219 protein-coding genes, 12 pseudogenes and 1 riboswitch (2 of these 232 cut by a window edge) are annotated in these 230686 nt (G+C 65.3%); of the genes and pseudogenes, 135 read left to right on the forward strand and 96 right to left on the reverse strand.

All coding sequences use genetic code 11. The features are described from left to right. Both ltrA (G6N46_RS25200) and G6N46_RS25205 read left to right on the forward strand, forming a co-directional pair. A protein-coding gene (gene ltrA, locus G6N46_RS25200; protein WP_456093943.1) for a group II intron reverse transcriptase/maturase crosses the window boundary here: on the forward strand, positions 1-874 show its 3' portion. 590 nt of this gene lie to the left of the window's left edge; only the last 874 of its 1464 coding nucleotides appear in the window; the start codon falls outside the window, past its left edge; it ends in the stop codon at positions 872-874. 26 nt (positions 875-900) lie between these two features. Beyond that, a complete protein-coding gene (locus G6N46_RS25205) occupies positions 901-1947 on the forward strand; it encodes an IS3 family transposase (protein ID WP_163693009.1) in 1047 nt (348 codons plus the stop codon). A gap of 502 nt (positions 1948-2449) precedes the next feature. On the opposite strand, the gene G6N46_RS25210 is transcribed toward G6N46_RS25205, so the two are convergent. Further along, positions 2450-2881 (reverse strand): tautomerase family protein, encoded by a 432-nt coding sequence (locus tag G6N46_RS25210; RefSeq protein WP_163693012.1) that lies wholly within the window; start codon positions 2879-2881, stop codon positions 2450-2452. Positions 2882-3021: 140 nt separating this feature from the next. On the opposite strand from G6N46_RS25210, the gene G6N46_RS25215 reads away from it, so the two are divergent. After that, on the forward strand, positions 3022-3483 hold the full coding sequence (locus tag G6N46_RS25215) for a winged helix-turn-helix transcriptional regulator (protein ID WP_138250309.1): 462 nt from the start codon (positions 3022-3024) through the stop codon (positions 3481-3483). A 187-nt stretch (positions 3484-3670) separates the two neighbouring features. On the opposite strand, the gene G6N46_RS25220 is transcribed toward G6N46_RS25215, so the two are convergent. Continuing rightward, entirely contained in the window at positions 3671-4528 is an 858-nt protein-coding gene (locus G6N46_RS25220; protein ID WP_138250308.1) for an SDR family NAD(P)-dependent oxidoreductase, read from the reverse strand. After that, complete coding sequence (locus G6N46_RS25225; protein WP_138250307.1) at positions 4525-5433, reverse strand: alpha/beta hydrolase; 909 nt, start codon at positions 5431-5433, stop codon at positions 4525-4527. The genes G6N46_RS25220 and G6N46_RS25225 overlap by 4 nt, the downstream gene beginning before the upstream one ends. Before the next feature lie 79 nt (positions 5434-5512). Between G6N46_RS25225 and G6N46_RS25230 the strand changes: the two genes are divergently transcribed. Further along, the gene (locus G6N46_RS25230; RefSeq protein WP_138250306.1) at positions 5513-6148 is read left to right on the forward strand and encodes a TetR/AcrR family transcriptional regulator; all 636 of its coding nucleotides are present in this window, start codon (positions 5513-5515) and stop codon (positions 6146-6148) included. 15 nt (positions 6149-6163) lie between these two features. Here G6N46_RS25230 and G6N46_RS25235 read toward each other — a convergent pair whose 3' ends face one another. Beyond that, entirely contained in the window at positions 6164-7438 is a 1275-nt protein-coding gene (locus tag G6N46_RS25235) for a PucR family transcriptional regulator (RefSeq protein WP_234880750.1), read from the reverse strand. Between the two features lie 124 nt (positions 7439-7562). Between G6N46_RS25235 and G6N46_RS25240 the strand changes: the two genes are divergently transcribed. Further along, entirely contained in the window at positions 7563-8459 is an 897-nt protein-coding gene (locus G6N46_RS25240) for an SDR family NAD(P)-dependent oxidoreductase (protein WP_138250305.1), read from the forward strand. Positions 8460-8568: 109 nt separating this feature from the next. After that, positions 8569-9180, forward strand: a complete 612-nt coding sequence (locus tag G6N46_RS25245; RefSeq protein WP_138250304.1) for a nuclear transport factor 2 family protein — start codon at positions 8569-8571, stop codon at positions 9178-9180. Positions 9181-9313: 133 nt separating this feature from the next. Here G6N46_RS25245 and G6N46_RS25250 read toward each other — a convergent pair whose 3' ends face one another. Further along, on the reverse strand, positions 9314-10039 hold the full coding sequence (locus tag G6N46_RS25250; RefSeq protein WP_138250303.1) for a TetR/AcrR family transcriptional regulator: 726 nt from the start codon (positions 10037-10039) through the stop codon (positions 9314-9316). Positions 10040-10193: 154 nt separating this feature from the next. Between G6N46_RS25250 and G6N46_RS25255 the strand changes: the two genes are divergently transcribed. The 11 genes and pseudogenes from G6N46_RS25255 to G6N46_RS25300 all read left to right on the forward strand — a co-directional run. Continuing rightward, on the forward strand, positions 10194-11684 hold the full coding sequence (locus tag G6N46_RS25255; protein WP_163693014.1) for an NAD(P)/FAD-dependent oxidoreductase: 1491 nt from the start codon (positions 10194-10196) through the stop codon (positions 11682-11684). Positions 11685-11698: 14 nt separating this feature from the next. Continuing rightward, complete coding sequence (locus G6N46_RS25260; protein ID WP_138250301.1) at positions 11699-12694, forward strand: carbon-nitrogen hydrolase family protein; 996 nt, start codon at positions 11699-11701, stop codon at positions 12692-12694. Beyond that, on the forward strand, positions 12694-12885 hold the full coding sequence (locus G6N46_RS25265) for a ferredoxin (RefSeq protein WP_138250300.1): 192 nt from the start codon (positions 12694-12696) through the stop codon (positions 12883-12885). The genes G6N46_RS25260 and G6N46_RS25265 overlap by 1 nt, the downstream gene beginning before the upstream one ends. Positions 12886-12935: 50 nt before the next feature. Next, a pseudogene (locus tag G6N46_RS29135) lies at positions 12936-13628 on the forward strand (type 1 glutamine amidotransferase domain-containing protein); the annotation flags it as partial. Between the two features lie 27 nt (positions 13629-13655). Further along, positions 13656-14087: pseudogene (locus G6N46_RS29140) on the forward strand (SRPBCC family protein); the annotation flags it as partial. A 1-nt stretch (position 14088) separates the two neighbouring features. Beyond that, a complete protein-coding gene (locus G6N46_RS25275; RefSeq protein WP_138250298.1) occupies positions 14089-14847 on the forward strand; it encodes an SDR family oxidoreductase in 759 nt (252 codons plus the stop codon). A gap of 27 nt (positions 14848-14874) precedes the next feature. After that, positions 14875-16134 carry an acyl-CoA dehydrogenase family protein gene (locus tag G6N46_RS25280; RefSeq protein ID WP_138250297.1) on the forward strand — a complete coding sequence of 420 codons (1260 nt, stop codon included), beginning with the start codon at positions 14875-14877 and terminating at the stop codon, positions 16132-16134. Then, complete coding sequence (locus tag G6N46_RS25285; RefSeq protein WP_138250296.1) at positions 16131-17225, forward strand: phosphotransferase family protein; 1095 nt, start codon at positions 16131-16133, stop codon at positions 17223-17225. Before G6N46_RS25280 ends, G6N46_RS25285 begins: the two co-directional genes overlap by 4 nt. 14 nt (positions 17226-17239) lie before the next feature. After that, positions 17240-19048 carry an FAD-dependent oxidoreductase gene (locus tag G6N46_RS25290; RefSeq protein ID WP_138250295.1) on the forward strand — a complete coding sequence of 603 codons (1809 nt, stop codon included), beginning with the start codon at positions 17240-17242 and terminating at the stop codon, positions 19046-19048. Continuing rightward, positions 19045-19227, forward strand: a pseudogene (locus tag G6N46_RS25295) (acyl-CoA dehydrogenase N-terminal domain-containing protein); the annotation flags it as partial. The gene G6N46_RS25290 and the pseudogene G6N46_RS25295, both read left to right, overlap by 4 nt. 1 nt (position 19228) lies before the next feature. Then, a pseudogene (locus G6N46_RS25300) lies at positions 19229-19633 on the forward strand (acyl-CoA dehydrogenase family protein); the annotation flags it as partial. Between the two features lie 340 nt (positions 19634-19973). Here G6N46_RS25300 and G6N46_RS25305 read toward each other — a convergent pair. Genes G6N46_RS25305 through pcaH form a run of 8 tightly spaced genes read right to left on the reverse strand, consistent with a single transcriptional unit; the run spans position 19974 to position 26222 of the window. Beyond that, complete coding sequence (locus G6N46_RS25305) at positions 19974-20651, reverse strand: 3-oxoacid CoA-transferase subunit B (protein ID WP_138250294.1); 678 nt, start codon at positions 20649-20651, stop codon at positions 19974-19976. Further along, on the reverse strand, positions 20648-21331 hold the full coding sequence (locus G6N46_RS25310; RefSeq protein WP_138250293.1) for a 3-oxoacid CoA-transferase subunit A: 684 nt from the start codon (positions 21329-21331) through the stop codon (positions 20648-20650). The genes G6N46_RS25305 and G6N46_RS25310 overlap by 4 nt, the downstream gene beginning before the upstream one ends. Next, the gene (locus G6N46_RS25315; protein ID WP_138250292.1) at positions 21328-22521 is read right to left on the reverse strand and encodes a thiolase family protein; all 1194 of its coding nucleotides are present in this window, start codon (positions 22519-22521) and stop codon (positions 21328-21330) included. The genes G6N46_RS25310 and G6N46_RS25315 overlap by 4 nt, the downstream gene beginning before the upstream one ends. Further along, positions 22518-22907 carry a 4-carboxymuconolactone decarboxylase gene (pcaC, locus tag G6N46_RS28390; RefSeq protein ID WP_138250291.1) on the reverse strand — a complete coding sequence of 130 codons (390 nt, stop codon included), beginning with the start codon at positions 22905-22907 and terminating at the stop codon, positions 22518-22520. Before pcaC ends, G6N46_RS25315 begins: the two co-directional genes overlap by 4 nt. Beyond that, on the reverse strand, positions 22904-23686 hold the full coding sequence (locus G6N46_RS25325) for an alpha/beta fold hydrolase (protein ID WP_138250290.1): 783 nt from the start codon (positions 23684-23686) through the stop codon (positions 22904-22906). The genes pcaC and G6N46_RS25325 overlap by 4 nt, the downstream gene beginning before the upstream one ends. Then, positions 23683-24912, reverse strand: coding sequence for a lyase family protein (locus tag G6N46_RS25330; protein ID WP_138250289.1), 1230 nt, complete (start codon positions 24910-24912; stop codon positions 23683-23685). Before G6N46_RS25330 ends, G6N46_RS25325 begins: the two co-directional genes overlap by 4 nt. Continuing rightward, on the reverse strand, positions 24905-25465 hold the full coding sequence (pcaG, locus tag G6N46_RS25335) for a protocatechuate 3,4-dioxygenase subunit alpha (protein ID WP_138250288.1): 561 nt from the start codon (positions 25463-25465) through the stop codon (positions 24905-24907). Before pcaG ends, G6N46_RS25330 begins: the two co-directional genes overlap by 8 nt. Continuing rightward, positions 25458-26222, reverse strand: coding sequence for a protocatechuate 3,4-dioxygenase subunit beta (gene pcaH / locus G6N46_RS25340; protein WP_138250287.1), 765 nt, complete (start codon positions 26220-26222; stop codon positions 25458-25460). Before pcaH ends, pcaG begins: the two co-directional genes overlap by 8 nt. Before the next feature lie 95 nt (positions 26223-26317). Between pcaH and G6N46_RS25345 the strand changes: the two genes are divergently transcribed. From G6N46_RS25345 to G6N46_RS25355, 3 genes are all read left to right on the forward strand, one after another. Beyond that, positions 26318-27064, forward strand: a complete 747-nt coding sequence (locus tag G6N46_RS25345) for an IclR family transcriptional regulator (protein ID WP_138250286.1) — start codon at positions 26318-26320, stop codon at positions 27062-27064. A 134-nt stretch (positions 27065-27198) separates the two neighbouring features. Continuing rightward, on the forward strand, positions 27199-28284 hold the full coding sequence (locus tag G6N46_RS25350) for an S-(hydroxymethyl)mycothiol dehydrogenase (protein ID WP_138250317.1): 1086 nt from the start codon (positions 27199-27201) through the stop codon (positions 28282-28284). After that, the gene (locus tag G6N46_RS25355) at positions 28281-28937 is read left to right on the forward strand and encodes an MBL fold metallo-hydrolase (protein ID WP_138250285.1); all 657 of its coding nucleotides are present in this window, start codon (positions 28281-28283) and stop codon (positions 28935-28937) included. The genes G6N46_RS25350 and G6N46_RS25355 overlap by 4 nt, the downstream gene beginning before the upstream one ends. A gap of 83 nt (positions 28938-29020) precedes the next feature. Here the strand turns inward: G6N46_RS25355 and G6N46_RS25360 are convergent, their stop codons facing one another. Continuing rightward, the gene (locus tag G6N46_RS25360) at positions 29021-30196 is read right to left on the reverse strand and encodes a 4-hydroxybenzoate 3-monooxygenase (protein WP_138250284.1); all 1176 of its coding nucleotides are present in this window, start codon (positions 30194-30196) and stop codon (positions 29021-29023) included. Positions 30197-30562: 366 nt separating this feature from the next. Here G6N46_RS25360 and G6N46_RS25365 point away from each other — a divergent pair, with 366 nt between their 5' ends. Further along, complete coding sequence (locus tag G6N46_RS25365) at positions 30563-32143, forward strand: FAD-binding oxidoreductase (RefSeq protein WP_138250283.1); 1581 nt, start codon at positions 30563-30565, stop codon at positions 32141-32143. Between the two features lie 26 nt (positions 32144-32169). On the opposite strand, the gene G6N46_RS25370 is transcribed toward G6N46_RS25365, so the two are convergent. Beyond that, positions 32170-32610 carry a MarR family winged helix-turn-helix transcriptional regulator gene (locus G6N46_RS25370; protein ID WP_138250282.1) on the reverse strand — a complete coding sequence of 147 codons (441 nt, stop codon included), beginning with the start codon at positions 32608-32610 and terminating at the stop codon, positions 32170-32172. Positions 32611-32810: 200 nt separating this feature from the next. On the opposite strand from G6N46_RS25370, the gene G6N46_RS25375 reads away from it, so the two are divergent. Genes G6N46_RS25375 through G6N46_RS25395 form a run of 5 tightly spaced genes read left to right on the forward strand, consistent with a single transcriptional unit; the run spans position 32811 to position 38889 of the window. After that, complete coding sequence (locus G6N46_RS25375; protein WP_138250316.1) at positions 32811-34295, forward strand: aldehyde dehydrogenase family protein; 1485 nt, start codon at positions 32811-32813, stop codon at positions 34293-34295. 25 nt (positions 34296-34320) lie between these two features. Then, positions 34321-35427: an NAD(P)-dependent alcohol dehydrogenase gene (locus G6N46_RS25380; RefSeq protein ID WP_138250281.1), complete on the forward strand. Its 1107-nt coding sequence runs from the start codon at positions 34321-34323 to the stop codon at positions 35425-35427. Positions 35428-35465: 38 nt separating this feature from the next. Further along, complete coding sequence (locus G6N46_RS25385) at positions 35466-36383, forward strand: SDR family NAD(P)-dependent oxidoreductase (protein ID WP_138250280.1); 918 nt, start codon at positions 35466-35468, stop codon at positions 36381-36383. Further along, on the forward strand, positions 36380-37270 hold the full coding sequence (locus tag G6N46_RS25390; protein ID WP_407665151.1) for an amidohydrolase family protein: 891 nt from the start codon (positions 36380-36382) through the stop codon (positions 37268-37270). Before G6N46_RS25385 ends, G6N46_RS25390 begins: the two co-directional genes overlap by 4 nt. Then, a complete protein-coding gene (locus tag G6N46_RS25395; protein WP_234880748.1) occupies positions 37267-38889 on the forward strand; it encodes an acyl-CoA synthetase in 1623 nt (540 codons plus the stop codon). Before G6N46_RS25390 ends, G6N46_RS25395 begins: the two co-directional genes overlap by 4 nt. A 20-nt stretch (positions 38890-38909) precedes the next feature. Here the strand turns inward: G6N46_RS25395 and G6N46_RS25400 are convergent, their stop codons facing one another. After that, a complete protein-coding gene (locus G6N46_RS25400) occupies positions 38910-40118 on the reverse strand; it encodes an IS110 family RNA-guided transposase (RefSeq protein ID WP_138250279.1) in 1209 nt (402 codons plus the stop codon). A 252-nt stretch (positions 40119-40370) separates the two neighbouring features. On the opposite strand from G6N46_RS25400, the gene G6N46_RS25405 reads away from it, so the two are divergent. Beyond that, on the forward strand, positions 40371-40832 hold the full coding sequence (locus G6N46_RS25405; protein WP_138250278.1) for a MaoC family dehydratase: 462 nt from the start codon (positions 40371-40373) through the stop codon (positions 40830-40832). Positions 40833-40878: 46 nt separating this feature from the next. Here the strand turns inward: G6N46_RS25405 and G6N46_RS25410 are convergent, their stop codons facing one another. Further along, positions 40879-41871, reverse strand: a complete 993-nt coding sequence (locus tag G6N46_RS25410; protein WP_197746737.1) for an AraC family transcriptional regulator — start codon at positions 41869-41871, stop codon at positions 40879-40881. A 217-nt stretch (positions 41872-42088) separates the two neighbouring features. Between G6N46_RS25410 and G6N46_RS25415 the strand changes: the two genes are divergently transcribed. The 11 genes from G6N46_RS25415 to G6N46_RS25465 all read left to right on the forward strand — a co-directional run bounded on the left by G6N46_RS25415 (position 42089) and on the right by G6N46_RS25465 (position 52352). Further along, complete coding sequence (locus G6N46_RS25415) at positions 42089-43429, forward strand: cytochrome P450 (RefSeq protein ID WP_138250277.1); 1341 nt, start codon at positions 42089-42091, stop codon at positions 43427-43429. A gap of 20 nt (positions 43430-43449) precedes the next feature. Then, complete coding sequence (locus tag G6N46_RS25420; RefSeq protein ID WP_138250276.1) at positions 43450-43761, forward strand: EthD family reductase; 312 nt, start codon at positions 43450-43452, stop codon at positions 43759-43761. A 15-nt stretch (positions 43762-43776) separates the two neighbouring features. Beyond that, positions 43777-44187 carry an SCP2 sterol-binding domain-containing protein gene (locus tag G6N46_RS25425; protein WP_138250275.1) on the forward strand — a complete coding sequence of 137 codons (411 nt, stop codon included), beginning with the start codon at positions 43777-43779 and terminating at the stop codon, positions 44185-44187. Between the two features lie 37 nt (positions 44188-44224). Next, positions 44225-44548, forward strand: a complete 324-nt coding sequence (locus G6N46_RS25430) for a 2Fe-2S iron-sulfur cluster-binding protein (RefSeq protein ID WP_138250274.1) — start codon at positions 44225-44227, stop codon at positions 44546-44548. A 5-nt stretch (positions 44549-44553) separates the two neighbouring features. Beyond that, entirely contained in the window at positions 44554-45798 is a 1245-nt protein-coding gene (locus tag G6N46_RS25435) for an NAD(P)/FAD-dependent oxidoreductase (RefSeq protein WP_138250273.1), read from the forward strand. Positions 45799-45844: 46 nt separating this feature from the next. Next, positions 45845-46918 carry an AraC family transcriptional regulator gene (locus tag G6N46_RS25440; RefSeq protein WP_138250272.1) on the forward strand — a complete coding sequence of 358 codons (1074 nt, stop codon included), beginning with the start codon at positions 45845-45847 and terminating at the stop codon, positions 46916-46918. Then, on the forward strand, positions 46918-47691 hold the full coding sequence (locus G6N46_RS25445) for an IclR family transcriptional regulator (RefSeq protein WP_138250271.1): 774 nt from the start codon (positions 46918-46920) through the stop codon (positions 47689-47691). Before G6N46_RS25440 ends, G6N46_RS25445 begins: the two co-directional genes overlap by 1 nt. 67 nt (positions 47692-47758) lie before the next feature. Further along, the gene (locus tag G6N46_RS25450; protein WP_234880747.1) at positions 47759-48748 is read left to right on the forward strand and encodes a PDR/VanB family oxidoreductase; all 990 of its coding nucleotides are present in this window, start codon (positions 47759-47761) and stop codon (positions 48746-48748) included. Between the two features lie 4 nt (positions 48749-48752). Continuing rightward, on the forward strand, positions 48753-49982 hold the full coding sequence (locus G6N46_RS25455) for a cytochrome P450 (RefSeq protein WP_138250269.1): 1230 nt from the start codon (positions 48753-48755) through the stop codon (positions 49980-49982). 26 nt (positions 49983-50008) lie between these two features. After that, complete coding sequence (locus tag G6N46_RS25460) at positions 50009-51448, forward strand: aldehyde dehydrogenase (RefSeq protein WP_138250268.1); 1440 nt, start codon at positions 50009-50011, stop codon at positions 51446-51448. 25 nt (positions 51449-51473) lie between these two features. Then, on the forward strand, positions 51474-52352 hold the full coding sequence (locus G6N46_RS25465; protein WP_138250312.1) for a hypothetical protein: 879 nt from the start codon (positions 51474-51476) through the stop codon (positions 52350-52352). 578 nt (positions 52353-52930) lie between these two features. Here the strand turns inward: G6N46_RS25465 and G6N46_RS25470 are convergent. From G6N46_RS25470 to G6N46_RS25480, 3 pseudogenes are all read right to left on the reverse strand, one after another. Beyond that, positions 52931-54067: pseudogene (locus G6N46_RS25470) on the reverse strand (IS3 family transposase); the annotation flags it as partial. A 231-nt stretch (positions 54068-54298) separates the two neighbouring features. After that, positions 54299-55495: pseudogene (gene ltrA / locus G6N46_RS25475) on the reverse strand (group II intron reverse transcriptase/maturase); the annotation flags it as partial. A 648-nt stretch (positions 55496-56143) separates the two neighbouring features. Beyond that, positions 56144-56431: pseudogene (locus G6N46_RS25480) on the reverse strand (transposase); the annotation flags it as partial. Between the two features lie 171 nt (positions 56432-56602). On the opposite strand from G6N46_RS25480, the gene G6N46_RS25485 reads away from it, so the two are divergent. From G6N46_RS25485 to G6N46_RS25575, 19 genes are all read left to right on the forward strand, one after another. Beyond that, positions 56603-57838 (forward strand): IS256 family transposase, encoded by a 1236-nt coding sequence (locus G6N46_RS25485; protein WP_138251341.1) that lies wholly within the window; start codon positions 56603-56605, stop codon positions 57836-57838. A gap of 444 nt (positions 57839-58282) precedes the next feature. Then, positions 58283-59095: an MlaE family ABC transporter permease gene (locus G6N46_RS25490; protein WP_138251340.1), complete on the forward strand. Its 813-nt coding sequence runs from the start codon at positions 58283-58285 to the stop codon at positions 59093-59095. Further along, complete coding sequence (locus G6N46_RS25495; protein WP_138251339.1) at positions 59092-59946, forward strand: ABC transporter permease; 855 nt, start codon at positions 59092-59094, stop codon at positions 59944-59946. The genes G6N46_RS25490 and G6N46_RS25495 overlap by 4 nt, the downstream gene beginning before the upstream one ends. A 4-nt stretch (positions 59947-59950) precedes the next feature. After that, positions 59951-61306 carry an MCE family protein gene (locus tag G6N46_RS25500; protein WP_234880833.1) on the forward strand — a complete coding sequence of 452 codons (1356 nt, stop codon included), beginning with the start codon at positions 59951-59953 and terminating at the stop codon, positions 61304-61306. Positions 61307-61348: 42 nt separating this feature from the next. Continuing rightward, positions 61349-62377 (forward strand): virulence factor Mce family protein, encoded by a 1029-nt coding sequence (locus G6N46_RS25505; protein ID WP_138251337.1) that lies wholly within the window; start codon positions 61349-61351, stop codon positions 62375-62377. Next, positions 62374-63729, forward strand: coding sequence for an MCE family protein (locus tag G6N46_RS25510; protein WP_138251336.1), 1356 nt, complete (start codon positions 62374-62376; stop codon positions 63727-63729). The genes G6N46_RS25505 and G6N46_RS25510 overlap by 4 nt, the downstream gene beginning before the upstream one ends. Then, complete coding sequence (locus tag G6N46_RS25515; protein ID WP_407665204.1) at positions 63729-65054, forward strand: MCE family protein; 1326 nt, start codon at positions 63729-63731, stop codon at positions 65052-65054. The genes G6N46_RS25510 and G6N46_RS25515 overlap by 1 nt, the downstream gene beginning before the upstream one ends. Then, entirely contained in the window at positions 65051-66193 is a 1143-nt protein-coding gene (locus G6N46_RS25520) for a virulence factor Mce family protein (RefSeq protein WP_138251334.1), read from the forward strand. Before G6N46_RS25515 ends, G6N46_RS25520 begins: the two co-directional genes overlap by 4 nt. A 3-nt stretch (positions 66194-66196) precedes the next feature. Then, the gene (locus G6N46_RS25525) at positions 66197-67660 is read left to right on the forward strand and encodes an MCE family protein (protein WP_138251333.1); all 1464 of its coding nucleotides are present in this window, start codon (positions 66197-66199) and stop codon (positions 67658-67660) included. After that, positions 67650-68264, forward strand: a complete 615-nt coding sequence (locus G6N46_RS25530) for an Rv1363c family protein (RefSeq protein WP_138251332.1) — start codon at positions 67650-67652, stop codon at positions 68262-68264. The genes G6N46_RS25525 and G6N46_RS25530 overlap by 11 nt, the downstream gene beginning before the upstream one ends. Next, a complete protein-coding gene (locus tag G6N46_RS25535; protein WP_138251331.1) occupies positions 68261-68923 on the forward strand; it encodes a hypothetical protein in 663 nt (220 codons plus the stop codon). The genes G6N46_RS25530 and G6N46_RS25535 overlap by 4 nt, the downstream gene beginning before the upstream one ends. Next, the gene (locus G6N46_RS25540) at positions 68923-69318 is read left to right on the forward strand and encodes a DUF732 domain-containing protein (RefSeq protein WP_138251330.1); all 396 of its coding nucleotides are present in this window, start codon (positions 68923-68925) and stop codon (positions 69316-69318) included. Before G6N46_RS25535 ends, G6N46_RS25540 begins: the two co-directional genes overlap by 1 nt. Positions 69319-69345: 27 nt before the next feature. Continuing rightward, the gene (locus tag G6N46_RS25545) at positions 69346-69804 is read left to right on the forward strand and encodes a CAP domain-containing protein (RefSeq protein ID WP_138251343.1); all 459 of its coding nucleotides are present in this window, start codon (positions 69346-69348) and stop codon (positions 69802-69804) included. Positions 69805-69995: 191 nt separating this feature from the next. After that, positions 69996-70895 carry an alpha/beta hydrolase-fold protein gene (locus G6N46_RS25550; protein WP_138251329.1) on the forward strand — a complete coding sequence of 300 codons (900 nt, stop codon included), beginning with the start codon at positions 69996-69998 and terminating at the stop codon, positions 70893-70895. Positions 70896-71222: 327 nt separating this feature from the next. Continuing rightward, positions 71223-72311, forward strand: a complete 1089-nt coding sequence (locus tag G6N46_RS25555; RefSeq protein WP_234880832.1) for an ABC transporter ATP-binding protein — start codon at positions 71223-71225, stop codon at positions 72309-72311. A gap of 263 nt (positions 72312-72574) precedes the next feature. Then, complete coding sequence (locus tag G6N46_RS25560; RefSeq protein ID WP_036429724.1) at positions 72575-73666, forward strand: IS630 family transposase; 1092 nt, start codon at positions 72575-72577, stop codon at positions 73664-73666. 370 nt (positions 73667-74036) lie between these two features. After that, complete coding sequence (locus tag G6N46_RS25565) at positions 74037-74243, forward strand: hypothetical protein (RefSeq protein ID WP_138251366.1); 207 nt, start codon at positions 74037-74039, stop codon at positions 74241-74243. Further along, positions 74240-74428 (forward strand): mechanosensitive ion channel domain-containing protein, encoded by a 189-nt coding sequence (locus G6N46_RS29145; RefSeq protein WP_407665205.1) that lies wholly within the window; start codon positions 74240-74242, stop codon positions 74426-74428. Before G6N46_RS25565 ends, G6N46_RS29145 begins: the two co-directional genes overlap by 4 nt. 9 nt (positions 74429-74437) lie before the next feature. Beyond that, the gene (locus tag G6N46_RS25575) at positions 74438-74842 is read left to right on the forward strand and encodes a hypothetical protein (RefSeq protein WP_138251364.1); all 405 of its coding nucleotides are present in this window, start codon (positions 74438-74440) and stop codon (positions 74840-74842) included. A gap of 259 nt (positions 74843-75101) precedes the next feature. Here G6N46_RS25575 and G6N46_RS25580 read toward each other — a convergent pair whose 3' ends face one another. The 5 genes from G6N46_RS25580 to G6N46_RS25600 all read right to left on the reverse strand — a co-directional run bounded on the left by G6N46_RS25580 (position 75102) and on the right by G6N46_RS25600 (position 80884). Continuing rightward, positions 75102-76415, reverse strand: a complete 1314-nt coding sequence (locus tag G6N46_RS25580) for an IS256 family transposase (protein WP_067990476.1) — start codon at positions 76413-76415, stop codon at positions 75102-75104. A 140-nt stretch (positions 76416-76555) separates the two neighbouring features. Beyond that, a complete protein-coding gene (locus G6N46_RS25585) occupies positions 76556-77539 on the reverse strand; it encodes a hypothetical protein (protein ID WP_138251344.1) in 984 nt (327 codons plus the stop codon). Positions 77540-77618: 79 nt separating this feature from the next. After that, positions 77619-79256 carry an integrase gene (locus G6N46_RS25590; RefSeq protein WP_138251345.1) on the reverse strand — a complete coding sequence of 546 codons (1638 nt, stop codon included), beginning with the start codon at positions 79254-79256 and terminating at the stop codon, positions 77619-77621. Positions 79257-79394: 138 nt separating this feature from the next. Next, positions 79395-80525 (reverse strand): ImmA/IrrE family metallo-endopeptidase, encoded by a 1131-nt coding sequence (locus G6N46_RS25595; protein WP_138251346.1) that lies wholly within the window; start codon positions 80523-80525, stop codon positions 79395-79397. After that, positions 80522-80884, reverse strand: coding sequence for a hypothetical protein (locus tag G6N46_RS25600; RefSeq protein WP_163693016.1), 363 nt, complete (start codon positions 80882-80884; stop codon positions 80522-80524). Before G6N46_RS25600 ends, G6N46_RS25595 begins: the two co-directional genes overlap by 4 nt. Before the next feature lie 95 nt (positions 80885-80979). Between G6N46_RS25600 and G6N46_RS25605 the strand changes: the two genes are divergently transcribed. Genes G6N46_RS25605 through G6N46_RS25615 form a run of 4 tightly spaced genes read left to right on the forward strand, consistent with a single transcriptional unit; the run spans position 80980 to position 83987 of the window. Then, positions 80980-81507, forward strand: coding sequence for a hypothetical protein (locus G6N46_RS25605; RefSeq protein WP_138251348.1), 528 nt, complete (start codon positions 80980-80982; stop codon positions 81505-81507). Between the two features lie 5 nt (positions 81508-81512). Then, on the forward strand, positions 81513-81995 hold the full coding sequence (locus tag G6N46_RS29160; RefSeq protein ID WP_420846247.1) for a DUF7665 family protein: 483 nt from the start codon (positions 81513-81515) through the stop codon (positions 81993-81995). Next, entirely contained in the window at positions 81992-82585 is a 594-nt protein-coding gene (locus tag G6N46_RS25610) for a hypothetical protein (protein ID WP_138251349.1), read from the forward strand. Before G6N46_RS29160 ends, G6N46_RS25610 begins: the two co-directional genes overlap by 4 nt. Further along, complete coding sequence (locus G6N46_RS25615; RefSeq protein ID WP_138251350.1) at positions 82578-83987, forward strand: BilD N-terminal domain-containing protein; 1410 nt, start codon at positions 82578-82580, stop codon at positions 83985-83987. The genes G6N46_RS25610 and G6N46_RS25615 overlap by 8 nt, the downstream gene beginning before the upstream one ends. 496 nt (positions 83988-84483) lie before the next feature. Here G6N46_RS25615 and G6N46_RS25620 read toward each other — a convergent pair whose 3' ends face one another. After that, positions 84484-84867: an ankyrin repeat domain-containing protein gene (locus G6N46_RS25620; protein WP_138251351.1), complete on the reverse strand. Its 384-nt coding sequence runs from the start codon at positions 84865-84867 to the stop codon at positions 84484-84486. 438 nt (positions 84868-85305) lie between these two features. Here G6N46_RS25620 and G6N46_RS25625 point away from each other — a divergent pair, with 438 nt between their 5' ends. Next, entirely contained in the window at positions 85306-86619 is a 1314-nt protein-coding gene (locus G6N46_RS25625) for an IS256 family transposase (RefSeq protein ID WP_067990476.1), read from the forward strand. Here the strand turns inward: G6N46_RS25625 and G6N46_RS25630 are convergent. Then, the gene (locus G6N46_RS25630; protein ID WP_138250262.1) at positions 86581-88158 is read right to left on the reverse strand and encodes a GH-E family nuclease; all 1578 of its coding nucleotides are present in this window, start codon (positions 88156-88158) and stop codon (positions 86581-86583) included. The two genes, G6N46_RS25625 and G6N46_RS25630, sit on opposite strands and share 39 nt — an antisense overlap. A gap of 311 nt (positions 88159-88469) precedes the next feature. Further along, entirely contained in the window at positions 88470-88901 is a 432-nt protein-coding gene (locus G6N46_RS25635) for a hypothetical protein (protein WP_163693020.1), read from the reverse strand. 169 nt (positions 88902-89070) lie between these two features. On the opposite strand from G6N46_RS25635, the pseudogene G6N46_RS25640 reads away from it, so the two are divergent. Next, positions 89071-89525 (forward strand): annotated as a pseudogene (locus tag G6N46_RS25640) (TetR/AcrR family transcriptional regulator C-terminal domain-containing protein). Between the two features lie 18 nt (positions 89526-89543). Here the strand turns inward: G6N46_RS25640 and G6N46_RS25645 are convergent. Continuing rightward, positions 89544-90929 carry an aspartate aminotransferase family protein gene (locus tag G6N46_RS25645; protein WP_138250261.1) on the reverse strand — a complete coding sequence of 462 codons (1386 nt, stop codon included), beginning with the start codon at positions 90927-90929 and terminating at the stop codon, positions 89544-89546. After that, complete coding sequence (locus G6N46_RS25650; protein ID WP_138250260.1) at positions 90926-91447, reverse strand: Lrp/AsnC family transcriptional regulator; 522 nt, start codon at positions 91445-91447, stop codon at positions 90926-90928. The genes G6N46_RS25645 and G6N46_RS25650 overlap by 4 nt, the downstream gene beginning before the upstream one ends. 114 nt (positions 91448-91561) lie before the next feature. Here G6N46_RS25650 and G6N46_RS25655 point away from each other — a divergent pair, with 114 nt between their 5' ends. Continuing rightward, the gene (locus G6N46_RS25655; RefSeq protein ID WP_234880745.1) at positions 91562-93058 is read left to right on the forward strand and encodes a gamma-aminobutyraldehyde dehydrogenase; all 1497 of its coding nucleotides are present in this window, start codon (positions 91562-91564) and stop codon (positions 93056-93058) included. A 544-nt stretch (positions 93059-93602) separates the two neighbouring features. Beyond that, positions 93603-95060, forward strand: coding sequence for an APC family permease (locus G6N46_RS25660; protein WP_138250259.1), 1458 nt, complete (start codon positions 93603-93605; stop codon positions 95058-95060). A 168-nt stretch (positions 95061-95228) separates the two neighbouring features. On the opposite strand, the gene G6N46_RS25665 is transcribed toward G6N46_RS25660, so the two are convergent. Both G6N46_RS25665 and G6N46_RS25670 read right to left on the reverse strand, forming a co-directional pair. Then, positions 95229-95810, reverse strand: a complete 582-nt coding sequence (locus G6N46_RS25665; protein ID WP_138250266.1) for a PAS and ANTAR domain-containing protein — start codon at positions 95808-95810, stop codon at positions 95229-95231. A 421-nt stretch (positions 95811-96231) separates the two neighbouring features. After that, the gene (locus tag G6N46_RS25670; RefSeq protein ID WP_138250265.1) at positions 96232-96903 is read right to left on the reverse strand and encodes a TetR/AcrR family transcriptional regulator; all 672 of its coding nucleotides are present in this window, start codon (positions 96901-96903) and stop codon (positions 96232-96234) included. A gap of 131 nt (positions 96904-97034) precedes the next feature. Here G6N46_RS25670 and G6N46_RS25675 point away from each other — a divergent pair, with 131 nt between their 5' ends. From G6N46_RS25675 to G6N46_RS25695, 5 genes are all read left to right on the forward strand, one after another. Continuing rightward, a complete protein-coding gene (locus G6N46_RS25675; RefSeq protein ID WP_138250264.1) occupies positions 97035-97406 on the forward strand; it encodes a DUF732 domain-containing protein in 372 nt (123 codons plus the stop codon). After that, positions 97406-97870, forward strand: a complete 465-nt coding sequence (locus G6N46_RS25680; RefSeq protein ID WP_407665206.1) for a DUF5078 domain-containing protein — start codon at positions 97406-97408, stop codon at positions 97868-97870. Before G6N46_RS25675 ends, G6N46_RS25680 begins: the two co-directional genes overlap by 1 nt. 239 nt (positions 97871-98109) lie before the next feature. Further along, positions 98110-98535, forward strand: coding sequence for an MmpS family transport accessory protein (locus G6N46_RS25685; protein WP_073693563.1), 426 nt, complete (start codon positions 98110-98112; stop codon positions 98533-98535). After that, positions 98532-101429, forward strand: coding sequence for an MMPL/RND family transporter (locus G6N46_RS25690; protein ID WP_138250257.1), 2898 nt, complete (start codon positions 98532-98534; stop codon positions 101427-101429). The genes G6N46_RS25685 and G6N46_RS25690 overlap by 4 nt, the downstream gene beginning before the upstream one ends. Positions 101430-101656: 227 nt before the next feature. After that, positions 101657-102139: a cutinase family protein gene (locus tag G6N46_RS25695; protein WP_268950090.1), complete on the forward strand. Its 483-nt coding sequence runs from the start codon at positions 101657-101659 to the stop codon at positions 102137-102139. Between the two features lie 32 nt (positions 102140-102171). On the opposite strand, the pseudogene G6N46_RS25700 reads toward G6N46_RS25695, so the two are convergent. The 3 genes and pseudogenes from G6N46_RS25700 to G6N46_RS25710 all read right to left on the reverse strand — a co-directional run bounded on the left by G6N46_RS25700 (position 102172) and on the right by G6N46_RS25710 (position 105150). Continuing rightward, positions 102172-102944, reverse strand: a pseudogene (locus tag G6N46_RS25700) (ExeA family protein). A 38-nt stretch (positions 102945-102982) separates the two neighbouring features. Further along, positions 102983-104442, reverse strand: a pseudogene (locus tag G6N46_RS25705) (DDE-type integrase/transposase/recombinase). A 66-nt stretch (positions 104443-104508) separates the two neighbouring features. Further along, entirely contained in the window at positions 104509-105150 is a 642-nt protein-coding gene (locus G6N46_RS25710; protein WP_064859029.1) for a helix-turn-helix domain-containing protein, read from the reverse strand. A gap of 191 nt (positions 105151-105341) precedes the next feature. Here G6N46_RS25710 and G6N46_RS25715 point away from each other — a divergent pair. Beyond that, positions 105342-105743: pseudogene (locus tag G6N46_RS25715) on the forward strand (cutinase family protein); the annotation flags it as partial. A gap of 46 nt (positions 105744-105789) precedes the next feature. Continuing rightward, positions 105790-106461, forward strand: coding sequence for an HAD family hydrolase (locus tag G6N46_RS25720; protein ID WP_138250243.1), 672 nt, complete (start codon positions 105790-105792; stop codon positions 106459-106461). Between the two features lie 13 nt (positions 106462-106474). Here the strand turns inward: G6N46_RS25720 and G6N46_RS25725 are convergent, their stop codons facing one another. Continuing rightward, entirely contained in the window at positions 106475-106954 is a 480-nt protein-coding gene (locus G6N46_RS25725; protein ID WP_138250242.1) for a MarR family winged helix-turn-helix transcriptional regulator, read from the reverse strand. Between the two features lie 202 nt (positions 106955-107156). On the opposite strand from G6N46_RS25725, the gene G6N46_RS25730 reads away from it, so the two are divergent. Then, positions 107157-107573 carry a DUF5313 domain-containing protein gene (locus G6N46_RS25730; protein WP_138250241.1) on the forward strand — a complete coding sequence of 139 codons (417 nt, stop codon included), beginning with the start codon at positions 107157-107159 and terminating at the stop codon, positions 107571-107573. A 5-nt stretch (positions 107574-107578) separates the two neighbouring features. Here the strand turns inward: G6N46_RS25730 and G6N46_RS25735 are convergent, their stop codons facing one another. Then, complete coding sequence (locus G6N46_RS25735) at positions 107579-108139, reverse strand: TetR/AcrR family transcriptional regulator (protein WP_138250240.1); 561 nt, start codon at positions 108137-108139, stop codon at positions 107579-107581. Between the two features lie 91 nt (positions 108140-108230). Between G6N46_RS25735 and G6N46_RS25740 the strand changes: the two genes are divergently transcribed. After that, the gene (locus tag G6N46_RS25740; protein ID WP_138250239.1) at positions 108231-108692 is read left to right on the forward strand and encodes a nuclear transport factor 2 family protein; all 462 of its coding nucleotides are present in this window, start codon (positions 108231-108233) and stop codon (positions 108690-108692) included. A 120-nt stretch (positions 108693-108812) separates the two neighbouring features. On the opposite strand, the gene G6N46_RS25745 is transcribed toward G6N46_RS25740, so the two are convergent. From G6N46_RS25745 to G6N46_RS25770, 6 genes are read right to left on the reverse strand one after another with little or no spacing between them, the layout of a single operon-like run. Continuing rightward, positions 108813-109901, reverse strand: coding sequence for an NADH:flavin oxidoreductase/NADH oxidase (locus tag G6N46_RS25745; RefSeq protein ID WP_138250238.1), 1089 nt, complete (start codon positions 109899-109901; stop codon positions 108813-108815). Beyond that, positions 109901-110869, reverse strand: coding sequence for an amidohydrolase family protein (locus G6N46_RS25750; RefSeq protein WP_138250237.1), 969 nt, complete (start codon positions 110867-110869; stop codon positions 109901-109903). Before G6N46_RS25750 ends, G6N46_RS25745 begins: the two co-directional genes overlap by 1 nt. Next, positions 110866-111303, reverse strand: coding sequence for a cupin domain-containing protein (locus tag G6N46_RS25755; RefSeq protein ID WP_138250236.1), 438 nt, complete (start codon positions 111301-111303; stop codon positions 110866-110868). The genes G6N46_RS25750 and G6N46_RS25755 overlap by 4 nt, the downstream gene beginning before the upstream one ends. A 28-nt stretch (positions 111304-111331) precedes the next feature. Further along, entirely contained in the window at positions 111332-112522 is a 1191-nt protein-coding gene (locus G6N46_RS25760) for an FAD binding domain-containing protein (protein WP_138250235.1), read from the reverse strand. Further along, entirely contained in the window at positions 112519-113874 is a 1356-nt protein-coding gene (locus tag G6N46_RS25765) for an MFS transporter (protein ID WP_138250234.1), read from the reverse strand. Before G6N46_RS25765 ends, G6N46_RS25760 begins: the two co-directional genes overlap by 4 nt. Before the next feature lie 31 nt (positions 113875-113905). Further along, positions 113906-115396: an aldehyde dehydrogenase gene (locus G6N46_RS25770; protein ID WP_138250233.1), complete on the reverse strand. Its 1491-nt coding sequence runs from the start codon at positions 115394-115396 to the stop codon at positions 113906-113908. 106 nt (positions 115397-115502) lie between these two features. Here G6N46_RS25770 and G6N46_RS25775 point away from each other — a divergent pair, with 106 nt between their 5' ends. From G6N46_RS25775 to G6N46_RS25785, 3 genes are all read left to right on the forward strand, one after another. Next, positions 115503-117302 carry a helix-turn-helix domain-containing protein gene (locus G6N46_RS25775; protein ID WP_138250232.1) on the forward strand — a complete coding sequence of 600 codons (1800 nt, stop codon included), beginning with the start codon at positions 115503-115505 and terminating at the stop codon, positions 117300-117302. Between the two features lie 141 nt (positions 117303-117443). Beyond that, positions 117444-117764, forward strand: coding sequence for a DUF732 domain-containing protein (locus G6N46_RS25780; RefSeq protein ID WP_163693022.1), 321 nt, complete (start codon positions 117444-117446; stop codon positions 117762-117764). Between the two features lie 7 nt (positions 117765-117771). Next, the gene (locus G6N46_RS25785; protein ID WP_138250230.1) at positions 117772-118536 is read left to right on the forward strand and encodes a hypothetical protein; all 765 of its coding nucleotides are present in this window, start codon (positions 117772-117774) and stop codon (positions 118534-118536) included. A 12-nt stretch (positions 118537-118548) separates the two neighbouring features. Here the strand turns inward: G6N46_RS25785 and G6N46_RS25790 are convergent, their stop codons facing one another. Genes G6N46_RS25790 through G6N46_RS25800 form a run of 3 tightly spaced genes read right to left on the reverse strand, consistent with a single transcriptional unit; the run spans position 118549 to position 122365 of the window. Next, a complete protein-coding gene (locus tag G6N46_RS25790; protein WP_138250229.1) occupies positions 118549-119532 on the reverse strand; it encodes an FAD binding domain-containing protein in 984 nt (327 codons plus the stop codon). Continuing rightward, complete coding sequence (locus G6N46_RS25795) at positions 119529-120065, reverse strand: (2Fe-2S)-binding protein (protein WP_138250228.1); 537 nt, start codon at positions 120063-120065, stop codon at positions 119529-119531. Before G6N46_RS25795 ends, G6N46_RS25790 begins: the two co-directional genes overlap by 4 nt. Further along, complete coding sequence (locus G6N46_RS25800) at positions 120062-122365, reverse strand: xanthine dehydrogenase family protein molybdopterin-binding subunit (RefSeq protein ID WP_234880742.1); 2304 nt, start codon at positions 122363-122365, stop codon at positions 120062-120064. Before G6N46_RS25800 ends, G6N46_RS25795 begins: the two co-directional genes overlap by 4 nt. Positions 122366-122603: 238 nt before the next feature. Here G6N46_RS25800 and G6N46_RS25805 point away from each other — a divergent pair, with 238 nt between their 5' ends. Next, positions 122604-122834 carry a hypothetical protein gene (locus G6N46_RS25805; protein WP_138250227.1) on the forward strand — a complete coding sequence of 77 codons (231 nt, stop codon included), beginning with the start codon at positions 122604-122606 and terminating at the stop codon, positions 122832-122834. Continuing rightward, entirely contained in the window at positions 122824-123843 is a 1020-nt protein-coding gene (locus tag G6N46_RS25810; protein WP_138250226.1) for an XdhC family protein, read from the forward strand. The genes G6N46_RS25805 and G6N46_RS25810 overlap by 11 nt, the downstream gene beginning before the upstream one ends. 75 nt (positions 123844-123918) lie before the next feature. On the opposite strand, the gene mbp1 (G6N46_RS25815) is transcribed toward G6N46_RS25810, so the two are convergent. Further along, on the reverse strand, positions 123919-124164 hold the full coding sequence (gene mbp1, locus G6N46_RS25815) for a microaggregate-binding protein 1 (protein WP_138250225.1): 246 nt from the start codon (positions 124162-124164) through the stop codon (positions 123919-123921). A 160-nt stretch (positions 124165-124324) separates the two neighbouring features. After that, positions 124325-125455 (reverse strand): AI-2E family transporter, encoded by a 1131-nt coding sequence (locus G6N46_RS25820; RefSeq protein ID WP_174814153.1) that lies wholly within the window; start codon positions 125453-125455, stop codon positions 124325-124327. Positions 125456-125915: 460 nt separating this feature from the next. Here G6N46_RS25820 and glgX point away from each other — a divergent pair, with 460 nt between their 5' ends. From glgX to G6N46_RS25835, 3 genes are all read left to right on the forward strand, one after another. Beyond that, a complete protein-coding gene (gene glgX, locus G6N46_RS25825; protein ID WP_138250224.1) occupies positions 125916-128069 on the forward strand; it encodes a glycogen debranching protein GlgX in 2154 nt (717 codons plus the stop codon). A gap of 146 nt (positions 128070-128215) precedes the next feature. Beyond that, positions 128216-128914: a TetR/AcrR family transcriptional regulator gene (locus G6N46_RS25830; protein ID WP_167526437.1), complete on the forward strand. Its 699-nt coding sequence runs from the start codon at positions 128216-128218 to the stop codon at positions 128912-128914. Between the two features lie 198 nt (positions 128915-129112). Continuing rightward, positions 129113-129559, forward strand: a complete 447-nt coding sequence (locus tag G6N46_RS25835; protein WP_138250223.1) for a response regulator — start codon at positions 129113-129115, stop codon at positions 129557-129559. A gap of 25 nt (positions 129560-129584) precedes the next feature. Here the strand turns inward: G6N46_RS25835 and G6N46_RS25840 are convergent, their stop codons facing one another. Next, positions 129585-130262, reverse strand: coding sequence for a hypothetical protein (locus tag G6N46_RS25840; RefSeq protein ID WP_138250222.1), 678 nt, complete (start codon positions 130260-130262; stop codon positions 129585-129587). Positions 130263-130484: 222 nt separating this feature from the next. Beyond that, positions 130485-130730, reverse strand: a complete 246-nt coding sequence (mbp1, locus tag G6N46_RS25845; protein WP_138250252.1) for a microaggregate-binding protein 1 — start codon at positions 130728-130730, stop codon at positions 130485-130487. 179 nt (positions 130731-130909) lie between these two features. Here mbp1 (G6N46_RS25845) and G6N46_RS25850 point away from each other — a divergent pair, with 179 nt between their 5' ends. The 6 genes from G6N46_RS25850 to G6N46_RS25875 all read left to right on the forward strand — a co-directional run bounded on the left by G6N46_RS25850 (position 130910) and on the right by G6N46_RS25875 (position 135972). After that, on the forward strand, positions 130910-131158 hold the full coding sequence (locus G6N46_RS25850; RefSeq protein ID WP_138250221.1) for a hypothetical protein: 249 nt from the start codon (positions 130910-130912) through the stop codon (positions 131156-131158). Positions 131159-131409: 251 nt separating this feature from the next. Further along, on the forward strand, positions 131410-131856 hold the full coding sequence (locus G6N46_RS25855; RefSeq protein ID WP_163693024.1) for an ATP-binding protein: 447 nt from the start codon (positions 131410-131412) through the stop codon (positions 131854-131856). 26 nt (positions 131857-131882) lie between these two features. Further along, positions 131883-132608, forward strand: coding sequence for a SigB/SigF/SigG family RNA polymerase sigma factor (locus G6N46_RS25860; RefSeq protein ID WP_234880744.1), 726 nt, complete (start codon positions 131883-131885; stop codon positions 132606-132608). Between the two features lie 156 nt (positions 132609-132764). Continuing rightward, positions 132765-133958, forward strand: a complete 1194-nt coding sequence (locus G6N46_RS25865) for a PP2C family protein-serine/threonine phosphatase (RefSeq protein ID WP_234880741.1) — start codon at positions 132765-132767, stop codon at positions 133956-133958. Next, on the forward strand, positions 133955-135532 hold the full coding sequence (locus tag G6N46_RS25870; RefSeq protein WP_138250219.1) for a sensor histidine kinase: 1578 nt from the start codon (positions 133955-133957) through the stop codon (positions 135530-135532). Before G6N46_RS25865 ends, G6N46_RS25870 begins: the two co-directional genes overlap by 4 nt. Then, on the forward strand, positions 135529-135972 hold the full coding sequence (locus G6N46_RS25875; RefSeq protein ID WP_138250218.1) for a response regulator: 444 nt from the start codon (positions 135529-135531) through the stop codon (positions 135970-135972). The genes G6N46_RS25870 and G6N46_RS25875 overlap by 4 nt, the downstream gene beginning before the upstream one ends. 7 nt (positions 135973-135979) lie before the next feature. Here G6N46_RS25875 and G6N46_RS25880 read toward each other — a convergent pair whose 3' ends face one another. Both G6N46_RS25880 and G6N46_RS25885 read right to left on the reverse strand, forming a co-directional pair. Further along, positions 135980-136432, reverse strand: a complete 453-nt coding sequence (locus G6N46_RS25880; RefSeq protein WP_135355433.1) for an ATP-binding protein — start codon at positions 136430-136432, stop codon at positions 135980-135982. 41 nt (positions 136433-136473) lie between these two features. Further along, on the reverse strand, positions 136474-136857 hold the full coding sequence (locus G6N46_RS25885; protein WP_138250217.1) for an STAS domain-containing protein: 384 nt from the start codon (positions 136855-136857) through the stop codon (positions 136474-136476). A 399-nt stretch (positions 136858-137256) separates the two neighbouring features. Here G6N46_RS25885 and G6N46_RS25890 point away from each other — a divergent pair, with 399 nt between their 5' ends. The 4 genes from G6N46_RS25890 (at position 137257) to G6N46_RS25905 (ending at position 140915) form a co-directional block, all read left to right on the forward strand. After that, positions 137257-137856 carry a DUF1707 domain-containing protein gene (locus G6N46_RS25890; RefSeq protein ID WP_138250216.1) on the forward strand — a complete coding sequence of 200 codons (600 nt, stop codon included), beginning with the start codon at positions 137257-137259 and terminating at the stop codon, positions 137854-137856. After that, positions 137756-139159 carry a DUF2252 domain-containing protein gene (locus G6N46_RS25895; protein WP_138250249.1) on the forward strand — a complete coding sequence of 468 codons (1404 nt, stop codon included), beginning with the start codon at positions 137756-137758 and terminating at the stop codon, positions 139157-139159. The genes G6N46_RS25890 and G6N46_RS25895 overlap by 101 nt, the downstream gene beginning before the upstream one ends. A gap of 218 nt (positions 139160-139377) precedes the next feature. Further along, complete coding sequence (locus G6N46_RS25900; RefSeq protein ID WP_234880740.1) at positions 139378-140376, forward strand: alpha/beta hydrolase; 999 nt, start codon at positions 139378-139380, stop codon at positions 140374-140376. Between the two features lie 29 nt (positions 140377-140405). Continuing rightward, the gene (locus tag G6N46_RS25905; RefSeq protein ID WP_220098080.1) at positions 140406-140915 is read left to right on the forward strand and encodes a hypothetical protein; all 510 of its coding nucleotides are present in this window, start codon (positions 140406-140408) and stop codon (positions 140913-140915) included. Positions 140916-140922: 7 nt separating this feature from the next. Here the strand turns inward: G6N46_RS25905 and G6N46_RS25910 are convergent, their stop codons facing one another. From G6N46_RS25910 to G6N46_RS25920, 3 genes are all read right to left on the reverse strand, one after another. After that, positions 140923-141351, reverse strand: a complete 429-nt coding sequence (locus G6N46_RS25910) for a hypothetical protein (protein WP_220098081.1) — start codon at positions 141349-141351, stop codon at positions 140923-140925. A gap of 99 nt (positions 141352-141450) precedes the next feature. After that, positions 141451-142734: a PucR family transcriptional regulator gene (locus G6N46_RS25915; protein WP_163693026.1), complete on the reverse strand. Its 1284-nt coding sequence runs from the start codon at positions 142732-142734 to the stop codon at positions 141451-141453. A 122-nt stretch (positions 142735-142856) separates the two neighbouring features. Then, the gene (locus G6N46_RS25920; protein WP_138250247.1) at positions 142857-144227 is read right to left on the reverse strand and encodes a TIGR00366 family protein; all 1371 of its coding nucleotides are present in this window, start codon (positions 144225-144227) and stop codon (positions 142857-142859) included. A 345-nt stretch (positions 144228-144572) separates the two neighbouring features. On the opposite strand from G6N46_RS25920, the gene adhP reads away from it, so the two are divergent. Next, a complete protein-coding gene (adhP, locus tag G6N46_RS25925; protein WP_174814090.1) occupies positions 144573-145640 on the forward strand; it encodes an alcohol dehydrogenase AdhP in 1068 nt (355 codons plus the stop codon). A gap of 54 nt (positions 145641-145694) precedes the next feature. Here the strand turns inward: adhP and G6N46_RS25930 are convergent, their stop codons facing one another. The 3 genes from G6N46_RS25930 to G6N46_RS25940 are packed head-to-tail and all read right to left on the reverse strand — an operon-like array spanning position 145695 to position 148923. Then, the gene (locus G6N46_RS25930; RefSeq protein WP_138250212.1) at positions 145695-146351 is read right to left on the reverse strand and encodes a MadR family response regulator transcription factor; all 657 of its coding nucleotides are present in this window, start codon (positions 146349-146351) and stop codon (positions 145695-145697) included. Beyond that, complete coding sequence (locus G6N46_RS25935) at positions 146348-147730, reverse strand: MadS family sensor histidine kinase (RefSeq protein ID WP_163693029.1); 1383 nt, start codon at positions 147728-147730, stop codon at positions 146348-146350. The genes G6N46_RS25930 and G6N46_RS25935 overlap by 4 nt, the downstream gene beginning before the upstream one ends. After that, positions 147727-148923 carry an iron-containing alcohol dehydrogenase gene (locus tag G6N46_RS25940; protein ID WP_061007035.1) on the reverse strand — a complete coding sequence of 399 codons (1197 nt, stop codon included), beginning with the start codon at positions 148921-148923 and terminating at the stop codon, positions 147727-147729. Before G6N46_RS25940 ends, G6N46_RS25935 begins: the two co-directional genes overlap by 4 nt. Before the next feature lie 244 nt (positions 148924-149167). Between G6N46_RS25940 and G6N46_RS25945 the strand changes: the two genes are divergently transcribed. The 3 genes from G6N46_RS25945 to G6N46_RS25955 all read left to right on the forward strand — a co-directional run bounded on the left by G6N46_RS25945 (position 149168) and on the right by G6N46_RS25955 (position 151564). Next, positions 149168-149545: a DUF2784 domain-containing protein gene (locus G6N46_RS25945; RefSeq protein WP_138250211.1), complete on the forward strand. Its 378-nt coding sequence runs from the start codon at positions 149168-149170 to the stop codon at positions 149543-149545. 52 nt (positions 149546-149597) lie between these two features. Next, entirely contained in the window at positions 149598-150239 is a 642-nt protein-coding gene (locus tag G6N46_RS25950) for a DUF998 domain-containing protein (RefSeq protein WP_234880743.1), read from the forward strand. 83 nt (positions 150240-150322) lie between these two features. Next, entirely contained in the window at positions 150323-151564 is a 1242-nt protein-coding gene (locus G6N46_RS25955) for a GNAT family N-acetyltransferase (protein WP_138250209.1), read from the forward strand. A 53-nt stretch (positions 151565-151617) separates the two neighbouring features. Here the strand turns inward: G6N46_RS25955 and G6N46_RS25960 are convergent, their stop codons facing one another. Together G6N46_RS25960 and G6N46_RS25965 are read right to left on the reverse strand one after the other, a co-directional pair. Next, positions 151618-152040: a BlaI/MecI/CopY family transcriptional regulator gene (locus G6N46_RS25960; RefSeq protein ID WP_138250208.1), complete on the reverse strand. Its 423-nt coding sequence runs from the start codon at positions 152038-152040 to the stop codon at positions 151618-151620. 30 nt (positions 152041-152070) lie between these two features. Next, positions 152071-152968: pseudogene (locus G6N46_RS25965) on the reverse strand (IS5 family transposase). Positions 152969-153094: 126 nt separating this feature from the next. Here G6N46_RS25965 and G6N46_RS25970 point away from each other — a divergent pair. From G6N46_RS25970 to G6N46_RS25980, 3 genes are all read left to right on the forward strand, one after another. Beyond that, positions 153095-156394, forward strand: coding sequence for an error-prone DNA polymerase (locus G6N46_RS25970; RefSeq protein WP_138250197.1), 3300 nt, complete (start codon positions 153095-153097; stop codon positions 156392-156394). A gap of 354 nt (positions 156395-156748) precedes the next feature. After that, positions 156749-158302, forward strand: a complete 1554-nt coding sequence (locus G6N46_RS25975) for a succinic semialdehyde dehydrogenase (RefSeq protein ID WP_138250196.1) — start codon at positions 156749-156751, stop codon at positions 158300-158302. A gap of 56 nt (positions 158303-158358) precedes the next feature. Next, complete coding sequence (locus G6N46_RS25980; RefSeq protein ID WP_138250195.1) at positions 158359-159000, forward strand: nitroreductase family protein; 642 nt, start codon at positions 158359-158361, stop codon at positions 158998-159000. Positions 159001-159010: 10 nt separating this feature from the next. Here G6N46_RS25980 and G6N46_RS25985 read toward each other — a convergent pair whose 3' ends face one another. After that, a complete protein-coding gene (locus G6N46_RS25985; RefSeq protein ID WP_174814091.1) occupies positions 159011-159478 on the reverse strand; it encodes a tRNA (cytidine(34)-2'-O)-methyltransferase in 468 nt (155 codons plus the stop codon). A gap of 42 nt (positions 159479-159520) precedes the next feature. Continuing rightward, positions 159521-160144: a TetR/AcrR family transcriptional regulator gene (locus G6N46_RS25990; protein ID WP_138250194.1), complete on the reverse strand. Its 624-nt coding sequence runs from the start codon at positions 160142-160144 to the stop codon at positions 159521-159523. A gap of 243 nt (positions 160145-160387) precedes the next feature. Here G6N46_RS25990 and G6N46_RS25995 point away from each other — a divergent pair, with 243 nt between their 5' ends. The 4 genes from G6N46_RS25995 to G6N46_RS26010 are packed head-to-tail and all read left to right on the forward strand — an operon-like array spanning position 160388 to position 164422. Further along, positions 160388-163069 carry a sensor histidine kinase gene (locus G6N46_RS25995; RefSeq protein ID WP_179967699.1) on the forward strand — a complete coding sequence of 894 codons (2682 nt, stop codon included), beginning with the start codon at positions 160388-160390 and terminating at the stop codon, positions 163067-163069. Continuing rightward, on the forward strand, positions 163069-163467 hold the full coding sequence (locus G6N46_RS26000; protein ID WP_061001428.1) for a roadblock/LC7 domain-containing protein: 399 nt from the start codon (positions 163069-163071) through the stop codon (positions 163465-163467). The genes G6N46_RS25995 and G6N46_RS26000 overlap by 1 nt, the downstream gene beginning before the upstream one ends. 9 nt (positions 163468-163476) lie before the next feature. After that, a complete protein-coding gene (locus G6N46_RS26005; protein ID WP_138250193.1) occupies positions 163477-163863 on the forward strand; it encodes a DUF742 domain-containing protein in 387 nt (128 codons plus the stop codon). Next, a complete protein-coding gene (locus G6N46_RS26010; protein ID WP_138250192.1) occupies positions 163844-164422 on the forward strand; it encodes a GTP-binding protein in 579 nt (192 codons plus the stop codon). Before G6N46_RS26005 ends, G6N46_RS26010 begins: the two co-directional genes overlap by 20 nt. Here the strand turns inward: G6N46_RS26010 and G6N46_RS26015 are convergent. Further along, a complete protein-coding gene (locus G6N46_RS26015; RefSeq protein ID WP_138250191.1) occupies positions 164419-165192 on the reverse strand; it encodes a DUF1906 domain-containing protein in 774 nt (257 codons plus the stop codon). The genes G6N46_RS26010 and G6N46_RS26015 overlap by 4 nt on opposite strands. A gap of 20 nt (positions 165193-165212) precedes the next feature. On the opposite strand from G6N46_RS26015, the gene G6N46_RS26020 reads away from it, so the two are divergent. The 3 genes from G6N46_RS26020 to G6N46_RS26030 all read left to right on the forward strand — a co-directional run bounded on the left by G6N46_RS26020 (position 165213) and on the right by G6N46_RS26030 (position 168493). Continuing rightward, complete coding sequence (locus G6N46_RS26020; protein WP_064860851.1) at positions 165213-165782, forward strand: pentapeptide repeat-containing protein; 570 nt, start codon at positions 165213-165215, stop codon at positions 165780-165782. 174 nt (positions 165783-165956) lie between these two features. Then, positions 165957-167156 (forward strand): DUF3060 domain-containing protein, encoded by a 1200-nt coding sequence (locus G6N46_RS26025; RefSeq protein WP_163693034.1) that lies wholly within the window; start codon positions 165957-165959, stop codon positions 167154-167156. 245 nt (positions 167157-167401) lie between these two features. Next, a complete protein-coding gene (locus G6N46_RS26030) occupies positions 167402-168493 on the forward strand; it encodes a DUF3060 domain-containing protein (protein WP_163693036.1) in 1092 nt (363 codons plus the stop codon). Positions 168494-168498: 5 nt separating this feature from the next. On the opposite strand, the gene G6N46_RS26035 is transcribed toward G6N46_RS26030, so the two are convergent. Both G6N46_RS26035 and G6N46_RS26040 read right to left on the reverse strand, forming a co-directional pair. After that, on the reverse strand, positions 168499-171195 hold the full coding sequence (locus tag G6N46_RS26035; protein ID WP_138250188.1) for an FHA domain-containing protein: 2697 nt from the start codon (positions 171193-171195) through the stop codon (positions 168499-168501). A 49-nt stretch (positions 171196-171244) separates the two neighbouring features. Beyond that, the gene (locus G6N46_RS26040; protein ID WP_138250187.1) at positions 171245-172435 is read right to left on the reverse strand and encodes an NADH:flavin oxidoreductase; all 1191 of its coding nucleotides are present in this window, start codon (positions 172433-172435) and stop codon (positions 171245-171247) included. 70 nt (positions 172436-172505) lie between these two features. Here G6N46_RS26040 and G6N46_RS26045 point away from each other — a divergent pair, with 70 nt between their 5' ends. Beyond that, positions 172506-173357: a bifunctional methylenetetrahydrofolate dehydrogenase/methenyltetrahydrofolate cyclohydrolase gene (locus tag G6N46_RS26045; protein ID WP_061004802.1), complete on the forward strand. Its 852-nt coding sequence runs from the start codon at positions 172506-172508 to the stop codon at positions 173355-173357. Beyond that, a complete protein-coding gene (locus tag G6N46_RS26050; protein ID WP_061004795.1) occupies positions 173354-173647 on the forward strand; it encodes a DUF3017 domain-containing protein in 294 nt (97 codons plus the stop codon). Before G6N46_RS26045 ends, G6N46_RS26050 begins: the two co-directional genes overlap by 4 nt. 22 nt (positions 173648-173669) lie before the next feature. Here the strand turns inward: G6N46_RS26050 and G6N46_RS26055 are convergent, their stop codons facing one another. Then, positions 173670-174701, reverse strand: a complete 1032-nt coding sequence (locus tag G6N46_RS26055; RefSeq protein ID WP_135355422.1) for an AraC family transcriptional regulator — start codon at positions 174699-174701, stop codon at positions 173670-173672. 71 nt (positions 174702-174772) lie between these two features. On the opposite strand from G6N46_RS26055, the gene G6N46_RS26060 reads away from it, so the two are divergent. Both G6N46_RS26060 and G6N46_RS26065 read left to right on the forward strand, forming a co-directional pair. Beyond that, positions 174773-176245 (forward strand): amidase, encoded by a 1473-nt coding sequence (locus tag G6N46_RS26060; RefSeq protein WP_135355421.1) that lies wholly within the window; start codon positions 174773-174775, stop codon positions 176243-176245. A gap of 108 nt (positions 176246-176353) precedes the next feature. Beyond that, complete coding sequence (locus tag G6N46_RS26065) at positions 176354-176728, forward strand: DoxX family protein (RefSeq protein WP_061004791.1); 375 nt, start codon at positions 176354-176356, stop codon at positions 176726-176728. Positions 176729-176788: 60 nt separating this feature from the next. Here G6N46_RS26065 and G6N46_RS26070 read toward each other — a convergent pair whose 3' ends face one another. The 6 genes from G6N46_RS26070 to G6N46_RS26090 all read right to left on the reverse strand — a co-directional run bounded on the left by G6N46_RS26070 (position 176789) and on the right by G6N46_RS26090 (position 181110). After that, positions 176789-177199, reverse strand: a complete 411-nt coding sequence (locus G6N46_RS26070; RefSeq protein WP_138250186.1) for a hypothetical protein — start codon at positions 177197-177199, stop codon at positions 176789-176791. 9 nt (positions 177200-177208) lie between these two features. After that, positions 177209-177898, reverse strand: a complete 690-nt coding sequence (locus G6N46_RS26075; RefSeq protein ID WP_061004786.1) for a hypothetical protein — start codon at positions 177896-177898, stop codon at positions 177209-177211. Continuing rightward, entirely contained in the window at positions 177895-178023 is a 129-nt protein-coding gene (locus tag G6N46_RS28990) for a hypothetical protein (protein ID WP_256370088.1), read from the reverse strand. The genes G6N46_RS26075 and G6N46_RS28990 overlap by 4 nt, the downstream gene beginning before the upstream one ends. Positions 178024-178060: 37 nt before the next feature. Beyond that, on the reverse strand, positions 178061-178852 hold the full coding sequence (locus G6N46_RS26080) for a CbbQ/NirQ/NorQ/GpvN family protein (RefSeq protein ID WP_138250185.1): 792 nt from the start codon (positions 178850-178852) through the stop codon (positions 178061-178063). After that, entirely contained in the window at positions 178849-180372 is a 1524-nt protein-coding gene (locus G6N46_RS26085; RefSeq protein WP_138250184.1) for a nitric oxide reductase activation protein NorD, read from the reverse strand. Before G6N46_RS26085 ends, G6N46_RS26080 begins: the two co-directional genes overlap by 4 nt. Positions 180373-180501: 129 nt before the next feature. Then, positions 180502-181110, reverse strand: coding sequence for a TetR/AcrR family transcriptional regulator (locus G6N46_RS26090; RefSeq protein WP_138250183.1), 609 nt, complete (start codon positions 181108-181110; stop codon positions 180502-180504). 121 nt (positions 181111-181231) lie between these two features. On the opposite strand from G6N46_RS26090, the gene G6N46_RS26095 reads away from it, so the two are divergent. Further along, a complete protein-coding gene (locus G6N46_RS26095; protein WP_138250182.1) occupies positions 181232-181867 on the forward strand; it encodes a TetR/AcrR family transcriptional regulator in 636 nt (211 codons plus the stop codon). A 2-nt stretch (positions 181868-181869) separates the two neighbouring features. Further along, positions 181870-183396 carry an FAD-dependent monooxygenase gene (locus tag G6N46_RS26100; protein ID WP_138250181.1) on the forward strand — a complete coding sequence of 509 codons (1527 nt, stop codon included), beginning with the start codon at positions 181870-181872 and terminating at the stop codon, positions 183394-183396. Here G6N46_RS26100 and G6N46_RS26105 read toward each other — a convergent pair. After that, the gene (locus G6N46_RS26105; protein ID WP_138250180.1) at positions 183386-183805 is read right to left on the reverse strand and encodes a nuclear transport factor 2 family protein; all 420 of its coding nucleotides are present in this window, start codon (positions 183803-183805) and stop codon (positions 183386-183388) included. The two genes, G6N46_RS26100 and G6N46_RS26105, sit on opposite strands and share 11 nt — an antisense overlap. An 82-nt stretch (positions 183806-183887) precedes the next feature. Here G6N46_RS26105 and G6N46_RS26110 point away from each other — a divergent pair, with 82 nt between their 5' ends. Continuing rightward, complete coding sequence (locus tag G6N46_RS26110) at positions 183888-184397, forward strand: winged helix-turn-helix transcriptional regulator (RefSeq protein ID WP_138250179.1); 510 nt, start codon at positions 183888-183890, stop codon at positions 184395-184397. On the opposite strand, the gene G6N46_RS26115 is transcribed toward G6N46_RS26110, so the two are convergent. From G6N46_RS26115 to G6N46_RS26125, 3 genes are read right to left on the reverse strand one after another with little or no spacing between them, the layout of a single operon-like run. Next, positions 184394-185110: a class I SAM-dependent methyltransferase gene (locus G6N46_RS26115; protein ID WP_061004895.1), complete on the reverse strand. Its 717-nt coding sequence runs from the start codon at positions 185108-185110 to the stop codon at positions 184394-184396. The genes G6N46_RS26110 and G6N46_RS26115 overlap by 4 nt on opposite strands. Then, a complete protein-coding gene (gene metX / locus G6N46_RS26120; RefSeq protein ID WP_407665152.1) occupies positions 185107-186225 on the reverse strand; it encodes a homoserine O-acetyltransferase MetX in 1119 nt (372 codons plus the stop codon). Before metX ends, G6N46_RS26115 begins: the two co-directional genes overlap by 4 nt. Before the next feature lie 17 nt (positions 186226-186242). Next, on the reverse strand, positions 186243-187580 hold the full coding sequence (locus tag G6N46_RS26125) for a bifunctional o-acetylhomoserine/o-acetylserine sulfhydrylase (RefSeq protein WP_138250177.1): 1338 nt from the start codon (positions 187578-187580) through the stop codon (positions 186243-186245). A 120-nt stretch (positions 187581-187700) separates the two neighbouring features. Continuing rightward, positions 187701-187821, reverse strand: a riboswitch (SAM riboswitch). Between the two features lie 260 nt (positions 187822-188081). Here G6N46_RS26125 and G6N46_RS26130 point away from each other — a divergent pair. Both G6N46_RS26130 and G6N46_RS26135 read left to right on the forward strand, forming a co-directional pair. Beyond that, complete coding sequence (locus G6N46_RS26130) at positions 188082-190319, forward strand: NADP-dependent isocitrate dehydrogenase (protein ID WP_133427750.1); 2238 nt, start codon at positions 188082-188084, stop codon at positions 190317-190319. A 106-nt stretch (positions 190320-190425) separates the two neighbouring features. Further along, on the forward strand, positions 190426-191229 hold the full coding sequence (locus G6N46_RS26135) for an exodeoxyribonuclease III (protein WP_138250176.1): 804 nt from the start codon (positions 190426-190428) through the stop codon (positions 191227-191229). A gap of 6 nt (positions 191230-191235) precedes the next feature. Here G6N46_RS26135 and fdxA read toward each other — a convergent pair whose 3' ends face one another. Together fdxA and G6N46_RS26145 are read right to left on the reverse strand one after the other, a co-directional pair. Beyond that, entirely contained in the window at positions 191236-191577 is a 342-nt protein-coding gene (fdxA, locus tag G6N46_RS26140) for a ferredoxin (protein ID WP_138250175.1), read from the reverse strand. 80 nt (positions 191578-191657) lie between these two features. Beyond that, positions 191658-192284, reverse strand: coding sequence for a TIGR03086 family metal-binding protein (locus G6N46_RS26145; protein ID WP_138250174.1), 627 nt, complete (start codon positions 192282-192284; stop codon positions 191658-191660). A gap of 51 nt (positions 192285-192335) precedes the next feature. On the opposite strand from G6N46_RS26145, the gene G6N46_RS26150 reads away from it, so the two are divergent. After that, a complete protein-coding gene (locus G6N46_RS26150; protein ID WP_138250173.1) occupies positions 192336-192758 on the forward strand; it encodes a MarR family winged helix-turn-helix transcriptional regulator in 423 nt (140 codons plus the stop codon). A gap of 16 nt (positions 192759-192774) precedes the next feature. On the opposite strand, the gene G6N46_RS26155 is transcribed toward G6N46_RS26150, so the two are convergent. Next, entirely contained in the window at positions 192775-193782 is a 1008-nt protein-coding gene (locus G6N46_RS26155) for an SIS domain-containing protein (protein ID WP_138250205.1), read from the reverse strand. A gap of 139 nt (positions 193783-193921) precedes the next feature. Here G6N46_RS26155 and trpS point away from each other — a divergent pair, with 139 nt between their 5' ends. From trpS to G6N46_RS26175, 4 genes are all read left to right on the forward strand, one after another. Then, entirely contained in the window at positions 193922-194950 is a 1029-nt protein-coding gene (gene trpS, locus G6N46_RS26160) for a tryptophan--tRNA ligase (RefSeq protein WP_138250172.1), read from the forward strand. A 75-nt stretch (positions 194951-195025) separates the two neighbouring features. After that, a complete protein-coding gene (yhjD, locus tag G6N46_RS26165) occupies positions 195026-196054 on the forward strand; it encodes an inner membrane protein YhjD (RefSeq protein WP_138250171.1) in 1029 nt (342 codons plus the stop codon). Positions 196055-196106: 52 nt separating this feature from the next. Next, entirely contained in the window at positions 196107-196547 is a 441-nt protein-coding gene (locus G6N46_RS26170) for a MarR family winged helix-turn-helix transcriptional regulator (protein ID WP_138250170.1), read from the forward strand. 63 nt (positions 196548-196610) lie between these two features. Next, a complete protein-coding gene (locus G6N46_RS26175; RefSeq protein ID WP_138250169.1) occupies positions 196611-197705 on the forward strand; it encodes an NmrA family NAD(P)-binding protein in 1095 nt (364 codons plus the stop codon). A gap of 20 nt (positions 197706-197725) precedes the next feature. Here G6N46_RS26175 and G6N46_RS26180 read toward each other — a convergent pair whose 3' ends face one another. From G6N46_RS26180 to G6N46_RS26190, 3 genes are read right to left on the reverse strand one after another with little or no spacing between them, the layout of a single operon-like run. Next, positions 197726-197971, reverse strand: coding sequence for a hypothetical protein (locus G6N46_RS26180; protein WP_138250168.1), 246 nt, complete (start codon positions 197969-197971; stop codon positions 197726-197728). Between the two features lies 1 nt (position 197972). Continuing rightward, positions 197973-198458, reverse strand: coding sequence for a DoxX family membrane protein (locus tag G6N46_RS26185; RefSeq protein WP_138250167.1), 486 nt, complete (start codon positions 198456-198458; stop codon positions 197973-197975). 11 nt (positions 198459-198469) lie between these two features. After that, complete coding sequence (locus tag G6N46_RS26190; RefSeq protein ID WP_061004898.1) at positions 198470-198940, reverse strand: DM13 domain-containing protein; 471 nt, start codon at positions 198938-198940, stop codon at positions 198470-198472. A gap of 165 nt (positions 198941-199105) precedes the next feature. Between G6N46_RS26190 and G6N46_RS26195 the strand changes: the two genes are divergently transcribed. Further along, positions 199106-199816 (forward strand): response regulator transcription factor, encoded by a 711-nt coding sequence (locus G6N46_RS26195; protein WP_234785512.1) that lies wholly within the window; start codon positions 199106-199108, stop codon positions 199814-199816. Further along, positions 199813-200940, forward strand: coding sequence for a sensor histidine kinase (locus G6N46_RS26200; protein ID WP_082934479.1), 1128 nt, complete (start codon positions 199813-199815; stop codon positions 200938-200940). Before G6N46_RS26195 ends, G6N46_RS26200 begins: the two co-directional genes overlap by 4 nt. Positions 200941-200943: 3 nt before the next feature. Here the strand turns inward: G6N46_RS26200 and G6N46_RS26205 are convergent, their stop codons facing one another. Continuing rightward, entirely contained in the window at positions 200944-202203 is a 1260-nt protein-coding gene (locus G6N46_RS26205; RefSeq protein ID WP_138250166.1) for a PucR family transcriptional regulator, read from the reverse strand. Positions 202204-202339: 136 nt separating this feature from the next. Here G6N46_RS26205 and G6N46_RS26210 point away from each other — a divergent pair, with 136 nt between their 5' ends. From G6N46_RS26210 to G6N46_RS26235, 6 genes are read left to right on the forward strand one after another with little or no spacing between them, the layout of a single operon-like run. Continuing rightward, positions 202340-203821 carry a flavin-containing monooxygenase gene (locus tag G6N46_RS26210; RefSeq protein WP_138250204.1) on the forward strand — a complete coding sequence of 494 codons (1482 nt, stop codon included), beginning with the start codon at positions 202340-202342 and terminating at the stop codon, positions 203819-203821. A 13-nt stretch (positions 203822-203834) separates the two neighbouring features. After that, complete coding sequence (locus tag G6N46_RS26215; protein WP_138250165.1) at positions 203835-204764, forward strand: alpha/beta hydrolase; 930 nt, start codon at positions 203835-203837, stop codon at positions 204762-204764. 13 nt (positions 204765-204777) lie between these two features. After that, positions 204778-205884 (forward strand): NDMA-dependent alcohol dehydrogenase, encoded by a 1107-nt coding sequence (locus G6N46_RS26220; protein WP_138250164.1) that lies wholly within the window; start codon positions 204778-204780, stop codon positions 205882-205884. 35 nt (positions 205885-205919) lie between these two features. Next, positions 205920-206720 carry a prolipoprotein diacylglyceryl transferase gene (locus G6N46_RS26225; RefSeq protein ID WP_138250203.1) on the forward strand — a complete coding sequence of 267 codons (801 nt, stop codon included), beginning with the start codon at positions 205920-205922 and terminating at the stop codon, positions 206718-206720. Then, positions 206701-207144, forward strand: coding sequence for a hypothetical protein (locus G6N46_RS26230; protein WP_138250163.1), 444 nt, complete (start codon positions 206701-206703; stop codon positions 207142-207144). The genes G6N46_RS26225 and G6N46_RS26230 overlap by 20 nt, the downstream gene beginning before the upstream one ends. Next, on the forward strand, positions 207141-208706 hold the full coding sequence (locus G6N46_RS26235) for a radical SAM protein (protein WP_138250162.1): 1566 nt from the start codon (positions 207141-207143) through the stop codon (positions 208704-208706). Before G6N46_RS26230 ends, G6N46_RS26235 begins: the two co-directional genes overlap by 4 nt. 231 nt (positions 208707-208937) lie before the next feature. Here G6N46_RS26235 and nagA read toward each other — a convergent pair whose 3' ends face one another. The 4 genes from nagA to G6N46_RS26255 all read right to left on the reverse strand — a co-directional run bounded on the left by nagA (position 208938) and on the right by G6N46_RS26255 (position 214293). Next, a complete protein-coding gene (gene nagA / locus G6N46_RS26240; protein WP_138250161.1) occupies positions 208938-210110 on the reverse strand; it encodes an N-acetylglucosamine-6-phosphate deacetylase in 1173 nt (390 codons plus the stop codon). Between the two features lie 13 nt (positions 210111-210123). Beyond that, positions 210124-211371: a D-alanyl-D-alanine carboxypeptidase family protein gene (locus G6N46_RS26245; RefSeq protein ID WP_138250160.1), complete on the reverse strand. Its 1248-nt coding sequence runs from the start codon at positions 211369-211371 to the stop codon at positions 210124-210126. Between the two features lie 96 nt (positions 211372-211467). Continuing rightward, complete coding sequence (locus G6N46_RS26250) at positions 211468-212466, reverse strand: SMP-30/gluconolactonase/LRE family protein (RefSeq protein ID WP_138250159.1); 999 nt, start codon at positions 212464-212466, stop codon at positions 211468-211470. 117 nt (positions 212467-212583) lie between these two features. Next, complete coding sequence (locus tag G6N46_RS26255; protein ID WP_138250158.1) at positions 212584-214293, reverse strand: APC family permease; 1710 nt, start codon at positions 214291-214293, stop codon at positions 212584-212586. A gap of 82 nt (positions 214294-214375) precedes the next feature. On the opposite strand from G6N46_RS26255, the gene G6N46_RS26260 reads away from it, so the two are divergent. Then, entirely contained in the window at positions 214376-215281 is a 906-nt protein-coding gene (locus G6N46_RS26260) for a sigma-70 family RNA polymerase sigma factor (protein WP_138250157.1), read from the forward strand. A gap of 4 nt (positions 215282-215285) precedes the next feature. Here the strand turns inward: G6N46_RS26260 and G6N46_RS26265 are convergent, their stop codons facing one another. Further along, the gene (locus tag G6N46_RS26265; protein WP_138250156.1) at positions 215286-216077 is read right to left on the reverse strand and encodes a phosphatidylethanolamine N-methyltransferase family domain-containing protein; all 792 of its coding nucleotides are present in this window, start codon (positions 216075-216077) and stop codon (positions 215286-215288) included. Positions 216078-216174: 97 nt separating this feature from the next. Further along, positions 216175-216753, reverse strand: a complete 579-nt coding sequence (locus tag G6N46_RS26270; protein WP_138250155.1) for a carboxymuconolactone decarboxylase family protein — start codon at positions 216751-216753, stop codon at positions 216175-216177. A gap of 83 nt (positions 216754-216836) precedes the next feature. On the opposite strand from G6N46_RS26270, the gene G6N46_RS26275 reads away from it, so the two are divergent. Then, on the forward strand, positions 216837-217568 hold the full coding sequence (locus G6N46_RS26275) for a TetR/AcrR family transcriptional regulator (RefSeq protein WP_167526438.1): 732 nt from the start codon (positions 216837-216839) through the stop codon (positions 217566-217568). Here G6N46_RS26275 and G6N46_RS26280 read toward each other — a convergent pair. Together G6N46_RS26280 and G6N46_RS26285 are read right to left on the reverse strand one after the other, a co-directional pair. Next, complete coding sequence (locus tag G6N46_RS26280; protein ID WP_138250154.1) at positions 217544-218974, reverse strand: FAD-dependent oxidoreductase; 1431 nt, start codon at positions 218972-218974, stop codon at positions 217544-217546. The two genes, G6N46_RS26275 and G6N46_RS26280, sit on opposite strands and share 25 nt — an antisense overlap. Beyond that, a complete protein-coding gene (locus tag G6N46_RS26285; protein WP_138250153.1) occupies positions 218974-219951 on the reverse strand; it encodes an AurF N-oxygenase family protein in 978 nt (325 codons plus the stop codon). Before G6N46_RS26285 ends, G6N46_RS26280 begins: the two co-directional genes overlap by 1 nt. A gap of 117 nt (positions 219952-220068) precedes the next feature. On the opposite strand from G6N46_RS26285, the gene G6N46_RS26290 reads away from it, so the two are divergent. Next, positions 220069-220953: a hypothetical protein gene (locus G6N46_RS26290; protein WP_234880736.1), complete on the forward strand. Its 885-nt coding sequence runs from the start codon at positions 220069-220071 to the stop codon at positions 220951-220953. Between the two features lie 72 nt (positions 220954-221025). On the opposite strand, the gene G6N46_RS26295 is transcribed toward G6N46_RS26290, so the two are convergent. Genes G6N46_RS26295 through sdhC form a run of 4 tightly spaced genes read right to left on the reverse strand, consistent with a single transcriptional unit; the run spans position 221026 to position 224495 of the window. Continuing rightward, on the reverse strand, positions 221026-221811 hold the full coding sequence (locus G6N46_RS26295) for a succinate dehydrogenase iron-sulfur subunit (protein ID WP_020102797.1): 786 nt from the start codon (positions 221809-221811) through the stop codon (positions 221026-221028). 1 nt (position 221812) lies between these two features. Further along, positions 221813-223567 carry a succinate dehydrogenase flavoprotein subunit gene (sdhA, locus tag G6N46_RS26300; RefSeq protein WP_138250152.1) on the reverse strand — a complete coding sequence of 585 codons (1755 nt, stop codon included), beginning with the start codon at positions 223565-223567 and terminating at the stop codon, positions 221813-221815. An 11-nt stretch (positions 223568-223578) separates the two neighbouring features. After that, positions 223579-223998, reverse strand: a complete 420-nt coding sequence (locus G6N46_RS26305; RefSeq protein ID WP_061002042.1) for a succinate dehydrogenase hydrophobic membrane anchor subunit — start codon at positions 223996-223998, stop codon at positions 223579-223581. Positions 223999-224057: 59 nt separating this feature from the next. Then, positions 224058-224495 carry a succinate dehydrogenase, cytochrome b556 subunit gene (gene sdhC / locus G6N46_RS26310; RefSeq protein WP_082761931.1) on the reverse strand — a complete coding sequence of 146 codons (438 nt, stop codon included), beginning with the start codon at positions 224493-224495 and terminating at the stop codon, positions 224058-224060. A gap of 225 nt (positions 224496-224720) precedes the next feature. Here sdhC and G6N46_RS26315 point away from each other — a divergent pair, with 225 nt between their 5' ends. The 4 genes from G6N46_RS26315 (at position 224721) to G6N46_RS26330 (ending at position 228502) form a co-directional block, all read left to right on the forward strand. Further along, positions 224721-225116 carry a cytidine deaminase gene (locus tag G6N46_RS26315; RefSeq protein ID WP_163693040.1) on the forward strand — a complete coding sequence of 132 codons (396 nt, stop codon included), beginning with the start codon at positions 224721-224723 and terminating at the stop codon, positions 225114-225116. A gap of 69 nt (positions 225117-225185) precedes the next feature. Next, positions 225186-226502, forward strand: a complete 1317-nt coding sequence (locus G6N46_RS26320; protein ID WP_138250151.1) for a thymidine phosphorylase — start codon at positions 225186-225188, stop codon at positions 226500-226502. 64 nt (positions 226503-226566) lie between these two features. After that, positions 226567-227388, forward strand: a complete 822-nt coding sequence (locus tag G6N46_RS26325) for a dienelactone hydrolase family protein (protein WP_061001975.1) — start codon at positions 226567-226569, stop codon at positions 227386-227388. A 25-nt stretch (positions 227389-227413) separates the two neighbouring features. Further along, a complete protein-coding gene (locus G6N46_RS26330) occupies positions 227414-228502 on the forward strand; it encodes an adenosine deaminase (RefSeq protein WP_138250150.1) in 1089 nt (362 codons plus the stop codon). Here the strand turns inward: G6N46_RS26330 and G6N46_RS26335 are convergent. After that, on the reverse strand, positions 228481-230686 hold the 3' portion of the coding sequence (locus tag G6N46_RS26335) for an MMPL/RND family transporter (RefSeq protein WP_138250149.1). It continues 749 nt past the right edge of the window; the window shows 2206 of its 2955 coding nt (coding positions 750-2955); the start codon falls outside the window, past its right edge — the gene reads right to left on this strand; its stop codon occupies positions 228481-228483. The two genes, G6N46_RS26330 and G6N46_RS26335, sit on opposite strands and share 22 nt — an antisense overlap.

The raw sequence follows: 230686 nt of genomic DNA on the forward strand, positions 1-230686 counted from the left end.
GGGCCGGGTGCGTCGACGCGTCGGGGACAACCGTGTCCTGGGATTGGTGAAGGCGTTCCTCAAGGCGGGCATCTTCACCGAGGACGGCCTGCTGGCGGACAGCACCGCCGGAACCCCGCAGGGTGGGATTCTTTCGCCGTTGTTGGCCAATGTGGCGTTGTCGGTGCTCGACGAACACATCGCCGGGTTGTCGGGTGGTCCGGCCACCGGCTCGGTGGAGCGTGCTCGACGACTTCGTCACGGGCAGCCGAACTTTCGGCTGGTCCGCTACGCCGATGACTGGTGTCTGATGGTGCGGGGCACCAGAGCCCAGGCCGAAGCACTACGGGAGGACATCGCCGCCGTGTTGGCGACGATGGGGTTGCGTCTGTCGCCGGATAAGACCCTGATCACCCACATCGACGAGGGGCTGGACTTTCTCGGGTGGCACATCCAGCGTCGCCGCAAACGAGGCACCAGCTGCAGCTACGTCTACGTTCATCCGTCCACGAAGTCCGTGTTGGCGGTCAAACGGAAGATCAAGACGCTGCGCCGAACAGTCGAACCCAGCCAGCCGCTCGATGACCTGCTGCGCCGGATCAACTCGACGCTGCAGGGCTGGGCGGGATATTTCCGGGCCGGGGTGTCCTCGGCGACCTTCTCCTACCTGAGCCACTACACGTGGCAGACGGTGTGGCGTTGGCTGCGCCGAAAACACCGCAAATCGACCTGGAAACAGTTGCGCCGCCGCTACTGCGGCGGCGGCTGGTGGCCAACCACCGAGGACCGGATGCTGATCGATCTGGAGAAGATCGGCACCACCCGCTACCGCTACCGCGGCGCGGTCATCCCCTCGCCCTGGCCGACCCCCGAGGAGGACACCACAGCAGCCTGACCGGGTCTTGTGGAGAGCCCGGTGCATTGAAAGGTGCACGCCGGGTTCGGGAAGCGGCCCGGGAAAACGGAACAGCCCCAACGGTTGTCACCGCGTCCCGGGCCGACTTTCACCGACCCGCGCCGCCGCTGATCTGCGGATTCATCGACCAGATGCGGACGGCCGGCCACCGGGTCGAGTCGATCTGCCACGCCCTGTGTGAACTGGGTGTGCAGGTTGCCCCACGGACCTACCGCAACTGGAAAACCGCCCAACCCGCGGCGCGGACCGTGACCGATGCCCAGCTGACCGACGCTCTGCTGGCCACGGTCGATACCCCTGAAGGGATGTATGGGCGGCGCAAGATGACCGCGCATCTGCGCCGCAGCGGGATCAAGGTTGCCCGGTGCACGGTGGACCGGCTGATGCGTGACGAGGGCCTCTCGGGCATCGTTCGAGGCCGAAAACATCGCACCACGATCGCCGACAAGAACGCCTCGCGGGCACCGGATCTGGTGGACCGCGATTTCACCGCCGCGGCACCAAATCGTAAGTGGGTCACCGACTTCACGTACGTGCCGACCTGGTCAGGGTTCGTGTATGTGGCGTTGGTGATCGACTGCTTCTCCCGGTTGATCACCGGCTGGCACGTCTCGACGGTCAAAGACACCGCGATGGTCACCACCGCCTTGAAGATGGCATTGTGGCGCCGCGATCACCAGGGCCACAGGGTCACTGATGGGTTGATTCACCACAGCGACGCCGGATCCCAGTACACCTCGATTGCCTTCGCCGAAACCCTTGTGTTGGAGGGGATTGCGGCGTCGATCGGCAGCGTCGGGGACGCCTACGACAATGCGTTGGCCGAGACCACGATGGGGTTGTTCAAGACCGAAGCACTCGGGCCCGCCAGCCCGTTCCGCACCGGGCCTCTGAGAACCCTCGATGACGTCGAGTATCCGGTGATGGAATGGGTCGACTGGTACAACAACCGCCGCCTGCATAGCCTGCTGGGCTACGTCCCACCCGTCGAATACGAGAGCGCCTACTACGCTCAACAATCGATGTCCCACCCGGCGACGTCTCAACTATGAAGCCGGCATCAAACTCGGGACGGTTCATGATGTCGAATTCGACAAATGCAAAGGTCGGCTAAGCAATGCGGTGCCGAACGTGTGGGTTCACGGATCGCACGCAATGGTCAAGCTGCTCTGCTACAGATTCGTGGTCAACCGGAACATCAACTCCACCTTCTGTGCGGTTCGTGTCCCTCGGGGCAGGACTTCGTCTCCGGCTTCCTTTCCACCCCACCTCACAGTGACGCAGTTGCCATCAACTCGGAGTTAACCACCTTCAGCTCCAGGGGACTCGCACCTCCAAGCGAATGCCCATGCTGGGCGTGCAACAGAAATGGGGGCCGGTGAACACAGACCCCCATCTGAATATCTGTGGAGCTAAGGGGAGAACGATCGAACCCCGACATGGCTGATCGTATCCGCCGGCTGGCCCAAGTCGGGAGTGTTGAACGACGCGCCGGCTCAGAACAATCTGGTCGGCCGACGGCCAGGCCGCTGGCTGACGGACGCGGCGGGGTGGTCAGGGCGCGGTCAGACCGAGTTCGCGGAGCCGATCCTCATGCTCGGCAAACCACGAATCCTCCTCCCCCGGCGCAGGCATGATCAGGCCTGCCTCCATCGACGCCCGGGGGTCAACCTCCTGGATAGCCATCAGCAGTTCGCCGCCGGACTGTCCGGTCTGCGCGGTCCACATCTCGGCAAGGTCACGCAGCATCGCCTGCCGTACTGCAAGATCACGGCCCGCCCGTATGTTGCCGACGATGATGGTGGTACGCGATGGCTCGCCAGCGGTGAAGAGATGGCCGGCGGGAGAGTCTTGGAACAGGACGTTGACGAAAACCGCCGGTGCCCCAGTGTTGGTCACATGGATCCTCGTGATCTCACCAGCGATCCGGCGACGAAGGTCGTCCGTGAGTAGGTCCTTGTCGGCAACCACCTGATAGAGCGGCATGTCGTTCTCGTTTCGTTGGGTAGTGGTGAGAGCTTGCAGAGTGCGAGGCGCCGCCCTGCCCTCAGGAGGAACACTGAGTTCTGATCCCGAACTCAAATTACTGAGTTTGAGAAACGAACGCAAGTGGTAGCGTCTCTGATGTGACGAGGGGCGACTTGGACGACGAGCCATGCTCGATCGCACGTCCGGTCGGGCTGCTCGGGGACCGATGGACGCTCATCCTGTTGCGTCAAGCCTTCATAGGCGTCCGGCGATTCGACCAATTTCAAACCACGATGGGCCTCTCGCGCGCTGTGCTCGCCCAGCGACTGGCGCAATTGGTCGACGCCGGCATCTTCGAACGCACGGCGTACAAGGACGCGCGCCGCACCCGCCACGAGTATCGATTGACCGACAAGGGCATGGATCTTTACCCGATTCTGATGGCACTACGTACCTGGGGCGATAAGTACATGGCGCCCGACGGCCCGTTCCTGCTGTACCGGCACCGCGACTGCGGTGGGCATGCCGAAATACACCACGTGTGCGATCGGTGTGGCTCGGAATTGACCGCACGTGACGTCGCCGTCGAGGCGGGGCCAGGGCTCACTGCGTCCAACTGAGAAGCGATTCGCTTCCTTCATGGGCGTCCGCGAAATACCGACCAGTACAGTCGAATCCAGCGTCTGACACCAGCTTGCGCGCGTGAGACGTCACCGACACACCCACCAGTGGCCCCGACCCTTAAGTGCTGAATTTTCGCGATACGAACACCGCTTGCGGCGGCCCAGCAATCGCCCGCCGCCGCCCTTACACGGTCAGATCTTTGGTCCCGACATATGCGGCGCTGAGCTCGCTAGCTCGCTGGATTGTGTTGTCGGAGAATCCGAACCGGCCGATCACGCCGCGAAGCACGCCGGGGGCGATGGCCGCCACGGTATTGTCCCGCGGCACCGTGACAGTCTTGGATCGACGTGCGATGGCCCTAACCCCGGCGGCGATGACGTCATCGCGCGGAACCATCTTGAACGGTGCGCGGCGATGCCCGCCCCACAGCACCTCGCCGGCGGGATTCTGCAACATCTCCTCGTGCATCGGGGTGTTGAAGAACGTCGGGTGCAGCGTGCCCACGGCCACCCCATGCGGCCGCAGTTCCAGGCGCATGGAGTTGCTCATGGCCCACACCCCGGCCTTGCTCGCCGTGTAGCCCGACTGCAGCGGAGAGTGGATGAACGCGGCCATCGAGGACACTGCAAGCAGGTAGCCGCGTTGCGCCTTCACATAGGGAATCGCCGTGCGCAGCGTGCGCCACACACCGGTGAGATTGATGTCGATGAGCGCTTCGAATGCCGTCGGGTCGCCAGTGGCTACCGCCTGGATCAGCTCGACGCCCGCGTTGGCGACGGCGACGTCGATTCGCCCGAAGTGCGCGTGGACGTCGGCAAACGCTGACTCCAGACTTGCGAGGTCACGAACGTCGGCGCGCCAGCCGCGCGCATGAGCCGGCCCGCCAAGGGCCTCGGCTTGCCGCTCGACGCGATCCAGATCGAGGTCGAGCAGGGCGAGGTTGCAGCCCTTGGCGCGAAGGGCCTGGGCCAGATTGGATCCGAGTCCGCCGCCGGCACCGGTGATCACGACCGTTCGCCCCGCCAGCTCCCAGCCGCTCATGCCGACACTCCGGTCGGGATGTGGCGCTGCAGGAAGTCGATCTGGTCGACGATGGTTTTCTCGAATGCGTCGCCGACATAGATGTCGAAATGGCCGATGTCGTAGAGTTTGGCCTCGCCCAATGGTGTTGCGGCAGCGGCTTTCTGCGCCGCGTTTGCGGGGGCCACCGTGTCTCGCTCACAGATTGCGAAGAATGTCGGTGCCGCGATCTGCGGTGTTTCCTTGATCGGGCGGTGCATGGTGATGTGCCAGCCAAACCGGGCCGCGACCTGGTTTTCGAACGGTGCGTCTGCGGGGACGAGGTTGAGGTAGCCGTCGTAGCAGTCCGGTGCTGCCATCAGGGCCGCCTGCCCTGGCCGTCCGGCTGAGGCCACCATGACCGGGGCGCGTCCCCGCCAGGCGGCAATGAGGTCGCGGACGGCGAGCGCGGTGACCTTCAGTGCGGACACTGGGTTGCTTGACAGGGCTGAGGCTGGGCCGTCGACAAATGGGCACTGGGCGATCACGGCCGCGATCCGCGGGTCGCGTGCCGCGGTGAGGAGCACATGTCCACCACCGAAAGAAGTGCCCCACAAAGCAATTCGGGTGGGGTCGACATCTGGCAGGGTGCGGGCGAACTCGACTGCCGCGTTCCAGTCCTGCAACTGGCGGTCGATGTCGAGTAGCTGCCGGGGGCTACCTCCGCTGCCACCGAAGTGCCGGTAGTCGAATGAGAGGCATGCGTAGCCGGCGGCGACGAACCGTTCGGCATAGGCGGGCATCCGCATTTGGCGCACTGATCCCAGGCCGTGGCCCATCACGATCATTGGGTGCGGGCCTGCGCCATCGGGAAGGTAAATGGTTGCCGCGCAATAGGAATCGCCGGAGTCGAACCGGGTCTCGAACGCGCCTTGATCTGCTTCCACGCCGCAACTCCTTAAAGTTGGATGCTGATATTGATGTTGGAACTATATACCAACAATGGAAGGTGTGTAAAGTGTCCCTATGGCCGAACCAGTACCCGCCGGGCGACGGGAACGCCGCGCGGAAGCTGCGCGGCTTCGGATCATCGGCGCCGCAGAAGAACTGTTGAGCGAGCAGGGCGTCCAGGGCGTCACGCTCGACGCGGTTGCCGAACGAGCCGATGTCGTCGTGCAGACGATCTATAACCGGGTAGGGAATCGGAGCGCGCTACTGCTGGCTGTCGCGCAGCGCGCCGTGGAAGAGAATCGCGCCTACGTCGACCCCGCATATGCCCTGTCGGCATCGCCCGAAGAGCGCATCCGTGCCGCGCTGGCCGCGTACACGCGGTTTGCCAGCGAGCGACCCCACCAGTTCCGGTTGATGACCAGCCCGCCACACGACCCGGACATGCTCGCCCAGATCGATGACCTCATCGCCGCGCACATGACCCAGCTGACCACTGCGCTGCGCGAGGGTATCGCCGCCGGCACCATCTCAGCCGACCTCGATCCCGAAACCACGGCTCCAGCACTGTGGGCCATGTGCAGCGGGATTCTCTCGCTCGCCGGTCGCGCTAGTAGCAACTCGACTCCGCGCTACGTGCTCGCGCATCTGCTCGATGTCTTCGAGACTGTCGTTGCCCGCGGGATCGCGAATTCTACCGCCCCAGAACGGTAGTGCTCTCGTGTGAACTCAGGGGCTGCCGCCATGCCAGGCGAGCAGTTCCAGAGCGGCAGCAACTTGAATCAGATTCTCGTTCAAGGGGCGGGGCAGAAGTGCTTCGGCTTGCGCCAATCGCCGAACCACTGTGTTGCGGTGGATGTAGAGGCGCGAGGCTGCCGACGAGGTATTGCACCCGTCGCGGATGTAGGTCAGAACTAATTCGCGAAGCTCCGATTCGGCTTCGGCGAGGGCACCTAGTGTGTCCGCGATGAATTCATCGGCGCTGGCTGTGTCGTGGCTCAGCAGCGCGACGAATTGCACGTCGCGGAAGCTGGCGACGCGCCGATGCGTCCGCAACGCGTCGAGCATGCGCTGGGTGGTCGCTGCTTCGAGGTGGGTGCTGCGGAATCCGTCCAGTCCAGAAGCGGTCCGGCCCAAGGCTATTCGGACGACAGGGTGACGGTCGACCACGGCACGTAGGGCGCTGGTGCCCGACACCGCTCGTGGCACCCAGAGCCACAGGGCGCTCGCGCCTGCGACGATGGTGAGGCGCCGCTCGGCGCCAGTGGCGATCATGACCGACTCGGCAACTTTTTCAAGTGTGTGGGCATCGGTTCCGGGCGGCCCCCACACGATGATGGCGGTGTGGTCGCCGGCGAAGCGATAGCTCAACTGCCGCTGCGCCCGGCCCGGGTCGATCGGCGCACCTTCGAGTAGAAGGGCAAGCACGGCGCGCCGTTCGGCGTGGGTGCCGCGCGTGAGGTCGTCGCGTTCGGCATCCATCCGTGCCGATATCGCGGTAATCGTGTCGTCGATGAAACTTGAGATCGACACGGAGGTGACCTCAAGTACTTCTCTGAGTTGAACTGGATCATCGGTCAGCTCGAAACAAAGACCGAGCCAAAGTTGCCACGCCAACGATTGGGCTTTGCGGTAGGACTCGAGCGCGTCTTTGTCCAGGCCGCGCCGGACCATGTCGCGCGCCGACGCCAAGGCCGCCGGGCCAAGGAGCGGGCGTACCCTCTCGCCCGGATTCTCGACATTGGCAGTAGCCCAATGCATCACATTGGCGGTGGTGGTCAGTCGGGATCCTTCGGCCAGTACAGGATCTCGGGCGATCACACGCATGTTGTCGCCGCTGAGCGAGGCGGCTTGCAGATCCGCGACGAAGCTCGCTTCCGGATCGAGAATGGTGAGCGCGCCCTGACGGATCAACTGCCGGCACCGGTCAGACACCACGGGCCATTGCTGAGGTTCATGTTGCACCACCACATGATGATCGTGGTGCATATCGCGCTCGCGCAAGTGATCGCTTTCACTGCATAGTCGATGTCGTACAGACGACCGACCCAACTGAGTCGCCAGAGCCCCCAACTGGACAGGCTCGGTTTAGTCCCGGACAACGCCGAGCAGCGAAGGAGCCGCACATATGAAGAATCCCGTAAACGCCAAGACCGTCGTCGTCACGGGTGCAGCGTCCGGGATCGGGCGAGCACTGGCCGTTGAACTGAGCCGACGTGGTGCGCAGGTGGCCTGCTGCGACGTCAACCCGGACGGATTGAAAGAAACCGCCGGCCTGTGCCGAGGGCCGGTGCACACTGCGTCGGTAGATGTCGGCGACCCCGAACGGCTGCACGAGTATGCAGCTGAGGTTGCCGAACATTTCGGGACCGTGCACCAGGTGTACAACAACGCCGGCATCAGCTTCACCTCGCCGGTGGCCGCGAGCGCGTGGCGCGACTACGAGCGGGTGCTGCGCGTCAACCTCAATGGCGTCATCAACGGGACGTTGGCCTTCCTCCCGCATCTCATCGCGTCCGGCGACGGTCACGTCGTCAACATCTCCAGTCTCAACGGGTATCTCGCCCAACCCGGTCTGTCCCATTACTGCACAGCCAAATTCGGCGTACGGGGTTTCACCGAGTCGTTACGCGCCGAGATGCTGCTTGAACGCACCCCGGTGAAAGTCACCGTGGTTCACCCCGGTGGCGTCGCCACCAACATCGCCGCCAGTTCGGTTGAGCTGGCCCGACAAACCGGAGGTCAGATCACCGCCGCCCAGGAAGCTCGGCAAAAGACCTACGACACCAAGCTACTCAAGTTGGCTCCGGACAAAGCTGCCCAGATCATCGTTGACGGGGTCGAGAAGCAACGGGCGCGTATTCGAGTCGGAAACGATGCCCTCGCAGTCGATCTGCTCACGCGGCTGATGCCTCAGACCGCAGTGCGTGTGGCGGTGCTCCTGGAACGGCGGCTGATCAAGGGTGAGCAATCTGAGCCGTGGGTTCCGCTCCGCCACTCCCATTCCGCCAGCTCAACAAATTGAACCGCACCCTGGCCGTTGGTCCCGGTGAGCGCCAGACCTGAGGCCCGTCGCCACGCGCGGTTGATCATCCACGAAACAGACCAGTCCACGGCAAAGGAGTCACAAAGCCATGCCCACACAAACAGAGATTGACGAAATCACCTTGGCTGCAGCGGAATACGGCGCCACGATCGTATCGGTCTTCACCGACGAAGAAGTCCGCAATCTACGCACGGCCGTTCGGTGGGGTGAGCTGTACAACTGTGACGCAACGCAGATGGTGAAAGAGTGCTACGCACCTGACTGCCGCGTGGAGGTCAAGGGTGCGTTCACCTACCACGGTCACGGCACCTTCGTCGGCCTTGAAAAGGCCATCCATCAAGCGGCTCCACAACGGCACGGCGGCGCGGAGCGACTGATCGCCGTCGGCAACATCGTTGTCTGCCAAGGCATTCTCACCGATCAAGGACGTGGCGAAGGCTGGAGCAGTCCGTTCTGCGTGGTCCTGACCCTTGAAGACGGCAAGGTCGTCCTCGACCAAACGTACATGGACATCACCCAATGGCCCTCTCCGCTCATGACGCCGAGCGTGATGAAGGAGTTCGGCCTCGAACTGGAATTTCAGCGACCATCGTTGGCACTGGCCGTCTTTGCCGTTCCCGCTGTCATCACCAGGAAACTCAGCCACGCCTTCCATCGCCTATCTCGTCGCCGACCGCCGGCCGCTCGGCCTGCCCTCTGATCGCGCAGACACGGCCCAAACCGGTTCAGCGGAACGCAGGGATCGATCCCAACTGACGGCATCTTCCCGCGCGCGGGCCGGTCAATCGCAGACAGGGTTGACGCCGCCTCGGGCTCGAGTGCGGCGCGAAGCGCTAGCGGGGCCGGGCCCGCGACACGTGCAGCGAATCGGCGACATGGGACAGCGACCGGCCGTCACTGTCACGGAACGAGGGCGCAGTGAGGCCCTCGTTGACCAACCGACGACCCAAGTCCAGCGCCGCGACCACCTCATCTTCGCCGAGGGCCAGGCCGTCGCTCCGCAGCGCCAGCGCGAACACCCCGTTCCACGCGCCCCACAGGAACCGCGCCGTTGCCGCCGCCTCGAAATCACCGTTGATCTGCGCAGCGTCGATGGCAGCCTGGATGGCATCTTGAAAGGCACCCAGCATCTGCCGCTCGGCTTCGACCAAGGCATTGAGATCCGCTGCGTTGCCACTGGCTGCATCGGCACTGGTGGCCATCACGAATTGGAACGCCGAACGATGTTCGATGCAGAACCGTGCGTACAGGTCGGCCACAGCCATCACCCTTTCGAGCGGCTCGCCACCGTCGGTCGACAACGTCTGTTCGAGTACCTCGCCGAACTGACGAATAGCGCGCTCCGCCAGGGCCACAACGATGCCTTGTTTATCGCCGAAGTGACTGTAGATCGCGCCGACGGACACATCCGCCGCTTCCGCGAGGTCTTCAATCCGGCCGCTCTTGAGGCCGGCAGCCGAGAAGAGTTCCTCGGCAGCGTCAAGAATGCGCTCCCGGGCCTGCTCGCGCTTGCGGGCCATCCGAGGCGACATCGATGGCCTGGCCGCGATCTCGGTCATTCGGTTACCCCTCACTGCTCCTCGGCTGACATGGGAAGCCTACATCGTTCGTTTGTGAATAGGATTCATAAACGACTGCTATTGCAAAACTGAAGCTGCTTCGATAATGTACTCGGTTGTGACCGGCATTACATCAACCCCAGAGTCCTGCGACGTGGTGATCATCGGAGCGCGACTGGCCGGGGCCTCGGCTGCAGCGCACATGGCGCGGGCCGGCCTCGATGTCGTCGCGCTGGACCGCTCGTCATTTCCCTCCGACCAACTGTCGACGCATCTGTTGTTTCCGGACGGCATCAATGAGATCCGCCGAATGGGTGCCCTGCCCGGCATCCTGAGCCACAACCCCACGCGCTCGCCCTGGATGCAACTAGTGGTCAACCACGGGCGGCCCGACGAATCACGAATCCTGGAGCGCTGGCGACCGGCCGGGCCGATCGACTACTGCCTGTGCGTGCCGCGCATCCTGCAGGACGTCGAGCTGGTCAACGCGGCGCGCGCCGCCGGCGCCGACGTCCGCGAGCGCCACCGCCTCGTCGAAGTGCTGTGGCGCGGCGGACGCGCATGCGGGGTGCGCTACGCCGACCGTGACGGCAATCAGTTCGACCTGATGGCCAAGCTGGTGATCGGCGCGGACGGGCGCCGATCCTCGGTAGCCGCCCAGGTCGGAGCATTCGCCCCCTACCGTGCGTCACGCAACGGCCGCGCACTGGTCTTCCGCTATGGCGACGACCCCCAATTCGGCACCCAAGCCGGGCAGACCATCCACCAATGGCGCGATGAGGATTCGATGGCGTTCCTATTTCCCTCGACGCCGGCGGGCCGGATGCTCATGCTGTTCATGGGCCCCGCGCAGGAAGCGGCCGAAGCCAGCAAGGACCCCGAGGGCTATTGGGATCGCAAGCTCGCCGTGCACCCCGGCATGGCCGAACGGTGCCGCGGAGCCGAGAACCTGAGCGGGTTGCGCGCCACCGGCGACACCACCTCGTACTTCCGGGCCTCCAGCGGGCCGGGCTGGGTCCTCATCGGCGACGCCGGCCACTTCAAAGACCCGGTGATCGGCCAGGGCCAACGCGATGCCCTCTGGTCAGGGCGGCGGCTGGCCGAAATGCTCGGCACCAGATTGGGCTCGTCATGGGAGATCGATCAGGCCACCCGGGAATGGGAGCACGAACGAGACCGAGAGTGCCTGCACGCCTATCACTTTGGCAATATCGAAACCCAGGTCCGGACCGTCCCACCGGTGTTGTCGGGTGCCATCCGCCGCTCTGGGCGTAAAGGCTTGCAACGTCCCGATTTCACTGATGTGTTCGGGCGAGCACGATCGATCACCGAAGTCCTCACCGGACCTCGGATCGTCGCCGGAACCGCGAGCGCCCTACGCCACAACACTGCGGAGCTCCTCAGCGCTCAGGGGGTGCGCGACCTGCTGATGGATGTCCGTACCCAGTTCGAATTGCGCCGACAGACCAAGAGCACCGACTTCCGCTGCACCCGCGATGTTTTCGGTAGCGACAACGCCGACCCGACACCCCCAGCGCCGGTACGTCCCGTCGCCCGCGCCGCCAACGACGCGGCCACGCCCAACACAGAGACAGCACCGCCCAGCCACGCGCAGGCAACTGCAACCGCCGAGATCGGAGTCTAATCATGGTCCAAACCATGAACATCGTTGCCGTGCAACCAGTATCACGTAGCCACTGCCCCGAGACCGAACTCGAACACATCGAACAACTGGTACGTGCGGCCGTCGCCGAACACCGGCCGGACCTGGTAGTACTGCCCTCCGGTTTGACAGTGGGTAATCAGAGCTACGACGGAGTACCCGCGGCGGTGCGGCCCGTGGACGGTGCCCCACTTCAGATGTTGCGACTGTTGTCGCGAGAACTAGGGGTGACGCTCGCAGGCGGGTTTCACGCTCGGCGCGGCGGCGACGCCTTCTCGACGTACGCCCTTGTCGAGCCCACCGGGTGCACCCACTTGTCCAACGCCAGCGCCCTGATGCCGCAGGAGGCGCGCTGGTGCGCCCAGGGTGAGGGCGCCGGGAGTACCAAAATCGGGGACGTGCGCGCCACGATGCTCACTGGGCTCGAATGGGCGCAACAAGGCAGTTCGCGCCAGCTGGCAGGGAAAATTCAGCTCGCGCTGGGCGGGATGAGCTGGCCGACAACCGCCGACGCGTTGTCTATGACGAGCAAGATGTGGACCGGGAACCGCGACGCCGCGACATTGGACCGCTATCTGCGTTCGCTGCCGCTGTGGCAGTCCCGGCTGTTCGGTGCGCCGGCAGTGCTGGCTGTGCACGGAACGTCATCCCGGGCACCGGGTCTGGGCGCCACCCAGATCGTCAGCGCCGACGAGGGGGTGATGGCATCCATCGCGGCCCGCGACGGGGAAGGGTACATCGCCGTCCGTGTCACGCTGCCCACCGATCCGATCGTTCAACACGCGCTGGCAGGTCGGTGGATCGGACCCGGCCCACACCGCATCGCCTTTGACGCCGCGCTGGGACGGGCCGTCCTGGCGTACCAGCGGGACCGGGTCTCGCAGCGCCACCCGTGGCAGCTGTGGCCCGGGGCCGACCTGCCTGACGAGTCCGGGCCCTCCCTCGCCCATTCACTAGCCCACGCAACCACTTTCGACTGGAAGGCCAGCTGATGAAGATCGCTCTGCACGCCGGCAAGTGCGACGGAATCGGCATGTGTGAGGCCGCCGCACCAGACATCTTCGAAGTCGGCGACGACGGCCTCGTCCACGTTCTCGATCCCACGCCCGACGAAGACCGCCGCCACGACGTCCAAGAAGCAATCGACAGCTGTCCCGTGCGAGCGCTGCTCCTCGAGGACTGACCCATGTTCAACGTCACCGATCCGCCGATGACCGCAGCCAGGAGTACCCCATGAAGAAAGCATTGCTCGTCGTGTCAGCCGCCGACCACTGGACGCTGCTGGACGGCACCCAACACCCCACCGGCTACTGGGCCGAAGAACTCGCCGAACCGCACCGGATCCTCACCGAAGCCGGTTGGCACATCGACATCGCGACCCCCGGTGGAAAACAGCCCACCATCGACCGGCTCAGCCTCGGACTTGCCGGGGGAACCCCGGGGAAGACTCGCCGCTACAAGGCGTATCTGGACACACTCAATGCTGATCTGGCTGCGCCGCTTGTGCTTTCGCGGGTTGACCACGACAACTACGATCTTGTCTTCTACCCGGGCGGTCACGGCCCGATGGAGGACCTGGCGGTCGACACCGACTCGGGTGCACTGCTGGCCGCGCGACTGGCATCCGGTCGCCCCCTGGCCTTGCTGTGCCATGGTCCGGCCGCGCTGCTGGCCGCCGTGCAGCCCGACGGTACCTGGCCGTTCGCCGGGTACACGATGACCGCGCTGTCCAACCGTGAAGAGGCATTCAACCGATTCGCCAAGAAAGCACCCTGGTTTCTCGAAGATCGCCTCGTGGACGAAGGGGCGCACTACATCAAAGGCGCACTGCCCCTTCGGCCGTATGTCGTCGTGGACCGCAATCTCTACACCGGACAGAACCCGGCGTCCGCCGGACCGCTGACCCGCCGGCTGATCGCCGATCTCGACGACCGCGCCCAACTGTCGGTGACCGTCAGCAAGACCATCGCGGCCCCCGCAGACCGGCTCCACGCGATCGTCTCCGATATCACCCGCATGGGTGAGCTGAGTCCGGAGACCCGCTCGGCCCGCTGGCTCACCAAGGGTGAAACATTCAAGGGCAGCAACAACATCGGCCCGTTCTACCGGTGGTCGACTACCTGCCGAGTTGTGGAGAATCAGCCGGGACGCAGCTTCGCCTTCTCCGTGGCTTGGCCGTCACAAACGTACTGGCGCTACGACTTCACACCTGTCGATGGCGGAACCACCGTCACCGAAACCATGCGCAAGAGCGACGCCCAGATGGCGCCAGTCCGGTGGGTGCAAAGCGCCGTCGGTGTTCCCGACCGCACCGCGCACCTACGCGCCGGAATGACCGCGACGCTGGACCGGCTCGCCGACGTCGCCGCCCGAGAGTCGAACTGACATGGCGAAAGCGAAACGTCAGAACATCCTGATCACCGGGGCCAGTTCCGGACTCGGCAGCGGCCTGGCACGCGAATTCGCTACCCGTGGTGCAACATTGGGATTGTGCGCGCGCCGCACCGAGCGACTTGAGGCGCTGGCCGCCGAACTGACGCAATCGAACCCCACAACGACCGTGCATCTCAAAGCACTGGATGTCACCGACCACACCAGCGTCTTCGATGTTTTTCGCGGGTTCGCCGACGAGATGGGCAGCATTGATCGCGTCATCGTCAATGCCGGGATCGGACTGGGAAAAGCGTTGGGCACCGGCGGTTTCGACCAGAATCTGGCCACCTTGCAGACCAATCTGATCGCCGGACTGGCGCAGATCGAGGCTGCCATGGAGATCTTCCGATGGCAGGGATCCGGGCACCTGGTCGTGATGTCCTCGGTCAGCGCCTTCCGCGGCATGCGGCGCTCGATGACGGCCTACGCCGCCAGCAAGGCCGGCTTGGCGATGATCGCTGAGGGTCTACGCGCAGAGCTGAACGGGCGCAGCGATATTCAGATCACCACCCTGTTTCCCGGCTACATCCGCACCGAACTCAACGAGCAGGTCCATGCGCCCTTCATGGTCGACGCACAGACCGGGTGCCGAGCGCTGGCCCAGGCCATCGACAAAGAGCCCGATACCGCCATCGTCCCTGCTTGGCCGTGGGTGCCCATCGCGACCGCAATGCAACACCTGCCGCTGTCGATGGTCAACCGGATCACCTGACCCTTCTCACCGAAAGAAACGACCAGCATGCTGCTGTCACCTTCACCGCGCGGCGCCGAACTCGCCGCCCGCGTGCGCGATTTCATCGACACCGAGATCCGTCCCATCGAACGCGACTACCACGCCACACTGGCCGTGGCTCGCCAGGACGGTACCCAGTGGGCACCGTTGCCGCTGATGCTCGACCTGCAGAGCAAGGCACGTTCGGTGGGACTGTGGAACCTCTTTCTGCCTGCCGGACACGGTGATTCCTACGCCGGGAAGTTCGGCACCAGCGGCAGTGCGGGACTCTCGAACGTCGACTACGCGCCCCTGGCCGAACTGATGGGCCGCTCCCTGTTGGCTCCCGTGGTGTTCAACTGCAACGCCCCCGACACCGGCAACGCCGAGGTCCTGCTGCGCTACGGCGACGACATCCAACAGAAGCAGTGGCTCGAACCACTGCTGGATGCCAGGATTCGCAGCGCGTTCCTGATGACCGAACCGGGGGTGGCGTCCTCGGACGCGGCCAACATGCAGGCCACCGCGACCATCGACGGCGACCAGGTAGTACTCAACGGCACCAAATGGTGGTCCACCGGCATCGGTCACGCCGACTGCGAGCTGATGATCTTCATGGGCGTGACCGACCCCAACGCGCACCGGCACCAGCGACATTCGATGGTGATCGTCCCGCGCAGCACCGATGGTGTCGAAGTGATTCGGATGCTGCCAACCATGGGCTGGTACGACGAGCCCTACGGCCACGCCGAGATTCGTCTCACCGATGTGCGGGTACCGCTGTCCAATGTGATCGCCGGACCGGGCCGCGCATTCGAGATCGCGCAGGGCCGACTCGGTCCCGGCCGCATCCATCACTGCATGCGGTTGATCGGAGCCGCCGAACTGGCGCTGGAGCTTGCCTGTCGACGGGCCATCGCCCGTACCGCTTTCGGCAAGCCCATCATCAACCTGGGCGGCAACCGGGAACGCATCGCCGACGCCCGCATCGCCATCAACCAGGCCCGGCTGCTCGTGCTGCACGCGGCCTGGCTGCTCGACACCAACGACCCGGCGGCGATCGGCGCCGTCAGCGAAATCAAGGTGGCCGTCCCCACCATGGCCCAAAACGTCATCGACATGGCGATGCAACTGCACGGCGGTGCGGCACTGTCCGAGGACACCCCGTTGTCAGCGCTCTGGCTGCAAGCCCGCGCGGTGCGATTCGCCGACGGCCCCGATGCCGTGCACCGCGGCGTGGTCGCCCGCATCGAACTCGCCAAGCACGCCGACACGGTCGCGTCATGACAGGCGATACCCCGGTCGACCTCGACCCCACGCGTGACGTCCGCGGCGAGGACGCTTTCGATACCACCGCCGTCGCCGCGTGGCTGCGCCGCCACGCCCCCGACGTTGCAGGCCTCAGCGGTGAGCCTGAAGTGCGCCAGTTCAGCGGCGGTGTCTCCAACCTGACCTATCTGCTGCGCTACCCCGAACGCGACGTCATCCTGCGGCGTCCACCACACGGCAGTAAAGCCAAGAGCGCTCACGATATGCGGCGCGAATACGACGTGCAGCGTCTGCTCAAACCTGTCTACGGCTATGTGCCCGAGATGATCGCGTTCTGCGACGACGCCTCGGTCCTCGGCTCGGAGTTCTACGTGATGGAGCGCCTCAACGGCCGCATCCTGCGCCGCGACCTTCCCGATGACCTCCAACTCTCGCCGGCTCACGCTGGTGAACTGAGCCGCGCCTATGTCGACCGACTCGTCGAGCTGCACGCGATCGACGTGAGCGCGGCGGGGCTGGAGCAGTTCAACCGTGGCCCGGGCTATGTCGCACGCCAGGTCGGTGGTTGGTCCGACCGCTACCGGCGGGCCCGCACCGGCGACGCGGACTCGTTCGAGCCGATCATGGCGTGGCTGCACACCCACCAACCAGCCGACCGCGCGTTGTGTTTGATCCACAACGACTTTCGTCTCGACAACCTCGTTCTGGACCCGCAGGATGCGCTGCGCGTCATCGGAGTCCTGGACTGGGAGATGGCCACCATCGGTGATCCACTGATGGACCTGGGCAGCGCACTGGGCTACTGGATCCAAGCCGATGACGACCCTGCGGCTGCTCAGTTCCGTCAGCAGCCGAGCAACGCCGACGGCATGCTCACTCGTGCCGGAATCGTCGAATATTATCTCGCCCGAACGGGTTTGAACGTCACCGAGCAACAGTGGCGGTTCTACGAAATCTTCGGGCTGTTCCGGATTGCCGTGATAGCCCAGCAGGTCTACTACCGATTCGCGCGCGGCGAGACAACCAACCCCGCGTTCGAGCCGCTGCGCCAGGTCGTTCGTGCCCTGGAAGAGCGTTGCCATGGCCTCATCGGCAATTCAGACATCTGATAAGGGGAGTGCGTATGACTAGTACGAAATCTGCTGACGCTGTGGGGATTCTGCTGGAGGCCGAGGACTTTGATGAGTACGGCGGGTGGTTGCTCGATTCCCAGTTCGACCACGAGATGGGCTCGCCGTACCTGTTGGCCCACGGCCTCGGCCGGCCCGTCGCGGACGCTAGCACCACCATCGAAATCCCTTCAGCGGGGCGGTACCACCTGTGGGTGCGGGCCAAGGACTGGGTGCCCGCCCATCACCCCGGACGGTTTCAGGTGATCATCAACGGTGTCGCCGTGGATCGCGAATTCGGCGCCAACGGGCAGAACTGGTCCTGGGAGCCAGCCGGTATCGTCGACCTTGATGCCGGCGATGCCACCATTACGTTGCACGACCTGACCGGCTTCGACGGCCGCTGCGACGCCATCTTTCTGGGCCACAACGACACACCCCCACCTGATGGAGCCGGCACCGATGCCCGATCGTGGCGCCGCCGCCTGCGCGGGCTCCCCGACGAACCCACTCCCGCAGGCGAATTCGACGTCGTCATCGCCGGCGGCGGCATCACCGGAGTAGCCGCCGCCTTGACTGCGGCTCGCCTAGGCTGCCGGGTCGCACTGATCCAGGACCGCCCCTACCTCGGCGGAAATGCCAGCGTTGAAATCGGCCTCAGTCCCCGTGGGGAAACCGGCCCCGTCATCGACGAACTGTCCCAACGAAACCCAGACGGTGACCTGCACGCCCGACGTCTCCTCGAATCCGAACCCAACGCGACCGTCGTCATGGAGCAGACCGTCTACGACGCTGCCGCAGATGGCCGGCGAATCACCTCGATCGATGCCCGCGCCGCCCGCAGCGGACGCGAATACCGTTACACCGCACCGATCTTCATCGACTGCACCGGCACCGCCCTACTCGGCATCCTGTCCGGAGCCCAAACCCGCTTCGGACAAGAAGCCCACGACGAGTTCGACGAGAGCCTCGCCCCCGAACACGGTGACGACATGCACCACGGCAACACCGTTTTCTTTCGCACCCGTATGGCCGACGCGCCGGCGCCCTTCCCGGCGGTGCCCTGGGCGAGCGATGTGGCCAAGGATTTCGCCGATCTGCGCGGACAACTCACCAAACCCGGCATCGAGAACGGACCAGGACCGGTCGCCGGCCCATTCCGCATGCCCGATCCGACCGTCCGCCGCCGGATGACCCAGCACCTCACGCACTTCTGGGAGTACGGCCAGTGGCTGGACCCCTACACCAACGGCGAGGCGATCCGCGATCATCTGCTGTGCGCGATCTACGGCACCTTCGCCAACGTCAAGCACCTTGAACCGGATGAGTATGCCAACCTCGAATTGGACTGGGTTGCTTATGTTCCCGCTCAAGGTGAGTACCGGCGTTACGTGGGTGACTACACCCTCACCGAGACCGATATCCGCAGTCATAAGCTCTTTCCTGACGCCGTCGTGCAGAACTCCGGAGCGTTCTGCCTGCACTACCCGGGCGATGAGAAGTACGACTTCCGGCTGAAAAACTGGATCTGGGACACTCGAGACGAGCAGCCCTACGACATTCCGTTCCGATGCCTGTATTCGGTCGATATCGAGAATTTGATGGTGGCCGGCAAGCACATCAGCGTCACCCACGTCGCCGGATCGAACACGAAGTTCATGGGCAACGGCGGACAGCACGGAATCGCCACCGCCGCAGCGGCATTCCTGTGCACGAAGTACTCAGCTACGCCTCGCAGCATCTACCAGGACCACCTACAGGAACTGCAAGACATCGCGCGCCACGCCACGACCGACCCCCACAGACGGGAATCTGACACATGAAACTGCGAGTGGATAGCGATGTCCCGGTGCTGAACCCGCGAGATGTGAACTTCCTGCTCTACGAATGGCTTGATGTGGAGTCCCTATGCGGGCGGGAACGATTCGCCGAGCATTCGAAGGCGACGTTCGACGCTGTACTGGATTTGACTGCTGACATCGCGGTTCAACTGAGCACACCCGCCCGACGTTGGAGCCCAAGCCATCGGTATCGCCGAAGGCGCCCTCGACGCTGCGATCACTTATACCAAGGAACGCAAGCAATTCGGCCGATCCGTCAGCGACTTTCAAGCCGTGCAGTTCATGCTCGCCGGTATGGCGATGAACATCGAAGCGGCCCGATTGCTGGTGTATACCGCCGCCACCCGCGCTGAACGCGGCGAACCAAATCTCGGGTTCCTGGCCTCAGCATCGAAATGCTTCGCCTCCGACGTCGCCATGTCTGTCACCACCGACGCCGTACAGCTGTTCGGCGGCTATGCCTACACCACCGACTTCCCCGTCGAACCCTACATGTGTGACGCCAAGATCACTCAAATCTACGAAGGCACAAACCAGATTCAGCGGATGGTCATGGCGCGCGCATAGCTGCCGGGAGAGGGCCTTGACGGGGTCTCTCGGGCTGACTCCGTGCACTCGCCCGTGATTCGCTGCGCCGCGACCGCCGACACTGACAACCTCACCGTGATTACGTGCTCGCGCAGTCGACTGCTATCCAGACCGCCAGCACTTCTGGCCGTCGGCACACTGTCGATTCAGCGGTGTAGCGGTGGAAGCCTTGACCTGCGCTCGCTCGTTGTCTGACCCCACCGACGCCTCGACCGATCGCATCATCTCTCGGCCGCCGTCGATGCTTCGGTAACGGTCGTCAAACGCCGTGGATTGTGGTGTTATCCCAGCCGTGGCTGAGTGGTCGGCGATGATCGCGTCATCGAACGAGGCCGCTCGCGCGCAGGGGGATGCCGAGTTTGTCTTGCAGCTCAGCCACTGAAACGCCGAAGGTTTGGAGTACGGCGGCGCCGTGGTCGGCGTCGATGTCGATGATGGCCACGTCGCTGTAAATGCGCCGGACACAGCGCTTTCCGGTGAGCGGATAGTTGCAATGGCTGACCAGCTTGGGTGCTCCGTCTTTGGCGAACAGCGACATCATGACGTAGACGGATTTGGCACCGATGGCGAGGTCCATGGCACCTCCGACTGCAGGTATCGCGTCGGAGGCTCCGGTGCTCCAGTTGGCTAGATCACCGTGGTCAGATACCTGGAACGCGCCCATTACGCAGACGTCGAGGTGGCCTCCGCGCATCATGGCGAATGAGTCGGCGTGGTGGAAGTAGGCGGCGCCAGGCAGCTCGGTGACGGGAATCTTGCCTGCGTTGGTGAGGTCGGTGTCGATCTGTTCACCGTGCGCTTCGGGCCCCATACCGAGCATGCCGTTCTCGGTGTGCAGGATGACCCCGCTGTCGGCTGATAGGTGATCGGCGACGGTGGTAGGTTGCCCGATACCGAGGTTGACTACCGATCCGGCGGGGATATCCCGTGCGACGGCGGCGGCGAGTTCGTCACGGTTCAGCGGGCCGCGGTCGAGATGTTCGAGTGTGTCGGTCACGACGCTTTCCTGTTCATTGCGGCGACATGCAGTACGCGGTCGACGTAGATGCTGGGGGTGATCACGACTTCCGGGTCTATTGAGCCGATCTCCACAACGTCATGAACCTCGGCGATGACTGTGGATGCGGCGGTGGCCATGACGGGCCCGAAGTTGCGGGCAGTCTTGCGGTACACCAGGTTCCCTAGCCGGTCGGCGCGGTAGGCGCCGATGAGGGCATAGTCGCCGTGGATGGGGTATTCCAGGACGTATTCGTGACCCTCGATGATGCGGGTTTCCTTGCCGTCGGCAAGTGGCGTGCCGACGCCAGTAGGGCAATAGAAGGCGCCGATGCCGGCGCCGGCAGCGCGCATTCGTTCGGCGAGGTTGCCTTGTGGTACGAGTTCGAGTTCGATCTGTCCTGCGCGGTAGAGCTGGTCGAAAACGTAGGAGTCATGTTGGCGGGGAAACGAACACACGATCTTTCGAACGCGGCCCGCCGCGAGCAGGGCTGCTAAACCCCTGTCGCCGTTGCCGGCGTTGTTGCTCACGATGGTCAGGTCGGTGGCGCCTTGGTCAATGAGGGCATCGATGAGGGCGGTAGGCATTCCGGCCATACCAAAGCCGCCGACAAGAATTGTTGCGCCGTCTTCGATTCCGCGCACTGACTCGGCGGGATCGGTGGTGATGGTGGCGGTCATAGTGCTCCTCCCGAGCAGTTCTCCACAACGATGGCGAGGGCTTGGCCTACGCCGATGCAGATCGCCGCGACACCCCAGCGGTGGCCGCCCTCGCGCAGGGTCTTGGCCAGCGTGCCGACGAGTCGAGCGCCTGAGGCGCCGAGGGGGTGGCCGATAGCAATGGCACCGCCGTTGACATTCACGATGTCGGGGTCGATGCCCCAGACGTCTATGCACGCCAGCGATTGCACCGCGAAGGCTTCATTGAGTTCGACCGCGCCGATGTCAGACCAGGAAACGCCGGCTTTGGCAAGGGCCTGTTCAGCTGCGGCGACGGGGGCGATGCCGAACCTATTGGGTTCGATTGCCACCGAGGCCTTTCCAGCAATCCGGGCCATTGGTAGGGCGCCGATAAGCTCCGATGCCTCTGCGGATCCCAGCAGCAAGGTGGCCGCACCGTCACTGAGCGGGGAGGCATTGCCGGCGGTAATTGTGCCGTCGGGCCGAAACGCCGGGGCGAGGCCGGCGAGCCGATCGGGGGTGGTGCCACGGCGGATGGCTTCGTCGGAGGTCAGGTCGGTGTCGGGTACCGGGCTGACGAGATCGTCGTAGAAGCCCCGTACCCAGGCGGCTGCGGCAAGCCGGTGCGATCGCGCAGCGAAGGCATCCTGGCGGTCGCGTGATATCGAAAACTCTTGCTGGAGCTGTTCATTGCACTCTCCGAGCGATGCGGTCCATACAGCTGGCATTTTCGGATTGACCAGCCGCCAGCCCAAAGTTGTTGACACCGCTGTGCTGTCGGCGGCGGGAAATGCGCGTGACGGCTTGGCTAGTACCCAGGGGGCGCGTGTCATCGACTCCACGCCACCGGCAACGACTATGGACAAGTCGCCACATTCGATGGCGCGCGCGGCGTTGATGGTGGCATCGAGGCTGGAACCACACAGCCTGTTGATGGTGCTGCCGGGGACGCTGACGGGCAGCCCTGCAAGGAGTGCGGCCATGCGGGCCACATTGCGGTTGTCTTCGCCGGCGCCGTTGGCGTTGCCCAGGAAGACGTCGCCGATGAGGGCCGGATCAAGGTCCGGGGTGCGCGCCAGCAAGGCGGCGATAGTGGCGGCGGCCAGGTCGTCGGGTCGCACTGCAGCCAAGGCGCCGTTGTACCGACCGAACGGCGTGCGAGTCGCGGCGTAGATGTAGGCGCTGTTCATTCTGTGTCGCTCTTGATGAACAGTGTGTCCTGGGCGATCCGAAATGCGGTGTTGGCGTCGGGGACTCCGCAGTAGATCGCCGTTTGCAGCAGGACTTCCTTGATCTCGTCATCGGTCAGGCCGTTGGTCCGTGCGGCACGCAGATGCATAGCGAGTTCTTCGTGGTGACCGCGTGCGATCAAAGCGGTCAGGGTGATGATTGAACGAGCACGACGGTCCAGGCCCGGCCGAGTCCAGATTGTTCCCCAGGCGTATTCGGTTATGAGACTTTGGAAGTCAGCGGTGAAGTCAGTGGTGTTGGCGATTGCGCGGTCGACGTGAGCGTCGCCGAGGACAGCTCGGCGCACCACCATGCCAGCGTCGTTTCGTTCGTGGGCGGGGGTCATCGCGTGCTCCGTTGTGTATTGGTCAGTAGTTCTTTGGCGATCAGGTCAGGCTGTTCGGCAGGAGCGAGGTGGCCTGTCTCGGCAAGCTCGAGGTAGCGAGCGCCAGGGATGCGTTCGGCGAGGAACATCAAAGAGCTTGGTGGGGTGGCGATGTCCTGGTTGCCGGCGATGACCGTTACGTCTCCGGTGATTTCCTGCAAGCGGTCCCGAACGTCGAAGTAAGCCAGCGCATTGCAGACGCCGGCATATCCTTCGGCATCGGTTTCGCGCAGTGAGGTGAGTAGCGCGGTGGCGGTATCGGGGTCGCGGTCGGTGAAGCCTTCTGCAAACCACGTGCTCGTGGCAGCCTCAAGCATCACTGCGGTGCTGTTGGCGCGTACTGATTGGGCGCGTTCCAGCCACGCCGCAGTGGTGCGAATCTTCGCGCCGGTGCATATCAGCGTGGTGTTGACAAGCGAATCACTGTGCTGGAGGAGTAGTTCCAGGCCGACTGCGCCGCCGGCGGAGACGCCCGCGTAGTGGTAGCGCGTGGCGCCGTGATTGGCGGCGATTCTGTGTACCGCGTCGGCGAGATCGCCAATGGTGAAATCGGCAGTGGGGACAGGGCTGTGTCCGTGGCCGGGCAGATCGAATCCAACTACTCGGTGGTGTGCGCTCAATTGTCGGGCGGCAACGGACCACAATGCGGTCACCGAGGTGCCGAGGGAAGGTCCGACGATGAGCAGGGGAGTGTTGGTCTGCCCACCGAAGTCGACGGTGTCAAGGATGGGCAGGGTCATGTCAGCCTCTCGAGGAGGCCGTTGGCGCGGCCAATGGCAGCGTCGATCAACGCTTCGCTGGCGCCGAAATAGTCTGGTGTGGGGTTCAATCCAACCAGTGACGCGATGGCTCGCTGTTCACCGGAGATGTCGACGGCGGTCAGATTGGCAGACATGCTAGCGGGTTTGATTCGCAGCCCGGTGAGCAAGTCGGAGGCGTGCGAGGCGGCGACCAGGGTTCGTCGGCCCAGAATGCGCAGGGTGTCCCATTCTGCATGCCAGGCGCCGTCGGGGCGCTCGTCATTGTTGAGGGCGGCCGCGGTGTGCAAGGTGGCCGCCAGCGGCGGCGCGGTCAGAGCCGTGCGGCGCAGGAGTACGGAGAGCACGGGGTTGTTCTTGTCGGGCATCGTCGAGGATCCGCCGCGGCCCTGCACGCGCGCTTCACTGAGCTCACCGATCTCAGGTCGGCCGAGGGTGAGAATGTCGGCAGCGATGCGGCCCCACGCATCGGTGCAGCCGACCAGCGCGTCACCTGCGGCGGTGATCGGTGCCCTACTGGTATGCCATGGCACCTGTGAATCGAGGCCCAGAATGTGGGCAGTGTCATCGGCTAGTGCGAATGCGACGTCTACCGCGCGGCCGCGTCCGTGCAGGAGCGCAGCCATCTCCGTCGGCGCGGCCAACGTTCCTGCCGCCCCGCCGATTTGGGCGGGCGTGCGCAGACGCTCCACGGCTTCGGCGGCGTCGCAAACGGTGTCCAGCCATACGGCGGCCTTGACGCCGAAGGTGGTGGGAATTGCTGGCTGGGTCAGCGTGCGCGCGACTGTGGGCGTCCTGCGGTGAGTGTGGGCTAGATCGGCGAGACTGCCTAGCTGTGCTGCCAGGTCGAGGCGAAGGCGATTCAGGCCGGCGCGCAGCGTCAGGATCAAGGCACTGTCGATCACGTCCTGGCTGGTCAGACCGCGATGGATCCACTGGCGTGTGGATTCTGGAGCGCGCTGCCGCAGGAGTGCGACCAAGGGGATGGCGGGATTTGCGCCGTCTTCAGCTTCTTCGGCGATGACATCGAGATCGGCGTCAGTGATCAAGGTCCTTAGGTCACACGGGGCTGCCTGAGCGGGGAGGATTGTGTTGCGGCGGAGCGCTTCGAGCCACGCGTTCTCGACGTCCACCATCGCTAGGCAAACCGCGGAATCGGTGAAGTATTGGCCGGCGCGGTGATCACCCGGCCACAGCAAGTTAGTCATGTTGAGTTCTCGGGTAGGTCAAAAAGACCGTTTCCTGTGCTCCCTGCAGGCGTATGTCGAATCGGTAACCTGAACGTTCGGACTGGCATATCAGCGTGTTTCGGCGCTCTTCAGCCAGGCCGCCAAGCAGGGCGTCGCCGGCGAGATTGCCGTAGGGCAGGTAGGCCCGCGTGAACAACGCGTCCAGGAGTCCCCGCGCGAAGATCGTTACGGCGAAGAAGGGAGCTTGCCCGGGCGCGACGCTGCCGGGGGCTATGGTGCTCAGGCTGTAGTGTCCGGCGGCATCGGTCGCCGCGCGTCCCCATCCCGTGAACGTCCAGTCGTCTCGGTTGAGTGATCCTTCGTTGGTGACGACGGTGCCCGTGTTGTCGGGTTGCCATACCTCGATCAGTGCGTCCGGAACAGGCGCCCCGGCGCCGTCGAAGACATTGCCGTGCAACCTGATCGTATTGCGATGACCGGGAGGGGCCAGCTCACTGGATCGAGGGTAGGACAATCCGTAGTGGAAAAAGGGTCCTACGGTCTGCCCGGGGGTGGGGGCGAGGTCAGACATGGGTGTCCTCGTCGGTAGGGGTGCGTCGAGCGCCGTCGAGGACAACGTCGAAGCGGTAGCCGGTGGCATATTCGGGTTTGGTGACGTCATGGTCGTAGGTCGCGACCAATCGCTCGCGGGCAGCGGCATCGGTGATCGATTGGTAGATCGGGTCGAAGGCAAACAACGGGTCGCCCGGGAAGTACATCTGGGTGACCAACCGTTGGGTGAACTGCCGGCCGAAAAGCGAGAAGTGAATATGCGCAGGGCGCCAGGCGTTGAGGTGATTGCGCCACGGGTAGGGCCCTGGCTTGATGGTGAGGAACCGGTAATTGCCGTCCGCATCGGTTAGGCAGCGCCCGGCGCCGAAAAAGTTGGGGTCCAGCGGGGCAGGGTGCTGGTCGCGCTGGTGGATGTAGCGGCCGGCAGCGTTCGCCTGCCAGATCTCGACGAGCTGACCGCTGATGGGGCGACCACGTGTGTCGGTCACCCGCCCGGTGATGACGATCCGTTCCCCGATCGGCTCGCCCGCGTGGCCGATGGTCAGATCGGCGTCGAACTCGGTCACGTCGAGGGTCCCGAAGCAGGGTGCGGTCAGTTCCAAGTCGTGCGGGTCTGCCAACAGGAGTGGGTTGCTGGGATGACGCAGCAGACTGCTGCGATACGGCGGGTAATCCAACTTGGGTTGCACGCGGTCATGCGCGCCGCCGTACGCGGTGATCTCGGTGGAGATCTCGTTCTGGGTCACCAATGACGTGGTGTCCACCGTGGCTGTCATGACAGGTGACGTTAGCCACGCGGCACTTGGAACCCGAGGCTATGCTTTCATTCAGTGAAATTGGGGTAGTCAATGGTGCGTTGGGAGGTGTCCGGATGGCCGGAAACGTGTCAGTCGGTGGTGCATCGGTGGCCTCTCGAACACTGTCGCTTCTGGGTGCCTTCGATGCGCGCCATCGTCGTCTCACGTTGACGGAGATGGCTCGGAGGGCCGATCTGCCCGTCCCGACCGCCTATCGATTGGTCAACGAATTGCAGCAGTGGGGTGCCTTGAGCCGCACCTCCTCGGGCGATTACGTGATCGGGCGGCGCTTGTGGGATGTGGGGCTCTTGGCTCCGATGCAGACGGGTTTGCGCGAGGTGGCCTCACCGTTTCTGCACGACCTCTATGGCGCGACGCTGGCCACGGTGCACCTGGCCGTCCGCGAAGGCAATCAGGCACTTTATTTGGATCGGCTCGCCGGACACGCGTCCGTGCCCGTGGTGTCAAAAATTGGATCGCGACTTCCGTTGCACGCCACGGGGGTTGGCAAGGTCCTGCTGGCCCATGCACCCGCGGAACTCCAGTCCGAGGTGCTCGGACATCTGAAGCGAATCACCCCGCACACCGTCGTGCACGCAGGCGTGTTGAAGGGGCAGCTGGCCCGGGTGCACCGCGATGGTTACGCCACGACCGTCGAAGAGATGACCCTGGGTGCCTGCTCGGTGGCGGTGCCAGTCTTTCGCGACGACACGGTAGTCGCGTCACTGGGTCTGGTGGTACCCAATCTGAAGCGGGACAAGCTGCGCCTGGTTGCAGCCCTTAATGTTGCTTCCCAGGGGATTTCGCGAAGCCTTTCCTAGGCCGCACCATCTGGCGGGGACATCGACCACCGCTGCGCCTTTCAGTCAGTGAAAGCCCTGGATTGCAACGAACCTGCTGGCGACTCATCGTGACCCGTCGAGACATGTCGCGCCGCCAACCAGGAGGAATCCGAATGCCAAGTACTGTCCGCGGGGTCATTGCCCGCAGTTTGAAAGCACCCACCGAAATCGTCGATGTCGTCGTTCCCGACCCGCTGGGACATGACGTCGTGGTCAAGGTGCAGGCCTGCGGGGTGTGCCACACCGACCTGACCTACCGCGAGGGCGGCATCAACGACGATTTCCCCTTCTTGCTGGGGCACGAAGCCGCTGGCGTCGTTGAAGCTGTTGGCCCTGATGTCACGCTGGTGAGTCCCGGAGATTTCGTGGTGCTCAACTGGCGGGCGGTGTGCGGGCAGTGCAGGGCGTGCAAGCGTGGACGTCCGCAATACTGCTTTGATACCCACAATGCTTCGCAGCCAATGACTTTGACAGACGGCACTGCACTGACCCCGGCACTGGGTATCGGCGCGTTCGCCGAGAAAACACTTGTGCACGAGGGACAGTGCACGCGGGTCGACGCCGAGGCCGACCCTGCTGTGGTCGGATTGCTGGGTTGCGGCGTGATGGCCGGCTTGGGTGCGGCGGTCAACACCGGTGGAGTGGGCCGGGGCGACTCGGTGGCTGTCATCGGCTGCGGTGGCGTGGGCGACGCAGCGATCGCCGGAGCCCGACTGGCTGGAGCGTCGACGATCATCGCTGTCGACCGAGACCCGGCGAAGCTGCAGTGGGCCGTCGACTTCGGTGCGACCCACACCGTAAATGCCGCCGAATGCGACGCCGTGGAAGCGATCCAGGAACTCACCGGCGGTTTCGGTGCCGACGTCGTCATCGATGCGGTGGGACGGCCAGAGACGTGGACACAGGCCTTCTATGCCCGCGACCTTGCGGGCACTGTCGTCCTGGTAGGCGTGCCGACCCCGGACATGCGGCTCGAAATGCCCCTCGTGGACCTCTTCTCCCGCGGTGGGTCTTTGAAGTCGTCGTGGTACGGCGACTGCCTGCCCGAACGTGACTTCCCGACCCTGGTATCGCTGTACCAGCAAGGACGACTTCCGTTGGAGCGCTTCGTATCTGAGCGTATCAAGCTAGACGGCATTGAAGCGGCGTTCGATGCGATGCACCACGGTCGAGTTCTGCGATCGGTGGTCGTGCTGTGAGTGCACCGACTGTGGTCGCTGAGAAGTCGGGGCTGCGCGTCGAACGCGTCGTCACCTCTGGCACGTTCAGCCTCGATGGTGGAACCTGGGAGGTCGAGAACAATGTCTGGTTGATCGGCACCAGCAGCGATGTAATTGTGGTCGACGCTGCGCACGACGCGTCGGCGATTGCCGCTGCAGTCGGCGACCGCGAGGTGACAGCGGTGATCTGCACCCACGGGCACAACGATCACGTCAATGTCGCCACCGAACTGGCTGAGACACTTTACGCGCCAGTGCTATTGCACCCGGGTGACAGGATGTTGTGGCAAGACGTCCACGGAGACCACCCGTTCATGTCTCTTGATGATGCTCAACGGATCGGATTCGCCGGCACCCTTATCAGCGTGATCCACACCCCGGGCCATTCGCCGGGTTCTGTATGCCTTTATCTGCCGGAGGCAGACGCCTTGTTCTCCGGCGACACCCTGTTCCAGGGGGGCCCGGGCGCAACCGGTCGGTCCTACTCGGACTTCCCAACCATCATCGGTTCTATCCGCGAACGAGTCTTGACCCTGCCTGCACACACCCGGGTCTATACCGGCCACGGCGACATGACCAGCGTCGGTGGGGAAGCCCCCCATCTGGAGGAGTGGATCGCCCGCGGCCACTAGGACCGCGACCCTGACGTTCGTTGTGTACGAAATGAGTTGAGGCCCGGCGGAATCCGCCGGGCCTCAACTCATGCTGCTGCCGGTCAACCGACGTTCAGTGGTAGCCCGGCGTAGTTCTCCGCCAGCCCCATCGCGGCAGCCCGGCTGTTACATACCCATCGGAGCTGCGACTGCTGGAGCTGCGCATCGAAGGGGTCATCGCTGATGTGCAGCATGCTGGTCATCCACCAGGAGAAGTGCGTACACCGCCAGACTCGCTGCAGTGCGGTGTGCGAGTAGCTGTCCGCCAGTGCAGAGTCATGTTTCTTGATGAGCGCAGTCAGTGCAGGCGCCAGCAACGCCACGTCGGCGATCGCCAAGTTGAGGCCCTTCGCTCCGGTGGGCGGGACGATGTGCGCGGCGTCGCCGGCCAGGAAGAGCCGCCCGTGGCGCATCGGTGTTTGAACGTAACTACGCATCGGGAGCACACTGGACTCGGTGATTTCCCCGGTCTGCAGAGTCCAGCCTTCGATGCCCGCTCCGAGACGAGTGGACAGCGCATCCCAAATCCGTTCGTGGGACCAGGATTTGACGTCAGTATCGTTGGGAACCTGAAGGTAGAGTCGGCTGACGGTTTCTGAGCGCATCGAGTGCATCGCAAAACCGTCGGGATGCCAGGCGTAGATCAGCTCGTCGGTGGACGGAGCGACATCAGCCAGTACGCCCAGCCACGAGTAGGGGTACGTCCTGCCCCAGACCTCCTTGACCGACTCGGGAACTGCGGCGCGGCTAGGCCCGAACGAACCATCGCAGCCTGCAATGACGTCGGCATCGACACGTTGGGGCACACCGTCTACGGTGAAGGTGACGTACGGCCGGTCTGTGCCGATGTCGTGCACCGCGACACCGGCGGCCTCGTAGACGATCTGTTGACCGCCAGCGTGGCGCGCGGCGACGAGGTCTTTTTGCACCTCGGTTTGGCCGTATACCCAGACGCTGCGCCCGACCAGATCGACGAAGTCGAGGTGATGGCGCTCACCGGGCATTTGTAGATAGATGCCACGGTGTTCGATTCCATTGCGCGACAATCGATCTCCGAGCCCGACCGAACGCAGCAGCTCGACCGACGAGTGCTCAAGAATCCCCGCCCGGATCCTAGCCAGCACGTAGTCCTCGGTACGGGTCTCGACGATGATCGAGTCGACACCGTCGGCGGCGAGCAGATGGGACAACAACATACCGGCTGGGCCGGCGCCGATGATGGCGACTTGTGTGCGCATACCTGCCAGTGAACGGCACGGCGGGCCGCATCAACCACCACCGGCTTTCACTCAACGAAAGAATCGGATCTGGTGCGTCGGTCGGCTCGCACCTGTGTGCGGTGGGCTCCGCGTCCGTGCCGTCGCGGAGCTTGGATCGCGCAATCCGGATAGCCGGGACCGCTGCAGTCCAGGATTAGAGCCCTGACATGGTCTTTCGCTGGCCGGCGTAGATCGGCCGGTGGCCGCGCGCAGTGGATTGAAGCTGGTCGTGCACAGCGGAAGACTCGATATCGCAACGAACCCGATACTTCCGAGGTTCATCCGGACCGCTGGCATCCGCACACTGCGGCTTCGCCCGGCATTCGATCGAGGAGCGCACCACCAATGACACGGATTCTCCCTCCGGGGCTCAATGAGCAGCAGTTCGACACCGCTCTGCAACGGTTCCGGGACGTCGTCGGTGACAAGTGGGTGCTGTCGGACGCGGCAGATCTGGCCGCGTTCCAAGACCCGTATCCGGTCGGTGCGGAGCCGAACTATCTTCCGTCTGCTGTCGTATCCCCAGCGAGCACTGAGCAGGTCCGCGAGATCGTTCTGATTGCCAATGAATTCGGCATCCCGCTTCAGCCCGTCTCGACGGGCAAAAACAATGGATACGGCGGGGCGTCGCCGCGACTCACCGGCGCGGTCATCGTCAAGACCGGCGACCGAATGAACAAGATTCTCGAGGTCAACGAGAAGTTCGGTTATGCGCTGCTGGAACCGGGTGTGACCTACTTCGATCTCTATGAGTACTTGCAGGCCAACAACATTGACCTGATGCTGGACTGTCCCGATCTGGGATGGGGCAGCGTCGTGGGCAACGCGCTGGATCGTGGCGTCGGGTACACGCCCTACGGAGACCACTTCTTGTGGCAGACAGGCATGGAAGTCGTTTTGCCACAAGGAAATATCATGCGCACCGGCATGGGTGCGCTGCCAGGTTCCAACACTTGGCAGCTGTTCCCCTATGGATTCGGACCGTATCCGGACGGCCTCTTCACGCAGTCAAACCTGGGCATTGTGACGAAGATGGGCATCGCACTGATGCCGAAACCGCCTGGCTCGTTGACCTTCCTGATCGCGTTCGATCGTGAAGAGGATCTGGAACAGATCATCGACATCATGCTGCCGCTGCGCATCAACATGGCGCCATTGCAGAACGTGCCGGTGCTGCGCAACATCTTTATGGATGCGGCAGCGGTGTCGCGGCGCAGCGAGTGGTTCGACGGCGAGGGGCCGATGCCCGCCGAGGCGATCGAGGCGATGAAACGTGAACTGAATCTGGGCTATTGGAACTTCTACGGCACGCTGTACGGACCGCCGCCGGTGATCGAGATGTACTACGGCATGATCCGTGAGGCGTTCGGCCACGTCCCTGGGGCGCGATTCTTCACCCACCTGGAGCGCGACGACCGCGGAGGCCACGTTCTGCAGGATCGCCACAAGATCAACAACGGTGTGCCTAGCCTCGACGAACTTCAATTGCTGGACTGGGTGCCCAATGGTGGCCACATCTGCTTTTCGCCTGTGTCTGCCCCTGACGGTCGCGACGCGCTCGCCCAATTCACCATGGTGCGGGACCGGGCCCACGACTACAACAAGGACTACGCGGCGCAGTTCATCATCGGACTGCGCGAAATGCACCATGTCTGCCTCTTTGTGTACGACACCTCGGTGCCGCAAGCGCGTGAAGAGGCACTTCAGATGACTCGCGTGCTTGTCCAAGAGGCGGCAGAGGCGGGATACGGTGAATACCGCACCCATAACGCGCTGATGGATGACGTCATGGCGACCTTCAATTGGGGCGACGGCGCGCTCTTGAAGTTCCACGAGTTGATCAAGGACGCGCTGGACCCCAAGGGGATTCTGGCACCGGGCAAGTCAGGCGTTTGGCCCAAACACCTGCGGGACGCTACGCACTGATGACCGCCACCGCCCAATCGCCGGGGTCAGTGCAGCGAGGCTCGGCAGTTGTCCAAGTAGCTGCGGAGGGTTTGGCGCTGCCGTGGATTCAGGCCCGAAACCATCGTCGCTTCCAGTTCGGCAACGACTTTGCTGCACTCTGCCAGCAGGCGATGACCGCCGTCGGTCAGGCTGATCAGCATGCGGCGCTTGTGATTGGGGTCAGCGCGACGCGTGATCAGGTCGAGGCGCTGCAACGTGTCGACCATCTCGCCCATTGTTTGGGCGGTGACAAAGGAATGCCGCGCCAGGTCGGCAGCCGACAACCGCGCACTGTGCTGAAGAACGGTGAGTGCGGTGTACTGCGGGGCCGTGATGCCGTACGGGCGCAACAGCGCGTCCAGGTGCGACCGGATTCCCAACTCAACCTGCTTTATCGCGTACAACAGCGACGGATTATGTTGTTGTCCAACACTTTCAAGTTCCATAGCAGGCATGATGCTGGGCTCCAATTCGTGCCAGGAGTGTCAGGTTCCCTGCCTACTTTAGCGGGCCGCCAAGCAATGGGCGACAAGTGCACCCCGCAGGCCCTGACCACACGACTCCGCCGACCGGCGTGCGTACACCGCCGGTCGGTGTGCAAACCCGCCGGCATACCCGCCTCCCGCCTGTCAGTGAAGGAACGATGATGACCGCCACTACTGCGAGTCCGACGACCGTCGCCCGCCCAGTGCTTGCCAACGAATACGGCCTTTTTGTCGATGGGCAGCGACGCCCGGCCAGCGATGGCGGACTTACCGACGTACTCGACCCCGCGACCGGCGCTGTAGTCACCCATGTGGCCTCTGCGCAGGCGGTGGACGTCGATGACGCCGTCGCCGCCGCACGCGCCGCCTTCGACGACGGCCGCTGGGCGAACCTTCCCGCGCGCGAACGGGCCCGAGTGCTGACGCGCGCTGCTGAGCTGATCCGGACCCGAGCCGACGAATTGGTCGCCACCGAGAGTATCGATGTTGGCAAACCAGTATCGCTCTGTAGGCCAGTCGATGTCTTGACCGCGGCCGACCAGTACGAGTACGCCGCGGCGTTGGCGCACACTCTGGGCGGACATACGCGTCCCACTCCGCTGCCTGCCCATGCCTACACCTGTCGTGAGCCCCTCGGTGTGGTCGCCGCGATCACTCCATTCAACTTCCCGTTGATTCTGTCGAGCACCAAATTGGCGCCGGCGTTGGCTGCGGGTAACACTGTCGTGCACAAGCCCTCTGACGAGACACCGCTCAGTGCCCTGGTGATGGCCGAAATCCTCACCGAGGCAGGAGTTCCGGCGGGCGTGCTCAACGTGGTGACTGGCCCTGGGCAGGTTGTCGGGGAAGCGCTGCTTCGTCACCCTAACGTCGACAAAATCGCCTTTACCGGTTCGACGGGGATAGGCCGTCACGCCGGTGCGCTCGCGGGGGAGGGCCTCAAGCCGATCACATTGGAGCTGGGTGGCAACGCGGCCAACATTGTTTTCGCTGACGCCGATCTCGACCGTGCGATCCCGGCGATCATCAAGGCTTTCACCTTCAACGCGGGCCAGTTCTGCATGGGCGGGCCGCGGCTGCTTGTCGCGGCCGAAATCTATGAGACGGTGCTGGCGATACTCGCCGAGGCGGTGCCGACGGTACCTGTTGGTGATCCGTTTGATCCCAGCACGTTGATGGGGCCCATGGTCGGTGAGCGGCATTTGCGCAAAGTCGAGGAGTACGTGGCTTTGGCCCGTACCGAGGGCGCGCGGATCATCGCCGGTGGCCACCGCATTGACGCCGGTGGCGGATTCTTCCACGCACCCACAGTTATTGCCGATCTGGACAACGGTAGTGCGGTGGTTCAGGAAGAGATTTTCGGACCGGTCCTGACTGTGCAGCCTTTCGCCGATGAAGCGGAGGCGGTCGCCCTTGCGAATAGCACACCGTACGGCTTGGCATCGGGATTGCAGACGTCCGACATCGGCCGCGCGCACCGAGTGGCTGCTGCCCTGCACGCCGGGATCGTCTGGGTCAACGATTGGGCCCTGTTGGACCCCTCGATCCCGTTCGGAGGAGTCAAGCAGTCCGGGTTCGGCCGGGAGTACGGCGCCGAGGTGCTCGAGTCCTACACCAAGACCAAGTCCGTCGTCATCGCGCTGTAATCCACCGCGAGAACAGGAACCTCCCATGACGATCACCACGACCGCCGCAGTTGTCGAAAACGGCGGTGCCGCATTCGAACTCGAAGAAGTGCAACTCGACCAGCCGCGCCCCAACGAGGTGCTGGTGCGTCTCGTGGCCGCCGGCGTGTGCCACACCGACCTCGGGGTAGCCTCCGGTGCGCTGCCGTTTCCATTGCCCGGTGTGCTCGGCCACGAAGGCGCCGGAATCGTTGAACGCGTCGGGGAGTCGGTCAACGCTGTAGTCCCCGGCGATCACGTTCTGTGCAGTTTCGCCTCATGCGGTGGCTGCGACAACTGCCGGCAGGGCCACCCCGCCTACTGTCGAACATGGTTACCGCTCAATCTGATTGGGGGAAGCCGCCCCGATGGCACCAGCCCAGTGACTCGCGCTGGCCGTGAGCTCGGCGGGCATTTCTTCGGGCAGTCGTCGTTCGCGCGTTTCGCCGTCGTCGCCGAACGCAGTCTCGTCAAGGTTGATTCGGCCGCACCACTGGACCTCCTAGCGCCCCTGGGTTGCGGCGTCCAGACCGGAGCAGGGGCGGTGTGGAACGTACTCAAACCGCGCCCCGGAGAGCACGTCCTGGTAACCGGGGCAGGAGCCGTTGGGCTGTCGGCCGTCATGGCCGCCCGCCTCACGCCCGCGGCCACCATCATCGTCGTCGATCGAGTACCTGAACGACTGGAACTGGCCAAGGTTTTGGGAGCCACTGACACCATCGACGCGACCAACTCTGATGTCGGCGAGCGCGTCGCCGCCATCACCGGCGGACTCGGCGTGCACGGGGCCGTGGAGACCACCGGCAATGTCGGTGTCCTGCGTACGACGGTGGAGGCGCTGGCACCACGCGGAACTTCGGTCATCGTGGGCGCACCACCCTTCGGCACCACCGTCGCACTCGACGTGAACGCGATGATTCCGGGACGCACAGTCACCGGATTGACATTGGGTGACAGCGAGATTCGAACGTTGATACCGGTCCTGGTTGACCTTGTCGTCTCTGGCAGGTTTCCCCTCGACAAGCTGATCAGCTTCTACGACTTCGCCGATATCAATACCGCGGTCGCCGACATGACCAGCGGTGCGGCAATCAAGCCGGTACTGCGATTTTGACCGAGAACACCACGACAACGAAAAGGAACGCAAGCATCATGGATCTGAACGACAAGGTCGCCATCGTCACTGGCAGCGGACGCGGCCTCGGACTGTCTTACGCCCAGGCTCTCGCAGCAGCAGGAGCTGCGGTGGTGGTCAACGACGTCAGCGAAGACGTCGCCCAGACGGCCGCCGACTCGATCACCGCGGCCGGCGGGCGCGCGGTCGCCCACACGGTGGCCGTGGGTACCGAGGAGGCCGCTGCCGGCTTGGTCGAATGCGCCATCAGCGAGTTCGGTCGCCTGGACGCGGTGGTCACCAACGCCGGCATCCTGCGCGACAAGGTCCTGTGGAACATGACCGCCGAGGATTTCGACGCCGTCATCGCGGTACATCTGCGCGGAACGTTCCTGTGCGCGCGGGAAGCGGTGCGGCACTTCCGCAATGCCAAGGAGGGCGGGCGCCTCATCCTGGCCGGGTCCCCTGCCGGGCAGCGCGGCAACTTCGGCCAGACCAACTACGCTGCCGCCAAAGCCGGCATCGCCGCCATGGCGCGTACGTGGGCCATGGAGTGCGCCAAGGCAGGTGTCACGGTGAACGCGATCATTCCCAACGCAGCCACTGCGATGACCGAAACCATCCCCTTCCTCGCGCCCTACGTCGAGGACCTCAAGGCCGGCAACCCGATCCCGTCGGTCGTGCGCCGCGCGGCATCGTTCGGTACCGCTGAGGACGTTGCCGGCCTGGTGGTCTACCTCGCATCCGATGCCTCCGCCCACGTCACCGGCCAGTGCATCGGCATCGGCGGCGATCGCCTGGCGATGTGGTCCCATCCCGCCGAGATCGCGTCGGCCTTCCATGACGGCGGTTGGCGCGCAGATGACATCGCTGAGGCTTTCGACTCCAGCATCGGCGAGCAGCTGCAGACCTACGGCATCGCACTGCCGCAGATCCCGACCACCGTTAACGCGTGACCATGAGCGACACCGCATTGGACCTCGACCGCATCGTCGCAATCGACGTGCACACGCACGCCGAAACCGACGGATGCGGGCACTATTCGCTGCCTGAGCCGCTGCGTGCCGGCGCCGACAAATATTTCGGCGCGGAATCGGGGCCGCCCAGCCTCGACGAGCTGGCCGACTACTATCGCCAGCGCAACATGGCCGCAGTGGTGTTCACCGTCGATGCCGAATCAGCGCTAGGCCACAGGCGACTTCGCAACGAGGACATCGCGGCCGCCGCACGTCGGCATCCTGACGTGCTCATCCCGTTCGGCAGCGTGGATCCCGCCAAGGGCGCCGCGGGAGTAGAGGAGGCGCGCGCACTGGTCAGCGACCACGGCGTACGCGGCTTCAAATTCCATCCCAGCCTGCAGGCGTTCTGGCCGGACGACCCGGCGGTGTTCCCGCTCTACGAGGCACTCGAAGAACTGGGCATGGTGGCACTGTTCCATTCAGGCCAGACTGGAATCGGCGCCGGACTTCCCGGCGGTGGCGGAATCCGGTTGCGGTACAGCAACCCGATGGCACTCGACGAGGTCGCCGCCCGATTCCCGGGCTTGACCATCATCATCGCCCACCCGTCCTTCCCCTGGCAGGACGAAGCCCTCGCCGTGGCCACACACAAACCCAACGTCTACATCGATCTGTCAGGGTGGTCGCCGAAGTACTTCCCGCCTCAGCTGGTCCAATACGCCAACAGCCTTCTCAAGCACAAAGTGCTCTTCGGCTCGGACTTCCCATTGATCAGCCCCGACCGGTGGATGCAGGACTTCACCGACCTGCCGATCAAAGATGCGGTGCGGCCGTTGATCCTCAAGGACAACGCCGTCGCTGCGCTGAAGCTGCGTACACAGTGAGCGATAGGGCAACGGCCGGACTGGATGCGGCCTACTACGACGGCGGCCAGAACTACGGGTTGGGCAGCTGGCCGTGGCGCCGCGCGCGAATCGACGCCGGCGCCATCGCCCTGGCACAGGACGATCGGCAGCTCACCTACGGCCAATTAGCTACGCGCACTGCGCAATTAGCGGCGAGTCTGATCGCCAGCGGGCTGCCAAAAGGCGGACGCGTCGCCTACCTCGGACCCAACGACATCAGCGCATTCGAAGCTCTTTTCGCCACGGGACTGGCTGGGGCAGTATTCGTTCCGCTCAATACCCGGCTGGCCGCCCGTGAGATCGCCTACATGCTGGACGACAGCGCCAGCAGCGTGTTGATCGTCGCGCCCAGTCACCACCAGACGATCAACGAGATCGAAACGTTCCCAACGTCATTGACGACGATTCTGAGTGTCAACGACAGTGGCTTCGAGCCGGCCAATACGCTGAGCGTGGCCCACCTGCACTATGAATCATTCATGGCCACGGGCCGGCCAGCGGGCACATTTCCCTCCGTCGGGTTCGACGATCCGTGCCTGATCCTCTACACCTCGGGGACCACCGGTGCTCCCAAGGGAGCCGTGCTGACTCACAGCAACGTCATGTTCAACACGATCAATCAGCTCGCGCATTTCGACGTGACTTCGACTGACCGAACCTTGTGCATCGCACCAATTTTCCACGTGACGGGCCTCGGCCAGGTGACCCTGCCCACCTTGTTCAAAGGCGGCCAGGTGCTGCCGGTCGGCCGTTTCGACCCGGCGGCGGTGCTCAGCGCTATCGCCACCGACAGGATCACCGGCTTTTCGGCAGTGCCCACGATCCTTCAGATGCTGTGCGATCACCCGGACTGGCCGGACACTGATCTGTCCTCGCTGCGCACGGTGGTTTACGGCGGCTCCCCGGTCCAGGAACGTGTCGCGGTGGAATGGCTGCGCCGCGGTGTGCCGCTGCTGCAGGGCTACGGCATGACTGAGGCCGCAGCCGGGGTGTACATGGCTACCGAACAGACCGCGGCCGTTCGTCCCACCGCGATTGGTGTACCGCACTTCTTCACCGACGTTGCGATGATCGACAACGGCCGCGCTCTACCCCCGCGGCCCGGCCAGTCCGGCGAACTCGTGGTGCGCGGACCGCACATGTTCACCGGGTACTGGCACCGTCAAGACGACACTGCCGCCGCGTTCACCGACGGCGGTTGGTACCGCTCCGGGGACGTCATCGCCACCGGTGACGACGGTCTCGCCGCTGTCGTCGACCGTGTCAAGGACATCATCATTTCGGGGGGAGAGAACATCTATCCCGTCGAGGTCGAAGCAGCGCTTGAGCGAATTCCCGGAATAGCGTCGGCTGCGGTCGTGGGTGTGCCCGACGACAAGTGGGGAGAGGTGGGGCTGGCCTACATCGTGGCTCAGGCCCCCGGCTTCGACGAGGCCACCGTCCGCACAGCGCTGGGCGCAGAGTTGGCGCGCTACAAGATCCCGAAGTACTTCGAGGTGATCGAGGCCATTCCGCGCAATGCCACCGGCAAAATCCGCCGTACTGAATTGCGCCGCAGCGCAACCGAAGCCACCACAACCTCAACCAGTAAACCCTGAAAGGACTCTCAATGACCGTGTCAAGCCGCCGCAGTGGCGATTTGGGGCGTGTCGGGATGCCAGGTCCGGTTGTCACGGATGAGGGCGTAAAGGACGTTGACGCGTCGGCGGGCCAGGCAGATGGTGGCCGGGATAGGGCGTTTGCCTTGGTCTCGTTTGCGCTGGTAGTACGCCTTCGACGTGGGATCGCAGCGGATCGCGGTCAGCGCGGACATGTACATCACCCGGCGCAGGCGGCGGCTGTAGCGCTTGGGCGTGTGCAGCCGGCCGGTGCGTTTGCCGGAGTCTTTGGATACCGGCGCCAGGCCGGCCCAGGCGGCGAGCTGGTCAGGCGATTGGAGCAGTGCGGGATCGCCGACCACGGCAAGGAATTCGGCGCCGAGTCGGAAGCCGATGCCGGGCAGGCTGGTGATCACCTCGGCGAGCGGATGGCGGCGAAATCGTTCCTCGATGTCCGCGTCGGTGTGTTTGATGCGCTCATCGAGGTTGATCACCCCCTGGGCCAGCTCGGCGACCAATCCGGCGCCAACATCTTCACCCGCGAGGCGGACGGTCTGAGCTTTGGCCGCTGTCACCGCGGCAGCCGCGATCGTGGCGGCGTTGCGCACCCCGGCCGCTGCCAGAACTTTGGTCAGCCGCGAAACACCCGTTCGGCGAATCGCTTTCGGCCGTTGATAGTGCGCCAGCAGCACCGCCCAACCCCGGTCTTGGCTGAGCTCGGCGACGCGTTCGAGGCCCGGGCATACGGCCAGCAGTTGTTGGCGCAGACGGTTGATGGTGCGGGTGCGATCGGCCACCAGATCGGCGCGGTGGGCGGTGAGCATGCGCAGCTCGGTGATCAGGTCATCGCCGGGACGCAGGACCGGCAGGTCCGCACCGCGCATCCGGGATTGATCGGCAATCACCCGGGCGTCTTTGGCGTCGGTCTTGGATTCACCACCCCGGTAGGTGGCCGATGCTTGCCACACCTGCCGGCCCGCAAGGTAACGCACCGTCTTGCCTTCATCGGCCAGCACCGTGAGGACCAGGGCGGCGTACGCGTTGCTCAAGTCCACCGCCCAGGACACCTCACCGGCAAGCTTTTCGACCTCGGCGACCAGGTCGCGGATCGTGCGCTCGTCGTTGACCACCTTGCGCGAGAACACCATGTTGCCGTTGCCGTCCACGACGCACACCCAGTGATGTTCTTTGCCGACGTCGACGCCAGCCCATACCTGGTCTTCGGTCACCGGACCTCTTTTCGCTTGTCTGCCAACAGAATCCCCAAGGACGACCTCGCCGGCATTTCCTTAAACAAGCGATCGCATCGCAGATCTCAATCAGCGGCCCGAGGAAGTCCAGGCAGGCCGGGCGGCCAGTCCTTTCAAGCCGCACCACCAGGGCCGGCACCAACATGGCAGCCATACCCGACCCACCCGGGTCACAGCCAAACGTAACGCTCAGCAATACGAAGTAACTGCAACTACAAACTTAAGGACACCATGACCACGACCACGATCACTTCTCCGCACGAACTGCCTAGCCTCGCAGGCACTGACCTGGGCCACAGCGATTGGCTGGCTGTTCCCCAGGCGGACATCAACCTGTTCGCCGAGGCCACACACGACCACCAATGGATCCACGTCGACCCCGAGAAGGCCAAGACCGGGCCGTTCAAGGAGACCATCGCGCACGGTTACCTGACCCTGTCGCTGCTGATCCCTCTGTGGTCGGAGCTCTTGGAGATCAAAGAGTTGGGCATGGCGATCAACTATGGCCTGAACAAGGTGCGCTTTCCGGCCCCGGTCCCAGCAGGCGCCAAGGTGCGCTTGGCGGCTACCGTGGCCGCGGTCGAAGAGGTCTCCGGCGGTGGCTACCAGGTGACCGTCAACGGCACGATGGAATGCAACCGCAGCGAAAAGCCAGCCGTGGTCGCTGAGATGGTGTACCGCTACTACGCCTGAGCAGGTCCGCGCCGGACCAGTACCGCACCCGCGCGACGCTTCGTCACTAAGGGTGGGATACGTCCAGCGAATCGACAATCATCCGCGAGCCGTGGAGTGCGTTGGATGGAGATTCGCCGAACGCGTCGCGGTACTGGCCGGCGAACCGGCCCAAGTGGGTGAACCCCCAGCGCATCGCAATCTGGGCCACACCCTCCGAACCGGGATCGGCGGCCACCAGATCCCGCCGAGCCTGACGCAGCCGTAGATCGCGGACATAACGCATTGGGGTTGTGCCCAACGCGCTCTGGAATCCCTCCTGCAGGGACCGCACGCTGAGGCGCACGTGCCTGGCGATGGTGGCCACGTCCAGCGGATCAGCCAGGTGCTCTTCGATGTACTCCACAGCCCGCTGGATTGTGGCCGGACGCGCCGGCAGAGCATCGGCGTCGAGTTCCTCCCGATAATTGTGCCGGGCGGAGAGCAGCAAACCAGTCATCACGCTTCCCGCCAGGCTGGCCGACATCATCGGGTGCCGGCACAGGGCGTCTGGGGTGCTGACCTGGTTGGCAAGATCGCGTAGGAACGCCCACCACTGCTGAGCGCGGACGTCAGTCAGATCCAGTGGCAGAGCGAACTGGATGGGCCCCTCGACCGGGCGGTTGAGCAATGCCGACAGTTGCTCCTCGAGAGCAGGGCGGGCGATCTTGACCGCCAGCATCCGACATCCGTCGTCCCGCCACCCGCGCATCACCGTGGGCCGGTCACAGCGGTAAACCGCCGCGCGCATCGAGGTCGCGATCACGCGATCAACACCCGAGCCAGTTCTCAACTCCCCGCGCACCGGCACGTTGACGTGATACGCCGTCGTCAGCGCACCTGTACCGACCTGCACTTCGGTGTCGTACGACAGCCAACCCATGGTCACCGGCCCGAGCTGGGCTGCGTCGATGTGCATCGAGAAATCCGACGTCTGGCCCAGCACATCGACCCGGTGCGGATAGTAGATCGCCCCGCCGATCGTCTGCGCCTCATCGACGTCCCGGCTGCACATCGACATCGATTGCCGCTCGGGTAAAGCCAAGTCACTTGCCACAAGTCCATGAGACCAGAGTCACACCCGAAAATGCAAGGAACCCTGATAACTGTCGCCGCTGAAAACTCCCGCGTTAACGGGATAGACCGGCGCGCTCGCCGGATCGACGGTGCCCTGTGGCCAGGCCTAATTTCACCTGCAAGGAAGTGCCAGAGATCACATCAGTCCCATCGGAGAGACCATGACCGCTCAATCTGACGCAGCCCCCGCCACCGCAGGCTGCCCCGTGTCGCACGCCCTGACGCCCACCGGTTGCCCGGTGTCGTCAATGGCCGCTCAGTTCGATCCCTTCAAAGGCGCTTACCAGGTGAATCCGGCTGACAGCCTGGCCAGCGCACGTCGGGACGAACCGGTCTTCTACAGCCCGGTACTGGACTACTGGGTGGTCACCCGCTACGACGACATCAAGGCGATTTTCCGTGACCCCGAGACCTTCTCGGCGGCGATCACCCTGGAGCAGATCACCCCCATCAGCGAGGAAGCCATCGAGATCCTCGACAAGTACGACTTTGCGCCGGGGCCGACCATCGTCAACGAGGACGAACCGATGCACACCGCTCACCGCCGGGCCTTGATGGAGCCCTTCGAACTGGACTCGGTGAACGTCCTGGCGCCGCGCATCCGTGAGGTGATCACCGAGTACGTCGACCGGTTCGTCAAGCGCGGCCGAGCCGACCTGATCGATGACCTGATCTACGAGGTGCCGTGCATCGTGGCATTGATGTTCCTCGGGGTTCCCGATGAGGACATCGAGACCTGCCGTCAGTTCGGTATGCAGCAGACCCTCTTCACGTGGGGTCGGCCTGACGAGTCCGAGCAGGAGCGGGTGGCCACTGGCATGGGCCTGTTCTGGGAGTTCGCGGGCAAACTCGTCCAGCGACTCAAGCAGACCCCCGACGCGCCCGGCTGGATTCCGCACGCGATCCGTGCCCAGGCGGTCAACCCCGAACTGATCACCGACAACTACTTGCAGAACATCATGATGAGCGGCATTTTGGCTGCGCACGAGACCACGACCAACGCCACCGCCAACGCGTTCCGCACCCTACTGGAGAACCGGACGGCCTGGGACGAACTGTGCAACGACCTGTCGTTGATCCCCAAGGTGGTCGAAGAGTGTCTGCGCTACGCCGGCTCGGTGGTGGCCTGGCGCCGCATGACCACCGACGACGTGACCGTCGGCGGCGTCGACATCCCCGCCGGTTCACGCATGCTGATTGTCACTGCGTCGGCCAACCGCGACGACACCATCTTCGATGAACCTGACACGTTCGACATCCACCGGCCCAACTCGCGCAAACACCTGACCTTCGGACTGGGCACACACACCTGCATGGGCGCCACACTGGCGCGCACCGAGATGAAGATCTTCCTGGAGATCTTGGCGACCCGACTGCCGCACATGCACCTGATCGCGGAGCAGGAGTACACCTACCTTCCCAACACGTCCTTCCGTGGTCCCGAACACGTACTCGTGCAATGGGATCCCGCTGCCAACCCACTGCCGGCCGACCGGCCCTGAATCAGAAAGGGGCCACCGCCATGTACCGCGTACTGATCAGCTACGGCCATCCCGACGACCCATCGGCATTTGACAACTACTACGCCAACACCCATCTGCCGCTGGCGGCACAGATCCCCGGCGTAACGCACTTCGCCGCCGGCCGGTGCGAATCGTTCGACGGCACAACGCCATCGTCCTACATGCTCGCCGACATCGGCTTCGCCACCCGTGAAGACGCCCACGCCGGACTGAGCTCACCGCAAGGTCAGGCCGCCGCCGCCGACATCGCGAACTTCGCCACCGGTGGCGCGACGATGGCCTTCCGCAACGACGACTTTTCCACTCCCTGAAAGGATTTGAACCCCATGGCCAAGTACTCCGATTCCTCAGAGCTGCGCCGATTCGTTGGCGGCATCTTCGAAAAGGCTTACCAGGACCCGGATCTGGGACCCAAGCTGTCCGCCACCGGCGCGGTGCTCCTGGTCGCCTGCACCGACCCGGACAGCTCGGTGGTCCTCGACATGCCCAACAAAGCGGTCTATACCACCGCAGAAGAAGGGGGAGTAACCCCCAACGCGACATTGAAGATGGACACCGACACCGCCAACCGATTCTGGCAAGGCAAGGTCAACATGACCCTGGCGATGGCTAAGGGACAGGTCAAGGCCGAGGGCGCCATCATGAAGGTGCTCAAGCTGGTGCCCAACACCAAGTTTCTCTACCCCCTCTACATCCAGGACCTCAAAGACGCCGGGCGCGAGGACCTGCTGGCCTAACAGCCCCCAATACCGCTTCATTACATAAGGATTCACGATGCCTACCATCACTTTCGTCCACCCCGACGGCACCAAGCAAGACGTCAACGTCGTCGCCGGCAAGCGCATTATGCAATCGGCGATCGCCAATGACGTCGACGGCATCGTCGGCGAATGCGGCGGGCAGGCCATGTGTGCGACCTGCCACGTCTACCTCGACCCGACTTGGGCAGACCGCGTTCCGCCGATCACCGACGAGGAGGACGAGATGCTCGAAGGCACCGCTAGTCCTCGTACCGCCGAGAGTCGCCTGTCGTGCCAGATACCGGTGACCGACGAACTCGACGGCATCGTCGTTCGGTTGCCCGAAGAGCAGGCCTGATCACCATGGCTGCCCCCGTCGTCATCGTGGGAGCCGGCCAGGCCGGCATCGAAACGGCAGTCGCATTGCGCAGCAAAGGATTCCAGGACGGCATCATCATCTACGGCGATGAGCCCTGTGCCCCTTACCAGAGGCCGCCGCTGTCCAAAGAATTCCTCAAGGCGTCAACCGACAGCGACGACATCGCGCTACGGCCCGCCGCTTACTTCGATCGCCACCAGATCGAACTGCGCTGCGGCGTCACCGTCGCAGAAATCGACCGCGCGGCACATCGTGTAATGCTCTCGGACGGCACCACCCAGGACTACCAGCACCTTGTGCTCGCCACGGGGACCCGCAACCGCCGCATTGCGGTGCCAGGCGCCGATTCGGGCCGGGTGCACTACCTACGCACGCTCGCTGAGGCGAATGCATTGACGGCGCACTTGACCTCATGCGCGTCCGTTGTGGTGATCGGCGCGGGCTTCATCGGCCTGGAAGTGGCCGCAGCTGCGCGAGCCCACGGTGCGAGCGTCACCGTTGTCGAAGCCACCGAACGGCCGATGGGGCGTGCAATTAGTCAGGAGATGTCGCACTACTTCGCCAGTTTGCATCGCCGCCACCAAGTGCGCTTGCTGCTCAACACGGCCGTCGCCGAGATTGTCGAAAATGATTGCGCTGCAGCCACAGTAGTGACGGCCAGTGGCGACCGGATCGATGCCGACCTGATCGTCGTCGGCATCGGGGTGATCCCCAACACCGAAATTGCCAGTGCGGCAGGCCTGGCAGTCGACAACGGCATCGTGGTCGATGCCCGACTGAGCACAGCGGACCCGCACGTCTCGGCGATCGGGGACTGCGCGGCCTACCCGCATCCGAGCGGCCTGGGCCTCGTGCGCCTTGAATCAGTACAGAACGCAGTAGATCACGCCCGCTGCGTAGCTGCCCGACTCACAGGGCAGCCTTGCGCCTATGACAAGGTGCCGTGGTTCTGGACCGAACAGTTCGTCGCGAAGTTGCAGATGGCCGGCTTGCTCGGCGACTACGACCACACCGTGGTCCGCGGTGAACCGGAACGAGACTCGTTCTCGGTGTTCTGCTTCCGCGGTGACACCCTGCTCGCAGTCGAGTCGGTCAACGCCGCACGAGACCACATGACGGCACGGAAGTTGCTGGCCGCGCGCCTGACGATAACGCCTGAGCAGGCGGCCGACAGCACGGTGGATCTGAAAGCGGCACTTGAGGGCGCTTCCCGGGCTTTCGCTGAGTGAAAGTCGCGGCGAGACGCCAGGACGTGCGCTGCGGTGTGCTGTAGCTATGTTCGGTGAATCAGTCGTCGACACACATCGCGGTGTGTCCGTTCACAGTTGCCAGGTCGAGGAAGCCCGCATCGTTGGTGGGGCGATGTTCTACCCCCACACTGTCGAAGTACTCGGACCTGAGTCGCGATTCGCGCTGCATATCAACGGCATCGACCTTGGCGCAATGGTCTTGGGATGGCTGTGGTGGGACACCGGGGTGCAGATCAACACCGCCGAGCTCGAAGACGCCTATCAGTTGAACATCCCGATACACGGATCGCTGCAGACCAGTTCGGGGGACGAACGTATGGTGGCGACGCCATCGCGGGGAGCGGTATACCGGCACGACCGACCGACGACGATGCGGGGCTGGTGCGGCGGGCACGAACGCGTGTTGGCCGTCAAGATCTGTCGCGCTGCTGCAGAAGCGCACCTCTCCGCCATGTTGAACCGACCGATCACCGATCCAATCCAGTTCGACCTGAATCTGGACCTCACAGATGCGGCTTCCGCGCAGTGGGTTTCCCTTCTGCGCGACTTGGCGATTCAGCTGCACCGCCCGCAATCGGTCAGCCTGCATCCGCTGATGGCTCAAAGTTTAGCGGCGAGCGTGATGACCGGCCTGATGCTGGGCGCACGCCACAATTACACCGACGACCTCATCGCCGACTCCAGCCGAACGCGGACCCCAACCATCCAACGTGCTGTCGACTACATCGAGGAGCATCTAGGCGAGCCGCTTGAGGTAAGCGCGATCGCCGGGCACGCGCATCTGAGTGTGCGCGCCCTTCAAGAAGGATTCCAATCGGCGCTGGGCACCACGCCGATGCGCTACGTACGTGAGGCCCGGTTGCAACGCGCTCGGACTGACCTACGAACCGCCACCGGGGCCGAGGGGGTCGCTGAGATCGCCTTTCGTTGGGGGTTCACCCATTTGGGCCGCTTCTCGAGCATGTACCGGCAGGCGTTCGGTGAAAGTCCCTCGGCCGCGCTGCAGGCACGAGACAGCCACAGAATCCACCCGCGGCAGCCGCGGGTGGGTCAGGCGTTCCGGGGTACCGACCATCGCGCACGTGCGATGCTGTCCTGATGGCCAGGTCCGCCTCCGGGGAATCGGTCCTCGAGAGGGCCGTGCGGATCCTGGAAGTGTTCGATTCGGACACCGTCGCGGTGTCGGTGTCCGATATCGCCCACCGCGCCGGATTGCCTCTGTCCACGGCGTCCCGGTTGGTTGACGACCTCGTCGAGCACGGTCTACTGCGGCGCGATCCGCAGCGACGTATCCGCATCGGAATGCGGCTGTGGGAGTTGGCATCCCGCGCCTCACCCACCCGCAGTCTGCGTGATGCCGCGATGCCTTTTATGGAGGATCTGCACGCCGTCGTCGGGCACCATGTACAGCTTGGCGTACTCGACGGCGACGACGTCTTGTTCATCGAACGGCTCAGTGCTCCGGGTGCGGTGATCAACGTGACGCGTATTGCCGGCCGTCTGCCTATCCACGCGTCTTCCTCTGGGCTAGTGCTTCTTGCCCATGCACCGGTAGCCATGCAGGAGCGCATCGCCGCTGGCGAGCTGACCCGGCTCACTGACCAGACCATCGCCGACGGCCAACAGCTTCGCAGCGTCCTGGCCGAGATCCGTCGAGTCGGTTATGCGCTGTGCCCCGGCCACATTCACCTCGATGCGACAGGTATCGCAGTCCCACTGCGCGGTCCCGGCGACCGGGTGGTCGGGGCACTGTCGGCCATCGTCCCGCGCGATGACCACGCGATAAGTCGCGTACCCACTTTGATCGCCACCGCGCGTGGAATCCGCCGTGCGCTCAGCACACCGCTGATTCCTCCGGTACCCCCGCCCTAGCGAGGTCGCTTTCATTCAATGGGAACGGCGTTGTGAGGCATGACACTCAAGCGAGATCGTCATGATCATGACCACAACGGTTTCCGCGTCGGAGCGAATCCACAGCGTTCACGCCGCGACCGACCTCACGCTGCGGGTGGAAGCCGCAGACCTGGTCGCCGAGGGCGTGCGCCGCCTGGTGCTGCGCAAGCCCAACGGAGCACGACTGCCCGACTGGGCCCCAGGAGCGCACATCGATCTATTCCTGCCGGGCGAACGCGTGCGCCAGTACTCGCTGTGCGGCGACCGGTGGGACGCACACACCTATCAGGTTGCGGTCCTGCGTGAGGCCAACGGACGCGGTGGCTCCGCCTACATTCACGACACGCTCGCCGTCGGCGACACGATCGGTGTGGGCGGGCCACGCAACAACTTCGCAATGGCGCCGGCTGGCCAGTACCTCTTCATCGCGGGGGGCATCGGCATCACTCCGATCCTGCCGATGATTCACCAAGCTCAGATGCTCGACGTTCCATGGACCCTGCTCTATGGAGGGCGAACCGCAGCCTCGATGGCATTTGTCGATGAGCTGTCCCGCTACGGCGAGCAGGTTCACACCTGGCCGCAGGACACCCACGGCCTACTTCCGCTAAAAGCAGCGTTCGACGCGCTTCCCGCCGCAGGCAAGATCTACTGCTGCGGGCCGGCGCCGCTGCTCACAGCGGTGCAGGCCGTGGGAGCTGACCGAGCACCAGGCACTGTGCGCATCGAGCGCTTCGTGGCCGAACCGCTTGCGGCGCCGGTCCGTACGACGGCGTTCGAGGTGCAGTTGCAACGCTCGGGGCTCAGTGTCATCGTGCACCCGAATCAGTCGATCCTCGACGCAGTCTGCACCGCCGGCGTTCCCGTGCTCTCCTCATGCGGTCGCGGACTGTGCGGTACCTGTGAGGCAACGGTCGTCGACGGCATTCCCGACCACCGTGACTCACTGCTCAACGACGCCGAGCGCGCCAGCAACACCACCATGTTGCCGTGCGTCTCACGCGCGTGTTCTGACCGACTCGTCCTGGACCTCTGAGGCAATGACCGTGATACCCAGCGCCACCACCCACCTGCTCGCCCAACTGGACGACGATCCGTTCGGATCAACGATCCTGGAAGATCCGGGCGATTTCCACAGAGCGTTACGTGACACCGGATCGGTGGTCTACCTGTCGCGCTACGACGTATACGGAATGGGCCGATACGCGGACGTACACAGCGCCCTCATCGACTGGCAATCTTTCGAATCGGCAGCAGGCGTCGGCTTGAGTAACTTCCGATATGAAAAGCCCTGGCGCCCACCAAGTCTGCTCCTGGAGAGCAACCCCCCGCACCATGATGCGCCTCGCGGGGTTCTCACTTCCATTCTCAACGTTCGGTCATTAAAAGGCCTGCGGGACAAGTGGATCGCCGACGCAAACCTCCTTGTCGAAGAGCTGGCCCAACGGCGTGAAATCGACGCGGTTGCCGACATTGCCCGGGTGTTCCCTCTGCGGGTTTTCCCCGACGCCGTTGGCATCGGACGGCTGGGACGCGAGAACCTCCTGCCCTACGGGGACCACCTGTTCAACGCCTTCGGCCCGCACAACTCGTTGGTCGCCAAGGGCGAGAATCGGATTGGCGAGTTGTCGGCTTGGGTGATGGCGCAATGCGAGCGAGCCGTCCTCGCCGAGGAAGTGCTCGACGGCCAACCCACGTTCGGAGCGCAAATCTGGGCGGCTGCAGACCGTGGCGACATCACCTACGAGCAGGCTCCGCTGCTGGTGCGGTCGCTGCTATCGGCTGGAGTGGACACTACGGTCCTCGGGATTTCCGCCGTGCTCGCCGCGTTCGCGCACCACCCCGAGCAGTGGCAGGCGGTCCGCGACAATCCGGCGCTGGCGCGGGTGGCTTTCGACGAAGCCGTCCGCTGGGAATCGCCTGTGCAGACTTTCTTTCGCACTGCGACCCGTGACATCACCATTGGCGACGTCACAGTGCCCGACGGCAAGAAGATTCTGATGTTCCTCGGGGCGGCCAACCGCGACCCGCGGCGCTGGAGCCACCCCGACCAGTTCGATCTGCAGCGTAATCCCTCCGGTCACGTCGGATTCGGCATGGGCATCCACCAATGCATCGGACAACACGTCGCGAGGCTGGAAGCCGAGGCCCTTCTCGTTGCCCTCACTCAGCGATTCGCCTCGATTGCCGTCGTCGGCGAACCTCGCAGGCACCACAACAACACACTGCGCGCCTGGGAATCCCTACCCATCGCCCTGACTCCCGCCTGATCGCCGTCTGAAGGAGAACCGCGACCATGACGACATACCACCAGCTATTCATCGGCGGCGACTGGGTGACACCAGCCACCGAGGAGACCTACGAACTCATCTCGGCCAGCACCGAGGAACCCATCGGTTCAGTGCCCGCCGCGAGCGAAATCGACGTTGACGTCGCTGTCAGTGAAGCGCGCCGCGCGTTCGACGATCCGACCGGGTGGGCCACCTGGCACCCGACGCGCCGCGCCCAGGCGATCGACGAATTGGCCGACCAACTGGAACTGCGTGCAGATGAGATGGCGCGCCGTGTCGCGGCGCAGAACGGCATGCCGATCACGATCGCCACGCAACTCGAAGGGCGCTTCCCTCTGCTCGTGCTCCGGTACTACGCAAATCTGTTGGGCAACACTGAATTTGAAACACGCCAGCCTCACCTGTTGGGCGGAACCAGCACGATTCGACGTGAACCGATGGGCGTCGTCGCGGCGATCTCGCCATGGAATTACCCGCAGACGCTGGCCTCGTTCAAAATCGCGCCGGCCCTAGCGTCGGGGTGCACGATAGTTCTCAAGCCGTCACCAGAGACTCTGCTGGATGCGTTCCTGTTCGCCGAAGCCGTTGCCGCGACGTCGATTCCGGCCGGAGTGGTGAACGTCGTGCCCGGCGGCCGCGAGGTGGGCGCCTACCTGATTGGCCACCCAGGTGTCGACAAGGTCGCGTTTACAGGCTCCACCGCGTCCGGCCGGCTGATCGCCGAGACCTGTGGTCGGCTGCTGCGCCCGGTAACCCTAGAGCTCGGCGGCAAATCGGCAGCGATTGTCCTCGACGATGCCGACCTCAATCTGGAGTCGGTCGGCGAACGCCTCTTCGAGAGCCTGTTGGTCAACAACGGCCAAACTTGCTACCTCGGCACACGCGTACTCGCACCCGACAATCGCTATGACGAGGTCGTCGACACGCTCGGAGCGTTTGTGTCGAGCTTGCCGGTCGGCGATGCGATGGATCCCCAAACGATGGTCGGGCCGATGGCATCGGCACTACACCGAGACCGCGTCGAGGGATTCATCGAAAAAGGGCGCGCTGACGGCGCCCGCATCGTGACCGGCGGGTGTCGCAGCGAGCGGGACAGAGGGTGGTTCGTCACCCCCACGGTGTTCGCAGATGTCGACAACAAATCGGTTCTCGCCCAGGAAGAAATCTTCGGCCCCGTCTTGGCAGTGATTCGTTACCGCGATGTCGACGATGCCGTGCGCATCGCGAACGACTCCCGATACGGCCTCGGTGGCACCGTGTGGACATCCGATCCCGAACGTGGCACTGCAGTCGCTCGGCGCATTCACACCGGGACGATCGGCATCAACCGATATCTGCCCGACCCGAGTGCGCCATTCGGCGGCGTCAAAGACAGTGGCCTGGGCCGTGAACTGGGGCCCGAGGGTCTCAACGCCTACCTGAATGTCAAGACAATCTATTCCTGAACAATCCCGGAGAGGATCAAAGACGATGAGCGCCAAGGGATACAAGTGGATCGCCAAGGAGATCGAACGGCTCGACCCCCAGGTGGATTTCGAGCGGATCTGGCAGCTATCGACGTGCTACTACGTCGGTGATTTCGAGATGAATGTGTTGTACTCGCTGGGTTTCCCGCATTTCATCCTGCCGCCGTGGGGCGGGGAAACCATCGCCCGCAAAGGCACGGGCAAGCTGATCCGGCATCAGAACAAGCGGGAAAAGGACACCGCCGATGCGTTCTGGCGGTGGTTTGAGCACGGACCTTCGAGCATGACGACCAAGGAGTCCGTCGAGGAGGTCAACCGCAAGCACATGGCCATGGAAAAGCGGATGCCGGGCAACTTCGCCCACAACGAGGACTTCGTGTACACGATGTGCTGGATCGGTGCGGACATGCACCGCCTGCGTGTGCGCATCGGCATGCCGGGCTACACCGACAACCAACAGATCGCCTGCCATCGCTACTGGGCCGAGATCGCCAAACTGATGTGGACAGCCAACGGGCCTGTGACCGACTTCCCATCCGATTTTGCCGGAATGCTGCAATACATGGCCACGTACGAGGCCACCGACTGGGAGTACTCGCCCGAGGGCGGAATGACGTGCGAGGCGGTCATCGAGCAGTTCCAGAACCGTTGGTTCCCGGTAGGTGCTCGGTGGATCGGCCGCAAAATGATCATGGCGCTGTGGGACGAGCCGGTGCACCGCGTGCATCGGATCCCCAACGTCAACCTCGTGACCAGAAAGTTCTTTGAGTTCGGGCTCAAAATGACATTTCTCATGCAGGAGAAGGTCTTACCGGATCCGAAGCGCTCAACACCCGAGAAGAAGAAGATGCGCGCCCAGAAACCCAAGCTGGTCGCCGCCTAGACCCACATCCAAAATCTGGCAGGCCAACGCCCGCCGCGGGAGTGTCCGCGGCGGGCGTTTGTCTTGGCTGCGCTCGGCAATCGGCAGGTGGGGGAGCAGAGCAAGGCCAACAACGACAACGATTGCGCCGCCGCTGATTGGGTTCGCGTGACGCCAGATGCGCCCCGACCTGGTCCCGACAGCGACCCTGCACCGCGCCATCTTCGGGATTTGTTCACAGAAATCCGCAGTAGAACCGCGGAAAGTCTTACCGCACTGGATATCTCGCCGAGTCGCTCTGCGGCGTGCCTCATGGCCGCCACGCTCCCGACCCAGCATTGCGGGCCACGCCACCCCGACTGCGCAGCCGTAACTCTGCATCGCGTCCGGGTGCGCCCGGCGGGGCCGCATCACTAGTGCTGTGTCAGCAGGTTGGGTTTGCTGCGCGACTCGGCCGGCGAACGACAACACTGACTAAATACGCATCGTCCGTTAATTTCCAGCAATCGTCGTTCCGGCTAACTGATGTAGTGGCTAAGTCCCCTGGCGTGGTGGGGTTTCGGGAGCCGGGGTGAACCGCCCCAGGTTCTCCGCCGCTGCTATATGGGTTGACGCTCTCGGTTGAGGGCGTCGTAGTGGGCTTGCTCGTATTCGACTGGGGTGACCATGCCCAGAGTTGAGTGCAGCCGTCGGTTGTTGTACCACTCGACCCAGGCCGCTGTCGCGTACTCGACGTCGGCGACGGTGCGGAACGGGCCCGGCTGGAACACCGTGGTGCGGATGCATTCGGTCTTGTACAGGCCGTTGATGGTCTCCATCAACGCATTGTCATAGGCGTCTCCCACGCTGCCGATCGATGGTGAAATCCCTTCCAGTTCAAGGTGTTCGGTGAATCTGATCGACGTGTACTGGCTGCCCGCGTCGCTATGATGGATCAGTGCGCCGGCCGTGGTGGGGTGGCCTTCGTGGTCGCGTTGCCATACCGCCATGCGTAATGGGGTCATGACCAGATCCGTGGCCTTGGACGTCGAGGCGTGCCAGGCCACGATCCGCTGGGCGAACACGTCCACGATGAACGCCACGTAGACAAATCCGGCCCAGCTGCGCACGTAGGTGAAGTCGGTGACCCACACCCGGTTCGGGGCATCGGCACAGAAGTTGCGGTTGAGCAGATCCGGCGCCCGAGAGCCGCCGGCGTCCGGGATCGTGGTGCGCACCTTCTTGGACCGCCGGATGCCCTGTAAACCCAATGTGCGCATAGCTCGGTCCACGGCCCCAGCGGATGCGTCCGGCAGGGCGGTACGGCGGATCAGGGCGGTCATTTTGCGCCGCCCGTAGAGCCCCTCGGGCGCCAGTACCTTCTGCCCGGCAGCGTTAGTCGACCAGGCGACCTCGTGGACGGCGTCGATGACCTGGGCGTCGGTGATGGTGCGGGCCGCTACGGCCCGGCCCGGTTGCTTCCAGGACCGGTAGGTGCGCGCGGCGATCTGGCAGCCCTGCTCGTGCAGGACCCGGCAGATCGACTCGACCGCGTGCCCGGCGGCGCGTTGATCGTCGATGAACGCGGCGATCAACGGTTGCGGGGGTCGGTGAAAGTCGGCCCGGGACGCGGTGACAACCGTTGGGGCTGTTCCGTTTTCCCGGGCCGCTTCCCGAACCCGGCGTGCACCTTTCAATGCACCGGGCTCTCCACAAGACCCGGTCAGGCTGCTGTGGTGTCCTCCTCGGGGGTCGGCCAGGGCGAGGGGATGACCGCGCCGCGGTAGCGGTAGCGGGTGGTGCCGATCTTCTCCAGATCGATCAGCATCCGGTCCTCGGTGGTTGGCCACCAGCCGCCGCCGCAGTAGCGGCGGCGCAACTGTTTCCAGGTCGATTTGCGGTGTTTTCGGCGCAGCCAACGCCACACCGTCTGCCACGTAGTGGCTCAGGTAGGAGAAGGTCGCCGAGGACACCCCGGCCCGGAAATATCCCGCCCAGCCCTGCAGCGTCGAGTTGATCCGGCGCAGCAGGTCATCGAGCGGCTGGCTGGGTTCGACTGTTCGGCGCAGCGTCTTGATCTTCCGTTTGACCGCCAACACGGACTTCGTGGACGGATGAACGTAGACGTAGCTGCAGCTGGTGCCTCGTTTGCGGCGACGCTGGATGTGCCACCCGAGAAAGTCCAGCCCCTCGTCGATGTGGGTGATCAGGGTCTTATCCGGCGACAGACGCAACCCCATCGTCGCTAACACGGCGGCGATGTCCTCCCGTAGTGCTTCGGCCTGGGCTCTGGTGCCCCGCACCATCAGACACCAGTCATCGGCGTAGCGGACCAGCCGAAAGTTCGGCTGCCCGTGACGAAGTCGTCGAGCACGCTCCACCGAGCCGGTGGCCGGACCACCCGGCAACCCGGCGATGTGTTCGTCGAGCACCGACAACGCCACATTGGCCAACAACGGCGAAAGAATCCCACCCTGCGGGGTTCCGGCGGTGCTGTCCGCCAGCAGGCCGTCCTCGGTGAAGATGCCCGCCTTGAGGAACGCCTTCACCAATCCCAGGACACGGTTGTCCCCGACGCGTCGACGCACCCGGCCCATCAGGGCCGTGTGGTCGATCTCATCGAAACAGGCCTTGATGTCTCCCTCAACAACCCAGTCATAACACCGGGGACGTGTTGCGAGATAACGCACTTCGGCCACCGCATCATGAGCGCGGCGCTTCGGACGGAAACCGTAGGAACACGGCAGGAAATCCGCCTCAAAGATCGGCTCCAACACCAACTTCAACGATGCCTGGACCACCCGATCGGTCACGGTGGGAATCCCCAAGCGGCGCAACGCACCACCGGTTTTGGGGATCATCCGCTCGCGCACCGGCAACGGGCGGAAACTGCGGTCCCTTACCTGCGACCGCAGTTCATCGAGGAACACCTCGATACCCTGCCCAGCCGTGATGGACGACGCGGTGCGCCGATCCACCCCGGCCGTGGCGGCACCCTTATTCCCGCTGACCCGATCCCACGCCACCAACACGAACGCGGGATCAGTGACGAGGTTGAACAGATCGTCGAACCGGCGATCAAGATCATCGCGTGCCCAACGGTGCAGCTTGGTCTGGATCTTCAGTACCCGTTGCCGCGCCAGCATCAGCGCCAACTCCAGCTCGTCGGTATTCACCGGCGACATAACTTCCTCTCCTGACCTTCCAATTTCCGCACTGCATGTCTTGCTGGCCCCCTTCGCCCTGTGACCGCCTTTCTCGGTCTCCACGACGGGCACGTCACCGCCCGCGACTACTACGAAGCCTCCGCCCCACCCGAATGCGGTTCCTTGACTCCGAACCCGAGTCGTCACACCCGCCCCGACTGGCTACCGGAAACGAAATGAACGGTCCCGCAAGGTGGTTCCCACGTTCACCAGGTCATCGATTGGTCAGGGAGGCGCCCAGCTCTACTCCGGCAGCATCGCCACGGCTACGCCGCAGGCCTTCACCGTGGCCTCCCCACCGCTGGAACTAAACGGCTTCGGAGTCAAACCCCACCCGCTCGGGTTCGTGCACTGCACACCGGCCCATATCCACCAGATTGGAGCCGGCTTCGCGGTTACGGAGCGTCTGACACTGGTTCGCTTGCGCTGCACCTTCTGACCTTGCTCGACAAGCCCGCACCGTCTGGCAGTACCGGCACGGCTCGCCTTCTCGGGGCCGCTTGCCACCGCTCACCGTCGTTCCCGGCGATCGGCTGCCCCGATGCTTCCTCAGGCCGCTGCGACGACCCGAAGGAGACGGTCTCTCACCGCCTCTCGATATACCCAGCGCCTCGTGGCGCACAGCTCCCCCGCGAAGAAAGTTGTCGCCGCTTTCAGAATCGCGACATCCTCACGTAGCCTTCGGTTTTCAGCTTTCAGTCGTTTGATTTCGTCGATTTCTTCGCTCGTTACACCCGGGCGTTGTCCGCCATCAATCTGGGCTTGGACCACCCAGCGACGCACCGATTCCTTGCCCACGCCGAGTTGGCGCGCGACCGCCTCGGAGGCCGCGGTCAACGACGAATACTCCTGCTGATGTTCGGTCACCAACCGCACCGCACGGTCACGCAACGCAGGATCGATCTTCTTAGGCATGCTGCTCATCCTTCCGGACTCAAACAGCAGCGGCATCAAACCTGGGGCGGTTCAGGGTGCGGGCCTGGGTGAGGGTGCTGGGGCTGTGTCGTTGCCGGTGTTGGGGTGGGCCATCGCGTAGTGATCAGTGAGTTACCGACCAAAGTGACTCACGAAAGGACCATCCACGCGATGACCCAGGATCATTCTGCCCTGCTCGCCCAGCTCGATGCGCTCAAGTCCGCGGACTCGGGGGCGGTGTTCGCCGAGCTGATCCGCGCCGGGCTGCAGGCGCTGATCGAGGCCGAGGCCACCGAGGCGATCGGCGCGGGCCGCTACGAGCGCTCTGATGGGCGCACGGTGCACCGCAACGGGCACCGGCCCAAGACGATCTCCACGACCGCCGGCGATATTGAGGTGGCGATCCCCAAGCTGCGGGCGGGGTCGTTCTTCCCGTCGCTGCTGGAGCCGCGCCGGCGGATCGACAAGGCGCTGCACGCGGTGATCATGGAGGCCTACGTGCATGGGGTGTCCACCCGCAGTGTCGATGACCTGGTCGCCGCGATGGGGGTGTCCTCGGGGGTATCCAAGTCGGAGGTGTCGCGGATCTGCGCTGCTCTGGATCGTGAGGTCGAGGCGTTCCGGACTCGGACGCTGACGCATACGAGCTTCCCGTACGTGTTCCTGGATGCCACCTATTGCAAGGTGCGGGTCGGGGCGCACGTGGTCTCTCAGGCCTTGGTGGTGGCCACCGGGGTGTCGATCGAGGGGACCCGGGAAGTGTTGGGGACCGCGGTCGGGGACAGTGAGTCGTTCGAGTTTTGGCGGGAGTTTCTGGCTTCGCTCAAGGCCCGGGGTTTGGCCGGGGTGCATCTGGTGACATCTGATGCCCATGCCGGTTTGAAAGCTGCTGTGGCGCACCAGTTTACGAATGTGTCGTGGCAGCGGTGTCGGGTGCATTTCATGCGGAATCTGCATACCGCGGTGTCGGCGAAGAACGCGCCGGCGGTGACGGCGGCGGTCAAGACGATCTTCGCACACACTGAACCCGATGATGTTGCGGCGCAATGGGAGCGGGTCGCGGACTCGTTGGCGGGGTCGTTTCCGAAAGTCGCGGCGATGATGCGCGACGCCAAGACCGATGTGTTGGCGTTCACCGCGTTCCCGAAGGCGCATTGGCAGAAGATCTGGTCCAACAATCCGATCGAGCGGCTCAACAAGGAGGTCAAACGCCGCGCCGATGTCGTGGAGATTTTCCCCAACCCCGCGGCATTTCTGCGGCTGGCGACCGCGGTGGTCATCGAAGCTCACGATGAATGGCAGGTCACCCGCCGTTATCTGTCGGATGTGTCCATGGATGAACTCAAGGAGGTGATCGCCGAGAAAACCGCCGCCGCAGCACTTGCCAAACAACACCAAATCGCTTAGCGTTCAACATGACTCGTTGATCACGAAGCGTGAATCACGCCGATCCGAAGTCCACCACTTCATGGGACACTGCCGATGTAGTCACCGCCGGCGGGAAGCGCCCGCGGCGCAGACCGCGCTTTATGGATAGTGCATTCCTCTGCCAAAGGCCGGTCCGCCGCGCTGACGTGCAACAACGCGGCCAGAACCAGCACAAAAACATGTCAGGTTGGGTGCGCACGGTGGATTGTCCGGGTGAGGCAACGCCGACACACTTGTCTGTGTCACGCGTCACGGTCAGTCCGCAAGGTGTTTTACATCGCAAACCCGATGCGACCGAACGACCGCCCCTAACGCGCAAACACTCCAAAGGAGTCTTTACAGCATGGAATGCCACCAGGTGCAGAATGCGACGCGATCGTCGCGCATGCCGCGCCGCGTCATGCGCGACAGCGGAGGGACACGATGAGCCCCGTGGCCTTCCTGCGGCGACGAAATCCCGCCGCCACCCCACTGTCGCAATCGGTGGTGACGGCGCCCTTGCGCAATGTGGGCGGCTTTTTTGCGTTCTCCCTTGACACGCTGGTCACGATGGTCCGGCCGCCCTACGCATGGCGAGAGTTCTTGGAGCAGACGGTATTTCTGGCGCGAGTGGCACTGATGCCTGCACTGATGCTGTCGATCCCGTATGTGGTTCTCACCGTATTCACGTTCAACGTATTGCTGGTGGAGTTCGGCGCCGCTGACTTTTCCGGAACCGGTGCGGCCCTGGGTGCGGTCAACCAGATTGGGCCTTTCGTCACCGTTCTGGTGGTGGCAGGTGCAGGTGCCGCCGCCATGTGTGCTGACCTCGGTGCACGCACCATTCGTGAAGAACTCGACGCGCTGCGGGTGATGGGTATCGATCCCATTCAGGCACTCATCGCCCCGCGTGTGCTGGCAGCGACCGTCGTCGCGTTCCTGCTGTCATCGCTGGTTACGCTGACCGGTCTGGCCGGTGGCTTCTTCTTCTCGGTGTACTTCCAACACGTCACCCCGGGCGCCTTCGTGGCCAGCTTGACTCTGATCACCCGACTGGGCGATGTGGTCGTGTCGATGGTCAAGGCGACCCTGTTCGGATTGAGCGCTGGGCTCATCGCGTGTTACCAGGGTATCAGCGTCCGCACCGGTCCCGCTGGGGTCGGCAACGCGGTCAACGAGACCGTGGTGTTCTCGTTCGTGTTGCTGTTCGTGATCAACATTGTCGTGACAGCCATCGGATTCGAGGTCACCAAATGACGGCTACCATTCTGCGACAACGCTTTCCGCGCATCTTCGGCCAACTAACCGAGCTACGCGGACGGGTCCAGCAGGTCGGGGATCAGGCCCGTTTCTACGGTCTGACGCTGCGCTCGATCGCCGACGTCTTCGTGCACTACAAGGCCGAACTGCTACGTCAGATCGCCATCATGAGTCTTGGCACCGGCGCGCTGGCTGTCATCGGTGGCACCGTCGTGGTGATTACCTTCCTCAACATCTCCACCGGCGCAATCGTTGCGGCCCAGGGCTTTAACCAATTCTCCGAACTCGGCGTCGAGGCGCTGACCGGCTTTGGGTCCGCATTCCTCTTCACCAGGCTCATCGGTCTGGGCACCGCCGTCATCGCCTTCTCGGCGACGTTGGGTGCCGGTGCCACCGCCCAACTCGGGGCGATGCGTATCAACGAAGAGATCGATGCCCTAGAGGTGATGGGCATCCGATCAGTCGCCTACCTGGCCTCGACCCGTGTAGCCGCCGGAGTCATCGTCGTCGTACCGCTGTACTGCGTATCGCTGCTGATGGGGTACTTCGCGGCTCGGTTCGGCACGACCGTCCTCTACGGCCAATCCGCCGGTGTCTACGACCACTATTTCCGGACGTTCTTGATCCCCGGCGACGTCATCAATTCGTTCATCACTGTCATGGTGCTGTGCGTGGTGGTGATGCTCATCCACACCTACTACGGGTTCAACGCTGCGGGTGGTCCTGCCGGTGTGGGTAGCGCTGTTGGTCAGGCCACTCGAACCTCGCTGGTGGCAGCGGGATTCGTGATTCTGTTCGTGACCCTGGCGCTCTATGGCCAGACCGGCAACTTCAATTTCTCGGGGTAGGACAGTGTCAACCGAACGTAAGACCGGATACCGGATCGCCTCCGAATGGCTGGCGTTGGCACTCGCTGTCACGATCGTCGGCTTGGTTGCCCTGTGCGTTGCAGCCTTCAACCGCGACTTCAGCGACGGCCTGACCGTCACCCTGACCGCGGACCGCTCCGGTTTGGTGATGGAGCCCTACGCCAAGGTCAAGATGCGTGGCGTGCAGGTCGGTCACGTGGCCACCATCTCGGGTGATGACGACACCGCGAGGATCACCCTCGAGATCGACCACGACCAGGTAGCCAAAATCCCAGCCAACGTCAAAGCTCGCATCAACGCGACCTCATTGTTCGGCTCCAAATACGTCGACCTGATCTACCCGGACGACCCCACCGCCCAGCGTATTGCGGCGGGCGCCGTTCTGCGGTCGCTGAACACCACCCTCGAGGTGAACACCGTCTTCCAGAACCTGGTGACATTGCTGAACCAGATCGACCCGGCAAAACTGAACTCCATCCTGTCAGCCGTCCACGAGGCGGTCGCCGGCAAGGGCGAACGCATCGGGCAGGCCACGGAGGACACCAATGCTGTTCTACAGCAGGTGATCCCGCGCACCGAGACAGTGCGTCAGGACCTGCACGCGATACGTGACGTTGCCGAGGTCTACTCCGGCGCGGCGCAGAACATCATCAAGATTCTCGACGGCGTGGCCACGACCAGCTCCACGGTCTCCAGTCAGGCGCAACAGCTCGACGCGCTGCTGGTCGGTGTCGCCGGTCTATCGCGCAGCGGTATCGACGTCCTGGGGCCCAGCAAAGACAATCTCATCAAGACGGTGAACCTCCTGGAACCGACGACCAACCTCTTGCTCAAGTACAACCCGTCGTTGACTTGCATGTTGGTCGGCGCGAAGACCGCCCTCGACGACGGACTCGCCGACTACACCGGCGGAGCGAACGGCAAGTCGCTGATCATGGACGCTGCCCTCTTGTTCGGAGACGACCCCTATCGCTACCCGGACAACTTGCCGATCAACGCTGCCAAGGGCGGCCCAGGTGGCAAGCCTGGCTGTGGGTCGTTGCCCGACGTGGCCAAGAACTGGCCGGTGCGCGCCTTGATCGCCAACACCGGATTCGGGACTGGCCTGGACTGGCGGCCCAACCCGGGCATCGGATTCCCCGGCTACGCCGACTATCTGCCCGTCACCCGGGCGGTGCCCGAACCTCCGAGTATCCGCTACCCCGGGCCGCCGGCACCCGGCCCGATCCCGTATCCCGGCGCCCCGCCGTACGGCGCACCTCAGTACGGGCCCGATGCCACACCTTTGTACCCCGGTGTTCCACCAGCACCGGCGGCCGAATCACCGGCCGGCAATTAGTCCGACACGATCCCACTAACGCACACAGAGAGGCCAACGACGTTGCGCGCGAAACTATCCGGGACGCTATGGCGGTTGGCGCTGTTCGTCACCTTATGCACCCTCGGTGCTTTCGCGCTGGTGTCGATGTTCGCGCAACTGCGATTTACACCGGAAAAGACCTACAACGCCACCTTCGCGACCGTAGGCGGGCTCGGCGAGGGCGACTTCGTGCGCATCGCCGGTGTCGAAGTCGGCAAGGTGAAGAAGCTCCAGGTGCGCGACGACTCCACCGTCCGAGTCGAATTCACCGCCGATGACTCGGTGGTGCTAACCGCAGGCAGCCACGCGGTGATCCGCTACGACAACCTCATCGGCGGTAGGTACCTAGCGCTCGAAGAGGGCGCCGGCGGCACCACCAGACTGGCACCCGGCGGAACCATTCCCATCGACCACACCGCTCCCGCTTTGGACCTTGACGCTCTCATCGGCGGCTTCCGGCCGCTGTTCCGTGCCCTGGACCCCAACCAGGTCAACACGCTGACCAGCCAACTGATTGCGGCATTCCAAGGTCAAGGCGCGACAATCGGCGCGGTCTTGGACCAGACGGCAGCATTGACCAACACGTTGGCCAATCGTGATCAACTGATCGGCGATGTGATCGGCAACCTCAACGCGGTGCTGGGATCGCTGGGAGATCACAGCGAGAAGTTCGGCAGCGCAGTCGATTCGCTGTCCCAACTCGTACATGGACTGGAAGCACGTAAGCAGGACATGAGCAACGGTGTGGCCTACGCCAACGCCGCAGCTGGAACTATCGCCGATCTGCTTTCGCAGGCTCGACCGCCGTTGAAGAACGCGCTCGACCAAACTGATCGCGTTGCCAGCATCGTCGTCGCGGATCACGACTACTTCGACAACCTCCTGGCCACGCTGCCCGACGCGTATCGGACATTGAACAGACAAGGACTCAGTGGCGACTTCTTCAGTTTCTACTTGTGCGATCTGGTGCTCAAGGTGAACGGCAAAGGCGGACAACCGGTTTACATCAAGGTCGCCGGCCAGGACTCAGGCAGGTGCACGCCCCGATGAAACCTTTCCGCGAACGCAATCTCGCCGTGATCGGCGCCATTGGAATCGCCGTCGTTCTCGCCGCGGTGGTGATCGGGTTCAACTTCACTCGCATCCCGTTCCTATCGGCAACCGAGACCTACTCGGCCTATTTCGACGAACTTGGTGGACTGACTTCTGATGCACCCGTGCAGGTTTCGGGTGCGCGCGCGGGACAGGTGCAGAAGGTCAGCTTGACGCAGAAAGGCGTTCTCGTCGAGTTTACGGTCAACGACAGCATTCGGCTCGGCGACCGGACCGAAGCCGCGATCAAGACAAAGAGCCTTCTGGGCAACAAGATCATCGAGGTCACGCCCCGCGGCGATGGACATCTGTCCGGGACTATTCCGATTGAGCGTACCAAATCGCCCTACCAGTTGCCCGATGCGTTGGGCGACCTCACCTCGACGATCAGTGGGCTGAACACCAGCCAGCTCTCCGATGCGCTGTCAACGCTGTCGGATACCTTGCGCGACACACCTCCTGAGATCCGTGCGGCCGTCGACGGCGTCGCACGGTTCTCCGACACGATCAACCAGCGTGACGCCCAGCTGCGTCACCTGCTGGAAAACGCAGGTAAAGCCACCACCGTGCTCGCGCAACGGACAGACGAAGTTGTGCGCTTGATCCGCGACACCAACACCCTTCTCGCTCAGCTGCGTGCCCAAAACGCTGCGTTGGAACAGATCTCCGGCAATGTCTCGGCGCTGGCACAGCAGATCAAGGGATTCATCAGCGAGAACCGGCAGAGCCTCAAACCCACCCTCGACAGGCTCAACGGCGTGTTGACCATCATCGACAACCGCAAAACCCAAGTGCAGGATTCGATCAAGGGATTCTCCACCTACGCGATGGCGCTCGGCGAGCCGCTGGCCTCTGGCCCCTTTTTCAAGGCCTACCTGGCCAACCTCGTGCCCGGACAGTTCGCCCAACCCTTCATCGACGCGGCCTTCTCCGATCTGGGGCTCGACCCGCATGTGCTCTCGCCCACCGCGCGCACGGACCCGCAGACGGGGCAGCCCGGCACTCCGGCTCTGCCAATGCCGTTGCCGCGGACCGGACAAGGCGGCGCACCAAACATGACGCTGCCCGACGCCATCACCGGCCGTCCCGGCGACCACGAGTGCGGTTTGCCCGCAGTTCCCCTTCCCGGTCCGGGCTGCTACCCGTACCGCGAACCAGTACTGCCTGGCCCCGCTGGCGGCCCGCCGCCAGGACCACCGGCGCCAGGAACCGGTAACGACCCGAACGCCACCGTGATACCGCCGGTGTTTCAACCCGCACCCGGCGAAGTACCCGCGGCGCCACACCACGATCAGGAGTCCGGTCGATGATGAGCAGACGCAATCTCTACATCGCTGGGGCAGCGGCCCTGGTCGCGGTCCTTGTCGGTGGCTACTTCCTGGTCTCCGCCACGCAGGCCAGCTCCCGCAAGCAGGTCGTGGCCTACTTCGAAAACAGCAATGGCGTCTTCGTCGGCGACGACGTTCGCATCCGCGGCGTGAACGTCGGAAAGATCGAATCCATTGTGCCCGAACCGACTCGAGTCAAGATCGGATTCTGGATCGACGACCAGTACTCGGTACCCGCCGACGTCAAGGCGGCGATCCTGTCGCCGACGCTGGTCAGCTCACGCGCCATCCAGCTCACTCCGCCCTTTACCGGCGGAGCCAAGCTCGCAAACGCTGCCGTCATTCCAGAGAACCGCACCGCGGTGCCGGTGGAATTCGACGATTTCCGTGCCCAATTGGAAAAGCTCACGAACAGTTTGCAACCGACCAGGCCCGGGGGCGTGAGTGCGCTCGGGGATTTCGTCAACACCACCGCTAACAACTTGCGCGGACAAGGTCCGGCTATCCGTGATGCGATAATCAAACTGTCGCAGACGGTTTCAGCACTCGGTGATCACAGCCACGACACTTTCGCGAGTATCAAGAACTTGTCGATGCTCGTGTCCGCGCTGCAAGGCAGCACCGATTTGATCCGCGAGCTCAACCAAAACTTGGCCTCGGTCACCGGTGCACTGTCCAACAACCCCGGCGCGGTCGGCAACGCGGTACGCGATTTGAACTCTGTAGTCGCGGATGTGCAGGCGTTCGTCGCGGAGAACCGAGAGGCCCTAGGTACGACCACAGACAAGTTGGCGTCCGTGTCCCAAGCCGCCCATGACAGCCTCGACGATCTCAAGCAGCTGTTGCACATCGCGCCGACCACGCTCGCCAACTTCATCAACATCTATCAACCGGCCCAGGGCACGCTCACAGGTGCGTTGGCACTGAACAACTTTGCCAACCCCATCAGCTTCCTTTGTGGGGCAATCCAGGCCGCGTCGCGTCTGAACGCCGAGCAGTCTTCGAAGCTGTGCGTGCAGTACCTGGCGCCGATCGTGAAGAACCGCCAGTACAACTTCCTACCCCTGGGCCTGAACCCGTTCGTCGGGCCGAGCGCACGTCCCAATGAAGTCACCTATAGCGAGGATTGGATGAGACCGGACTTTGTGCCGCCGCAACCGGCTTCACCGCCACCGGCTGGCGCGATGCGCACACCCGATGCCGCGCCGCTTCCGGCTGAAGCGCCGATGCCTGCGTCGCCGGCCACCGCCACTGATCCGGCTGCCGGGCTGACCGGGATGATGGTGCCCCAGGGCGGTGGATCATGAGCCGCGGTAGGCGTCGCGCCACGGCGTTCCTCACCGCCGCCGTCACCGCGCTTGCGCTGTCGGGCTGCAGCGAATGGCGGGGTCTCAACACGCTGCCGTTGCCGGGCGCCCAAGGCGGCGGCGAGGGAGCGTTCACGATACAGGCTCAGCTGCCCGACGTGAACAATATCCAGCCGAATTCCCGCGTGCGGGTAGGTGATGTCAATGTTGGCACTGTCACCAAGATTGAGCGGCAGGGCTGGCACGCTCTGCTGACCATTCGACTCAACGGTGACGTCCAACTGCCGGCCAATGCGACTGTGGCGGTGGGACAGACGAGCCTGCTCGGCTCGTTGCACATCGAGCTGGCTCCGCCGAAGAGCACTGCGCCCCGCGGCCGACTTCAACAGGGCTCGCTCATCCCGCTGGCGGATGGGAGCGCCTATCCCTCCACCGAACAGACCTTGGCTGCAGCGTCCCTGTTGCTCAACGGTGGCGGAATCGGGGAAGTCCAAGACATCACCACTGCGGTCAACACGGCGTTCGGTGGTCAGCGGCAAGACCAGCTGAGGACCTTGCTCAATCAACTGCAGACCTTCACGGCCCGAGTCAACGAGCAGACCCAGGACATCATCGAGGCCACTGACAGCATCAATAAGCTGGCCGGTCAGTTCGCTGACAAGAAACCCGTGCTCGATCGTGCACTCGACACCCTCCCGTCGGCCCTCAAGGTGCTGAACGATCAACGCGACACCCTCGTCGACGCGGTCGATCAGCTCGGCAAGTTCAGCGCATTGGCCGCGGATTCGGTCAACCAGACCAAGTCCGCACTCGTCACCGAACTCAAGGATCTCGGCCCAGTCCTCAAATCTCTGGCCGATGCCGGGCCGGCGCTGACTCGGTCGCTCAGCCTGTTGACCACATACCCATTCGCCAAAGAGAACCTCAACAAGTGGTTCCGCGGCGACTACGCCAACATCAGCGTGATCGCCGACCTGACTCTCAGCCGACTGGATTCGTCGTTCTTCACCGGCACAAAGTGGGAGGGCAATCTCACCGAACTGGAGATGCAGTGGGGCCGCACGATCGGCCAGCTCCCCAGTCCGTACACCACGGCGAACCCAATTTTGGCGCCGTACAACCTCAACCAGGGGCCGTGAGAGATGCACCTTGACAGACGCTTCAAACTCCAACTGGCGTTCTTTGCCATCGTCACACTGGTCTCAGGGACGATCATGGCCGCGTTTGTATTGCACGTGCCCAGCCGGTTCTTCGGTATTGGCGAATACCGAGTAACGGTGAATCTGCCGGTGGCCGCAGGCCTATACAAGAACGCCAACGTCACGTACCGAGGTACCGAGGTCGGCCGGGTACAGGACATGGACTTGACCCCGACAGGCGTAAACGCCGTGCTCGCACTGGATTCCGACCGGAAGATACCAGCGGACGTGGCAGTGCAGGTGCACAGTACGAACGCGGTCGGTGAGCAGTACATCGAACTCATCCCGCGCAGCGGGAATGGCCCGGCATTGAAGAACACAGATGTCATCCCGGTTGACCGCACCACGGTGCCGCCCGACATTAACGCACTCCTCACCGCAACAAACCGTGGCTTGCAAGCGATTCCGAACGACAACTTGCGTACTGCCATCGACGAGGCGTACACCGCCGTCGGCGGTCTCGGCCCCGAACTGTCACGCATCGTTGATGGCACAACGAAACTGGCCGCCGATGCTCGGAGCAACCTCGACTCGCTCACCACATTGATCGATCAGTCCAAGCCGGTGCTCGATACGCAGACCGACAGCGCCGGGTCCATCCAGCGGTGGGCGGCCAACGTCGCCAACATCACGGGACAACTGCACGACCATGACGGCGACCTGCGTGGTGTCCTCAACAACGGTCCCGGTGCTGTCGCAGAGGCACGCGCCTTGTTGGACCGCGTGAGACCGACAGTGCCGGTGTTGTTGAGCAATCTGGTCAGCGTCGCCGACGTGGCCGTCACCTACCAACCCAACCTTGAACAACTGCTGGTCCTGCTCCCTCCCGGCATCGAAGTCCTGCAGGGCGCAGGGCTGGCCAACCGACACACCAAGCAGGCCTACAAAGGCTTCTTCCTGTCGTTCAACCTGAACCTCAACCTGCCGCCGCCATGCACGACCGGTTACCTGCCGGCGACGCAACAGCGTCCTCCAGCGGCGGTGGATTACCCAGACCGTATCGCCGGCGACTTGTATTGCCGGGTTCCAGCGGACTCGATGCTCGCGGTTCGCGGGGCACGCAACCTGCCGTGTGAGACCCACCCCGGAAAGCGGGCACCGACAGTCAAGATGTGCGAAAGCGACGAGAACTACGTGCCGCTCAACGACGGGTTCAACTGGAAGGGCGACCCCAACGCGACGCTGACAGGGCAAGCAATCCCGCAGCCGCCTCCGGGTACCCCGGGCTCAACCGCGATACCGCCACCGGCACCGCCGATCGCTGTAGCCGAATACGACCCGGCAAGCGGCACCTACATCGGGCCTGATGGAAAGCAATACACCCAGGCAAATCTGGCCCGGGACGCCAAACCGCCGACGTGGCAGGAACTTATGACACCAGCGAAGGGAGCAGACGGTGGCCACTAGCACAACCGAACTAGTCGGGGATACCGCCGACTGGCCAACCGAAGACGGGGTCGCAGAGCAGCCCGACTCCAACGAGGACGGAGCTCCAGAGCCGTCTGAAGAACCACGTGCCCGGCGACGGGTGCCGCCGAAACGACTGGCGGCCATCGCATTAGCTGTGGTGATCCTCGCTCTCGGTGGACTCGTCGGATGGTTCGGAACACAGTTCAAGCACGCGCAGCAGACGGCGGACCGGCGTGCTGAATTCCTTCAGTCCGCTCGTCAAGGCGCGGTCAACTTGACCACCATCGACTGGCAGCACGTCGACAGCGATGTCAAACGCATCCTCGACTCGGCCACCGGCACCTTCTATGCCGACTTTTCCAAGCGCGCACAGCCATTCGTCGATGTCGTCAAGCAAGTGCAGTCCAAGACCACTGGCACGGTCACCATGGCCGGGCTGGAATCGATGTCCGGTGATCAGGCCCAAGCGTTGATTGCCGTCACCGTACAGACAACGAATGCTGGTGCGCCGCAACCTACGTCAAAAGCCTGGCGGATGCGCATCGATGTTCAGAAGGTAGGGAATGACGTGAAAGTTGACAACGTGGAGTTCGTGCCATGAGCACCACCAGCATCGACACCGAAACCAGCACCGCGGAAACGGATTCGATACATGCCGACCCCGCAGACACGATTCCGACCACCGATACGGCCACCGGCGAAAACGATGAAGGCGACGCGGACAACGGGGACGGCGACGCGGTCGCAGACTCCGCCAAAGAACCTCGGTCCCGGCGATTGTCGTGGTCTGGGCTGGTTGTGTTCGGCGTGCTGCCTCTGATCGTGGTGACGCTTGCCGCCGGTGCCGGATACTTGAAATTCCGCGACGGCGCTATCCGGGGTTCCGACCTTGCACGCACCGGGTCCGTCCAGGCGGCCACCGAGGCCACGGTGGCAATGCTGTCCTACAACCCCAATAACGTCGATGCAGCACTGCATAGTGCTCAAGACAGGCTGACCGGCTCCTTCCGGGAGTCCTACCGGGCCCTCGTCGACGATGTCGTTATCCCAGGGGCCAAACAGAAGAAGATCGCCGCAGCAGCCACGGTTCCGGCCGCAGCATCCATCACGGCAACTGACACCCACGCGACTGTCATGGTCTTCGTCAACCAGAGCACCATCGTCGGAAACGATGCCCCGACCGCCTCCGCATCGGCAGTCGAGGTAACCCTGGACAAGGTCAATCAGCGTTGGCTCGTCTCGGGATTCGAGCCGAAGTAATGTTCAGCCACACGCCTATTGCGACCACCACGCGCCGCAGGACGCGGTTGGTCATCGGCGCGAGCGTCTGTCTTGGTATAGCGATCGCCACCGTATCAATCGCGCCTGCGTCGCCCGCATATGCGGATACCGTGGCCTATCTGGTCAACGTCACCGTGAGGCCCGGCTACAACTTCCCGAACGCCGACGCGGCAATCAGCTATGGGAACGAAATCTGCGACAAAGTTGAAGCCGCGCGTGGTTACGCAGATCTGAAAAGCGACGTGATCGCCGACTTCAGCAACGCTGACGACTACCAGGCCGCCTATTTGATCAATCAGGCGGTGGGGGAGCTGTGCCCCACGGAGATCTGGCAGCTCCGTCAGCTGGCCGCGACACACTACGGGAGAACATAGATGATCGTGAAACCTACTGCTGCGGCGATGATCTCATGTGCAACCCTCACCGTGAGCCTTGCGGTGGCTCCGTTCGCGTCCGCCGATAATAAGCGACTCAACAACAGTGTCGTCGCCAACGTTTACACCATCCAACACGACGCCGGTTGCGCCAATGACGTGACGATGAATCCTCAGCTGCAGCTCGCCGCGCAGTGGCACACCGACGACGTGCTCAACGACCGCTCTCTGGACGCCGACATCGGATCCGATGGTTCCAGTGCGCAAGACCGTGCGCGCGCGGCCGGCTACACCGGGGCTGTTGCCGAAACTGTCGCAATCAATCCAGCACTGGCCATCAACGGCATCGAAATCCTCAACCAGTGGTACTACCGGCCGGACTACAAAGCGATCATGTCGAACTGCGCGTACACGCAAATGGGCGTCTGGTCGGAAAACCGCCTCGACCGAAGCGTTGTTGTTGCGGTATACGGAAAGCCGGCTTGATACAGCCCCTCCGATGAAAGGAGCCATCGTAGTGGACCCCGATTACGACATCAGCGACGAAGTCGAGTACTTCATGAACTGGCTGCCATGGGCGCTCCGCGGTGTTTATCCTCCGCCAGCCAATCCACCTGTATAGCAACATGATTCGACAACAAGGAAATCCTTGCATCACCGAAAGCGACGTACCCGTCATGACCGAACCTGGCAAGATCGCCGTCCGATTACTTCGCACCGCGCTCATCGGAATTCTGGTTCTGATCCTGTGGAACTCGGTACGCGCCAAGGCCGACACCGTCGAGCAACTCTTAGTGCCCTCCGCTGCAATGGGCCGCGACATCCCGGTGACGTTCGCACCGGGTGGCCGCCATGCCGTGGTGTTGCTGGACGCGTTCAACGCCGCGCCAGACGTGAGCAACTGGATCACCGCTGGTAACGCAGTGAAAACCCTTGCTGGGAGGGGTGTATCGGTTGTCGCCCCGGCGGGCGGCGCATGGAGCATGTATACCGACTGGGAGATGGACGGCAGCAAGCAGTGGGAGACCTTCTTGTCGACCGAGCTGCCGAACTGGCTGGTCGCCAACAAGGGACTGGCGCCCGGTGGCCACGCCATCGTTGGCGCCGCTCAAGGCGGAACTGCCGCGCTCACGTTGGCGGCCTTCCACCCCGATCGGTACCGGTACGCCGGCTCGATGTCAGGTTTCCTCACTCCGTCCAACACATTTCTCAACGGTGCGATCGCGGCAGGCTTGGCGCAATTCGGCGGCGTCAACACTCAGACAATGTGGGGCGCCGCCCAATTAGGGCGATGGAAGTGGCACGATCCCGATGCGCACATACAACTGTTGAACGACAACAACACTCGCCTATGGATCTACAGCCCGGCGACCCTGACCTGTAGCGACCCCGCCGCGATGATCGGATACTGCGATCAAGCGCAAGGCAGCAATCGCAGTTTCTACGGCCACTACCGCTCGGTTGGCGGGCACAATGGGCACTTTGACATCCCCCCTGACGGACAGCACGACTGGAGTAGTTGGGGCCCTCAGCTTGCGGCAATGTCCGCCGATGTATCAGCGACCCTCGCGTCATGAACACCCGGCAAGTGCGTGAAATCCGCCGCGTAGCCGGATTGTTGGCTGTTGCCGTAGGAACCTGCATCACAGCGGGCCTCAGCAGCGCCAACGCCGCGGCAGACCCGGGCACTGACCCCTGCGCCAACTCAACCTTTCTCTTTTGCAGGATGATGCCGATCTCGCCCGAGCTTGACCACGACATCGATCTCACCACAGCTACTGCAGACACAACTGCGGCCACGGCGCCAACCGGGCTTGCTCCCCGTAACGACATACGAGCCGACCAGGGGCAATGACCGTGCGCACTGCACCTCGACACCCACTGACTGAAAGAAGGGCCTCCCCATGGGCGTTCAAATTGATGTGACGGGGCTGAGCAAGTCCTTTGGGTCGTCGAAGATCTGGGAGGACGTCACGTTGACGATCCCTGCCGGTGAGGTCAGCGTGATGCTGGGCCCGTCCGGTACCGGTAAGTCGGTGTTCTTGAAGTCGCTGATCGGTCTACTCAAGCCGGAGCGGGGTTCGATCGTGATCGACGGCACGGACATTCTGCAGTGTTCGGCCAAGGAGTTGTACGAGATCCGGACCCTGTTCGGTGTGTTGTTCCAGGACGGTGCGCTGTTCGGCTCGATGAACATCTATGACAACACAGCCTTTCCGCTGCGCGAGCACACCAAGAAGTCCGAGTCCGAGATCCGCAAGATCGTGATGGAGAAGCTCGACATTGTGGGTATGCCCAACGACGGGCACAAGTTCCCAGGTGAGATTTCCGGTGGTATGCGCAAGCGTGCGGGGCTGGCGCGGGCGTTGGTGCTCGACCCGAAGATCATCCTGGTCGATGAGCCGGACTCGGGTCTGGACCCCGTTCGTACCGCCTACCTGTCGCAGCTGCTGATCGACATCAACGCCCAGATCGACGCGACGATCTTGATCGTGACGCACAACATCAATGTGGTGCGTACCGTGCCGGACAACATCGGCATGCTCTACCGCAAGCATCTGGTGATGTTCGGCCCGCGGGAGGTGTTGTTGACCAGTGAGGAGCCGGCGGTCAAGCAGTTCCTCAATGGTCGTCGTATCGGTCCGATCGGTATGTCCGAGGAGAAGGACGCCGCGACCGCTGCTGCCGAGCAGGCCGCTCTGGATGCCGGGCATGCCGATGGTGGTGTGGATGAGATCGAGGGCGTGCCGCCGCAGATCGTGGTGACGCCGGGTATGCCGGTGCGTCAGGGCGTGGCGCGGCGTCAGGCTCGGGTGCGCTCGATCCTGCACACCCTGCCGCCCGCCGCGCAGGCGGCGATCCTAGAAGACCTCAACAACAACCCAGCCGCAGGCGGGGAGCCGACGGAACCCGTTGTTGGTAGGCACATTGCCAGGAGTCCGGCGATGGCGACCAGCGGCGGATTGAATGGGACACCCTGGGGCACAACATGATCGCTGGACCTATTGAGGCTGTGTTTGGTTGCGAGCAGTGTGTGCCGGTGTCGCGGACCGGTGTCGGCGTGTTGAGCCGGGTTGGGGTGACGTGGGCGGTGGAGGGAAGCGACGGGGAACAGGAGAAGTAGGCAGGGATAGATATGGAAGTTATGGTGCACCTTCCGGACCGTGCTGGTTCGGAACATCGCCGCCGTCGCGGTGGCAATCAGCTACCTAGTGTCCTGCGCCGTAAATTAGTTGATTAATTGTAGAATTGGCGGGTGGGAACCAGGGGTAGGCCGGTAGTCGAGTTGGTGTTGACCGACGACGAACGTGAGACGTTGCAGCGGTGGGCCCGTCGATCGAAGTCCTCGCAGGCGTTGGCCCAACGTTGTCGGATCGTGTTGGGTTGCGCGGCAGGGAAATCCAACAAGGAAGTCGCCGCTGATGAAGGTGTGTGGCCGCAAACGGTCGGCAAATGGCGTGGACGGTTCCTGGAGGCGCGACTGGAGGGTCTGGCCGATGAGCCGCGTCCTGGTGCGCCGCGCAAGATCACCGACGAGGCGGTCGAGCAGCTGATCGTGGCCACGTTGGAGCGTCAACCCAAAGGCGCCACGCACTGGTCGCGGTCTTCGATGGCGGCTGAGACCGGGTTGTCGAAGTCAACGGTCGGACGGATCTGGAAGTCGTTCGGCCTCAAGCCGCATCAGGTGGACACCTTCAAGATCAGCAACGACCCGCAGTTCGTCGACAAGGTCCGTGACGTCGTGGGGTTGTATCTGGACCCGCCGGAGAAGGCACTGGTGCTCTGCGTCGATGAAAAATCGCAGATCCAGGCCTTGGATCGCAGCGCGCCGGTGCTGCCGATGATGCCCGGCATGCCCGAGCGCCGCACCCATGACTACGTGCGGCACGGAATCACCACCTTGTTCGCCGCCCTGGATGTGGCCACCGGCGAGGTCTACGGCTCGATTCACCGCCGGCACCGCGCGATCGAGTTCAAGAAGTTCTTGACCAAGTTGGACAACACCGTGCCCGCTGACCTGGACGTCCATCTGATCTGCGACAACTACTCGACGCACAAATCGCCGACAGTAACCAAATGGCTTGCCGCCCATCCCCGATTCCACATGCACTTCACCCCGACCTACTCGTCGTGGCTCAACCAGGTCGAGCGGTGGTTCGGGTTACTCACCGACCAGAAACTGCGCCGCGGCGTTCACCGCTCAATTCAGGCCCTCGAGAAGGACATTCGCGAGTGGATCGCAGACTGGAACGACAACCCCCGCCCGTTCAACTGGACCAAGACCGCCGACGAGATCTTCGAACGACTCGGTTCATATCTTCAACGAATTCCCGGCGCAGGACACTAGTTCGCGCAGCATGTCGATGGCAGACCCATTGCAAACTTGCGCGGATCTGATTGCCTCTACGATCGCCGCGCGCATCCGTGAGCTTGGCGGCACGGACCTCGATGTTAGACATCTTGCGAGCTCGGCGGCCTACGCAGTCTTGTGTCATCAGCAGATCACTTCAGTGGCGTGGGCCGGTGGTTGTGATGTGGACGCTAATTACCAGTGACGGGCGGCGGCTAACGAACCTTGGTTCGGAGGAGACCGCGCGCCGTACCGTCCACGCGCTGGGTGCCACCCAATGGCGGGGGCCGTTTTCGTGGGACGTCATCGACTACGAGGGACACCGATTCGTCGCCGAGATTCGGCACCGGCTAGAGGCGGGCCGGTCATGATCGTCGGACGCCATCCGCGCACGCCGGTGGTCGGCGACACCGTGTTGTCCAAGGCTGACTATCGACGCGGCACGGGCATCATCGTTGACTCTGATGCTGTTCGCTACCGGGTCTACTGGCAGGACGGCAAGGGCACGCTCTGTTGGCACGCGCGCCGCGAATTGGCCATCCCGCGGCTGGAATACGAACGCCAATGGACATGACGGCTCGATTCCACATTGGTGATGTGGTGCTCAATGGCACGCACATCGGCACAGTGACTGACGTAGGAACGGTGCTGGTCGCGGTCACGACGGCGACTGGCGCGCCTCGGATGGTGTGCCCGTGGGAGTTGGTGAAGTTGAGAACTTCACCTGTGGAACCCGGCGCTGGCGCCGGACCTCAGTGAAACGACGAGTTGGCGGTCACCGCGATGCAACACATACAAGAAAACAATCTGGCCTGGTCTCTCATCGACATGGCCAAACCCCAATTGGACGCCCGAGAGCGTAGCCACGTCTTCATCAGCGTCGGTGCCGGCGACTCGTTCACTGCGATCCGCATACTGCTCAAACTGATTGCCGACAAACAGATCCCGCTACCGCCACAGCTGGTGCAGCTGTGTACGGGGTGGCTGGAAGCGTACTCGCTGCATGAGGACCATGAGCGCCTCCATCTAATCATTGAAGGGTTGACCGTGGTGGCCATCAATCGTCGGCCGCGGACGATTGTCAGATCGGTGACCTGTACGCGACAACTGGCGACCTCGGTAGATTCCGTTGATGTCCTTCAAGCGAACCCAGTTGGAGCAGCTTCGTGCTGACTCGCCGTCGTTCGAGTCGTTGGGTCAGGTTCCTTCTGTGAGAGGTCTTGTAGTGCAATGAAGATGGGCGCTGCATCGCGCAAATAGGTGGATTATCGGAGCATCGATGCCGGGATCTGCAGCCGCGGTTGTGGACACGCGGGGAGCCCTGCTCAGAGTTGGATGATCTGGCGGTAGCCGCCAGGCCCGCTATTTCCGGGCCGACGCGGTCGCCCGGCGCACTCATGAGCAATTGTCAATACCTGTGGATCGGGGTGTTTCAGGCGACCTCCGTTTCGGTGTGTTGATCGCCGTCTGACGGTGGTGTCGGTGGGGTGATGTCGGTGGGCCGTTCGAGCAGTTTGCCTTTGTGGAAGACCGCTCCGGCGCGGACGAGGGCGACCAGATGTGGGGCGTTGACGGCCCGCCAACGGGCTTGGGCTGCGTCGATCAGCTTGTAGGCCATGGCCAATCCAGCGGCCCGCGATCCCGGACCCTTGGTGACCTTCGTTCTCAAACGCACTGTGGCGAAGGTGGATTCGATCGGATTCGTGGTACGCAGATGGATCCAGTGCTCGGCGGGGTAGTGGTAGAACTCCAGCAGGACATCGAGGTCGTCGACGATCTTGGCGACCACTTTCGGGTACTTCGCGCCGAAGGCAACCGCGAAGGCCTTGACCGCGACCTGAGCTTTGTCGATGTCTTCGGCGTTGTAGATGTCCTTGATGGCCGCCAGCGCGGCCGGATGCGCTGACTTCGGCAGTGCGGAAAGGACGTTGGCCTGCTTGTGGAACCAGCAGCGCTGCTCTCGGGTCTTCGGGAATACCTCCCGCACCGCCTTCCAGAACCCGAGCGCGCCATCGCCGACGGCCAGCACTGGGGCGGTCATGCCGCGTCGTTTGCAGTCGCGCAGCAGATCCGCCCACGACTCGCATGACTCCCGATAGCCGTCGGTGATCGCCACGAGCTCTTTGCGGCCGTCAGCGCGCACGCCGAGCATCACCAGCAGGCACAGCTTCTCCTGGTCCAGGCGGACCTTGAGGTGAATGCCGTCGACCCACAGGTAGACGTAGTCGCTGCCGGACAGGTCCCGGGCAGCGAACGTACGGGCTTCGTCTTGCCACTGCGCGGTCAGACGGGTGATCGTGGTGGCCGACAACCCGGCACCCGAGCCGAGGAACTGCTCGAGTGCGGGCCCGAAGTCGCTGGTCGATAGGCCGTGCAGATACAGCAGCGGCAGCACCTCACTCATCTGCGGGGACTTGCGTGCCCAGGCCGGCAGGATCGCCGAGGAAAACCGCTGCCGCTCACCAGAATCGGGGTCGACACGGCGATCGTTGACCCGCGGCGCCTTCACCTGCACGGCACCGGCCGCGGTCAGCACCTCACGCGGCTGGTGATAGCCGTTGCGGACCACCAGTCGGTGACCGTTCTCGTCGAGCTGATCAGCGAATGCGGCCACGTACGCGGCGACCTCGGCCTGCAGGGCAGCGGCCAACATCTGCCGGGCTCCGTCGCGGACGATCTCGTCCAACAACGACCGGCCGGCCTCGCCGCCGTTGGCCTCCTCGGCATCGTGAACTACGGTGAGCATGGGCGTACCTTCCCAACCAGCGCGCCAACGCCGGTCTTGATCGAATACCTGATTCCGTGATGATCATCCTCGGGAAGGTGCGCCCACTTTCAGGCCGCCTCCTCGGGCCTCATCCACAGGTATTGATCATTGCTCCGCACTCATTGCCCGATCGTCGTTAGCGGTAGGTCCACGATGGTCTGGGATGACCACGAATGAATGGCGATTTGGCGAAGGTGCTTGACTTCTAGTCCCTTCCCGCCTGGCTGAAAATCTGGGTTCTCCTCTAACAAGAACCGGGCAGTCGTCTCCTCCTCGGGGTAACAGCATGCATCTTTATCGGGGCCACCCGCGGTGATTAGGAGTTGCTGATTACAAGGTTTGTCGTGGTCCGTGACGAGTTTGGTCAGGCGCACCAGTAGCTCACTGACCAGATCGCAGGTGTGCATGTCAAGTGCTATCTCGAAGCCGAGACCTGAAGGTAGAAGGTGGCTTTCGGACTCTGAACAGATCACGTTGGCATAGAATCCCGCGCCGTTTGGAAGAGATACCTGGTCACCGAGGTCTGGCCAATGGCGGAGGAGTCGGTCGGGGTCGTCTGCAATCTCGGCGTTCAGCTGGGCCCAAGCCTCGCGGTCGTATCGGCATGTCGCCATTGCATCAAGCAGCGATTCGATGACCGCGTCCTGGTCGCTGACTTTCGGCGGCAGAGCGTCCATTGAATCGCTGAACCGTACGGCAAGCTGGCAACCCTGTATTCCTGTGAAGTTTCGACTGCCGACTGACTGCTGCAAGCTCCGACGAAAGCGTCGCATCATCGCGGCCGCTCGTCTGCGGGACGAGTCCGCGAACACGACGCAATCCAGTCCCCACTCGCCGTCGGGGCCTGTGACCACGAAGTCCGGCGGATCGTTACCGATAACCACGCTGTCAAATGGGAATGCACCACGCTGGGTCAAGTAGTCGTGGCGGTAGCGGTCTAGGTGGTGTGCTTCCATTTCCGATTTGGACATGCAATGGGGAAACCCGGGAACCTTGTAGGCAGTTTCTGCTCCCACCTGAATGAACTTCTCGCCGGTCTCGGCCGCGGTGGCGATCAAGTACGGACCCCCAAGCATGTCTGAACGTTGCCACAGCTTCGCCACGGCGGGACATAGTTGGGTGTTATCGGTACGCGGCTGTAGCCGCGATGTCATCGTCCGGGTATCGATACTCGACGGGAAATCAAGGCTCAAGCAGATCGACTAGATGCCGACCGTCGGATGAACCAACCAGTTCGAGGTTGAGTTTGGCGCGTGCAGCGAGTTGCAGGGGGGTTATGCCTTCTACTAGTGCGGCATGGGTGATGCGATCAAGACCGGCGCTGACAAGTGGAGCAGCAGTGCGTAGCGCTGTGCTCAACGCGATGGAATTGGTTGTCCCACCGTGCATCAGGATGTTTCGCTGTCGGTAGAAGCGGCGCAGGGCAGTTCGCATGTGTGCGTTGACATCTTCAAGCGTGGGCCTGGGATTGGCGATTAGGTGGGCCATGCGGCTCTCAGACGCTCTGTCCGTCGCTTTCTTTAGTGAAAGCTTGCGGCCTGACCGAATTGCTTCGGCAGTTATGCGGGCCCGCTCACTGTTCACTTCGTTGGTCTTTAGTTCCAAGCTCAGCCGGTCTGGGACTGGCGGGGTATGCCGCCTGGACAGGGTGGTCAGTTCGCCTCGGGGCCAGGACGCCGCCACCAGCGCCGCCATTCGGTCGACGGCGACTACGCCACGACCGTCTCGCGCGTCGTCTGCATCTGGTGTCGTGAGCAACGCTTCAATCGCCGCCCAGCCACCAGAGACAGCGGGGCCGGGGGGCCCGTAGTTCAGCGGTGCCGCGAGCTCAAGTGCGTCGTCGACTGCAGTTGGTGTGCTGACCTGGTATACCTTGCGCTCTGCCTCGAGAGACAAAACGAACGCGGCACGCGATTCCTTGGCGAGTGCGATCGTCTGGATGCGGCCGTCGCCCTTCACCCAAACGTCGCCTGACGGCTGCGGACCTCTTCGTCCGATCCTGCGTCCATGATTGCTTCTGGCTTTGAGGCGATCGATCGTATTGATGACTTGTTCAGCCGCCGCGAAACCGTCCTTGGCGCAGACTGAGTAGCGAAATCCGCCATTCAAACGCAGACCGTCAACTAAGGCCGATGCTGGCTCTAGCCAATCGCGCATCTGGCCGACAGACATCCAGTTGTCAATCGGCACAGCAAGTTCTTTGTACTTGGGCAGCGACGCGAATGGAACAACGACGTCGTATGTGCGGGCTGTCCCATTGGCGAGTTCCTGTGCGCTGTCGAATAAATCGGCGAGCGTGGCTCCGTTGGAGCTGCGAAGAGCTCCGACCCATGTCCTGAGGTAGCGCATGCTGTATCCGCAGTCAAGCAAGTGCGAAGCGATTGCGCGGGCGCAACGCTCCGGTGACGCCGGGGTCGTGGCTTCGACGGCACGTTCCCAACCTGACATGTAGTCGCGATTAACGAATGCGATGAGTTCGGACAGGTGCCGATAGTGACGGCTCCCGTGTGGCACGTTGCTTCTGAGCACCTTGGTGAGTTGAGTGCGAACCTCGCGCTCCCCGACGCCTCGATCTCTTCCGGCGAGGCGCTCGGCATCCTTTGCTAGCCATGCGACGGTTCCTGTGGAGAGCACGCCATTCGCGCACCAATCGGCAGCTTCCAGCAACTCTCTTAGAGTTAGGACCGTGCCCGCGTCCCAGAGGCGTCTTTGCCACGGGGTCATCTCGCTGAAGAAGTCGCTGAGCCTTGCGACGATGTGCTCAGCGTATGAAGAGCCAACTAGGGGGCTCGCTAGATGACAGCCTGACGGATTGCTCACCGGCACATCTTCGCGTACAGTCGCTATCACGCAAGCAGCGTGGAGACTAGAGACCGGGAACCGCCTCGACAGAGGCCGTTCCCGGTTTTTTCATGAGAACCGCTGGTCAGTCGGCGATGACGAGTTGACCTCGCGGAACTATCCCAATTCTTCGGTGGCGATCATCTCCAGCTTGGTGACATCCGCGTCGGTGATCTTGCCCCGAAGCGAGCTCGTCAGCTTCCAATCCTTGGTCTGGTTGGCGAAGTTCCCTGCGACCACGGATACCCCGACGCCGAGTTGTGCGGCTAGCAGCAGGAGTTCTTGTCGGTTGGTAGCGCGGGCAATGCGTTCCCGCGCATCACCTGGAAACAGGGTGTCGGCGGCAAACGCATCCGCTTCCGTTTCGGCGGGGTCTTGGCTTGCTTTCTCGCGATCGATGTCGAGGAAAGTTGTGCGACGTGGGTGCTTAATGATGTGGCCCAGTTCGTGCGCGAGGTTGAACCAGAAGATGTCTGGTTTGCGATGACGTTCAGTGATGCCGATAACAGGGCGATCGGCATCAAGCCACCATGTCGCAGCGTTCATCCTGGTACCCGGCACTTCTCGCACGAACGTGAGGACGACGCCCGCGCGTATCAAGGCGGTGCGCGCAGCAAGGAACCCGTCCGTAATCGGCATGGCGGTCATCGCAGGCAGAGTGCGCGAGACCTTGCGTAGCTCTCGTAGGCTTAACGGTGCAATGTCGCCGTGTTGTTCTGCTGACTGTTCGACGAGCCGAAGCCACAGCGCAGTGTTATTTAGGTCGACAGTAAACGCTTGACTACGACGGAACGAAACGCGCCGGCGAATCCAGTTGTGTTCGAATGCATCCGGCGACGCTACTTGAAAGAATTTGAGAATCTTGTCAACGGTCGTCGCGTCGTCATCGCCGTCCGAAATGATCTCGTTCCGACGCATGGTCGCCATGTCGAACTGCCGAGCCCATGTAATATGCTCTTGGAGAGCAAGTTTCGACTTCCGAGTGCTTTCAAACGCCTGATACTCGGCGTCCGCCCGCGTCCAAAATGCTGCTGCGACACCTAAGGTCCGTTCGAAGCGGACGGCTACGTCGCCGGTAATCCCAATTGAACCGTTGACGATCTGGTTGACGTGTTTCGGCGAGAGGCTCGCGCGCTCGGCCAAGTCGGACTGTCGCCATTTCCTCGCCGCGAGAATCTCCCTGAGGATCTCGCCGGGGTGTATTGACCACGCGGGGACGAACTCCGCGGGAGTGCGTGTCGCAGTCATCCAATCTTCCTGATCGCAGAACGGCCATCTACCGCTACATCGTGCAGTTCGAGCATCGTGACCTCCTCTGGTCGCGTGTGCGGCGCGGTTACCGGTTCCTTCGTCTTGCGATTCAGGGCCATTGCGGTCAGCGCGGCACTTCGATGCGTGAGGCCGATTAGCGATGAGTTGGTGTCAGTGCCTACCGGGATCATTGCCACTAGTCCGACGGCCAAAGCGTCACGCACTGAGGGCTCCGCCATGCGGAGGATGTGCAGAAGCATCATCACTTCACGTTCGCTACCTGGCCATGTCTGCGTCAAATGGGCGGGCGACATCAGTAGGGCTGCCAAATCCCCGTCGGGGACGGTCATGAGCACCCTCGCATTATCCCTCATTCGGGGAAGGGTTACAACCGATCCAAGCCTGTAATGGCCAAAACATCTTTACCATTGACGCGATAAAATGGCGGTGTATGGTTGAGCTATTGATTGCTCTGATGAACGCCAATCGACCAAGTGTCGGGGAAGTAGGACAACTACCCATGCGGATTCATACGTATGCCGGCGGTGGCGACGTGCAGACTCATCCCGATGTAGCGCCTGGAGCGCCGTTGCGGGAGTGCATCGTCGTCGAGGTCGATGAGCTCGTCTACCGAGTGGGGGACGAGGCGGCGCTCGACATCGAGCAGACGGTCTTTGCGCTGTTCGGCGAGGAGCCTGGGCATGTGATCCGGCATCACTGCCGAGAGATCGCCGTCACGGTTAGCTACGCCGGGCAGGACCAGAAATTTAGCGTCCACCCTGCCGAACACGTCAAGCGGTTGCAGAAGCGGGCGGCGAAGGCGTTTCAGCTGGATGCTGCGACGTCAGCGGACCTTGCTATGCGGCTGCCAGGCGCGACCACTGATCTGGTGGCCTCGTATCCGATTGGCGCCTACGTCCCGCGGGGCACGTGTGCCGTCACCGTCGACCTGATTCACGTGACGCGTCCTCAAGGCTGATCGGGATGGTATGCCCCGGTGCCGACCCCGCGAAGACGCGGTTGGAACGTGATCTTGCGCGTGGTGACGTTGAATGTGGAGTCGAAGCCGGCATGTGGCGAGTGGTCTCCCTGCGGTGGCCGGAGCTGATCGTTGCGATCACCGCAGGGGACGGCAACGAGGTGGCGATGCGGCTGCTGGTCGACGACTATCCCGTGCAAGCGCCGGCGGGCGAGCCGTGGAGCATCGCGGACGGGGGGCCACTGCCTCAGGCGCGGTGGCCCACTAGTCCGCTGGACGTCGCGACATTCCGGAAGGACTGGTCGCCGTCGAACGGTAACGCGCCGTACGTTGCTTGTGACCGGACATGCCTTCGTACCCACCCGGATTGGGCGACGGCGCACCCTGATCGAGCGTGGAATCCCGGCCGCACTATCGCGTTTTATCTACAAGAGATGCACCGCGAACTCCAATGCGCGTCGGTTCCTCAGCTGGATACGGTGCAATGACGGACACCAATCGGCGACTGCAGATCACCAAGCGGCAATTCGACGACCTCATGACGGAGTTGGCTCGCCGCGGCCGAGGTCACCGTGAATCGGGCGCGTTCTTGCTTGCCCGGCGTGTATCGGCAAGCGCATCGGCCGAGGACGGCCCCTTAGACGTCGTGGCCATCGCGTACTACGACGACCTTGATCCGGACTGCCTGACCGGCGCGATCGCGTTCAGCGGCTCAGGGTATGCGGTCCTGAACGCGCGTTGCCGTGCCGATGACCTACGCGTCGTCGGTGACATTCATACGCACCCATCAACATGGGTGCAGCAGAGCGCGATTGACGCCGCGCACCCGATGGTGGCGAAATCTGGCCATGTCGCGTTGATTGCACCGAACTACGGCCGAGGTCGGATTGCGTTGGAAGACATCGGTGCCCACGTATTCGAAGGTCCCGGATGGACATCATTTTTCGGTGATCAAGTATCCACCGTTGTTTCCGTCACTGGATTGACTGCTACTGCTTGGTTCGCCATTTGGGTGCGTACCGCCGTGGATCGAGTCCGGGTTGCGCTGACAAGGAGGGGGTCGAACCGGCATGCTTGATGCTGACCAAATTGACCGGACCGTACTGCTCGCGGTCCACGATGGGCGGGCGGCCACGCTTGAGGAAGCTCAAGCTGCGCACGAAGCGACTGGCATCATCGTCGTCGCTGACGACCACGTTTGTCATTCAGTGTGCGGACAAGCCGCACTCCTGACCGCCGTAGCCACCGCGGTGCGCGCATTCGGAAACGTGCGAGTTGTCGCCGAGGGTCCCGAGGCAGCACTCCTTGCCGGGATAGGGCGAGGATCGACGGTCGAATCATTTGTGGAAGCGGAGGGGGCGCAAGTGATTTCGCCCCTCGATGCGAGCATCGATGCTGAGAAGTGGCCGGTTCTCCTCCTCGGGCCGACTGCAGTTGCTCCCGAATCGAAGGCCGGTACGGCGCCGGTCCTCAGGGCAAAATGGGGAACGTGGATCGCAGCTGTCGAACCCGCATCCCCGCCTGCGAAATCAAGGTACGCACAGGACTGCGGCGCCGTTCTGGCGCCCATCGCAGCCGCCGCGCTAGGCATCAGCGAGGTGTTCCAATCGCAACTGGCTCGCCCAGGTAACGACGCTGGCTACCGAACTGTCACTCTAAATCTTTGGAATCCGGGGGCATTCGATGATGGCCCGCCGCTTCGTTATGCACCTGCACAGTGGTGGTTAGTGGGGCTCGGGCACCTCGGCCAGGCTTACGGGTGGGTGCTCAGTTGGCTGAACTACGCCGATCCAACCCAAGTGCAGGTAGTCCTACAAGACACAGACAAGACGGCGATTGCCAACCGCAGCACCGGAGTCCTTACCCCAGCTGCCTCACACGACCTCATGAAGACCAGGCTGGTTGCCGCCGCACTCGACTCAATTGGTTATGACACCCGGATTGTCGAACGCAGCCTCGACGACAATCTGAAGATCTCGGCCGCCGATGTCCATGTCGCCCTCATCGGTGTCGATAATCTCCCAGCGCGCCGGGCGATCTCAAATGTAGGTTGGAAGCTCGCGATCGACACTGGATTAGGTGCCGGCGCCACCGACTTCTGCTCGATCCTTCTACGACGATTCCCCAGCAATACTTCGAGCACGCAAGTCGTCGGTTGGACTGATCCCGTCGTGGGTGGAGCCCCTGTACCCGATACACCAGCGTTCGCCGACCTCAGCGAGCGCATGGACAGGTGCGGGCTGGTCGTGCTCGCAGGCAAAGCAGTCGGAGCATCGTTCGTCGGCATCGTGGCCGCTACGCTTGCTGTGGCCGAAGCGGTGCGAGAGCTTCATGGCGGACGCGGCACAGATGTCACGAACCTGAACCTGGACAGCGTCGAACTCCATCTCGCGCCTTCAACGGCTGAAGGTGACGTTATTCCATTGCCGCTCCGGACATTAGGCGACGCGGCGGACAAGTCGGTGGACCTGTCGCAATGACGGTACGTACACCACGTGTGACGCCAGGGTGCGAACATCCTCGGATCGTGCCAGGTCCATCGTGGAGCTGATCGGGCGTGTCAATGTCTCTACGGCTGGCGAAGGCGGCCGGTGTCGAAACGCGGATTTATGCACAACCGTACCGTTCTAGGATTCGCCATCCAGAATGCAAAAACCCGTCCGCCAAACCTGATGCAATCCGACGAAAGTGCAGGTCAGGGCATCGCGATATGCCACGGAGTTCTGCAACCTACAGTGGAGTGGTGGAGGGGGTGGGCGCATTTCTCCGTGGCGAATTGCATTACGGAATGTCGAATGATGGCGAATTCGACATTTGGAAATGCAAAGGTCTGCCCTGCAACAACGACCGGGTGTGGAACCTCGGCACAACTAGTCAACGCCTCAGATTCGACGCCCGCACCGCCATCGATCAGTCTGGCGAATCGCTATTCGGTCGGCAGTAACAGCGAACCCGCGTCCGCCCGAAGAACACCGGCTATCGGCGAGGCCGTTCGAAAACTGTTAAGTAGTCCGATTTTTGAAGACGTTGCGCCAGTTTCATTGGGCTGGTCCCACTGCCGTTCTCGATCGCGGGATCTGCGTCGTGGTCGATGAGCAGCTCAACGAGTTGGACTGTGCCGTCTTTGCCGAAGACAGCGCGACTGAGCGGCGTGTTACCCCACTTGTCTTGCGGGTCGACATGGGCGCCGGCTTCGAGGAGTGTTTTTGCGGCGCCGTAGTTCTTGTTGATGCAGGCCATGTGCAGTGGGGTGAGGCCGTCGGCGTCGGGCTCGTTGATGTCGAAGCCCTCGTCGAGCATCTGTTGGATGCTGTCCGGGCCGCCCCGGACGGCCGCCTGATGCAGGGGGGTGCGAGCCATCACAACTCTCCTTGTCCATCTAGGTTTGTAGCACTCTGACACGTGGCTCCCGCTGCCACCACCCGGCACCGCCGCGTCCGGCTAGTGGTGCTGACTGCTTTTCTTCCTCTTGCGCTTGTTCTTGTTCTTACTGTTCGATTTCCTCTTGCCTGACTTGCCGTTTCCGGTTCCATCATGACCTTCCGATGAGGACTGCTTGCCGCTGCCTCGGGCGGCCTGATCGGCTGACTGTCGCGCGGCATCACGTTGCCCGTCGGTGCTCTGCCGGACGCTCGCCTCTTGGGCCTGACGTTGCTCAGCCGCGAGCAATGATCAATACCTGTGGATGAGGCCCGAGGAGGCGGCCTGAAAGTGGGCGCACCTTCCCGAGGATGATCATCACGGAATCAGGTATTCGATCAAGACCGGCGTTGGCGCGCTGGTTGGGAAGGTACGCCCATGCTCACCGTAGTTCACGATGCCGAGGAGGCCAACGGCGGCGAGGCCGGCCGGTCGTTGTTGGACGAGATCGTCCGCGACGGAGCCCGGCAGATGTTGGCCGCTGCCCTGCAGGCCGAGGTCGCCGCGTACGTGGCCGCATTCGCTGATCAGCTCGACGAGAACGGTCACCGACTGGTGGTCCGCAACGGCTATCACCAGCCGCGTGAGGTGCTGACCGCGGCCGGTGCCGTGCAGGTGAAGGCGCCGCGGGTCAACGATCGCCGTGTCGACCCCGATTCTGGTGAGCGGCAGCGGTTTTCCTCGGCGATCCTGCCGGCCTGGGCACGCAAGTCCCCGCAGATGAGTGAGGTGCTGCCGCTGCTGTATCTGCACGGCCTATCGACCAGCGACTTCGGGCCCGCACTCGAGCAGTTCCTCGGCTCGGGTGCCGGGTTGTCGGCCACCACGATCACCCGTCTGACCGCGCAGTGGCAAGACGAAGCCCGTACGTTCGCTGCCCGGGACCTGTCCGGCAGCGACTACGTCTACCTGTGGGTCGACGGCATTCACCTCAAGGTCCGCCTGGACCAGGAGAAGCTGTGCCTGCTGGTGATGCTCGGCGTGCGCGCTGACGGCCGCAAAGAGCTCGTGGCGATCACCGACGGCTATCGGGAGTCATGCGAGTCGTGGGCGGATCTGCTGCGCGACTGCAAACGACGCGGCATGACCGCCCCAGTGCTGGCCGTCGGCGATGGCGCGCTCGGGTTCTGGAAGGCGGTGCGGGAGGTATTCCCGAAGACCCGAGAGCAGCGCTGCTGGTTCCACAAGCAGGCCAACGTCCTTTCCGCACTGCCGAAGTCAGCGCATCCGGCCGCGCTGGCGGCCATCAAGGACATCTACAACGCCGAAGACATCGACAAAGCTCAGGTCGCGGTCAAGGCCTTCGCGGTTGCCTTCGGCGCGAAGTACCCGAAAGTGGTCGCCAAGATCGTCGACGACCTCGATGTCCTGCTGGAGTTCTACCACTACCCCGCCGAGCACTGGATCCATCTGCGTACCACGAATCCGATCGAATCCACCTTCGCCACAGTGCGTTTGAGAACGAAGGTCACCAAGGGTCCGGGATCGCGGGCCGCTGGATTGGCCATGGCCTACAAGCTGATCGACGCAGCCCAAGCCCGTTGGCGGGCCGTCAACGCCCCACATCTGGTCGCCCTCGTCCGCGCCGGAGCGGTCTTCCACAAAGGCAAACTGCTCGAACGGCCCACCGACATCACCCCACCGACACCACCGTCAGACGGCGATCAACACACCGAAACGGAGGTCGCCTGAAACACCCCGATCCACAGGTATTGACAATTGCTCCTCAGCCGCACCGGTCGGACGGGACTGGGCTTGAAGGTTCGCCAGGCGCCGCTGGGCGGTCGGGTCCTGAGCCAGGCGCGGATTGGTCTCCATGTTCTTTTGCAGCCAGTCCTTGTAATCGTCCTCATACATGCTGGTGGCGCTGCGCGGGTTCTCGAACTGGTGAGATCGGTTCGGACCGCGCGCCTCGAGCTGGTAATGGCTCGGATCATTGGACCATTCGAGCTTCTCCCGACGCGACAGCCCGTACTGCGTGGCCATGTCGTTGGTGGTCTTCTCTTCAAAACCCGGCTTATGCCCGATATCCGGCGTGCCTTTGATGGGTTCGTACGTGTTCGGGTCCAGTGGAAGCCCGCTCTCGGGATCACGTTCGGCAGCGGCATGGATGTCTTGTTTGGTTCCCTGCCGTAGCGGCGCCCGGCTGGTGATGTTGGTAGTGAGCCGCTGATCAGCAGCAGAGGGCGGCAACGCATGACTGAGCTCCCCACCGGGAATCACATCCCCAGCCGGCGGCCCATTCGGTGCCTTGGGCGTCTCGACGCCGGGCAGCGGCGGTTTCCCGGCGGTGCCGGCGGCGGCGATCTCCTCGCGTACCTGTGCTGGGTTGGGGACGGCCTTGGCGGCGTCAATGATCTCGTCGGTGTGCGTAACGACCTGTTTGGCGGCCAGTTCGGCGCCTTCTTCGGCGATCTTCTTGGCCGCCCCGGTGGGGGTGAACATGGTCGCCGCGTTGGCCACCGTCGACATCGCCCCGAGGGTTTGGTTGTCCGGCATGGCTTCTGAAGCGATCTGCAACCCGGCTGCGCCAACGTTGGCGACCGCCGCAGCGATCGCGGCGGCGCCGGCTGGCCCACCCACACCGGTCACTGCGACCGCGGCCCCCGCGACAATGACCGCTGTTTCCACCGGGTTGTTCTTCACGAACGTGAATACCGCTTTGCCGCCCGACGCCGTCGCTGAGGCCGCACTCGACACCGCGCTGCCGACCGCGTTCGCTGCGCTGGACACGGTGCTGGTGATCGAGTCGAACAACCCCGCCGGTAGCGGTCCGCCGCCGGAGCCACCGACATGCAGCGGCGGATCCACGTACACCGGCCACTTGGTGTCTGGGCGTGGGTCGATGACCTCAGAGAGCTGATACAAACCCGGACGCAGCTGACGCGCCACGTACGATGACGGCACCAATTTGCCTGCGGCATCGCGGGTTTCGGCCGGGGCGAACATGCCGACGGTTTCCGCGGCCGGTGTGGCGCGGTTGATGGTCAAAAATCCGTTGGTGTGGGCCAACATCACGGTGTCGACCGGCGTGCGCACAAAGGTGGTGACCATGCGTACGCCGGTCGCGCTGGCGATGCGGGCAACCGTGCGCGTCCCAGTACCGGTGTTCTCAGCCAAGAAATCAAACCCTGCACCACGATCGGGATAGACGACGGATCCGCTGCTGGTGCGTTGGGCCGCACCGAGGCCGTCGGGTAAGACCTGCTGCACCGGCCCGGCGGGTGTCATCGAGGTCAGTCCGGCGACCGGGTCGGTGGGTAGTCCCGCGGCCCGTTGATCGGGTGTCGCTGCCGGATTGGGGATCGCGACGGTGGTCGATCCGCTGAACGCTGCCATCGCTGCATCGGCGAATTCCTGCGCAGTCGATCCAGCGGCCGCAGCTACAGCCCCCGACCGGTTCGAACTGGCAAACCAGTACTGCCCGCCCGCGGTGAGCGCGACGGTGAGCACCATCGCAACCAAAGCCGGCCACCAACGAGCGACACGCCATGGCCGGTCACCCGGCAAAAAGTCCCCCACGACGATTCCCCCTGAATACGTCAGTTCTGATGTCCGACAGCAATGTCGGACGCGTTATGCAGGGTGTAGTCGGCAGACCGGCGGCAAACCGAATGCGGCCCCGTCGGTGATCTACGACACAGCAAACAGTGACCCGCTATCGGGCCGGTCTGGGCGGCCAACGCCGAACCGGCAGTCGCTTCTGCCGCCGCGGCGGCAGAAGCGTCGCTCGCCAATCGCGCGAGGTGAGGTCCGTACAGCTCGTTCGCGTAGTGGTCGTCGATCACTGCGTGGAGTGACCCGGCCAGGTCGCCGAGTTTCTCGGCCATCTTCGCCGCGCTCTCGCTGATCGAGAGGGTGTAGAAGTCCCCGCCCAACGTCACGGCGTCGGCCAGCCCTCGGCTGTCGCCGTCCCAGAGCTTGGCCCGGATCACCGCCTTGCCGCATTGCCCGAACACTTCGCGGATGCGCACGACGGTGGCCTACACCGCGGGTTTGCCGTCGGCACTGAGCATCTCGAGCAATTCGGCGTCGTCGATGACGAATGAATCGCTGACCATGCGCCGGCTGGCCGACCGGCTGCCGGCCCACCTACCGACGATCTACCGCCTGGTCGATGGCAAGGACGCCCTCTTCGACGAGATGGCCGAGGCGATTCTGGCGAAGGCGCTCGACGATGCGCCCACCGCTCCCCAGGATTGGGCCGATCGCGTCAAAAGCCTTGCCGCGGGGCCGCGTTCGGCTCTGCTGTCGCGGCGCGACGGCGCGCGAATCGTCGGCGGAAATTACGCTGCCAAACGGGCCAACCTGACCTTCATCGATACGCTGGTCGGCAGTGTGCAGGCCGGCGGTTTGGCGCACGAGCATGCGTTGTGGGCGGCGAGCTCGCTGCTCTGCTCGTACGTCCTGGGTGAGGTCCTCGAGCAGCAGGGTGCCGCCGGCGGCGAGACCGAGACGCTCGAGGGGTGCTTCGCTCCGGGGACTACCCACACCTCGCGTCCGGCCCCGTCGTGCAGCTGCTCGACTTCGACGCGCGATTCGCCTTCGGCTTGAATCTGCTCATGGCCGGAATGCGTTCCGGCGCAGATCGTTTATGACGTGCCGATCCGACACGACTAAAGGCGACGCCCCGCTTCGCTGAGGACGTTGTGCAGGATGTCGTAGATCGCGTCGAACTCCTTCTGGCCGCTGATCAGTGGCGGAGCCAGCTGGATCACTGGGTCGCCACGATCGTCGGCGCGGCAATACAGACCCGCCTCCCACAGTGCGGGGGTCAGGAAGCCGCGCAACAGGCGCTCGGACTCTTCGCTGTTGAAGGTCTCCCTGGTGGCTTTGTCCTTGACCAGTTCGATGCCGTAGAAGAACCCCTCGCCGCGGACATCGCCGACGATCGGAAGGTCGTACAGCTTTTCCAGTGTTGCCCGGAATGCCGGGGCGGTCGCCTTCACGTGGGCGTTGATGCCCTCGCGCTCGAAGATGTCGAGGTTGGCCAGCGCCACCGCGGACGACACCGGGTGTCCACCGAAGGTGTAGCCATGGGCGAACATCGTCTTGCCGTCGTTGAAGGGTTCGAACAGGCGGTCGCTGGCGATCATCGCCCCGATCGGGGAGTAGCCGGACGTCAAACCCTTTGCGCTGGTGATGATGTCGGGGATGTAGCCGAAATCGTCGCAGGCGAACATCGAGCCGATGCGGCCGTAGGCGCAGATCACCTCGTCGGACACCAGGAGTACGTCGTACCGGTCGCAGATCTCACGGACGCGCTGGAAGTACCCCGGTGGTGGTGGGAAGCATCCGCCCGCGTTCTGCACCGGCTCCAGGAACACCGCGGCGACGGTATCGGGACCCTCGAACTCGATGGCTTCGGCGATGCGGTCCGCGCAGTACCGGCCGAACGCCTCCGGGTCGTGCGCGTAGGCGTCGGGCGCGCGGTAGAAGTTGGTGTTCGGTGCGCGGAAGCCACCGGGCGTGAGTGGTTCGAACGGCGCCTTGAACGCCGGGATCCCGGTGATCGCCAGTGCACCCTGAGGGGTGCCGTGGTAGGCGATGGACCGCGAAATCACCTTGTGCTTACCGGGTTTCCCGGTCAGCTTGAAGAACTGCTTGGCCAGCTTCCAGGCACTCTCCACCGCTTCGCCGCCGCCGGTGGTGAAGAAGACGCGATTCAGGTCGCCCGGCGCATAGTTGGCGATGCGTTCGGCCAGCTCGATCGCGGGCGGAGACGCGTAGGACCACAGTGGGAAGAACGACAGCTGCTCGGCCTGGCGCGCAGCCGCCGCCGCGAGTTCCTCGCGGCCGTGCCCGACCTGCACGACGAACAGGCCCGACAGCCCGTCGATATAGCTTTTGCCCCGGTCGTCGAAGATGGTGACGCCTTCACCGCGGGTGATGATGGGCGGGGCGATATCGGCCCCGTGACGGGCGAAATGACCCCACAGATGCCGTTTGGCCTTGGCCGACAAGTCGGTTGAAAGTTGTTGTGCTGCATTGATTGTTGTCATCGCGTGCCCCAGTTGTATTGCTGTTTGACGAGTTTGAGGTAGACCAGTGTTTCGGTGGACAGCACCCCCGGTACGGCTCGAATCTTGCGGTTGAGCAGGTCGAGCAGGTGGCTGTCGTCTTCGCAGACGACTTCGATGATGATGTCGAAGGTCCCGGCGGTCAGCACGACATAGTCGACGGACTCGATGGCGGCCAGTTTGTCGGCGACCTGGGTGGTGTCCCCCGTGCATCGAACGCCGATCATGGCCTGGCGTCCGAAGCCCATTTGAACCGGGTCGGTCACGGCGACGATCTGCATGACGCCGCCGTCGACCATGCGCTGGACACGTTGGCGCACGGCCGCTTCCGACAGCTCGACCGCTTTACCGATGGCGGCATAGGACTGCCTGCCGTCCTGCTGCAGTTTCTCGATGATCGCTTTCGACAGTTCGTCGAGTTGGCAGGCGGCGCCACCCCGAGACGGATTACTTCGCCCAGGAATCGCGGCGGCATCGGGCGGGGCATCTGGGATGGCCATGCCGTCAATCATGCACGGATTTCGTTGTTGAACACAACCGGTACGACGGAATCAATCGTCTGTAGCTCGATTTCAAGTGGAATCCGCATCGGTGTTGGGGTAGCGTGCATCAGCGTGAGCGCAGGTGCAGGCCAGGTCGTCGCCGGGAGTTTCATCAACGGAAAGTCCGTGACAACGGCGGGGAGTCCGTTCGAAGTCATCAACCCGGCCACGGGTGATGTCGTGGCGTCGTATGCGCTGGCGACGCCGGCTGATGTCGACGTTGCGGTGGCCGCGGCCCGCGCCGCGCAGCCGGGCTGGGCTCGGGCAACTCCGGCCGAGCGAGCCACGGTGCTGGCGCGGTTGGCGCAACTGGTCGCCGAGAACGCTGACGAGTTCGTGGATCAGGAGGTGAGCCAGACCGGTAAACCGGTCCGCCTGGCGGCGAACTTCGATGTCCCCGGCAGCGTCGACAACATCGACTTTTTTGCCGGTGCCGCCCGGCACCTCGAAGGCAAGGCCACTGCCGAGTACTCGGCCGATCACACGTCGAGCATCCGGCGCGAGGCGGTCGGCGTGGTCGCCACCATCACGCCGTGGAACTACCCGCTGCAGATGGCGGTCTGGAAGGCCTTGCCCGCGTTGGCGGCCGGTTGTGCCGTGGTGATCAAGCCTGCCGAGATCACCCCGCTGACCACCCTCACGCTGGCCCGATTGGCCGGCGAAGCCGGGCTGCCCGAAGGTGTGTTCAATGTGGTGACCGGGCTGGGCGCGGACGTCGGCGCCGCCCTTGCCGGGCACCGTGATGTCGACATGGTGACGTTCACCGGCTCGACGTCAGTCGGGCGACGAGTGATGACAGCGGCAGCAGTCCACGGCCACCGCACTCAGCTCGAGCTCGGCGGCAAGGCTCCGTTCGTGGTCTTCGACGACGCGGACTTGGAAGCCGCTATACATGGGGCAGTGGCGGCATCACTGATCAACACTGGCCAGGACTGCACCGCGGCGACCCGCGCCATCGTGGCGCAGCCGTTGTACGACGATTTTGTGGCGGGAGTTGCCGAGCTGTTCGGCAAGGTCGTCACCGGCGATCCGTATGACCCGAATACCGATCTGGGACCGGTGATCTCGACGCCGCACCGGACCAAGGTCGCCGGCATGGTGCAGCGGGCACAGCAGCAGGGCGGGCGGATCGTGACGGGCGGAGCAATGCCCGAGGGCCCGGGCATGTTCTACCCGCCGACATTGATTGCCGATGTCGCGGAAGACTCCGAGATCTACCGCGACGAGATTTTCGGCCCTGTGCTCACCGTGCGGCCATTCACCGACGACGATGACGCACTGCGGCAGGCCAACGACACCGAGTACGGGCTGGCGGCCTCGGCATGGACCCGCGACGTGTACCGGGCCCAGCGGGCAGGGCGCGAAATCCAGGCCGGCTGCGTGTGGATCAACGACCACATCCCGATCATCTCCGAAATGCCACATGGCGGTATCGGCGCTTCCGGGTTCGGTAAAGACATGAGCGCCTATTCGTTTGAGGAATACCTGACCATCAAACATGTGATGAGCGATATCACCTCGGTTGCGGAAAAGGATTGGCACCGAATCATCTTCGCCAATAGAAAGTAGTTCGCGCGGTCGCCGTCGCCAAGCGCAGCTGTCAAAGACCTGTGGAGCATTTCGTTCGATAATTTCGAGGGAAATCAGAGTTCGCGAATAGGCGTTACCAAACATTGCGCCGGGCTCATCTGTCATCGGGTGTTCCGAAGCTGTGTGAAACCTGTACGGATGTTCCTGGATGCACTGTGCTGCAGCGGTATTCGGCGTACCGTCGTGAACGACGGTCAGGCTCGCTGATTCCAGAACCGGGCGATAGCCGGCATTTCTGTATCTGCAGACACGTGCGCCGGCGCGCTGCGAAACACATCTACTCGACGCCGATATCCGATGTCCAATTCCGGGTCATTCAGCGTGAATGCCAGATTAGTCTTGTCGTTGTTTTTAACATTCGTTGCCACTGCTGGTAACAACTCGACTCTAAAGTTGCCTGGTGAACCGAAAGCGGTTGTCCCGCTAGGTCATTTCGCCCATGCACATCTGCCGTCGGCACCGTAGCCGGCATGCGTCCATGCCGTGTTCGTGGACCGACCAATCACATCGAGGAGGCCGATCAATGCCGTCTATATCCAATGTCGAGCGGCTCGATGAACTCAGAGAAGATACCGGACTGGCGGCTGCCAGCATGAGCGGTGTCGAGCTCGTCGCGCAGTCGACCGCCGGCATCGCGCCAAGTGCCGTGATGGTTTCCGGCGCAACGCTTGTCGCTGCCAGCGCCAGCGCGGGCACCCTGTGTTCCTACGCCGTCTCCTTGTGTGTGCTGCTCTTGGTGGGCTGGTGCGTATCCCGCGCCGCGCGATTGCGGCCGGGCGAGGACCTGCTCTCACATATCACCGCCGCGTTCGGTCGAGCGGTCGGGTTCGTCGGGTCGACCGGTCTCGCTCTCGGCTACCTGCTCATCTCCGTCGGCTGCGTCGCCCAATTCTCGCAGTACACCAAACCCCTTCTCGGAGTGGCTCCGCCGGTGAGCGCCGGAGTGCCCGCCACCTCGATTTCGGTCACGGTGGTTTTGGAAATCCTGTGTGTGGTGGGCGCGGCATGGATGATGATCCGCGGCGTCCGGATCTCCGCATGGACCGGTGTGGTGCTCGAGGTGCTCTCCATCGGAGCAATTCTGTTGGTGTGCACCATGGTTCTGCTTCATCATGGGGTCAGTCTCGCGCCGCTCATGCCCACTGGAATCACGGTGCAACAGGTGGTCAGCGGGATGGTGCTGGCGACCCTGGGTTTCGTCGGGTTCGAGTCGGCTGCGTGTTTGTCCGTCGAGGCCAAGGACCCACAGCGGACAATCCCACGGGCCGTCACCGGTAGTGCGCTCCTGGCCGGCGCGCTCTACCTGTATGCGTCTTACGCGCAGATTGTCGGATTCGGCGGTGCCGACAACCTGGCCGCCGATGCAACGCCGTTGAACACCTTGGCCGATGGCCTCGGCTTTCACTGGCTTGCGTTGGGCATCGATCTGGGCGCGGTGGCCTCGAACTTCGCTTGCGTGTCCGGCTCGCTCACAGCGGCCAGTCGGGTGTTGCGATCGATGGGGGAGTCGCAGTTGGTGCACCGCAAGATGGCGGCGACGCATCCCACCCGCAAGACCCCGCATATTGCGATCCTCTTGCTCAGTGCGGCTGCCCTGATCGCGGCACTTGGCTTGGGGCTCAGCGGAATCAACGAGCTCGACGTGTATTCCTACACCGGAACGCTGGGAACCTTCGGCTACATGGTCGCCTACATGCTGATGGGTTTGGGTATCCCGATCCTGGTGCGGCGCCTGGCGCCACAGGCCAGCATCGGCGCCGCCGTCATCATCGGGATGACCGTCACAGGCTCCCTCGGGTATGTCTTCTACCGCAACGTGTATCCGCTCCCGGCCTGGCCCGCAGCCTTGATGCCGTGGATCTTCCTGGCAGTGCTGCTTGCCGCGGCCGCGTGGTATTTCGCCGGACCGGCCCGTATCGCACGCAGGCAGACTCGCGAATCGTCGTTGGCCGAGGAGCCGGCGCCCGAGCCTGCGAGGTGAGGCTGAGGGCATCCGAGTAGACGCGGAGACAAGCAGACCTCCGGCCGACGGCGTGACCAAGCCCATTGCCGCCCGTTGCCACGGAAGGGTCCAGAGTCAAAGGACCCTTCCGTGGCATGCTCACGCATTGCATGTGGGCACATCGAAAATTGCCATACCCCAAGGGGTTCAATCGCCGGCGGCGTCGTCCCTGAGCAGCAGGCGATCGATGGTGGCGACACTGTCGGCAGAGAGGCCTTCCTGCATCAACCTGTTGACGAAGTCCGCTGCAACGTCCTTGAGTTTGCGCTGGGTGGCCTGCGAACGCCAGGTGAGGATGCCGAACGCCTGCTCGGCGCTCACGCCGTACGCGACCATCAGCGCACCCTTCGCCTGGTCGATGATCTCGCGGGACTCGACCACCGTGGCCATCGCCTTTGTCAGATCGGCCTGTAAGCCGGCGCTGACGTCGATGTAGTAGCCCTGAGTGCCTACCGTGCGGCCGGTGTCGTCGGTCAGGTGATCACTGACGACCACCACCCAGCGGGTATTCCCCGCCGCGTCGATTATGCGGTGTCGGCTGCTGAACAGCCCGCCCGCTGTGACCCGCCGAAGAATCTCGGCCACTTCGGCTCGATCGTCGGGGTGCTTGTGGCTCAGCAGCAACTCAGTAGTGGGCTCAACCTGCCCGGGTTTGTAGCCGTGCATGCGGGCGACCTCATCGGACCACACCCACCGTTGGTCGGCGACGAAGTACTGAAACCTTCCGATCGTCTGTGCATAGCCGCCTGCCAGCACAGCGGCGACCTCCCACGATTGGGCGCCGTGCGTCGCCGCTGCCGGCTCACCGCTGGATCCGTCGGGCACCGCTCACCTCGATCGCGCAGAAGCCACTGGACGACAGCAACGCTGCCCCCCACACGAATACAACCTCAAGTGGACCACTGCCGTGGCGGAACGACCAAGACTGTCGCGGCAAGCGTGGGCAGGCGGTGCTCAAACCCACGTCATGTACCGACGGTCACGCTAAGTTATCAACGCCGCCAACGATATTGGCTTTGATCGTCGTCGCATCGATCGGCCCTTCGGCTAATCGGCGAAGAACTCCACCGGCAATGAAGGCAGATTTGATCGGAAATCGACCGGGTGAGCACCAGCGTCTCCTGCCGGATGTTGGCGATGCCTCCGCCCGCTACTCCTTGAAGAAGCAGGATTCCGGCGGCGACGTGGTCATGGCGATCGCAGCCTGGTCTTCGTCAAGGGCCTCGACCGGCAGTGGGGCCTGCCCATCGCGATTGCGCAGACCGTCAAGAAAGATCGCCACGTAGCGTCGCCACAGTTCGGGGTCGACGTGCCCGGCGAATTCGCTGACGGTGCCGGCGAGCAGGCCCAGTATCGGCATGTCGCTTTCGGTGATACCCGGGCGCAGATGGCCGTCTTTCTGGGCCCGCTCAACAAGTTTCGCGAGCTTCGGGACCAGGCGGGTACGGGCCGCATCCGCCCGGTTGCCGCCACCGCCCTTGCTGTACAGGATTTCTCGCAGGCCACGATCTGTGGCCGTCTGCCGGCCCATCTGTTCGACGAACCAGGTGAACCCCGCCCAGGAGTCGTCGAATTCCAGTCCTGAATCGGCCAAGGCGGCGACCTCGTCGATCGCGTCCTCGAAGATGGCCTCGATCAAGTCGTCCTTGGTGGGGAACCTGCGATATACCGTGCCGACGCCGATGCCGCCGTGATGGGCCACCTCGTTGAGCGTCGCGCTCAGGCCTCGCGTGGCGAACAGGTCGCGGGCCGCGTCGATCACGCGTTGACGATTGCGCACGGCATCCTTGCGCAACGGTCGATCTGTGGTCGGGCGGGTCATCACCCCCGCAGTGTAATCCGGGACACCATTCAGGTAAGTGGATTGACTTCATCCACTTTCCTGAATAGTTTCATGCCGAGCACTTCGATCGGCTGACGATTGTGGTGATCCGCGATCGGAGGGCGCGCAGCATGACACGACATCACCGGGCCGTACCTGCGTTGGCCGCCGCCGCTATCGGAATCGTCGCGGCGGTGTCCGGTTCCGGAACCGCATACGCCGATCCCGATACAGACTTTGCCAATCAATTGCACACCTACGGGATCTATGGCCCGAAGGACTACAACGCCTGGCTGGGGAAGATCGCTTGCCAACGGTTGGACAACAACGTCGACCATGACGCATATCAGTCGGCCAAGTTCGTCGCCACCAACCTGTCCCGGCAGAACGCCACTGAGCAGAACTGGCAATTCCTCGGTGCCGCAATAGATTTCTATTGCCCCGACAAGCGCTCGGTACTGGAAGACGCCGCGCATCAGTCGCAGGCGGGAGCTCGCGCATGATGCCTCGATCGCTCCGTACTGGTGTGGCCGCCATGGCGCTCGGCCTCGCGGCGAGCGCTCTGTCGACGGCGGGCCCGGCTGCCGCTGATGCGACCGACGACTACCCGATCCCGCGCCGGATCATCAACACCACCTGCGATGCCGAGCAGTACCTGCAGGCGGTACGTGACACCAGTCCGGTCTACTACCAGCGCTACATGATCGATCGGAACAACCGGCCGGTCGACATCCAGCAGATGGCCCAAGACCGCATCCACTGGTTCTTCTCGCTGGACTCGGCCGCTCGCCGGCAGTACTCCGAGGACACCGCCACCAACGTGTACTACGAACAGGTGGCCACCCACTGGGGCAACTGGGCCAAGGTGTTCTTCAACAACAAGGGTGTGGTCGCCAAGGCCACCGACGTATGCCTGAGCTACCCGGCAGGCAACATGCAAGTCTGGGATTTCGCTTCCAACAGCTGAGTATTTGCGCTCGAAATACCTTGCTGTACAAGGTGTTTAGGCGCCAGTTGCATTTCTATGCGCCAGGCGGGAATGCGGCAGGCCTGAGCCTGGTTGTAACGAAGACGACATTTAAATGGATGGACTCTATCCACTTTTTCCGTTAGGTTACCTAGCTAGATGTACGGGGGCCCACCAACGGTGGTGCGTCTCCGCATGCCCGACGACCGCGCGGTCGGCAACTTCTGAAGAAGGCAGCGATGACGAGAGTGTTTCGGCGGGCATGGCTACCGCTATTGGTGATCGTCGCGGTCGCCGCCGGTGTGGTGATCGTGTCGAACGTACGACAGGTATTCGGCTCGAATCCCGTGGTCATCACCGAGAAGAGCTCGGACAACGCCGAGGATTTCAACCCCAAATTCGTCAAGTACGAGATCTTCGGCACGGGTAGCACGGCCGTCATCAACTACATGGACCTCGAAGGCAAGCCGCAGCGCGCCGCGGGGGTGTCGTTGCCGTGGACGTTGGTCCTGCAGACCACCCTGCCCTCGGTCCAGCCCAACATCCTGGCCCAGGGCGACGGCAACAGCATCAGCTGCCGGGTCAGTGTCGATGACGTGGTCAAAGAAGAGAGGACCGCCACCGGTATGAACGCCGAAACCTTCTGCTTTGTGAAGGCCGCATGAGCGCGCCGGCCAACGAGGCCCAGACCGACGCCATCCCGGTGGCGGAGAGCAAGGGGCACAAGGGAATACCGCGGTTCCTCCGACGATTCGCCGTGCTGATCATCCTGGCCTGGATCGGAGTCATCGCCGCACTGAACACTGTCGTCCCGCAACTCGAGGAAGTCGGCAAGCTGCGCGCCGTGTCGATGAGCCCCAACGACGCGCCATCGATGATCGCCACCAAACGCGTCGGCAACGTATTCGACGAATACCGCACCAGCAGTTCGGTGATGATCGTGCTCGAAGGCGATAAGCCGCTGGGAGCCGACGCCCATGCGTTCTACGACAAGATGGTCAGCGATCTGCGCGCCGACACCACCCACGTACAGCACGTCCAGGACTTCTGGGGCGACACGCTGACTGCCAAGGGCGCCCAGAGCCGCGACGGCAAGGCGGCGTACGTTCAGGTCTACATCGCCGGTGATCAAGGTGAGACGCTGGCCAACGAGTCGGTCGACGCGGTGCGCCACATTGCCACCGAAAGTCCCGCTCCGCCGGGGGTAAAGGCCTACGTGACCGGCCCCGCGGCGACCAGCACCGATCAGAACGCCGTCGGTGACAAGAGCATGGAGCTGATCGAGGGGGTCACCTTCGCCGTCATCGCGGTCATGCTGCTCATGGTCTATCGATCCGTCATCGCGACGTTGATCGTGCTGGTGATGGTGGTGCTCGAGCTGTCCGGGGCGCGAGGGCTGGTGGCATTCCTGGGCTACCACAACGTCTTTGGGCTGACCACCTTCGCCACCAACCTGCTGGTGACCTTGGCGATCGCCGCCGCGACGGATTACGTCATCTTCCTGATCGGCCGCTATCAGGAAGCGCGGCGGGCCGGTGAGGACCGAGAATCGGCCTACTACACCATGTTTCACGGCACCGCACACGTGGTGCTGGCCTCGGGCCTGACCATTGCCGGCGCGACCCTGTGCCTGCACTTCACCCGGCTGCCGTACTTCCAGACCATGGGCTTCCCGCTGGCCATCGGCATGGTGATGGTGGTCGCGATGGCGCTGACCCTGGGGCCGGCGGTGATCTCGGTCTGCACCCGCTTCCGCCGGGTCCTCGAACCCCGGATGAACACGAGAACCGCCGGGTGGCATCGGGTCGGCACCGCAACGGTGCGCTGGCCCGGCGCCATCCTGGTCGGTGCTGTGGTGGCCGCACTGGTCGGTCTGATCGCGCTGCCGGGCTATCAAACCACCTACAACGACCGCATCTACCTGCCCAAGGACGTCGCCGCCAACGTCGGTTATGACGCGGCGTTCCGGCACTTTTCGCAGGCAAAGATGAATCCGGACCTGATGATGGTCGAGTCCGATCACGACCTACGGAACCCGGCCGACTTCCTGGTGATCGACAAGATCGCCAAGGCGCTGAAGAACGTGCACGGCATCGCCCAGGTGCAGACCATCACCCGACCCGACGGTGACCCGATCAAGCACTCGACCATCCCGTACACCGTGGGACAGAGCGGCTCCACGCAGCTCATGAACAACGACTACACGCAGACCAATCTGAACAATCTGCTCTCTCAGGCCGACGATCTGCAGAACAGCATCGACGCCATGACCGAGATGATGAGCGTTCAGACAGATCTGGCAGCGGTGTCACAGCGCATGGCCGACAAGATGAAGACCACCTCGGATGACATGGGTGACACTCGAGATCACATGTCGGACTTCGATGATTTCTTCCGGCCCATCCGCAACTATTTCTATTGGGAGCCACACTGCTTCGATATCCCGGTGTGCTGGTCCATGCGGTCGGTCTTCGAGAGCATCGACGGCATCAGCTTGATTTCGGATGACTTCCAGGCCATCGTTCCCGACATGCAGCGCATGGCTGACCTCATGCCCAAGATGGTCGCGACCATGCCCAAACAGATCGCGTCGATGAAGCACCAGAAGCAGGTGCTGCTGAACCAGTACCAGATGCAGAAGGCGCAGCAGGATCAGACCATCGCGATGCAGAAGACCGGCACCGCGATGAGTGAGGCGTTCGACGCGGCCAAGAACGACGACTCGTTCTACCTGCCGCCGGAAGCCTTTGAGACCGCCGATTTCCAGCGTGGGCTCAAACTGTTCATGTCGCCCGACGGACATGCGGTGCGGTTCACCATCATTCATCAGGGTGACCCGTTGACGCCGGAGGGTACCTCGCGTATCGAGCCGCTCAAGGTCGCCGCGGCCGACGCGATCAAGGGCACCCCGCTCGAGGGCTCCTCGATCTATCTCGGTGGTAGCGCAGCCATGTACAACGACATGCAGATCGGTGCCGATTACGACCTGATGATCGTCGCGGCCGCAGCGCTGATCCTGATCTTCATCATCATGCTGGTCCTCACCCGTGCGGTCGTCGCATCGGCGGTGATCGTCGGCACCGTGGTACTGAGCCTGGCATCGGCCTTCGGCCTGTCGGTACTGCTCTGGCAGCACATCGTCGGTATTCCGTTGCACTGGATGGTGTTGCCGATGTCGGTCATCGTGCTGCTGGCGGTGGGCGCCGACTACAACCTGCTGCTGGTCTCCCGGATCAAGGAAGAGATCCACGCCGGGCTGAACACCGGCATCATCCGTGCGATGGTGGGCACCGGTTCGGTCGTCACCTCGGCAGGCCTGGTGTTCGCCTTCACCATGATGTCCATGTCGGTGAGCAAGCTGATCATCATCGGCCAGGTCGGTACGACCATCGGTCTGGGTCTGCTGTTCGACACCCTCGTGGTCCGGTCACTGATGACGCCGTCGATCGCCAGCCTGCTCGGACGCTGGTTCTGGTGGCCGCAGCGCGTGCGTCAGCGCCCGATTCCGCAGCCGTGGCCGAAGCCGGTACCGCGCGAATCGGACCTCGCGTCCGTCTGATGCCAGTGCTCACAGCTACCCCGTCAGTGATATCTGACGGGGTAGCTGCACGTCTGCCACGGCGAGTTCTGGTTCGGGCCAGCCGATTTCGTTGTGCGGACTGGGGCACGTGGTGTGAATCACGCGGCCGCGGAGGATTCGACCGATGCGGATGGGGTAGAGATGAATAAGGTGACCGCGGGGGCATCGCCCCTGCGACTTTCATGTCGAGTTGGGGGCGCGTCCAGATGAAGCGAAATGATCGATCGTTGATGGCTGTCGGTGCGGCGGCGTTGATCGTGGCAGGTGCAGGCAGCGTCGCCGCTGCCGGGCATGCTGCTGCGGAGGCGTGCCCGGACGTGCAGGTGGTTTTCGCCCGCGGCACCTTTGAGCCGGCAGGTGTCGGTGGCGTCGGGCAGGCGTTCGTGGATGCGCTCCGCGCCAAGGCGCCGGGAAAGTCGGTGGACGCGTACGCGGTCAATTACCCGGCGTCCCTTGATTTCGCCACCGCCGCCGACGGCGTGATCGATGCGCGAAACAAAGTCATGGCCACGGCGAACGCGTGCCCGAACACCAAGGTCGTGCTCGGTGGTTACTCCCTGTTGGCCGTCGTTGAAGATGACGATGTCGGCGTCATCGGTGTTGATGACGATGCACTGATGAGAACGCCCCGCTCGACTGTGGCGAGCGGGGCGTTTGTGATCTCGGTGACGGGATCCTCGTCGCGGTGACGTGGTCGTCGCCGTGGTGAAGCGGATCGGGTTCAGTCGGTTGCTGTTTCGCTGATGGCGATGCGGGCGGCTTTCTCCCCGACGATGGAGTGCCCGGCGGCGAACGCGGCCGTGAGCGCGTGCAGGGCGAGATTGTTGACCGCACGCGGATGTCCACGGGAGGCGTTGTGGATCAGGGTCATCGCGTCGTCGGCGAACAGCGCATCGGAGCGGCCGGCGATCTTGGTGTGATGCCCGATGTAGTCGGCGGTGTCGGCCGCTGTCATGCCGGGCAGGGTGTAGCGCACGGCGATGCGCTGATCCAACGCGGCCAGAACACCCAGACGCAGTCGGTGCCGCAGGGTGGGTTGCCCGACCAGGACCACGGCGAACGGTGAACCACTGTCCATGTCGTGGTTGGTCAGCAGCCGGATCGCTTCGAGTTGATGGTTGTCGAGCAGGTGGGCTTCATCGACGACTAACACGGGGTTGCGGCCACGTTCAGCGTGCTCGGCGGCCAAGGCGTCTGCGGCTTGGGGAGCCAGCCGGGCGGTGTGAAACGCCGGGTGTGCCCGAGGGTGGCCACGATGTGGGTGAGCATGCCGCGCACCCCGATGGTGGGGTTGGCGAGGTAGATGATTACGTGCCGCGCCGGATCCAAGGAGGCGGCTGCCGCGCGGATCGCGACGGTTTTGCCAGCGCCGACTTCGCCGGTGATGACGCCGATGGCGCATTGGTCCACACACCAGCCGATGCGGGCGATCGCTTCGCTGTGGCCGGGGTGGCGGTGCAGCATCGACGGCGCCAGATCCCGCCCGAACGGCATCCGTGTGAAGCCCCAATGTGATTGCAACCGTTGAATACTCACGCCGACACCCCGTCCTCGAACTCGTCCTCGGTGGGAGCGAGGTCGGTGATCGAGAGCTGAGCGGCGACCTGGTCGCCGTCGGAGTCGGTTCCGTAGAGGGCGTGATAGCCGATACGTTCATCCTCACGCAGCTGCTCGTGATGGGCGGCAGCGGTCAACGCCAGGTAATCGATCCCCGTCGTTGCCGGCGGGGTCTCGACGGTCTCGGGTCGGGCTTTCGGGTGGGCATGGCGGCTGATGGTGTGCGGTGTCGCGGCACCGAAACTCTGGTCGCGGTGGCGGACCTCGACGGTCTGCAGGTCGAACGGGGAGAACACCAGCTCCACGCGGCGCCCGGCCAGGGCGGGGTCGACCTGGTAGGTGTTGGAATGCAGGGAGACGGTGGCGGTCTTGGTCACCACCCGAAATTCCGACCACAAGAACGCCTCGGTCAGATCCGCCGCCGTCGGCAACTCCGGAGTGTGACCAAGGCGGTCCCAGCCGGTGTCCCAGCGCTCCAGTGGGGATTGCCCGGTCTCGGTATGGGTGCGGCGGTGGTATTCGGTCTCGACCCAGGCCATGAACAGCCGGTTGAGCTCCAACAGCGCACCGGTGTGGTCGACCCCGGCGGCGGCGAGGTCCTCGGTGGTGGTGTCGGTGACCTCAACGAGGAACTGCCCACGCACGGTGCGGAAGAACCGTTCAATCTTGCCCCGTGCGGGCGCCCGGGCGCCGAATGTACCAGTCGGATACCGAGTTTCGCGCACGCCCGCAGCAGCCAGGCATCGACGAACGCCGAACCATTGTCGACATAAATCGAGGCTGGCACGCCGCGGGCGGCCAGCGCGGGTTTGAGCGCGGCCGCCAGACGCACGGTGTCCTCGGCGAACCCGAACCGGTGACCGACCACCAACCGAGAATGGTCGTCGAGGAAGGCGAACAGGTAGGTCTTGCGGTCACCGACCCGCGGACCGTGCAGAGCGTCGCCGACCCACAGTTCGTTGGGGTCGGCGGCTTCGAACCGGCCGAACACCTCCCTGGCGCCACCGGCGGCCGGGCCCATCAGCTCGCAGCGATGGAAATGGCGCAGCAGGGTCGATTCCGAGGGCGCCCAGCCGGTGGCGGTGCGCAGGATGCGGGCCACCTGGGCGGTGGTGCGTGACGGATTCTCCCGCTTCAACGAGGCGGCCAGCTCCAGCACCCCGACGTCGGTGCGGGTGGCCAGCCGGCGCGGCTCGGGCACCAGGGCTTCGAACCCGCCGGCCCGGTAACGCCGGATCCAGCGGTCCAGGGTCGGTCGTGCGATCTGCACCCGGGTGCCGAACGGGTCGACATGGGTGCGCTGCGCGATCTCGCGGACCAGTCGGCCACGCTGTTTGGTCGACAACCCGGCCTCCAGGGCGGGGCAGATCAGCTGATACCGGAACAAGCCGATCGCCTGGACCCGCTCGCGACGCTTGTGTTCTTCCAACGACACCGTTTCTCCTCACACATTCGATGGCCCGACCCGAAACCATTTGTCGGGCAGGTGCCTTCGCGAGGATCACCGATTCCCACGTGGCGCATCAGGGGCAACTGGTGTTGCGAACGGCGTCTGCCGCGTCGTCGGCCAGCCCGGTGCTAGCAGTTGGCCGCCGCTGACCGCGACCATCACCTGTACCGGCGTCACCGCGCCCACCAACCCGGCCGGCCCGAACCGCTGCCCGATCGCCACCGCCGCGGCATCGACCGCGGCCACCACCTCACCCCAGCCGCAGCCTTGCCCCTCGGGGATCGTCACGTCGATCCCGATGAGCACCGCCATCTGAATGAACCACGCCCGGATCGCCTCCAGTCGGCCGCCGGCCCGGCGCAGCCAGCCCCGCACCGTGGTCGCCGGCACGTTGAGTCGAGCAGCGATCCGGCGATGCCCAACCCCCTGTGCGCGAGCAGCCAATGCCATCCAAATCTGTTCGGCTGCATACGCTCTGCGCAGCAGCACCGTGACCGGCAACAACACGTGCGTCACCAGACACGATCGGCATCGCGCCCGCCGTGGCCGAACCGCACCGGCCAGACCCACCACGCGGCGACTGCGGGCGAATCCCCAACCACCCAGCACGCCCTGTGAGCACGCCGGGCATCTGATCAGCCCCGCCGCCAACCGGGACTCGACGCAGACCAGATCAGCCTCTACCGTCACCATCGGTGCCTCCGTGCACTACAGCGCGGCACCCTGCGAGCCCGCCAAGACTTCAGCGGGGTGCCGCGCGACCCATCAGTTCCTCATCACACTGATGGTGCACACGACCAAGATCAAGCCGGCGGGCCACGCCACCGATCACATCGGCAAGATCAATGACGAATGGCCACCCCGTGATAGCCATCCAGAGAGACGGTCAACACTCCCAGGGTGCGGCGGTTGCCGCCTACATCACCGAGGACACCGTGCCGAAGGGTTTCACCTTGCCGCCGGGCCTGACCGGGCCGATGCCGGCGTCGACGGCCGACCATGTGGCCTCCGTTGTCCTGTTCGGGAAGCCGTCGAGCGGATTCCTGCAGATGATCTACACGGGCGCGCCGCCCATCACGGTCGGCCCGCGCTACGTCGGCAAGACCGATGACATCTGCATCCCCGAGGATCCGGTGTGCTCGCCGACCGGCGGCGATCAGGGCGCCCACGGTGCATACCCGGCGCGCGGACTCACCGACGGGGCTGCCGACTACGTGGTGAGCCGACTCGGGGGCGGCGCGGCCAAGCCGGCCCATTCGACCGCCCAGGCCTCCGGACTCAACTAGCCAGGCACGTTGCGTAGGCGGCCCTGATCGGGGGTACCGCCTGGGTATGGCGCAACACTCAGCGGTTCTGTTCGACGTCGACGGCACGTTGGTCGATTCGAATTACCTACATGTACACGCGTGGCTGCGCGCGTTTGCCGACGAAGCCCTGCCGGTGGAGGCGTGGCGCGTGCACCGGTGCATCGGCATGGACGGGACCTCACTGATCCATGACCTGAGTCCGGATGTGCCCGACGAAGTCGGGCACCGGCTCAAGCATCTGCACAGTCGCTACTTCCATCAGGCGGCTGGATTGCTACGGCCGTTGCCGGGCGCGCGCGAGCTCCTGCGCAAGGTGGCGGATCTGGGTCTGCAGGTGGTCCTGGCCACCTCGGCACCCGAGGACGAGCTCGAGCTGACGCGTGGGGTCCTCGACTGTGACGACGTGGTCTCGGCGGTCACGATGTCCGGCGACGTCGATACGGCCAAGCCCGATCCCGACATCATCAAGGTGGCGCTCGGCAAGGCCGGTGTCGCCCCGGGGCAGGTGGTATTCGTGGGTGACGCGGTCTGGGACGCGCAGGCATGTGCGCGGGCGGGCGTGACCGCCATCGGTCTCTTGACCGGCGGCGTGGGTGGCGATGAATTGCGTGCCGCCGGAATGGCCGAGGTCTTCGACGGCCCTGGTGCGCTACTGGCCAATGTGCGTGAGAGCGCCATCGGCGCCTTGCTTTCCTGAGCGGCGGTCGAAGTTACGTGCTCAGCGTGCCGGCGGCAACGGCGGCGGCGTTGATTCTGGTGAGTACCTCGTGAAGGCGTTCCAGCTCGTCGAGGCCGACGCCCAGTTGTTCGACAACCGCGGGCGGAATTTTGAGCGCGCGACGACGCAGCGCGACGCCCTTCGGTGACAGCGTGATGTGTGTGGTGCGTTCGTCGGTGGCGCTGCGCGTGCGGCGGATGAGCTCGAGCGTCTCGAGGCGCTTGAGCATCGGCGACACCGTGGCCGAATCCATCTGCAGCAGCGCGGCGATCTGCTTGACGGTCAACGGGTCCTGCTTGGCTTTTGCGTTGTCCCACAACGCCAGCAGCACCAGGTACTGCGGATGCGTCAGCCCGAGCGGTTCGAGCAGTGGCCGGTAGATCGCGAGTACCGCACGGTTGGTGATGGCCAGTGCGAAGCAGACCTGCCGTTCCAGGGCCAAGGGGTCGACGTCTTCCGAGGCAGCGGGCATGTTGCTCAGCTTATTACGCAATTAGGGTCCTAACATTTTGCGCCCACCTCGATGGGCTGATCCGTTCGGCGTCGTCGCGCTCAGCTGCGGCCTGCATCACGCTCCGCTGGGCTACTGGAATAGCGAGCTAATTGATAGTGTCCTAACTATTAGGGTACGAAGAGCATGGTGCTCGTCGATCTGATCAGTCAAAGGAGACGTCATGGCCGCCGACAGTCCGACGTTCTGGCAGCGCATCACCTACGCCTACGGGCGCCGTCTACCGGATCACCTGCAGGACTGGGTTCGTCAGGACCTGACTGACGACGGCGCTGTGCGCCGGCACATGATCCGGTACGCCATCCCGCCGATCTTCGTGCTGGCGCCGCTGTGGCTGCTGCCGGCGTCGGTGTACGTGCACTCGGAAATGACACTGCCGATCTACTTCTGGGCCCTCGTGATGGCGTTCGTGCTCAACAAGGTGTGGCGTCGCTACCGCCTGAGCCAGCACGGCCTCGACCCGAACCTGATCGACGAAGTCCTGCGGCAGAAGCAGTCGCAGATGCACGACCGCTATGTCGAGCGCTTCGGTCCGCGACCGGAATCCGCCAAATGGCAGGCGAACAGCCGGCCGTTCTGACGGCCTCATTCCAGGAGGGATTTGCTCGCTTCCCGGGCCCGCTGCGCTGCCGCGGCGTCTCCGGTGATGGCGGCGGCGACGATCGCGCCTTCGGCCAACAAGCAGAAGGGTGCCGCGGGCGCATCGGTGGCGGCCGTGACCCAGCCGGTGATCTGGTCGTGGAAGGCCTGCTTGTGCGCGCGCACTTCAGCCAGGATGGCCGGCGAGGTGGTGCCCAGCTCGCCGTAGGCGTTGACCCAGGCGCAGCCGCGGAAGTCGGGCTCGGCGAACCACTGGCCCAGCCAGTCGAAGACCGCCAGGACCCGTTCTCGTGGATCCTCGTGCTGTTCCACGTACTGGGCCAGGTTGCCGCGCCAGCGGCGGTCACGGCGTTGCAGCACGGCGACGACAAGTTCTTCCTTGGTCGCGAATAGTCCGTAGATGCGTTTCAGTGCGATCCCTGCTGCGGCCCGGATGTCGTCCATGCCGACGGCTTGAATGCCGCGCTCGTAGAACAGCGCCTCGGCGGCGTCGAGTAGCGCTTCCCGGTCGCGGGACTTCTGCTCTTCGCTGATCGGCGCCGGCATCGAATCCATCCTTGACGTTGAGAACGTTCGTTCCCTACGATAGTCGAGTCGCGTAGAGAACGCACGTTCTCGATAGTTGAAAGAAGGAACCATGAGCGAACAGCGCCCGCCCGTCCCGCCGTTCACGACAGAAACCGCACTTCAGAAAGTGCAAGCGGCCGAGGATGCCTGGAACACCCGCGACCCGCAGCGTGTCGCCCTGGCGTACACACCCGACTCGGTCTGGCGTAACCGGGACGTGTTCGTCACCGGTCGCGCGGAAATCGTGCAGTTCCTGACCACCAAGTGGGAGCGCGAACTGGACTATGCCCTGCGCAAGGCGCTGTGGGGGTTCCGAGGGAACCGCATGGCCGTCCGATTCCAGTACGAGTGGCACGACGCCGCGGGCCAGTGGTGGCGCAGCTACGGCAACGAACTCTGGCAGTTCGACGCGGACGGCTTGATGGAACGCCGTGAGGCGAGCATCAACGACGCGCGGATCAATGAGAGCGACCGGCGCATCTTCGGTCCGCGGTCGGAGCGCGATCGCGGAGTCGAACTTCCGCTCCAGTAGGTGCGGTGCCACCGTCGTTCACCGGCTCGGTGCATGCCGAGGCAAGAGATACGCCCCAGGCCAGCACGTGGGCCAGATTGGCCGGTAAGGCGGGCAGGTGAGACTGCCCGCCGCGGGGACTCATGCGAATCCCCGTGAGTACTGAGGCGGGTGCGGCAGTGTCACCCCGAGGTGTTGCGCGGCGTCGCGGACCCAGTTGGGATTGCGCAGCAGGGCACGGGCGACGAAGACGGCGTCGGCCTCACCGCCGGAGACGATCGCTTCGGCCTGTTCGGCCTCGGTGATCATTCCGACCGCGGCGGTGGGGATATCTGCCTCGGCGCGAACCCTTTTCGCGAATGGAACCTGATAGCCGGGGGCGACCGGGATACGTGCGTCGGGAACCGCGCCGCCGGTCGATACGTCGATGAGGTCGACGCCGGCTTTCTTCAAACCGACCGCGAGGGCGACGGTGTCCTCGACGGTCCAGCCCGGGCGTGGGTCGTCGGTGTCACCGGCAAGCCAGTCGGTGGCGGAAACCCGGAAGAACAACGGCAGGTGCTGAGGCCACGCAGCGCGCACTGCTTCGGCGACTTGTAGTGCGAATCGCATCCGGTTGTCGAGCGATCCGCCGTACGCATCGGTGCGCATATTGGACTGCGGCGACAGGAACTCGTGAATGAGATAGCCGTGGGCACCGTGGATTTCGAGCACCTGGAAGCCGGCTGCGGCGGCTCGTCGGGCGGAATCGGCGAAGTTCGCCACGATTCGCTCGATGTCGTCGACGTCGAGTTCGGCGGGAACGGGACGATGTCCGAACGCAATGGCGCTGGGGCCCAGCGTCGTCCAGGACTCGGGAGTCCGGCTGGGGTCCGGCCAGGGGCGCCCGGTGGACGCCTTGCGGCCGCCGTGCACGATCTGGATGCCCGGCACCGAACCCTGCGAGGTGATGAAGTGCGTCAAACGCTGGAATGCCGGAATCTGCCGGTCATTCCACAACCCGAGGTCGTAGACGCTGCTGCGCCCGGCGGGGTCCACGGACGTCGCCTCGACCATCGCCAGGGCGACGCCGCCGACGACCCGCGAACCGAAGTGCTGTAGGTGCCAGTCGGTCGGGGTGCCGGCTTCCGGCCCGTCGGCGTTGCCGGAGAACTGCATCATCGGCGACATCCATGCGCGGTGCGCGAAGGTGACATCGCGAAGGGTCAGCGGTGTGAAGAGCGTCGACATCAGTTCACTCCCAAGAAGGTTCGGGCCGCACGGGTCAATGCGTCCTCATCGGGTCCGTACTTGACCGCGAACCGTACCGGGTCCGATTCGGCCATGTCGAAGGGATAGTCGCTGCCACAGACCACCTTGTCCTTACCGGCGACCTTCCTGAGCAGTTCGAGCTGCGGCGCGTCATGGGTGACGGTGTCGAAATACAGCTCGGCCACGACGTCGGACGGCAATCGGCTGCCTGCGGCGCGGACATCGGCACGGGCCCGCCAGCCATGGTCCCACCTGCCGAGCAGGCCGGGTGCGCAGCCGCCGCCGTGCAGGAAGCAGATGCGTAACGCGGGCAGGTCGTCTTTGAGCCCGCTCAGCACGAGATTGGCCACCGCAGTGGCGGTTTCGACAGGGTTGCCGATGAGGTTGGCCAGGTAGTAGTCGCTCCACTCGGGCCGGCCGATCTGCATGGGATGCACCAGCACGGCGAGATCGAGGCGCGCGGCCTCGGAGACGATGTGCCGCAACGCTCCCCGATGCAGGGAGTCGCCGTCGACCACCGGCGGTATCGCGACGCCGACGATGCCCGCGGTGCCACGCAGCGCGGTCAACTGGGAGGTGATGTCTTGGGGTTCGCCCAGGGCCACGATGCCGAGCCCGAGGAACCGTCCCTCCGACTTTCCGACGACGTCGGCCAGTGCGGTGTTGAAGGCGACGGCGTACTCGGCGCCGGCCCCGGTGAGCGGAAAAGCAAACGGCGGCGCGGAAAGTACGCGCACCGCGACGCCGGCGCGGTCCATGTCCTCGGTGATCGCGACCGCGTCGCTCATGGCGTCGGTGGCGATCGACAGCGGAAGGTCGCCGAGGTGCAGCTGGCCGTCGCGGTCGTTCAAGGGGCCATACGGGGCACCGGGCGGCAACACGAACAGGGCACGGGGCAACCAATGGGCGTGGACGTCGATGACCCCGTCGGGGATGCGCGGGCTCATCGCGCAATCTCCAGCGCGTCATTGTCACTGTCAAGGTGCTCGACGGTGGTGAAGACCAGCTCGGTTTCGCCGATGTTCTCGATGTCGTGCAGCAGGAATTCGCCTGGGCCGAAATGGAAGTGGCGGGTCTCACCGGCCCGATACGAGACTTCGCGCACGGTGCCGTCGTGGGTGTGTTGGCGACTGCTGCCCGCGTTGATTGCCGTCCAGAAGTAGTCCAGCACGTGCCGGTGTGCGTGCCAGCGCTCGCCGGGCGCCAGCCGGATTTCCCACACCCGAACCCGGGAGTCCTCGCTCAGCAGGCGGGATCCGACGTTTCCGTCGAAGGCGTGCTCGGCGAACTCGGTCTTGAGCCATCCCGGCCAGCTCTCGAAGTCGGTGGCCACCAGCTCACCGGCGAGCGGCAGATCGGTCAGATAGTTGTTGTCGGTCATTGTCGAATTCCTTTCGTCGTGACGGGCTTTAGCGTCCGGGGCCGTAAAGGCCGAATCGCAGATCGGGGTCGCCTGGCGTCCAGCTGTTCCGGAACTGGGAGCGTTCGCCCATGTCCACCACTCGGCGCAGCAAGTTGTCGCTGAGCTGCAGCTGCGCCGGTTCCCATTTGGCCAGGGCCGACACGATGTCTCCCGCCGAGGTGGACAGCGCCTCGGCCAGCGCCCAGGCGTCTGCGGCGGCTTTGGCGGTTCCAGCGGCCGCATGAGGCCGGGAGGCACACGCGGCGTCGCCGATCAACGCCGCCCGGCCGAGAGCCATCCGCGCGGACCGCACATCCGACAGCACCTGCAGGTAGGGCTGCGGGGTCTTGACGACCACCTCGGCCTCTGCGGGCGCCAGCTGTGCCACCGCTGCTGTGCGCAGTTCGTCGACGAAGCGGTCCTGCACCTGGCCGGGATGGACCGACACCGAGCCGGCGAATCCCCTTTTGTCGATGAGCAATTCGCTGAGTTCAGGGCCCGCCGGGACATTGCGGTACCAGACGTAGTTCATCAAGCGGTCGGCGTCGTCGAGGCTCTGCTCGCCGGGGATCGGGTACATCGTGATGTGGGAGTTCGGGATCACGGTGTAGGTGATGGCATCACCGAGCACATCACGGGTGTGGGCGGTCAGTTCGGACAGCGGGACGGTTCCGCGCCAGCCCACGTAGCCGGAGTAGGTGAGCGCGGCATCGGGATCGAAATGCTCACGAGCCGGTGAGGTGATGCCGTCGGCGAAGACGACGAGGTCGGCGCTGGCCGTCTTGCCGCTGACGAACCGCACGGTGGCGGTGTGCTCGTCTTGACTGAAACCACAGGCGAATTCGCCGTAATGGTAGTGCTCGGTGCCGAAGTCGGCGAGTAGCGCACGGTAGAAAGTGCCCCACGAGGTGTAGGTCCAGCGGGCGGGCTCCCGGTGCACGGTGGCGCCGCTGGGGTCGAGGTACTGCACGTACGAGGTGGCGGTGTGCAGGTCGGCCATGTGCTGGCGGCTGCGTTCGGCGAACCAGCGCACGGTGTCCGGCTGCAGGACGATGCCGCTGCCACGACCGTCGAGGGGAGTAGGGGTGCGTTCGTAGACGTCGACGTGGAATCCCAAGTCGCGCAGCAACAGTGCGGTGGTGAGGCCGCCGATGGATCCGCCGACGACGATCGCCGAAGCAGTGGAGTATTCGGTCATGACGCGCTCTTTTCGCTCAGCCGGCTGGTTTGCGTGGTGGGTTGGTCGACGGGCATGGGTTCCCCGCGGGTTTCGCGGGCGAAGGCCAGCCCGATGACGGCGATCAGGCCTACCGCCGACACCGAGGCGGTGGCGATGCCGAGGTTGCCGTCGAACCATGACGAGGCGATCACCCCGGCGGTGAGAGGCCCGAGCGCGGTGACGTAACGGCCGACGCTGTTGCACACGGCCAGCGCGGTGGCACGCACACTGGGCGGGAAGAGTTCCGGACCGTAGATGAAGGTGCCTGACAGGGCGCCGAACAGACCGAAGCCCAGCAGCGGCATCGCGATGAGCAGCTCGGTGTGACTGCGGCCGAACGGAAACGTCCACGCGATGGTGGCGGCCGAGACCGTGAAGCTGATCGCGAAGGCGTTCCTGCGGCCGATCGCGTCGGCGACGAAACCCCATGCTGCGTAGCCGATTATGCCGCCGGCATTGAACAGCATCGCGGCCACCGCGACCCGGTGATCGGCCACGCCGGACGGGAGGCCTTCGGCCTTGGTCACCTGCCGGATGATCTGCGGGTACCAGGTCGACACGCTCCAGAACGCGATGAGCGCGCCGGTGGCCAGTGCGGTGCAGACCAGCATGGGGTGCAGCAGTGGCGGGCCGAACAGGCGTCGCAGCACGAATCGATCGTGGACGTGATTGTGGCCCAGTGCTTTCCGTTCTTTACGTGCTTGCAAGTGGGCGCCGATCTCGGGTGGCTCGGGGACATAGCGGCGGATGAACCACACCACCAGGGCCGGGATGCCGGCGAGCAGCATCATGGCGCGCCATCCGTGGTCACCCAGCAGTGCATAGGCGGCGGCCGCCATGAAGAAGCCACCGGCGTATCCGGCCATCATCACTCCGCCGGCGCGGGCCCGGAATCGGTTGCGCCAGGTCTCGGCGATCAGGGCGGCACCAACCGGCGCCTCGACGCCCGATCCGAGGCCTGCGATGAATCGCAGGACGCCCAGCTGCCACCAGGTGTCGGCGAAGCAGGCGAGCGCGCTGAACGCCGCGTAGGTGAGGATGCCCGCCGACAGCACCCGGGTACGGCCGAAATAGTCGGCGAGTATGCCGAAAAGGATTCCGCCGGTTGCCCATCCGATGAGGAAGAGCGCGACGGTCAGGCCGCCGTAGAACCCGATGGCAGCGGCATCGGTGTCGATGCCGCTGTTCGGGAGCAGCTCGTTCATGGCGGGGCCGAGGACGAGGACGTAGAGGCTGCCGGCGAAGCCGTCCAGGCCCCAGCCCAGCGTGGTGCCCGCCAGGACCAGCCACTGCGTTCGGGTGATGTCGTGATGCCAGCGTGCTGCGGACATGGATGTACCTTTCGGGCCGTCGGAACAGGGGTCAGTTGAGGCGGCGCTGGGGCTGCCCGCCGTACCAGTCGACGGGCTCGGCAGCGGTGCGCACCACGATCGTCTTGACCCAGGAGAAGTCGTCGAAAGACTCTGTGCCGGCGTCCTTTCCGGAGCCGGATTCCTTGATGCCGCCCCAGGGGAGGGACGGTTCCAGGCGGTGGTGGTCGTTGACCCAGACCATGCCCGCGTTGATGCTCGCCGCCACGCGGTGGGCGCGGCTCACATCGGTTGTCCAAACTCCGGCGCCGAGTCCGTACGGGTTGTCGTTGGCCATCTGCACGCCGTCGTGCTCGCTGTCGAACGGGATGACCACGGCGACCGGCCCGAAGATCTCCTCGCGGGCGACCGTCATGTCCATGGTGGCGTCGGACAACACGGTGGGTTCGAGATAGAAGCCGCCGTCGAAAGGGCTTGGCAGTGCGGGTATCTGGCCGCCGGCTGCGAGGGTCGCGCCTTCATCGACACCGGTCTGGATCAGCGCCGTGACCTTGTCGCGCTGCCGGGTGCTGATGAGCGGCCCCATCTGGGTGTCCGGCAGGGCCGGGTCTCCGATCCGAATGGCCCGGGCCCGCGCGGTGAGGGCGGTGACGAACTCGTCGTAGATGCCGCGCTGCACCAGGAACCGCGATCCGGCGACACACGACTGGCCGGCCGCGACGAACGCGCTGAAGGCCGCGCCCTCGGCGGCGATCTGGGGGTCGACGTCGTCGAAGAGCAACACCGGCGTCTTGCCGCCCAGCTCGGCGGTGATGCGCGCGAACCGGGACGCTGTCGCGACCGCTGCCGATCTACCGGCCTCGGTGCCACCGGTGAGAGTGATCTTGGCGATGTCGGGATGGCCGGTGAGGCGCACGCCCGCCTCACGTGCGCCCGTCACCACATTGAGCACGCCGTCGGGTAGCCCGGCGGCGGTGACGATTTCGGCAAGGGCCAGCGTCGTCAGTGGTGTCAGCTCAGATGGCTTGACCACCACCGTGTTTCCATTGGCGAGTGCGGCCGACAGGCTGCGCGCCAGGATGAGCATCGGATGGTTGAACGGCGTGATGATGCCGCACACACCGAGCGGTAACCGCTGTTGGTAGGTGAGGTAGGGCCCGTCGCCCGGCAACACGGCCTGACGTTGCGCGGCCAGCAGCCCGGCGTTGTACCGGAACCATTCCGGTACGCGGGACAGCTGGGCCCGGGTTTCGGTGATCGGCCGTCCGTTGTTCTGCGCCTCGAGGGTGTAGAGCTTCTCGCTCGCGGATTCGATGGCGTCGGCGATGCGCAGCAGCAGCTTGGCGCGCTCGCTCCGGACCATGGCGGGCCACGGCCCGTCTTCGAACGCCGCGCGGGCCTTGGCCACCGCGGCATCGACCTCACGCGCCCCCTGCTCGGGGACGGTGGCGATCACCGCGCCGGTGGCGGGGCTGAGGATATGGCGGGTAGGGGTGAGGGGCGCATCCGTGACCACGGTGGGGGCCGGTGAGACTTGGGTCATGCCAATGAGTCTCATCACAGCGCCACGCGCGTTCAATGTCGTGCGAGACATATTCTTTAGCTGAATATGTGTGTGGCTACATACGACTGTGGTGCACACTGATCGGATGACGACGTCGACGGGCCGCGAACGGCCGGGGGCGGAACTGGTCACGTGGTTGGCAGCGTTGCGCACCCTCAGTGCCCTGGCCTGCGCCGAGACCGATCTGGCCGAGGTGCTCTGCCTCGTCGCCGATACCGCACGCACGCTGCTGGGCTTCGACTTCTGCGGCGTGCTCATCCCCGACGACAGCGGCGAGCAACTGCTCGTGCGGGGCTGGAGCGGATTGTCGGACGAGTACGTCGGGCGGGTGAACTCCGACCGCCCCATCCGGCTGGACAGCACCTCGCCGTCTACTCGCGCTTTCCACACCGGCGAACCGGTGGCCATCCGCGACGTGCGGATCGAACCCCGATTCGCCCTCTGGGCCGGCGTGGCACAAGAGCAGGGCTACCGGGCGATCATCGCCGTGCCGCTCATCGCCGGCACCGAGGTGCTGGGGACACTCAACGGCTACTACGCCTCGGTGCACACCTTCACCCGCTATGAGATCGAGCGGCTGACCCTGCTCGCCAACCATGCCGCCATCGCGGTGACGTCGGCGCGCCGGCTCGATGAACTGCGTACCCTGACCACATCGCTACGCGAGCAACGCGATGCGCTCGCGCGTTCGGAACAGATCCACGAACGGCTGCTCGCAGTGAGCTTGCGCTCGGGAGGCGTCAACGGGATCGCCGCGGCGTTGAGCGACTTGATCGGCCGGCCCGTGCTCATCGATGACGCCCGCCAGACCGAGCTCGCGCGCTCCGGCGACGGCATCGACTACCCGGCCGTCGCAGTCCGGACCGCGACGGCCGATGCTGAGTCCGCGGCGACCTCGGCGACGGTCGGTGAGGTTGTCGACGATCAGGACGCTTCGACTGGCTGGCTCGTCGCGCGGGTGCGGCTGGGCAGCGAGGTCGCAGCCCGCATCTGGTTCCCCGGGGGGCCCGATTCGCTTGACCCCCTGCAGATTCGGGCGGTAGAGCACGCCTCCATCGTCATCTCGGTGGAGTTGCTGCGGATGCAGACCGCAGCCGAGGTCGAGCGACGGGTGCGCGGCGAGCTGCTGACCGATGTGCTGGCCGGCAGCGGTCAGCTGTCGGGCCAGATTCGGGAGCGGGCCCGACGGTTGGGCCACGATCTGTCCGTCGCTCACGTCGCCGTCGTCGCCACGCTGGCCGGTCCCAGTGAGTCGGCCACCCGCCGGGCGTGGCAACGTGCGCTTTCCGTCGTCACCGAGCTGGCATCGGGACATCAGCCACGCCCGCTGGTGGCGATGCATGGCGGAACCCTGGTCGCGCTGTGGCCAGGTGATAGCGATGAGTCTGCGGGAGTCATCGTGCAGCGGGAGTTGTCCAGGATCGCGCCGAACATCTCAGCGACCGTCGCGGTGTCGCCCGTCCACGGATCCGATTACGGCGACGCCTACCGGATCGCCAAGAGTGCATTGGAGATCTCCCTGCGCTCGGGCCGCACTGATTCCGTTGTGACTCTTGAAGATCTGGGTATCGTCGGTCTACTGCTACAGCTCGATGACCCGGCCAAGCTGACAGCCTTCGCCAACCGGACACTGGCTCCGATCATCGACTACGACGCCAAACACCGCACCGACCTCATTGCCACGCTGCGAGCCCACTTCGCCGGTAAGCAGGACCGCACCGCAACGGCCGAGAAGCTGTTGATTCACCCCAATACGGTCGCCCAGCGGCTGCGGCGCATCGAATCGCTGTGCGCGGCGGACCTGGCCGATCCGGCCGTCAGCGTCCAGTTCTCGTCCGCGCTCATCGTGTACGACATCGCGGCGCAAGGCCAAGGCAGATACTGACCCTGCGCGGTGCCGGCGTGTGAGGCCGCCCGCAGGGGGAGCGAAGGATATCGGTCCCGCGGACTGGTCCGGGGCCATTAGGCTCAGTCATGTTGACGTTCCGCGACCCGCGGGATCAGACACTTTGGGGGAGAGATGTCCGTGAGAATTCGCCTGGCAGCCGGCGCGGTTGCCGCAGTCTCGGTGTTGTCCGTCGCCGGCGCGGGGGTTGCATCGGCATGGCCGATACCGGTCACGCCGGAACAGCAGCGATTCATCAACCAGGCGCGCAATGCCGGTTTCCCCGGTGACGACGACGCGGTCCTGCAGGCCGGGCTGCAGGCGTGTCAGATGGCGTTCAGTGGCCAGTCACGGCCCGACGTGGTCGGCGCGCTGGCCGGGCAGTACGGGGCAGACCCCGGCCCCACCGGTGCGCTCGCGAAAGCCGCGCACGGCATCTTGTGCACGTCGGCCCCGAACTGACCTGCCCATGACTCAACCGCCACCGCAGCAAGGCCCATGGGATCCCCCGCCGAACGGACCGTCGGGAAGCCCGCCGGGCCAACCGATCCCGCCCGCTTCGGGACAGCCCGCGTGGCAGCCGCAGCCGGGCTGGCCGGCGCCGAATCCGCAGCCCTGGCCCGGACAACAGCAGCCGTACTACGGTCCGCAGACCCCGCCGCCGGGCTACCCGCCGCCGCGCAAGTCAGGGGTCAAGCCGTGGGTGTGGATCGTGGTCGTAGTTGTGGTCTTGTTCGTCATCGGCGGCGTCGCCAACGTGGTTCGCAAAGGACTGCACACCACCGCGTTCGGCACCCAGCTGAAATCGGGGGAGTGCGTGACGAACGCTGACTACGAGAAGTTCCATTTCACCTCGACCAGCTGCGAATCATCTGACGCTGTCTACGAATTGGCGGGCGAGACCTCGAAGGGACTGTGCCCGGACGGCAAGGCGCCGTCGGAGGGGCCGTACTTCTACGCCACCAGCAATCAGGATGACCCCAAGGCCGCGACCTTGTGCTTCGCGTTGAACCTGCATGAGGGCGACTGCTACGCGCTCGACCTCACCGGCAAGAGCATCAAGAACATCGACTGCGCGCAGGCTCCGACCATCGCGAACTCGCACACGGGCGTTTTCAAGGTGGCCCAGCGCGTGGATGGCAGCGTCGATGAATCGGCTTGTGCCAGTGCGGCGAAGGCGATGGTCTTCACATCCCCGAAGCGGGTGTACTGCCTGACCAAGCTCGTCGAGTGAGGACGGACAGCGTCACCGTGTACTGGCCTTGTGCAGGGCCCGCAGGACGCTGTGCTTGCCGAGGTCGACTTTGAATCGGTTCTGGCTCAGCGGGGCGGCGCCGCGCAGCGCGATTTCAGCTGCGTTCCGAAAGGCCTCGTCGCCGGCGGCATTACCGACGAGTGCCGATTCGGCATCGGGTACGCGCCACGGTTTGGCGGCGACGCCGCCGAGCGAGATGGCCGCTGAGATGACGACGCCGTCGTCAAGTGTCAGGCCAACTGCAACTGATACCAGGGCGAAGGCATAGCTGTGGCGGTCGCGGACCTTGAGATACCAACTGCGGCGGGCGTATTCCGATGGCGGCAACTGAATGCCGACGATCAGTTCGCCTGGTAGCAGCGTGTTGTCCCGGTCGGGTTCGTCCCCGGGAAGCCGGAAGAAATCGGCCAGCGAGATGCTGCGCGAACCGGTGCTCGCCCGGACGTGCACCACCGCATCGAGCATCGACAGCGCCACCGCCATGTCAGACGGGTGCACCGCGACGCAGGACGGACTGGCCCCGAACAGCGCGTGCTCACGGTTGAAACCTTGTAGCGCACCGCATCCAGACCCGGGCCGGCGTTTGTTACACGCCGGGAACTCGGCGTCCATGAAGTAGGGACAACGAGTCCGTTGCAGGAGATTGCCGCCGGCGGTGGCCATGTTCCGAAGCTGGGTTGTTGCCCCGGACAGGATCGCCTGCGACAACACCGGATACTGAGTTCGGACCAGATCGTGGTTGGCGATTGCGCTGTTGCTGACGCCGGAGCCGATCATGATGCCGCCGTCATCGGTCGCGGTGATCTGATCCAAGCCGAGTTGGCTGACATCGACCACAGTCGTCGGCGCTGCGACACCGAGCTTCATCAGGTCCAGCAGGTTTGTGCCGCCCGCGTAGTAGGTGGCGCCGGCACGGGCCGCAAGATCGAGGGCGTCGTCGACATCTCGGGCGCGGTGGAAGTCGAAAGTCTTCATGGGCGATGCTCGGGCAGGCATGACGCGATGGCGTCGACGATGTTGGGGTAGGCGCCGCAACGGCAGATGTTGCCTGCCATGCGTTCACGGATTTCGTTGGTAGATAAGGTATCCGGTCCATTCGCGAGGTCGGTGAACGGGCCGTCGAAGGTTGCGGCGGACAGATCCCCGCGTGCGTGTTCGGCGAGCATGGCGCGGGCAGAACAGATCTGGCCGGGCGTGCAGTAACCACATTGGAATCCGTCGTGGTCGATGAATGCTTCTTGCAGCGGGTGCAGCTGGTCGTCTTGGGCGATGCCTTCGATGGTCACGACAGTGGCGCCCTCGATCGTCACGGCCAGGGTGAGGCAGCTCAGGACCCGCCGAGCGTCGACCGAAACCGTGCAGGCGCCGCAGAGGCCGTGATCGCAGCCCTTCTTCGTGCCGGTGAGCTGCAGGCGTTCACGCAGCAGGTCCAGCAGAGTGGTGCGGACGTCGGCTGTCATCGTGACTGGAGTGCCGTTGACGATCAGCCCGATGGTGTATTCCGTCATCTGGATTGCCCCTGGGATGCTGTGCCGAACGTTGGCAACAGATTTTCGATCGTGATCGGCAGGTCGCGTACCCGGCGACCGGTGGCATGGAAGACGGCGTTGGCGATCGCCGCGGACACGCCGCAGACACCGATTTCGCCGATGCCGCGGGCACCGAACGCGTTCAGGTGGGGGTCGGCGCTGTCGATGAAGGCGATGTCGAACCTCGGGATGTCGGCGTGAGTCGGCACGTAATACTCGCCGAGGGCATGACCGGTACCCGGGTCGTAGGGCACTTGTTCCAGCAGTGCCATGCCGAGCCCGAAGGTGATGCCGCCGATGACCTGGCTGCGCGCCAGCTTCGGGTTGATGACGCGGCCGCAGTCCATGACCGCGACCCAGCGGGTGACGGTGGCTCGCCCGATGCCCTCATCGACTTCCACCTCGCAGAAGTGGGCACCGAAAGATTGCGAGACCGGCCCGCCTTCCGGCGCACTGTCGCTGGTGATGGTGAAGGTCAGCCGCTCGTGAAATGGATTGTCGGAAGCCTCAATCAGTTGTGTGACTGCGGCCGCCGGACGTTCTGGATCGGTGCTGATCACCTTGCCGTCGCGGATATCGAGCGTCTGTGGATCGCATCCGGAGTACGGCGAATGTTGGTCGACCACGAGATGTTCGAGCAGCCGGCGTTTCCATTCCCGGCCGGCGTCGTACACCGCCGAGCCGACGGCCGCGGTGGTTTGTGAGGCTCCGCTGTACGGGGCGCTCGGGAAGGCGGAATCACCCGAGAAGAATGCCACCTGCGGCAGGAGCAATCCCGCGGAGTCTGCGGCGATCTGTGTCATGACGGTCCGTACGCCGGTGCCGACCTCGTGTGTGGCAGAGGAGAATTCGACAACGCCGTCGCGCGTGGTCCGGACGCGACAGCCGGCGGGCATCCGGCGTCCCGGATAAGTCGCGGTCGCCATACCCCAGCCGACGAGCACGTCGTCGCGGCGCTGCGACCGGGGTTCGGGTGGTCGATGCGCCCAACCGAAGCGATCCGCCCCCTCCCGGTAACAGCGGAGCAGATTCTCGTCGGACCACGGGCGTCCGCTGGCTTGATCGTTCGCGGCATAGTTGGTGATACGTAGCTGTAGCGGGTCGACATTCAGCTCGTGGGCCAGCTCGTCCATGGCGACCTCCAGAGCGAACAGCCCGGGCGCTTCGCCGGGCCCGCGCATGAAACACGGCGTCGGGGCATGTACCCGGGCGACCGTGTGCGAGACGACCATTCGTGGTGATCGGTAGAGGAACCGCGTACTGAGGCCGGCCGGTTCGCAGAAATGCGCGACCGTCGATGTCTCGGTGAGGGTGTGGTGTTCGATGCTGGCCAGCCGGGCGTGCGGATCGGCGACCAGGCGCAGATGCTGTTCAGTTGGCGGACGGTGTCCGGTCGAGGTGAACATCTGAGCACGACTGAGGACCATCTTGACCGGCTGGCCGGTAGTTCGCGCAGCCACGGCGCACAGGACGACGTGCATCCACATGAAGCTCTTGGAACCGAACGCTCCGCCGACCAGCGGGGCGATGACCCGCACATTGTCGACCGAGATGCCCAAATAGGCTGCCAGAGCCAGCCGTTCGCCGGCGATCCACCGCGTCGTGTCGTGCACCGTCAGCAGATCACCGTCCCAGCTCGCGATCGTGGCTGCCAGCTCGATGGGATAATGGGCATTCTCTGGCGTGGTGTAGCGCAACGCCATCTTGATGCCCTCGGCCGGTTCATCGGCAGGGCCACGGTGATCTTGGAGCTTTTCGTCTTCGAGTTTGACGAAATGATCGGGTCGGTAGGTGCCGCTGCGTACGACCCCGTCGTCGCTGGTCGGCAGGTCTGGTGCATCCAGCACATCGCGAGCCGTCAGGAGCGCGGGTAGCTCCTCGTATCTCACGTCCATCGACGATGCCGCGAACTGTGCGTTCTCCAGCGTGTCGGCGACCACCAGGGCCACGTGCTGGCCACGGTGTTGAACGGTCAGATCCGACAGCGGTGGACGGCGCTCCAGTGGCAGATCCCACGTCAGATCGACTGGAAGCTTATGCAGAGCAGGACAATTCAACGGCGTCAGCACGCAGTTCACCCCGGGCGCGGACTGGGCGCGGGCGGCGGCGGCCGCCAGCGAGTCCGCGGTGATGCGGCCATGCGCCACGGTGGACTGCACCAGCACCGCGTACTGCACACCGCGCACCGCGGTATCGGCTGTGTAGCGCGCGCCGCCGGTCACCTTGTCGCGTCCCTCGACCCGGCTCACCGGCCGGCCGATTGCTCCATCGCCTGTCACTCTCACCCTGCCTTTGCGCGCGCTCGCTGTCACTTGAGGCGGTAAGAGCATCGCACTGTCGGCCTCTTGTGTCATCAGATGGCCGGTACGGGTGGCAACTCCTGTGCGTCGACCTGGCGATGAGGCCGGAGGCCGGGCGCGTTGCGAGGTCGTCTGAGTAACATGCCTCAACGAGTACCACGATGAGCACCACGACCCTTGGCATAGTGCTGCCGATGGTCATTGGCTCGAATGTGCCGTGAATGCGCTCGCCGGCGGTGGGGTGTCGAAGATTCTGGTTGCGTTGGGCGCGGCCGTGGTGTCGGTACCCGCTCCCGCTGCTGCCCTGGTCGTGGCGGACTGGCGACGTGGCCTGTCCGCGACCGTGGCTGCCGCCGTTTACGCCGCCCGTTCCTGGCGGCACATCCCGATCTGGTCCGGGGTCGAATGCTCCGACCTGGCGTGCGGAGAGGACATCGATGAAGAATAAGCCTGTGCTGCAATGGATTGCGCGGCGATACGAACTTGGTGAGGCGGTTCTCGCGGTCACGGTCCTCGACACCTACGACCGATCCCCATACCCGCCCGGGTCGATGATGGCATTCGACCGGAGTGCGGCGATGGCGGGCAGCGTGTCATCGGGCTGCGTCGAGGCGGACTTGTTCGCGCGGGCCCGGAGGGTGTTCCTGGACTATGCCGGCCGGGTGGAGGAGATCGGCTGCCGGACAGTCGAATACGACGCAGACCGGTTGAGCGGCGATCCTTTCGCGCCGCGCGGGCCCTGTGGTGGCACGGTGCGGGTGGCCATGCATCCGGTGACACCGCAACACTTTCCGGAACTGCCCGCCCTGCTCTCGGCACTGCATGCCGGTCAGTCGGCAGCCACCTTTCTGAACCTGCAAACCGGTCACACGTCGTTGGTCCAGGCCGGTGATGCGCCGGTATTCTGCACGCGTTACGAATCAGCGCCCCGCATGGTCATTTTCGGTATCAGCGACATCGCCGTCGAACTCGCGGCGCTGGCCACCCGTATGGGGTTTGCGGTCGTGGTTTGTGATCCCCGGTCGGCATTCCTGCACCCCGAGCGCTTCTCGGATCCGGTGGAACTCGTTGCTGATCGGCCCGATCGCTACCTGCGGCATGAGCGGGAAGCGGGGCGCATCGACGCGAAGACGGCAATCGTCGATCTCACCCACGATGAGCGCTTCGCGGTGCCGCTGCTACTCGAGGCCCTTGACTCGCGGCGATGGAACGGCGATGCGCAGCCGTCGTTCGTCGGCGCTCTCGGCTCGAGCGCTCGCTCGGCGAACACTCGACGTGAACTGCTGGCGCGGGGGCTTCTCGCCCATGATCTACACCGCCTGCAGGCGCCGATCGGACTGGACCTCGGCGGGCGTGCGGGACCCCATATCGCGTTGTCGATCCTTGCCCAAGTGGTCGCCAGTGCCGAGGGCGGGAGCGGTCTGCCGAAGTCCGAACGCGCATGCCATTCGGCGTGATGCCGAGCCGGCATCGAGGTCGGGACAACGCGATCGGCCCAGCCGGGATGAACCCCGGCTGGGCCGATCTGTTGGTCAGCGGCGCTGTTCAGCTTCCTGTCGCTGCTCCGCGCTCTTGGCGCCCGCCCGTGCGGCGTCCGCCTCGGCTTCCTTCTTCGCGGCGTCGCGCTGCGCATCGGCCTTGTCCTGCTGGGCCTGGCCCTCGCGCACGATGTCGTCGCGGCCGGTCACGGTGCCGATGACTTCCTTCGCTTTGCCCTTCACACCTTCCACCACGCCACGCACGGCTTCTTCGGGTCCGGTGTTCTGCTTGTCGGTCATGTCTTTCCCTTCCAATACTCATGGATGGATTTGCGTCAGGAGCGGTATCCCTGGTCCGCGCCCTGCTACAGGGATTTCCGATCTGCCCCGACTCGAAACGCCGCGATGCTGTGACCTGTCGGACATCGGGTGTTCTGTGTGAGCGCCGAGTGCCCGATGCTCAGGTGCCATCGAGCCGCGGGAACAGCACCTCGCGTGCGACCAGCTGTACGCCGGCGGCAACCGGGATGGCCACCAACGCCCCGATGATGCCGAGCAACGCGCCGCCGACGAGCACCGCCACGACGGTGACCAGCGCGGGCACCTTGACGGCATGCCCGATGATGCGGGGGACCAGTAGATAATCCTCGAGAGCCCTGAAGACGACGAAAAACACTGCGGTAGAAAGGCATACCGGCAGTGAAACGGTCAGGGCCACCGCTGCCACCACGACGCCCGCGATGGTCGAGCCCACGACCGGCACCAGATCGAAGAGTCCGACGAAGATGCCCAGCAGCAGCGGGTACGGCACGTCGAAGGCGGTCAGCCACACCGCGGTGGCCACGGCGGCGATTGCCGATATCGCCACATTGCCCAGTACATAGGCGCCCACCTTGGCGAAGACGTCGTCGCCGATGAGGATCGCCCGCGGTCGACGGGTCTGGGGGACAAGGCGATACAGGGTCGCGCGGATGCGGGGAAAGTCGATCAGGAAGTACACGGTGAGCACGATGACGATGAGCACGTCCGCCAACGCGGCGAACACCGCCGAGCTGGCGGTGACGATCTCGTTGAGTATCGAGCCGCCTGAACCGTTCATCGTGTCGGTGATCCGCTGTTGAATGTGGAAGCGGTCGTTGAGCTTTCCGATCGTGGACGAGTGGCTCTGGGCCTGCTGAATGTAGTGCGGCGCCTGATGGATCAGCTGGGTGGCCTGCTGCGACAGCGGCGGAATGGCCGCCGCGACGAACGCCGCCATCAGCGCGAGAAAGATGACGAAAACGGTTGTGGTGGCGAGCCAGCGCGGCAGACGGTGGTTGACGAACCACGACACTGCCGGTTCCAGCCCCAACGCCAGGAAGAAGGCGACCCCGATCAGCACCAGCACCGACTGCGCGGCGACCAGCATGTGCACTGCGCCGTACGTCACGGCTGCGCCTGCTGCCGCCGTCATGCCGACGAAGAAGGGCGAATGCCGGTCGAAACGCCGGCCCAGTTCCCCATGGGGACGGGCGTCGGTTTTCATCTCCGCGGCAACAGCTTCCGCGGCGGCGATCGGTTCGTCGTCCGTACCGTGCGGCTGCGCCACCATGTCGTGGTGCGCCGGTTGGCCGGCATCATCCACCGTCTCAACGTCTTTCGCGCTGCCGCTCGGTTGGCCCCTGGCGTCGGAGCCGGCACGCGTCACCACAGTGCCCGTGGTGTACAGGCCTGATTACGGCCTGGCTAGAACCACACCTTGCGTCCTGCGACCGGCCGCCCGACGGCGCCCAGGATCCACAGGACCGCACCGATCACGACCAGGATCGCACCGATGGTCTCGAGAATCGGCACTGCCAAGGCGTATCCCAGAACAAGCAAGATAATGCCCAAGATGATCATGTGTTGCGCTCCTCGCTCAGGGCGTTGACGTGTTCGTCAAGGCCGGCGGGTTACAGGTACCCACGTCGCTACGCGGTCAAACCAACCGTGCAATCCAGCCGTCGCGATGATTGGATGGCGCTGATCCGGGCTATCCCTCCCACCCCAACCCTCTCGCTCGAGGAGAGCACATGACACGGTCCGCCGACTCGGACGACAACCGTCGCACCGAGGTATGGCCGGGCAAGGCGTACCCGCTCGGCGCGACGTATGACGGCGTCGGAACTAACTTCGCCCTCTTCAGTGAGGCCGCAGAGCGCGTGGAGCTCTGCCTGTTCGACGACGACGGCACCGAGACGCGGGTCGTACTGCCTGAAGTCGACGGATTCATCTGGCACGGATTCCTCCCCGATGTCGTACCCGGACAGCACTACGGCTACCGGGTCCACGGGCCCTACGATCCGGCGGCGGGGCAGCGCTGTAACCCCAACAAGCTGCTGATCGATCCCTACGCCAAGGCGATCGATGGCGAGTTCCGTTGGGACCAAAGTCTCTTCGGGTACAACTTCGGCGACGAGGACAGCCGCAACGACGACGACTCCGCCGCCCGCATGCCGCAGTCGGTGGTGATCAACCCGTACTTCGACTGGGGGACGGACCGGCCGCCACAGCGCGCGTACGCCGATTCGGTGATCTACGAGACCCACGTGAAGGGGCTGACGCAGCGTCACCCCGACGTTCCCGAACGTGACCGCGGCACCTACGCGGGCGTCGCGCATCCCGCGATAATCGACCATCTGAAGAGCTTCGGTATCACCGCTGTCGAACTGATGCCGGTGCACCACTTCGCCAACGACTCCGTCCTGATCGACAAGGGACTGTCGAATTACTGGGGGTACAACACCATCGGGTTCTTCGCGCCGGACCCCAAGTACACGTCAGGCGCGACGCCCGGAGGGCAGGTGCAGGAGTTCAAGGCCATGGTGCGCGACCTGCACCAGGCGGATATCGAGGTGATCCTCGACGTGGTCTACAACCACACCGCGGAAGGCAATCATCTGGGCCCGACGCTGTCTTTCCGCGGGATCGACAACGCCGCGTACTACCAGCTGGTCGACGGGGAACCGAAGTTCTACATGGACTACACGGGCACGGGCAACAGTCTCAATGCCGGGCACCCGCACGCACTGCAGCTCATCATGGATTCGTTGCGGTACTGGGTGACCGAGATGCATGTCGACGGTTTCCGTTTTGATCTGGCGTCGACGCTGGCGCGGGAGTTCTACGACGTCGACCGGCTCTCGACATTCTTCGAGATGGTCCAGCAGGATCCGGTCATCAGCCAGGTCAAGCTGATCGCCGAGCCGTGGGATGTCGGGCCCGGTGGCTATCAGGTCGGGAACTTCCCGCCGCAGTGGACGGAATGGAACGGTAAGTACCGCGACGCCGTACGCGACTTCTGGCGTGGTGAGGAGTCCACGCTCGGCGAGTTCGCGTCGCGGCTCACGGGGTCTGCGGACCTTTACGAGCACACCTCGCGCCGGCCGGTCGCCTCGATCAATTTCGTGACGGCCCATGACGGATTCACGCTGCGGGACCTGGTGTCCTACAACGAGAAACACAACGAGGCCAACGGTGACGACAACACCGATGGCGAATCGAACAACCGGTCCTGGAACTGCGGTGTGGAAGGCCCGACCGACGACGCCGGCATCGATGCGTTACGTCGGCGCCAGCAGCGCAATTTTCTGGCCACGACGCTGCTGAGCCAGGGCGTGCCCATGATCTCCCACGGCGACGAACTGGGCCGCACGCAAGGCGGAAACAACAACGGCTACTGCCAGGACAACGAAATCACCTGGATCGATTGGGAATCCGCGGATACCGAGTTGACCGCGTTCATCGGTGGCGTCGCCGCGATCCGCACCGCGCACCCGGTTTTCCGGCGCCGGCGCTTCTTCACCGGTCGGCCGGTGCGCGCCCGGGGCTCGCAGGACGTCCCGGACGTCGCCTTCTTCACCCCGAGCGGCTCGGAGATGACCGACGACGACTGGAACGCCGCCTTCGGCAAGTCCGTCGCGGTGTACCTCAACGGGCAGGGCATACCGGACCTGGATGAGCGTGGGCAGCGGGTGGTCGACGACTCGTTTGTGCTGTGTTTCAACGCGCACCACGACGGCATCGAATTCACGCTGCCGCCAGAGCAATTCGGTGCGGGATGGCAACTGGTTCTCGACACCGCCAGCGGTCTGGCCACCGTGGAGGCCGAGACCACACCGCTGCAGGCGGGGGCCACGGTGACGGTGGAAGGCCGTGCCCTGACGGTGTTCCGTACCGTTTCCTGAAGCAAAGCACGCTGCCCGCGGTGACGTTCCACCATTTCGTTGCCTGCAGCGGCTAGCGTTGGGCCCGGAATCGTCCAGTACTGGGAGGCACGTTGTCGGGAGCCAAGGACTCTGGAGTCTCCCCAGCAGCGGGCGATTCTGATGCCGTGCCCGCCGCTGGCACGCACGATGGCCACGCGGCGTCGTTGTCCCGCGAGCTCATCTTGGACACCGCGATCGAGTTCATCGACCAGCACGGGCTGGACAAGCTCACCATGCGCCGGTTGGGCGCGGCGTGCGGTGTGGAGGCGATGGCCCTGTACCGATATGTCCACGGCAGGGGAGATCTGCTGACCGGTGTGGTCGACCACGTCGTCGACCGCTTGTACGCCGAGCAGTTGGCCGCCCGCCGGCAGGAAGACGGCTGGCAGGATTATCTGATCCGGCTGGCGCACGGGGTGCGCCAGATCGCGCTGCAGCACCCTGAGCTCTTCCCGCTGGTGGCCACGCAGGCGCCAGAGGCGCCGTGGGTGCGACCGCCGCTACGCAGCATGCGCTGGATGGAGAGCTTCCTCGATACCCTGCTTTCGTACGGGTTCGACGATGCCGCCGCAGTGGCGGCATATCGGGCGTACACCACATTCCTGGTCGGGCAGCTCCTGCTGGAGGTGTCGGCACGCGGCGCCCAGCTGAGTCCCGCCGAGGCGATCCTCGAAGAAGCCGACCGCCCGCGAGCCAAGCTTTCGGACTATCCGCAGCTGCAGCGACTGCAACCCTTGTTGTCGGAAGACTATGGCGACGCCGAGTTCGAAGAAGCGCTCGAAGCGCTGTTGGATCGGCTCGAATCGAATTTGCCGCGGTCCTGAGCGGGCGGCTGACTGAGGCCCCGCGGGCAGCACCCCTGTTTACAATGTAAACTGATCGTGGTTGGGGATGTGTGCCATGGCAGGTGACTGTCGGCCGGCGCCGCAGATGGAAGGCCGAACCCGCCGTGTACTCACATTCCCGGCGCGGCCGGACGATGGATCGAACGTCATCTACGTATAGGTGGGGAAGGTGTGCACGTGACCGTGCCGCGCGACAGCAGGCCGATCGACATTCTGTTGATCGAGGACGACCCGGGCGACCAGTTGATCACCCGGGAAGCCTTTGCGGACAACAAGATCAAGAATGTTCTGCATGTCGCCCACGATGGTGAGGAAGGCCTGGACTTCCTCTATCGACGCGGTGCCCACGTGGGTGCGCCCCGGCCGGACCTGATCCTGCTCGACTTGAATCTGCCCAAGTATGACGGGCGGCAGTTGCTCGAGAAGGTCAAGTCGGACATCGAACTGTGCGACATCCCCATCGTCGTGCTCACCACATCGTCGGCGCAGGAGGACATCCTGCGCAGCTACAAGCTGCACGCGAACGCCTACGTGACCAAGCCGGTCGATCTCGAGCAGTTCTTGAGCGCGGTACGCCAGATCGACGACTTCTTTGTTCAGGTGGTCCGGCTACCGCGGGGCTGACAGCGACCGGCCGGCGGGTCGAACGCTAGGCGCGCGCGGCCAGACACGGCTCGGTGCCGGTGACAGTGACCGTCGTCGGGAAGCTGAAGCGGTCCATCCACTGCACGCCGCCGGCAGCGCTGGGCAGTGGCTCGCTGGCCTGCGCGACGGACGTCGTGGCCAACTGCCGCTGCAGATCCGATGCACTCACGCGGCCGGCGTCAGCGGGATGCTGCGCCGGTCCGAACGGTGAGACGGTTGAGTCGGCGCGGTGCTGAGCGCGATAGCGAACGACGGCGCTCCGCAAGGTCGGATGCGCGGGCCGCGCCAACGTCAGCACGTAGAACGCACCCGCCGCGACAGAATTGATGGCAAGCACCTCTTCGCCCATGCCCTCGAGCAGATCGATGAAATCGGCCGCTTCATGGCCGCCGATCGCGTCACCGGCAATGCCGGTGGTCACTGCGATGCCCAGGGCCGCCCGGCCGTCGCGGTCGGCGGGGATGAACCGGAACGCGCGTCCGCCCACCGACGGCAGGCTGTCGCCGGCGGGGCACTGGACCGCGCCCGCCGGCTGCTCGGTGTCGAACAGCCAGCGCAGGCCCACCAGTAACACCGGCAGGTGAACAGCCACGCCGGGTGCCGTGGCCTCGTCTGGCGCGGGCTCGAAAACCACCGCCGTTTCGTCCGCACTTCGTGGCGCCGCCATCAGTTCGATTGTCATCCCTGATTCCTTCGAGTCGGGCAACGCGAGTGCGTCAGCTGACTTCACAGTTACCCAGTCCATTCGAGCGGCAAACACACAGATGGTGCGACCGGGGACGGGTGGGCACCGCAGTGCTTGTTGCATCGAAAGACTCTTCACCGCAACGGTTTTCCGGGAAACGCACAGACGCGAGCGGCCCAGTCCAGCATGTCGCTGGACTGGGCCGTGTCGCACTGTGTGCTAGTTCTGCTGCTCGGCTCGCTCCCGTGCCTCGGCGGCCTTGGCGCCCGCGCGTGCGGCATCTGCCTCGGCTTCCTTCCTGGCCGCGGCGCGTTGCGCATCGGCCTTGTCCTGCTGGGCCTGACCCTCGCGGACCAAGTCGTCACGGCCGGTCACGGTGCCGATGACTTCCTTGGCCTTGCCCTTGACGCCTTCCACGACGCCCCGGACGGCTTCCTCGGGACCGGTGTTCTTGTCCTCGCTCATGGCTACCCTTCCGCTCACGGATCGGATGATCGCACGGAGAACCGTTCCCCACGCCTGCCGAGAATTCCCAGCTCTGGCGCGCGTCAAACGACGAATATTGCGATCTACGCCACACGGATGTGCGTGCCCCACAGGGCATTCCGAGGGGCAGTTCCGAAATGTTTGGGCAGCCGACGCCCGTGGGTACGGAAGGACTGCCGCTGACCGGCAAGGTCAGACGGGGCAGGCACCACGACGACGTGCGTGCGCTGCCGACAACGGAAAGAGGCACCATGATTCTGGTCGGAGCTGTACTGCTTGCTCTTGGGCTGATCTTCAACATCTACCCCTTGTGGGTGGCCGGCGTTGTCGTGTTGGTGGTGGGCGCGGTTTTTTGGCTGCTGGGGGCGACCGCACGGCCGGTCGGCGGCCGCCGCTACTGGTACTAGCCGGCCGCGTGCCGATGCGGTCACCCCGGCGGTCGCGAATCCCGGGAGATGGGCGAAACAAGCTGCGGCACAAGATGAATCGAACGGCTGCGCAGACTTCGAGGCATGCTGACGCGATCGCCCACCTTCGGGTGTTGCCCCCGCCGACAGCGGGTGGTGGCGGGCGATGCACGTTTGTTTGAGCAGCCATGGACAATGGGTACACAGAGTGCGACGTGAGTGGGCCTGCACAGGGACGCTGGAGGAAATACGTGGTTGAGGCAGTGGGGCAGGGCAGCTTGGCGTCCGGTGACCGGTCTGTTGAGTTGATCGTTGCGGCGTCTCCGGAGAGCCTGGCGGTCCTGCGGACGCTGGTGGCAGCCGTCGCCGCCTTCGAAGATTTCGATCTGGACGCCATCGCCGATATCCGGCTGGCTGTGGACGAAGCCTGTACCGGTCTCATCCGGGCCGCGGTGCCGGGGTCGAGCCTGCGGGTCGTCGTCGATCCGGCGAATGATGCTGTGGTGATTCGTGCTTCGGCGACGTGTGTGGCCGACGACAATCGCGGCGGCGCGGTCGTGAAGCCGGACAGTTTCAGCTGGCACGTGCTCAACTCGCTGGCCGACGAGGTTTCGACATTCGCTGACGAGCAGGCCATCGACGGCACCCAGGTGCTGGGTGTTTCGTTGACTTCGAGACGAGTGAGTCTGCAGCGGTGACGGCGGAGTATGCGGACGTTCTCGAGATGTTCCGTCAGCTCCAGGGAACAACCGAGGACTCAGCTGACTACATCGCGCAGCGGGACGCGATCATCGAGCGCTGCTTGCCGCTGGCCGACCACATCGCGCGGCGCTTCGAGGGCAAGGGCGAGGCGCGCGATGATCTGTTGCAGGTCGCGCGTATCGGCCTCATCAACGCGGTGAAGCGTTTCGACGTCGAGATGGGTTCGGACTTCGCCTCGTTCGCGGTCCCCACGATCATGGGAGAGCTGCGTCGCCACTTCCGCGACAACAGCTGGTCGGTCAAAGTCCCGAGGCGGATGAAAGAGCTGCACCTGCAGATCGGCACGGCCAGCGCCGAGATGTCGCAACGCCTCGGGCGCGCACCCACTGCGTCGGAACTGGCCACCGAGTTGGGCATCGATCGCGATGAGGTCCTCGACGGCCTGATGGCCGGGAGCTCGTACAAAACCACCTCGATCGATGGGTCCGCGGGGAGTGGCAGCGAGGACCGCCCGTCTCTGGCGGAGACGCTCGGCGATGTCGACCCCGGCTTGGAGAACGTCGAGTATCGCGAGGCGCTCCGGCCGCTGCTGGAGGAGCTGCCGGAGCGCGAGCGCACCGTGCTGGTGCTGCGATTCTTCGAATCGATGACGCAGTCTCAGATCGCCGCCAAGGTGGGCATCTCCCAGATGCATGTCTCGCGGTTGCTGGCGAAAACCCTGGCGCAGCTACGGGAGAAGCTGGAGTAGCGCCCGGCGACGTGGTGCGCGTCAATGGCCCGGAGCGGTGTGGACCAACTGGTAACGTCCGCGACAGTAAGCACCAGCGAAACGAGATGGTCAGCACGAGGTAGGTGGCCCCTTGATGAAGGACGTGACCACTTGTCCATGCCGGCGGAGTCGCGGATGAACCGCTCCACGTCCCCGAAGTCGGGGCCCGCAGGAGACCGGCCGCTGTCGCTGCTGCTGGTCGAGGACGACCGGGGCGATGCCCTGCTTGTCGAGGAGTTGATCGCCGACGCCGCGATCGACATCGACTTCCACTGGTCGTCCACATTGACCCAGGCGGCGGCCGCGCTGGAAGCGATCCATCCGGACTGTGTGCTGCTGGACCTGCACCTGCCCGATGCCGGCGGCGTCGATGCTCTCGATCGGCTCGGTGCCCTTGCGCCAGAATTGCCGATTGTCGTTCTCACCGGTCTGAACGACGAGCATTTCGGTGTTTCTGCCATGGCGTCGGGTGCGCAGGACTACCTGGTGAAGGGCCGCGTGGATCCGGAGACGCTGCGCCGTGCGGTCCTGTACGCCATCGAACGCAAGCGTGCCGAGGTCACCGCGGTCGACCTGCATGCCAGTCGGCTGCGCGCTCAGGAGAATGCCCGACTCGAGCGGGGCCTGCTGCCGTCGCCTCTGCTCGCCGACAGTCCGGGCGTCGAGATCGTCACCCAGTCGCTGCCGAGCCGGCGTGACGCGTTGATCGGCGGCGATTTCTACGACGTCGTGCAGACCCCGGACCGCACGGTGCACGTCATGATCGGTGACGTGGCCGGCCACGGGCCCGATGAAGCCGCGCTGGGCGTGGCGCTGCGAATCGGTTGGCGCGCACTGACTTTCGCCGGTCTGCGGGGTAATGAGCGAATGCGTCAGCTCGACCGCATCCTGACCACCGAGCGGCCGAGCCGCGGCACTTTCGCGACCCTGCTGAGTGTGGCGCTGACACCCGATACGGGGCAGTTCGACGTGGTGCGTGCAGGTCATCCCGGCTTGCTCATGCACGGGGCGGGTACCGTCGACTGGCTCGAACCGACGGCCGGTCCGGCACTCGGCCTCGGCGCCAGGGAATGGCCGGTCAACCGGTTGCAGTTGCGGCCGGGCGACGGCTTGATGCTGTTGACCGACGGGCTGTTCGAGGGACCCGCAGGCGACGGGGGTGAACGCCTCGGCGAGGACGGGCTGCTGGCGGCGGCCCGCTCGCTGGCGCGCCTGCCCGGCGCCGAGTTCGTCAAGGCGCTGATCAGCGAGGTGGAAACCCGGGCCGAGCCCTACGGCGGTCTCACCGACGACATCGCCGTCATTCGGGTGGAGCGCTCGGTTCGATGAAGTTGACGGTGCAGGGCTGGCAGAACCTGGTTCTGTCCGCAATGGGTGTGGTGGTGCTCTCCGGTGCCGTCGGCGGTGCGCTCCTGATGAACCGGACCGACATGGTGTCGAGCGAACTGATCGAGCACCTGCAACCCGCGCGCGTGGCCGCCTACCGATTGCAGGCCGGACTGCGTGATCAGGAGACCGCGGTCCGCGGTTACGCGAGCGCCGCCGACAGCCAGTTCCTGGCGCCGTATGAGGACGGGCAACGCGCGGAAACCGCTGCGGCACAGAAAATCAGAACATTGTTGGAGGGGCGCGACACCCTGCTCGCCGATCTCGATGCGATCGAACGAGCCGCCGGTACCTGGCGCACCACCTATGCCCAGCCGTTGATCGCGAGCGTCGTCGTGGGGCATCCCGCCGTCGTGGACAGCCGTACCAACGAGGACGGCAAGAAAGAGTTCGACAACCTCCGCACGCTCTTCGATGCCCAGAACCGGCACCTCGAACAGGCGCGCGATGCCGATACCGCTCGGCTGGCGTCGATACGCCAATGGCGCGATCGAGTGCTGGCGACCATGGTCGGTGCCTTCGTCGTCATGGCGGTGGTGCTGGCCATGCTGGTGCGCAGTTCGGTCACCCGCCCGCTGGGCGCACTCGCCGCCGCGTGCCGCCGGATCACGCAAGGTAACTTCGATGAGCGCATAGTTCCCCAGGGGCCCACGGACATTCGTGCGATTGCCGTCGACGTCGAGGAGATGCGGCAGCGCATCGTCGAGGAACTCGAAGCCTCCCAGTTCGCGCGCCTGGCACTCGACGAGCAGGCCGAGGAGTTGCGGCGATCCAACGCTGAACTCGAACAGTTCGCGTATGTCGCGTCGCACGACCTGCAGGAGCCGCTGCGCAAGGTGGCGTCGTTCTGTCAGCTGCTCGAGAAGCGGTACGGCGATCAGTTGGATGACCGGGGAATCGAGTACATCAATTTTGCGGTCGACGGCGCCAAGCGCATGCAGGTGCTGATCAACGACCTGCTCACCTTCTCCCGTGTCGGCCGGCTCAACGCCACCCACACCGAGGTGGACCTGGGCGAGGCTGTCGCGTCGGCCATGCAGAACCTCGCGACCTCGATCGCCGAGTCGGGGGCCGAGGTGGTGCTGCCGCCCGCCGGCCTGCCGCGCGTCGACGGCGACCCCACCTTGTTCACGATGCTGTGGCAGAACCTGATCGGTAACGCGGTGAAGTTCCGGCGCGAGGGCCAAACGCCCCGGATCGTGATCGACTGCACAATGGGAACGGGTGAGAACGCCGACAACTGGGTATTCACGGTGACGGACAACGGTATCGGGATCGCAGAGGAGTTCGTGGACAAGGTGTTCGTCATCTTTCAGCGCTTGCACGGCCGCGACGCCTACAGCGGCACCGGCATCGGCTTGGCGCTGTGCAAGAAGATCGTCGAACATCACGGCGGCACCATCGGGATCGACACGTCGTACACCGATGGCACGCGGTTCGTGTTCACCTTGCCTGCCACCCCGATCACCGAACCGAACGTCATGGCAGCAGAGCAGCGGGAGGGAAGTCACCCATGAATGCGTCGTCAGCCGGCCGAGTGGTCGACATCCTGTTGGTCGAGGACGATCCGGGAGACGAGTTGATCACCCGTGAAGCGTTCGCGGACAACAAGATCAAGAACACTCTGCATGTCGCTCGCGACGGTCAAGAAGGTCTGGATTTCCTCTACCGGCGCGGCGTCCATGCGGACGCCCCGACCCCGGACCTCATCCTGCTCGACCTGAATCTGCCGAAGTACGACGGCCGGGAGTTGCTGGAGGCCATCAAGTCCGACGCCGATCTGTGCCACATCCCGATCGTCGTCCTGACCACGTCCTCGGCCGAGGAGGACATCCTGCGCAGCTACAAACTGCACGCGAACGCCTACGTGACCAAGCCGGTCGATCTCGATCAGTTCATGAAAGCGGTGCGGGAGATCGACGAGTTCTTCGTCCAGGTGGTACGGCTGCCGCAGTAGGTGCGGGTCACCCGCCGCCGGCGGGCACGGCGTCGATGACGTCCCATTGCAGGCGCACCTCGGTACCGGCATCGGTCGGTTCGATCGACGCGTGATCCGTCAACGCCTGCATCAGCGGAATCCCCCGTCCGCGGGCAGAGTTCGCGAGCTGCGCGGTGGCGGGGCGCCACGTGCCCTCGTCGGTCACGGTCACGGTCAGCCGCCCTGACTCGCGGTCGAAGTCGGCGCGAACGTGCATGACGCCGGGAGCCGGGGCATCGGCGTACGCAGCTTCGACGGCGTTGGCCAATGCCTCGTTGACGGCGAGCACGATGTCGCTCGCTTTGACGCGGTCCACTGCGATGTGGCCTGTCAACCAGGTCGAGAACTCCTGACGGACGGATGCGGCATGTTCGGGGATGGCCACCACGTCCGTCTTACTGAAACGTGCCCCGCTGCTCGACTGGTCCGGCTCCGTCATAGCGACCTGCTCGACCTACCTTCCGATTGACAATGACCGCGCTAGGCGGTGACGGCCGCGAGGGCCTCGTCTCGCGTGGCGAACAGCTCGATCAGGTCGGCGATGCCGACCAGCTTGAGCGGGCGGCTGGTGGTGGGGCTGTCGGCGACGATGACGAGCTTTACCGCCGGCGCCAAGTCGGCATGCGCCGCCACCAGTACCCCCATCCCGGCCGAGGCCAGGAAGTCGACGGCGCTCAAGTCGACGACGACCGCCTGGGCTGTGCCGACAGCCGACGGGCTCAGTGCGGATTCGAGCTGCGGAGCGGTGAGCATGTCCACCGTTCCGGATACCGCGACCACGCTGACCGCGCCGATCTGGCTCTGTTCGACCGCGCAGCTCGCCGCGGCAGGGTTGCCGCTTCCCTGGACTGGCTGGCCTGTCATTGTCACCTCCGAGGGGCTCACACGCGTGAGCCGACAGTCCAAATACTATCGGCGCTTCTGCTGCCCGCTGCACCAAACCTAGTAGGACACAGCCTTTCCATCGGTGTGGCAAATAACATGTTTCGGCGCGTCAAGGGGTGGGTATCCATGATCGCCGATTTTGCGGGACCGGTGCCGGTCCGGAGCCGCCCCGGCTGTCAGCCGCTTTTCAATCCGATTGTGCCGCAAATTGATTGCGTAGGGGAGTGGCAATCGGCGTGTTCTTCGGCCCACTGGTTTGTCCGGATAGTCTTCGTCGCCGATCGCTTCGTCGGGCCAGCACCGTTGGAAGCCCTTGCCATCTATCCATAACGGTGTTATGAATGTCCATAACACCGTTATGGCGAATGGAGTTGCACCGTGGACCATCATGAGAACCTCCCGTTTCCCGAGCCGCCGCACCACAGCGCCGCGTCCCGCACGCCCGACACGCACATCCGGGTCGGCGATGCCGACCGCGAAACGGTTTCTCACCGACTCAGCCGTGCCGTTGCCGAGGGCCGGCTGACCCTGACGGAGTACGACACCCGGCTGCAGCGGCTCTACCGGGCCGAAACCCGTGGCGAGCTCGCCGACATTGTTTCGGACCTGCCGCGATCCGATGAGCGGGGTGAGCTGAAACCGCAACGGAAACAGTCGATTCCGGCATGGGTCGTCATCATGTGGATGCCGTGGGTCGCGGTGAACCTACTGTGCCTCGCGATCTGGCTCGCCACCGGCGCCGGTTACTTCTGGCCGTTCTGGGTGGCCGTCCCGTGGGGATGCGCGTTGTTGATTCCCAGCGCGATCGGCGTGTTCACGAGCGGCAGGCGGGTATACGTCCGAGGTGAACGACCCGCCGCCCCTTGCGGACACCACGATTCCCGACCGGCACACCGTCGTGACGGGCACCGAGACCGAGGCGTACCGATCATTGCTGCGAACGCCGGCCACGCGGGACGAGCGGTACGCGCTGGGTAAGGCGCTGCGCAAGAAGGTGCCCCGGCGGACGTTGTCGAGGTGGTCGGATGGTGCGGGGCGGCCCGATCCGGTGCAGCTGATCAAGGCCAGCCATGAGGGGCGGATCGAGCGGCTCATCCCGATCAGGGTCGGCCGGATGGCGGCGTCGCCGTATGGCTTCCTGCGCGGCGCCGCAGTCGTCATGGCCCGTGACGTCTCGCGACTGCCGACGACGGGAATCATGCCGGTGGTCTGCGGCGACGCTCACCTGGGCAACTTCGGGTTCTACGCCTCTCCCGAACGGGACCTGGTCATCGACCTGAATGACTTCGACGAAGCGCACCCGGGCGGCTGGGAATGGGACCTGCGCAGGTTGGTGGCGAGCATCTGGGTGGCCGGGCGGGAGAACGACGCCTCGGAAAGCGCCTGCGGCGACGCCGTGCAAGCCTGTGTCATGGCCTACCAGAAGGAGGTCAGGCGGCTTGCTGATCTGCCGCTGCTCGTCAGGGCTTTCAACAGGCTCAGCGTCGATCGCCTGACCACGGAAGCCGACGGACCGCTGGAGCGGCTCGTCACCCGCTCGGCCAAGCGGGCGCGACGCCGTACCGGTGATCGCGCGCTGCCGCGCTTCACCCATGAGGTCGACGGAGTGCGAAAGATCGTCGATGAACCGCCCTTGATCACCCCGCTGCCGGCGCGGGAAGAGAAGCTGCTGACCAAAGCGATGGACGACTATCTCGAGACCCTGCCGCTGTACTGGCGCCGGCTGGTCGGTGGCTACACGCTGTTGGACGTGGCGCAGAAGGTCGTCGGGGTCGGCAGTGTCGGGCTACGGGCGTATGTCGCCCTGTTGGCGGGCTCGTCACCCAAGGATGTCATCTTCCTGCAGCTCAAGCAGGCTCGAAGATCGGTACTGGCGCCCTATGTTCATGGCGATTCGCCGTTACATGCCCACCAGGGGCAACGCGTCGTCGAATACCAGCAGTGTCTGCAGACGGTCAGCGACCCGCTGCTGGGCTGGACCACGGTGGACGGTCGCCAGTTCTATGTGCGGCAGCTGCGAAACATGAAGGGCCGCATACCTCTTGACGAGTTGGATGCCAAGATGCTGACGGGTTACGCCAGCGTCGTCGGTCAACTGCTGGCCAAGGGGCATGCCAGAACCAGTGGAGCGTCGATGATCGCCGGTTATCTCGGCCATTCCGACCGCGTGAGCGAAGCGCTCTCCGGGCTCGCCCGGCGTTACGCCGATCAAACCGAGGCCGACCACGCGGGACTGCTCAGTGCCGTCGAGCATGGGGCACTGCCTGTCGAGTACGAGTGAGCCGCCGGGCCGTGTCGAGACGACCTGGGGCGCAACGACAGTGGCGACAACGCCGCTACCTCAGCGTTTGTGACACGTCACAAACGCCTGGTCTGATACTTCGGCGCTCGGTGTAGAGACGGCGGCCACCCGGGCGTCGATACTGATTCGGACAACGGGGCAGCATCGGCGCTGCCGCAGCCACCGCACGGGGCTCGTTGATACAGGAGGGCTACAACGTGGTTGCCGCACCCGAGAATCTGATTTCCCTGGACCGGGGTGACTCCCGTCGCGTCGAGTTCGAGGGCGGCAGCATCCAGTCGCGCCTCCTCGCGTTGGCGTTGAAGGCCTCGGTCAAACCGGTGTTGACGGTCTGGGCGATGGCGCCTGGCCTGCCTTGGCCGTACCGGGCAGTCGATCACGTGGGTCGAGTGCTGCGGTCGGTCGCGGGCACCACCAGAAAGCCCGTGAGCCTTGCGCGCTGTTCCGCTGAGACGACCCGGCCGGCGGCGACACGCGGGGACCGCTACGTGGTGTACCTGCGCGGCGGCGCCTTTCTCGTCGGTGGCCGCCACCTGCACCGCCAGATGATTTCGCGGATTGCCGCGTCGCTGCAGAGCGAGGTCGTGGCGGTGGACTACCGCAAGCTGCCCCAGCACACCATCGCCGACGGCATCGAGGACTGCATCGATGCCTACCGATTCGCACTCGGGCGCGGTGTCGCGCCGGAGAACATCGCATTCATCGGCGACTCGGCCGGTGCCTACCTGGTGTTCATCACGGCGATCTTCGCGGCCCGGCGTGGACTGCCGATGCCCGGCGCGATCGTCTCGATGGCCCCGCTGACCGACTTCGACGTGCAGGCCAAGATCGATGCGCCGTCAGGATCGACCGATGTGCTGTTCTCGAAGGCCTTCGCCCGCGCGTTCCATCAATTCGTCATGCGGCACAGCCCGCCGGCAGACGAGCATCGCCTGCTCGATGCGGATCTGGGTGGGCTGCCGCCGTCTTTGATCCAGGTGAGCTCGACCGAACTGCTCAACCCCGATGCCGAGGAGTTGGCCGTTGCGCTGACGAAGACCGGTGTGCCGCATCAATTGCAGGTGTGGCGGGACCAGGTCCACGTCTTCCAGGCCGCGGCCTCCATCGTCCCGGAAGCGGCACGTGCGCTTCGCGAGGTGACGCAGTTCATCGAGTCGGCGTTCGCCCGAAGCGCAACGCAGGAGCGGTCCGCGTAGTCGCGGAAACGGATTGCATCGGAGTGCCGGTGACGGCTGAAATGGACCGCAGCCCAAGCTTGCTCCGTCGTGTGACGGTTGCTTACGCCGCCTACACGGTCGTGATGCTGGAAATCGAACGGCGACTACGCCAAACCGGGGGTCCGGGCATCATCCGGTTCGAGCTGGCCGGCAACGCGGACGAGTCCGCAGAGATGATGGCGCGCTGGGGAAGTCGAGGTCGGCGCCTGGCCCGGGTGTCCTTGTGGCTCGACTTCGGATACATGCTCACCTACGGAGCACACACGGCGCTCTTGGTGGACCGTGCGCGGTGCCGGCTGGGCCACTCTTCGGCGCTACCGCTATTGGCGGCCACCGCCGTCGCAGGTGACGCGATCGAGGGGGTATCGCTGCTGAAAGTCCTCGGCGGCAAGCAGACTGACATCCACGCACGACGCGCGCGCCGTGCCGCGCTGGTCAAGTTCGCCGTCCTTGCAGTCTGTTTGGCCTATGCCGCAGTCGGCCATAGAAAACCACCGAGAACAACCGAACCCGGATAGCCGCGGGTCACGGCCTGTTGAGTTTGAGGGAGTGCCCAACGGCGTCCATGACCACCCCTTTGATGTGTTCCGCAGAGGCGGGCCGGCCGAGGACTCCGTGGGTAAGGATCATGCCCGTGACCAGATTGAAGATCGCCTGGGCATCGGTGTCTGGACAGGGTGATGACATCTCGCCTGTTCGGCATCCGACGCGAATCGCCGCGCGCAGCGGCTCGACCAATTCGTCAACGAGTGCGTCGTTCTGGTCGGCGTGCTGTCCAGCGCGGTTGAGCCAGATCGACGCCAACACCGAGGCTTTGGCGCAGTGCCCCACCGGGTAGACGTGGTCGATCATCGTCGCGATGTACGAGTGAATACGCTCGGTCGGACTCGTGCTTTGTGCGGCCGCTTGTCGCAACTGTCTTGCCGCGTTGCGGAGTGACTCGTGATGGTTCACAGCTGAATTCACATCTCGTTCCGGGTGATCGGGGCAATCGGGATGGGGATACGGATGACTCGAGTTCGGTGGCGAACGTCTGACCGTTACCTGATCCGGCTAGCCAGGATTGTCGAGGTTTGTCGCGGCGACGGGCGTACCTGCATGGTCGATGGTGTAGACGGTCATGGCCGCCGCCAGCAATCGGGATTGATGGGGGTCGGTGGGGTCATAGCCGGTGATCTCCTGAATGCGCCGTAGGCGGTAGGTCAGGGTGTTCGGATGAATGAAAAGCTCTGCCGCGGCGGCCTTCCGGTCGGCGCCGTGCTGCAGATGCGATTGGAGCGCCTGGAGTAACCCCGGGTGGTCGCGCAGCGGCGCGATGTGGCGCGCGAGCAGGTCGCGGGCGGGCCCGGGGCGCGTCGCCTGGTACTCGAAGAGGACATCGGCCAGTTGGTAGATACCCGGCTCTCTGTTCAGTTGCCTTGTCAGGCAGGTGATTTCGGCGGCCTCGGCAGCCGCTGCGGGAATGGCCACCAGCGTGGCGCCGGGATGGTATGCGGCATAGATCGCGACCTCGAGTCGTTCGCTGAGCGCGCCGATCAGCGCGCCCAGATGTGCCGCGATGGCGGAGTCGTCCCGTGGTTCCACGACCTGTGCGGGCAGCAAGATCACGCCCGTGTGTCCATCGAACGTGTTGAGGATTTCGCCGGCGCCGCGCCCGTAGAACACTTGGTTGGCGAGCCGTAACCGCCGGCGCGCCGCCAATGTCTCATGGGTGGTCCGCGGTTCGTCGCCGTCCACCCGGATCGCCAACACGTCATAGCGGTCGCTGAGCTTGACACCGATTTGTTTGGCGATGATGTCGCTGCCGGACTCGCCGTCGATGAGGTGGGCGCACAGGGCGTTCAGCTGCCGGCGCGTGGTGGCCCGCAGGACAAAGTCGGAGTCCTGGTAGACCTCGGTCATCAGCACGCTGATGGTCCCGGTGAGGTCGGCGAGGTACATGCCCAGCGCGGCGATCGTCTCCGAGTCGCCCTCGGATGCCGATTCCAGGACGATCTCCCACAGTTTCCGGATGCCGGCATGCAGCGCGGTGAACAGGAACGGCAGGGGGATACCGTCCTCGGCATGTCGCTCCGCGACCGGCAGGACAAAGGTGGCTGCCTCGGCGCGGGTCACCCTGCGTCCTTCGGTGATCAGGTCGAGCCCGTACAGAAATCCGCCGATGATGTATGGCGTGACCTCGCCGTCGAAATGTTCGATCGGCATGGGTGTGGGCCATTCGATGGATTCGACGGCCTCGTGGAGAAGCGTCGTGGCGATCTCGTCGATCCGGTCCTCGATCACCTTCCGCAACGGTGCGTCCGCCGGGATCGGCGGCAGCTCGGACGGGGACGGCACGTGCCGATTGTGATCCATCACAACGCGGTGGCGGAAGATGCCGGGACCAATCGGTCGAAGTTTTGTTTCCGGCACCAAATGCGCGGGTCATTCTTCTCACCGCCAGCGCGGCGTGTTGGGCGTCAGAGCACGTAGGGCGCGATGAGTGTGGTGGCGCCCAACACCACCACACCGATCAAGAATGCGACGACGGTGAAGCCCATGACCTGGCGGACGTTCAGTTTTGCGATGGCCAGCAGGGGCAGCAGCCAGAACGGCTGAATCATGTTCGCGACGCCTTCGCCGACGGCGACCGCCATGGAGATCAACCCGAGATACTCCGGCGAGCGCTGGCCGATGGCCAGCGCCGAGTCGACCGCGATGGGGCCCTGCACGGCCCAGTGCCCGCCGCCCGACGGGACGAACAGGCTGATGATCAACGACCCGACGAAGGTCAGGAACGGCAGCGTGTGCTCGGTCGCGCCGTTGACCACGGCCTGGGCCAGCAACGTCTGCAGCGGCTTGTCGGCTTTCGTTGCCTGATAGCCGAGCAGACCCACCAGGCCGCCGTACAGCGGGTACTGCAGAAGCAGCGGGCCGGACACCTTGGCGGCGCCGGTGAACGCCCGGATGAAGCGGATCGGTGTGCGGTGCAGCAGCGCGCTGGTGATCGTGAACAGCATGATCATCGACGAGATGTTCAGCGCGAATCCACTGAGCACGAAATAGGCCATGCCGGCGGCGAATACGAGGACGTTGAGGATCCAGAGGTTCTCCAGCCACTCGGCGAAGGTCTTCTTGCCTTCGGTTGGAGCGGGGGTCGGCTGGGTTTCGTCCTCGAACACTGCGGGATCGGGAGCCAGACTCTGCGCCGGGGCCATGCGCCACACCGCGAGTGCGAGCAGCGTCAGCACGGCAATCGCCGACAGCCAGCTGTAGGGCTGGAAGATGGTCTGGCTCAACGGGACAGTCATGCCGGTCAGCTTGTGGATCACGTTGATGGGGCTGCTGCTGTCGGTGTTGGCCAGGGCGATCGACGACGAGAGCCCCTGCGTCCAGACGATGAATCCCATGAAGGCGGCGGCGATCAGGTAGCCGAAATGCGCGTCGGCGAAACGTTTTGCGACCTGCCGGGCGACAAGGGCACCGGCGACCAGGCCCAGTCCCCAGTTCAGCAGGGATAGCACGGCGCTGACGGTGAAACACAGCAGGGCGCCCTGCACCTGGTTGTTCGGCTTGCCGGCGATGTGGACGATGGCCCGCTTCAGAACGGGCGCCTCGGCGAGCGTGTAACCCGTCACGAGGATCAGCACCATCTGGAAGGCGAACGTGAAGATGTTCTGCGAACCCCACACGCCGCCGTACCAGGCCTTGAGCATGCCGCTGGGCGTGGCGCCGTGCACCAGGAGGGCGACCATCCCGGCGACCAGAACGGTCAGGATGACCGCGAACAGGTACGGGTCGGGCATCAGGCGTTCGACATAACGGACACACAGGGCCGTGAGGGACTGCATGATGCCGCGGCGTTCGGGCCTGGTGTCCGCGCTGGTGCCCCTCGGATGTTCGCTCGTTGCCACGTGATCCACCTTCGCAATGTCTGGTTACGGCACTCATCATGGCGGGTGTGCGGCGCCGGGGTGGCGCCTTTGCGCAACGGCTCCGCCGGTCCGGGGCGGTCATCGCCCGACGCCCCTGTCCGAATGGGCAGTACCGGAACCACCCGGGCGGGCCCGGTACTCGGACCGATCGGAGCATGCGCCGGCACGTCGCGGCCAATAGCGTTGTGTGCTATCAGCTTTACGCCACCGCGAACCTCAAAGACCTTTTCCTGGACCAATTTTCACGAATGGAGCGAATCGATGACACAGACACTGGCCACTGAAACCGTGGCGGGAAACACTGACACCATGCGGGCCGCCGTGGTCACCGACTTCGGCATGCCGCTGCAGGTGCACGACATGCAACTGCCGACACCGGGCTACGGTGAAGCCCTGGTCAAGCTCGAGACGTCCGGTGTCTGCCACACGGATCTGCATGCCGCGCACGGCGATTGGCCGGTGAAGCCGCAGCCGCCGTTCGTGCCGGGGCATGAGGGCTACGGCACGGTCGTAGCCCTCGGTGAGGGCGTGGTCGACCTGGCCGTCGGCGACAAAGTCGGTAACGCCTGGCTGTGGTCGGCGTGTGGCCGCTGCGAATATTGCCGGACGGGCTGGGAGACCCTGTGCGAAAGTCAGCGCAACGGTGGATATTCCGTCAACGGAAGCTTCGGTACCTACATGCTGGTCAACGCGGACTACGCCGCGCGGATCCCCGCCGGCGCCGACCCGCTGGAGATCGCGCCGATCCTGTGCGCCGGCGTCACCGTCTACAAGGGTCTCAAGGTCACCGACACCCGGCCTGGCCAGTGGGTGGCGATCTCGGGTATCGGCGGGCTGGGACATATCGCGGTGCAGTACGCCCGCGCGATGGGTCTTCGGGTGGTGGCCATCGATGTCGACGACGCCAAACTCGCACTCGCCACCCGCCTCGGCGCCGAGGTCGCCATCAATGCCCGTACCGCCGACGTCGTCGAGTCGGTGCAGCAGGCGACCGGCGGGGTGCATGGTGTCCTGGTCACCGCCGTGCACCCGCAGGCGTTCGGTCAGGCGATCGCCCTGGCCCGTCGCGGTGGCACCATCGTGTTCAACGGACTTCCGCCGGGCGATTTCCCGGCGCCGATCTTCGACATCGTGCTCAAGGGGCTCACCATCCGGGGGTCGATCGTCGGAACGCGGCAAGACATGGCCGAGGCGCTGGACTTCTACGCACGCGGCCTGATCAAGCCAACCGTCACCAGCGCGCGCCTCGATGACATCAACGATGTCTTCGAGCGGATGGAACACGGACAGATCGACGGCCGCATCGTCATCGACTACCGGAATACCTAGCGGCACATAGCACAAGCCCGCACAGCTGATCTAGGCCGACGAATTATCGCCGGCCTAGATCAGTCCGCGTTTACTGGCCGCGTACACGGCCTCGGCGCGGCGGCTGACGTCGAGCTTGCGCATGATGTTGCTGACGTGGAACTTGGCGGTGGTCGCCGAGATGTACAGCTGCTCACCGATCTTGTGGTTGGACAGGCCCGCAGCGAGCAGCCGCAACACTTCGATCTCGCGGTCGGTGAGCTTGTCGCGTTGATCCCCGCGTCCGCTGAGTGAGCGGACCACCGCGGCCGCGCTGCGCGAGTCGAATGCGCTCTGCCCGGCCGAGATGGCCCGGATCGCCCGCACCAGTTCTGTGGTGTCGACGTCCTTGACCACGTAGCCGCGCGCTCCGGCATGCACCGCACGCACCACGAGGTCCTCATCGAGGAATGTGGTCAGCACGAGCAGACCGAGGTCCGGGTAGGCACCAGAAAGCTTGGTGCACAAGGACAGTCCCTCGAAATCCGAACCCGCTGACAGTTTGAGATCGACCAGCACCACATCGGGTAGCGTCGCCGCGACCATGGCCACGGCTTCGGGCTCGCTGGAGGCCTCACCCACGACCACGAGATCGTCCTCGCGTTCCAGTAATGACCGCAGTCCCTGGCGGAGGATCGCGTGGTCGTCCACCAGCGCAAGGCGGATGGTCCCGGTGCTGGTGTCGACGGTCATGGCACGACTCCTTCGCGCGGAGCTTCTTCTGGGTCCCGTGGGATGGTGGCGACAACCCGCACGCCGCCGATGCGAGAGCGGCCGACGGTGAAGGTGCCGCCGTATTCGCGGCACCGCGCCAGCATGTTCGCCAGCCCGCGGTGGTGCCCGTCGAGGTCCGCGACATCGGCCAGCTGGAGCCTGAGCCGGAGTTTGTCCGGGTCGCCGATGCCGTCGTCGGACACCGACAGGGTGACCCCGGCGGCGCGGTAGCTCAAGCGCACGATGGCCCGCGAGGCGCGGCCGTGCATCGCAGTGTTGAACAGTGCCTCACCGGCGATCCGAAGCAGGCTCCGCTCGACGGCGCTGGGTAGTTCGGCGACATCGCCGTCGACTCGCAGTGTCACCCGCAGGTCTTTCGGCATGTGCACGGTGGCGAGCTGTTCGAGGAGCTCGGGGAGGCTGGACCGGTCGGCATCGGAGGAGTGGTTGAGCGCGTAGATGGCCGACCGCAGTTGGTCGATAGCCGATCGGGTCAACGCTTTGGCAGTGTCCAGTCGCTCGGCCAGACCTGCTGGACCCGAACGTGATTCGACCTCGCTGCGGCACACCTCGATCTGCATGCCCGCCGACAGGACGGTCTGCGTGACGCTGTCGTGCAGCTCGCGTGCGATGCGGTGCCGCTCGGAGTCCAGCACCTGATGGCGTTGTGCCGCACCGAGTTCGCGCTGCGTCGCCAGCAGCTGCGCATTGCGGGCCTCGGATTGGGCCAGCAGTGTTTGCGAGCGCTGGAACAGTTCACAGTTCTGCAGCGCGACCGCGGTCTGGCTGGCCAGGATTCGCATCACCGCCTCGTCGATACCGTCGAGCAACCGGTGCGGAGGCGTCCATGCCGCGAACGCCCCGACGACCCCGCCGTCGAGTTCGATCGGCACGTGCGAATGGTGGCTTTCGATGACGGGTACCCGGAACTGGGCAAGCTGACCGCGCAGGACGTCGTTGAGTCGGTTCAGGACCGCGTCCGGTAGGTGCGGTACCGGATGTTTGGTACCCGACAGGCCCTCGAACGAGTACGCGTGCCCGTCGGCGTCGAGGATGAGGTGACGTGGCCGCGCCTCCGGCAGGGCGCCGTCGGCCAGCGCCAACAGCACCCATTCGGCACCGAGATGGGTGCGGGCTGCCTCGGCGACGGCCCGCACCAGATTCTCGGGGCCGTTGACGGTCTGCACCAGAGCGCGCGAGATGGCGTCGAGGGCGGCAACCACCCGTTCGGTGCGTTGCGCGGCTACCCGGAACTCGGGATAGAACGTGCCTTTACCGGACCGCACGCCCGTGAGCTGGTCCAGATCCGGCACGGCCGCGCGTCGCGGCACCACCGGGTTGCCGGGCAGGGTCGTCATAGCGCAGCCCGGAACAGCGCGCGCAGCTGCGCATCGTCGATGGGGCGCGGGTTGGTGGTCAGGCAGGCGTCCTGAAGGGCGTTGTGCGCCAACACCGGAACGTCGGCGTCGCGTACTCCGAGCTCTGCCAGCCCGCGCGGCACGCCGACCTGGCGGGCCAGCTCTTGGAGTCGGTCGGCAAGTGCCAGTGCCGATTCCAGCTCCGGAGCGCGCTTGTCGGCGATTCCGAGGCAGGTGGCGATGGTGGCGAAGGGAGCCGGGTCGGCCTCGGCGTTGAACCGCACCACGTGGGGGAGCAGCACGCCGTTGATGACGCCATGCGGCAGATCGAGGAGCCCGCCGACCTGATGGCTCATGGCGTGCGCGGCGCCCAGGATGGCGTTGGTGAACGCGAGGCCGGCCTCCAACGCGGCCTGGGCCATCAGCACCCGCGCCGGCATGTCCTGTGGCCGCTCGATGGTGGTGACCAGGTTTTCGGTGACCATCACGACCGACCGCAGTGCGTGGTGGTCGGTCAGCTGGTTGTGCCCGAGCGACACGAACGCCTCGATGCCGTGCGTCAGCGCGTCCAGACCCGTTGCCGCATTGAGCCATTCGGGCATGGTGGTCAGTAGTCGGGGGTCGATGACCGTGATGTCGGGGACCAGGGCACGGCCCAAGATGGTGATCTTGGTGTTGTGGGTCGTATCGGTGACGATGCAGAACTGAGAGACGTCGGCGCCGGTGCCCGACGTGGACGGCAGCACCACCAGGGGCGGAATCGGCGCGGTCGCCTTGTCGACGCCGGCGTAGTCGAGGATGTGGCCGCCGTTGGCCGCCAGGATCGCGATGCCCTTGGCCGCGTCGATCACCGAGCCGCCGCCCAACGCGATGAGCACATCGCAGCCGTGCGAGCGGTAGAACTCGTGGCCGGCGGTTACCTCGTGGTCCTTGGGGTTCGGGGTCAGGGCGCTCCACACGTGTGCCTCGACGCACTGGGCACGTAGATGCCCGACCAGCTCGGCCACCCAGCCGGCCTCGATCAGCCCCGGATCGGTGACGAGCATGGGCCGCAGCCCGCCCAGGCGGACGGCGGCGTGCGCAGCCTCCGCCATCGAGTCGATGCCGAACACGATCTCGGGGGCGTGGAACTTCAACAGCCGCGTCGGCACAGCCGTCGCCGCCGTCGTGGCCGCGATCTGCGCGGGCGCCATCACACCGAGTCTCACCAGACCCATCCCTCATCCTGTGATCCAGGTAACACGCCCAGCCTACGGTGTGCCGCCACCGGGACCAATGTGCGCATGGACAGGTCGCTACCTACCCGATCGGGTAGGTAGCGCGCACATCGGCCGCGGACGCCCGCTCCGTTGAGCGGGGTGCGCGGTGTCGGTTTGCCGGTTCCAACCCCGGGTATCCACGTCCCAGCAGCTACGCCAGTTCGAAGAGGCCGGGACGATGCCGTATTCCGCGATCGCAGTAGCGGCGGTTGCCGCACACTTCGCCTTTCTCGGCTACCTCATCGGCGGCGGGTTCCTGGCATGGCGGTGGCCCGTCACGATCTGGGCGCACGCGCTCATCGTCGGCTGGACCGTCATCATTCTCACCGGAGTCGTCGAATGTCCGCTGACCACGATCGAGCGGTGGGCCCGCGACGGCGCGGGCATGTCACCGCTGCCGCGCGCCGGCTTCATCGACCACCACGTCGCGGGGGTGCTGTATCCGCACGGATGGGGGTCTGCGGCCGAAATCATCGTGGTCGCAGTGGTTTTGGTGTCATGGCTCGGGCGGTGGCGCCGGTACAACCGAGTGCCGAGTCGTTCTCATGGTGATTGAGCAAGGCTGCCGGACGGCTGGGTGGACATTGGTGACCGCCGCGGCGGCGCCAATGGTGTTGGTGGGGGCCGCGATTCTTGCCAGGGCCGTCCTCACGACGAGTTATGACTCGTGGTCGGAAACGTTGAGCGTTCTGGCGGGACGAGGCAGTGGCCAAGGGATCATGACGGCCGGGTTCGTGTTGAGTGCGGCCTGCCAGATCGCAACCGCGATGGGACTGCGCGTGGTGCGACTGTCCGCCCGCATCGCACTGGCGATTGCCGGGTGCTGCGGGCTTGCCGTCGCTGCCTTTCCGGTCACGGTGAGCGCCAACGAAAGTACCCATCTGCTGGCGGCCGGGGGTGGCCTCATCGCGTTGGCGCTGGTGCCAATTCTGGGTATGAGCAGCGCGGCGACAACCCCGCTGGTGTGTCGTCCGCGCTGCGCGCTGACCGCGACGCTGGTGCTGTGCGCGCTGGTGCTGTGGGTCTACTACGAGGCCAGGCACGGCGTCTTTCTCGGCTTGGCTGAACGACTCACCGCGGTGACTGAACTGGCGTGGCCCCTGGTCGTCGTGGTGTTTGCCAGACGTGCCGAGCACGCAATCAACGGGCCGCTGCCCGCAGTGGCCAACTACGTGCCGGTGACGCCTGACAGCGCACTGCGCCGAACGCGAATGACGCTCAGCGAGAGGGCATCTGCTCCGGCCGCTTGACCGAAGTGGTTGGTGGTCTTGCCTTTCTCCTGTCCCGGAATAATCGGATGACTCTCGCGGCGGCGCGTGATATCCGTTGGTATATGACTGATTTGACGCTGCGCGCTGTCAGCGATGGTGATGACTACGATTCGTTCGCAGCCTCGTCGTACGAGGTGTTCCTACAGGATCCGCGGCAGGACGAGATCGACCTGACGCGTGCCTTCACCGAGTACGACCGCATGTTCGGCTTCCATGACGGCACCCACTGGGTCGCCACCGCAGGAGCTTTCAGCAAGCAGGTGGTGCTGCCTGGCGGTGGCACTACACCAGTGGCGGCCGTCACCGCCGTCACGGTGTCACCCAGCCATCGGCGCCGTGGCCTGCTCACAGCGATGATGCGCCACCAACTCGAGGACATCCGAGCGCGTGGCACCGAGGCGCTGGCCATGCTGTACGCATCCGAGTCCGCCATTTACGGGCGCTTCGGCTACGGGATGGCAGTACCGATCGCGGAGCTGTCGGGACAGGTCCGGGAACTGAACTTCCGCCCGGACGTCCAACTCGGAGACGGTTCGGTGACCCACGTCGATGCCGACACCTTGCTGGCCAGTGCGCCCGAGATTCATCAGCGGGCCGTGGTGCAGCGGCCGGGTTTGATGGAGCGGCCGGGGCCGTGGTGGGACCACTGGATCCACGACAGCGAGGAAAGGCGTAAGGAAGCCAGCAAGATTCGCTTCCTCCTGCACCGCGAAGCCGATGGCACCGCGAGCGGATTCGCCATCTACCGGCCCAAGAACAGTTGGACGGACCGCGGTCAGCCCAACAGTGAACTTCAGATTCAAGAAGTCCTGGCCGCCAATCATCAGGCGTACGCACGGCTTTGGCGCTATCTCCTGGATATGGATTTGGTCAGGACCGTCGAATACGACGGTGCTGCCGTCGATGAGCCGCTTCTCAGCCTGGTGGCCGACCGGCGTGCGCTGGCGTGCCAAGTGCGGGACGGCATCTACGTACGTCTGGTCGATGTGCCTGGTGCACTGGGTCTGCGCCGCTACGCCGCTCCGGTCGATATCGTGCTGGACGTCACCGATGAGTTCTGCCCATGGAATACCGGCCGGTGGCAGCTGCGTGGCGGACCTGATGGAGCCGAATGCGAAAGCACCACGGCGCCGGCGGATATCGCCATGTCGGTACGCGATCTCGGCGCCGTATACCTCGGCGGGGTGAGTCTGCAGGCGCTGGCGAGCGCAGGGTTCGTTCGTGAGCTCACCCGTGGTTCGGTGCACCGCGCCGCTGTCACATTCGGCTGGCCCGTCGCGCCAGGTGTGCCCGACGATTTCTAGTCGCAACGGGCGCCCAGCAAGGCGCGGCGTCTGGGTAAGCGAACGAATTCACGCTAGGCGCTGAGTCGGGGTGTCAAACTCCCAGCGGAGCGGCTGGTTCCGGATCGATGTACTGCGGCGAGTGCCTGCCGCAGTACATCGACCTCGTCAGCCCCGACCTGCGTGACGAAGTGGACCAGGGCCGCATGCCGGTCACTCTGCTCGGCGGCTTGTCCGAGCGCGTCGACCATGAGGCCGGCCACCAGCTGATCACGGCTGCGCGACGCGACGTAACGGTGTGCCCGATCATCGCGGAGCTGGCGGACCACGCCCTTGCCGGCGAGTCTGCGGAGCACCGTCATAACGGTGGTGTACGCGAGTTTGCGTTCGGCGCAGATGGCGTGATGGACCTCGCGAACGGTCTGCGGCCCGTCCGCGTCCCAGAGGTGATCCATCACCTCGCGTTCCAGATTGCCCAAGTGCCTCAGCATGGCCATCGTCCGTCCCTCTCTGGCGCCCTTGGGGATCTAGGGCGTGTCTGATAATTGGGGAAGCCAAAGCGTGACGGCGCGTAGGACCGCTGCTGCGCGGTAGACGACAGCGAGTTTGTCGTAGCGGGTGGCCAACCCGCGCCATTGCTTGACCTGGTTGAAGTTTCGTTCGACGACGTTGCGGCCTTTGTAATCGGCGGCATCGAATGCTGGTGGTCGTCCACCGGCTGCACCGCGTCGCTTCCGGTTGGCAATCTGATCGGCGGGCTCGGGTATCGCCGCGCCGATTCGTCGACGCCGCAACAACATCCGGGTCGCACGACTGGAATATGCCTTATCGCCACGAACCCGGTCAGGCCGTGTCCGTGCTCGACCGCCGCCGCTGCGGCCGACTTTCAAGTGAGCGAGCAAATGCTCAAACACCGGGCCATCGTGGGCTTGCCCAGCCCCGACGAGCACCACCAACGGCCGTCCGTGGCCGTCGACAAGGTGATGAATCTTGCTGGTCAACCCGCCGCGGGAACGCCCAATGCCATGGTCAGGCGGCTCGATCAGCAGATTCTTGTAATTCGACCCAGCCCCCTGTGTCGCGGGTGATGTTCGTGGCGTGTTGATGAGCCCGTGCGATGGTGGAGTCGACCGACACCGCCCAGTCGATCATCCCGGCCGCATCAGCAGAGGTCAGCAACCGGGCGAGCACGCTATCCCAGGTGCCGTCAGCGCTCATCCGCCGATGCCAGGTCCAGATGCTCTGCCACGGGCCGAACACCTCGGGCACGTCCCGCCAGGCGATCCCACAGCGATACCGATAAATGATGCCTTCGACCATCGAACGAGCATCACCAAAAGGCCTACCCCGCTTACCCGTTCGAACAGGAAGCAAATCGGCAATCAGATCCCACTGGGCATCGGACAACAGCTGAAACCGCGACATGCCTTAAGTCTCAGACACCACACCCGAAACAATTGTCAGACACGCCCTAGTCGGATGGGAGCCGCCCGAGTTCCCGCAGATCCGGCAGACCTGGCGTTCGAACAAAGTTTCGAATACGCTGATGTGGTGGGTTGGCACAACGGGCCGCCGAGCTGGGCGGAGATGCAGCGGGTGCTCGAGGGTAAACCTCGGGTGGCCGGTGCTTCCCCCGAGTCGCCGGCCGACGGCGGTGACAGCCCGGCGTGGTCGCGTAAGCGCGGTGACTATCGCCCGGTCAACCGTCCGGCGCGGCCGGGAACGTCGGTGCCGTATGCCGAGCTGCACGCCCATTCCGCGTACAGCTTCCTCGACGGCGCCAGCACCCCGGAGGAGCTGGTGGAGGAGGCCGTCCGGCTGGATCTGCGGGCCATCGCCCTGACCGATCACGACGGGCTCTACGGTGTCGTGCGTTTCGCCGAGGCCGCCAAAGAACTCGACATGGCGACGGTTTTCGGCGCCGAACTGTCGCTCAGCAACACTCCGCGCACCGAGTTGCCCGACCCGCCCGGGCCGCATCTGCTGGTGCTGGCCCGCGGGCCTGAGGGGTATCGGCGGCTGTCGCGGGAACTGGCCCGGGCGCATCTGGCCGGCGGCGAGAAAGGGGTGCTGAGTTACGACCTGGACACCCTCACCGAGGCCGCGGGCGGCCACTGGCAGATCCTCACCGGTTGCCGTAAAGGCCATGTGCGCCAGGCCTTGTCGTCAGGTGGTACGGAAGCGGCGGACAAGGCGCTGGCCGGCCTGGTGGACAGGTTCGGCGCGGACCGGGTGACCATCGAACTGACACACCACGGACATCCGCTCGACGACGAACGCAATGCGACGCTGGCGGCTCTGGCGCCGCGGTTCGGTCTCGGCGTCGCCGCCACCACCGCCGCGCATTTCGCCGCGCCGTCGCGAGGGAAACTGGCGATGGCGATGGGCGCCATCCGGGCCCGCAATTCGATGGATGAGGCCGAAGGCTGGCTGGCCCCGCTGGGCGGGTCGCACCTGCGGTCCGGGGCGGAGATGGCCCGGCTGTTCGCCCACCACCCGGGTGCGGTGACGAACGCTGCCGAACTGGGGGAGCAGTGTGCGTTCGAATTGCGTTTGATCGCACCGAAATTGCCGCCGTTCGACGTGCCGGAAGGGCATACCGAGATCAGTTGGCTGCGTGAGCTGGTGGCGGAGGGGGCAGCCCGTCGCTACGGCTGGAAACCGGACGCGGACCGGGAGAAGGCGTACCGGCAGATCGAGCACGAGCTCAAAATCATTGAGCAGCTGGAGTTTCCGGGCTACTTCCTGGTGGTGCACAGCATCACCGAGTTCTGCCGGAACAACGACATCCTGTGTCAGGGCCGGGGCTCGGCCGCCAACTCTGCGGTCTGTTACGCACTGGGGATCACGAATGTCGACCCGGTGGCCAACGAGCTGCTGTTCGAGCGGTTCCTGTCCCCGGCGCGCGACGGCCCGCCGGACATCGACATCGACATCGAATCGGACCTGCGCGAGAACGTCATCCAGTTCGTCTACGAGAAGTACGGCCGGGACTACGCCGCGCAGGTGGCCAACGTCATCACCTACCGCGGGCGTAGCGCGGTGCGGGACATGGCCCGGGCCCTGGGGTTCTCGCAGGGGCAGCAGGATGCGTGGAGCAAGCAGATCAGCCGGTGGAACGGACTGGCCGACTCCCCGGACGTCGAGGAGATCCCCGAGGCGGTGATCGATCTGGCGCTGCAGATCAGGAATCTGCCGCGGCACATGGGAATTCACTCCGGCGGCATGGTGATCTGCGACCGGCCCATCGCCGACGTGTGTCCGGTGGAGTGGGCGCGGATGGAGAACCGCAGTGTGCTGCAGTGGGACAAAGACGACTGTGCGGCAATCGGTTTGGTGAAGTTCGATCTGCTCGGGCTGGGCATGCTCTCGGCCCTGCACTACATGATCGACCTGGCCCGGGAGCACATGGGCATCGAGGTGGATCTGGCCAAACTGGATCTGACCGAGCCCGCGGTGTACGAGATGCTGCAGCGCGCCGACTCGGTCGGGGTGTTCCAGGTCGAGTCCCGGGCCCAGATGGCCACGTTGCCGCGCCTGAAACCCAAGAAGTTCTACGACCTGGTGGTCGAGGTGGCGCTGATCCGGCCCGGCCCGATCCAGGGCGGCTCGGTGCATCCGTACATCCGGCGGCACAACGGACTGGAGGCCGCGATCTGCGAACACGAGTCGATGAAGCCCGCGTTGGACCGGACCCTGGGCGTGCCGCTGTTCCAGGAACAGCTGATGCAGCTGGCCGTCGACTGTGCCGGGTTCACCCCGGCCGAGGCTGATCAGCTGCGGCGGGCCATGGGGTCCAAACGCTCCACCGAACGGATGCGGCAGCTGCGCGGACGGTTCTACGACGGCATGCGGGAACTGCACGGCATCACCGGGCCGACCGCCGAGCGGATCTACGAAAAGCTCGAAGCCTTCGCCAATTTCGGCTTTCCGGAGAGTCATGCGCTGAGCTTCGCGTCGCTGGTGTTCTCCTCGTCGTGGTTCAAGCTGCACCACCCCGCGGTGTTCTGTGCGGCATTGCTGCGGGCTCAGCCGATGGGCTTCTACTCGCCGCAGTCGCTGGTGGCCGACGCCCGCCGACACGGGGTGCTGGTGCACGGGCCGGATGTGAACGCCAGCCTGGCGTACGCGACGTGCGAGAACCGCGGCACCGAGGTGCGGCTGGGGCTGGGGACGGTCCGGCATATCGGGGACGAGTTGGCCCAGCGCATCGTCGACGAACGAAATGCCAACGGGCCGTTTGCTTCTCTGCTCGATCTGACCGGGCGGGTGCAGCTGTCGGTACCCCAGGCCGAGGCGCTGGCGACGGCAGGCGCACTGGGGTGTTTCGGCATCACCAGGCGCGAGGGGTTGTGGGCGGCCGGAGCGGCGGCCGCGGAGCGCCCCGACCGGTTGCCTGGCGTCGGGTCGGCCGGCGGCATACCGGCGCTGCCCGGCATGACCGAACTGGAACTGGCGGCCGCCGATGTGTGGGCCACGGGTATCTCGCCGGACAGCTACCCGACGCAATTCCTGCGGGAAGGCCTCGACGCGCTGGAGGTGGTGCCGGCCAACCGGCTGTTGGAGGTGCCCGACGGCACCCGCATCGTGGTGGCCGGCGCGGTGACGCACCGGCAACGTCCGGCCACCGCGCAGGGGGTGACGTTCATCAACCTCGAGGACGAGACCGGCATGGTCAACGTGCTGTGTGCACCGGGGGTGTGGGCCCGCCATCGAAAGCTGGCGCAGACCGCGCCGGCGCTGTTGGTGCGCGGCATCGTGCAGAACGCCAGTGGGGCGGTCACCGTGATCGCGGACCGGATGGGCCGGCTCGACCTGCGGGTGATGGCGAAATCCCGGGACTTTCGGTGAGAGAGATTCGGCAGGGCGGTGCGATGGCGCGGTTGAGTGTGCGTCCTCGCCGGGGTCTACTCGCACGACTGCGCCCGCGCCCACAATCATTGGTCCTGACGTGACGGCACACCGCACTCGAACAAGTGCGCCGTGGATACCGAATCAACGCGGCAGCGCGGGTATCTCGACGCCGAATCACCCCAACGGACTCTCAGGCCAGACGAAGTGGGTAATTTTGCCAATCTCATTGACATAATGCCCGATTTGTAAAAAGCTGGATCTATGGCAGCGGCACGCTGTCGAGTAGTGTTACCGAGACCGCCGGTACCGCAAAATTAACCGCGCATCCGTGATCGACTCAGGAGAGCCAGTATGCCCGCACCGTCAGCGCAGGTTTTCGACCGTCTGCGTCAACTGGCCGCCATTGAAAACATCGACGCCCGGCCGACCCGCACCATCGACGAGGTCTTCACCGGTAAGCCACTGGCCACCATCCCGGTCGCGACCGCCGAAGATGCCGAGAAGGCATTTGCCAAAGCGCGTGCCGCCCAGCGTGATTGGGTCAAGCGTCCGGTCGCCGAGCGGGCCGCGGTGATCGCGCGCTACCGCGACCTGGTTCTCGAGAACCGTGAATTCCTGATGGACCTGCTGCAGGCCGAAGCCGGCAAGGCGCGGTGGGCGGCCCAGGAAGAGATCATCGACCTGTTCGCCAACGCCGACTACTACGCCAAGGTCGCGGCCAAGCTGCTCAAGCCCCGCCGCGTCGCGCCGCTGCTGCCGGGCCTGAATCGGACCACCGTCGCCTACCAGCCCAAGGGTGTCGTCGGCGTCATCTCGCCGTGGAACTACCCGATGACGCTGACGGTCTCCGACGCCGTCCCCGCCCTGCTCGCGGGCAACGCGGTGGTGCTCAAGCCGGACAGCCAGACCCCGTACTGCGCGCTGGCCTGCGCCGAGCTGCTGTACCGCGCCGGTCTGCCGCGGGCGCTCTACGCCGTGGTGCCCGGACCGGGCTCGGTGGTCGGCACCGCGATCGCCGACAACTGTGACTACCTGATGTTCACCGGCTCCTCGGCCACCGGCAGCCACCTCGCCGAGCACGCCGGCCGCCGCCTCATCGGGTTCTCCGCCGAACTCGGCGGCAAGAACGCGATGATCGTCGCCCAGGGCGCCAACCTCGACAAGGTGGCCAAGGCCGCCACCCGTGCCTGCTTCTCGAACGCGGGCCAGCTCTGCATCTCGATCGAGCGCATCTACGTCGAACGCGACATCGCCGACGAGTTCACCCGCAAGTTCGGTGACCAGGTCCGCAAGATGCAGCTCGGCACCGCCTACGACTTCAGCGTGGACATGGGCAGCCTCATCTCCGAGGGCCAGCTCAAGACCGTCTCCGGTCACGTCGACGACGCGAAGGTCAAGGGCGCCAAGGTGATTGCCGGTGGCAACGCCCGCCCGGACATCGGCCCGCTGTTCTACGAGCCGACCGTGCTCACCGACGTCACCTCCGACATGGAGTGCGCCAACAACGAGACCTTCGGCCCGCTGGTATCGATCTACCCGGTCGCCAACGTCGACGAGGCCATCGCCAAGGCCAACGACACCGAGTACGGGCTCAACGCCAGCGTGTGGGCAGCCTCCATCGAGGAGGGGGAGCAGATCGCGTCGCGCCTGCGGTCCGGCACGGTCAACGTCGACGAGGGCTACGCCCTGGCCTGGGGTAGCCTCGGTGCGCCCATGGGCGGCATGGGTATCTCGGGCGTGGGCCGCCGGCACGGTGCCGAGGGTCTGCTGAAATACACCGAATCCCAGACCATTTCGACGTCCAAGGTGCTCAACCTCGACCCGCCGTTCGGCCTGTCGAAGTCGCTGTGGCAGAAGTCGCTGGTGCCGATCGTGCGTGCCGTGACGAAGCTGCCCCGGCACTGACGGGCACCGAGCCCGCCGCCACCAGGGTGCCGGCGGGCCGGCGGTAATGTGCGGCTATGACGCTGAACCTCACCGCTGACGAAGTGCTGACCTCGACCCGCTCGGTGCGCAAGCGACTCGACTTCGAGAAGCCCGTGCCGCGCGAGGTGATCATGGAGTGTCTCGATCTGGCGCTGCAGGCGCCAACCGGCTCCAACAACCAGGGCTGGCAGTTCGTCTTCGTCGAGGACGAGGCCAAGAAGAAGGCGCTGGCCGACATCTACCGCACCAACGGCACGCCCTACCTCGCGATGGACGCACCGCAGCGCGGCGACATGCGTGACGACCGGGCCGGCGCGGTGAAGAGCTCGGCGGAGTACCTCAACGAGAACTTCGAGAAGGCGCCGGTGCTGATGATCCCGTGCCTCGAGGGCCGGCCCGATCGCGCTGAAGCCGGGATGCAGGCGTCGTACTGGGGGTCGATCCTGCCGGCGGCGTGGAGCTTCATGCTCGCGCTGCGCTCCCGCGGATTGGGCTCGGCCTGGACGACGCTGCACCTGCTCGGCGACGGCGAGCGGAAGGCGGCCGAGCTCCTGGGCATCCCGTTCGAGCGCTACACGCAGGCCGGGCTGTTCCCGATCGCGTACACCAAGGGCACCGATTTCAAGAAGGCTCAGCGGCTGCCGGCCGAGCAGCTGGCCCACTGGGACAGCTGGTGAGCTCCAGGGGTCAGATGCCCTCGGCGAAGCCGAGCTGACGCCACGCCTCGTACACCGCGACGGCGGCGGCGTTGGACAGGTTGAGCGACCGCCGGCCCGGGATCATCGGGATCCGGACCTGCCCGGTGATGTGCGGGTCGGCGAGGGTCTCGGCGTCCAGGCCGGTGGGCTCGGGGCCGAACATCAACACGTCGTTCCCCTGGTAGGCCACGTCGGCGAACGACGAATTCGCGTGCGCGGTAAAGGCGAACACCCGTGCCGGCAGGAGTGCCTGCCACGCGGTCTGCAAATCGGGGTGCACCGTCACCGACGCCAGATCGTGGTAGTCCAGGCCCGCGCGACGCAGTTTCGGCTCGGACAGGTCGAAGCCGAGCGGCTCGACGAGATGCAGCTCGGCGCCGGTGGCTGCGACCATCCGGATCGCATTGCCGGTGTTCGGCGCGATCCGGGGTGAGTAGAACAGCACCTTCAGTGCCACCCTGCCGCCTCTCTGTCTGGGTCTAGGTGGGGCCGAAGTAGGTTACTGTGCTGCCGCTGAATCGCCGACGCCATGTGGCACCTGGTTCAGATCCGCGTGCGGTGACACCAGGGCGTCGAGTGCGGTCAGGCACAGGTCGACGGCGGCGTCCCGAGAAAAGCTCTGCAGCTCAAGCCATTCCAGTGCCACTTCGCGCACCAGCGCCAGCCACCCGGACAGCGCCACCGACACCAGATCGCGACCGGACCCCGCGAGGTCCAGCGCGTCCAGCGCGTGGTCGCGCAGCCGGGTGAGTTCGAAGGTGATCGGGCTGCGCACCGCGGGGTCGGCGGCGATGGCGCTGCGATTGGCGATCATCATCAGCGTCAGGTTCTGCTCGTAGAAGGTGAAGTGCGCGACGAGCGCGCTGCGGATCTGGGCCCGCACAGTGTCGACGGCGGTGAAGTGCGAGTCGTGGGCCAGCTTCTCGTGCGCCCGCGCCCAGAGCGCCGCGAACAGTTCCTTCTTGCTGGGGAAGTAGTGGTAGATCAATGCCCGCGAGATTCCGGCCTGCGCCGCGATGTCCTCCATCGCCACCTGCTCGAACGGCAGGACAGAGAATGCCGCCATCCCGAGATCGAGGATCTGGTCCCGACGTTGCTCGGGGGTCAGCCGGCTCCGTGCCATCTAGGCACTCTAAATCACCAATACCGCGCGCTTTTACCACACAACTGTGCAACACAAAGGTCACGAACGCTGTTCGTTGGATGTGAAGCATGGAAACGGCTGCTCATCGCTGTCATACTGCGACAGATTGCCAGGCGGATTTCCCGTGCCCGAGTGGGCTGATAATCCGGCGGGGAACACCACTATGAACCAAGCGCCTGTAACTGTTTGCGGACCGATGGCCGGCGGGAAAGCCGAGCCGCGATGACTGCTGCGCAACAGTTTTCGGCAGCCGATCAGGTCACCCGCGCGCCCGCGAAACGCCCGTCCCGCTTTGCGCCGTCGAATTGGCCGGTCGCCTGGAAAGTTTTCGCCATCGCCTTTGTGCCTTTGGCGCTGGCCGGCACGTTCGGCGGAATGCGTATCTATTCGGGCTGGACAGACGCCGCGGATTTGCGCCGCGCGGCGGACCGCGCCGAAATGGTGCCGGCCATCGAGAACTACATGGCGACGTTCGACGCCGCGATACTGGCCACGTCCACCGGCGGCGACGCGCAACAGGCGCTGAGCGCCTACGACGAGAGCAAACGACGGCTGCAGCACCGGCTGACGGAGACCGACGTCGCCACCGACGTCGGCACCGGCGTCAAAACCCTGCTCGACGGTGGCCAGGGGCTGCTCAACAAGGTCGCGTCGGGCAGCATCGGACTGCGTGAGCGCGTGACGTCGTACGCGCCGCTCCTGCTGACCGCCGAGGACACCATCACCGGTTCGGTACGCATCGACGACGAGAAGATCCGCGCCCAGACGCAGGGCCTGAGCCGGGCCGTCGGCGCCCGCGGTCAGATGATGATGCAGCAGCTGCTCGTCACCCTCGGCGGCGAACTGCCGGACAACGAACTGCGCAGCTCGATGACGACCTTGGCCGGCACGGAGCCGTCGACGTTGTTCGGTATGAGTGAAGTGCTGGGTGTCGGCTCGCCCGAGGCGCAGAAGCTGGCCCAGGAGATGGTCAAGCGGATGTCGATGATGTCCGACCCCAACGTGCCGCTCGTCAACAATCCCGACCTGAGCCAGTCGATCCAGACCACCAGCGGCATCGCCGGCAAGGTGCTCGACGGCGTGTCCGCGACCGTCGTCTCGGCGGTCGACGATCAGGCCACCGCCAAGCGCACCGAGGCCATCCGCGATTCGGCCATCGTCGGCGCCGTGATGGTGCTGGCCCTGCTCATCGTGTTGTACATGGCGCGGACACTGATCCGGCCGCTGCGGCGCCTGCGCACCAGCGCCCTCAAAGTCGCCCACGAGGACCTGGTTCGTGAGCTCGACGAGGTCCGGTCCGGCGCCGACGTGACCGTCCGCCCGCTGCCGGTGCAGAGCACCGAGGAGATCGGGCAGGTTGCGCACGCGGTCGACGAGCTGCACGAACAGGCCGTGCTGCTCGCCGGCGAGCAGGCCCGACTCCAGCTTCAGGTCAGCGACATGTTCGAGACGCTGTCGCGGCGCAGTCGGTCGCTGATCGACCAGCAGCTGACCGTCATCGATCAGCTGGAGCGTGACGAACAGGACCCGCAGCGGCTGGCCAAGCTGTTCCGGCTGGACCATCTGGCCGCGCGGATGCGACGCAACGGTGCCAACCTGCTGGTGCTGGCCGGCACCAACGTGCCGCACGAACAAGGCGAGCCGGTGCCCGTGACCGCGGTGATCAATGCCGCGGCGTCCGAGGTCGAGGACTACACCCGGGTGGCCATCGTCGCCGCCCCGGACACCGAGATCCACGGTTCGATCGCCGGCGATCTGGTGCACATGATGGCCGAGCTGCTCGACAACGCGTTGCGCTACTCGCCGCCGACGTCGGAGGTGCAGGTCTCCGCGGTGCACGCGCCCAACGGCGCGCTGGTGATCGAGGTCAGCGACGGCGGTCTGGGCATGACCGAAGCCGATCTGCGCATGGCCAACAGCCGACTGCGCTCCGGCGGCGAGGTCAACACCTACACCGCGCGGCACATGGGCCTGTTCGTGGTCGGCCGGCTGGCCACCCAGCACGGCCTGGTCGTCCGGCTGCGCGACACCGTCGAAGGCGATCCCGACTCGGGCACCACGGCCGGCATCTATGTCCCGGTCGAGTTGCAGGCCGGGCTGCCCGCCATCCCCGACTTCGGCACCTACTGGGACGGCTCGTCGACCGCGGAGACCGGCGTGACGGAATTGCCGGGCCTCGGCCCCGACACCGGCGGTTTCGCGACCTTCGGCGCCGTGGCCCAGCCCGTCGCTCAGCCCCCGGCGCCGCCCGCCCCGTCGGTGGAGCCGGCATTCGTGGAGCCCCCGGCCCGTAACGGGTTCGGCGCCGGCCCCGCCGATGCGGGCGACCTCAGCGGCGTCAACCTGCCGCAGCGCAATCCGGGCGCCAGCGGCATCGCCGGCCGCGCCGAGTCGCCCGTCGAGCGACCCGCACAAGCGCCGACCGACACATCGTCGTTCTTCGCGGCCCGGGCCCAGACTCCGAACGCGACGCCCGAGCCGGTGCGTCCGGAACCCGAGCCGGTCCGCCCCGCTGCCCAGCCCGCGCCGACGCCCCAGCCGAGCACCACCGCCGGAAGTGAGGACGCCATCTACCAGAAGATGCTCTCGGAATGGCTGATCGACGACCCCACGCAGTTGGCCAACAGCACCGATCTCGACTGGCAGACGGTGTGGGACCAGGGTTGGTCGGCGGCGGCCGCCGCGCAGGACGCGCCGGTCGTCGAGCACACCGACGCGGGCCTGCCGGTCCGTCAGCCCGGTGCGCGGTTGATCCCCGGTTCGCCCGACGAGGGTGACCACCCCGAAGCCACCGACGAGGGTGCACCGCGGCGGGATCCCGCCGCGGTACGCGCCAGCATCAGCGGACATTTCGGTGGCGTGCACGCCGGTCGGTCGCAGTCCCGGGACACGGGAGGCCGGTGATGACACGTACGACGCAGCGCGAGTCGCTGGACTGGCTGGTCACGAAATTCGCCGACGAGGTGTCGGGCGTGGCGCACGCCATCCTGGTGTCGGCCGACGGTCTGCTGATGGCCGCGAGTTCGCGGATGCCCACCGAGCGGGCCGATCAGCTCGCCGCCGTCGCCTCCGGGCTGGCCAGTCTGGCCACCGGCGCTTCGCAGCTGTTCGACGGCGGGCACGTGCTGCAGTCGGTCGTCGAGATGGAGCACGGCTATCTGCTGCTGATGCGCGTCGGCGACGGTTCGAACCTCGCGACGCTGGCGACCCGGTCGTGTGACATCGGCCAGATCGGCTACGAGATGGCGATTCTGGTCGAACGCGTCGGGACCGTCGTGCAATCCGCCCGCAGGACCCGATAGGGGACGACCATGGAGCCGACATCTGACGCCTGGGAGTCCGCGTTCACCGCGGAGCAGCCCAGCCTGGTGCGGCCCTACACGCTGACCGCGGGCCGGACCACCAGCGAGATCGAGCTGCCCATGGAGGCGCCGATCTACCCGCTGGCGGCCGCCCCGGCGTCGCACTGGCCCGGCAACGACGTGCGCGGCGAGATTCTCAAACTCGGTTCCACCCGGCCCTCGGTGGCCGAGGTCGCGGCAAAGTTAGCAATACCACTCGGTGTTGCGCGTGTGCTGATCGGCGACCTCGTCACGCAGGGTTATCTTCAAGTACACGCCACGCTCGGCACCACGGCGAGCATCGACGACCGGCGTGACTTGATCGGGAGGACACTGCGTGGCCTACGGGCTCTCTAATCGGCACGCCCCCGCGTCGACGAAGATCGTCATCTCGGGTGGGTTCGGTGCCGGTAAGACGACGTTCGTCGGCGCGGTCTCCGAGATCATGCCGCTGCGCACCGAGGCCATCGTCACCAACGCCTCGGTCGGCGTCGACGCGCTCGCCGGCACCCCCGACAAGAACACCACCACGGTGGCCATGGACTTCGGCCGCATCACCCTGGCGGACGACCTGGTGCTCTACCTGTTCGGGACACCGGGGCAACGCCGGTTCTGGTTCATGTGGGACGACCTCGTGCGCGGCGCCATCGGCGCGATCATCCTGGTCGACGTCCGCCGGCTGCAGGACAGCTTCGCCGCCGTCGACTTCTTCGAGGCGCGCGGTCTGCCGTTCATCATCGCGGTCAACGAATTCGACGGCGCGCCAAGGCATCCCGGCCATGCGGTCCGCAAGGCGCTGGCGCTGCCCGACCACATCCCGGTCGTCACCGTCGACGCGCGGCAGCGGCAGTCGGCGCGTGACGCACTGATCACCGTCACCGAATACGCGCTGACGCGGCTGGGTGCCCCCGCCTAACGAGCCAGGTCCCACTGGCCGTAATCGGGAGCCAGGATGTCGTCCTCGTCGACGTGGTAGTCACCGATCATGGTGCCCGGGTCCGAGGCCGTCACCACCGTCGCCTGATACAGCACCGCCATCGGGGCGCGGGCGCCGCCGGACCAGGCCCGCGTCTGCCAGGCCCAGCGATGTCTCGGTGTGGTCGAGCGGCCGATGACGCCGTCGTCGGCCGCCCAGGTGACCTGGCGGGCACCGCCGTAGATGCCCGTGCGCTGCACCCCGAGCACGGAATTGATGCCCTTGAACCATTGCAGCGCAACGTTTTTCCAGGTGTCGGCGGAGATGTCCTCGTCGACGCTGAAGAAGATCGGTGCGGTGTCGGGCCCACCGGCCGCACCATGCAGGCTCAGCGCGGTGCGGGCGTCGGCCACGCCGCCGTCGAAGCCGCGGGTGTAGTCCGACGGGCTGTTCACCCACCCGGGCTTGCCGTACTGGTAGACGCTCACCACATGCAGACCCGCCGCCCGCAGCGCGTCGGTGTAGCCGCGGCTGACGGGCTTGAAGTCGAAGGTGGCGCCCGGCCGGAGTTCGGACACGTAGACGATGACGCCGGTGTAGCCGGCGGCGACCACCTGGTCGACAGGTACTTGCAGATGCGTGAAGTCGATCAGTTTGCCGTTGTCTGCCAAGGCAATCGGGGTACTCAGTGTCGCGGCCAGTCCGGCTGCGGTCAGAGTGAGGAAACCACGTCTCGACAGGCGGTCAGCGGGGCGTGCCATGTCTGCCATGGGGGCTATCGTACGAACTCGTGACGGTTCCCGACGAGCACTGGCAAGACACGGAATTCACCGGAGTCGTCTTTCGCGACGAGTACGACGGCGACCTGAGCCGGCTGCGCACCGAGCGGGTCGTCTTCACCGACTGCGACTTCAGTGGCGTCGACCTCACCGAGTCCGAGCATTCCGGCTCGGCGTTCCGTAACTGCACCTTCCGGCGGACTTCGCTGGCGCACAGCACGTTCCGGCACTGCACCCTGTTGGGGTCGACGTTCACCGAGTGCTCGATGCGGCCCATCACCATGATCGAGGTCGACCTGCGACTCGCCGTGCTGGCCGGCTGCGACCTGCGTTCGGTGGACCTGACCGACTGCCGGCTGTCGGAGGCCTCGCTGGTCGGTACCGATCTGCGCAAGGCCGTGCTGCGCGCCGCCGATCTACGGGGCGCGCGGGTGCAGAACGCGAAGTTCGAGCAGGCGGACCTGCGCGCAGCCCGTACCGATGCGACGTTCTGGACCACCGCCGGGTTGCGGGGCGCCCGCATCGACGTCGACCAGGCCATCGCCTACGCCGTCGCCCACGGGCTGGATTTGTCGTCCTGACCGTGGCGGCTTCGCCCCCGGTTAGGTAGCTGTACTCGACAACTGGGGTACGGCACTACTCCAGGAACTCACGTTCGCAGGACTTATCTTTCGGCCCAGGGCAACCGTCGGCGTTGCGGGGCAGGCGAGGAGTGAGCGATGGGGAATGCGAGCTGTATCGGACGGGTCGGCGCATTGGCGGCCGCGTTGGGTATCGGGGTGGGACTGCTGGCAGCGCCCGGCGTCGCGGCAGCCAAACCGTCGTCTTCGTCGTCAGACGGTGCGTCGCCGACGTCCGCTTCGCCGCCGACCACGGATTCCCCGAAGCATGTTCCGTCGGGCCAGAACATGGCCGTCGCGACCAACGGAGTGGTGCGCGTCGAAAAGGGCACGGCTACCGCGATCTCCGACGGACAGGGTTCGGTGGCCATCGCGCGCGGTGTCGATTCGTCAGCGGTTGCATCGGGCGGGTCGAAGGCGATCGCCAGGGGCGTGGGGTCCACGGCCATCTCCGATGTGGGGCGGTGTGATTGCGCGAGCAAGCCCAACAAGGCGATCGCCAGCGGCGACGGCAGCGTCGCGGTTGCCGCCGGTTCCGGCAACACAGCGATCGCTTCAGGCGAGGAGAGCTTCGCCTCCACGATCGGGGTCAACAACACTGCCACTGCGTCTGGCGAGCACAGTGTCGCAATTGTGAATGGCACCAACAACACGGCGACCGCTTCGGGCGCCAACTCTCACGCCGGGGCCTTTGGGGATGGCAACACGGTGTCGGCCTACGGCCAGACTGCCGTACAGGTGGACGGGTCGGACAACACGGTCGCGGTCCATGGCAGTGAGGACGCCGATGAGGACCACGCCGCGGTTGCCGTGGTCAATGGTGACAACAACGACGTTGTGGTGTTCGGCAGCCATAACCAGACGCTGGTGGAAGGCGACAGCAACACACTGACGGTGAACAGCTCCGGCACCTCCAGCTCTTCCATCAATGACAACGCCAGCGAAAGCACCATCGTCGGCGACAACAACGTGGCCACTGTCCAGGGTGCTATCAGCGGCGTGAACATTCACGGTGACGGCAACCAGGCCCAGGCCGGCTTTGGTGGCGGCGACACCGCGAATTATGTGGTGATAGACGGAAACAACAACGTCGGGGAAGCCGGCCACGGCGATGTCAACTATGTCGGCATCGACGGCAACAACAGCACCGCCACAGCCTTCGGCTCCTATCAGAACCAGGCATTTGTCGACGGCGACAACAGCACTGCCATCGCCGGCCCTGGGGTTTTCAATACCGCCACGGCCGAGGGTCCCAACAGCCACGCCGGCGCCCTCGGCACCAACAGCACCGCCGAGGCCGGGCCGAACGAAACCGTCGTCGTCTACACGCCGTAGTCAGGTGATCAATCTCAAGCAACCGCCGGTGTTGCAGGGCAGGTGAGGAGTGAATCATGGGGTATGCCAGCTGTATTGGACGGGTCGGCACATTGGCGGCCGCGTTGGGTATCGGAGTGGGACTGCTGGCCACACCTGGCGTCGCCGCGGCCAAGCCGTCATCTTCGTCGTCAGACGGTTCGTCACTGACGCCGGACGTGCCGACGACGTCGGATTCGCCACGACGTACTGCGCCGGGGCAGAACATGGCCGTCGCGACCAACGGCGTGGTGCGAGTCGACAAGGGCACGGCTACAGCGATTTCCGACGGACAGGGTTCGGTGGCCATAGCGCGGGGTGTCGATTCGTCGGCACTCGCATCGGGCGGGTCGAAGGCGTTCGCGAGGGGTGCCGGGGCCACGGCCATCGCCGATCCGGGACGGTGTGATTGTGCGGGCAGCCCCAACAAGGCGATTGCCAGCGGTGACGGAAGCACCGCGACGGCGACCGGATCCGGCAACACAGCAGTTGCCTCGGGCAACTACAGCACCGCCACAGCGACAGGGATCGCCAATACGGCCACCGCCTCCGGCTACGACAGCACAGCGACTGCGACCGGGCTCAGTAATACGGCTACCGCCTCCGGCGCCGGTAGCACCGCGACCGCGACCGGGGCTAGCAACACGGTCACGGCCCACGACAGTCAGAGCGATGCGACCGCAATTGGCGGTGGCAACACGGTGTCCGCCTATGGCTACCAAACTGAAGTCACGGTGCAGGGGAATGCCAATACCGTTGCCATCCATGGCGACCCGGTCGCCTATCAGGACAACGCGACGACGGCCGAAGTCACCGGTGACAACAACAAGGTGACCGTTTTCGGCGGTGACACCGAAACTCGCGTGGAAGGCGACGGCAATAAGGTGACGGTCAACGGCTCAAGTGACCCCAACACCATATTCGGCGGATTCAGCGACATTGTCGGTGACAACAATGTGGCGACTGTGCAGGGCTACGAAAGCGGCGTGCTCATCAACGGCGACGGCAATCAGGTCCGGGCTGGTTTCGGAGGTAGCGACGCGGCAAACTTTGTCCAAGTGATCGGGAACGACAACACTGGCGAAGCCGGTCACGGCCAGTTCAATGAGGCCGGCGTCTACGGCAACAACAGCACCGCTGTGGCCTACGGAGATGAGAACTTCGCGGCTGTCACCGGGGACAACAGCAGTGCCGTTGCCGGTCCCGGCGTCAACAACGAGGCCAGGGCCGACGGCCCCAACAGTAGCGCCGGCGCCCTCGGCACCAACAGCACCGCGGAGGCTGGGCCGAACGAAACTGTCGTCGTCTACACCCCGTAGCCCCGTCAGTCCGCTTTGAGGCGAATCCGCCAGCGCACGAAGCCGAGATAGACCGCCGAGAGCAGCAGCAGGGCGCCGATGTCGGTCCACCACGCGCCGGTGGTGTGGTGCCAGAACTTGTCGTTGGGTAACACCGGCTCAGGCACCAATCTGGTCAGATCGATGGTCGACGCCGACGACGCGAAGCCCCACCGCGCCGGGGTGAGCCAGGACAACTGATCGAGCACCACGCGGCCGGTCACCGGAATCAAGCCGCCCGAGAACACCAACTGGCTCATCACCGCCACGACGAGCAGCGGCATGATCTGCTCGGCGGATTTGGCCAGACCGGACAATGCCAGACCCGTCATGGCCGCGGCCACACACGTCATCGAGATATCGACGAACATCTCGATGCTGCGGCTGGGTATCACCGAACCATTGGTGACCGACCCCGCGCCCCAGCCCTTGCCGATGATCGTGATGGCCACGACGATCGAGGACTGCACGATGGCGAAGGCAGTGAACACCGCAACCTTGGCCGCCAGGTAGGCGGTGGTCGAGAGGCCGACGGCCTGTTCCCGACGGAAGATCGCCCGCTCACCGATCAGCGCGCGAATGGTCAGCGCAGTGCCCATGAAGATGGCGCCGACGTTCATCATCACCAGGATCTGGCCCGGCTCGCTCGGCGCGGCGCCGAAATCAGGTGGGCCGGCCGGGAGTGGTTTACCGAAGCCCACACCCGACTTGTTCGGCCCGCCACCCGGCACCGACAGTGACAGCACACCCATGATGAACGGCAGGAACAGCAGGAACGCGGTGTAGGCGCGGTCGGCCAGGATCAGCTTCACCTGGCGTCGAGCGATGGTGGAGAACTGTCGCAGCAGCGACGTCTTCGCCGGCGCGCCCAGGTCGGCCGGTGTTGCCGCGGCCGGCTGCGGGGGCGGCGGCCCGGAGCGTTGCAGGAATTGCTGGTGGGCCGCCTCCGGATCGCCGGCAACCGACGAGAAGATGTCGGCCCAGTTGGTGGTGCCCAGCTCCGGACCGATCTGGCTCGGCGGGCCGCAGAATGCCGTCATGCCGCCGGGCGCCAGCAGCAGCACCTGATCGCAGACGTCCAGGTAGGTCAGCGAGTGCGTGACCACCAGAACGACACGACCGGCATCGGCCAGCTGGCGCAGCATCGTCATCACCTGGCGGTCGAGTGCCGGGTCCAGGCCCGAGGTCGGCTCATCCAGGATCAGCAACGACGGCCCCGTCAGCAGCTCGAGCGCCACGGAGGCACGCTTGCGCTGCCCGCCGGACAGCTTCGCGACCCGGGTGTCCAGATGCTTCGTCATCTCGAGCTCTTCGAGCACCTGCATGACGACCTGCTCGCGGTCTTCCTTCGTGGTGTCCGGCGGCAACCGCAGCTCGGCGGCGTACATCAGGGCCTGCCGGACGGTCAGATCGCCGTGCACCACGTCGTCCTGCGGCACCATGCCGATTCGGGATCGCAGCGAGGCGTACTCGGCGTGGATGTCGTGGCCCTCGAAGGTGACGGTGCCACTGGTCGGGTGGGTCAGGCCGGCGACCTGCTTGGAGAACGTCGACTTGCCGGCGCCGGACGGGCCGATCACCGCGGTGAGCGTGCCGGGGCGGGCGTCCAGCGAGATGTTGTTCAGCAGGGTCTTGTTGCCCTCGATGGTCCATGTCAGGCCGTGGACCTCGAGGCCGCCGGTGCGGGTGTCGGCGGTGGTGACGGTGCGCCGGGCCAAGGTCCCGCCGCTGTAGACGAGGTCGACGTTACCGATGGTGACGGTGTCGCCGTCGCGAAGCATCGCCTCCTCGACCCGCTGGCCGTTGACGAACGTGCCATTGATGCTGCGGTTGTCGATGATCTGCGCGCCGCCGCCGGCGGACGGCACCAACGTCGCGTGGTGCCGCGATGCCAGGACGTCGGGGATGACGATGTCGTTGTCGGTGCCGCGACCGATCTTGATGGCTCCGGCCGGCACCTCGGCGTTGCGGCCGGGCCGCAGGATCTTGAGCATCGTCGTGCCGAGGTTGTTCTCGCTGGGCCGCGCGACGGCGGTCGGCCCGAACTGCGTGGCAGGCGAGCTCGACTCTTCAGGAACGACCCGCGCCGGTGCCGGCCGCGACATCGGCGCAGACGGCGGCGCGTACTGCTGGGGGCCGGTCGGGTAGCGCGGTGGCTGCTGCTGGCCATACTGCGGCTGCGGTCCACTCGGATACTGCGGCTGCGGACCCGACGGGCTGAAGGTCTGGGGGCCGCTCGGGTAGCGCTGCTGCGCCGCCGACGGTGGGGTGTACGGCTGCTGGCTGGGCCACGTCGCGCTGGGTCGGTGGTTGGTCGACGGCGTCGGGGTGACGGGCATGGACGTCGTCGGCGGCGTGCCGGCCGGGCCCAGGTGCTGGCCGACCTCGAAGGTCAGCAGCGGTCCGTCGGGGTTACCGATGTTCACCGCCGAGCCGTTGTGCAGATCGGCGGCCGGGACACGCTGCCCGTTGACGTACATGCCGTTGAGGCTGCCGTTGTCGACCGCGACCCAGCGGCCGTGATCGAAACGCAGCATCAGGTGTGCGCGCGAGATCAGCGGGTGGGCGACGCGGAAGTCGGCGCGCAGATCGCGGCCGACGACGACGTCGTTTCCCGGGGCGAACGTGCGCGTGGTGGCGTCATGGCGAACGGTTAGCGCTGGCAGTGCGGCTGGTCCAGTCATCGAAGGCAACTCTATCCGTTGCCGGGGACTTTCCTGGGGACCAGCCGGGTCAGTACGGCTTGCCGGTGACCACGCAGTGGGTCCGGGTGTAGATGGTGGGCATGCACAGATTGCAGTGTGTGCAGCCTGATTTCGTGGTGTTGTCGGCCTGGATGCGGTTCAGCAGGTCAGGTTCGGCCAGCAGGGCCCGGCCCATCGCGACGAATTCGAACCCTTCGGCCATGGCCAAATCCATCGTGTCGCGGTTGGTGATGCCACCCAGCAGGATCAGCGGCATCGACAGTTCGGCCCGGAACTGGCGGGCCTGCTCGAGCAGGAACGCCTCCCGGTACGGATACTCGCGGAAGAACTTGTGTCCGCTCATCCGGATGCCCCAACGCAGCGGGGGCTTGAAGTTGGCGGCGAACTCCTTGACCGGGGCGTCGCCGCGGAACAGGTACATCGGGTTCACCAGCGAGCTGCCCGCGGTGAGCTCGAGGGCATCGAGGTTGCCGTCTTCTTGCAGCCACTGGGCGGTCTGCAGGGACTCCTCGAGGGGGATGCCGCCGCGCACGCCGTCGGTCATGGTGAGTTTGGCGATCACCGCGATCTGATCCCCGACGGCCTCGCGTACGGCGGCCACGGTGCCGCGGGCCACCTTGGCCCGGTTGTGCAGGGAGCCGCCGAACTCGTCGCGGCGCTTGTTGATCAACGGCGACAGGAAGGAGGAGGCGAAGTAGTTGTGGCCCAAGTGGACTTCGACGGCGTCGAACCCGGCGTCGATCGCGAGTGTGGCGGCGTTCGCGTGTGCGGCCATCACCGCGTCGATGTCGGCGCGGGTGGCTTTTTTGGCGAAGCGCATCGACAGCGGGTTGAAGAACCGCACCGGGGCCAGCGCTGTGGCTTTGTTGGTGCGGGGGTTGGCGACCGGGCCGGCGTGCCCGATCTGCGCGCTGATCGCCGCCCCCTCGCCGTGCACCGCATCAGTGAGTCTGCGCAGCCCGGGCACGGCCTCGGGACGCATCCACAACTGCCACCCATCGGTACGCCCACCCGGGGACACCGCGCAATAGGCGACCGTGGTCATCCCCACCCCACCGGCGGCCGGCAGCCGGTGATAGCGGATCAGATCGTCGGTGACCAGCGCGTCCGGGGTCGCCGCCTCGAACGTCGCCGCCTTGATCACCCGATTCCGCAACGTGATCGGACCGAGCTTGGCCGCACTGAAGACGTCAGTGGACACATTGGGCTGGGTGTTCACTTCCGCAGCTGACCACGCCGTCCTGGGTGGTGTCAACGGCGGTTCCCGCGGGCCTGACACAATGTTCGTCGTGGGTGCAATCACGCTGGACGGCAAGGCCACACGCGACGAGATCTTCACTGACCTGACCAAGCGGGTGGCGGCCTTGACTGCTGCCGGCCGGACGCCGGGTCTGGGCACGGTGCTGGTCGGCGACGACCCGGGCTCACACGCCTACGTGCGCGGCAAGCACGCCGACTGCGCCAAGGTCGGCATCAACTCGATCCGCCGGGACCTGCCCGCCGACATCAGTCAGGCCGAGCTGAACGCCGTCATCGACGAGCTGAACGCCAACCCGGAGTGCACGGGCTACATCGTGCAGCTGCCGCTGCCCAAGCATCTCGACGAGAACGCCGCGCTGGAGCGCATCGACCCCGACAAGGACGCCGACGGGCTGCACCCGACCAATCTGGGTCGGTTGGTGCTGAACGAGCCCGCACCGCTGCCGTGCACGCCGCGCGGCATCGTGCACCTGCTGCGCCGTTTCGAGGTGCCGATCGCCGGTGCGCATGTCGTGGTGATCGGCCGCGGCGTCACCGTGGGCCGGCCGATGGGCCTGCTGCTCACGCGGCGTTCGGAGAACGCGACAGTGACGTTGTGCCACACCGGAACTCGTGATCTGCCGGCACTGACCCGGCAGGCCGACATCATCATCGCGGCGGTCGGTGTGCCGCACATGCTGACTGCCGACATGGTCAAGCCGGGCGCGGCCGTCGTCGACGTGGGGGTCAGCCGGGTCGACGGCAAGCTCGCCGGCGACGTCCACCCCGACGTGTGGGATGTGGCCGGTCACGTGTCGCCCAACCCTGGCGGTGTCGGACCGCTGACCCGGGCTTTCCTGCTGGCCAACGTGGTCGAGGCTGAAGAGGCGAAACTGTCTTGACCGCAAAGGAATTCGCCCGGAAGGTATTCGCCGGCCAATGGCCGATCCTGTCGGTGGGCGTGTTCTTCGTGGTGGCTTTCGCGTTGGTGGTCGGCGGCTACTGGCGCCGCGGGGCGCTCGTGATGGCGATCGGCGTCGGGATCGCGGCGATCATGCGGCTGCTGCTGACCGATGACCGTGCCGGCCTGCTCGTGGTGCGCAGCCGGATCATCGACGTCGCGACAACAGCGTCGGTCAGCGCCGTCATGCTGTACGTGGCGTGGACCATCAATCCGTTGGGCACGGCCTAGCTTTTGGCCCGAGGCCGGTGCCTCACGCCGTCGGAAGCAGCGCGACCGGGCCGTCCTTGCGCAGCTGTGCCGGGGTGACCCCGAACCAGCGCTTGACCGACCTCGTCATGGACGACTGTTCGGAGTAGCCGAGGACGGCCGCGACTTGACTCAGGGGGAGCTCAGTTTCGAGCAGCAACCGCCGCGTCGCCGACCGGTAGACATTGGCCCGGATGTCCTCGAACGTGGCGTGCTCGTCTGACAGTCGCCGCTGCAACGTACGGGGATGCATGTTGAGCAGATCGGCGATCTCCGCCTTGGTGCCCCGATTGGCTCCGATGGTGCTCTTCAATGTGTGCTGTACGCGTTCCGAAAGGCTTTGTCCGGCTGCGGGATAACGGGCGGCGATGTACGCGATCGCCTGGCTGCGCAGGTGCGGCTTGATGGACTGGATTCGGGCGTGCAGCAGATCGCGCTCCAAATGTATTGCCGCGTAGGGCTGTTCGAAAGCGACAGGCGCATCGAAATGGGAACGGTAGGCACTGCGCGCTCCGACCGGCGAGTGTGGGAGGGACACGCCTTGCAGGCGCAGTGGAATCGGTGAAAGGCTCTGTGCCATCCGGTATGTCGACGACAGGTACGCATCGATCAACTGCCGCTGTGGGACCGCGCGCTCGAGTTGGACGTCGAAACGTACCGTGATGCAGCCGGGCAGATGCGGGCTGGGGTCTTCGATGACCAACTCGTAGCAGGGGCTGTGAAAGAACAGGTACCGGGATGCGTTGGCCGTCGCCTCGTACACCGTGTCGCTGTTCTGCACGACCACGGCGAGCAGGCCCAATATCGACAGGTCCTGACGGCTGCCCAGTCGGAGGCCGAGCGTGGGCAGCCGGTGCTGCCGGGCGGCGTTCTCGAGGAGGAGCGCGACCGCGTCGAGGGGGACCATCGTTTCGGCATCGTGCAATGCATCCGGGTCCAGCCCGCTCTGCCGGTACAACCGGTCGGGATCGCCGGAGAGTTCGCGGATGAACGGGGCGAAGTCCTGCAGCACGCTGGCTCTGATCGACTCGTCCACGCTCGTCAGTGTCGAAATCCGTGTCTCGATATGTCAAGAGCGACTTCCCGGCCGGACCGAGGATCACACTCGTGAACTTCGATGAGTACCGCAGATACGACGCCACCGGGCTGGCGAAGCTGGTCGCCGACAACGAGGTGTCGCCGGCGGAATTGCTGACGCTGGCCCAGGACCGGGCCGCAGCGGTGAATCCCAAGATCAATGCCATCGTCCGCGATGTGCCCGCCGCGTTGCCGTCGGACGAGCTCAGTGGTCCCTTCGCGGGTGTGCCGTTCCTGATCAAGGACCTGGCGCAGGACTACGCGGGCTTGCCGAGCTCACACGGCTCCCGGTCGTTGAAGGCGTTGCCGGCCACGGAACACGCGACGATCGTGCAGCGCTGGCTCGACGCCGGGTTGGTGATCTTCGGCAAGACCAATCTGCCGGAGTTCGGGGCGAAGGCCATTTCCGAACCCGAGGTCTGGGGTCCCGCGCGCAATCCGTGGGATCTGACGCGAACGCCGGGCGGCTCGTCGGGCGGTTCGGCCGCCGCGGTCGCCGCGGGAATCGTGCCCTGCGCCGGGGCCAACGACGGTGGTGGATCAACGCGCATCCCGGCGGCCTGCTGCGGACTGGTCGGGCTGAAGCCCGGACGCGGGCTGACCCCCTTCGGCCCCGGCAGCGGCGAGATGATGCACGGCGCAGCAGTGCAGGGGGTGGTCTCGCGGACGGTGCGCGACACCGCCGCGATGTTCGACGTCATCAGCGGCGGCGAGCCTGGCGGGGCCTTTGTTCCGGGGATGCCGACGTCGACGTTCGCGTCGGCTGCGGGGGAGCGCCCGGCGAAACTGCGGATCGGCGTCCGGGTGCCCGCGGCGATCACGCCGACGCCGCACCCTGAGGCGTTCGCGGCGGTGGAGGCGACGGTGCGCACCCTGACCGAGCTCGGCCACCACGTGGAGGAATTGCCGCAGGCGCCGTTCGACGACGGTGAGTTGGCGCGGGACTTCCTGCTCACCTGGTTTGTGTTTCTGGCCTGGGAGGTCGCCGATGCCAAACGACTGACGGGTGCGGGCGACGACGCGTTCGAGCGCGAGACGCTGATCATGGCGGCACTCGGACGCGCGACCAGCAGCGTCGACTACGTGGCCGCTGTGCAACGGCGCCACGACCATGCCCGCCGGCTCACCACGTTCTTCGAGTCCTACGACCTGCTACTGACGCCGACGCTGGCGACACCGCCCCCGAAGATCGGCGAGTTCGACCTGCCGGCCGCCCTGCGGCCCGCGGTCGACGTGCTGCTCAAGACCCGCACCGCATCCTTCCTGCGATACACGAAGATCGTCGACGACATGGTGGAGAAGAACCTGGGCTGGGTGCCGTATACGCAGTTGGCGAACCTGACCGGCCGCCCGGCCATCTCGTTGCCGCTGCACTGGACCGCCGACGGGCTGCCGCTCGGTGTCCAGTTCGTGGCTCCGCTCGGAGGTGAATCGCTGCTCATCAAGCTGGCCGCTCAACTCGAGGAGGCGATGCCCTGGGCCGACCGCGTCGCCCCGATCTAGCGGCGACGCGTTCATGTCGCACTCGCGCGGGGAATTGAATCGGACTAAAGTCCGTTTAATTCGGTCGAGTCATTCCGACCGTGAAACTTCAGCCCTGAGGAGCGCAACATGAACACCGCACTGTGGATCGTCGCCGGCGTACTGGCCTTCGTCTTCGCCGGAAGCGGCATCATGAAGCTGGTCCTTCCCAAGGAGAAGCTGGTCGCGCAGGGCCTCGGCGGACTCGCCGACGTGGACCCGAACGCCATCCGCGGTATCGGCGCGGCCGAAGTGGCCGGCGCGATCGGCCTGATCGTGCCGCCGCTCGTGCACATCCTCCCGGTACTCACCCCGCTGGCCGCCCTCGGCCTGGCGGTGGTCATGGTCGGCGCGATCGTCGTGCACGGCCGGCGCAAGGAGTACCCGAATGTCGCCGTCAACGTGGTCCTGCTGGGTCTCGCCCTGTTCGTCGCCTGGGGCCGATTCGGCGCCTACGCCTTCTGATCTCTGGGATTTGTGCACGGTTTTCCGCGGTAGCCGCGGAAAACCGTGCACAAATCGCTGTCAGTGACCGCCGGTGCGGGCGAGCCGATCTTCGTGAATCTGCACCAGCTCGCGGAAACCGAGCCGGTGGTAGTGCGGCACCGGCTGCACGCCCCAGGTGTCCTGGGCGGTTTTCTGCCCGGTCGCCTCGGCAGGCCCACCGAATGGCGCACCTGAAAAGTCGTAGGGAAACTTGCATTCCACGGTGTCGTCGGAGTAGCGCACCTTCATCAACTCGCTGCAGATCTCTCTGAACGACAACGTCGGCCAGCCGTACCAGACGGCCAGCGCCGGCATGGTGAACGACCCCTCGATGACGAGGCCGAACAGGCAGATGAAGAGCCCGCGCTTGAGCCACTTGTGCATGTTGGCGTAGACGGGTGTGGTGCCCAAGGGGAGGGCCGGCGTGGATTCGGCTTCGGTGGTGGTCATGGAATTCCTTTAGTCGCTGAAGATTTCGCGATTGACGGTGTGCAGATACGGGATGGCCAGGAACGGCGTGATGTAGAAGATGTCGTACAACCACCAGCCGACGACGGGGAAAACCACACCGGCGTAACGGATGTCGGCGAACATCGTCATGTTGAACGTGTAACCGATCCAGATGACGATGCCGAACCAGCAGGTGATGATGAGCCACTGGTGCCCCCACCGCTTCATCTGCAGGAACGCGATGCCGGCCGCGATGCGCATGGTGAACACTGTCAGGATCAGCGCGACCTCCCAGGCTTTTTCGCCCGGCGCGCCGGCTCCGCCGATCCACAGTTCGTTGTAGTGCCAGAAGTATCCGGCGTCGAACATGTTGCCCCACGCCGTGATGATGGTGCGGTTCAGCAGCGTGTGATTGGCCAGCAGATCCAACGACCACCCGATGCTGTTGAGCGCGGCGTCGAGGATCACCAGATAGCCGATGAGCGTCACGATGATCGGCCGCACCGACAGTCCGGCCTTCTGCGCGCGCCGTTGCAGCCAGACGCCGCGCAGGAAGAACGGCAGCCCGACGAACCCGATGAACATCGACCCCATCAACAGCGTGCCGGTGATCAGCCAGCGGTCGGCCTGCCGTTGCGCTTGCCGGGATTCGTCGTGGTGCTGGTCGTAACCGACCGTGGGGATGGTCGTCGAACTCACAGTGACCACCAGCCACGGACGATCGACATGTGCAGCTGGATCAGGAACATCGCCAGTAGCCAGCCGTAGGCGAAAAGCTGGAAGACGATCAGCGCCCGTTTGCGTTTGCGGTCCTGCTCATTCATGGTCGTGAAACTCCCTTTCTGACTGTGACATTGGTGGTCAGCGGATGCCCGCGGGTTGCAGGCACGCAGCTGCGATCTCCCGTAGGCCTTCGCTGATGGCGCCGTCGCTGCTCAGCGGGGCCAGTACCGCGGCTTCGGCGGCCGACATCTCGTCGGCACCCGCGGCGACAAGGTGCGCCGCCGAGACCAGCACGCGGGTCGACGGCGGCTCGAAATGGAAGGCGTCGTCGGCCTGGCGAATGCTGTTGGCGCACTGCACGAGCCGCGATGCGGCGCCGATGTCGATACCGGTTTCGCCCACGAGTACTTCGGCCTCGCGGTCGGGTGGCAGATAGGTCATCGCGATGGTGACGAAGCGCTGCCGGAACGACGGTTTGAGGTCCTTGAGTGAATGCCGGTACGCGGGGTTGTACGAGCAGACGAGCAGGAAGGAATCGGGTGCCGGCACCACTTCGCCGGCGCGGTCCAGATAGAGGGTGCGGCGGTGGTCGGTCAGTGAATGCAGGATCGCCAGCGAGTCATGGCGCGCCTCCACCACCTCGTCGAGATAGCAGATGGCGCCATCTTTGACGGCGCGGGTCAGTGGGCCGTCGGTCCAGAGCACATCACCGCCGGCGACGACGAACCGGCCGACCAGGTCTGAACTGGTGAGGTCGTCATGACAGCTGATGGTGACTACGGGCCGTCCCAACACGCTGCCCATGTGCTCGACGAAGCGCGTCTTGCCGCAGCCCGTCGGTCCGGTGAGCATGACCGGCAGCCGACGCTGATACGCCTGACTGAACGTGATCACCTCGTCGCCGGCCGGCAGGTATGGCGAATCGGTCATGCGGATACCAACTCTCGGTGTACGTGCGCCAGAACACGGGGAAGTTCCTCGATGTGGCGGATCCGCCGGGATCGGCGGGAGCCGAACACTTCGGGCAACGGATCGACCCGGACCGGTCCCAGGCCCAGGTAATAGACCCCGACGCCCGCCTCGTCGGCTTCAGCGACGGCGTGTGCGACGTCGGCCCAGGCGTACCGGCCTTCGTAGCCTTCGTCGGAGATGAGCCCGTCGCCGATCACGATGAGAACTCGACGCTGCGCGGGCTGGGTCAGGAGGCGGCTGGTCACGTGCCGGATCGGCGCGCCGAGTCGGGTGTACCCACCGGTCACCAGGCCGGACCTGCTGGGCAGCGCAAAGTGGTTGTCGCTGAAGTCTTTCAGGCATCGAACCTCGACGCGATGGCGGGTGTTTCCGCTGAAGACGAAGATGCCGTGGCGCTCGCGGGCCACGGTCATGGCTCGGGAAAGAGCGTCGGCACAAGCCAATTCGAGGTCGAACACCCGGCCTTGATGGATACCCAGCGACGAGCTGCCGTCCATCAGTACGGCGGTGACGGTGTCGCGCGCACTGGGCAGCAAGGCGCGGAACACCTTCGGCTCCTGCTGGGACCCAGCGCGACCGTCCGCATAGGCCGCGACGTAGGCGTCGACATCGAGGTCGCTGCCGTCCTCCAGTCGGTTGACCATCGTGCGGTAGGTCGGCTCATCGAACCAGCGCCGGATGTCGGGCGACGCGCCACCGCGGCGGTCGTGGCGGGTCTGTCGCCGTTCCAGGACCGCGACGTGGTCGGGCAGGAACTGGCCACGCCACGAATTCCATTCGGGGTAGGGGATTCCCGCACGTTGGTCGGGCCGGACGTCGAGGTCGTCGTCCTGGGGTCGGCTGGCCGGTGGCAGGTTGGCGTTGCGCACGCCGCCCTCGCCGCCGACCGGGATCGACATCAACCGTTGGGTGTCCGAGCGGGTTGACGACCACGGCATACGGCCGAGGGTGCGCCGGATCGCGCTCGCCAGCGTGCGGGTGGCGGCCGCGCTCAGCGGCGGTGCGCCGAGCAGCGGATAATCGGGCAGTCGTTCCCGGGACTGCGCCAAGATATCTGTGCGGGACAGGATTTCGGTTGCACAGAGGTCCGGGTCGGCCGGCTCCAGTTCGGGCAGCACCCGACGCGCTTCGGGAAGCAGGCCGGGCCAACGCCCGGCCACCCAACCCAGTGCCACCGCACCCTCGACCAGGCGGAGCGCAGCGAGTTCGCGCTCGGACAACTGGTGCAGTGGGTACTGCGCGATGCGGTCTTTCGACGGTGCGCACTGCAGGGCAACACCACATGTGTAGGTCCGCAGCGACCAGTCGGGTGCCGGTGCCGGGTAGGGGACGTGGACGACGGAACGGCTTGCGCTCAAACCGAAGTGGCGCAGGTCGCCGGAGATCAGCCGCACCCCGGCCCGTCGTCGCCCGGACAATGCCACCGCGGTCAACGCGCAGGCGCGTTCGAGCTCTGCGGCGGCGATCAATCGAGACACTGGCGGACCGGCCGGTTCAGAACGTGCCGATGTTCGAGAACATCCAGTACCAGAACGCGATGAGGGCGGCCATGGCGCCCCACGCGATGGCGAGACGGGTGATCTCCTGCCACATGGTGTCTCCTCCGGTTATCGGGCCGCGATACCTCGCAGCGCGGTGTGGACGAAGTTGTCCAGCAGGGCGGTGCGGACCTGGTCCGCACCGCGACTCGTGGTCAGCAGGGCATAGAGGCTGAGCAGGAAGTAGACCGCGCTGTGGAACGCGTCGACATCCGCATCGGCCTCACCGGCCTGGCGGGCCCGTTCGATCTCGTGGACCACCAACACGATCACCCGGTGATCGGTCCATTCGTCGTCGAGCGGGCGGTTCGAGGAAAAGTGCAGGGCCAGTACGTCTTTGAAGAGCAGTCGGCCGAGCCGCTGTTCGACGGCCACGATGACCCGGACCACCTCGTTCAGTGCCTCTTCGAGGGTGTGCGGGGTCTGCAGGAACGCGGCGAGCTCGCGGCCGGCCGTCTCCTCCGCTTGGCGTTCGAGCTCGAAGAGCACGTGCTCCTTCGTCGGGAAATGGAAGTAGAACGTGCCATGTGCGACGCCGGCCGATCTGATGATGACCCCGACATCGGCATCTGCCATTCCCGCGCGCTTGAACTCGGTGATCGCGGCATCGAGGACGCGCTGGCGGGTTTCCCGCCGTTTGGCTTCTCGCAGCGAAGGTTTGGCGGTGTCGCGGGTCATGGTGGCTCAAGTTGTACCCGCTTTACTGACCTGAGTCAATGACTTGAGTCAGCCATATTCACAGGAAATTGCCCGCTGGGCAAAGTTGCCCGGTGTGCAAAATTATCGGTACGGTGGCGGCATGTCCGAATCAGCTGACACCGGTCTGCGCGAACGAAAGAAGCTCGACACCCGTCGGGCGCTCAGTGATGCGGCGCTGCAACTGGCGTTCGACCGCGGCGGGCTGGACGCCGTCACGCGCGAGGAGATCGCGGCGCTGGCGGGAGTGTCCTTGCGGACGTTCAACAACTACTTCGCCGGTAAGTACGAGGCGCTGGCCTACCGCATCGCCGAGCGGATGCGGCGCAGTGTCGCGGTGTTTCGGTCGCGGCCGGTCGATGAGCCGCTGTGGACATCGATCATCGAGGCCGTGACGGGCACCCTCGAGGAGGAGATGGTCGACATCACCGGTGCCGATCTCATTCCGGACCGCCGCGAGCTCGTCGAAGTGCGAAAACTCATGATGCGAACCGAAGTTCGTAACGCGGTGCCGCAGATACTCTACCAGGACTGGGTGGCGGCCATCGCCGACCGAACGGGTTTGGGCCCCGACGACATGTACCCGCGCCTGGTGGTGGCCGTGGTGCGCGCCATCGGGGACACCGCGATGGAGGCGTACGCGAACGCCGATCCGCCCGTGTCCATCACCCAGCTGATGCGCGCGGGTTTCGACGCCGTCATCGCGGGACTGCCCGAACCGACCAGAACGAAGGAGTGACCATGCCCGCTGACGTCGTGATCTCCGGCGCCGGACCCAACGGCCTGATGATGGCCTGTGAACTGGCCCTCGCCGGCATCAAACCGGTCATCCTCGACGCGCTGCCCGGACCCGGCGACGAGCCCAAAGCGAACGGCCTTGTCGGACAGGTGATCCGGCAGCTCGACATGCGTGGCCTCTACCAGGCGTTCACGGGCGATCCCAACGCGCCGCAACCCGCTTACGGCTGGATGTTCTCCGGCCTGCCGCTGAATTTTGTTGGTGTCGAAGACAATCCGATGCGTGCTGTGCTGATGAAGCAGCCGCGGTTGGTCCAGCTGCTGTACGAGCGGGCACAGGCTCTCGGGGTCGAGGTGCGATGGGGGCACGCAGTGACCGCGCTGTCGGCCGGACCTGACGGCGTCACCGTCGATGTGGCCGCGCCCGACGGCCCCTATGTACTGCACGCCGATTGGCTGGTGGGTGCCGACGGCGGCCGTAGCACTGTCCGCAAGCAGTCGGGTATCGGCTTCCCGGGGCACACGTCCCCGACGGTGGCCCGGCTGGCGCATGTGCACATCGCTGACGAGTTCCGTACCGCCGACGGCGAGCTCGATGTACCAGGCTTCGGCCGGGTTCCGTTCGGGCACAACCGCTATGACTCCGGCATGGTGATCTTCTTCGAGGCGCACGGAGATCCGCCGATGCTGGGCACCCTGGAGTTCGGTTCGCTGGCGGACGACGCGCCGGGGGAGTTGACCTACGACGAGCTGAGGCAGAGCCTGCGCCGGGTACTCGGGGTCGACGTGCCGTTCGACGTGCCGGCCGGGCCCGGTCCGTTCGCGAAGCGCCGCGTCGACGGCCAGAACACCCGGCAGGCCGACGCGTACCGGTCCGGCCGCATTCTGCTGATCGGTGATGCCGCACACGTGCATTCGGCGATGGGTGGTCCGGGGCTCAATCTCGGTCTGCAGGACACCCTGAATCTGGGCTGGAAGCTGGCGGCGGTCATCAACGGCTGGGCGCCCGAGGCGTTGATCGACACGTATGAGTCCGAGCGTTATCCGGTCGGCGAGCGCGTCATGATGCACTCTCTGGCGCAGATCGCGCTCACCGCGCCCGGACCCGAGGTGCGCGCCTTGCGCACGCTTCTCGGTGAACTCTTCCAGCTGCCCGACGCCACCGCGCATATGGCCGGACTACTGGCGGGGGCCGACGTGCGCTACGAGATGGGCGGCACCACCCACCGCCTCACCGGATTCATGGTGCCGGACGAGACGTTGGACGACGGGCGCCGGCTCACCGACCTGCTACACAGCGGTCGAGGCGTGGTCCTCGACTTGTCCGGCGGCGCGGTGGCCGCGGCCGCCGCACCGTGGGAGCGCCGCGTCGACACGGTGGAGGCCGCCATGGCGGACGGGCCCGCCGCGATGCTGATCCGGCCCGACGGCTATGTCGCTTGGGCGGCAGACACTTTCGCCGCGGCGGATGCCGGTGACCTGCGCGCAGCATTGGAGCGCTGGTTCGGCCCGGTCGAGATCAGCGACTGAGCGCGCGGCGCGCGACGCCGGGGCGGGCGGCGAGCCTGGGGCCGAGCAGTAGGGCGAAGACCGTCACCGCAAGCCACGGCCGCAGGTGCGGTCGCAGCCGCCGGATCAACCCGGCATCGTCGAGTTCGAACACCAGGGCATCGGTGATGGTCAGTCCCGCGATGCGTCCGCGACTCACCGCGACGCGCGTGGGACCGTCGCCGATGACGTTCTCCCACTCCAGGTTTCGCATCCCCGCGTAGACGGCGGTCAGCAGGACGCGGAGGTCGTCGCGGCCGCGGAACACCATGCGCCCGGACAGTGGGGAGATCAGCTCGGCGTCGGGTGCGAGTGCGGCGATGAAGCGGTCGACGTCACCGCTGCGGGTGGCCGCGCAGAACGTCGCGACGGAATCTGTGCTTGTCGTCATCAGGACCCCCTGAGCGTCACTTGTTATTTGCAACCCACTCAATCAGAGTCCATTGCAGAAAGCAATGGACTACCCTTGTGCAGTGTCCAAACAGTCCTTCGGCGACATCTCCTGCTCGATCGCGCGGACGCTCGACATCGTGGGCCCACGGTGGACGGCCCTGGTGCTGCGCGACCTGTTCGCGGGAATGGCCCGGTTCGAAGACATCCGCCGTGACCTCGGCATCGCATCGAACGTGCTGGCCGCGCGCCTGGAGGACCTGGAGCGCCACGCGATCGTGACACGGCGCCAATACCAGAGTGCGCCTCCGCGTTTCGAGTACGTCCTCACCGACAAGGGGCGCGACCTCTACCCGGTGACCGCGACCCTGCTCGCGTGGGGTGACAAGTGGACGGCCGGCGAGAGCGGACCACCGGCGCTACTTGTTCACGATGAATGCGGCTGTGTCACAACGGCAAAGGCCGTCTGTGCCGAATGTGGCGGGGAGCTCGGGGCGCTGACGACGACGGCGGTACCCGGCCCCGGCGCGCACGTCGGCCCGGGCACCGCGGTCATCGGCGGATTTCTGACTCCTGGTGAACCGGGCGCCTAGGCCAGGGTCGCCCGCACGCAGTGCGTAACGTACGGCAACGCCAATCCGGTGCTGCTGGCCAGTGCCGGATGTGTGCTCAGCAGCTCGCGCACCTCGCCCAGCACCTTGCGGCGTACGTCGGCGGGCGAGGTGATGCAGTAACTCCGGGACGCGACGAGGTCCAGAAGCGCTTGCGGCGTAAGGTAACTCGTCCACTCGAAGCGGTGGGTCTCGATGTCGGTGAAGTCGCCGCACAGGGAGTCGGCCGACGGGTCGTGCTCGCAGCCGATGATGCGGTTCAGTTCCTTGACCCAGCCCAGCCGCTCGTCGCGGATGTTCCAGACCAGACCCAGCCGGCCGCCCGGGCGCAGCACCCGTGCCACTTCGGCCGCAGCCCGTTCCGGGTCGAACCAGTGCCAGGCCTGCGCGACCAGGACCGCGTCGACACTGTTGTCCGGCAACGGGATTTCCTCGGCCGTGCCGAGCAGTGCAGGCACCGACGGCAACGACCCGCTGAGCACCTCGAGCATCTCGGGGATTGGGTCGACGGCAGTGACCGCCAGACCGCGCTCGGCCAGCCGGACGGTCAGCTTGCCGGTACCGGCGCCGAGGTCGAGGACGTCGACGGAACCCGCGGGCAGCAGCCAATTGATGGACTCCGGCGGGTAGGACGGCCGTCCGCGTTCGTACGCGGCGGCCTGCTCCCCGAAGGACAGCGAGCGTTCGCCCGTCACCGGGACGCCAAGTCCAGGGTCTGGCGGATCAGCAGGCCCACCTTGTCGGTCTCGACCAGGAAACCGTCGTGGCCGTAGTCGGACTCGATGACCTCGAGACCCGGACAGCCCGGCAGCAACGCGGCCAGTTCCTCCTGCAGCCGAATGGGATACAGCCGGTCGGAGGTGATGCCCCCGACGATTACCGGCACCGGACAAGACCCCAGCGCCGCGGCCACCCCGCCGCGTCCGCGCCCGACGTCGTGACTGCTCAGCGCGTCCGTCAGCGCGACGTAGGTGCCCGCGTCGAACCGTGCGGCCAGCTTGCGGCCCTGGTACTCCAGATAGCTCTCGACGGCGTAAAGGCCGTCGCTGGAACTCTTTTCATGGTTCTGCGCGGTGTTGCGGAACCGGTCGTCGAGTTCCTTCTCGCCACGGTAGGTCAGGTGCGCGAACCGGCGGGCGATCTGGATGCCGTCGTCCGGGGTCAGGCCCGTCAGGTAGTAATCGCCATCGGCCCAGTTCGGATCGGCCTTGATGGCCGCGACCTGTGCGCACTGCGTGCCGATCTGGTCCGCGGTGGCACGGGCGCCGACCGCCAGCACCAGCCCGGCCCGCACCGTGTCGGGGTGTCCCACAAGCCATTCCAGCGCCCGCGCGCCGCCCATCGAGCCGCCGACGACCGCGGCCACCTGGGTGATGCCGAGAGCGGCCAGGGCCGCCAGGTCGGCGTTCACCTGGTCGCGCACGGTGATGGCGGGAAACCTTGAGCCCCAGGGTTTTCCGTCGGGAGCGAGCGAGCTGGGGCCCGTCGACCCACGGCAGCCGCCGAGCACGTTGGTGGCGATGGCGCACCAGCGGTCGGTATCGATCGGGGCACCCGGACCGGCGACGCCGTCCCACCAACCGCCCGTCGGATGGTCCGGCCCGGCCGGCCCGGTGACATGGGAGTCACCGGTCAGCGCGTGCAGCACCATCACGACATTGTCGGCGGCGGGGGACAGCTCACCCCAGCGCTGCACCGCGATGGACACGTCGGGCAGCACGATGCCGCTCTCCAGCGTCAGCGAGCCGATGTTCACTACACCGGTCTCGCCTTCGGCAGGCAGCAGCGGCGCTGCGGAGATGTCAGACACGGGCACGTCGATAATCGTCACACCAATGCCGCCTTTCGGTCGGCACCCCCCACCGATCCAGCAGCAGCGAAGCCCTGCTCCAGGTCGGCGAGGATGTCTTCGATGCCCTCGATGCCGACAGCCAGCCGCACCAGGCCCGGGGTGACTCCCGAGGCCAGCTGCTCTTCGGCGGTCAGCTGCTGGTGCGTGGTCGACGCCGGGTGGATCACCAGCGATCGGACATCACCGATGTTGGCGACATGGCTGTGCAGCGTCAGCGCGTTCACGAACGCCTTGCCGGCCTCGACGCCGCCGGTCAGTTCGAACGACAGCACCGCACCGGTGCCCTTGGGGGCCAGCTTGCGGCCCAGCTCGTACCACGGGGACGACGGCAGGCCGGCGTAGTTCACCGAGAGCACGTCCGGGCGGCCCTCGAGGTACTCGGCGACCTTCTGCGCGTTGGACACATGGCGTTCAACGCGCAGAGACAGCGTTTCCAATCCCTGCGCGATGAGGAAGGAATTGAAGGGAGCGGCGGCGCTGCCCAGATCGCGCAGCAGCTGCACGCGCGCCTTGAGCGCGTAGGCCGGTGCGCCCAGGTCGGCGAACACCACACCGTGGTAGCTCGGGTCGGGCTCGGTGAAGCCCGGGAACTTGCCGCCCGTCCAGTCGAAGGTGCCACCGTCGACGATGACGCCGGCGATCGCCGAGCCGTGGCCGCCCAGGTACTTGGTGGCCGAGTGCACGACGATGTCGGCGCCGTGGGCCAGCGGCTGGATCAGGTACGGGGTGGCGACGGTGTTGTCGACGATCAGCGGCACGCCGTTGTCGTGCGCGACGCCCGAGACACCCGGGATGTCCAAGATGTCGATCTTCGGGTTGGAGATGGTCTCGGCGAAGAAGGCCTTGGTGTTCGGCCGGACGGCGGCGCGCCACGAATCGAGGTCGTCGGGGTCGGCCACGAAGCTGACGTCGACGCCGAGCTTGGGCAGCGTGTAGTGCAGCAGGTTGTAGGTGCCGCCGTACAGCCGCGGCGAGGCCACGACGTGGTCGCCGGTGCCGGCGATGTTCAGGATCGCGAAGGTCGCGGCAGCCTGTCCGGACGACAGGAACAGCGCGGCCACGCCACCCTCGAGCGCGGCGACGCGCTGCTCGACCACGTCGGTGGTCGGGTTCATGATGCGGGTGTAGATGTTGCCCGGCTCGGCCAGCCCGAACAGCGCGGCGGCGTGGTCGGTGTCGCGGAACGTGTACGACGTCGTCTGGTAGATCGGCAGCGCCCGGGCATTGGTCGCGCTGTCGGGGCTCTGACCTGCGTGGATCTGCTTCGTCTCGAAGCTCCAGCGCGCGGTGGGGTCGATGGCCTCAGTGGTCATGTTAGGGGTGTCTCCTGTGAGTTTTTAGGTACGACGAAGGGGTGCGCGAACTCGCACGAATCACAGACAGCGACGCATAGGAAGCCTCCACTCACCCAGTCATCCGGGTCCGTGGTGGCGGACCCGCGCTTGCCTCGCAGCCGATGTACGGCTGCTCAACCTGGTCGTCTCCCGGGGCACCCCACCGCGGATGGAGGGTTGCCGGCCAGCAAGCCGGGGCTTGACGCTGGCACTCATGACCGGACTCGAGGGTAACTCAAGAGGCTGTGCAACTGCTAGCTGGTGCCGTCCGGTGGGCGGGAGACGGCGTGTCGTCGACGGTCCGCTTCGCGCAGCCTGTCGGTATCGATCCAGATCTGTGCACGACAGACCGGACCACCGGAAACTCGCCCCGCCGGTCACGGTAGTTTCGTAACCGTCGTGCGACGGGGTAGTCATGTGCAGACGCCGGACTCGACATAGATTTTCGTACGTACCGTCCGTGACGCCGGGAGAGTGACCATGAGTGGCGAGAAACCATCCATCATCTACACGTTGACCGACGAGGCGCCGCTGCTCGCGACGTACGCCTTCCTGCCGGTCGTCCGCACCTTCGCCGGCGCCGCCGGTATCGACGTCCAGACCAGTGACATCTCGGTGGCGGCCCGCATCCTCGCCGAGTTCAGCGACTACCTGACCGATGAGCAGAAGGTCCCCGACAACCTGGGTGAGCTGGGTCGGCTGACCCAGTTCCCGGACACCAACATCATCAAGCTGCCGAACATCAGCGCCTCGGTGCCGCAGTTGGTCGCCGCGATCAAGGAGCTCAAGGAGAAGGGCTACAACCTGCCCGACTACCCGGGCGACCCGAAGACCGACGAAGAGAAGGCGATCAAGGATCGCTACGGCAAGTGTCTCGGTAGTGCGGTGAACCCTGTTCTGCGCGAGGGCAACTCGGACCGTCGTGCCCCGAAGGCCGTCAAGGAGTACGCCCGCAAGCACCCGCACAGCATGGGCGAGTGGTCGCAGGCCTCCCGCACGCACGTCGCCACCATGAAGACCGGCGACTTCTACCACGGCGAGCAGTCCATGACGCTCGACAAGGACCGCCGCGTCAAGATGGTGCTGAAGACCAAGACCGGCAAGACAATTGAGCTCAAGCCCGAGGTCAAGCTCGACGCGGGCGACATCATCGACTCGATGTACATGAGCAAGAAGGCGCTCATCCAGTTCTACGAGGAGCAGATGGAGGACGCCTACAAGACGGGCGTCATGTTCTCCCTGCACGTCAAGGCGACCATGATGAAGGTCAGCCACCCGATCGTGTTCGGCCACGCCGTGCGCATCTTCTACAAGGACGCATTCGCCAAGCACCAGAAGCTCTTTGACGAGCTGGGCGTCAACGTCAACAACGGGCTCTCGGACCTGTACGACAAGATCTCGACGCTGCCCAAGTCGCTGCATGACGAGATCGTCGACGACCTGCACAAGTGCCACGAGCACCGGCCCGAGCTGGCGATGGTCGACTCGGCTCGCGGCATCACCAACTTCCACTCGCCGTCCGACGTCATCGTCGACGCCTCGATGCCCGCCATGATCCGGCTCGGTGGCAAGATGTACGGCGCCGACGGAAAGCTCAAGGACACCAAGGCCGTCAACCCCGAGTCGACGTTCTCCCGGATGTACCAGGAGATCATCAACTTCTGTAAGACGCACGGCCAGTTCGACCCGCGGACCATGGGCACCGTGCCCAACGTCGGTCTCATGGCGCAGAAGGCCGAGGAGTACGGCAGCCACGACAAGACCTTCGAGATTCCCGAGGACGGCATCGCCAACATCGTCGACATCGACAGCGGCGAGGTCCTGCTGACCACGGCGGTGGAAGAGGGCGACATCTGGCGCATGCCGGTCGTCAAGGATCTGCCGATCCGCGACTGGGTCAAGCTGGCCGTCACCCGCGCTCGGCTCTCGGGCATGCCCGTGGTGTTCTGGCTGGACCAGGAGCGTCCGCACGAGGCCGAGCTGCGCAAGAAGGTCGCGACCTACCTCAAGGACCACGACACCGAGGGTCTCGACATCTCCGTGATGTCGCAGGAACGCGCCATGCGGCACACCATCGAGCGGGCCATGCGCGGTCAGGACACCATCGCCGCGACCGGCAACATCCTGCGCGACTACCTCACCGACCTGTTCCCGATCCTGGAGCTGGGTACCAGCGCCAAGATGCTGTCGATCGTGCCGCTGATGGCCGGTGGCGGCCTGTACGAGACGGGCGCCGGTGGTTCGGCACCCAAGCACGTGCAGCAGCTGGTCGAGGAGAACCACCTGCGCTGGGACTCGCTCGGCGAGTTCCTGGCCCTGGGCGCCAGCCTGGAGGACCTGGGCAACAAGACCGACGACGCCAAGGCCCTGCTGCTGGCCAAGACGCTCGACAGCGCGACCGGAAAGCTGTTGGACGAGAACAAGAGTCCGTCGCGGCGCACCGGCGAACTGGACAACCGCGGCAGCCAGTTCTACCTCGCCATGTACTGGGCGCAGGAGCTGGCCAAGCAGACCGAGGACGCCGAGCTGGCGGCCAAGTTCGCTCCGCTGGCCAAGACGCTGGCCGAGAACGAGGAGAAGATCGTCGCGGAACTGGCTGCGGCACAGGGCAGCGCGGCCGACATCGGCGGGTACTACGCGCCGGACCCGGAGAAGACGACGGCCGTGATGCGGCCGAGCGCCACCTTCAACGCGGCGCTGGCTTCCGCTCAGGAGTAATTCACCTCGAACGTGAGCTTGTGTGCGAGATTTCCTCGATTTCTCGCACACAAGCTCACGTTCGTCGTTTCAAGCGTGTCGTACCCCGACGTTAGGGTTCTGCTTCGTGATCGTCACCACCATCAACGTCAATGGCATCCGCGCCGCGGTCAGAGAGCGCTCGGCGGAGAACCTCGGGCTGCTGCCGTGGCTGAAGGACACCAAGTCCGACGTCATCTGCCTGCAGGAGACGCGGGCCGACGACGCGCAGCTGACGCAGGCCCTGGCGCCGGCGCTGGATGCGGGCTGGCAGCTGGCGTCGGCCGAGCCGTCTGCCAAGGGCCGCAACGGGGTGGCGGTGCTGTCGCGGGCCCCCATCACCGCGGTGCGGGTGGGGCTCAGCCCGGACTGTGAATTCGTCGCGCACGGGCGGTATGTGGAGGTCGACACCGACGGCGTCACGGTCGCCAGCGTCTACGTACCCACCGGTGAGGCCGAGACCGACAAGCAGGTGGAGAAGGAGCGCTTCATGGTGGCGCTCGCCGGCCGAATGGCCGAGCTGACCCGCAAGCGCCGCGACGTGGTGATCTGCGGCGACTGGAACATCTGCGCGACGGAACTGGACCTGAAGGCGTGGAAGGCCAACGTCAAGAAGTCCGGGTTCCTGCCCAGCGAGCGGCAGTGGTTGGCCGAGCTGATGGCGTCCGGCTGGACCGACGTGGTCCGGGAGCTGCACCCTGAGGTCCCCGGGCCGTACAGCTGGTGGTCATGGCGCGGCAAGGCTTTCGACAACGACGCCGGGTGGCGCATCGACTACCACCTGGCCAACGCGAAGCTGGCGCCCAAAGCCCATGCGGCGCGGGTGGAGCGGGCTGCGGCATATGCGCTGCGCTGGTCGGACCACGCGCCGGTCACGGTCGAGTACAGCTGATCGCACTCAGTCTCGAAGCGGTAGGGCAGACACCATCGGGGTGTCCACTCCGATGCGACCGAGCGCACTGGCGCCGCCGGGGGAGCCCAACGGCGCCTCGCGTCCGGGGAGTACCTCATCGAAGAATGCCGCGTTGTCGGCGAGGTATGCGAGCTGGTCTTCGGGCAGATCGGCATCGTAGTAGATCGCATCGACTCGGCAAATCAGTTTGCAGGCACCGCAATCCACACATTCGCGCGGGTTGATGTAGAGCGCCCGATCGCCTTGGTAGATGCAGTCGACCGGACACTCCTGCACGCAGGACATGTCCGTGACGTCAACGCATTCCCGTCCGACAACGTAAGTCATATAACGGACGGTATCGATGCCGTAGCACGTGACCTCAGTGGCCAAAGTTGCTGATAACAGGGCCGGAAGTCCCCAATCTGTTACTGGACGGCATGCCGTGACTCGTCGTCGGACGCATGGCCCCATTGCGGGTCCCGGCCCAGGTGGCGGAGTAGCCTCTCGAAATCCGTTGTGCTGTCGGCGGTCCTGGCCGGCCCGAACGGCGCATTGGGCATGCTGCGGAAGTCCCCGTCGGGCACGGCCAGGGCGAGGGGCAGGGCTGCGGCGACGACGTCGTCGGGCAGTGTGAAGGGAACGCCGAGGCCGGCCGCGACGTCCCAGCCGTGCACCGCGTAGTCGATCAGGTGAAATCCGATCGCCATCTCCGCCGGCACCGAGGTGCCCAATTCCGGTAGCGCGAAGTTGCTTTCGGGATCGGCGCCGGCAAACGCTTCGAGTACGTCGTGTGCGGCGACGGCATACGCGCCGACAGGATCCTGCGTGTCGCGAACCGGAGTCCAGAGGGCAAGGTCTTGGCCACCGCCACGGGCGGCGGCCGCGAAGCCGCGGTGCTGGACTGTCATGTGGGCTAGAAGGTCGGCCAAATCCCAAGCCGCGCAGGGCGTAGGGCGCCGCAGGTCGGCACGACCAACGGTGTTGACGACGTCGACCGAGGCGAGGATGGCACGGCGATGGGCGGTGAGAAGATCGGTTGGTAATGTACGCATGGGCTTATCGTAAGCAGATGCATACGATATGGCAACGCCTACGATGATCGGATGCCGGTCAAGCGCCCTGACCTCGCCGCGTTGCTCGCGCCGCTGTTGCGTGAGTTGATGGCTGCCGAACAGCCTGTGCTGGACGCGCACGGCATCTCGATGTGGGGCTACGTCGTGCTACTGGCGCTCGACGAGACCCCGATGCGGTCGCAAGCTGTCCTGGCGCAGGCGATCGGCGCCGACAAGACCCGCATCATCCGCACCCTCGACGACCTGCAGGACCGCGGCTACATCGAGCGCGCCCCCGACCCCGACGACCGCCGGGTTCGGCTGCTGTCGATCACGCCGGCCGGACGCCGGCTCAAAGACGCCGTGCAGGCCGACATTCAGCGCGGCGAGGAGCGGTGGCTCGGCGAGCTGAGCGCCGAGGAGCGGCGCGTCTTCTTCACCGTGCTGCAACGTCTGGCGCCTCGACCCGACTGAACACGAGCACTCGGCGTCAGAGCGTCTCCGTGACCTTTCGCAACCCCCGCGGCTGGTCCGGGTCGCCACCGCGGGCCAGTGCCAGGTGCAGGGCAAGTTGTTGCAGCGGGAGGATTTCCAGCAGTGGGGAGAGCTCGTCGCTGACCCCGCTGGGCAGCGCGATACCACCGGCCAGGCCGGCCAGGGCCGTCGGACTTCCCACCCCGAAGACATCGGCGTGACGCTCGGCAAGCCGTTCCAGCACCGGCGCCATGGCTTGGCCGCCTGTGCCTTCGGGCACCACCGCGAGCACCGGCACCTGGGGGTCGACGGTGGCGAGTGGACCGTGCAACAAGTCGGCGCCCGAAAACGCCTGTGCGGAAAGGTAAGACGTCTCCATCAGCTTGAGGGCGGCCTCGCGGGCAGTGGGGTAGGAGTAGCCGCGGGCGGTGGCGATGAGTCGTTGCGCGAACCGATACCGCTGCGCGACCTCGCGGACCAGCTCCCCGGCAGCGAGCACCTGTTCGCCGAGGTCGGGCAGCTCGTCGACACCGTCGTTGTCCCGTCCGAGCAGCAGCTGCAGGGCGAGCAGCTCCGCGGTGTAGGACTTGGTCGCGGCCACCGACTTCTCGGCCCCGGCCAGCACATCGATGTGAATCTCGGCTGCCGCAGCCAGATCCGACGCCGGGTTGTTCGTGACGGCGACCGTCAGCGCACCTTGCGCGCGGGCGACCTCGACCGAGCGCACGAGGTCCGGCGAACCACCGGACTGGCTCACCGCGACGTACAGCACGTCGCGCAGATCAGGTTGGGCGCCGTAGACGGTCATGGTCGACGGGGAGACCAGCCCTGCGGGCAGGCCGTGGTTGATCTCGACGAGGTATTTCGCGTACAGCGCGGCGTGGTCGCTCGTGCCCCGTGCCACGAACAGTACAAAGCGTGGCGCCGCCGCCGCGATCTGAGCCGCGGCGGCCTGGATGGGGCCGCGGCCATCGTCCAGCAGCCGGCGCCACACCTGCGGCTGCTCGGTGATCTCGGCGGCCATCAGGTGGCCGGGGGACGTTGGATCGGCGCTCACTTCGTCTCCTTGTCGGAGGTCGGCATCGCACGGGAACCCACTTTCCCCAGCGTAGACCGAGCCCCGGACAAAACCGGATGACAACAGTGCGAAAATCGAAGCCATCATGAGCAACAGCGGTGCAGGCGCCAACAAGCGCGTCGTCTTTTCCGGGGCACAGCCCACCTCCGACTCGCTTCACCTGGGCAATGCCCTGGGCGCGGTGCAGAACTGGGCCCACCTGCAGGACGGCTACGACGCGTTCTTCTGCGTCGTCGACCTGCACGCCATCACCGTCCCGCAGGACCCCGAGACGCTGCGCCGGCGCACGCTGGTGACGGCCGCGCAGTACCTCGCGCTCGGTATCGACCCGACCCGCAGCACGGTGTTCGTACAGAGCCACGTCGCCGAGCACACCCAGCTGGCGTGGTTGCTGGGCTGCTTCACCGGCTTCGGTCAGGCGTCGCGGATGACGCAGTTCAAGGACAAGTCGCAGAAGCAGGGCGCCGACGCCACCACGATCGGCCTGTTCACCTACCCGGTGCTCATGGCCGCCGACATCCTGCTCTACGACACCGACCTGGTACCCGTCGGTGAGGATCAGCGTCAGCACCTGGAGCTGGCCCGGGACCTCGCGCAGCGGTTCAACGCGCGCTTCCCCGACACCTTCGTGGTGCCCGAGGCGATGATCCCCAAGGCCACCGCCAAGATCTACGACCTGCAGGACCCGACCGCCAAGATGAGCAAGTCGGCCGCGACCGACGCCGGGCTGATCAACCTGCTCGACGATCCGGCCAAGAGCGCCAAGAAGATTCGCTCGGCGGTCACCGACAGTGAGCGCGAAATCCGGTTCGATACCGAGGCCAAGCCCGGCATCTCCAACCTGCTGACCATCCAGTCGGCGGTCACCGGAACCGCCATCGACACGCTGGTGGCCGGGTACGAGGGACGCGGTTACGGCGACCTGAAGAAGGAAACCGCCGAAGCCGTCGTCGAGTACGTCACCCCGATCAAGAACCGGGTCGACGAGCTGCTGGCCGATCCGGCCGAACTGGAATCGGTGCTGGCCACCGGTGCCGAGCGCGCCGAGCAGGTGGCGTTCAAGACGCTGCAGCGCGTCAACGACCGACTGGGCTTCCTGCCGCGTCTGCGCTGACGTTGCGGACGCCGCGAGGGGACACCCGCGGCGTCGCACACTAGGCTTTTCGGCAGACAAGGGGGTTTGCCGAAAATGACCGACTCGGACCAGCCGGGCCTACTCGACCGACTGCGTCAGCGGCATCCGTGGCTGGATCGGATCATGCGGGCCCAGGACCGTTACCAGGACTGCAACGGCGACTTCTACGCCGCCGGCATCACCTACTTCACAGTGTTCGCGCTGTTCCCGCTGCTCATGGTCGGTTTTGCCGTGGGCGGTTTCGTACTGGCCTCGCGCCCGGACCTGTTGGCCGAGCTCGAGGTGCACATCCGGTCCGCCGTCGCGGGCGACTTCGGTAATCAGCTGGTCGGCCTGATGGACTCGGCCGTGAAATCGCGCACGTCGGTCGGCGTCATCGGCCTGGCGACCGCGGCGTGGGCCGGCCTCGGCTGGATGGCCAATCTACGCAAGGCCCTCACCGAGATGTGGGAGCAACAGAGCGAACCCGACGGCTGGGTGGGCACCAAGCTGTCTGACCTGCTGGCGCTGGTCTCGGCATTCCTGGCCATCGTCGTCACAATCGGCCTGACTGCCCTCGGTGACACCGGATTGATGACGACGGTCCTGCACTGGTTCGGCGTCGGCCACGTGCCGGGTCTCGGCGTGCTGCTGCGGGTGGCGTCGCTGACGGTGTCGTTCCTCGTGGCGTGGCTCATGTTCACCTGGATCATCGCCCGGCTGCCGCGCGAGAAGGTCAGTCTGCGCAGCTCGGCCCGTGCGGCGCTGATCGCCGCGGTGGGCTTCGAATTGTTCAAGCAGGTCGCTTCGATCTACCTGCGGACCGTCATGCACGGCCCGGCCGGTGCCACATTCGGTCCCGTGCTGGGTCTGATGGTGTTCGCCTACATCACCGCCCGGCTGATCCTGTTCTCAACCGCGTGGGCGGCAACCGCCGCGGACACCATGGCGCTGGCCCCGGTGGCGCCGCCCGGACCGGCTGCGATCGTCACCCGCTACCGCGAGCGCGAGGGTGTCGACGCGAACAGCGTGGCGGTGGGCGCGGCCGTGGGTCTGCTCGGTGGGCTGAGTCTTTCGCGGCTGGTGCGACGGCGCAGGGGGTAGCTCCGGCGCCGGTCCATTGCCGGGGTGATGGTGTATATGCAACAATGGTGGCATGGCCAACGCCGCTGTCGATGAGATCGCCGGTAACTGCCTGGCGGTCCGCGTCCGGTTACTCGGCCGGGCGGTGACGAGCCTGTATGACCACGCCCTCGAAGAACATGGCGTCAGCATCGCCCAGATCAATCTCCTGGCGGCGCTGGGGAAGATCGGCCCGTGCTCGCCGGCCCGGATCGGTGAGGTGCTGCAGTTGGAGCGGTCGACCGTCAGTCGCAATCTGAGCCTGTTGATGAAACACGGTTGGGTAGAGGCGGTGTCGGTGAATGTCAAGGGCGTGCGTGAGGTCGTGCTGACCGCGTCGGGTCGCAACAAGATCGAGACCGTGATGCCGGCATGGCGACGGGCGCAGCAAGAGGCTGCCGAACTGCTGGGTGCCGGCGGCGTCACGGCGGTCCGGTCCCTCGCGACCAGCGTCGGTTTGTCGTCCGGCGACTAGGAAATCGTTGAGGTCAGCCGCCGTCGATGCCCAAATGTTGTATATACATCAAATAGAGGAGCCGTGATGTCACATCCCACGTCGAAGATTTTCATGATCGGCGCGACCGGGGCCCAGGGACTTCCTGTCGCCCGCGCCCTCGTTGCCGACGGCAAGTATGCCGTTCGATTTCTCACTCGTGACGCCACGAGTGCCCGGGCCAAGTCGTTGCTCCAATTGGGCGGCATCTCGGCACTCGAAGGGACCTTCACCGATGAAGCCGTCCTGCGAGAAGGCTTCCGCGAATGCGACGGTGCATTCGTCAACATCGACGGATTCAACACCGGCGAGAAGACCGAGATGTATTGGGCGATGCGCACTTACGAGATCGCCATCGAAGAAGGCGTCAAGTTCTTCGTGTACGGGAACCTCGACTACGGGCTCAAGAAAGCCGGCTACGACTCGAAGTACCGCGTCGGGCATTACGACGGCAAGGGGCGCATCGCCGAATGGATCCTGCTGCAGAATCAGGCGAATTCGGCCCGGATGGGCGCTGCCGTCTTCACGTCCGGCCCGTACATCGAAATGACGATCTCGCCCCTGACGCCGATGGCGCCCAGCGTGGAGGACGGCGTCGTCACCTGGCGCGTGCCCCTCGGCAACGGTGCGGTGCCCCATGTCTCACTTGAGGATTGCGGCTACTACGTGCGCTGGCTCTTCGACAACACCGACAGGTCCAACGGCATGGACCTCGAGGTGGCCATCGACCACATCTCGTATCGCGAGCTTGCCCGGGCGTTCGAAGCGGTCACCGGGCATCCCGCCCGATACGTCGACACGGACATCGACGCGTACTGGCAGGGGCCGCTCGGCGGCGTCGCCGATACCCCTGCCGGATACAACGCGGCCCCGGATGACCCGAGCACCATGACATTTCGAGCCAACTTCACCGGTTTCTGGAACTTGTGGAAAGACGGCATCATCGAGCGGAACTACGCGCTGCTGGACGAAATCCACCCCAACCGGATCCGCAGCGCCGAGCAGTGGTTCCGGCGTGAGGACGAACTCGGCAAGGCGGCCGGGAAGGGCAGCCTCTGGGAGCGGGTGCAGCCGCAGAACTGGAGTCTGGACTCGGCCGTTCTGAAGAGCAGCCAAGACCTGCGCACCGGAAAGCTCTGATCCCGGTCGGCACGCCGCCGTCAGCAACCGTCCGGGCACACGATGTCGACGAGGGCTGACGGGGTACCGCCTTCCAAAGTGCGCACACCGCCCACCGTGCAGGCCGTCAGCGGTGCCGTCGGTGTCTGATTGAGTTGCACCAGATACCCCGCGGCCCGCAGGTCGTTGATCACCCCATCGGCCGACGCCGCCGACGCCGTCGGCGCTTGGAACATCACGATGGCGGCCAATGCCGCCATCGCCGATCCAGCGACTGCTGCTTTCATCTCATCCCTCTTCCTGCTGTGCCGATCGCCGGCGCACCAGCGTCATGATCGTCCAGCGGTTCGAATATCCTTGTCCGACAAGGACGCCCACACTGAGCAGCGCCATGATCGGGTACTGCGCGATGAGCTGGTCCGAACTCCAATAGACCGCAAGCAATCCCGCGGATACGGCCACTGACAGCGTGCTGAACACTCCGAGCACCAGGACCAGCCCCAGTGCCACTTCGGTCAGCGGCGTCATCAGGCCGGCCAGGTCTGCCGTCGGCCGCAGCAGGTGCTCGGCCACGAAGCGAAAGTACTCCGGCACACGCGAATTCGCCGACGCGCCGTCGACGACGAGCAGGATGTCCGCGCGCCCGAAGTGCGCCCGGAACTTCACGTAGCCCTCGTGGAGCCACAGCAGTCCGAGCCCGACCCGGACCGCGCCGAAGAGTATCGACGCGGCCAGGTCGGCGCGGTCGCGCGTGGTCAGTGCGCGGGTGGTCATCAGACCGGTCGTCACATCAGCGAGGCAGCGCCGAAGACTGCCTTCGCCTTGTCGCAGTGGATGACGACGGTGGTGTAGCCCATGGTGTCGATGCCGGTCAGCGGGAACGACTGTGTGGCCTGGTCGAACTTGATGGCGGCGATCTGCTTGCCCGCGGCGACATCGGACTCGGTGGAGCCCTTCGTCAGGTACACGTGCAGGTCCGGGCCCTCGTCGGAGGAGAAGTCGGTGAATTCGAGATTCATGCCGCTGACGGTCGCCGTACCGGCGACGTGCTTGCCGTTGAGGCCGGTGAAGTGGCCCGTGCGAGCGGCGGCGCTCGATGAGGTCATCGCGGAGGTCATCGCGGAGGTCATGCTGGACGACATGGCGGAACTGGAGGGGCTGGACGAACCGGCCGACTTCATCTCGTTCGCACCGCACGCGGTGAGGGTCAGGGCGAACACCGCAGCTGCTGTCGCTGCGATCGGCTTGATGACCATGTGGAACTCCTTCGAGCGTCGTGGGGTGCCGATCACCCCGTCGCCGATGAAGTTAGGGAGCGCGCCGGGCGCGTTCGACAAACATTTCAGAACCGTAAGAACCGGCCCGTAGCGCCGCCGGCTGTCTAGGCTCAGCACCATGAGAGGTGCGATGTGGATGCGCCCGTGAGTTCCGACGACGGCGGCGGAGCACACGTCGTGCTGGTCGAAGACGACCAGCGGGTGCGGACGGCGGTGGCGGCGTACCTGCGCGCCAAAGGTTTTCGAATCGACGAGTTCTCCGACGGGGAAACCGCGCGCGACGCCGTGCAACGCTCGACGCCCGACGTACTGGTGCTCGACCGCATGCTGCCGGGGCTGTCGGGTGACGACCTGCTGCGCGAGATCCGCACCCGCTCGGATGTTCCGGTGATCATGCTGACCGCGCTCGGTGCGAGCGGGCACCGGATCGACGGCCTCGAACTCGGCGCCGACGACTACCTGGCGAAGCCGTTCGCACTGCGTGAACTGCAACTGCGCATTTCGAAGTTGTTGCGGCACAGGGTCTCCCACCAGTCGCCGCTCGCCCCGTTCGTGGTGGGCCGGTTCCGGATCGACCCGACGATGCGCCGGATCACCTGCGGCAGTGCCGATGTCGAGCTGACCGCACGCGAGTACGAGCTCCTGCTCTTCCTGCTCAAGAACCCCGACCGCGTCGTCTCCCGCGACGAGATGCTGCGGGAAGTGTGGGGCTGGAGTACCGGCGACGCGTCGACGGTGACGGTGCACATCCGGAGGCTCCGCGAGAAGATCGAGGCCGACCCGCGTGATCCCGTCTATCTGCGCACCCAGTGGGGCACGGGATACCGATTCACGCCGTCGGGGCGGTCGTCATGATCCTCGGTGCGGTGGACCTCGTCATCATCGCGGTGACGGCCCTGATCTGTACGTCGGTGGCCACGGGCGCGGCTGTCCTCGTCATGCAACTCAATCGGCGCGGGTCCATCGGGACACAGGTGTCGGTCCTGATCTGCGCGACCATCGTCGCGATCGTCGCCTCCACGGTGGCCATCTCGATCGAGATGTACCTGTCGTCGCACGATCTGCAGGTCCTGCTCGCGGTACTCGCCATCTCGGCGCTCATGGCCGGCCTCGCCGCCGGCTTCATGCTGCGACGGCTGCGGCGGTCGCTGGCCCGGCTGCAACGTGCGGCCCAGCAGATCGGCAGTGGCGAAGTCGTCACGGCGGACGTCGACAGCTCGAGGGAATTCGCCGAGTTGTCGAGCCAGCTGGCGCAGTCATCGGAGCAATTGGCCGCTGCCCGTGCGGAAGTCGAGCAGCTGGATCAGTCCCGGCGGCAGCTGGTCGCCTGGGTTTCGCATGATCTGCGGACACCACTGGCGGGCATGCGTGCGATGGCCGAAGCGCTCGAGGAAGGCGTGGTCGACGACCCGGCCGAATACATCCGGCAGATCCGCGATCAGGTGGACTCGGTCAACGGCATGGTCGACGGGCTGTTCGAGTTGTCCAAGATTCAGAGCGGCATGCTGAAGCTCAGCAAGGAGCCGGTGGTGCTCCTGGACCTGGTGTCCGATGTCGTGTCCGACATGCAGGCCCTCGCTGCCACCCGCGGCATCCGCATCACCCACGCCGGGATGGCCGACGTGGTGCTGCACGCCGACGCCGGAGAACTGTCCCGGGTGGTGGCGAATCTGTTGGTCAACAGCATTCGGCATGCACCGGAGCATTCCGAGATCGAGGTTTCGGCGCAGCGGCTCGACGGCGACCGGATCGTGCTCACGGTGCTGGACCAGGGACCCGGCGTGCAGTCCCAGGATCTGGGGCGGATGTTCGACATGGGCTGGCGCGGCACGGCGGCCCGCACCCCGGAAGGCGGCGGGGCGGGCGCCGGCATCGGCTTGGCCATCGTGCGGGGCATCGTCGAAGCGCACGGCGGCGAGGTGTCCGCCGCGCATGTGCCCGGCGGATTCCGGCTGGACGTGACGCTGCCGACGACGTGACGGCTAGGCGCCCGGCTGCGGCGCGGTCAGCACCCGCGGACCGAGCTGGTGCGCCAGTTCCAATGCGAGTTCCATTGCCAGCCGCCGTTCACCGGGCTGGTAGCCGAGGAGCTCGGTCGCCCGCGCCACCCGCTGCAGGACGGTATTGCGGTGAGTGTGCAGCCGGCCGGCGGCGCGTGGCGCGTTGTCGGCTTCGTCGAGGAAGACGCGCAGGGTATCGCGCAGGCGGGCCGCCGCCGACGTGTCCTCCGCGAGCGGACCCAGGGTTGCCGAGACGAATTCGGCTGCGCGATCAGGGTTCTGGGCCGCCAGTGCGGTGACCTCGAGGTCTCGGAAGAGGGCCACCCGCGCGCCGCCGGGGTGCCCGGCGAGCAGACTCTGGATCGCCAGCGCCGCCTCGTGGGAGCGGCGAAACCCGGTGATGCCCGGCCGCGTCGGACCCACCGCGACGCGAATATGGTTCTGCGCCTGCGTGATTGCGTCAGACAGAGCATCGACCACCGGCTCGGAACTGCTGCCCAGCCAGGCCCACAACGTGGACGGGCCGACGGACAACGTCAGCGGCGGGCGAGTGCCTGCGGCTCGCGCCAGTACCGCCGCGGCGGATTCGAGTGCCCCCTGCACATCGCCGTGCGGCGGCGTCCACAGCACCAGTGCGGTGTGGCGCTGCCGCAGGTCGTATCCCAGGCGTTCGCCGGCCCGCCCGGTGTCGATGGCGGCGCCGTCGAGGATCAGCCGGATCGTTTCGGCGCGGCGGGCGATGGCCCCGCCGAGCACCTCCTCGCGCTCGCGTTGCGCTGCGGCGATCACGCCCGCGACCACGTGGTCGACGTACTCGAACATGCGCGCCGAAGCGACTTCGAGCAATTCGAAAAGCAGTGGGCCGGTCGACTCCAGCTGAGCGGCGTGCTTCAGGTAGCGACTCCACGCGACGTTCTGACCGCGCCGGTAAGACTGGAAGATCAGGTCGAGGTCCAGCCCCCGCCGGGCCACGGTGCGGGCCACGTCGAGTGCTTCTGGCGGGATGTCGATGGGCGCCATCTTGGCGTCGCGCCGGGCGAACATCGACAGTAACCGCACGGCATTGGCGCGGTTACTGGCCGAGGTGTCCGCCAGCACCGCGGCATCGGAACCGGCGGCGGGGGAGAGCTCGACCTCGGCGGCGTCCATCTCGGCCACCAGGTCGTCGATCTCGGCCAGCATCAGCTCGGCAACGTCGCCCATGAGGTTGATGACCTCAGGCGATGGTGTCTCGGCAGCCATCAACGAAGTATGCGCCTGCACATATCGGGGGTCGAGTACTGGGCCGTCGCACCTGTTTTGTGTCTCGCGACCTCCATAGCGTTAGCGCCATCACAACCGCGCTTCCCAACGATCAGGAGTCACAGTGTCCACCTCAATGAAGCGGTCCGAGACGCGCGATGTCGATGTGTTGATCATCGGGGCGGGGATCTCCGGCATCGGTGCGGCGTACCACTTGAAGTCGAACCGCCCGGGCACGTCGTTCCTGATCATCGAGGGGCGCGACACCATCGGCGGCACCTGGAGCCTGCACCGGTACCCCGGCATCCGCTCGGACTCCGACATGCCCACCTTCGGGTTCGGCTTCAAGCCGTGGACCCACCGCAAGTCCATCGCCGACGGTCACATCATCCTCGACTACCTACAGCAGGCCGTCGACGAGAACGGGCTCGACGAGCACATCCGGTTCGGCCAACGGGTCCTGAACGCGAACTTCGACTCGGGCACCGGGCGCTGGACCGTCACCACCGGTCAGGGCGAGGATACGACGACGTTCACCGGCCGATTCCTGTTCCTCGGCACCGGCTACTACGACTACGAGAAGCCCTTCATCCCGGACTTTCCCGGCAAGGAAGACTTCCGCGGCCAGGTGATCCACCCGCAATTGTGGCCGACGGACCTGGACTACACCGGCAAGAAGGTCGTCGTGATCGGCAGCGGCGCAACGGCAGTGACGCTGATCCCATCCATGGCGGACCAGGCCGGCCACATCACGATGCTGCAGCGCTCGCCGAGCTATGTGCTGTCGGTGCCGGCGGCCGACCCGATCACCAACGCGCTCAACAAGGTGCTGGGCCACGAGCGTGCCTTCCCGATCGTGCGGCGCAAGAACATCGCGACCGCCCGCGGGCTGTACAAGCTGTGCCAGAAGTACCCGACGGTGATGCGAAAGCTGTTGATCGCCAACGTCGCCCGCCAGCTGCCCAAGGGCTTCGATGTCGACACCCATTTCACCCCGCGCTACAACCCGTGGGAGCAGCGCCTGGCGATGGTGCCCGACGGCGACTTGTTCAAGGCGTTCCGGACCGGCAAGGCGTCGGTGGTCACCGATCAGATCGAGCGCTTCACCGAGCGCGGCATCCTGCTGCAGTCCGGGCAGGAGCTGGAGGCCGACATCATCGTCACCGCAACGGGTTTGAACATGTCGCTGTTCGGCAAGATCGCGCTGAGCGTCGACGGCCAGGTGCTCAACCCGCCCGACCACACGGTGTACAAGGCCATGATGGTCTCCGACGTGCCCAACATGGCGTTCGCGATGGGATACACCAACATCGCGTGGACTCTGAAGGTCGACCTGGTCTGCGAGCACTTCTGCCGGATGCTGGACCACATGGACGCCCATGGTCACGACGTCGTCGTCCCGGTGGTGGAGAACCCCGACATGGCACGCGGCCCGCTGATGGACCTGTCGTCGGGCTATGTCCAGCGCGGAATTCAGCAGTTCCCCCGCAGCGGCGACAGAGGCTCATGGCTCGTCAAGCACGCCTACGAGATGGACGCCGAACGACTGCGCAACGGTCCCATCGAGGATCCGGGCCTGCGGTTCTCGTCCGTCAAGACCGTCGCGTACGCCTCGTAGAAAGAGTCCGGTCATGAAGCAGCTCTATTTCTACAGCCACGGATCCCGCTGCGCCGCTTGGTATCTGCCCGCCACGACCGATGCGCTCGCCGGGGAGTCCGGCCGTCCGTGTGTGGTGATGGCGCACGGTTTCAGCGGGACGAAAGACACCGCGCTGCTCGGCTTCGGCGAGCCCTTCGCCGCCGCCGGACTGGACGTGCTGGTGTTCGACTACCGGGGCTTCGGCGATTCCGAAGGCGCTCCGCGGCAGGATGTTTCGATATCCCGCCAACGGCAGGACTACCACGCCGCGATCGCCGCGGCGCGGCACCTGCCCGCGGTGGACCCGGACCGGATCGTGCTGTGGGGCACCTCGTACGCCGGCGGCCACGTCATCGCGGTCGCGGCCCGGGACCAGCGCATCGCGGCCGTCATCTCGATGAATCCCGCCGTCGACGGGGTGGCCACCCTGGCGCACCTGCGTCGTACCTGTGGGACCGGTTACCTGGTGCGCTCCACGGCAAATGCTGTGCGGGATGTGGTTGCGAGTGCCCTGGGTCGGCCCGCGCACCTGGTACCGGTGGTAGGCGGACCGAACGCGGTGATCGCGACGTCTGGTTCGGAAGAGGCCTGGCTGCCGGTTGCCGGGCCGACGTGGCGCAACGAGGTCCGCGGCCGGCACGCCCTCGGCGTCGCGTTCAACCGGCCGATCACGAAAGCCGGAAAACTGACGTGCCCGATCCTCGTGCAGCCCGGCACCGACGACCGCATCGCGCCGCCGGCCGCGGCGCGCAAGGCAGCCCGCCGCGCCGGGTACTGGGCGCAGTTGCGCGAGTACCCCGCCGACCACCTCGATTTCTACGACGGTCCCTGGCAGCAGCGGGTTCTGGCCGACCAGCTCGACTTCCTCAAGCACGACCTGGCACCGGCCCACGGGCACCACCGCGTCAACCACTCAGCCTGAAAGGAATACACCGATGAAGACCACCGCAGCCGTCCTGCTGGAGCCCGGCAGGCCCTTCGAGATCATGGAACTCGACCTCGACGGTCCCGGCCCCGGCGAGGTGCTGATCAACTACACCGCCGCCGGACTGTGCCACTCCGATCTGCACCTGTCCGACGGTGACCTCCCACCGCGCTATCCCATCGTCGGCGGGCACGAGGGCGCCGGCATCATCGAGGACGTCGGCCCCGGCGTCACCAAGGTCAAGCCCGGTGACCACGTGGTGTGCAGCTTCATCCCCAGCTGCGGCCACTGCCGCTACTGCTCGACGGGTCGGCAGGCCCTGTGCGACATGGGCGCAACCATCCTCGAGGGCTCCATGCCGGACGGCTCGTTCCGATTCCACAAGGGCGGCACGGATTTCGGTGCCATGTGCATGCTGGGCACGTTCGCGAAGAAGGCCACCATCTCGCAGCACTCGGTGGTCAAGATCGACGACTGGCTGCCGCTGGAGACCGCCGTGCTCGTCGGCTGTGGTGTCCCGACCGGATGGGGCGGCGCCACCTACGCGGGCAACGTGCGGCCCGGCGACATCACCGTCGTGTACGGCATCGGCGGCATCGGCATCAACGCCGTCCAGGGTGCCGCGCATGCCGGAGCGAAGTACATCGTGGCCATCGACCCGGTGCCTTTCAAACGCGATACCGCGCTGAAATTCGGTGCGACACATGTCTTCGCGAGCGCCGAGGCCGCCGCCGAGAAGATCACCGAACTGTCCTGGGGGCAGGGCGCCGATCAGGCCATCATCTGCGTCGGAACCGTCGACGAGGACGTCGTCACCGCGGCCTTCAGCGCCATCGGCAAGGGCGGGACGGTCGTCGTGATCGGTATGGCCAACCCCGAGAAGCTGACGATCCACGTCTCTGGCCTGGAACTGACGTTGTTCGAGAAGACCATTCGCGGCTCGCTGTTCGGCTCGGCCAACCCGCAGTACGACATCATCCGTCTGCTGCGGCTGTACAACGACGGCCAGCTGCAACTCGACGACCTGGTGACCACGCGGTACACCCTCGAAGAGGTGAACCAGGGCTATCAGGACCTTCGGGAGGGCAAGAACATTCGCGGGATCATCGTGCACTGACGATTCCGGCCGGTAGGTTTGCCACTGTGATCGCAATGATCCCGCAGTGGCAGATCGGACCGGTGCAGGTGCCGGTGCACGGTCTGTTCGTGGGGCTGGGTGTGCTGGCCGCCGTGATCGTGTTCGTCCACGAGGCGCGCCGCCGCGGCGCGGTGAACGAACAGTCACTGGTGGCCGTCACCGGCGCCCTTGTCGGCGGGGCGATCGGCATGCGGGCGTCGGGGTTGGCGCGCCACCTCGATTTCAGCGCCAACCCGACTGTCGCGCAGGCGTGGGAGTACGGCTCCAAGAGCATCCTCGGCGGACTGCTCGGTGCCTACCTCGGCGTGCTGATCGCCAAGCGGCTCGGCGGATATCGCGGCAAGACGGGCGACCTGTTCGCGCCCGCGGTCGCGCTGGGGATGGCGATCGGCAGAATCGGCTGCCTGCTGACGGAGGCGCCCGGACGCCCGACGACACTGCCCTGGGGAGTACATGCGCCGGCCAGTACCCCCGAATGCCCGGGGTGCGTCGCCGGGCTCGCCATGCACCCGTCATTTGCATACGAAATCGCTTTCCAGTTGGCGGCTTTCGCGGTGCTCATGTGGCTGCGGCCGCGCATCACCCATCCCGGCGAGCTGTTCGTCATCTACATCGCCGCCTATGCGGTGTTCCGCTTCTTCGTCGAGTTCGTGCGTGCCAACGAGACGGTGTGGCTGGACCTGACGCGGCCGCAATGGGTGCTGTTGCCGTCAATGGCGCTCGTGGGCTTCCGGGTCTGGCGTGGCTATTGCCGTGGCTACTACCGGATTTCGTCCGCAGACAGGGAGGGTGACCGTGTCCGAGCCGCCAATTGATTATCCAGACGACGAGCCGGGCAATGGCCCAGCGCCCGGTCAGAACCCGCCCCAGTACCCGCAATATCCACCGCAGTACCCGCAATACCCGCCGCAATATCCGCAGTACGGGTATCCGGCACCGAACGTGCCGAACCCCAACGCGATCTCGGTCGGTGGCGTGATCGGCGGTGTCTTCATGTTTCCGGTGCTCAACTTCGTCATCGGGTTCGGCACCGTGATGCTGGCTGACCAGGGGAAGGTGCTGCTGGCGTTCGGTGCGGCGCTGCTGGCTCTCGTTGCCTTCGGGGGTGGCTTCGCGTTGTGGAAGACCGGCAGCCCCGTGCCCAAGGGGCTGGGCCTCGGCCTGATGATCGGCTGGGCACTCACCTCGATCCTGACCGTCGGCTACTGCACCGGCCTGAACCCCACGATGTACACATGACGGCCGGCATGGGTCTACGCGGTGACCGGTTACTGCGGTACGTGACGGCGTACTGCCCGAGCTGCCACCATGAGGCGCCGGAGCGGCCGCTTGCCGACGTCGCGCGCCTCTCCGGCCGGCTAGTCGAACGAGACGGACGCGTGTGGCTGGAGCGGGGGTGCCCTGCGCACGGTCTGGTGCGCACGCTCTACGACGAGAACCCCGAGATCCTGTCCTATCTGGAGGAGTGGACCGCCCCGACCAAGGGGCACATCCCTGATGTGGCAGGCAATTTCGATCCGATCCCGTCCGCCTATCTGCGCGGGCTGCCGGAGATGCAAACCCAGCACACCTGCATCCTGCTCGAAGACATCGCCGAGGTCTGTAATCTGCGGTGTCCCACCTGCTTCACCGATTCTTCGCCCGATCTGCGCAATGTGGTGCCGGTCGCCGAGGTGCTCGCGAACGTCGATCAGCGGCTGGCCCGGGAGAACGGGCGGCTGGATGTGCTGATGCTCTCCGGTGGGGAGCCGACACTGCATCCCGATCTGGCCGAACTGCTCGACGAACTGACCAACCGGCCGATCACGCGAATCCTGGTCAACACCAATGGCATCCGGATCGCCACCGATGATGCCCTCCTCGCGCTGCTCAGTACGCACCGGCACCGCGTCGAGGTGTATCTGCAGTACGACGGGCTCTCCGAGAGGGCGCACCGGCACCACCGTGGCGGCGACCTCGGCAAGTTGAAAACGCAGACATTGCAACGCCTTTCGGAGAGTCGGATTTTCACGACGCTGGTGATGGCCGCTGCGCTCGGCGTCAACGACGACGAGATCGGTGACATGGTCCAGCTGGCGCTGGACACTCCCTACGTCGGCGGCATCACCATTCAGCCGCAGTTCGGGTCAGGGCGGTCAGGGGACCTGGACGCGCACGACCGGCTGACCCACACCGGTGTGCTGAGCAGGCTCGGCCCCCAGACCGACGGGCTCGTGACCTGGCAGGACCTCACCGCGTTGCCGTGCTCGCATCCGCACTGCTGCTCCGTCGGCTATGTGCTGCGCGACGATTCCGGGCAATGGCGGTCGCTGGTCTCGCTGATCGGCCATGACATTCTCAAAGAACGACTCGGTTTGGTGTCCAACAGGATTGCCGACAGCGAGCTGCCGCAGGAACTGCAGCTGGCGGTGCGGGAATCACTGCTGGGCCTGCTGTCCGAGCAGTCTTCGCTGTCGCATCCCGGGATCGGCGACGTGTGGCGCACCATCTGTCAGAACTGCGATCTGGGCATGCCGACGCTGCTGGCGCTCGCGTCGTCCGCCCTGCCGGGTGGAAAGAACCGGGTGCGGAAGCTGTTGGGGGAGCGGGTGGTTCGCATCACCGTCAAGCCGTTCATGGACATCTCGACCATGATCGAAGAACGCCTGGTGCAGTGCTGCGTCCATGTCGGCACCCGCTCGAGCCAGGACCAGTGCGCGCCGTTCTGCGCGGTACAGGCGTGGCCGGCGCTGGGCAGGCAGCGGATGTCCATCGCCGCGGGCGCTGATCTGGGGAAGGCGTTGCCGCTCATCGTCATCTGAGGGCCCAGCGCCCACGAACCTGACCACAGGGTGATATTTCGGGCGGATTTTCGCCGTGTGGTCAGGCTCGCGGACCTGGCTTCTCGACATCCGATTGATCGTGCGTCTACGTACACGGTTACTCGCAAGACCTCGCCCTGATCACAGGCTCAACGCCATCGCAGCGGTCACTTTCGTTGACCTTGACGTGGCGGCGCGTGCCACTCGCACAAATACGCCCTGGGCGCGGGATCAACGGGGAGAGACAGCGCCGGAGGCCGCCCACACCCCGCGCCGCACCACCGCACGGACCTGCAGCTTGCGGTCCAGCACGACGAAGTCGGCAGACATCCCGGGCGCCAACGTGCCGACGTCGTCGAGGCCCAGCGTGCGCGCCGGCGTCGTCGCCGTCATCGCCACCGCGTGCCGCAATGCCGAATCCGAGGCCGCTTCCAAACCCGTTGCCGCCGTGCGGAACAAGGCGTCCATGGTCGCTGTGCTGCCGGCGATGGTGGACCGCTCGCGCAGCCGCGCCACCGAGCCGCTGACCTCGACGTCGAGCCCGCCCAGTTGGTACGACCCGTCGGGCATGCCGGCGGCCGCCATCGCGTCGGTGATCAGTGCGACGCGATCAGAGCCCGCGGTGACCGCCACCTGGTGAACGAGCGCAGGGTGCAGGTGCACGCCGTCGGCGATCAGCTCGACGGTCACCCGGGAGTCCTCCAGCAGCGCGAGCGCCGGCCCCGGATCGCGGTGGTGCAGCGGACGCATGCCGTTGAACACGTGCGTGCCGACGGTGGCGCCCAGCTGCAGCGCCCGCTTGGTCTCTTCGTAGCTGGCGTCGGTATGTCCCACGGCCACAATGACTCCCGCGTCGACGAACCGCTCGATCGCGACGTCGGCGCCGGGCAGCTCCGGGGCGATGGTGACCATGCGGATGGCGCCGTCGCCGGCGGCGAGGACGGAATCGATCTCAGCGGGGTCGGGGTCCCGCAGCTGCGTGACGTCGTGCGCACCGCAGCGTGCCGAGCTGAGCCACGGGCCTTCCAGATGAATCCCGGCGACGACGCCGGCGCGTACCGCGTCGGCCAGGGTCTGTATTTGCGCCAGCAGGACCTCCGGCGCGGCCGTGACCAGGCTGGCCAGGGTCGTGGTGGTCCCGTGGACACGATGAAAATCTGCTCCGCGCGCCACGTCGCCGGGATCGTCGGTGCTGTAGGAGAATCCGCCGCCACCGTGCACATGCATGTCCACGAATCCCGGCACCACGACACCGTCCGAGAAGTCGGCGTCGACGCCGCGAGGCGGGGGACCGCCGCCACACGCCACGATGCGGTCGTCGTCGATCTCCAGCCACCCGGGCCGGACCACAGCCTCGAGCGCTGAGCCTCCGAAAACAACGGTCCCAGCCGAGATGAGCGTCATCGCCCGTCAGTCTCTACCGATTGGAGTGCTGAGGGCGCCGATTGATCGAACGGGCAGCCATCATCAGCGAGAGCACCACCGCGGCCCCGACCACGCCGACGCCGACGCGGATCGGTACGGCGTCCACCGGCGGCAGGCCGTCGAAGGCCTGGGCGGCCGCGGGATGCTTGGCGTCGGGCTTGCGCTGGGTGAGCGACGGGTCCGGCTCGATCAAGGTGCCGACCTTGGTGCCGGGCGGGGTCGCGAAGCCGTAATCCAGCAGGCGTGCGGCCTGCTCCCACGGCGCGATCGGCACGCGGGTGCCGTGCAGCAGGATCGCGACCAGGCGGCGCCCGTCGCGGTCGGCGGCGCCGACGAATGTCTGCCCGGCGTCGTCGGTGTAACCGGTCTTGCCGCCGAGCGCGCCCGGGTAGTTGTAGAGCAGCTTGTTGTCGTTCTCCAGCTCGTAGCCGGGGTGATCGCCGGGTTCGCCGGGCTTGGCCGGGTGGCCGGGGAAGTTGTACTTCTGTGTGGCCACGATCGAGGCGAACGTCGGGTTCTGCCAGGCGTAGCGGTAGAACAGACCCATGTCGTAGGCCGACGTGCTCATGCCGGGGCCGTCGAGGCCGGACGGCGTGGCCGCCCGGGTGTCGCGGCCGCCCAGCTTGGCGGCCAGGTCGTTGATCTTGTCGATCGCGGTGTCCATGCCGCCCACCTGCATCGCCAGTGCGTGCGCCGCGTCGTTGCCCGAGTGCATGAGCAAGCCGTGCAGCAGGTCGTTGACGGTGTAGACGCCGCCGTCGTCGACGCCGACGCGGGTGCCCTCGGCGGCAGCGTCCTCCGGTGTACCGGTGACGCGTTTGTTGATGGGCAGTTCACGCAGTGCCTGGGTCGCGATCAGCACCTTGATGATGCTGGCCGGCCGGTGCCTGCCATGCGGGTCCTTGGCGGCGATGATGTCGCCGTTGTCGAGGTCGGCCAGGATCCAGGCGTCAGCGGAGACGTCGCCGGGCAGCGGCGGCATGTCCGGTGCGGCGACGACGCCGCAGCTGCCCATCAGGTCCCCGCCGAGCGGCGTGGCCGGCACGGGGATCGGGGCCGGCGGGTCGCCCGCCTTCGGTACCTCGGACTGGTCGACCGCGGGCGGGGTGTTCACCCGGTACGGGCATGGGTCTGCGGCCGGCGGGTCGGGTTCGGCATAGGCCAACGCCGGTGCGGCCGTCAGGAAAAACGCTGCTGCCAGGGCTGCAGCGCGTTGTGCCGTTGATCGGGTGGTCGCCATGGTGTCGTCAGATTAGGCGACGGACCACCGGATCCCGTGTTGCCGCGCTGTGACAATTGGGGTTGAAGTTACAAATGTGAATTAGCTAACCGAGGCCTACCGGCGCTCGGGGATGGCGCAGTGTGCCAGCGCGGGCACCCCGATGGAGCTCATCCACAGTCGCCCGTCGTGCTCGACGAGTCCGGTCACCTGTCCGAACTGACGGTGCTTGCCGCGCACGCCCGCGACCGCGGCGCCGCTGTCGGGGTCGAAAGCGACGCACCACACCTCCAACGCCATCTGCGGCTGCAGCGCGTCCGGCAGTCGCCACACCAATTGGCGCAGAATGGTCGGTCGCGGGGCGAGCCACTCCGCGGCGGCGTTGATCGGGGTGACGAACGCGACCCAGATCCGGCCGTCGGCGCCCGTCGAGATGTTGTCGGGCATGCCGGGCAGGTTGATCGCGAGCGGCGTGATGGTGCCGGCCTGTGGCCCGGACAGCCAGTACTTCGACAGCCTGCGCCCCTGCGTCTCGGCGAACACCAGCGCGGTGCCGTCGGCGGTGGCGGTGACGCCGTTGGCGAAGTACAGGCCGTCGCACAGCGTGCTCACCGCGCCGTCGGTCGCCAGTGTGTACAGTCCGCCGTCCCCGCGGGCCTCGAGGATCGCGGCGCGGAAATGCTCGTAGTGGAAGGAACTGGTCGACTCGGTGAAATAGATTGTGCCGTCTTCGGTTTCGGTCACATTCGAGCAGAACCGCAGGGGCCGCCCGTCGATGTCGGGCACCAGCACCTCCAGGGCGCCGGTGCCGGGATCCAGCGACAGCAGCCCCCGGTAGCTGTCGCAGACCAGCAGCCGCCCGTCGCGCGCGACGTGCAACCCCAGCGGCCGGCCGCCGGTATCGGCCACCACATCCGTGTCGCCGTCGGCGGAGGCCCGCACGATCCGGCCGTCGACAAGGCCGGTCCACAACGTGCCGTCGGCACCGACGACAACGTCCTCCGGGGCATCGCCGGGCATCGGCACGATGGTCAGGTCGGCAGACGGGAAATCGGGCAGGGCGTCGACCGGCGGTGGGGTCCAGCGCACCGGGTTGATGGGCGGCTTGTGCGGCACGTGTAGACGGTAACGCTTGTTACGTGTCAGCAGGCGAGAAAACCCCAATTGGCAGACGAATCAGCGATTTTCGCGATCTGCGCAGGCGGGATCGACCCCGGCCAGTGGGCTACCCCGTCAGTCGCGACGGAACTGTTCGCCGGTCGCCGTGTCCACCGCCGTCTCACCTGGGGGCAGGTTCGACAGGTCCGGGGCGATGACCGTCGGCATGTCACCCGAGTCCGGCAAGCCGAAATGCGCCGGTCCGGCATGACCGGCGGCCGGCGTATCGAGCACCAGGTCATGGCGCCGCGGCAGCGTCAGCCCACGGAAGTACGCGGGCTGCGCGACGCGCCAGGCGAACATCAACACCACCCCCAGCAGCAGCCCGAGGACACCGACCACACCCACCGCGCCGAAGCCGAAAATCGTGACGTCATGCTGGCTTTCGTCCTTGAGCCAGTCCGGCTTGCTGTACTGGGCCAGGCCGTAGCCGAACACCACCGACAGCGTGATGCCGCCGAGCACTGGCAGCACGCCGCGCATCACGAAGTCACGCACGTTGCGGGTCAACGTCTTTCGGTAGAACCAGGCGCAGGCGAAGCCCGTCAGGGCGTAGTAGAAGGCGATCATCAAACCGACCGAACCGATCAGTGCCGTCAACAGATCGGTGCTGATCGCGGTGAACAGCACGTAGCACAGCACCGACAGCACGCCCATCACGATGGTCGAGGTGGTGGGCGTCAGGTACTGGCGATGAATCTTCGCGAAACTCTCTGGCAGCGCCCGGTATACGCCCATCGACAGGGTCGTGCGCGCGGTCGGCATGATGGTGGTCTGCGTCGAGGCGGCCGCGGACGTCAGGATCGACGCCGACAGCAGCAGCATGCCGATCTTCCCGATCACGCTGTCCCCGAACAGCGATGGCCCGATGGCGGTGAACACGTCCTTGGCGTTCTCCTGGTTGCCCAGCCCGATGCCTTCGGTGCCCACGCCCGCGAACGCGATGGTCGAGACGGTCACCAGCGCGTAGGTGGCGAGCAGCAGGAACGTCGAGATGACGGCGGCGCGGCCGGGGGTGCGGCCCGGATCGTCGGACTCCTCGTTGCACGCCACGGCGGTGTCCCAACCCCAGTAGATGAAGATGGTGGCCAGTACCGCCGGCGCGATCACCGTCCCGAAATCCATTCCGCCAGGCCAGAACCAGGACCACGACGGCATGATCGAGTAGGCGTGCCCGTGGTGTGTGTAGACCTTCACCAGCGCCACGACCGACACCACGATCAGCACGACGACCTCGACCGTCAACAGCACGTACTGCAGCCGCGCCGACACCTCGATGCCGCGGTAGCAGATGTACGTCATCAGGATGATCCAGATGACGCCAGCCACCGTCGACCACAGGGTGCTGCTCGCCAGACCGGCGACCGAATGCCAACCCAGGTCGCCGACGAACGTGAACGAGTACGACCCCGCGATCTGCGCGAGATTGGCCATCACGATGACATCGGAGGCGATGATGCCCCAGCCGCCCAGCCAGCCGACGGCGGGACCGAAGGCCCGGGCCGCCCAGGTGAACGTGGTGCCGCAGTCGGGCTCGGCCTTGTTCAGTTCCTGGTACGCGACGGCGATGAGGTACATCGGCACGAACGAAATGAGCATGATCGCAGGTGCTTTGACCCCGGCGAGCAGCGTGCCGCCGGCGGCGATGACGAGGCCGAGCGTCGCCGCCAGGCTGTATGCCGGTGCGGTGGACGCCAGCCCGACCACCACGCTGGACACCAGACCGAGGGCGCCCCGCTTGAGGCCTTTGTCTGGGGCGACGATGTCTGGTGCCGGCGTGGTCATCTGCTCCCTGCTCATCCCGGTTGATTTGCCGAAGAGATGCTACGGTTCGCCGCCCTCGAACACCGAGTCGTAGGTTGGTGGGGTGACCACAGCGCAGGACACCGATGAGTTCGAGCGGCTGCGCCCGCACCTGCTGTCCGTCGCCTACCGGCTGACCGGTGTGTACGCCGACGCCGAGGACATCGTGCAGGACGCCTGGCTGCGTTGGCACAGTGCCGATGTCGACGCCATCGAACAGCCCCGCGCCTGGCTGACGACGGTCGTCAGCCGCCTCGGCCTGGACCGGTTGCGGTCCGCTGCGCACCGCCGCGAGGCGTACTTCGGGGAGTGGCTGCCCGAACCGGTGGTGACGGGATTCGACGCCGCGGACCCACTGGCCGCGGTGGTCGCGGGGGAGGACGCCCGCTTCGCCGCGATGGTGGTGCTGGAGCGGCTGACGCCCGACCAGCGGGTCGCCTTCGTCCTGCACGACGGCTTCGCGGTGCCGTTCTCCGAGATCGCGTCGGTGCTCGGCGTGACGGACGCAAGCGCGCGGCAGCTGGCCTCACGCGCCCGGCGCGCTGTCGCCGAGGCCCCGCCGCCGCCACCGGACGCCGGCCACAACGAGGTCGTCGGCAAGCTGATGGCCGCGCTCGCCAGTGGGGACATGGCCGCCGTCGTCGAACTGCTGCACCCCGATGCCACGTTCACCGGCGACTCCAACCGTCGGGCACCGACGGCGCCCCGCACCATCGTCGGCGCGGACAAAGTCGCACGGTTCCTGTTCGGGCTGGCCAGACGTTATGGGCCGCAATGGCTTTCGACGTCGCAGTTGGCGCTCATCAACGGCGAGCTCGGCGCGTACAGCCCCGGCCTGCCGGCTGACGGCGAGCATCCCGAGATGCTGCCGCGTGTCACGGCGCTGGCCGTGCGCGACGGCAAGGTTGTCGCGCTGTGGGACATCGCGAACCCGGACAAGTTCACGGCGTCACCGCTGCGGTCTGATTAGCGGCTCAGAGGACGTAGGGGATCAGTGCCTTGCGGTCGGTCGGGTACTCGGGAAACTTCTCCTGGTACCAGGTATGGGTGCCCAGCGCGCGGGGAATCAGATTGCCCGCGGTGATCAACAGGATGGCCACACCGGGCAGCGCCCAGGTCAGCAGCGCGAAGCCGGACCAGGCGATGAGCTCGCCCAGGTACGCCGGGCTGGTGACGAACCGGAAGCCGCCGCCGAACGGAATCCGGTACTCGGCACCACCGGGGTTGTTCTTGTCGCGCAGGTTTCGCACGATCGATTCGGAGTTGACCAGCAGCGCGAAGCCGCACAGGTAGACCACCAGCCCCACCAGGAATCGGGGATCGGTCAGCCATGCGGTGGTGTACTGCCCGAAGAAGTCGTGGCTGAACAGCGTGCCGTTGAGGTAGCCGTGCATCGACGTGACGAGCATGCCCATCACGATCACCGACACGTTGAAGGTGCCGCGCTTGCCTGGCGCCTGGCGGATCGCCAGCGGGAAGAACCAGCCCCGGTTGGCGTAGTGCAGCAGCCAGATCCCGGCCAGCACCAGCGATGTCGGCTCGAAGCGGTGCGGCCCGGCCAGGTAGCTGACCAGGAACACGACCGTCGCCGGGATCTCCATCAGCCACCAGCCGAGCTTCGGGTTGAGATTCAAGCCGAGTTTCGTCGTCGAGAACCGCCCATACGAACTCTGTGCGAAGAAACCGCCGATGATCACGAATGCGGCGAACGCGAAGGCTGCCGTCAGCACCGTGTCATAGAACGTGTTGCCGGTGTACCAGTGCACGGTCGCTCCTTGCTGAGCAGGTGGTTTCAGCGGTTGCGACCGCTATTTCTGTAACGTGTTCTACCACCTGACCAGGCTGTGAGGCCAGCGCCCCGGATCACTGCGCCCACGGCACCCGGCATGCGTCACCCGAGCTGAAGCCCTGCTCGGTGATACCGAGCGCCGCGTACATCCGGGCCCGCATGTTCTCCACGCCGATCTGATACGTCAGCTCGATGACACCGGACTCGCCGAACCGGCGCTTGAGATCGTCGACCTGTTCATCGGTCACGTTGTGCGGATCGGTGGTCATCGCATCGGCGTAGGCAATGGCGGCCCGCTCGTCGTCGGTGAACAACGGTGAGGTCGCGTACTCGTCGATGTGCCTGAGCCGTTCGGTGTCCAGGCTCTCCAGGCGCATCAGCATGGTGCCGAAGTCGACGCACCAGGAGCAGCCCACCGTCCGCGCGGTCCACAACACGGCAAGGTCGCGGACCGCGTCGGGCAGCGTTTTCGAACCGCTCTTCAACAGGGTCTCGTGGACCGCGTTGGCGACCAGCAGCCGCGGGTGGTGTGCCGCGACCGTGAACGGTTCGGGCACCTCACCGAACTCACGCTTGGCGTAGCGGTACATCAGCCGGGTCAGCAGTCCGGCGCGTTGCGGGGGCAGGGGTGCGATGCGTGGTGTTGTCGTCATACCGGTTGGACGAGACAGGCCGGCGAGGTGTGACAGGGGTGTGGCGGGCATCACCCCGTGCGGCAGCGGCTACCGTAGGACACATGTCTGTGGCCCCGAACCCCGCGGCGGTGAGCGGCTACGAGGCGCGGTGGGAGCAGCACAACGCCGAACGCAGGTCCCAGATCCTGCTGGCGATGATCGACCTGCTGGAGGAGAGCCCGCCCGGCGCCGACATCTCCGTCGCGGCCATCGCCAAGCGCGCGGGCGTCGCCAAGTCGGTGATCTACCGGCAGACCTCCGGCAAGGAGGAACTCGAGCGACGGGTGCGGTCGTATCTGATCGACGACTTCGGGTCCGTCCTGGTCGGCAAGCTCGATGTCTCCGACGGCTCGCTGCGCGAGATTCTGACCCGCACCATCGAGGCCGTCGCGGACTGGATGATCGACCATCCGCGGCTCAACGAGTTCGCGCGCAGTGGGCCGTCATTCGAGGGCGACGAGACGCTCGACGCGGTTGGCGAGTTGAAGCTGCGCATCATCGAACGCGCCGACGGCATCATCGCCGCCATCCAGTTGGCCATCGGCGTCGAGGACAGCGCCTTCAAACTGGTCCCGCTGGCGATCGTGACCATGGTCGAGGAGACGTTGTTCGCCTGGGTCCGCAGCTCGGCGCCGACGCACACGCGCGACGAGATGATCGCCCACCTCGCCGACTTCACCTGGTACGTCATCGACGGCGCTGCGCGGGCCATCGGATTCGAGGTCAGCCCCGATGAGCCGCTCGTCGCCGTCGTCGCCGCGCTGGCTGCTCAGGCAAGCAACCCCGCGTTGTAGTCGGCCACCAGGGCACGCACGGTCTCCTGCGCGCAGGACTTGTTGGTGCCGATGAACCCCGTCGGGCCGCGTTTGATCCAGCCCGTCACGTAGGTCGCGGCGACGCCGTCTACCCGGCCCTTGTCGTTGGGGATGACACCGTGCGCGTCGTCGAACGGCAGGTCGGCCACGGGCCGACCCCGGTAGCCGATCGACGTGAGCACGAGCCCGGCAGTAACGGTGTGCAGGTCGCCGGTGGGCTTGACCTTCGCGGTGCCGTCGGCGGCAGCCACCAGTTCGTTGCGGGCGAATTCGACTGCGGTTGCGGCCGATTCGCCGAGGATCGCGGTAGGGGACTGCAGGTACTCCAGCACGATGCGGCGGTTGCCGGGCCGTCGCGGCAGGTCCGCGAGGATGCGGGCGCGCGGATCGGTGTCGGACAGTGACGCCAGGTCCTGTGGTGCGACGAGGACGTCCACGTCGGGCATCGACGTCAGGCCGACGAGCTCTGGCGCAGTGAACGCGGACTGTGCGAGGCCGCGTCGTCCCACGACAATGACCTCCTCAATTCTGCTCTGCCGCAAGGTTTTCAAGGCGTGCGGCGCGATGTCGGTGGCTGCGAGGCGGTCGGGATCGACGGTGAGGATCCGGGCGACGTCGAGCGCGACGTTGCCGTTGCCGATCACGATGGCGCGTGGCTGCGACAGATCGAAGGTGCAGTCGGCGAAGTCGGGATGGCCGTTGTACCAAGCCACGAACCGGGTCGCCGAGCTGACGCCCGGCAGGTCGGCGCCGGGTATGTCGAGTGGCCGGTCCGTGGACGCACCCACCGCGTAGATGACGGCGTCGTGGTCGGCGAGCAGCTGCTCATGGGTGATGTCGGTGCCGACCTCGACCCCGGTGATCAGCTCCAGCCGCGCGTCGGCGGTGATGGTGTCGAACTGCCGGGAGACGCCCCGGGTGCGCCGGTGATCAGGTGCGACGCCGAAGCGCGCAAGCCCGCCGGGCTGGGGCAGGCGCTCGTACATCCGGACGCGGGCCGCGGGGATGGTCAGTACCTCGTCGGCGGCGTACATGGCGGCCGGGCCGGAGCCGACGATCGCCACCCTGAGGGCTCCAGGTGCCCGGACCTGCAGCGGCGGCACGACGGGCGCCAGCAGCGCACGGGGCCGGGGCTCCTTGTAGAAATCGGCGTTGAGCTCGAGGAACACCTTCTCGGTCGGATCCAGCGAACCGTCGTGCTTGATGGCGTCGACCGGACAAGCGGTGACGCACGCGCCGCAGTCGACGCACTCCACCGGGTCGATGTAGAGCATCTCGGCGGTGTGGAAGTCGGGCTCGTCGGGCGTGGGGTGAATGCAGTTGACCGGACAGGCGTAGACGCACGACGCGTCGCTGCAGCAGGACTGCGTGATGACGTGGGGCATCAGGCGATCAACTGTGCCTCGCGGCTGGGGGCGCTGCGATAGCGGGCCGTCTCACCGGCGATGCCGCAGCGCTTCCACATCCAGCGGCCGACGCGGTTCATCAGGCCGATCTCCTCGGCCAGCGCGCGGGTCTCGTCGAAGAAGCTCGCCATGATCTTGCGCGACTGCGGGCTGCGCCAGAATGCTTGCCGCATAACGTCTTCCGGAATGCCGAACTGCTTGCCGAACGACTTCGACGACCCCATGATCTCGTGCGCCAGCCAGCGCAACGTCAGCGGGAAGGCGACGGTGGCGAAGGCCTTGAAGCGCCACGAGCGTTCGGGCATGTGCGTCTTGAGGAATTCGTTGGCCCACGAGATGTGGCGGGCTTCCTCGGCGATGTGAATCTGCATGGTGCGCAGCACGGCCGGCGGCAGGTTGGCGCCCTCGCGGATCATGCCCTTCTGGAAGTGATCGATGGGCTCTTCACCGGCGAGGATGCCGGCCATGAACGCCGTCGGCGAGTACTGGCCGACCAAGCCGATGTACGGCGACAACTTGAAGAACAGCTTCCGCATGCCGGGCACGTCGGTCCCCGAGCGGTTGACCAGCTCCTGGAACATCTGGATGTGGTTGCACTCCTCGGTCATCTCGTGCAACGCGTACCGGAACTCGGGAGAGTTGTTGGGCAGCTTCATGATGAAGGCCATCAGCCCGCGGATCAGGATGCTCTCGAACGCCGCGCCCACCTTGACGGTGTTGAGCGTGCGCCAGCGGCCGATCTCGATCTGCCGTTCGAGCGGCTGGTTCTGGTACCACTCGGTGGCGCCCAGCGGGTCGATGGCAGGGGAGAGCACCCACCGTGGATCGTGCAGGTCGATCGCCATGTCCGGCGAATCCCACGCGATGTCGAGGTAGGGGTCGAACCGGCGTCGCACCGAACCTTCGGACAGCACGTCGAGCAGATTCTGGTAACCGGGCTTCATTGCCTGAGTCATGTCTCCAATTTACCGGGAACAGCGGTCTCAGTAAATACCTGCCGATCGATCCGCCGAGACTGAGCTTGTGTGTCAACTTCTTGCCGCATTTGGCACACAAGCTCATGTTCGGTGTAGATGGAACCGGGCGCGGCGCGTAGCCGTCATATTCGTATGCCATTTCTGGGCTCCGAGGCGCGGGCGGCCGGCATCGCCAACCGGTACCAGCTCAGGACCCGCTATCGGCAGGTCTATCGCGACGTCTACGTGCCGCGCGATGCCGAGCTGACGGCGGCCGACAAGGCGGAGGCGGCTTGGTTGTGGTCGAGGCGGCGAGGCGTGGCGGCCGGCTTGTCGGCGTCGGCCCTGCACGGATCGCGGTGGATTGGCGACCATGAACCCGCCGAACTCAACCAGAAGAGCATGCATGGGCAGGCCGGCATCGTGTTGCACAGCGATGAGCTCACCGAGGATGAGATTTGTCTGGTCCGGGGGATACAGGCCACCACACCCGCCCGGACTGCTTTCGATCTCGGTCGTTGTAATGGACTCACGGCTGCAGTCATTCGGGTCGACGCTTTGCTCCAGGCCACGCGATTGAAAATCCCCGAGGTGCGCGCACTTGCCGAGCGGCATCCCGGAGTTCGGGGACTGAGGCAACTCGGGCAGGTGCTCGACCTCGCCGACTACGGCGGAGAGTCGCCGCAGGAGACGCGGCTACGACTGTTGTTCACCGACAACGGTATGCGGCCGACCCACACCCAGATCGAGGTGTTCGACGGCAGATACCAGGTGGGCCGCATCGATATGGGCTGGCCGGAATGGAAAGTCGGCGTCCAGTACGACGGCATCCAGCATTGGACCGACCCGAATCAACGGACGAGGGACATCGATCAGACAGTCGAATACGAGGACCTCGGTTGGCGAATCATCCGGGTGGGCGCGGATCTGTTGCGCTACCGCCAGCCCGTCATCATTGCCCGAACCCGGGCCCAGCTCCGGGCTGCTGGCGGACCCTACTGACGAAACTGAGCTTGTGTCCCAAATCCTTGCGAGATTTGGTACACAAGCTCAGTTTCGGCGGAAGCGAAAGCCCTAGCGGGCAAACATCAAGGCGCGCTTGACTTCCTGGATCGCCTTGGTCACCTGGATGCCGCGGGGGCAGGCCTCGGTGCAGTTGAAGGTGGTGCGGCAGCGCCACACACCGTCGACCTCGTTGAGGATGTCGAGGCGCTCGGCGGCGGCCTCGTCACGCGAGTCGAAGATGAACCGGTGCGCGTTGACGATGGCGGCGGGGCCGAAGTACGAGCCCTCGCTCCAGTACACCGGGCACGAGGTGGTGCAGCAGGCGCACAGGATGCACTTGGTGGTGTCGTCGAAGCGGGCGCGGTCGGTCTGCGACTGGATGCGCTCACGGGTCGGGGGGTTGCCCGACGTGATGAGGAACGGCTTCACGGCGCGGTAGGCGTCGAAGAACGGCTCCATGTCCACCACGAGGTCCTTCTCCACGGGCAGGCCGCGGATGGGCTCGATGGTGATGGTCAGGTCCTTGCCGGGCTTCTTCGGCAGCAGGTCGCGCATGAGGACCTTGCAGGCCAGCCGGTTCACGCCGTTGATGCGCATGGCGTCCGAGCCGCACACGCCGTGCGCGCAGGACCGACGGAACGTCAGCGTGCCGTCCAGGTAGCCCTTCACGTACAGCAGCAGGTTCAGCAACCGGTCGCTGGGCAGGCACGGCACGCGGAAGCTCTGGAAACCGGCGGCGTCCGGGTTCTCCGGGTTGAACCGGGCGATCTTCAGCGTGACCATGACGGCGCCTTCGGGCACCGGGGGCAGCGGCGGGTCGCCGGCTTCGGGCTTGTCCAATACGGGTGCACTCATGTCAGTACTTCCGTTCCATCGGCTCGTACCGGGTCTGGACGACAGGCTTGTAGTCCAACCGGATATCGGACAGGAGGTCGGCGCCCTGCTTGTAGGCCATGGTGTGGCGCATGTAGTTGGTGTCGTCGCGGTCCGGGTAGTCCTCGCGGGCATGGCCGCCGCGCGATTCCTTGCGGTTCAGCGCACCGACGACGGTGACCTCGGCCAGCTCGAGCAGGAAGCCCAGCTCGATGGCCTCGAGCAGGTCGCTGTTGTAGCGCTTGCCCTTGTCGTGCACCGTGATTCGGCTGTACCGCTCCTTGAGCGCGTGGATGTCCGTCAGCGCCTGCTTGAGGGTCTCCTCGGTGCGGAACACGGCGGCGTTGTTGTCCATCGACTGCTGCAGCGCGGTGCGGATGTCCGCGACACGCTCGTTGCCGTGGTCGGACAGGATGTCGCCGACCCAGCCGGTGACCATGTCGGCCGGGTTGTCCGGCAGATCCACGAAATTGTGGTTCTGGGCGTACTCGGCGGCGGCGATGCCGGCCCGGCGGCCGAACACGTTGATGTCCAGCAGCGAGTTGGTGCCCAGGCGGTTGGATCCGTGGACCGACACACAGGCGCATTCACCAGCGGCGTACAGACCGGGGACCACGTTGACGTTGTCCCGCAGCACCTGGCCGTTGACGGTGGTCGGGATACCGCCCATGACGTAGTGGCACGTCGGGTACACCGGCACCAGTTCGGTGACGGGGTCGACGCCCAGGTAGGTGCGGGCGAACTCGGTGATGTCCGGCAGCTTGGCCTCCAGCACCTCTTCGCCGAGGTGGCGCACGTCGATGTAGACGTAGTCCTTGTTCGGTCCGGCGCCGCGGCCCTCGAGGACCTCCAGCACCATCGAGCGGGCCACGATGTCACGCGGCGCCAGGTCGACGATGGTGGGGGCGTAGCGCTCCATGAAGCGCTCGCCTTCGGCGTTGAGCAGACGACCACCTTCACCACGCACGGCTTCCGAGATCAGGATGCCCAGGCCGGCCAGGCCTGTCGGGTGGAACTGGTGGAACTCCATGTCCTCCAAGGGAAGTCCCTTGCGGAAGATGATGCCCAGGCCGTCACCGGTCAGGGTGTGGGCGTTGGAGGTGGTCTTGTACATCCGGCCCGAGCCGCCCGTGGCGAACACGATCGACTTCGCGTGGAAGATGTGGATGTCGCCGGTCGCGAGCTCGTAGGCGATGATGCCGGTGGCCACCGGGCCGCCCGCGGTCTCGGTGAGCACCAGGTCCAGGGCATAGAACTCGTTGAAGAACTGCACGTCGTGCTTGACGCAGTTTTGGTACAGCGTCTGCAGGATCATGTGGCCGGTGCGGTCGGCGGCGTAGCAGGCGCGGCGGACCGGGGCCTTGCCGTGGTCACGGGTGTGGCCGCCGAAGCGACGCTGGTCGATGCGGCCCTCGGGCGTCCGGTTGAACGGCATGCCCATCTTCTCGAGGTCCAGCACCGCGTCGATGGCTTCCTTGCACATGATCTCGACGGCGTCCTGGTCAGCGAGGTAGTCGCCACCCTTGACGGTGTCGAAGGTGTGCCACTCCCAGTTGTCGTCCTCGACATTGGCGAGCGCGGCGCACATGCCACCCTGCGCGGCACCGGTGTGCGAACGCGTCGGGTACAGCTTGGTCAGCACGGCGGTGCGCACGCGCGGGCCGGCTTCCACGGCTGCGCGCATACCTGCGCCACCGGCACCGACGATGACGACGTCGTAGCGATGTTCCTGAATCATCCTGCGAGCCCCTATTTGATGTTCGCGTCGAAGGTGACGAGCACGTAGCTGCCCAGCACCAGGGTGAATCCGGTGGCCAGCAGCAGAATCGAGTTCAGCCAGAACTTGGTGGTGTTCTTGCGGGCGTAGTCACCGATGATGGTGCGCATGCCGTTGGCGCCGTGCACCAGCGCCAGCCACAGCAGGGCCATGTCCCAGATCTGCCAGAACGGCGAGGCCCAGCGCTGCGCGACGTAGTTGAAGTCGATGCGGTAGACGCCGTTCTGCCAGATCAGCCCGATGAACAGGTGACCGAGGGCGAGCAGCACCAGCGCGGCGCCGGAGAAGCGCATGAACAGCCAGGCGTACTTCTCGAAGTACGGGATGCCACGGGCGCGCCGGGGAGCGCGCGGGTGATCGAGGGCGGCGGGGCGGTCGTGCTCGCGCTCCATGACCGGGGCCGGACGGCCCCCGCGGCGCGCCTCGGCGGCGCCGGAATCGGTATGCGTGGTCACTTGAGCCACCCGTAGTGCTCAACCATGTGCATGCCCTCTACCCCAACTGCGGCGATGACGACCGCGATCCAGATGGCCAGGATGGTCCACAGCATGACCCGCTGGTACTTGGGTCCCTGCTGCCAGAAGTCGATCAGAATGACTCGCACGCCGTTGAGGGCGTGGTAGAGCACCGCCGCGACCAGGCCCATCTCCATGAACCCGATGATCGGCGTCTTGTAGGTGTTGATCACCTCGTTGTAGGCCTCGGGGCTGACCCGGACCAGCGCCGTGTCCAGCACGTGGACCAGCAAGAAGAAGAAGATGGTGGCACCGGTGATGCGGTGTAGCACCCAGGACCACATGCCCGGATCTCCGCGATACAGGGTGCGCCTCTTCTGTGGTGCTGAACGCGGCGCGGGTATGGCGGATTCCGCGGCTGCCGCTGTACTCATTTCGACCTCCAACGCCGTCGGTGGACGCATGACCCGGCAGCAACTTTTTCGCGTGCCGAGCCCAAACCTCGGGGCGACTCTAATCCCAATTTGCGCACAGTCAGAACTAGCGTGTGGGGGGAATGGTGAACCCGCGTCGGAAATTAGGTTTGCCTACATTAACTTACTTGGCGGTCGGGTCGGGTTTCGGGGCGGCGTTGGGGTGCCGGGAACGGGGTATTGGTGATGCCGGAGATTGACTGGAAACTGTTGCGGGACAAGGCAATAGCTGCATCCCGGGGCGCCTACGCGCCCTACTCGAACTTCCCGGTGGGGGCGGCGGCGCTGGTCGACGACGGCCGAATCGTGCTGGGCTGCAATGTGGAAAATGTCTCATATGGCCTTGGCCTCTGCGCGGAGTGTGCTGTGGTCTGTGCCCTACATTCCGGCGGTGGTGGACGGCTGCTCGCGCTGGCGTGCGTCGACGGCTCCGGGGCGGTGCTGATGCCGTGCGGACGCTGTCGGCAAGTGCTGCTCGAGCACGGTGGGCCGGCCATGCTGATCGACCACGTGGCGGGTCCGCGGCCGCTGGCCGAACTGCTGCCTGATGCTTTCGGGCCGGACGACCTGAACCGCCGGTAACGCCAAGCGGGGCAACGCTTCTGGCGGGGGTTGCGGTTACTGGCGGGTAACTTGGCTAGCATTCCGGGTGTGGCGTTCGATGCACTACATCACGGGTCGCAGTTCGATGCGCCGACGGTCATTCGCACCAAGCGCGACGGCGGCGTGCTGTCCGATGCCGCGATCGACTGGGTGATCGACGGCTACACCCACGGGCGCGTCGCCGACGCGCAGATGTCGGCACTGCTGATGGCGATCTTCCTGCGCGGCATGACACCGGCCGAGATCGCCCGCTGGACGGCGGCCATGGTGGACTCGGGCGAGCGCTTCGATTTTACCGACCTGCGGCGCGACGGCCGGCCGCTCGCGCTGGTGGACAAGCACTCCACCGGTGGCGTCGGCGACAAGATCACCATCCCGCTGGTGCCCGTCATCCTGGCCTGTGGCGGCGCCGTCCCGCAGGCCGCCGGCCGCGGCCTCGGGCACACCGGCGGCACCTTGGACAAGCTGGAGGCGATCCCCGGATTCACCGCCGAGCTGTCGAAAGGCCGTATCCGCCAACAACTTTCCGACATCGGCGCGGCGATCTTCGCGGCCGGGGACCTGGCGCCGGCCGACCGCAAGATCTATGCACTGCGCGACGTCACCGGCACGACGGAGTCGCTACCGCTGATCGCCAGCTCGATCATGAGCAAGAAGCTGGCCGAAGGCGCCCGCTCGCTGGTGCTGGATGTCAAGGTCGGTCGCGGGGCGTTCCTCAAGACCGAGGCCGAGTCGAGGGAGCTGGCGCGGACCATGGTCGATCTCGGCGTCGCCTACGGCGTCCCGACCCGGGCGCTGCTCACCGACATGGACCGGCCGCTGGGCCGCGCTGTCGGCAACGCGGTAGAGGTCGCCGAATCGCTGGATGTCCTGGCCGGCGGCGGCCCGGACGACGTCGTCGCACTGACCGTCGCGCTGGCCCGCGAGATGCTCGACGTGGCCGGCATCGACGGCGTCGACCCCGCCCAGACCCTGGCCGACGGCACCGCGATGGACTGCTTCCGGCAATTGATCGCCGCGCAGGGCGGCGATCCCGAGGCGCCCCTGCCACTGGGAACGCACACCGAGACCGTCGTGGCGTCGCGCAGCGGGGTCATGGGTGACATCAACGCGATGTCGGTCGCCATGGCGGTCTGGCGGCTCGGCGCCGGACGGGCCCAGCCCGGCGACCCGGTGCAGGCCGGGGCTGGGCTGTACCTCCACCGCCGCAGCGGTGAGCCCGTCGCCGCCGGCGAGACCCTGTTCACGCTGTACACCGAGACCCCTGGGCGGCTGCCATCGGCGCTCGCCGAACTCGACGGCGGATGGTCGGTGGACGACGCGGCGCCGACCCAGCGACCCGTGGTGCTCGACCGCATCGAATAGCCGCATCGAATAGCCGCGAAACCAACTGTGGCCGCCGGCCGCGCCCGCCACTAGGGTCGTCCGCATGGCTGACGATGACCTCCGCGACTTCGAGCGCACCGAGTTCACCCACGATGGCACGACCCGCACCGTGTTCCGCCGCGGGACCGGTCCGGCCGTCATCGTGATCGCCGAGATACCCGGCATCACGCCCAAGGTTCTCGACTTCGCCCGCAAGGTCGCCGACCTGGGTTGTACCGCCGTCCTGCCGCACCTGTTCGGCATCCCCGGACTGGACCCCAACGCCAGCAATCTGGCGGCACTCAAGGCGATGGGGTCGGCGCTGCCGTCGTGCATCAGCAAGGAATTCACCATCCTGGCGACCGGCAAGACGTCGCCGGTCGTCGACTGGCTGCGGGCACTGGCCCGCGCCGAGCACGAGCGCTGCGGGGGACCCGGCGTCGGTGCGATCGGGATGTGCTTCACCGGGGGCTACGCCCTGGCGATGGCCACCGACGACGTCATCCTGGCTCCGGTGCTGTCGCAGCCGTCGTTGCCGTTGGGCCTGACCGCCAAGCAGCGCCGCAACATCGACATCTCGCCGGCGGACCTGGAGGTCGTCAAGGGTCGGTGCGCCGCGGGGCTCAACGTCATCGGCATGCGGTTCAAGAGCGACAAGCTGGTGCCGGCAGAGCGTTTCGATTTCCTGCGCGAGCAGCTGGGCGACGCCTTCATCGCCGTCGAACTCGAGGACGCCGACGCCAATCCCGATGCGCGCCTCGCACCGCACTCGGTGGTCACCGAGCACCTGATCGACGAGCCGGGTCAGCCCACGCGAGCCGCACTGGATCAGGTTCTGGACCTGTTCCGGACACGGCTGCTGCTGGCAGACGAGCCGGCGGGCTAAAAGCCACCATCCGGCGCAAGATGGATTGATGACCACCCTCACGCTGGATCAGATCAAGCAGGCACCCAAAGCGCTGTTGCACGATCACCTGGACGGCGGCCTGCGGCCCGCCACGGTGGTGGAGTTGGCCGAGCAGAGCGGCTACGGCGACCTGCCCACCATGGACGTCGACGAGCTCGCGAAGTGGTTCCGCACCCAGGCGCACAGCGGATCGCTGGTCCGCTATCTGGAGCCGTTCGCGCACACCGTCGGCGTCATGCAGACCACCGATGCGCTGTACCGCGTCGCGTACGAATGCGTCGAGGATCTGGCGGCCGACAACGTCGTGTACGCCGAGGTGCGGTTCGCGCCCGAACTGCACATCGACGGCGGTCTGGTGCTCGACGAGGTCGTCGACGCGGTGCTGGCCGGGTTCGCCGATGGAGAGAAGGCCGCGGCCGCGGCAGGGCAGGCGATCTCGGTCCGCTGCCTCGTCACCGCCATGCGGCATGCCGCCCGGTCCCGCGAGATCGCCGAGTTGGCCATCCGGTTCCGCGACCGGGGCGTCGTCGGGTTCGACATCGCCGGCGCCGAGGCCGGCTACCCTCCGACCCGCCACCTCGACGCCTTCGAGTACATGCGGGGCAACAACGCCCGGTTCACGATCCACGCCGGGGAGGCCTTCGGCCTGCCGTCCATCCACGAGGCCATCGCCTTCTGCGGCGCCGACCGGCTGGGTCACGGCGTGCGCATCGTCGACGACATCGAGGAGGGGCCCGACGGCACCTTCCGGCTCGGCCGGGTGGCGAACATCGTGCGGGACAAGCGAATTCCGCTGGAGATGTGCCCGAGTAGCAATGTGCAGACCGGCGCCGCGGCCAGCATCTCCGAGCACCCGTTCGACCAGCTGGCGCGGCTGCGCTTCCGCGTCACCGTCAACACCGACAACCGGCTGATGAGCGACACCACCATGACGCAGGAGATGGCGCTCCTGGTGAACGAGTTCGGCTACGGCTGGACCGACCTGCAGCGGTTCACCATCAACGCCATGAAATCGGCCTTCATCCCATTCGACGAGCGGCTGGCGATCATCGACGACATCATCAAACCGCGCTACGCGGTGCTGGTCGGGTAGCTGTCTGTCGGGGCGTCGTCGACGAAGCCGGACCTCCCGGCGGCGCCCGCGGACACCGGCTCCTGCCGCGGCTGCTGGAACGCCTTCGGCACGAACCTCTCGGTGTTGTACCTGCCGCGCGGATGCACCACCTGCGGCCACCAGAACCAGCGGCCGAGCAGCACCGCGATCGACGGCATCAGCAGTGACCGCACGATGAAGGTGTCGATCAGCAGACCGATGGCGATGGTCGAACCCATCTGGGCGAGCACGACCAGATCGCTGTAGAGCATGCCTGCCATCGTGGCCGCGAACACAAGGCCAGCGGATGTGACGACACCGCCGGTGCCGGCCATGGACCGGATGATGCCGGTCTTCAGGCCCTCGTGGATCTCGTCCTTGAACCGGGAGACCAGCAGCAGGTTGTAGTCGGAGCCGACGGCCAACAGGATGATGACCGACATCAGCATGACCAGCCACTCCACCTGGATGCCGAACAAGTCCTGCCACAGCAGCACCGAGACGCCGAACGACGCGGCGATGGAGCTGCCGGCCGTCCCGACGATCGTCAACGCTGCTACGGCGCTGCGCGTCAGGATGAGCATGATCATGAAGATCAGCGTCAGCGAAGACACGACGGCGATCATCAGGTCGTAACGGGCGCCGTCTGCCATGTCCCGGTAGGTGGCCGCGACGCCGCCGAGGTAGATCTTGGCGTCCGATAGCGACGACATCTTCAAGGCCTCTTGCGCAGCCTTGCGCTCAGACGCCACACGGTTGATCCCCTCGACCGTTGCCGGGTCACTCTGGTGCGTGATGAACATGCGGGCGGACTTGCCGTCCGGCGACATGAACATCTTCAATCCGCGCTGGAAATCGGGGTTCTGGAAGGCCTCCGGCGGCAGGTAGAACAGGTCGTCGTTCTTGGCGCCGTCGAACGCGGCACCCATCGACAGTGCGGTGTCGTTCATGGCCTGCATCTGGTCGATGAGGGCCTTCTGCGAGTTGTACGACGCCAGCGACAGGTCCCGGCTGGTCTTCATCGACGCAATGGTCTGGGGGAGCAGCGCCGTCAGCTTCGGCGCCAGGTCGGCCAGTTTGTCGGTGTTGACCTGGACGTCGCCGGTCCGGTCGGTCAGCTCGTCGATACCGTCCAGCGCGTCGAACACCGACCGCACCGCCGCACACATGGGGATGTCGAAGCAGTGCGGTTCCCAGTAGAAGTAGTTGCGCATCGGCCGGAACTGGTCGTCGAAGTTCGCGATGTTGTTGCGCATCTCCTCGGTGACCTGCAGGAGCGCTTCCGACTTCTTGGCCGAGTCTTGGGTCAGCTTGGTCTGCTCAAGCGACAGTGCGTACTGCTTCTCCAGGATGCCGATCGACACGTTGGTCGCGTCGACCATCCGCAGCTGGTCTTCGAGCTGCTTGCGCTGGAACGGCAGATTCATGTTGCTGGTCTGGCCCGAGACACTCGTCTGGAATGGAATCGAGCTGTGCTGGATGGGGATGCCCAGCGGCCGGGTGATGCTCTGCACCATCGCGATGCCCTCGGTGTGCATCACGTTGCTCGCGATCTTGTTCATCACCAACATGTCCGCGGGATTGCGCATGTCGTGGGTGGACTCGACCATCAGGATGTCGGGGTTCATCCGGGCCTGCGTGAAGTGCCGGTCGGCCGCGGCGAAGCCGATGTTGACCGGGGCATCGGCAGGCAGGTAATAGCGGTCGTTGTAGGCCGGCTTGTAGCCCGGGATGGCGACGACGCCAACCAGCACGATGAACAGGCTGGCCACCAGAATCGGTGCGGGCCAACGCACCACGGCGGTGCCGACGCGGCGCCAGAACCTGCTCTGCGGCGGTCGCTTGGATTCGTACAGTCCCACCTTGCTGCCGAGGAACAGGACGGCCGGGCCGAGGGTGACCGAGATGGCCACCACCACGATCATGCCGATCGCGACGGGGGCACCCATCGTGGTGAAGTACGGCAGGCGGCAGAAGCTCAAGCAGTACGTCGCTCCGGCGATGGTCAATCCGGACCCCACGATGACGGGTGCGACGGACGTGAACGTCGCGTAGTACGAGTCGTCCCGGTCCAGGCCGATGCCGCGGTCTTCGCGATACCGCCCGAAGATGAAGATCCCGTAGTCGGTGGCCGCCGCGATGGCCAGCATCGTGAGGATGTTGCCCGCGAACGTCGTCAGCCCG

It is taken from the genome of Mycolicibacterium phocaicum (assembly GCF_010731115.1).
Classification (GTDB): domain Bacteria; phylum Actinomycetota; class Actinomycetes; order Mycobacteriales; family Mycobacteriaceae; genus Mycobacterium; species Mycobacterium phocaicum.

Coding starts and splice junctions, on each gene's coding strand:
- G6N46_RS25210 (WP_163693012.1), bottom strand. CDS start 2,881: ATGCCGCTCTATCAGGTGGTTGCCGACAAGGACCTACTCACGGACGAC.
- G6N46_RS25220 (WP_138250308.1), bottom strand. CDS start 4,528: ATGAGCGGCTGGGAGCTGGCGGGGCGAACGGTCGTGATCACCGGTGCC.
- G6N46_RS25230 (WP_138250306.1), top strand. CDS start 5,513: ATGGCCGAACCAGTACCCGCCGGGCGACGGGAACGCCGCGCGGAAGCT.
- G6N46_RS25240 (WP_138250305.1), top strand. CDS start 7,563: ATGAAGAATCCCGTAAACGCCAAGACCGTCGTCGTCACGGGTGCAGCG.
- G6N46_RS25245 (WP_138250304.1), top strand. CDS start 8,569: ATGCCCACACAAACAGAGATTGACGAAATCACCTTGGCTGCAGCGGAA.
- G6N46_RS25250 (WP_138250303.1), bottom strand. CDS start 10,039: ATGACCGAGATCGCGGCCAGGCCATCGATGTCGCCTCGGATGGCCCGC.
- G6N46_RS25260 (WP_138250301.1), top strand. CDS start 11,699: ATGAACATCGTTGCCGTGCAACCAGTATCACGTAGCCACTGCCCCGAG.
- G6N46_RS25265 (WP_138250300.1), top strand. CDS start 12,694: ATGAAGATCGCTCTGCACGCCGGCAAGTGCGACGGAATCGGCATGTGT.
- G6N46_RS25275 (WP_138250298.1), top strand. CDS start 14,089: ATGGCGAAAGCGAAACGTCAGAACATCCTGATCACCGGGGCCAGTTCC.
- G6N46_RS25280 (WP_138250297.1), top strand. CDS start 14,875: ATGCTGCTGTCACCTTCACCGCGCGGCGCCGAACTCGCCGCCCGCGTG.
- G6N46_RS25285 (WP_138250296.1), top strand. CDS start 16,131: ATGACAGGCGATACCCCGGTCGACCTCGACCCCACGCGTGACGTCCGC.
- G6N46_RS25290 (WP_138250295.1), top strand. CDS start 17,240: ATGACTAGTACGAAATCTGCTGACGCTGTGGGGATTCTGCTGGAGGCC.
- G6N46_RS25310 (WP_138250293.1), bottom strand. CDS start 21,331: ATGACCGCCACCATCACCACCGATCCCGCCGAGTCAGTGCGCGGAATC.
- G6N46_RS25315 (WP_138250292.1), bottom strand. CDS start 22,521: ATGAACAGCGCCTACATCTACGCCGCGACTCGCACGCCGTTCGGTCGG.
- pcaC (WP_138250291.1), bottom strand. CDS start 22,907: ATGACCCCCGCCCACGAACGAAACGACGCTGGCATGGTGGTGCGCCGA.
- G6N46_RS25325 (WP_138250290.1), bottom strand. CDS start 23,686: ATGACCCTGCCCATCCTTGACACCGTCGACTTCGGTGGGCAGACCAAC.
- G6N46_RS25330 (WP_138250289.1), bottom strand. CDS start 24,912: ATGACTAACTTGCTGTGGCCGGGTGATCACCGCGCCGGCCAATACTTC.
- pcaG (WP_138250288.1), bottom strand. CDS start 25,465: ATGTCTGACCTCGCCCCCACCCCCGGGCAGACCGTAGGACCCTTTTTC.
- pcaH (WP_138250287.1), bottom strand. CDS start 26,222: ATGACAGCCACGGTGGACACCACGTCATTGGTGACCCAGAACGAGATC.
- G6N46_RS25345 (WP_138250286.1), top strand. CDS start 26,318: ATGGCCGGAAACGTGTCAGTCGGTGGTGCATCGGTGGCCTCTCGAACA.
- G6N46_RS25350 (WP_138250317.1), top strand. CDS start 27,199: ATGCCAAGTACTGTCCGCGGGGTCATTGCCCGCAGTTTGAAAGCACCC.
- G6N46_RS25360 (WP_138250284.1), bottom strand. CDS start 30,196: ATGCGCACACAAGTCGCCATCATCGGCGCCGGCCCAGCCGGTATGTTG.
- G6N46_RS25365 (WP_138250283.1), top strand. CDS start 30,563: ATGACACGGATTCTCCCTCCGGGGCTCAATGAGCAGCAGTTCGACACC.
- G6N46_RS25370 (WP_138250282.1), bottom strand. CDS start 32,610: ATGGAACTTGAAAGTGTTGGACAACAACATAATCCGTCGCTGTTGTAC.
- G6N46_RS25375 (WP_138250316.1), top strand. CDS start 32,811: ATGACCGCCACTACTGCGAGTCCGACGACCGTCGCCCGCCCAGTGCTT.
- G6N46_RS25380 (WP_138250281.1), top strand. CDS start 34,321: ATGACGATCACCACGACCGCCGCAGTTGTCGAAAACGGCGGTGCCGCA.
- G6N46_RS25385 (WP_138250280.1), top strand. CDS start 35,466: ATGGATCTGAACGACAAGGTCGCCATCGTCACTGGCAGCGGACGCGGC.
- G6N46_RS25405 (WP_138250278.1), top strand. CDS start 40,371: ATGACCACGACCACGATCACTTCTCCGCACGAACTGCCTAGCCTCGCA.
- G6N46_RS25410 (WP_197746737.1), bottom strand. CDS start 41,871: ATGTCGATGTGCAGCCGGGACGTCGATGAGGCGCAGACGATCGGCGGG.
- G6N46_RS25415 (WP_138250277.1), top strand. CDS start 42,089: ATGACCGCTCAATCTGACGCAGCCCCCGCCACCGCAGGCTGCCCCGTG.
- G6N46_RS25420 (WP_138250276.1), top strand. CDS start 43,450: ATGTACCGCGTACTGATCAGCTACGGCCATCCCGACGACCCATCGGCA.
- G6N46_RS25425 (WP_138250275.1), top strand. CDS start 43,777: ATGGCCAAGTACTCCGATTCCTCAGAGCTGCGCCGATTCGTTGGCGGC.
- G6N46_RS25430 (WP_138250274.1), top strand. CDS start 44,225: ATGCCTACCATCACTTTCGTCCACCCCGACGGCACCAAGCAAGACGTC.
- G6N46_RS25435 (WP_138250273.1), top strand. CDS start 44,554: ATGGCTGCCCCCGTCGTCATCGTGGGAGCCGGCCAGGCCGGCATCGAA.
- G6N46_RS25440 (WP_138250272.1), top strand. CDS start 45,845: ATGTTCGGTGAATCAGTCGTCGACACACATCGCGGTGTGTCCGTTCAC.
- G6N46_RS25445 (WP_138250271.1), top strand. CDS start 46,918: ATGGCCAGGTCCGCCTCCGGGGAATCGGTCCTCGAGAGGGCCGTGCGG.
- G6N46_RS25450 (WP_234880747.1), top strand. CDS start 47,759: ATGACCACAACGGTTTCCGCGTCGGAGCGAATCCACAGCGTTCACGCC.
- G6N46_RS25455 (WP_138250269.1), top strand. CDS start 48,753: ATGACCGTGATACCCAGCGCCACCACCCACCTGCTCGCCCAACTGGAC.
- G6N46_RS25460 (WP_138250268.1), top strand. CDS start 50,009: ATGACGACATACCACCAGCTATTCATCGGCGGCGACTGGGTGACACCA.
- G6N46_RS25465 (WP_138250312.1), top strand. CDS start 51,474: ATGAGCGCCAAGGGATACAAGTGGATCGCCAAGGAGATCGAACGGCTC.
- G6N46_RS25485 (WP_138251341.1), top strand. CDS start 56,603: ATGACCCAGGATCATTCTGCCCTGCTCGCCCAGCTCGATGCGCTCAAG.
- G6N46_RS25490 (WP_138251340.1), top strand. CDS start 58,283: ATGAGCCCCGTGGCCTTCCTGCGGCGACGAAATCCCGCCGCCACCCCA.
- G6N46_RS25495 (WP_138251339.1), top strand. CDS start 59,092: ATGACGGCTACCATTCTGCGACAACGCTTTCCGCGCATCTTCGGCCAA.
- G6N46_RS25510 (WP_138251336.1), top strand. CDS start 62,374: ATGAAACCTTTCCGCGAACGCAATCTCGCCGTGATCGGCGCCATTGGA.
- G6N46_RS25515 (WP_407665204.1), top strand. CDS start 63,729: ATGAGCAGACGCAATCTCTACATCGCTGGGGCAGCGGCCCTGGTCGCG.
- G6N46_RS25520 (WP_138251334.1), top strand. CDS start 65,051: ATGAGCCGCGGTAGGCGTCGCGCCACGGCGTTCCTCACCGCCGCCGTC.
- G6N46_RS25525 (WP_138251333.1), top strand. CDS start 66,197: ATGCACCTTGACAGACGCTTCAAACTCCAACTGGCGTTCTTTGCCATC.
- G6N46_RS25535 (WP_138251331.1), top strand. CDS start 68,261: ATGAGCACCACCAGCATCGACACCGAAACCAGCACCGCGGAAACGGAT.
- G6N46_RS25540 (WP_138251330.1), top strand. CDS start 68,923: ATGTTCAGCCACACGCCTATTGCGACCACCACGCGCCGCAGGACGCGG.
- G6N46_RS25545 (WP_138251343.1), top strand. CDS start 69,346: ATGATCTCATGTGCAACCCTCACCGTGAGCCTTGCGGTGGCTCCGTTC.
- G6N46_RS25550 (WP_138251329.1), top strand. CDS start 69,996: ATGACCGAACCTGGCAAGATCGCCGTCCGATTACTTCGCACCGCGCTC.
- G6N46_RS25555 (WP_234880832.1), top strand. CDS start 71,223: ATGGGCGTTCAAATTGATGTGACGGGGCTGAGCAAGTCCTTTGGGTCG.
- G6N46_RS25565 (WP_138251366.1), top strand. CDS start 74,037: ATGATCGTCGGACGCCATCCGCGCACGCCGGTGGTCGGCGACACCGTG.
- G6N46_RS29145 (WP_407665205.1), top strand. CDS start 74,240: ATGACGGCTCGATTCCACATTGGTGATGTGGTGCTCAATGGCACGCAC.
- G6N46_RS25580 (WP_067990476.1), bottom strand. CDS start 76,415: ATGCTCACCGTAGTTCACGATGCCGAGGAGGCCAACGGCGGCGAGGCC.
- G6N46_RS25595 (WP_138251346.1), bottom strand. CDS start 80,525: ATGACTGCGACACGCACTCCCGCGGAGTTCGTCCCCGCGTGGTCAATA.
- G6N46_RS25605 (WP_138251348.1), top strand. CDS start 80,980: ATGGTTGAGCTATTGATTGCTCTGATGAACGCCAATCGACCAAGTGTC.
- G6N46_RS29160 (WP_420846247.1), top strand. CDS start 81,513: ATGGTATGCCCCGGTGCCGACCCCGCGAAGACGCGGTTGGAACGTGAT.
- G6N46_RS25610 (WP_138251349.1), top strand. CDS start 81,992: ATGACGGACACCAATCGGCGACTGCAGATCACCAAGCGGCAATTCGAC.
- G6N46_RS25615 (WP_138251350.1), top strand. CDS start 82,578: ATGCTTGATGCTGACCAAATTGACCGGACCGTACTGCTCGCGGTCCAC.
- G6N46_RS25620 (WP_138251351.1), bottom strand. CDS start 84,867: ATGGCTCGCACCCCCCTGCATCAGGCGGCCGTCCGGGGCGGCCCGGAC.
- G6N46_RS25625 (WP_067990476.1), top strand. CDS start 85,306: ATGCTCACCGTAGTTCACGATGCCGAGGAGGCCAACGGCGGCGAGGCC.
- G6N46_RS25630 (WP_138250262.1), bottom strand. CDS start 88,158: ATGACACCCGCCGGGCCGGTGCAGCAGGTCTTACCCGACGGCCTCGGT.
- G6N46_RS25645 (WP_138250261.1), bottom strand. CDS start 90,929: ATGACAACAATCAATGCAGCACAACAACTTTCAACCGACTTGTCGGCC.
- G6N46_RS25650 (WP_138250260.1), bottom strand. CDS start 91,447: ATGGCCATCCCAGATGCCCCGCCCGATGCCGCCGCGATTCCTGGGCGA.
- G6N46_RS25660 (WP_138250259.1), top strand. CDS start 93,603: ATGCCGTCTATATCCAATGTCGAGCGGCTCGATGAACTCAGAGAAGAT.
- G6N46_RS25670 (WP_138250265.1), bottom strand. CDS start 96,903: ATGACCCGCCCGACCACAGATCGACCGTTGCGCAAGGATGCCGTGCGC.
- G6N46_RS25675 (WP_138250264.1), top strand. CDS start 97,035: ATGACACGACATCACCGGGCCGTACCTGCGTTGGCCGCCGCCGCTATC.
- G6N46_RS25680 (WP_407665206.1), top strand. CDS start 97,406: ATGCCTCGATCGCTCCGTACTGGTGTGGCCGCCATGGCGCTCGGCCTC.
- G6N46_RS25685 (WP_073693563.1), top strand. CDS start 98,110: ATGACGAGAGTGTTTCGGCGGGCATGGCTACCGCTATTGGTGATCGTC.
- G6N46_RS25690 (WP_138250257.1), top strand. CDS start 98,532: ATGAGCGCGCCGGCCAACGAGGCCCAGACCGACGCCATCCCGGTGGCG.
- G6N46_RS25695 (WP_268950090.1), top strand. CDS start 101,657: ATGAAGCGAAATGATCGATCGTTGATGGCTGTCGGTGCGGCGGCGTTG.
- G6N46_RS25710 (WP_064859029.1), bottom strand. CDS start 105,150: ATGGTGACGGTAGAGGCTGATCTGGTCTGCGTCGAGTCCCGGTTGGCG.
- G6N46_RS25720 (WP_138250243.1), top strand. CDS start 105,790: ATGGCGCAACACTCAGCGGTTCTGTTCGACGTCGACGGCACGTTGGTC.
- G6N46_RS25725 (WP_138250242.1), bottom strand. CDS start 106,954: ATGCCCGCTGCCTCGGAAGACGTCGACCCCTTGGCCCTGGAACGGCAG.
- G6N46_RS25730 (WP_138250241.1), top strand. CDS start 107,157: ATGGCCGCCGACAGTCCGACGTTCTGGCAGCGCATCACCTACGCCTAC.
- G6N46_RS25735 (WP_138250240.1), bottom strand. CDS start 108,139: ATGCCGGCGCCGATCAGCGAAGAGCAGAAGTCCCGCGACCGGGAAGCG.
- G6N46_RS25740 (WP_138250239.1), top strand. CDS start 108,231: ATGAGCGAACAGCGCCCGCCCGTCCCGCCGTTCACGACAGAAACCGCA.
- G6N46_RS25745 (WP_138250238.1), bottom strand. CDS start 109,901: ATGTCGACGCTCTTCACACCGCTGACCCTTCGCGATGTCACCTTCGCG.
- G6N46_RS25750 (WP_138250237.1), bottom strand. CDS start 110,869: ATGAGCCCGCGCATCCCCGACGGGGTCATCGACGTCCACGCCCATTGG.
- G6N46_RS25755 (WP_138250236.1), bottom strand. CDS start 111,303: ATGACCGACAACAACTATCTGACCGATCTGCCGCTCGCCGGTGAGCTG.
- G6N46_RS25760 (WP_138250235.1), bottom strand. CDS start 112,522: ATGACCGAATACTCCACTGCTTCGGCGATCGTCGTCGGCGGATCCATC.
- G6N46_RS25765 (WP_138250234.1), bottom strand. CDS start 113,874: ATGTCCGCAGCACGCTGGCATCACGACATCACCCGAACGCAGTGGCTG.
- G6N46_RS25770 (WP_138250233.1), bottom strand. CDS start 115,396: ATGACCCAAGTCTCACCGGCCCCCACCGTGGTCACGGATGCGCCCCTC.
- G6N46_RS25775 (WP_138250232.1), top strand. CDS start 115,503: ATGACGACGTCGACGGGCCGCGAACGGCCGGGGGCGGAACTGGTCACG.
- G6N46_RS25785 (WP_138250230.1), top strand. CDS start 117,772: ATGACTCAACCGCCACCGCAGCAAGGCCCATGGGATCCCCCGCCGAAC.
- G6N46_RS25790 (WP_138250229.1), bottom strand. CDS start 119,532: ATGAAGACTTTCGACTTCCACCGCGCCCGAGATGTCGACGACGCCCTC.
- G6N46_RS25795 (WP_138250228.1), bottom strand. CDS start 120,065: ATGACGGAATACACCATCGGGCTGATCGTCAACGGCACTCCAGTCACG.
- G6N46_RS25810 (WP_138250226.1), top strand. CDS start 122,824: ATGAAGAATAAGCCTGTGCTGCAATGGATTGCGCGGCGATACGAACTT.
- mbp1 (WP_138250225.1), bottom strand. CDS start 124,164: ATGACCGACAAGCAGAACACCGGACCCGAAGAAGCCGTGCGTGGCGTG.
- G6N46_RS25820 (WP_174814153.1), bottom strand. CDS start 125,455: ATGGTGGCGCAGCCGCACGGTACGGACGACGAACCGATCGCCGCCGCG.
- glgX (WP_138250224.1), top strand. CDS start 125,916: ATGACACGGTCCGCCGACTCGGACGACAACCGTCGCACCGAGGTATGG.
- G6N46_RS25840 (WP_138250222.1), bottom strand. CDS start 130,262: ATGACAATCGAACTGATGGCGGCGCCACGAAGTGCGGACGAAACGGCG.
- mbp1 (WP_138250252.1), bottom strand. CDS start 130,730: ATGAGCGAGGACAAGAACACCGGTCCCGAGGAAGCCGTCCGGGGCGTC.
- G6N46_RS25860 (WP_234880744.1), top strand. CDS start 131,883: ATGTTCCGTCAGCTCCAGGGAACAACCGAGGACTCAGCTGACTACATC.
- G6N46_RS25865 (WP_234880741.1), top strand. CDS start 132,765: ATGAACCGCTCCACGTCCCCGAAGTCGGGGCCCGCAGGAGACCGGCCG.
- G6N46_RS25870 (WP_138250219.1), top strand. CDS start 133,955: ATGAAGTTGACGGTGCAGGGCTGGCAGAACCTGGTTCTGTCCGCAATG.
- G6N46_RS25875 (WP_138250218.1), top strand. CDS start 135,529: ATGAATGCGTCGTCAGCCGGCCGAGTGGTCGACATCCTGTTGGTCGAG.
- G6N46_RS25880 (WP_135355433.1), bottom strand. CDS start 136,432: ATGACGGAGCCGGACCAGTCGAGCAGCGGGGCACGTTTCAGTAAGACG.
- G6N46_RS25885 (WP_138250217.1), bottom strand. CDS start 136,857: ATGACAGGCCAGCCAGTCCAGGGAAGCGGCAACCCTGCCGCGGCGAGC.
- G6N46_RS25920 (WP_138250247.1), bottom strand. CDS start 144,227: ATGCAGTCCCTCACGGCCCTGTGTGTCCGTTATGTCGAACGCCTGATG.
- adhP (WP_174814090.1), top strand. CDS start 144,573: ATGACACAGACACTGGCCACTGAAACCGTGGCGGGAAACACTGACACC.
- G6N46_RS25930 (WP_138250212.1), bottom strand. CDS start 146,351: ATGACCGTCGACACCAGCACCGGGACCATCCGCCTTGCGCTGGTGGAC.
- G6N46_RS25935 (WP_163693029.1), bottom strand. CDS start 147,730: ATGACGACCCTGCCCGGCAACCCGGTGGTGCCGCGACGCGCGGCCGTG.
- G6N46_RS25940 (WP_061007035.1), bottom strand. CDS start 148,923: ATGGCGCCCGCGCAGATCGCGGCCACGACGGCGGCGACGGCTGTGCCG.
- G6N46_RS25945 (WP_138250211.1), top strand. CDS start 149,168: ATGCCGTATTCCGCGATCGCAGTAGCGGCGGTTGCCGCACACTTCGCC.
- G6N46_RS25950 (WP_234880743.1), top strand. CDS start 149,598: ATGGTGTTGGTGGGGGCCGCGATTCTTGCCAGGGCCGTCCTCACGACG.
- G6N46_RS25955 (WP_138250209.1), top strand. CDS start 150,323: ATGACTGATTTGACGCTGCGCGCTGTCAGCGATGGTGATGACTACGAT.
- G6N46_RS25960 (WP_138250208.1), bottom strand. CDS start 152,040: ATGGCCATGCTGAGGCACTTGGGCAATCTGGAACGCGAGGTGATGGAT.
- G6N46_RS25975 (WP_138250196.1), top strand. CDS start 156,749: ATGCCCGCACCGTCAGCGCAGGTTTTCGACCGTCTGCGTCAACTGGCC.
- G6N46_RS25980 (WP_138250195.1), top strand. CDS start 158,359: ATGACGCTGAACCTCACCGCTGACGAAGTGCTGACCTCGACCCGCTCG.
- G6N46_RS25990 (WP_138250194.1), bottom strand. CDS start 160,144: ATGGCACGGAGCCGGCTGACCCCCGAGCAACGTCGGGACCAGATCCTC.
- G6N46_RS25995 (WP_179967699.1), top strand. CDS start 160,388: ATGACTGCTGCGCAACAGTTTTCGGCAGCCGATCAGGTCACCCGCGCG.
- G6N46_RS26000 (WP_061001428.1), top strand. CDS start 163,069: ATGACACGTACGACGCAGCGCGAGTCGCTGGACTGGCTGGTCACGAAA.
- G6N46_RS26005 (WP_138250193.1), top strand. CDS start 163,477: ATGGAGCCGACATCTGACGCCTGGGAGTCCGCGTTCACCGCGGAGCAG.
- G6N46_RS26015 (WP_138250191.1), bottom strand. CDS start 165,192: ATGGCAGACATGGCACGCCCCGCTGACCGCCTGTCGAGACGTGGTTTC.
- G6N46_RS26030 (WP_163693036.1), top strand. CDS start 167,402: ATGGCCGTCGCGACCAACGGCGTGGTGCGAGTCGACAAGGGCACGGCT.
- G6N46_RS26035 (WP_138250188.1), bottom strand. CDS start 171,195: ATGACTGGACCAGCCGCACTGCCAGCGCTAACCGTTCGCCATGACGCC.
- G6N46_RS26065 (WP_061004791.1), top strand. CDS start 176,354: ATGAACACCGCACTGTGGATCGTCGCCGGCGTACTGGCCTTCGTCTTC.
- G6N46_RS26070 (WP_138250186.1), bottom strand. CDS start 177,199: ATGACCACCACCGAAGCCGAATCCACGCCGGCCCTCCCCTTGGGCACC.
- G6N46_RS28990 (WP_256370088.1), bottom strand. CDS start 178,023: ATGAATGAGCAGGACCGCAAACGCAAACGGGCGCTGATCGTCTTCCAG.
- G6N46_RS26080 (WP_138250185.1), bottom strand. CDS start 178,852: ATGACCGATTCGCCATACCTGCCGGCCGGCGACGAGGTGATCACGTTC.
- G6N46_RS26090 (WP_138250183.1), bottom strand. CDS start 181,110: ATGACCCGCGACACCGCCAAACCTTCGCTGCGAGAAGCCAAACGGCGG.
- G6N46_RS26095 (WP_138250182.1), top strand. CDS start 181,232: ATGTCCGAATCAGCTGACACCGGTCTGCGCGAACGAAAGAAGCTCGAC.
- G6N46_RS26100 (WP_138250181.1), top strand. CDS start 181,870: ATGCCCGCTGACGTCGTGATCTCCGGCGCCGGACCCAACGGCCTGATG.
- G6N46_RS26105 (WP_138250180.1), bottom strand. CDS start 183,805: ATGACGACAAGCACAGATTCCGTCGCGACGTTCTGCGCGGCCACCCGC.
- G6N46_RS26125 (WP_138250177.1), bottom strand. CDS start 187,580: ATGACCACTGAGGCCATCGACCCCACCGCGCGCTGGAGCTTCGAGACG.
- G6N46_RS26130 (WP_133427750.1), top strand. CDS start 188,082: ATGAGTGGCGAGAAACCATCCATCATCTACACGTTGACCGACGAGGCG.
- fdxA (WP_138250175.1), bottom strand. CDS start 191,577: ATGACTTACGTTGTCGGACGGGAATGCGTTGACGTCACGGACATGTCC.
- G6N46_RS26145 (WP_138250174.1), bottom strand. CDS start 192,284: ATGCGTACATTACCAACCGATCTTCTCACCGCCCATCGCCGTGCCATC.
- G6N46_RS26150 (WP_138250173.1), top strand. CDS start 192,336: ATGCCGGTCAAGCGCCCTGACCTCGCCGCGTTGCTCGCGCCGCTGTTG.
- G6N46_RS26155 (WP_138250205.1), bottom strand. CDS start 193,782: ATGGCCGCCGAGATCACCGAGCAGCCGCAGGTGTGGCGCCGGCTGCTG.
- trpS (WP_138250172.1), top strand. CDS start 193,922: ATGAGCAACAGCGGTGCAGGCGCCAACAAGCGCGTCGTCTTTTCCGGG.
- yhjD (WP_138250171.1), top strand. CDS start 195,026: ATGACCGACTCGGACCAGCCGGGCCTACTCGACCGACTGCGTCAGCGG.
- G6N46_RS26170 (WP_138250170.1), top strand. CDS start 196,107: ATGGCCAACGCCGCTGTCGATGAGATCGCCGGTAACTGCCTGGCGGTC.
- G6N46_RS26180 (WP_138250168.1), bottom strand. CDS start 197,971: ATGAAAGCAGCAGTCGCTGGATCGGCGATGGCGGCATTGGCCGCCATC.
- G6N46_RS26185 (WP_138250167.1), bottom strand. CDS start 198,458: ATGACCACCCGCGCACTGACCACGCGCGACCGCGCCGACCTGGCCGCG.
- G6N46_RS26190 (WP_061004898.1), bottom strand. CDS start 198,940: ATGGTCATCAAGCCGATCGCAGCGACAGCAGCTGCGGTGTTCGCCCTG.
- G6N46_RS26200 (WP_082934479.1), top strand. CDS start 199,813: ATGATCCTCGGTGCGGTGGACCTCGTCATCATCGCGGTGACGGCCCTG.
- G6N46_RS26205 (WP_138250166.1), bottom strand. CDS start 202,203: ATGGCTGCCGAGACACCATCGCCTGAGGTCATCAACCTCATGGGCGAC.
- G6N46_RS26210 (WP_138250204.1), top strand. CDS start 202,340: ATGAAGCGGTCCGAGACGCGCGATGTCGATGTGTTGATCATCGGGGCG.
- G6N46_RS26215 (WP_138250165.1), top strand. CDS start 203,835: ATGAAGCAGCTCTATTTCTACAGCCACGGATCCCGCTGCGCCGCTTGG.
- G6N46_RS26220 (WP_138250164.1), top strand. CDS start 204,778: ATGAAGACCACCGCAGCCGTCCTGCTGGAGCCCGGCAGGCCCTTCGAG.
- G6N46_RS26225 (WP_138250203.1), top strand. CDS start 205,920: ATGATCCCGCAGTGGCAGATCGGACCGGTGCAGGTGCCGGTGCACGGT.
- G6N46_RS26235 (WP_138250162.1), top strand. CDS start 207,141: ATGACGGCCGGCATGGGTCTACGCGGTGACCGGTTACTGCGGTACGTG.
- nagA (WP_138250161.1), bottom strand. CDS start 210,110: ATGACGCTCATCTCGGCTGGGACCGTTGTTTTCGGAGGCTCAGCGCTC.
- G6N46_RS26245 (WP_138250160.1), bottom strand. CDS start 211,371: ATGGCGACCACCCGATCAACGGCACAACGCGCTGCAGCCCTGGCAGCA.
- G6N46_RS26255 (WP_138250158.1), bottom strand. CDS start 214,293: ATGACCACGCCGGCACCAGACATCGTCGCCCCAGACAAAGGCCTCAAG.
- G6N46_RS26270 (WP_138250155.1), bottom strand. CDS start 216,753: ATGACGACAACACCACGCATCGCACCCCTGCCCCCGCAACGCGCCGGA.
- G6N46_RS26275 (WP_167526438.1), top strand. CDS start 216,837: ATGTCTGTGGCCCCGAACCCCGCGGCGGTGAGCGGCTACGAGGCGCGG.
- G6N46_RS26280 (WP_138250154.1), bottom strand. CDS start 218,974: ATGCCCCACGTCATCACGCAGTCCTGCTGCAGCGACGCGTCGTGCGTC.
- G6N46_RS26285 (WP_138250153.1), bottom strand. CDS start 219,951: ATGACTCAGGCAATGAAGCCCGGTTACCAGAATCTGCTCGACGTGCTG.
- G6N46_RS26290 (WP_234880736.1), top strand. CDS start 220,069: ATGGAACCGGGCGCGGCGCGTAGCCGTCATATTCGTATGCCATTTCTG.
- G6N46_RS26295 (WP_020102797.1), bottom strand. CDS start 221,811: ATGAGTGCACCCGTATTGGACAAGCCCGAAGCCGGCGACCCGCCGCTG.
- sdhA (WP_138250152.1), bottom strand. CDS start 223,567: ATGATTCAGGAACATCGCTACGACGTCGTCATCGTCGGTGCCGGTGGC.
- G6N46_RS26305 (WP_061002042.1), bottom strand. CDS start 223,998: ATGGAGCGCGAGCACGACCGCCCCGCCGCCCTCGATCACCCGCGCGCT.
- sdhC (WP_082761931.1), bottom strand. CDS start 224,495: ATGAGTACAGCGGCAGCCGCGGAATCCGCCATACCCGCGCCGCGTTCA.
- G6N46_RS26315 (WP_163693040.1), top strand. CDS start 224,721: ATGCCGGAGATTGACTGGAAACTGTTGCGGGACAAGGCAATAGCTGCA.
- G6N46_RS26325 (WP_061001975.1), top strand. CDS start 226,567: ATGGCTGACGATGACCTCCGCGACTTCGAGCGCACCGAGTTCACCCAC.